Annotated in this window: 184 protein-coding genes and 3 tRNA genes (2 of these 187 running past the window's edge); 108 read left to right on the top strand and 79 right to left on the bottom strand. The window is 44.9% G+C overall.

Annotated features, from left to right (window positions below; all coding sequences use genetic code 11):
- Positions 1 to 226 carry the end of a lysophospholipid acyltransferase family protein gene (locus tag ACT6NU_RS13105; RefSeq protein ID WP_445382121.1) on the top strand. The gene continues 692 nt to the left of window position 1, outside the view, so only the last 226 of its 918 coding nucleotides appear in the window; the start codon falls outside the window, past its left edge; the stop codon is at positions 224 to 226.
- On the opposite strand, the gene glmM is transcribed toward ACT6NU_RS13105, so the two are convergent.
- The gene (gene glmM / locus ACT6NU_RS13100; protein ID WP_445382120.1) at positions 223 to 1614 is read right to left on the bottom strand and encodes a phosphoglucosamine mutase; all 1392 of its coding nucleotides are present in this window, start codon (positions 1612 to 1614) and stop codon (positions 223 to 225) included. The two genes, ACT6NU_RS13105 and glmM, sit on opposite strands and share 4 nt — an antisense overlap.
- 86 nt (positions 1615 to 1700) lie before the next feature.
- Here glmM and ACT6NU_RS13095 point away from each other — a divergent pair, with 86 nt between their 5' ends.
- Positions 1701 to 2285, top strand: coding sequence for an acyl carrier protein phosphodiesterase (locus ACT6NU_RS13095; RefSeq protein ID WP_445383867.1), 585 nt, complete (start codon positions 1701 to 1703; stop codon positions 2283 to 2285).
- A gap of 32 nt (positions 2286 to 2317) precedes the next feature.
- Positions 2318 to 4003: a gamma-glutamyltransferase gene (gene ggt, locus ACT6NU_RS13090; protein ID WP_445383866.1), complete on the top strand. Its 1686-nt coding sequence runs from the start codon at positions 2318 to 2320 to the stop codon at positions 4001 to 4003.
- A 6-nt stretch (positions 4004 to 4009) separates the two neighbouring features.
- Here ggt and ACT6NU_RS13085 read toward each other — a convergent pair whose 3' ends face one another.
- A complete protein-coding gene (locus tag ACT6NU_RS13085) occupies positions 4010 to 4765 on the bottom strand; it encodes an XRE family transcriptional regulator (RefSeq protein ID WP_445382119.1) in 756 nt (251 codons plus the stop codon).
- Between the two features lie 140 nt (positions 4766 to 4905).
- On the opposite strand from ACT6NU_RS13085, the gene ACT6NU_RS13080 reads away from it, so the two are divergent.
- Positions 4906 to 5658: a DUF4130 domain-containing protein gene (locus tag ACT6NU_RS13080; protein ID WP_445382118.1), complete on the top strand. Its 753-nt coding sequence runs from the start codon at positions 4906 to 4908 to the stop codon at positions 5656 to 5658.
- A 12-nt stretch (positions 5659 to 5670) separates the two neighbouring features.
- Here the strand turns inward: ACT6NU_RS13080 and ACT6NU_RS13075 are convergent, their stop codons facing one another.
- Positions 5671 to 6198 carry a hypothetical protein gene (locus tag ACT6NU_RS13075; protein WP_445382117.1) on the bottom strand — a complete coding sequence of 176 codons (528 nt, stop codon included), beginning with the start codon at positions 6196 to 6198 and terminating at the stop codon, positions 5671 to 5673.
- Between the two features lie 122 nt (positions 6199 to 6320).
- Between ACT6NU_RS13075 and uvrA the strand changes: the two genes are divergently transcribed.
- From uvrA to ACT6NU_RS13045, 6 genes are all read left to right on the top strand, one after another.
- Positions 6321 to 9170 (top strand): excinuclease ABC subunit UvrA, encoded by a 2850-nt coding sequence (gene uvrA, locus ACT6NU_RS13070; RefSeq protein ID WP_445382116.1) that lies wholly within the window; start codon positions 6321 to 6323, stop codon positions 9168 to 9170.
- Between the two features lie 52 nt (positions 9171 to 9222).
- On the top strand, positions 9223 to 9906 hold the full coding sequence (locus ACT6NU_RS13065; protein WP_445382115.1) for an LOG family protein: 684 nt from the start codon (positions 9223 to 9225) through the stop codon (positions 9904 to 9906).
- 1 nt (position 9907) lies between these two features.
- Positions 9908 to 12757: a metalloprotease gene (locus ACT6NU_RS13060; RefSeq protein WP_445382114.1), complete on the top strand. Its 2850-nt coding sequence runs from the start codon at positions 9908 to 9910 to the stop codon at positions 12755 to 12757.
- A gap of 161 nt (positions 12758 to 12918) precedes the next feature.
- Positions 12919 to 15330, top strand: a complete 2412-nt coding sequence (locus ACT6NU_RS13055; RefSeq protein ID WP_445382113.1) for an alpha-ketoacid dehydrogenase subunit alpha/beta — start codon at positions 12919 to 12921, stop codon at positions 15328 to 15330.
- 184 nt (positions 15331 to 15514) lie between these two features.
- Positions 15515 to 17758 carry an aminotransferase class III-fold pyridoxal phosphate-dependent enzyme gene (locus tag ACT6NU_RS13050; protein WP_445382112.1) on the top strand — a complete coding sequence of 748 codons (2244 nt, stop codon included), beginning with the start codon at positions 15515 to 15517 and terminating at the stop codon, positions 17756 to 17758.
- A 50-nt stretch (positions 17759 to 17808) separates the two neighbouring features.
- Complete coding sequence (locus tag ACT6NU_RS13045) at positions 17809 to 18189, top strand: DoxX family protein (protein WP_445382111.1); 381 nt, start codon at positions 17809 to 17811, stop codon at positions 18187 to 18189.
- On the opposite strand, the gene holA is transcribed toward ACT6NU_RS13045, so the two are convergent.
- Positions 18190 to 19194, bottom strand: coding sequence for a DNA polymerase III subunit delta (holA, locus tag ACT6NU_RS13040; RefSeq protein WP_445382110.1), 1005 nt, complete (start codon positions 19192 to 19194; stop codon positions 18190 to 18192).
- A gap of 26 nt (positions 19195 to 19220) precedes the next feature.
- Between holA and ACT6NU_RS13035 the strand changes: the two genes are divergently transcribed.
- The 3 genes from ACT6NU_RS13035 (at position 19221) to ACT6NU_RS13025 (ending at position 21737) form a co-directional block, all read left to right on the top strand.
- Complete coding sequence (locus ACT6NU_RS13035) at positions 19221 to 19682, top strand: type I restriction enzyme HsdR N-terminal domain-containing protein (RefSeq protein WP_445382109.1); 462 nt, start codon at positions 19221 to 19223, stop codon at positions 19680 to 19682.
- A gap of 88 nt (positions 19683 to 19770) precedes the next feature.
- Positions 19771 to 20775 carry a glycosyltransferase family 2 protein gene (locus ACT6NU_RS13030; RefSeq protein WP_445382108.1) on the top strand — a complete coding sequence of 335 codons (1005 nt, stop codon included), beginning with the start codon at positions 19771 to 19773 and terminating at the stop codon, positions 20773 to 20775.
- Between the two features lie 98 nt (positions 20776 to 20873).
- Entirely contained in the window at positions 20874 to 21737 is an 864-nt protein-coding gene (locus tag ACT6NU_RS13025) for an OmpA family protein (protein WP_445382107.1), read from the top strand.
- Between the two features lie 67 nt (positions 21738 to 21804).
- Here ACT6NU_RS13025 and ACT6NU_RS13020 read toward each other — a convergent pair whose 3' ends face one another.
- The gene (locus tag ACT6NU_RS13020; protein WP_445382106.1) at positions 21805 to 22425 is read right to left on the bottom strand and encodes an L-threonylcarbamoyladenylate synthase; all 621 of its coding nucleotides are present in this window, start codon (positions 22423 to 22425) and stop codon (positions 21805 to 21807) included.
- Between the two features lie 53 nt (positions 22426 to 22478).
- On the bottom strand, positions 22479 to 24797 hold the full coding sequence (locus ACT6NU_RS13015) for an ATP-dependent helicase (RefSeq protein WP_445382105.1): 2319 nt from the start codon (positions 24795 to 24797) through the stop codon (positions 22479 to 22481).
- 144 nt (positions 24798 to 24941) lie between these two features.
- On the opposite strand from ACT6NU_RS13015, the gene ACT6NU_RS13010 reads away from it, so the two are divergent.
- The 4 genes from ACT6NU_RS13010 (at position 24942) to ACT6NU_RS12995 (ending at position 28276) form a co-directional block, all read left to right on the top strand.
- Positions 24942 to 25484, top strand: a complete 543-nt coding sequence (locus tag ACT6NU_RS13010) for a DsrE family protein (RefSeq protein ID WP_445382104.1) — start codon at positions 24942 to 24944, stop codon at positions 25482 to 25484.
- A gap of 9 nt (positions 25485 to 25493) precedes the next feature.
- Positions 25494 to 26768 (top strand): amidohydrolase, encoded by a 1275-nt coding sequence (locus ACT6NU_RS13005; protein WP_445382103.1) that lies wholly within the window; start codon positions 25494 to 25496, stop codon positions 26766 to 26768.
- A 90-nt stretch (positions 26769 to 26858) separates the two neighbouring features.
- Positions 26859 to 27647: a hypothetical protein gene (locus tag ACT6NU_RS13000; protein WP_445382102.1), complete on the top strand. Its 789-nt coding sequence runs from the start codon at positions 26859 to 26861 to the stop codon at positions 27645 to 27647.
- A 110-nt stretch (positions 27648 to 27757) separates the two neighbouring features.
- Positions 27758 to 28276 (top strand): DUF7935 family protein, encoded by a 519-nt coding sequence (locus ACT6NU_RS12995; RefSeq protein ID WP_445382101.1) that lies wholly within the window; start codon positions 27758 to 27760, stop codon positions 28274 to 28276.
- A gap of 11 nt (positions 28277 to 28287) precedes the next feature.
- Here the strand turns inward: ACT6NU_RS12995 and ACT6NU_RS12990 are convergent, their stop codons facing one another.
- Both ACT6NU_RS12990 and ACT6NU_RS12985 read right to left on the bottom strand, forming a co-directional pair.
- Entirely contained in the window at positions 28288 to 29187 is a 900-nt protein-coding gene (locus ACT6NU_RS12990; protein ID WP_445382100.1) for a patatin-like phospholipase family protein, read from the bottom strand.
- On the bottom strand, positions 29184 to 31262 hold the full coding sequence (locus ACT6NU_RS12985; protein ID WP_445382099.1) for a M1 family metallopeptidase: 2079 nt from the start codon (positions 31260 to 31262) through the stop codon (positions 29184 to 29186). The genes ACT6NU_RS12990 and ACT6NU_RS12985 overlap by 4 nt, the downstream gene beginning before the upstream one ends.
- Before the next feature lie 81 nt (positions 31263 to 31343).
- Here ACT6NU_RS12985 and recG point away from each other — a divergent pair, with 81 nt between their 5' ends.
- The 4 genes from recG to ACT6NU_RS12965 all read left to right on the top strand — a co-directional run bounded on the left by recG (position 31344) and on the right by ACT6NU_RS12965 (position 37237).
- Entirely contained in the window at positions 31344 to 33449 is a 2106-nt protein-coding gene (gene recG, locus ACT6NU_RS12980) for an ATP-dependent DNA helicase RecG (protein ID WP_445382098.1), read from the top strand.
- 210 nt (positions 33450 to 33659) lie between these two features.
- A complete protein-coding gene (gene leuC / locus ACT6NU_RS12975; protein ID WP_445382097.1) occupies positions 33660 to 35069 on the top strand; it encodes a 3-isopropylmalate dehydratase large subunit in 1410 nt (469 codons plus the stop codon).
- Between the two features lie 20 nt (positions 35070 to 35089).
- Positions 35090 to 35686, top strand: a complete 597-nt coding sequence (gene leuD, locus ACT6NU_RS12970) for a 3-isopropylmalate dehydratase small subunit (protein WP_445382096.1) — start codon at positions 35090 to 35092, stop codon at positions 35684 to 35686.
- 30 nt (positions 35687 to 35716) lie between these two features.
- Entirely contained in the window at positions 35717 to 37237 is a 1521-nt protein-coding gene (locus ACT6NU_RS12965; RefSeq protein ID WP_445382095.1) for an alpha-isopropylmalate synthase regulatory domain-containing protein, read from the top strand.
- A 5-nt stretch (positions 37238 to 37242) separates the two neighbouring features.
- On the opposite strand, the gene ACT6NU_RS12960 is transcribed toward ACT6NU_RS12965, so the two are convergent.
- Genes ACT6NU_RS12960 through ilvD form a run of 5 tightly spaced genes read right to left on the bottom strand, consistent with a single transcriptional unit; the run spans position 37243 to position 44388 of the window.
- The gene (locus ACT6NU_RS12960) at positions 37243 to 38832 is read right to left on the bottom strand and encodes an NADP-dependent glyceraldehyde-3-phosphate dehydrogenase (RefSeq protein ID WP_445382094.1); all 1590 of its coding nucleotides are present in this window, start codon (positions 38830 to 38832) and stop codon (positions 37243 to 37245) included.
- 46 nt (positions 38833 to 38878) lie between these two features.
- Complete coding sequence (ilvC, locus tag ACT6NU_RS12955; protein WP_445382093.1) at positions 38879 to 40354, bottom strand: ketol-acid reductoisomerase; 1476 nt, start codon at positions 40352 to 40354, stop codon at positions 38879 to 38881.
- A 34-nt stretch (positions 40355 to 40388) separates the two neighbouring features.
- Positions 40389 to 40916 carry an acetolactate synthase small subunit gene (ilvN, locus tag ACT6NU_RS12950; protein ID WP_445382092.1) on the bottom strand — a complete coding sequence of 176 codons (528 nt, stop codon included), beginning with the start codon at positions 40914 to 40916 and terminating at the stop codon, positions 40389 to 40391.
- 49 nt (positions 40917 to 40965) lie between these two features.
- Positions 40966 to 42699, bottom strand: coding sequence for a biosynthetic-type acetolactate synthase large subunit (gene ilvB, locus ACT6NU_RS12945; RefSeq protein ID WP_445382091.1), 1734 nt, complete (start codon positions 42697 to 42699; stop codon positions 40966 to 40968).
- 12 nt (positions 42700 to 42711) lie between these two features.
- The gene (gene ilvD / locus ACT6NU_RS12940) at positions 42712 to 44388 is read right to left on the bottom strand and encodes a dihydroxy-acid dehydratase (protein ID WP_445382090.1); all 1677 of its coding nucleotides are present in this window, start codon (positions 44386 to 44388) and stop codon (positions 42712 to 42714) included.
- Positions 44389 to 44664: 276 nt separating this feature from the next.
- On the opposite strand from ilvD, the gene ACT6NU_RS12935 reads away from it, so the two are divergent.
- A complete protein-coding gene (locus tag ACT6NU_RS12935; protein ID WP_445382089.1) occupies positions 44665 to 45390 on the top strand; it encodes a nitroreductase family protein in 726 nt (241 codons plus the stop codon).
- Here the strand turns inward: ACT6NU_RS12935 and ACT6NU_RS12930 are convergent.
- Genes ACT6NU_RS12930 through ACT6NU_RS12915 form a run of 4 tightly spaced genes read right to left on the bottom strand, consistent with a single transcriptional unit; the run spans position 45387 to position 48895 of the window.
- The gene (locus ACT6NU_RS12930; RefSeq protein ID WP_445382088.1) at positions 45387 to 46232 is read right to left on the bottom strand and encodes a 5-oxoprolinase subunit C family protein; all 846 of its coding nucleotides are present in this window, start codon (positions 46230 to 46232) and stop codon (positions 45387 to 45389) included. The two genes, ACT6NU_RS12935 and ACT6NU_RS12930, sit on opposite strands and share 4 nt — an antisense overlap.
- The gene (pxpB, locus tag ACT6NU_RS12925) at positions 46219 to 46962 is read right to left on the bottom strand and encodes a 5-oxoprolinase subunit PxpB (protein ID WP_445382087.1); all 744 of its coding nucleotides are present in this window, start codon (positions 46960 to 46962) and stop codon (positions 46219 to 46221) included. The genes ACT6NU_RS12930 and pxpB overlap by 14 nt, the downstream gene beginning before the upstream one ends.
- Entirely contained in the window at positions 46959 to 47702 is a 744-nt protein-coding gene (gene pxpA, locus ACT6NU_RS12920) for a 5-oxoprolinase subunit PxpA (RefSeq protein ID WP_445382086.1), read from the bottom strand. The genes pxpB and pxpA overlap by 4 nt, the downstream gene beginning before the upstream one ends.
- 2 nt (positions 47703 to 47704) lie before the next feature.
- Positions 47705 to 48895 carry an Nramp family divalent metal transporter gene (locus ACT6NU_RS12915; RefSeq protein WP_445382085.1) on the bottom strand — a complete coding sequence of 397 codons (1191 nt, stop codon included), beginning with the start codon at positions 48893 to 48895 and terminating at the stop codon, positions 47705 to 47707.
- A 215-nt stretch (positions 48896 to 49110) separates the two neighbouring features.
- Here ACT6NU_RS12915 and ACT6NU_RS12910 point away from each other — a divergent pair, with 215 nt between their 5' ends.
- The 5 genes from ACT6NU_RS12910 to ACT6NU_RS12890 all read left to right on the top strand — a co-directional run bounded on the left by ACT6NU_RS12910 (position 49111) and on the right by ACT6NU_RS12890 (position 53577).
- Positions 49111 to 49554, top strand: a complete 444-nt coding sequence (locus ACT6NU_RS12910) for a hypothetical protein (protein WP_445382084.1) — start codon at positions 49111 to 49113, stop codon at positions 49552 to 49554.
- A gap of 22 nt (positions 49555 to 49576) precedes the next feature.
- The gene (locus ACT6NU_RS12905; protein ID WP_445382083.1) at positions 49577 to 49873 is read left to right on the top strand and encodes a hypothetical protein; all 297 of its coding nucleotides are present in this window, start codon (positions 49577 to 49579) and stop codon (positions 49871 to 49873) included.
- An 80-nt stretch (positions 49874 to 49953) separates the two neighbouring features.
- Positions 49954 to 51069 (top strand): pyridoxal phosphate-dependent aminotransferase, encoded by a 1116-nt coding sequence (locus ACT6NU_RS12900; protein ID WP_445382082.1) that lies wholly within the window; start codon positions 49954 to 49956, stop codon positions 51067 to 51069.
- Between the two features lie 196 nt (positions 51070 to 51265).
- Complete coding sequence (locus ACT6NU_RS12895) at positions 51266 to 51646, top strand: hypothetical protein (RefSeq protein WP_445382081.1); 381 nt, start codon at positions 51266 to 51268, stop codon at positions 51644 to 51646.
- Positions 51647 to 51807: 161 nt separating this feature from the next.
- Positions 51808 to 53577 (top strand): hypothetical protein, encoded by a 1770-nt coding sequence (locus ACT6NU_RS12890; RefSeq protein WP_445382080.1) that lies wholly within the window; start codon positions 51808 to 51810, stop codon positions 53575 to 53577.
- Between the two features lie 126 nt (positions 53578 to 53703).
- Here the strand turns inward: ACT6NU_RS12890 and ACT6NU_RS12885 are convergent, their stop codons facing one another.
- From ACT6NU_RS12885 to ACT6NU_RS12875, 3 genes are read right to left on the bottom strand one after another with little or no spacing between them, the layout of a single operon-like run.
- Positions 53704 to 55083 (bottom strand): NAD(P)(+) transhydrogenase (Re/Si-specific) subunit beta, encoded by a 1380-nt coding sequence (locus ACT6NU_RS12885; protein WP_445382079.1) that lies wholly within the window; start codon positions 55081 to 55083, stop codon positions 53704 to 53706.
- Positions 55080 to 55391, bottom strand: a complete 312-nt coding sequence (locus ACT6NU_RS12880; RefSeq protein WP_445382078.1) for an NAD(P) transhydrogenase subunit alpha — start codon at positions 55389 to 55391, stop codon at positions 55080 to 55082. Before ACT6NU_RS12880 ends, ACT6NU_RS12885 begins: the two co-directional genes overlap by 4 nt.
- An 11-nt stretch (positions 55392 to 55402) precedes the next feature.
- Positions 55403 to 56503 carry a Re/Si-specific NAD(P)(+) transhydrogenase subunit alpha gene (locus ACT6NU_RS12875; RefSeq protein ID WP_445382077.1) on the bottom strand — a complete coding sequence of 367 codons (1101 nt, stop codon included), beginning with the start codon at positions 56501 to 56503 and terminating at the stop codon, positions 55403 to 55405.
- Between the two features lie 317 nt (positions 56504 to 56820).
- On the opposite strand from ACT6NU_RS12875, the gene ACT6NU_RS12870 reads away from it, so the two are divergent.
- The 9 genes from ACT6NU_RS12870 (at position 56821) to ACT6NU_RS12830 (ending at position 70966) form a co-directional block, all read left to right on the top strand.
- Positions 56821 to 57012, top strand: a complete 192-nt coding sequence (locus tag ACT6NU_RS12870) for a hypothetical protein (RefSeq protein ID WP_445382076.1) — start codon at positions 56821 to 56823, stop codon at positions 57010 to 57012.
- Positions 57013 to 57232: 220 nt separating this feature from the next.
- Positions 57233 to 58486: an MFS transporter gene (locus ACT6NU_RS12865; RefSeq protein ID WP_445382075.1), complete on the top strand. Its 1254-nt coding sequence runs from the start codon at positions 57233 to 57235 to the stop codon at positions 58484 to 58486.
- A 106-nt stretch (positions 58487 to 58592) separates the two neighbouring features.
- Complete coding sequence (locus ACT6NU_RS12860) at positions 58593 to 60020, top strand: M20 family peptidase (RefSeq protein ID WP_445382074.1); 1428 nt, start codon at positions 58593 to 58595, stop codon at positions 60018 to 60020.
- 207 nt (positions 60021 to 60227) lie between these two features.
- Positions 60228 to 61238 (top strand): hypothetical protein, encoded by a 1011-nt coding sequence (locus ACT6NU_RS12855; RefSeq protein ID WP_445382073.1) that lies wholly within the window; start codon positions 60228 to 60230, stop codon positions 61236 to 61238.
- Positions 61239 to 61248: 10 nt separating this feature from the next.
- Complete coding sequence (locus ACT6NU_RS12850; RefSeq protein ID WP_445382072.1) at positions 61249 to 61698, top strand: hypothetical protein; 450 nt, start codon at positions 61249 to 61251, stop codon at positions 61696 to 61698.
- Between the two features lie 90 nt (positions 61699 to 61788).
- Positions 61789 to 63138, top strand: coding sequence for an adenylate/guanylate cyclase domain-containing protein (locus ACT6NU_RS12845; protein WP_445382071.1), 1350 nt, complete (start codon positions 61789 to 61791; stop codon positions 63136 to 63138).
- Positions 63139 to 63305: 167 nt separating this feature from the next.
- Complete coding sequence (locus ACT6NU_RS12840) at positions 63306 to 64169, top strand: methyltransferase domain-containing protein (RefSeq protein ID WP_445382070.1); 864 nt, start codon at positions 63306 to 63308, stop codon at positions 64167 to 64169.
- A gap of 7 nt (positions 64170 to 64176) precedes the next feature.
- Complete coding sequence (locus ACT6NU_RS12835; protein WP_445382069.1) at positions 64177 to 65514, top strand: oxygenase MpaB family protein; 1338 nt, start codon at positions 64177 to 64179, stop codon at positions 65512 to 65514.
- 148 nt (positions 65515 to 65662) lie between these two features.
- Entirely contained in the window at positions 65663 to 70966 is a 5304-nt protein-coding gene (locus tag ACT6NU_RS12830; RefSeq protein ID WP_445382068.1) for an AAA family ATPase, read from the top strand.
- A 24-nt stretch (positions 70967 to 70990) separates the two neighbouring features.
- On the opposite strand, the gene ACT6NU_RS12825 is transcribed toward ACT6NU_RS12830, so the two are convergent.
- Positions 70991 to 71206 (bottom strand): hypothetical protein, encoded by a 216-nt coding sequence (locus tag ACT6NU_RS12825; protein WP_445382067.1) that lies wholly within the window; start codon positions 71204 to 71206, stop codon positions 70991 to 70993.
- Between the two features lie 213 nt (positions 71207 to 71419).
- Here ACT6NU_RS12825 and ACT6NU_RS12820 point away from each other — a divergent pair, with 213 nt between their 5' ends.
- Positions 71420 to 73162 (top strand): hypothetical protein, encoded by a 1743-nt coding sequence (locus ACT6NU_RS12820; protein ID WP_445382066.1) that lies wholly within the window; start codon positions 71420 to 71422, stop codon positions 73160 to 73162.
- 30 nt (positions 73163 to 73192) lie between these two features.
- Here the strand turns inward: ACT6NU_RS12820 and ACT6NU_RS12815 are convergent, their stop codons facing one another.
- The gene (locus tag ACT6NU_RS12815; protein WP_445382065.1) at positions 73193 to 74509 is read right to left on the bottom strand and encodes a serine hydrolase domain-containing protein; all 1317 of its coding nucleotides are present in this window, start codon (positions 74507 to 74509) and stop codon (positions 73193 to 73195) included.
- A 365-nt stretch (positions 74510 to 74874) separates the two neighbouring features.
- Here ACT6NU_RS12815 and ACT6NU_RS12810 point away from each other — a divergent pair, with 365 nt between their 5' ends.
- Positions 74875 to 76578 (top strand): hypothetical protein, encoded by a 1704-nt coding sequence (locus ACT6NU_RS12810; RefSeq protein WP_445382064.1) that lies wholly within the window; start codon positions 74875 to 74877, stop codon positions 76576 to 76578.
- Between the two features lies 1 nt (position 76579).
- Here the strand turns inward: ACT6NU_RS12810 and ACT6NU_RS12805 are convergent, their stop codons facing one another.
- Positions 76580 to 78112: a YifB family Mg chelatase-like AAA ATPase gene (locus tag ACT6NU_RS12805; RefSeq protein ID WP_445382063.1), complete on the bottom strand. Its 1533-nt coding sequence runs from the start codon at positions 78110 to 78112 to the stop codon at positions 76580 to 76582.
- A gap of 160 nt (positions 78113 to 78272) precedes the next feature.
- On the opposite strand from ACT6NU_RS12805, the gene ACT6NU_RS12800 reads away from it, so the two are divergent.
- The gene (locus ACT6NU_RS12800) at positions 78273 to 78854 is read left to right on the top strand and encodes a nuclear transport factor 2 family protein (RefSeq protein WP_445382062.1); all 582 of its coding nucleotides are present in this window, start codon (positions 78273 to 78275) and stop codon (positions 78852 to 78854) included.
- 63 nt (positions 78855 to 78917) lie between these two features.
- On the opposite strand, the gene ACT6NU_RS12795 is transcribed toward ACT6NU_RS12800, so the two are convergent.
- From ACT6NU_RS12795 to ACT6NU_RS12755, 9 genes are all read right to left on the bottom strand, one after another.
- Positions 78918 to 80708: a hypothetical protein gene (locus ACT6NU_RS12795; RefSeq protein WP_445382061.1), complete on the bottom strand. Its 1791-nt coding sequence runs from the start codon at positions 80706 to 80708 to the stop codon at positions 78918 to 78920.
- Positions 80705 to 81949, bottom strand: a complete 1245-nt coding sequence (locus tag ACT6NU_RS12790; protein ID WP_445382060.1) for a DUF4249 domain-containing protein — start codon at positions 81947 to 81949, stop codon at positions 80705 to 80707. The genes ACT6NU_RS12795 and ACT6NU_RS12790 overlap by 4 nt, the downstream gene beginning before the upstream one ends.
- A gap of 10 nt (positions 81950 to 81959) precedes the next feature.
- Positions 81960 to 84740, bottom strand: a complete 2781-nt coding sequence (locus ACT6NU_RS12785) for a TonB-dependent receptor (protein WP_445382059.1) — start codon at positions 84738 to 84740, stop codon at positions 81960 to 81962.
- A gap of 59 nt (positions 84741 to 84799) precedes the next feature.
- Positions 84800 to 87193: a penicillin acylase family protein gene (locus ACT6NU_RS12780; protein WP_445382058.1), complete on the bottom strand. Its 2394-nt coding sequence runs from the start codon at positions 87191 to 87193 to the stop codon at positions 84800 to 84802.
- A 139-nt stretch (positions 87194 to 87332) separates the two neighbouring features.
- Positions 87333 to 89360, bottom strand: coding sequence for a cytochrome c biogenesis protein CcdA (locus tag ACT6NU_RS12775; protein ID WP_445382057.1), 2028 nt, complete (start codon positions 89358 to 89360; stop codon positions 87333 to 87335).
- Positions 89348 to 90658, bottom strand: coding sequence for a tRNA lysidine(34) synthetase TilS (gene tilS / locus ACT6NU_RS12770; protein WP_445382056.1), 1311 nt, complete (start codon positions 90656 to 90658; stop codon positions 89348 to 89350). The genes ACT6NU_RS12775 and tilS overlap by 13 nt, the downstream gene beginning before the upstream one ends.
- Positions 90659 to 90720: 62 nt before the next feature.
- Positions 90721 to 91542, bottom strand: coding sequence for an alpha/beta hydrolase (locus ACT6NU_RS12765; protein ID WP_445382055.1), 822 nt, complete (start codon positions 91540 to 91542; stop codon positions 90721 to 90723).
- A gap of 15 nt (positions 91543 to 91557) precedes the next feature.
- On the bottom strand, positions 91558 to 92856 hold the full coding sequence (locus ACT6NU_RS12760) for an anthranilate synthase component I family protein (RefSeq protein WP_445382054.1): 1299 nt from the start codon (positions 92854 to 92856) through the stop codon (positions 91558 to 91560).
- On the bottom strand, positions 92857 to 93390 hold the full coding sequence (locus ACT6NU_RS12755; protein WP_445382053.1) for an NADPH-dependent FMN reductase: 534 nt from the start codon (positions 93388 to 93390) through the stop codon (positions 92857 to 92859).
- A 125-nt stretch (positions 93391 to 93515) separates the two neighbouring features.
- Here ACT6NU_RS12755 and ACT6NU_RS12750 point away from each other — a divergent pair, with 125 nt between their 5' ends.
- Positions 93516 to 94691, top strand: a complete 1176-nt coding sequence (locus tag ACT6NU_RS12750; protein WP_445382052.1) for an acyltransferase family protein — start codon at positions 93516 to 93518, stop codon at positions 94689 to 94691.
- A 15-nt stretch (positions 94692 to 94706) separates the two neighbouring features.
- On the opposite strand, the gene lpdA is transcribed toward ACT6NU_RS12750, so the two are convergent.
- Together lpdA and ACT6NU_RS12740 are read right to left on the bottom strand one after the other, a co-directional pair.
- Entirely contained in the window at positions 94707 to 96107 is a 1401-nt protein-coding gene (gene lpdA / locus ACT6NU_RS12745) for a dihydrolipoyl dehydrogenase (protein WP_445382051.1), read from the bottom strand.
- Positions 96108 to 96218: 111 nt separating this feature from the next.
- Complete coding sequence (locus tag ACT6NU_RS12740; protein ID WP_445382050.1) at positions 96219 to 96677, bottom strand: Lrp/AsnC family transcriptional regulator; 459 nt, start codon at positions 96675 to 96677, stop codon at positions 96219 to 96221.
- Between the two features lie 154 nt (positions 96678 to 96831).
- Between ACT6NU_RS12740 and ACT6NU_RS12735 the strand changes: the two genes are divergently transcribed.
- From ACT6NU_RS12735 to ribB, 8 genes are all read left to right on the top strand, one after another.
- The gene (locus ACT6NU_RS12735) at positions 96832 to 98058 is read left to right on the top strand and encodes an aminotransferase class I/II-fold pyridoxal phosphate-dependent enzyme (RefSeq protein ID WP_445382049.1); all 1227 of its coding nucleotides are present in this window, start codon (positions 96832 to 96834) and stop codon (positions 98056 to 98058) included.
- 67 nt (positions 98059 to 98125) lie between these two features.
- Positions 98126 to 99619 (top strand): Na+/H+ antiporter NhaC, encoded by a 1494-nt coding sequence (gene nhaC / locus ACT6NU_RS12730; RefSeq protein WP_445382048.1) that lies wholly within the window; start codon positions 98126 to 98128, stop codon positions 99617 to 99619.
- 95 nt (positions 99620 to 99714) lie between these two features.
- On the top strand, positions 99715 to 100221 hold the full coding sequence (gene tpx, locus ACT6NU_RS12725; protein WP_445382047.1) for a thiol peroxidase: 507 nt from the start codon (positions 99715 to 99717) through the stop codon (positions 100219 to 100221).
- Positions 100214 to 100579 (top strand): diacylglycerol kinase family protein, encoded by a 366-nt coding sequence (locus tag ACT6NU_RS12720; RefSeq protein WP_445382046.1) that lies wholly within the window; start codon positions 100214 to 100216, stop codon positions 100577 to 100579. The genes tpx and ACT6NU_RS12720 overlap by 8 nt, the downstream gene beginning before the upstream one ends.
- 66 nt (positions 100580 to 100645) lie before the next feature.
- A complete protein-coding gene (locus ACT6NU_RS12715) occupies positions 100646 to 103000 on the top strand; it encodes a DNA translocase FtsK 4TM domain-containing protein (protein ID WP_445382045.1) in 2355 nt (784 codons plus the stop codon).
- A 3-nt stretch (positions 103001 to 103003) separates the two neighbouring features.
- Complete coding sequence (locus ACT6NU_RS12710; RefSeq protein ID WP_445382044.1) at positions 103004 to 103651, top strand: LolA family protein; 648 nt, start codon at positions 103004 to 103006, stop codon at positions 103649 to 103651.
- A 73-nt stretch (positions 103652 to 103724) separates the two neighbouring features.
- Complete coding sequence (locus ACT6NU_RS12705; protein WP_445383865.1) at positions 103725 to 105161, top strand: LptF/LptG family permease; 1437 nt, start codon at positions 103725 to 103727, stop codon at positions 105159 to 105161.
- Positions 105162 to 105165: 4 nt separating this feature from the next.
- The gene (ribB, locus tag ACT6NU_RS12700) at positions 105166 to 106293 is read left to right on the top strand and encodes a 3,4-dihydroxy-2-butanone-4-phosphate synthase (RefSeq protein ID WP_445382043.1); all 1128 of its coding nucleotides are present in this window, start codon (positions 105166 to 105168) and stop codon (positions 106291 to 106293) included.
- Between the two features lie 6 nt (positions 106294 to 106299).
- On the opposite strand, the gene ACT6NU_RS12695 is transcribed toward ribB, so the two are convergent.
- Genes ACT6NU_RS12695 through ACT6NU_RS12685 form a run of 3 tightly spaced genes read right to left on the bottom strand, consistent with a single transcriptional unit; the run spans position 106300 to position 108922 of the window.
- Positions 106300 to 107496, bottom strand: coding sequence for a DegT/DnrJ/EryC1/StrS family aminotransferase (locus ACT6NU_RS12695; protein ID WP_445382042.1), 1197 nt, complete (start codon positions 107494 to 107496; stop codon positions 106300 to 106302).
- A gap of 12 nt (positions 107497 to 107508) precedes the next feature.
- Positions 107509 to 108159, bottom strand: coding sequence for a nitroreductase family protein (locus tag ACT6NU_RS12690; protein ID WP_445382041.1), 651 nt, complete (start codon positions 108157 to 108159; stop codon positions 107509 to 107511).
- A gap of 7 nt (positions 108160 to 108166) precedes the next feature.
- A complete protein-coding gene (locus tag ACT6NU_RS12685; RefSeq protein WP_445382040.1) occupies positions 108167 to 108922 on the bottom strand; it encodes a sulfite exporter TauE/SafE family protein in 756 nt (251 codons plus the stop codon).
- Between the two features lie 54 nt (positions 108923 to 108976).
- Here ACT6NU_RS12685 and ACT6NU_RS12680 point away from each other — a divergent pair, with 54 nt between their 5' ends.
- From ACT6NU_RS12680 to ACT6NU_RS12670, 3 genes are all read left to right on the top strand, one after another.
- A complete protein-coding gene (locus ACT6NU_RS12680; RefSeq protein WP_445382039.1) occupies positions 108977 to 111013 on the top strand; it encodes a S9 family peptidase in 2037 nt (678 codons plus the stop codon).
- A 112-nt stretch (positions 111014 to 111125) separates the two neighbouring features.
- Positions 111126 to 111680: a hypothetical protein gene (locus ACT6NU_RS12675; RefSeq protein ID WP_445382038.1), complete on the top strand. Its 555-nt coding sequence runs from the start codon at positions 111126 to 111128 to the stop codon at positions 111678 to 111680.
- Positions 111681 to 111746: 66 nt separating this feature from the next.
- Positions 111747 to 113591 (top strand): adenylate/guanylate cyclase domain-containing protein, encoded by a 1845-nt coding sequence (locus tag ACT6NU_RS12670; RefSeq protein ID WP_445382037.1) that lies wholly within the window; start codon positions 111747 to 111749, stop codon positions 113589 to 113591.
- Between the two features lie 172 nt (positions 113592 to 113763).
- On the opposite strand, the gene ACT6NU_RS12665 is transcribed toward ACT6NU_RS12670, so the two are convergent.
- The 4 genes from ACT6NU_RS12665 to ACT6NU_RS12650 form a co-directional block, all read right to left on the bottom strand.
- Positions 113764 to 114393: a response regulator transcription factor gene (locus ACT6NU_RS12665; protein ID WP_445382036.1), complete on the bottom strand. Its 630-nt coding sequence runs from the start codon at positions 114391 to 114393 to the stop codon at positions 113764 to 113766.
- Between the two features lie 139 nt (positions 114394 to 114532).
- Positions 114533 to 114694: a hypothetical protein gene (locus tag ACT6NU_RS12660; protein ID WP_445382035.1), complete on the bottom strand. Its 162-nt coding sequence runs from the start codon at positions 114692 to 114694 to the stop codon at positions 114533 to 114535.
- 445 nt (positions 114695 to 115139) lie between these two features.
- Positions 115140 to 116795, bottom strand: coding sequence for a PorP/SprF family type IX secretion system membrane protein (locus ACT6NU_RS12655; RefSeq protein ID WP_445382034.1), 1656 nt, complete (start codon positions 116793 to 116795; stop codon positions 115140 to 115142).
- A 139-nt stretch (positions 116796 to 116934) separates the two neighbouring features.
- Positions 116935 to 118218, bottom strand: coding sequence for a cell envelope biogenesis protein OmpA (locus ACT6NU_RS12650; RefSeq protein WP_445382033.1), 1284 nt, complete (start codon positions 118216 to 118218; stop codon positions 116935 to 116937).
- 342 nt (positions 118219 to 118560) lie between these two features.
- Here ACT6NU_RS12650 and ACT6NU_RS12645 point away from each other — a divergent pair, with 342 nt between their 5' ends.
- The 4 genes from ACT6NU_RS12645 to ACT6NU_RS12630 all read left to right on the top strand — a co-directional run bounded on the left by ACT6NU_RS12645 (position 118561) and on the right by ACT6NU_RS12630 (position 123311).
- A complete protein-coding gene (locus tag ACT6NU_RS12645) occupies positions 118561 to 118953 on the top strand; it encodes a hypothetical protein (RefSeq protein ID WP_445382032.1) in 393 nt (130 codons plus the stop codon).
- Between the two features lie 437 nt (positions 118954 to 119390).
- Positions 119391 to 121736, top strand: a complete 2346-nt coding sequence (locus tag ACT6NU_RS12640) for a sigma 54-interacting transcriptional regulator (protein ID WP_445382031.1) — start codon at positions 119391 to 119393, stop codon at positions 121734 to 121736.
- A 578-nt stretch (positions 121737 to 122314) separates the two neighbouring features.
- The gene (locus tag ACT6NU_RS12635) at positions 122315 to 122743 is read left to right on the top strand and encodes a response regulator (protein ID WP_445382030.1); all 429 of its coding nucleotides are present in this window, start codon (positions 122315 to 122317) and stop codon (positions 122741 to 122743) included.
- Positions 122744 to 122873: 130 nt separating this feature from the next.
- Positions 122874 to 123311 (top strand): hypothetical protein, encoded by a 438-nt coding sequence (locus tag ACT6NU_RS12630; RefSeq protein WP_445382029.1) that lies wholly within the window; start codon positions 122874 to 122876, stop codon positions 123309 to 123311.
- A 515-nt stretch (positions 123312 to 123826) separates the two neighbouring features.
- Here ACT6NU_RS12630 and ACT6NU_RS12625 read toward each other — a convergent pair.
- Positions 123827 to 123911, bottom strand: a tRNA-Ser gene (locus tag ACT6NU_RS12625).
- A gap of 160 nt (positions 123912 to 124071) precedes the next feature.
- On the opposite strand from ACT6NU_RS12625, the gene ACT6NU_RS12620 reads away from it, so the two are divergent.
- Complete coding sequence (locus ACT6NU_RS12620) at positions 124072 to 125055, top strand: carbohydrate kinase family protein (protein WP_445382028.1); 984 nt, start codon at positions 124072 to 124074, stop codon at positions 125053 to 125055.
- A gap of 107 nt (positions 125056 to 125162) precedes the next feature.
- Positions 125163 to 126722 carry a M28 family peptidase gene (locus ACT6NU_RS12615; RefSeq protein WP_445382027.1) on the top strand — a complete coding sequence of 520 codons (1560 nt, stop codon included), beginning with the start codon at positions 125163 to 125165 and terminating at the stop codon, positions 126720 to 126722.
- 290 nt (positions 126723 to 127012) lie between these two features.
- Here the strand turns inward: ACT6NU_RS12615 and ACT6NU_RS12610 are convergent.
- A tRNA-His gene (locus ACT6NU_RS12610) sits at positions 127013 to 127089 on the bottom strand.
- 337 nt (positions 127090 to 127426) lie between these two features.
- Here ACT6NU_RS12610 and ACT6NU_RS12605 point away from each other — a divergent pair.
- Positions 127427 to 129490, top strand: a complete 2064-nt coding sequence (locus tag ACT6NU_RS12605) for a tetratricopeptide repeat-containing sensor histidine kinase (RefSeq protein ID WP_445382026.1) — start codon at positions 127427 to 127429, stop codon at positions 129488 to 129490.
- On the opposite strand, the gene bshB1 is transcribed toward ACT6NU_RS12605, so the two are convergent.
- The 5 genes from bshB1 to ccsA all read right to left on the bottom strand — a co-directional run bounded on the left by bshB1 (position 129487) and on the right by ccsA (position 136853).
- Positions 129487 to 130209: a bacillithiol biosynthesis deacetylase BshB1 gene (gene bshB1, locus ACT6NU_RS12600; protein WP_445382025.1), complete on the bottom strand. Its 723-nt coding sequence runs from the start codon at positions 130207 to 130209 to the stop codon at positions 129487 to 129489. The genes ACT6NU_RS12605 and bshB1 overlap by 4 nt on opposite strands.
- A gap of 18 nt (positions 130210 to 130227) precedes the next feature.
- Entirely contained in the window at positions 130228 to 131403 is a 1176-nt protein-coding gene (locus ACT6NU_RS12595; protein WP_445382024.1) for a trans-sulfuration enzyme family protein, read from the bottom strand.
- A gap of 35 nt (positions 131404 to 131438) precedes the next feature.
- Positions 131439 to 132845: an MATE family efflux transporter gene (locus ACT6NU_RS12590; protein WP_445382023.1), complete on the bottom strand. Its 1407-nt coding sequence runs from the start codon at positions 132843 to 132845 to the stop codon at positions 131439 to 131441.
- 224 nt (positions 132846 to 133069) lie between these two features.
- On the bottom strand, positions 133070 to 133630 hold the full coding sequence (locus tag ACT6NU_RS12585; RefSeq protein WP_445382022.1) for a hypothetical protein: 561 nt from the start codon (positions 133628 to 133630) through the stop codon (positions 133070 to 133072).
- A 46-nt stretch (positions 133631 to 133676) separates the two neighbouring features.
- Positions 133677 to 136853: a cytochrome c biogenesis protein CcsA gene (gene ccsA, locus ACT6NU_RS12580; RefSeq protein WP_445382021.1), complete on the bottom strand. Its 3177-nt coding sequence runs from the start codon at positions 136851 to 136853 to the stop codon at positions 133677 to 133679.
- A 298-nt stretch (positions 136854 to 137151) separates the two neighbouring features.
- Between ccsA and ACT6NU_RS12575 the strand changes: the two genes are divergently transcribed.
- The 7 genes from ACT6NU_RS12575 to ACT6NU_RS12545 all read left to right on the top strand — a co-directional run bounded on the left by ACT6NU_RS12575 (position 137152) and on the right by ACT6NU_RS12545 (position 144973).
- Complete coding sequence (locus tag ACT6NU_RS12575; protein WP_445382020.1) at positions 137152 to 137916, top strand: Rossmann-like and DUF2520 domain-containing protein; 765 nt, start codon at positions 137152 to 137154, stop codon at positions 137914 to 137916.
- Positions 137900 to 138427 (top strand): KdsC family phosphatase, encoded by a 528-nt coding sequence (locus tag ACT6NU_RS12570; RefSeq protein ID WP_445382019.1) that lies wholly within the window; start codon positions 137900 to 137902, stop codon positions 138425 to 138427. Before ACT6NU_RS12575 ends, ACT6NU_RS12570 begins: the two co-directional genes overlap by 17 nt.
- The gene (locus ACT6NU_RS12565; protein ID WP_445382018.1) at positions 138427 to 139020 is read left to right on the top strand and encodes a Maf family nucleotide pyrophosphatase; all 594 of its coding nucleotides are present in this window, start codon (positions 138427 to 138429) and stop codon (positions 139018 to 139020) included. The genes ACT6NU_RS12570 and ACT6NU_RS12565 overlap by 1 nt, the downstream gene beginning before the upstream one ends.
- Before the next feature lie 25 nt (positions 139021 to 139045).
- The gene (locus ACT6NU_RS12560; RefSeq protein WP_445382017.1) at positions 139046 to 139993 is read left to right on the top strand and encodes a septum formation inhibitor Maf; all 948 of its coding nucleotides are present in this window, start codon (positions 139046 to 139048) and stop codon (positions 139991 to 139993) included.
- 5 nt (positions 139994 to 139998) lie between these two features.
- A complete protein-coding gene (locus ACT6NU_RS12555) occupies positions 139999 to 140544 on the top strand; it encodes a mechanosensitive ion channel domain-containing protein (RefSeq protein ID WP_445382016.1) in 546 nt (181 codons plus the stop codon).
- A gap of 77 nt (positions 140545 to 140621) precedes the next feature.
- Positions 140622 to 143153: a PIG-L family deacetylase gene (locus tag ACT6NU_RS12550; protein ID WP_445382015.1), complete on the top strand. Its 2532-nt coding sequence runs from the start codon at positions 140622 to 140624 to the stop codon at positions 143151 to 143153.
- 104 nt (positions 143154 to 143257) lie between these two features.
- Complete coding sequence (locus ACT6NU_RS12545) at positions 143258 to 144973, top strand: sodium:solute symporter (protein ID WP_445382014.1); 1716 nt, start codon at positions 143258 to 143260, stop codon at positions 144971 to 144973.
- A gap of 44 nt (positions 144974 to 145017) precedes the next feature.
- Here ACT6NU_RS12545 and ACT6NU_RS12540 read toward each other — a convergent pair whose 3' ends face one another.
- Together ACT6NU_RS12540 and ACT6NU_RS12535 are read right to left on the bottom strand one after the other, a co-directional pair.
- Entirely contained in the window at positions 145018 to 145860 is an 843-nt protein-coding gene (locus ACT6NU_RS12540; RefSeq protein WP_445382013.1) for a DUF2911 domain-containing protein, read from the bottom strand.
- A gap of 91 nt (positions 145861 to 145951) precedes the next feature.
- The gene (locus ACT6NU_RS12535; protein ID WP_445382012.1) at positions 145952 to 147127 is read right to left on the bottom strand and encodes a hypothetical protein; all 1176 of its coding nucleotides are present in this window, start codon (positions 147125 to 147127) and stop codon (positions 145952 to 145954) included.
- A gap of 161 nt (positions 147128 to 147288) precedes the next feature.
- Between ACT6NU_RS12535 and ACT6NU_RS12530 the strand changes: the two genes are divergently transcribed.
- Genes ACT6NU_RS12530 through ACT6NU_RS12520 form a run of 3 tightly spaced genes read left to right on the top strand, consistent with a single transcriptional unit; the run spans position 147289 to position 149783 of the window.
- Positions 147289 to 147780, top strand: a complete 492-nt coding sequence (locus ACT6NU_RS12530; protein ID WP_445382011.1) for an SRPBCC family protein — start codon at positions 147289 to 147291, stop codon at positions 147778 to 147780.
- A gap of 4 nt (positions 147781 to 147784) precedes the next feature.
- Entirely contained in the window at positions 147785 to 148474 is a 690-nt protein-coding gene (locus tag ACT6NU_RS12525) for an SDR family NAD(P)-dependent oxidoreductase (RefSeq protein WP_445382010.1), read from the top strand.
- A 1-nt stretch (position 148475) separates the two neighbouring features.
- Positions 148476 to 149783, top strand: a complete 1308-nt coding sequence (locus ACT6NU_RS12520) for a cryptochrome/photolyase family protein (protein WP_445382009.1) — start codon at positions 148476 to 148478, stop codon at positions 149781 to 149783.
- Position 149784: 1 nt separating this feature from the next.
- Here ACT6NU_RS12520 and ACT6NU_RS12515 read toward each other — a convergent pair whose 3' ends face one another.
- Positions 149785 to 150831, bottom strand: coding sequence for a DUF6340 family protein (locus ACT6NU_RS12515; protein ID WP_445382008.1), 1047 nt, complete (start codon positions 150829 to 150831; stop codon positions 149785 to 149787).
- A 202-nt stretch (positions 150832 to 151033) separates the two neighbouring features.
- Between ACT6NU_RS12515 and ACT6NU_RS12510 the strand changes: the two genes are divergently transcribed.
- From ACT6NU_RS12510 to ACT6NU_RS12495, 4 genes are read left to right on the top strand one after another with little or no spacing between them, the layout of a single operon-like run.
- Positions 151034 to 152473 carry an amidohydrolase gene (locus tag ACT6NU_RS12510; RefSeq protein ID WP_445382007.1) on the top strand — a complete coding sequence of 480 codons (1440 nt, stop codon included), beginning with the start codon at positions 151034 to 151036 and terminating at the stop codon, positions 152471 to 152473.
- A gap of 14 nt (positions 152474 to 152487) precedes the next feature.
- Positions 152488 to 152781 (top strand): GNAT family N-acetyltransferase, encoded by a 294-nt coding sequence (locus ACT6NU_RS12505; RefSeq protein ID WP_445382006.1) that lies wholly within the window; start codon positions 152488 to 152490, stop codon positions 152779 to 152781.
- Position 152782: 1 nt separating this feature from the next.
- Complete coding sequence (locus tag ACT6NU_RS12500) at positions 152783 to 153208, top strand: (4Fe-4S)-binding protein (protein ID WP_445382005.1); 426 nt, start codon at positions 152783 to 152785, stop codon at positions 153206 to 153208.
- Positions 153209 to 153250: 42 nt separating this feature from the next.
- Positions 153251 to 154246, top strand: coding sequence for a pirin family protein (locus ACT6NU_RS12495; protein ID WP_445382004.1), 996 nt, complete (start codon positions 153251 to 153253; stop codon positions 154244 to 154246).
- A 29-nt stretch (positions 154247 to 154275) separates the two neighbouring features.
- On the opposite strand, the gene murA is transcribed toward ACT6NU_RS12495, so the two are convergent.
- From murA to ACT6NU_RS12480, 3 genes are all read right to left on the bottom strand, one after another.
- Entirely contained in the window at positions 154276 to 155583 is a 1308-nt protein-coding gene (gene murA / locus ACT6NU_RS12490) for a UDP-N-acetylglucosamine 1-carboxyvinyltransferase (RefSeq protein WP_445382003.1), read from the bottom strand.
- 5 nt (positions 155584 to 155588) lie between these two features.
- Complete coding sequence (locus ACT6NU_RS12485; protein ID WP_445382002.1) at positions 155589 to 156239, bottom strand: DUF4290 domain-containing protein; 651 nt, start codon at positions 156237 to 156239, stop codon at positions 155589 to 155591.
- Between the two features lie 97 nt (positions 156240 to 156336).
- Positions 156337 to 156624: a DUF493 family protein gene (locus tag ACT6NU_RS12480; RefSeq protein WP_445382001.1), complete on the bottom strand. Its 288-nt coding sequence runs from the start codon at positions 156622 to 156624 to the stop codon at positions 156337 to 156339.
- A gap of 88 nt (positions 156625 to 156712) precedes the next feature.
- Between ACT6NU_RS12480 and ACT6NU_RS12475 the strand changes: the two genes are divergently transcribed.
- The 5 genes from ACT6NU_RS12475 (at position 156713) to ACT6NU_RS12455 (ending at position 161242) form a co-directional block, all read left to right on the top strand.
- Positions 156713 to 157282 (top strand): AAA family ATPase, encoded by a 570-nt coding sequence (locus ACT6NU_RS12475; RefSeq protein WP_445382000.1) that lies wholly within the window; start codon positions 156713 to 156715, stop codon positions 157280 to 157282.
- Positions 157275 to 159170 carry a RecQ family ATP-dependent DNA helicase gene (locus ACT6NU_RS12470; protein WP_445381999.1) on the top strand — a complete coding sequence of 632 codons (1896 nt, stop codon included), beginning with the start codon at positions 157275 to 157277 and terminating at the stop codon, positions 159168 to 159170. The genes ACT6NU_RS12475 and ACT6NU_RS12470 overlap by 8 nt, the downstream gene beginning before the upstream one ends.
- A complete protein-coding gene (gene fmt, locus ACT6NU_RS12465; RefSeq protein ID WP_445381998.1) occupies positions 159170 to 160117 on the top strand; it encodes a methionyl-tRNA formyltransferase in 948 nt (315 codons plus the stop codon). The genes ACT6NU_RS12470 and fmt overlap by 1 nt, the downstream gene beginning before the upstream one ends.
- 176 nt (positions 160118 to 160293) lie before the next feature.
- Positions 160294 to 160566: an HU family DNA-binding protein gene (locus ACT6NU_RS12460; RefSeq protein ID WP_445381997.1), complete on the top strand. Its 273-nt coding sequence runs from the start codon at positions 160294 to 160296 to the stop codon at positions 160564 to 160566.
- Between the two features lie 115 nt (positions 160567 to 160681).
- On the top strand, positions 160682 to 161242 hold the full coding sequence (locus ACT6NU_RS12455; protein ID WP_445383864.1) for a YqgE/AlgH family protein: 561 nt from the start codon (positions 160682 to 160684) through the stop codon (positions 161240 to 161242).
- On the opposite strand, the gene ACT6NU_RS12450 is transcribed toward ACT6NU_RS12455, so the two are convergent.
- Both ACT6NU_RS12450 and ACT6NU_RS12445 read right to left on the bottom strand, forming a co-directional pair.
- Positions 161239 to 162087, bottom strand: coding sequence for an aminotransferase class IV (locus ACT6NU_RS12450; RefSeq protein ID WP_445381996.1), 849 nt, complete (start codon positions 162085 to 162087; stop codon positions 161239 to 161241). The genes ACT6NU_RS12455 and ACT6NU_RS12450 overlap by 4 nt on opposite strands.
- A gap of 50 nt (positions 162088 to 162137) precedes the next feature.
- Positions 162138 to 162521, bottom strand: coding sequence for an START-like domain-containing protein (locus tag ACT6NU_RS12445; RefSeq protein WP_445381995.1), 384 nt, complete (start codon positions 162519 to 162521; stop codon positions 162138 to 162140).
- Between the two features lie 135 nt (positions 162522 to 162656).
- Between ACT6NU_RS12445 and ACT6NU_RS12440 the strand changes: the two genes are divergently transcribed.
- A tRNA-Met gene (locus ACT6NU_RS12440) sits at positions 162657 to 162730 on the top strand.
- A gap of 89 nt (positions 162731 to 162819) precedes the next feature.
- On the opposite strand, the gene ACT6NU_RS12435 is transcribed toward ACT6NU_RS12440, so the two are convergent.
- Positions 162820 to 163773, bottom strand: coding sequence for a phosphoribosylaminoimidazolesuccinocarboxamide synthase (locus tag ACT6NU_RS12435; RefSeq protein WP_445381994.1), 954 nt, complete (start codon positions 163771 to 163773; stop codon positions 162820 to 162822).
- Between the two features lie 6 nt (positions 163774 to 163779).
- Complete coding sequence (locus ACT6NU_RS12430; protein WP_445381993.1) at positions 163780 to 164733, bottom strand: PhoH family protein; 954 nt, start codon at positions 164731 to 164733, stop codon at positions 163780 to 163782.
- Between the two features lie 127 nt (positions 164734 to 164860).
- Here ACT6NU_RS12430 and ACT6NU_RS12425 point away from each other — a divergent pair, with 127 nt between their 5' ends.
- From ACT6NU_RS12425 to ACT6NU_RS12395, 7 genes are all read left to right on the top strand, one after another.
- Complete coding sequence (locus ACT6NU_RS12425) at positions 164861 to 165691, top strand: SAM hydrolase/SAM-dependent halogenase family protein (RefSeq protein WP_445381992.1); 831 nt, start codon at positions 164861 to 164863, stop codon at positions 165689 to 165691.
- Positions 165692 to 165988, top strand: coding sequence for a putative quinol monooxygenase (locus tag ACT6NU_RS12420; protein ID WP_445381991.1), 297 nt, complete (start codon positions 165692 to 165694; stop codon positions 165986 to 165988).
- 4 nt (positions 165989 to 165992) lie between these two features.
- The gene (gldF, locus tag ACT6NU_RS12415; RefSeq protein ID WP_445381990.1) at positions 165993 to 166724 is read left to right on the top strand and encodes a gliding motility-associated ABC transporter permease subunit GldF; all 732 of its coding nucleotides are present in this window, start codon (positions 165993 to 165995) and stop codon (positions 166722 to 166724) included.
- Positions 166721 to 168388, top strand: coding sequence for a gliding motility-associated ABC transporter substrate-binding protein GldG (gene gldG, locus ACT6NU_RS12410; protein WP_445381989.1), 1668 nt, complete (start codon positions 166721 to 166723; stop codon positions 168386 to 168388). The genes gldF and gldG overlap by 4 nt, the downstream gene beginning before the upstream one ends.
- Before the next feature lie 110 nt (positions 168389 to 168498).
- Positions 168499 to 169617: a DNA polymerase III subunit beta gene (dnaN, locus tag ACT6NU_RS12405; protein ID WP_445381988.1), complete on the top strand. Its 1119-nt coding sequence runs from the start codon at positions 168499 to 168501 to the stop codon at positions 169615 to 169617.
- A gap of 168 nt (positions 169618 to 169785) precedes the next feature.
- Positions 169786 to 170859 (top strand): hypothetical protein, encoded by a 1074-nt coding sequence (locus tag ACT6NU_RS12400; RefSeq protein WP_445381987.1) that lies wholly within the window; start codon positions 169786 to 169788, stop codon positions 170857 to 170859.
- Positions 170860 to 170951: 92 nt separating this feature from the next.
- Positions 170952 to 171884, top strand: coding sequence for a GNAT family N-acetyltransferase (locus tag ACT6NU_RS12395; protein ID WP_445381986.1), 933 nt, complete (start codon positions 170952 to 170954; stop codon positions 171882 to 171884).
- Between the two features lie 148 nt (positions 171885 to 172032).
- Here ACT6NU_RS12395 and ACT6NU_RS12390 read toward each other — a convergent pair whose 3' ends face one another.
- Positions 172033 to 172395 carry a DUF4870 domain-containing protein gene (locus ACT6NU_RS12390; protein ID WP_445381985.1) on the bottom strand — a complete coding sequence of 121 codons (363 nt, stop codon included), beginning with the start codon at positions 172393 to 172395 and terminating at the stop codon, positions 172033 to 172035.
- Positions 172396 to 172596: 201 nt separating this feature from the next.
- Between ACT6NU_RS12390 and mnmE the strand changes: the two genes are divergently transcribed.
- A complete protein-coding gene (gene mnmE / locus ACT6NU_RS12385) occupies positions 172597 to 173988 on the top strand; it encodes a tRNA uridine-5-carboxymethylaminomethyl(34) synthesis GTPase MnmE (protein WP_445381984.1) in 1392 nt (463 codons plus the stop codon).
- An 80-nt stretch (positions 173989 to 174068) separates the two neighbouring features.
- Here mnmE and ACT6NU_RS12380 read toward each other — a convergent pair whose 3' ends face one another.
- The 10 genes from ACT6NU_RS12380 to ACT6NU_RS12335 all read right to left on the bottom strand — a co-directional run bounded on the left by ACT6NU_RS12380 (position 174069) and on the right by ACT6NU_RS12335 (position 192041).
- Positions 174069 to 174959 carry a glycoside hydrolase family 17 protein gene (locus ACT6NU_RS12380; protein ID WP_445381983.1) on the bottom strand — a complete coding sequence of 297 codons (891 nt, stop codon included), beginning with the start codon at positions 174957 to 174959 and terminating at the stop codon, positions 174069 to 174071.
- Between the two features lie 34 nt (positions 174960 to 174993).
- Positions 174994 to 176556: an MFS transporter gene (locus ACT6NU_RS12375; protein ID WP_445381982.1), complete on the bottom strand. Its 1563-nt coding sequence runs from the start codon at positions 176554 to 176556 to the stop codon at positions 174994 to 174996.
- A gap of 24 nt (positions 176557 to 176580) precedes the next feature.
- On the bottom strand, positions 176581 to 178038 hold the full coding sequence (locus ACT6NU_RS12370) for a glycoside hydrolase family 30 protein (protein WP_445381981.1): 1458 nt from the start codon (positions 178036 to 178038) through the stop codon (positions 176581 to 176583).
- Positions 178039 to 178084: 46 nt separating this feature from the next.
- Entirely contained in the window at positions 178085 to 179272 is a 1188-nt protein-coding gene (locus ACT6NU_RS12365) for a glycosyl hydrolase family 17 protein (RefSeq protein WP_445381980.1), read from the bottom strand.
- 119 nt (positions 179273 to 179391) lie between these two features.
- Positions 179392 to 181173 (bottom strand): glycoside hydrolase family 3 protein, encoded by a 1782-nt coding sequence (locus ACT6NU_RS12360; RefSeq protein ID WP_445381979.1) that lies wholly within the window; start codon positions 181171 to 181173, stop codon positions 179392 to 179394.
- Positions 181174 to 181422: 249 nt separating this feature from the next.
- The gene (locus tag ACT6NU_RS12355) at positions 181423 to 185538 is read right to left on the bottom strand and encodes a PKD domain-containing protein (RefSeq protein WP_445381978.1); all 4116 of its coding nucleotides are present in this window, start codon (positions 185536 to 185538) and stop codon (positions 181423 to 181425) included.
- Positions 185539 to 185550: 12 nt separating this feature from the next.
- The gene (locus tag ACT6NU_RS12350) at positions 185551 to 186432 is read right to left on the bottom strand and encodes a glycoside hydrolase family 16 protein (protein ID WP_445381977.1); all 882 of its coding nucleotides are present in this window, start codon (positions 186430 to 186432) and stop codon (positions 185551 to 185553) included.
- Between the two features lie 32 nt (positions 186433 to 186464).
- Complete coding sequence (locus tag ACT6NU_RS12345; RefSeq protein ID WP_445381976.1) at positions 186465 to 187904, bottom strand: Ig-like domain-containing protein; 1440 nt, start codon at positions 187902 to 187904, stop codon at positions 186465 to 186467.
- A gap of 11 nt (positions 187905 to 187915) precedes the next feature.
- On the bottom strand, positions 187916 to 191089 hold the full coding sequence (locus ACT6NU_RS12340) for a glycoside hydrolase family 2 TIM barrel-domain containing protein (protein WP_445381975.1): 3174 nt from the start codon (positions 191087 to 191089) through the stop codon (positions 187916 to 187918).
- A 295-nt stretch (positions 191090 to 191384) separates the two neighbouring features.
- Positions 191385 to 192041, bottom strand: coding sequence for a helix-turn-helix transcriptional regulator (locus ACT6NU_RS12335; protein ID WP_445381974.1), 657 nt, complete (start codon positions 192039 to 192041; stop codon positions 191385 to 191387).
- A 233-nt stretch (positions 192042 to 192274) separates the two neighbouring features.
- On the opposite strand from ACT6NU_RS12335, the gene ACT6NU_RS12330 reads away from it, so the two are divergent.
- On the top strand, positions 192275 to 193027 hold the full coding sequence (locus tag ACT6NU_RS12330; RefSeq protein WP_445381973.1) for a hypothetical protein: 753 nt from the start codon (positions 192275 to 192277) through the stop codon (positions 193025 to 193027).
- Between the two features lie 98 nt (positions 193028 to 193125).
- Here ACT6NU_RS12330 and ACT6NU_RS12325 read toward each other — a convergent pair whose 3' ends face one another.
- The 3 genes from ACT6NU_RS12325 to ACT6NU_RS12315 form a co-directional block, all read right to left on the bottom strand.
- On the bottom strand, positions 193126 to 193737 hold the full coding sequence (locus ACT6NU_RS12325; RefSeq protein WP_445381972.1) for a hypothetical protein: 612 nt from the start codon (positions 193735 to 193737) through the stop codon (positions 193126 to 193128).
- Between the two features lie 78 nt (positions 193738 to 193815).
- Entirely contained in the window at positions 193816 to 195093 is a 1278-nt protein-coding gene (locus ACT6NU_RS12320; protein ID WP_445381971.1) for a hypothetical protein, read from the bottom strand.
- A gap of 29 nt (positions 195094 to 195122) precedes the next feature.
- A complete protein-coding gene (locus ACT6NU_RS12315; RefSeq protein WP_445381970.1) occupies positions 195123 to 195725 on the bottom strand; it encodes a YceI family protein in 603 nt (200 codons plus the stop codon).
- Between the two features lie 355 nt (positions 195726 to 196080).
- On the opposite strand from ACT6NU_RS12315, the gene ppdK reads away from it, so the two are divergent.
- Complete coding sequence (gene ppdK, locus ACT6NU_RS12310; protein ID WP_445381969.1) at positions 196081 to 198813, top strand: pyruvate, phosphate dikinase; 2733 nt, start codon at positions 196081 to 196083, stop codon at positions 198811 to 198813.
- 127 nt (positions 198814 to 198940) lie between these two features.
- Positions 198941 to 199681, top strand: a complete 741-nt coding sequence (locus ACT6NU_RS12305; protein ID WP_445381968.1) for a tyrosine-protein phosphatase — start codon at positions 198941 to 198943, stop codon at positions 199679 to 199681.
- A gap of 12 nt (positions 199682 to 199693) precedes the next feature.
- Here ACT6NU_RS12305 and ACT6NU_RS12300 read toward each other — a convergent pair whose 3' ends face one another.
- The 5 genes from ACT6NU_RS12300 to ACT6NU_RS12280 are packed head-to-tail and all read right to left on the bottom strand — an operon-like array spanning position 199694 to position 205946.
- A complete protein-coding gene (locus ACT6NU_RS12300; protein ID WP_445381967.1) occupies positions 199694 to 200344 on the bottom strand; it encodes a tyrosine-protein kinase family protein in 651 nt (216 codons plus the stop codon).
- Positions 200275 to 202089, bottom strand: a complete 1815-nt coding sequence (locus ACT6NU_RS12295; RefSeq protein ID WP_445381966.1) for a GumC family protein — start codon at positions 202087 to 202089, stop codon at positions 200275 to 200277. The genes ACT6NU_RS12300 and ACT6NU_RS12295 overlap by 70 nt, the downstream gene beginning before the upstream one ends.
- A gap of 23 nt (positions 202090 to 202112) precedes the next feature.
- Positions 202113 to 202892 carry a polysaccharide biosynthesis/export family protein gene (locus tag ACT6NU_RS12290; RefSeq protein WP_445381965.1) on the bottom strand — a complete coding sequence of 260 codons (780 nt, stop codon included), beginning with the start codon at positions 202890 to 202892 and terminating at the stop codon, positions 202113 to 202115.
- A gap of 16 nt (positions 202893 to 202908) precedes the next feature.
- Entirely contained in the window at positions 202909 to 204861 is a 1953-nt protein-coding gene (locus tag ACT6NU_RS12285) for an SDR family NAD(P)-dependent oxidoreductase (protein ID WP_445381964.1), read from the bottom strand.
- Complete coding sequence (locus ACT6NU_RS12280) at positions 204858 to 205946, bottom strand: DegT/DnrJ/EryC1/StrS family aminotransferase (protein ID WP_445383863.1); 1089 nt, start codon at positions 205944 to 205946, stop codon at positions 204858 to 204860. Before ACT6NU_RS12280 ends, ACT6NU_RS12285 begins: the two co-directional genes overlap by 4 nt.
- A gap of 472 nt (positions 205947 to 206418) precedes the next feature.
- Between ACT6NU_RS12280 and ACT6NU_RS12275 the strand changes: the two genes are divergently transcribed.
- From ACT6NU_RS12275 to ACT6NU_RS12190, 18 genes are all read left to right on the top strand, one after another.
- On the top strand, positions 206419 to 207813 hold the full coding sequence (locus ACT6NU_RS12275) for a nucleotide sugar dehydrogenase (protein ID WP_445381963.1): 1395 nt from the start codon (positions 206419 to 206421) through the stop codon (positions 207811 to 207813).
- Positions 207814 to 208845, top strand: coding sequence for an NAD-dependent epimerase (locus ACT6NU_RS12270; RefSeq protein WP_445381962.1), 1032 nt, complete (start codon positions 207814 to 207816; stop codon positions 208843 to 208845). It abuts the gene before it with no gap.
- Positions 208846 to 208951: 106 nt separating this feature from the next.
- Positions 208952 to 209947: an SDR family oxidoreductase gene (locus tag ACT6NU_RS12265; RefSeq protein ID WP_445381961.1), complete on the top strand. Its 996-nt coding sequence runs from the start codon at positions 208952 to 208954 to the stop codon at positions 209945 to 209947.
- A gap of 27 nt (positions 209948 to 209974) precedes the next feature.
- Positions 209975 to 211273, top strand: coding sequence for a nucleotide sugar dehydrogenase (locus tag ACT6NU_RS12260; protein ID WP_445381960.1), 1299 nt, complete (start codon positions 209975 to 209977; stop codon positions 211271 to 211273).
- Positions 211260 to 212333, top strand: coding sequence for a dTDP-glucose 4,6-dehydratase (gene rfbB / locus ACT6NU_RS12255; protein ID WP_445381959.1), 1074 nt, complete (start codon positions 211260 to 211262; stop codon positions 212331 to 212333). The genes ACT6NU_RS12260 and rfbB overlap by 14 nt, the downstream gene beginning before the upstream one ends.
- Position 212334: 1 nt before the next feature.
- Positions 212335 to 213216 carry a glucose-1-phosphate thymidylyltransferase RfbA gene (rfbA, locus tag ACT6NU_RS12250; RefSeq protein WP_445381958.1) on the top strand — a complete coding sequence of 294 codons (882 nt, stop codon included), beginning with the start codon at positions 212335 to 212337 and terminating at the stop codon, positions 213214 to 213216.
- Positions 213206 to 214648: a lipopolysaccharide biosynthesis protein gene (locus ACT6NU_RS12245; protein WP_445381957.1), complete on the top strand. Its 1443-nt coding sequence runs from the start codon at positions 213206 to 213208 to the stop codon at positions 214646 to 214648. The genes rfbA and ACT6NU_RS12245 overlap by 11 nt, the downstream gene beginning before the upstream one ends.
- On the top strand, positions 214645 to 215712 hold the full coding sequence (locus ACT6NU_RS12240; protein WP_445381956.1) for a DegT/DnrJ/EryC1/StrS family aminotransferase: 1068 nt from the start codon (positions 214645 to 214647) through the stop codon (positions 215710 to 215712). The genes ACT6NU_RS12245 and ACT6NU_RS12240 overlap by 4 nt, the downstream gene beginning before the upstream one ends.
- Before the next feature lie 14 nt (positions 215713 to 215726).
- The gene (locus ACT6NU_RS12235) at positions 215727 to 217001 is read left to right on the top strand and encodes an ATP-grasp domain-containing protein (RefSeq protein ID WP_445381955.1); all 1275 of its coding nucleotides are present in this window, start codon (positions 215727 to 215729) and stop codon (positions 216999 to 217001) included.
- A gap of 11 nt (positions 217002 to 217012) precedes the next feature.
- Positions 217013 to 217942 carry a glycosyltransferase gene (locus ACT6NU_RS12230; protein ID WP_445381954.1) on the top strand — a complete coding sequence of 310 codons (930 nt, stop codon included), beginning with the start codon at positions 217013 to 217015 and terminating at the stop codon, positions 217940 to 217942.
- Positions 217939 to 219144: a glycosyltransferase gene (locus ACT6NU_RS12225; protein ID WP_445381953.1), complete on the top strand. Its 1206-nt coding sequence runs from the start codon at positions 217939 to 217941 to the stop codon at positions 219142 to 219144. The genes ACT6NU_RS12230 and ACT6NU_RS12225 overlap by 4 nt, the downstream gene beginning before the upstream one ends.
- Before the next feature lie 5 nt (positions 219145 to 219149).
- Positions 219150 to 220316: a glycosyltransferase gene (locus tag ACT6NU_RS12220; protein WP_445381952.1), complete on the top strand. Its 1167-nt coding sequence runs from the start codon at positions 219150 to 219152 to the stop codon at positions 220314 to 220316.
- A gap of 29 nt (positions 220317 to 220345) precedes the next feature.
- Positions 220346 to 221446, top strand: coding sequence for a glycosyltransferase family 4 protein (locus ACT6NU_RS12215; protein ID WP_445381951.1), 1101 nt, complete (start codon positions 220346 to 220348; stop codon positions 221444 to 221446).
- 99 nt (positions 221447 to 221545) lie between these two features.
- Positions 221546 to 222676: a glycosyltransferase family 4 protein gene (locus ACT6NU_RS12210; protein WP_445381950.1), complete on the top strand. Its 1131-nt coding sequence runs from the start codon at positions 221546 to 221548 to the stop codon at positions 222674 to 222676.
- A gap of 149 nt (positions 222677 to 222825) precedes the next feature.
- Positions 222826 to 223923, top strand: coding sequence for an EpsG family protein (locus tag ACT6NU_RS12205; RefSeq protein WP_445381949.1), 1098 nt, complete (start codon positions 222826 to 222828; stop codon positions 223921 to 223923).
- A gap of 8 nt (positions 223924 to 223931) precedes the next feature.
- Positions 223932 to 224816, top strand: a complete 885-nt coding sequence (locus ACT6NU_RS12200; protein WP_445381948.1) for a glycosyltransferase family 2 protein — start codon at positions 223932 to 223934, stop codon at positions 224814 to 224816.
- Complete coding sequence (locus ACT6NU_RS12195; RefSeq protein ID WP_445381947.1) at positions 224813 to 225907, top strand: glycosyltransferase; 1095 nt, start codon at positions 224813 to 224815, stop codon at positions 225905 to 225907. Before ACT6NU_RS12200 ends, ACT6NU_RS12195 begins: the two co-directional genes overlap by 4 nt.
- Positions 225904 to 226632 (top strand): DUF2194 domain-containing protein, encoded by a 729-nt coding sequence (locus tag ACT6NU_RS12190; RefSeq protein WP_445381946.1) that lies wholly within the window; start codon positions 225904 to 225906, stop codon positions 226630 to 226632. Before ACT6NU_RS12195 ends, ACT6NU_RS12190 begins: the two co-directional genes overlap by 4 nt.
- 58 nt (positions 226633 to 226690) lie before the next feature.
- Here ACT6NU_RS12190 and ACT6NU_RS12185 read toward each other — a convergent pair whose 3' ends face one another.
- The gene (locus ACT6NU_RS12185; protein ID WP_445381945.1) at positions 226691 to 227758 is read right to left on the bottom strand and encodes a hypothetical protein; all 1068 of its coding nucleotides are present in this window, start codon (positions 227756 to 227758) and stop codon (positions 226691 to 226693) included.
- A 76-nt stretch (positions 227759 to 227834) separates the two neighbouring features.
- Complete coding sequence (locus ACT6NU_RS12180; protein WP_445381944.1) at positions 227835 to 230009, bottom strand: right-handed parallel beta-helix repeat-containing protein; 2175 nt, start codon at positions 230007 to 230009, stop codon at positions 227835 to 227837.
- A gap of 330 nt (positions 230010 to 230339) precedes the next feature.
- Here ACT6NU_RS12180 and ACT6NU_RS12175 point away from each other — a divergent pair, with 330 nt between their 5' ends.
- On the top strand, positions 230340 to 230686 hold the 5' end (the start) of the coding sequence (locus tag ACT6NU_RS12175; RefSeq protein ID WP_445381943.1) for an AMP-binding protein. 1171 nt of this gene lie beyond the right edge of the window; only the first 347 of its 1518 coding nucleotides appear in the window; its start codon is at positions 230340 to 230342; the stop codon falls past the right edge of the window.

The raw sequence follows: 230686 nt of genomic DNA, 5'->3' as shown, positions 1-230686 counted from the left end.
AGTTAAAAAAGTTGGAAGGGGGTATTACAGTTGTTCCTTTAAGTTATTGGCTGAAGATCCAGGCAGTTATCCGGATTATGAGATTACCGATATGTTTATGAAAGAAGTGGAAGCCTCCATAAAAGAGGCCCCGGAATATTATTTCTGGACCCATAAGCGTTGGAAACACAAAGACCGAAAACCAAACCCGGACGCCCTGGTCCGAAATCAGGAAGCAGGAGCCTAATTGATTCCGGCTGCTGTCTTTATCTCGTCAATTAGCCGGTTGGCTAGGTCATCGGCGGCTTTTTGGCTTTGGGCTTCGGTGTAAATCCGAATAATAGGCTCAGTATTGGATTTACGCAGATGCACCCAGGAGTCTTCAAAATCAATTTTAACCCCGTCTATGGTCGTAAGGCGTTCCTGCCGGTAGGCTTCCTCAACCTTTTTTAACAGGGCATCCACATCCAGGCCCGGAGTTAATTCAATTTTCTTTTTACTCATAAAATATTGGGGGTATCCATCTTTTAACTCACTAACTGAAATTCCCTTTTCCGAGAGGAGCATCAGGAAAAGTGCCGTCCCCACCAGGGCATCCCTTCCGTAATGGCTGGCAGGATAGATAATTCCGCCATTACCTTCACCTCCTATAACAGCCTTTTCTTTTTTCATGGCAGCGACCACATTGACCTCTCCTACCGCCGCAGCAGTGTAGTTTCCTCCATGTGATTCGGTTACATCCCTGAGGGCACGGGTTGAAGAAAGATTGGAAACAGTATTACCGGGGGTCTTACTCAAGACGTAATCTGCACATGCTACCAGGGTGTATTCTTCCCCGAACATCTCCCCTTTTTCGGTTATAAAGGCCAGGCGATCCACATCGGGATCCACCACAATGCCCAGGTCAGCCTTTTCTGCTTTTACCCGTTCACATATATCCTGCAGGTGTTCCTTAAGCGGTTCGGGATTGTGCGGGAAATGCCCTGTAGGTTCACAGTAAAGTTTAACGACTTCTACTCCCAGGGCTTCAAGAAGTAATGGAATGGCAAGGCCCCCGCTTGAATTTACCCCGTCTACAACTACTTTAAAATTTTTTTCCCGGATCCGCTCAGGGGTTACCAGGTCCAGTTCCAGAACAGCCTTTACATGTTTGTCCAGATAGGAATCATCTGGCAGATGCTTCCCCAGTTCATCAACGGAGGCAAAATCAAAGGCTTCCTTGTCGGCTTTTTCCAGGATCAGCTTTCCCTGGGCAGCATCCAGAAACTCCCCTTTTTCATTGAGCAGCTTCAGGGCATTCCACTGTTTCGGATTGTGGCTGGCCGTAAGGATAATCCCCCCGTCTGCGCCCTCCATGGGCACCGCAATTTCCACTGTAGGGGTGGTGGAAAGGCCCAGGTCTGTAACATCGATCCCCATGCCCTGAAGGGTTGCCATAACCAGCTGTTGGATCATCTCACCGGATAAACGCGCATCCCTCCCAATAACTACCCGCAGCTTATCGGTATTCCTGTATTCCTTTAACCAGCTTCCGTAAGCAGCTGCGAATTTTACAGTATCCAAAGGAGTCAGATTTTCAGAGGGCTTCCCGCCTATGGTTCCTCGAATGCCGGAAATCGATTTTATCAGGGTCATGTTTCTTTATTTTACCCGGCAAATATAATGGGATCTTTAATAAACTGCTGAATTTGTACTTTTATCTGCCAAACACAGCTGCTGAATTGAATTTCCTCGCACATATCTACCTCTCTTTTGACAATGACCGCCTGGCCATTGGCAACTTTATAGCAGATAGTGTCCGGGGTAAAGCTTATAAAACCTATCCTGATGAGATTCGTAAAGGGATACTGCTGCACAGGCAAATAGACACCTTCACGGACAGCCATCCTATTCCCCGGATAAGCAGTAAACGATTGCATTCCAATTACGGGCATTACAGCAGGGTAATCATTGATATTTACTACGATCATTTCCTGGCAAAGAACTGGTCTGACTATTCTGCCGAGCCTTTGGAAGCTTTTACTGAGAAGTTTTACGCCCTTTTGGAAGATCATTTTGAATTACTTCCCAGGAGGGTGCAGGGCATGTTACCCTATATGGTATCGGATAACTGGCTGCTGAATTATTCCCGGATGGAGGGCATTGAAAAAGTCCTTCAGGGCATGAACCGAAGAACCCGGAACAGAAGCCGCATGGATCGGGCCATTAAGGAGCTGGAGCTGCACTACCCCAAATTTGAATCGGAGTTCCGCTTGTTTTTCGAGGAATTAATTATCTTTTCCAGACAAAAAATACATACACTTTGAAAGCAAACTACCTGTTGAGCGTTTACAGCACAATTCGCCTGTCCTTCCTCATTTTTTCCCTTTCAGCTGTTCTTGTCAGTTGCAGGACCAGCCCGCCCGAGCCAACGGGAGTGGTTCATGACAGTGCCATGGTGGTATCCGCGCGGGAGGAAGCCTCGCGCATTGGCCGGGATATACTGCAAAAAGGTGGGAATGCCTTCGATGCTATGATTGCAACCGAAATCGCCCTGGCGGTAGCCTATCCCTTTGCGGGTAATCTGGGCGGCGGTGGCTTTATGGTATATCGCAAGGCGGATGGCAGTATTGGCTCCCTGGATTACAGGGAAAAAGCCCCTCTGGCCGCCCATAAGAATATGTATCTGGATTCACTGGGAAACCCTGTACCGGATCTCAGCAGGAAAGGTGCTACCGCAGTTGGCGTTCCGGGAACCGTTGCTGCTGTTTTTGAAGTACACAAAAAATTCGGCAGCCTGCCGATGCAGCAGCTTTTGCAACCGGCTATCGAACTTGCGGAAAAAGGAGTGGTAGTTACCGAAAAACAAGCAAAGCGACTCGCCAATTATCGGGAGGCGATGATAGAGGTAAACGGGGACAGTATCCTTTTTGCAAATCATTGCAAAGCTGGAGACACCTTGAAATATGCCGCTTTGGGAGCCACCCTGAGAAGGATAGCAACTAAAGGCAGGGAAGAGTTCTACGAAGGTGAAACAGCTCGTACCCTGGTAGCATTCCTGCAGGAAAAAGGCGGGTATATTACAATGGAAGACCTGCAGCGATATGAGGCAAAATGGAGGGAACCGGTTGTTTTCGACTACAAGGAATTGCGGGTTATATCCATGGCACCTCCCAGTAGCGGGGGTGTAACCATGAACCAGATCTTAAAGATGATTGAACCTTATGACATGGCCTCTTTCGGGCACAATTCGGTAAAAAGCGTACAGCTTTTTACCGAAGCAGCCCGCAGGGCCTATGCCGACCGGAATTATTACCTGGGCGATCCCGACTTTACCGATATCCCCATGGATATCCTGCTGGATCAGGAGTATTTACAGGAAAGGATGTCTGATTTTTCATTTGACACAGCCACTCCTTCAGAAAATATTCAGGAGGGGCAGATACAGGTGTATGAAAGCGCAGAAACGACACATTATTCCATTATAGACCAATGGGGAAATGCTATTTCTGCCACCACCACCCTCAATGGTGCCTATGGTTCAAAATTGTATTGCGAAGCCCTTGGATTTTTCCTGAATAATGAAATGGATGACTTCAGTGCAAAACCCGGGACGCCCAATATGTTTGGTTTAATCGGAGCTGAAGCTAATAGTATAGCCCCGGAAAAGCGCATGCTCAGCAGTATGACTCCTACCATAGTGGAAAAAAATGGCGACCTCTGGATGGTTGTGGGTACCCCCGGGGGGTCAACGATTATCACTGCTGTAACTCAAACTATCTTAAATGTATATGAATTTAATCTCAGTATGCAACAGGCTGTAAGTGCCCCCCGCTTCCACCATCAATGGTTACCGGACCAGGTGATATTTGAGCCAGAAGGATTTCCGGAGTCACTAAAAGAAAGTTTGCTCAGTAAAGGATACTTTATTAACGAGGACCGAACCCCTGTGATTGGGAAAGTAGATGCTATTTTGCTGCTTCCCGACGGCAGGTTGGAAGGCGGCGCCGACCCCAGAGGAGATGACACTGCAGTAGGGTTTTAAACGCGTTCAGGCCCTTGCTAATTTCTCTTTCAGCTCGTCCATGGATTGCTGCAATTGCCGCAACAAACCGCTTTCAGTGGTCGCATCTATACTAAAGGTGAGTTTGCTGCTTACCAACCAGAGCTCCTGAAGTTGAGAGGTCTCAATTTCGTATGGCGCATAGGACTCATTGAGGGAAATCAAACGCAAACGGTCAGAGCCCGGGATCTTTTCAATTTTTTTAACCAGGACGGCATCGTGCAATACCACCACATATATTCTGTTCGCACTTATGTCATCCAGGCTTTCAACGGCACGGGCCAGAACCCAGTCTCCGGGTCTCAGATTGGGTAACATACTTTCCCCCTCCACCTGAAAACCCCTGTAACTCGCATTTCTGAATTGCGGAATCGGAAGGTCAAAAGCGGGTAGTTGCCGGTACCAGGAGGTATCGTGAATATTTTGGGGATATCCGGCTGCAGCCTTGGCGTTTACCAACACCATATTTTCATTATCAGCCTGGTCAACGGTTACGACTTTAGGCATTACACTTACAGAAGAGGCTTCCAGATAGCGTTGATTGCTCTCTCCAAAAAGCCATAGCGGATTAATCTTAAATTGCCTGAGTAATTCGGTCACCACTTTCCCGGATAATTTCGTTCTGCCGCGTTCAATATCGGCAGTGGTCTTAGCAATCCCCAGTAAGTCCGCAAATTCGGCCTGTGTGAAGTTTAAATCTCTCCTAACTTCCGTAAACCTTTTGGCGCTAAGCTCATTTTCCATTCACTTTACTTTTATATCTGATTTCCTCAAATATACATAATTTGGATATATTCCAAAATAAAAACAGGATTATTTCCATAATTAGGAATATTTACATATTTTTGGATTATATCCTATTTTTAATCATTAATACACATCACATGAAAAAAGTTCAGGGTCAGAATTATTTGTACGATGGTTCCTTTATAGGATTCCTTTCTGCATTGCACTTTATCTTAACTGAAGATCGCACGCCACTCAGCATCCAATCCGCCAAAGATGCCCGGGAACTTTTATTTACTGGTTCCAGTTTCCTGCCTGCAGATACGGGTAAGGCCAGAACTATATGGAAATCCCTGGAAGAGAAAGGAAAGGAAAAAGCGAGGTTGGTTTATTTTGCCTACTTAAGCGAAAGTACTGATATAGAATTACTTATTTATCGCTATACCTATTTGCTGTTTAAATATTCGGAGACTGACCGAACGGAAAAATTAAACAGGCTCACAAGGCATTTGGAAATTTTGGAACAACGGGTTAGCAGGGAAAAACAACAACTCGAGAAATCCCTCAATTTTGTTCAATTGGAAGATGGGTTATTATCTGTTCAAATATGTCCGCATCACAACGTACTGCCGCTTATCAGTAAATTTTACAGAAATCGCTATGGGCACAGAAACTGGCTTATCAGCGATTCCAAGCGCAATTACAGCCTGCTATCCAGAAACGGGATAATAGAGATGGTTGCCGGGGAAGCATCTATTCTTACAAAAAACAGGAGTGTTAAAAGCCTGAAGGGGCAGAATGCGGAGAGCAATTCCGGCACCCGCGCTTTGGTCGTGCCTGGCAAAGGAGGCGCAGACTACGGATCAGAGAAAGCCCGGGGCAGCTATAATGCAATACGTACGGCCATATAGCACCTTTTAATGCTATTTACTGCGTTCTCCCACAAACTGATCGCTCTGGATTTTAAATAGCACGTTGAAGGTGGTAAGGCTGCCGTAAATACGGGTGATATACTGCTGCAGGTCTACCTTTTCCTGGTCATCCAGGTTTTTGCTCGCATTTATTTTTTGTTCCATGACACGGATACGGTCCCTTACCATTACAATTTTATGAAAAAAGGTGTCAATCGGAACCTCCTTGGCTGACAGGTTCGGGTCTCCCGGTTGCATCAGCAGTTTTCCGCCCCTCCACTTGTCAGCAATAGGTGAACTTGTACTGATGTCGCTCCATTTTCGCAGGATACTGATAAGACTCATTTCCACTTCTGAGAAACTAATACTGTCCACATCCTCCTGCAGGGCTTCAATTACTTCATATTCACTATCCGGCTCAATGGTTTCCAAGCCTTTATCTATAAAAGACACCCAGTAATATTTCGAGCTTACATTAACAACTACTCCTTTTCCATATTCTGCATGATTAATCCGCGAACCAATACCCAGTATTTCCATAAGTTAAATTTGTTTTTACGCCCGGCAGGCATTTTTTCAGGTCCGAATTTAAGAAACTTAAAGATTATTCCGCCTTCTTATTTCCTTGGCAAAATTGTATTTTTGCAACTTTTGGGAATAGCATGAATGAACAGCAGGAAATGATATCGGTAAAAGGGGCCAGGGTACACAATCTAAAGAATATAGATGTTGATATCCCCCGGGAGAAACTGGTGGTAATCACCGGGCTTTCCGGAAGCGGGAAGTCCTCTCTTGCTTTTGATACAATCTATGCCGAAGGACAAAGACGCTATATTGAAACTTTCTCAGCCTATGCCAGGCAGTTTTTGGGCGGTCTGGAACGGCCTGATGTCGATAAAATAGACGGCCTCTCCCCTGTTATTGCCATAGAGCAAAAAACCACCTCCCGGTCGCCCAGGTCTACTGTGGGTACCATTACAGAGGTTTATGATTTCCTCAGGTTACTTTTTGCCAGGGCAGGGGATGCCTACAGTTACCATACCGGGAAAAAAATGGTCAGTTACAGCGATACCCAGATCAGGGACCTTATCCTGGAAGATTACAGGGGAAAGCGCATCAATATCCTGGCCCCGGTAATCCGCTCCCGTAAAGGACATTACAGGGAGTTATTTGAACAGATCGCAAAACAGGGATTCGTAAAAGTCCGGGTTGACGGTGAAATTCGGGATCTTGAAAAAGGGATGAAAGTAGATCGCTACAAAACCCATGATATTGAAATTGTAGTTGACCGACTGGAACTGGGTAATCAGAAGGAGCTGATTAAACGACTGGATGAGAGCATTAAGACAGCCATGTACGCCGGGGAAAATGTGCTGATGGTTATTGAAGCCGGGCAGTCTGAAGCTCGTTATTTCAGTCGTGACCTGATGTGTCCGGAGTCCGGTATTTCGTATCCTGTACCAGAACCGAATACATTTTCGTTCAACTCCCCCAAAGGAATGTGCCCCAATTGTAATGGGCTGGGACACGTGCATCAGGTCAATCCTGATAAGATAATCCCGAATCCAAAACTCTCAATCAAGGCAGGGGGGCTGGCTCCTCTGGGAACATACAAGAAATCATGGGCGTTTAAACAACTGGAAACCATTGCCCTGCGCTTTGATTTTGACCTGTCAGACCCCATAGAACAAATCCCCGAAGAAGCCCTGAATGTTATCCTGGACGGGGGAAATGAAAAATTTGAAGTGGATTCCAAAACCCTGGGGGTGCGTCGGCAATACAAAATAGATTATGAGGGAATTGCCCATTTTCTGAAAACCCAGTACTCGGAAAGCAACTCCAGCAGTATCCGGCGCTGGGCCAAGGAGTATATGGATAAAATTATATGCCCGCAATGTGAAGGTTCCCGACTTAAAAAGGAATCGCGATATTTCCGGATAGCCAATCGGAATATTGCTGAACTGGCAGCCATGGATATTGGAGAGCTGGCGGATTTCTTTAGAGGGCTTACAGCCACCCTGGAAGGGGATCAGCTTCAAATTGCGGAAGAGATCATCAAGGAGATCAATACACGCCTGCAGTTCCTGCTGGACGTTGGCCTGGAATATCTCTCCCTGAACCGGGGATCCAAAACCCTGTCGGGCGGGGAAGCCCAGCGCATCCGCCTGGCAACCCAGATCGGCTCACAGCTGGTTGGAGTGCTTTACATTCTCGATGAACCCAGCATAGGGTTACACCAAAGGGATAATCACCGCCTGATTGAATCCCTGAAATCACTCAGGGATATCGGGAATTCCGTTTTGGTGGTAGAACACGACCGCGATATGATAGAGCATGCAGACCATGTAATAGATATCGGCCCCAGGGCTGGAAAACACGGGGGTGAAATAATCTCAGAAGGACCCCCCGAAGCCGTGCGCCAACACCATACGCTCACTGCGGATTACCTGAGCGGTATAAAAAGCATTCCGGTTCCGCAAAAAAGGCGAAAGGGAAACGGCAAAGAAATAGTTTTAAAAGGATGCAGCGGACATAATCTGAAGAATATTACCGCTGTATTCCCACTGGGGAAAATGATAGGCGTAACCGGGGTGTCCGGAAGCGGAAAATCTACGCTGGTAAACGAAACCCTTTACCCCATCATGAATGCCCATTATTTCAATGGGGTAAAGAAACCAAAGCCCTATCAGGGCATTGAGGGACTCGAGCATATAGATAAGGTGATCGACATCAACCAGGCTCCGATCGGGAGAACCCCCCGTTCCAATCCCGCTACCTATACCGGAGTATTCAGTGAAATACGCAGTCTGTTTGCCAAGACTACTGAAGCCTCCATTCGCGGTTACAAGCCAGGCCGTTTTAGTTTTAATGTAAAAGGTGGCCGGTGTGAAACTTGCCAGGGTGGGGGCCTAAGGGTCATTGAGATGAATTTCCTGCCGGACGTTTATGTAGACTGCGAAACCTGCAATGGCAAAAGATTCAACCGGGAAACCCTTGAAATCCGTTACAAAGGAAAATCTATAGCCGATGTTCTGGAAATGACGGTGGATGAAGCTGTAGAGTTTTTTGAACACATCCCAAAAATTTACAGAAAGGTAAAGACCATACAGGATGTGGGCCTTGGCTATATTTCCCTGGGCCAGCAATCTACCACCCTTTCCGGTGGAGAGGCACAGCGGATCAAACTGGCCACGGAGTTATCCAAAAGGGATACCGGCAATACCTTTTATATCCTGGACGAACCCACTACGGGTCTGCATTTCGAGGATATTCGCGTATTGATGGAGGTCCTTGAAAAATTGGTTGACAAAGGGAATACGGTCCTGGTAATTGAACACAACATGGATGTCATTAAAATGGTTGACCATATTATAGATATCGGTTACGAAGGAGGTCGCTCCGGCGGGGAAATTGTTTCTGTAGGCAGTCCAGAAGAGGTTTGCCGTGACCCGAAAAGTTACACAGCCCGTTATTTAAAACAGGAACTGTTCCCGGAAAAAGCAATGGCCTGAGAAAGAAAAGGCCAAGAAATAACTTTTACAGTATTTATACGTTTAGAAGGATATGAAAGAGGAAAAGCACAAAGGCTGGAACGAGATAAAAACAAATGATTCCTGGGCTATCTTCAAGATCATGGGCGAATTTGTCAATGGTTATGAAAGAATGAGCCTGATCGGGCCCTGTGTCAGTATTTTCGGTTCGGCGCGTATAAAACCTTCGGAGCCCTTTTATGAACTGGCGGTTTCTGTATCCAAAAAACTGGCGGAGGAGGGTTATGGTATTATTACCGGTGGCGGGCCCGGAATTATGGAGGCAGGAAACAAAGGGGCCCACCAGGCAGGTGGAACTTCGGTTGGTCTGAATATAGACCTCCCTTTTGAACAGCACAATAATCCTTATATCGATGAGGATAAAAGTCTGGACTTCCATTATTTTTTCGTCAGAAAAGTAATGTTTGTAAAGTATTCCCAGGGCTTTGTGGTCATGCCGGGGGGCTTTGGAACACTGGATGAGTTGTTTGAGGCCCTGACGCTTATACAAACCCGTAAAATTGCTAAGTTCCCTATCATTCTTGTTGGTACGCAATTCTGGCAGGGAATGCTGGAATGGATTAAGAATACCATGCTGGAGGCGGGCAACATCAGCCCGGAAGATTTGGATCTTATCCACCTGGCAGATTCTGCTGATCAGGTTGTTGATATAATTGATTCCTTCTACAGAGGACATACATTAAGTCCCAATTTTTAAGATGGACATAAAGGAGGGCATCATTTACTATAGAGTGAAACCGTTGTTTGCGTTTCTGGTTCTATTTTGTTGTGGAAACCTCTTGTTTTCTCAGCATCAGAATACGATTAATGCCACCTTAAAGGGAGATACCCATGTCATACAGATTCAACAGGATTTCCTGTATGTCAACGATTCCAATGACCCCCTCCCGTCCTTGTATTTTAATGACTGGACACACGCCTATTCCTCAAAAAAAACGCCTCTGGCCAAACGCCTGGCCGAGGATTTTAAAAAATCGCTGCATCTTGCCAAGCCAAACGAAAGGGGATTTACAGACTTATTAACGGTAGCAGATGGCCAGTACCGCCAGCTAATGTGGGAAAGGGAGCCCGAGAGAGACCTGGTGCGTATTAATTTGAATGAGGCCCTGGCCCCAGGGGATTCCGTCAACTTGCTGATTACCTATACAGTTCAGTTACCCCCTGACAAATATACCCCCTATGGTTACAATTCAAAGGGCGGCTATTACCTCAGGGACTGGTACCTTACCCCGGCCGTTTATGACAATGGCTGGAAGCTGTATTCCAACAAAAACCTGGAAGACCTCTATACAGATATAACCAATACCAATATTAACTTTATTTACCCGGATTCCCTGTTTATGGGAACCAATTATAACGACCAGAGTTTTTCCAGCTTTCCCAATCAGCAGTTTGCGTCGCTGAAAGGAAAGAATAGGAAAAGTTGTGATATTATCCTCAATACAGACCGGCCCTTTCAAAAACACCTGACCTCTCACCTCTTTGTGGTAACGGATATTAAGTCTCCTGGCTATGACCCGGTTTACCAGGGCGTTTCCATGGACAGAATTACACGATTTATACATGAAAACCTGGGGGATTTCCCTTATGAACAGCTTCTGGTTAGTGAGATAGACTTCAACAAGAATCCTCTTTATGGCCTCAATCAGTTGCCCTCTTTTATCCGGCCATATGAAGAACAGTTTCAGTTTGAAATGAAATTCCTGAAAACCGCCCTTAATAGTTTTCTGCGAGAGACCTTGTTTCTGGATCCCAGAAAAGATAAATGGGTCAATGATGCACTGATCAATTTTCTGATGATCCGTTATGTGGAAACCTATTATCCAGATCAGAAGTTGCTGGGGAAACTGTCGAATATCTGGCTGATAAAAGGTTTTAAACTGGCCCAGATGGATTTTAATGAGCAGTATCCGTTCCTATACATGCTTACTGCACGAAAGAACCTGGATCAGGCGCTTTCAACCCCCAATGATTCTCTGATTAAGTTCAATCAGAAAATAGCCAACACCTATAAAGCAGGTCTTGGGCTGGCTTATCTTGAGGAATACCTGGGCGAAGAGCCTGTCAATAAGGCGATAAGGGATTTTTACGCCACCTATGCCTTGAAGTCGGTTAGTGCTGCTGATTTTGAAAAAATACTTAAAAAGCACGCCCCGGTTTCTATCGACTGGTTTTTTGACAGCTACGTAAATAGCGATGAGCGCATTGATTTTAAAATAAAATCTGTAGAGAAAAAAGATGATTCCCTTCAGGTTACCATCAAAAATAAAACCGGCAATATGGTTCCTATTTCCCTTTTTGGGATAAAAAAGGACTCTGTAGTGTCCAAATTCTGGTTTTCTGGTATTAAGGAAAGTCAGACCTTTCAAATTCCCTCCGAGGGGGCCGAACGCCTGGTACTTAATTATGATCAGAAAATCCCGGAATTCAATCAAAGGGATAATTGGAAATCCCTGGGGGGCTTTTTCTCAGGAAATAAAAAGTTGAAATTTCAATTTTTCAGGGATGCCGAAGACCCCTACTACAACCAGGTTTTTTATATGCCCATTGCCAATTTCAATATCTACGATGGGATTACACCCGGGCTGCGGTTTACGAACAAAACCCTGCTGGCCAGGCCCTTTGTATTTGATATTGCCCCACAATATGCCATGAATGAACAGTCTATGGTGGGTTACGGAAGGTTGCAGTATACCCAATTCCATGGAAAAACGGGATTCTACGAAACCAATTACGCGATAAGGGGTTCCTCCTTCCATTTTCAGACCAATTCGCGTTATTCTACCCTGGTACCTTCCGTTAGCTTCGGATGGAGGCCTTCCAATCTTATTTCCAATATCCGGAGCAATTTGTTGTTCCGATATGTAAATGTATTCCGGACAATTGACCCGGCCCTGGGGGAATTGGATACGGAACCCGACTATTCTGTATTCAACACCCGGTTCAGTTTCATCAACAATGGCATCATAAATTATTTGTACTGGTTTGCAGACGCCCAGCATTCCTCAGACTTTACAAAATTATCCCTGAACATGGAATATCGCCGGTTGTTAGACAACAACCGTCAGTTAAACCTGCGTTTCTTCGCAGGTGCTTTTCTGAGAAACAATACCGATTCGGATTACTTTAGTTTTGCACTGGACCGGCCCACCGACTACCTGTTCGATTACAATTACCTGGGAAGGTCTGAGGATTCCGGCTTGTTTAGCCAGCAAATAATAATTGCGGAAGGGGGATTTAAATCCCAACTGGAAAACCCTTTTGCAAATGAATGGATCATTACCACCAATGGCAGTTTCAGCCTCTGGCGCTGGATTGAGTTATACGGGGACCTTGGGTTCTTAAAGAATAACGGGCTATCCCCGCGATTTGTGTACGACTCGGGGATCCGTCTTAACCTGGTTACAGACTACTTTGAGTTGTACTTCCCCTTATATTCTAATAAAGGCTGGGAAATAGGAAATCCCGGCTACGACCAGAGTATTCGATTCGTTGTCACCATAAGTCCCAGAACCCTGATTGGACTTTTTACACGTAAATGGTTTTAATATTGCGATATTCTTAATTTAAGGCGGTATTATTAGTATTATATTTAAAATATATGAGTGATTAGGTCGTTATTTTAAGTATATGTTAATAAAAAATACGACCCTCAATTGCAAAAATGCCGCTTCTTTGGTACCTTTGCAGCAAATACCCTTCTGTTGATATGAAAGTTAAGCTCGATCCTGAAAGTGATATTTCCTTTAATGATTTTAAAGACCAGATCTTACAGGACTACCGGACGGCTGTCACCAGCAGGGAATGCAGCCTTTTAGGGCGCAGGGAAGTCCTCACCGGAAAGGCCAAATTTGGGATCTTCGGGGATGGAAAAGAGCTTCCGCAACTGGCCATGGCGCGTGCTTTTCGCAATGGGGATTTCAGGAGTGGTTACTACAGGGACCAAACCTTTATGATGGCCCTGGGAGTTCTAAAACCCAAAGATTTTTTCCACGGCCTGTACGCTACAACCGATATTGAAAAAGAGCCCATGAGCGCTGGAAGGCAGATGGGCGGGCATTTTGTCACTTATAGTTTAAACGAAGACGGCAGCTGGAAGGATCTGACAGCTCAGAAAAACAGCAGTGCCGACATCTCTCCTACCGCAGGGCAAATGCCGAGGTTACTGGGCCTGGCACAGGCATCCAAGGTCTATCGCAGCCTCCCCGATATTCCCTCAGATAAATTTTCGGATAATGGAAATGAGGTGGCCTGGGGTACCATAGGGAATGCCTCTACCAGTGAAGGTCATTTTTTTGAAACCGTTAATGCCGCAGGGGTTTTACAAGTTCCTATGATTGTGAGTATTTGGGACGATGAATATGGGATTTCTGTACCGGCCAAATACCAGACAACAAAAGAAAATATCTCCGAAATCCTGAAAGGGTTTCAACGCACCGAGGAATCCCCCGGATATGAAATTTTCAGAGTAAACGGATGGGATTACACCGCCCTGATACACACTTATGAAAACGCTGCTGATATTGCCAGGGAATCCCATGTACCCGTTTTGATTCACGTTCAGGAGCTCACCCAACCTCAGGGCCACTCCACTTCGGGCTCTCACGAGCGCTACAAATCTCAGGAGCGTTTGGAATGGGAGCGTTCCCATGACTGCAACCTCAAGTTCCGGGAATGGATTCTGGCTAACAATATTGCTGCTGAAGAAGAATTAAACAAGCTGGAAAAGGAAATAAAAAGGACCGTCCGTACAGCCAAGAAAGATGCCTGGGCTGAATTCCTGGGCCCACAGATTACCCAGCAAAAAGAACTGCTTCAGATTTTGGAAGAACTGGGGAACAACAGCCCCAACAAGTCTTTTATTTCAAGGATCAAAAATGATCTTATAGCCGTTGAAGAACCCCTGAAGAGAGACCTGATATCTAAGGCTCGCAAGGCATTGCGCTATGTACTGGGCGAAAATCAGCCCGCCAGGGAACAATTACAGCAGTGGATAAAAGCATTTATAAAGGACAACGAAGAGGTCTATGGCTCTCATTTATATTCAGAACTGCCCAATAACGCTACTGCCATTAAAGAGGTTCCGGCTGTTTATGGCGCGGAAAGCGAAGAAGTAGATGGCAGGGTAATCCTGCGGGATAATTTTGATCAGCTTTTTTCCCGAATTCCTGAACTCATGATCTTCGGAGAAGACAGCGGAGCAATTGGCGATGTCAACCAGGGTCTTGAAGGCCTGCAGAAAAAATATGGTACAATTCGCATAGCAGATACGGGAATACGGGAAACCACAATTATCGGACAGGGGATTGGCCTGGCCCTGAGAGGGCTCAGACCTATAGCGGAAATTCAGTATCTGGACTATCTGCTGTATTGTTTGCAAACCCTCAGCGATGATCTTGCCACACTCTTGTACCGAACCGTCGGAAAACAAAAAGCACCATTAATAGTAAGGACCCGAGGGCACCGTTTGGAAGGAATTTGGCATTCCGGTTCGCAAATGGGCGGGATAATTCATTTACTGAGGGGGATGTATATTTTAGTACCCCGAAACATGACAAAAGCCGCTGGCTTCTACAATACCCTGATGGAGAGTGACGAACCAGCTCTGGTGGTTGAAAGCCTTAACGGTTATAGACTGAAGGAGCGTATTCCCGAAAACCTTAGGGACATTCGCACCCCTATTGGAAAGGTAGAACTCGTTCGCGAAGGAAAGGATATTACCCTGCTATCATACGGCTCAACGCTGCGGATAGTACAACAAGCGGCTACCGAACTTCTGGAGGTAGGTATTGAAACTGAAGTTATTGATGCTCAATCGCTGCTGCCATTTGATTTGGATCATCAGGTATGTAAAAGCCTTGAAAAAACCAACAGGTTACTGGTTATAGATGAAGATGTCCCGGGAGGATGTGCTGCTTATTTAATACAGGAAATTGTTGAAAAACAAGGAGGGTATCGTTATCTGGATTCACCCCCCCAAACGCTGACGGCTAAGGCGCATCGGCCTGCCTATGCGAGTGACGGCGACTATTTTTCAAAGCCAAATACTGAAGATATCTTCGAAAAGGTTTACAGTATCATGCACGAGGCAAGGCCGGACGAATTCCCGTCCATATACTAATACTCAACAGAGCCAAACTCGTTATTGGGCTGAATTTGAAATGCTTTTTTAGCTATTGTACAATCGTAGCACGAGCTGATCTCCAGTACCAGGTTCCTTCCCTTGATATTACCCCAGATTTATTTTTCTTCATTTTTAGATAGCGGGTCGATTTTCCTTAAGTTTATGAGTCGTAGCGAGGTATATGGAATCCCTAAAAAAATATCTGTCCAGGCACTATGGCCTGTATAACCCTGAATTGCAACTGCTGGAAGGTTATGCAGACAAAACCTATAAAGTTATAACAGGGGAAGGGTGTTGGATCTTAAAGGTCCATCCTGAAAGACCAGGACTTGCCAAACAAATCTCGGCGGAACATAATTATATGGAAGCCCTGGATAAACTAAAGCTATTCAAAGTTCCCGCACACGTAAAGTCAAAAGAAAACAAAGTTTTTATTGCGGCTGAAAATAAAGTGCTGCGGCTGCTCCGTTTCGTTCCCGGTCAGTTCATGTCAGAAATAAACTGGCCTGCCACATTCCTGGATAATTTTGGAAGTTTTCTTGCCGAGGTCAGTAAAGTGGGGCTGGAGCTGGATCCATCGGATATCGCGGCCAAACGATTTCACTGGGACCTGCAGCATTTGCTGATGAACAAGGAATACCTGAAATCCGTATCAGAACCTGGGATTAGAAGCCAGATCGACTATTTCTTCCTGCAATTTGAATTAGAGGTGCTGCCCAGGGCTTATGAATTACGGCGGGCCGTAATTCATAACGACACAAACGAAAATAATATCCTGGTGGCCAACCAAAGCGTTTACGGGATAATCGATTTCGGAGACATGTGTTACAGCTGGCTGATCAATGAATTAGCTGTAGGGCTCACCTATGTGCTGATGCGCTCGGATGATCATCTCAAAGATGCACATACTGTAGTGTCTGCGTATAACCGTATCCTTTCCCTGCAATCCCCCGAACTGGATGTTCTTTACTATTTGGTTGCCGGAAGAATATGTATCAGCCTGTGCAATTCCGCTCAGGCTTCCCTTCACCAGCCCAAGTCGGAATATGTCCGCATAAGCGAAATACCTGCCCGCAAACTGTTGCAGGCCTGGCTTGCTATTAACCCTGCACAGGCCCGTGCTGAATTTCGCAAGGCAGCAGGTATGGAGCCTTCTTCCCCCCTGGCCCTGTCCTCTTATAAAAAGCGAAGGGATAGTATCCTGAGTAAAGCCTATTCCCTCAGTTACCAGCAGCCCATAGTTATGGAAAAAGCGGCTTTTCAATATATGTATGGCCATAAAGGAGAATGTTTTCTGGATGCTTATAACAATATAATGCTGGTTGGGCATTCGCATCCTGGAGTGGTCCGTGCAGTGAGCAGGCAAATTGGAAAATTGAACACCAATACCCGCTACCACTACGAGCAGCTGCTGGAATACGGAGAACTGCTACTTTCCTATTTTCCCGACCCCTTAAGCAAGGTCTTTTTTGTGAACTCCGGAAGTGCTGCCACAGATCTGGCCCTTCGGATTGCCCGGTTTCACACCCAAAAAGAAAAAATCCTATGCATGGATCAGGGATATCACGGCAACACCTTAGCATCCATTGAAGTAAGCCCCTATAAACACAGTAAACAAGGAATATACCCGAATGCAGTTATCGCACCGCTCCCGGATTGGATCAACTCAGATTTTGAGAATGAAGCAGCTGCAGCAAGCCATTTCGCAAAAGCTTCCCGTGCACTTATTGCTGAATATCCCGGTCAAATGGCCGGATGTATAGCAGAGCCCATTATGGGATGCGGAGGGCAATTACCCCTGCCTGCCGGGTACCTTTCAGCCCTTTACGAAGCAATAAGGCAAGAGGGCGGCGTTTGCATCTGCGATGAAGTCCAAATCGGTTTTGGAAGACTGGGTCACCACAGATGGGGCTTCGAAATGATGGGTGTAGTACCGGACATAGTGATACTGGGAAAGCCCATGGGGAACGGACATCCCATTGGAGCGGTAGTGACTACCCGGGAACTGGCAGCTTCTTTTGAACAAGGACCTGAATTTTTCAGTTCCTTTGGGGGCAATCCTGTTTCTTGCGCAGCCGGCCTGGCCGTACTTCGTGTATTAAAAGAAGAAGGCTTGGAGCAGCATGCCGCAGAAACCGGAGATTTTCTTATGGGCCTGCTCAGGGAAATTCAGGCAGTGGATTCCCGTATTTCTGATGTGCGCGGCTCCGGTCTCTTTCTTGGTGTTGAATTTACCTCAAACGATGGAAAAGCGGGGACACGGCTTGCATCGGACCTTAAGAATTTCCTGAGGCAACAGCACATTCTTGTTGGTACAGATGGTCCCTTCAATAGCGTACTGAAAATAAAGCCACCTCTTACGTTTAACCATCAGAATTGTCATACCCTTGCCGCCGAAATTCGAAGATTCTTAAAAAAGACCTAGTTAAATTCAGGATAATTGATAATTTAGTATTAAATAATGATTCATTATCTATGAAAAGTTCCCTAAAATCTGACCTTGGCCTCGCTTTTTTACGCATTGGAGCCTCAGGGATGATGCTTTCCCACGGCATCCCTAAAGTACAGCGTTTATTTGGCGGAGAAGAGATAGCCTTTGCCGATCCCCTAGGGATTGGGGCCGCCCCTACCCTTTTCCTGGCCGTATTTGCCGAGGTTTTATGTTCCCTGCTCGTACTTCTCGGTTACAAAACCCGTTGGGCCAGCCTGCCGATTATTGCAACCATGTCCGTGGCCTTCTTTATACAGCATGCCGCTGACCCATTTGGGAGAAAAGAACTCGCTCTGCTCTACCTGGTCGTTTTTGGGGCCATTTTCCTTCTCGGCCCCGGGCGATATAGTATAGACCGGAAATAATCAGGCTATTCTGAAGAGGAGTTCCTGCAAAAGGTCTTTCTGGTTGGCTCCGGAATAATCAACCCCTTTTCCTTTAAGGTCCATTTCTCGTAAAACGGAAATGATTGCACTTACTTTTTTCATGGGATAGTTACGGGCTGCTGTCTGGTACTCGCTTACGAAATAGGGGTTTATCCTAAGAGCGCTGGCTACATTTTTAGGGCTGTGATCCTGTAAACCATGGTATTGTAAAAGTTGTGAGAAGAAACTGTGTAGCAGGGAAATTGTCAACACAAAAGGGTTGTCTTTGGGGTTTTCGGCAAAATACTTGATAATGCGCGTAGCTTTCTGGATATCTCGACCGGCAATGGCACTTTTAAGTTCAAAATTGTTGTAATCTTTACTAATACCTATATGTTTTTCAATCAAAGCCGGGTTGATCTCTGTTCCTGAGGGGAGCACTATTTTGAGCTTTTCCAGTTCGTTGTAAATCCGGCTTAGATCGGTCCCCAGATATTCCACCAGCAGTGCTGAGGCTTTATGGGATATTTTGTAACCATCTCCCAGTAGTACACGCCTGATCCATTCTGCTACCTGGTTTTCGTACATTTTTTTACTTTCAAAAACTACAGCGCCATTGCTTCTCAGCGTCTTAAAAAGTTTTTTGCGCTTATCCAGGGTTTTGTATTTATAACAGAAGACAAGAATGGTGCTGGACAGGGGGTTTTCCGCATAGGCACTAAGGTTCTCAATGGTCCTGCTCAGGTGCTGGGCCTCCTTTACCAATATTACCTGATGCTCAGCCATCATGGGGTAACGTTTTGCCTGACTAATTACTTCATCAAGATTGGTGTCCCTGCCATACAAGACCATCTGGTTAAACCCTTTTTCCTCTTCAGACAGGATTTCAGAAGCTATAAACTCGGAGATCCGGTCAATATAATAGGGCTCCTCTCCCATCAAAAAATAGATAGGTACATAAAGGCCTTTGCGGATATCTGTGATTATCTGTTTTACTTCATCCATTTAAAAAATAATAGCACTTTTGCAATATGGTTCCACTGAATTTTCCCAGCTATGCCCTGCGTTTCAAAAATAGGGAAAATAAAGCGCTGGTATTTGATATCATTCGCAAAAAATATGTTCAGTTATTGCCCGAAGAATGGGTGCGGCAGCACTGTATTCACTATCTGATTCAGGAAAAGAAGTATCCGGCGGGCAGGATGCTTGTGGAGCGTGAAATACGCGTCAATTCCCTCTCGAGAAGGGTAGATCTCGCAGTTTGCGACACAGAGGGCCGATTCCTATTGCTGGTGGAATGCAAGGCCCCTGATGTTCCTTTGAATCAGGAAGTCTTTGATCAGATTGCCCGTTATAACTTCCCTGTCCGCTCAGCCTGTCTGATGCTTACCAATGGGATCCAACATATTTACTGTCAAATAGACTACAAGGCCGGCAGGTATCTATTCCTCAAAGAATTACCGGACTACTCAGAGCTCCTCCAAATGTTATAATTGTTTTATTATCGAATTCTACACCCCTGCTTTGTAAAATATTTAGTTATTTTGTCGGCTTTCGGAAAGCCTCATATTTACTGTAAAGATGTCAAGCCTGGCTATTGTGATATTGAATTGGAACGGAAGCGCACTTCTGGAGCGATTTCTCCCTTCCGTAATCAAACACAGTGCTGGTGCAAGGATCTACCTGGCCGATAATGCCTCTACTGATGACTCGGTCTCCTTTGTAAAGGAAAACTTTCCGGAAATATCAATCATACAAAATCCCGTAAACGGAGGCTTTGCCAGTGGCTACAATATGGCCCTGCAACATGTGGAAGAAGACATCTATTGCCTGCTCAATTCCGATGTGGAAGTCTGTCCCGGATGGTTGGAACCAGTGTTGCAGCATATGCAATCCCATCCGGACACCGGAATCGTACAGCCAAAAATAAAAGACCTGATCCGCCCGGAATATTTTGAATATGCCGGTGCCGCAGGCGGATTCCTGGATCTTTTTGGCTACCCCTTCTGCCGGGGAAGAATCTTCCAAAGCCTGGAGCAGGACAAAGGACAGTATAACGATACCCGTGAAATATTTTGGGCAACCGGGGCCTGTATGTTTATACGGAAGAAGATTTTCCATGACTTAGGGGGCTTTGATCCGGATTATTTTGCCCATCAGGAAGAGGTAGATCTTTGCTGGAGGGCTCAAAACCACGGCTATAAAGTTATGTATGTGGGAGCTTCTAAAGTCTATCACCTGGGGGGCTCCACCCTGAGCAATATGAATCCAAAAAAAACCTTCCTGAATTTCCGGAATTCTCTTTTCTCCATCACCAAAAATTTACCGAGGATAAAAGCCTTTCCAATTATCCTCAGCAGGCTGTTACTGGATGGGATTGCAGCCCTGCGCTTTATTTTTCAGGCTAAATTCACACATGCGGCTGCAATCCTGAGAGCCCATTTTAGTTTTTACCGCCACTTTCCCAAAATGCTGAAAAAACGGGAGAAAATAAGTTTTACCACAAAATACTACGCCACAACATCCATTGTATGGTCTTATTACGTAAATGGTATAGAGGACTTTAACATTTTAGTAAAAGATTAACGAAACAAGCCGATCTCAGCTTTGGCTTTTACATAATTTTGTTTAAGTTCTAAAGGAAGCGAAAACTAAATAATAACTCATTAATACAAACATTTACTATGAATAAATTAATCGTTGGATGCCTGGGATTAGCCCTGGCCCTTTCATCTTGTGTATCTCAGAAAAAATACGCAGATCTGGAAGCCAAACAAAAAGAAACACAAGACCTTCTCAATTCAGCCACTGTAAAACTCAATAGCTGTCTGGAAGAAAAAACCACTGCTCAGGCCCGCCTTAAAACGCTGGAAGAACAGAATGCGTTTCTGAAAGCCAATAACCAGGAACTCATAAACAATATGGGGAATCTTACTACCCTGACTGCCAAAGGAGCAGACAACCTGGAAAAATCTCTGGAGAGCCTGAAAGAAAAAGATCTGACTATTCGCAGATTACAGGATGCCATCACCAGGAGGGATTCTGTAAACCTTGCCCTGGTTCAGAGCCTGAAAGGCGTTTTGGGGAATTTGGATGATGAAGATATCGAAATCAGCGTTGAGAAAGGCGTGGTTTTCGTTTCCATCTCCGACAAGTTGCTCTTTAGCAGCGGAAGCTATAATGTGACCAATGAAGCAAAAAAGGTTCTTGGTAAAGTTGCACAAGTAGTAAACAACAAGCCTGACTTCGAATTTATGGTAGAAGGACATACAGACAATGTCCCTTACAGAAGCGGCGTTTTACTGGACAACTGGGATCTGAGCGCCAAGCGTGCCACTTCCATTGTACGTATCCTCCAGAACGATTTTGGAGTAGATCCGGCCAGAATGACCGCAGCAGGAAGAAGTTATTATGTGCCTTTGGCGGATAACGATACAGCTGCCAACCGGGCCAGAAACAGAAGGACTCGCATTGTAGTGCTGCCAAAACTGGATCAGTTCTACAGTATGATTGAGGAAGGAATGAAAGATCCCGCTATTAACAAATAAGGATTTCCCCCAAACACAAAAAAGCCCTGTAGTATTTCACTACGGGGCTTTTTTATTACAGTATTTATTACAGTATGTTTAATGGGCCCTTACCTTCCCGTATCAATTCGGGTTCCGGGCCAGAAAGGTCAATCACCGTAGATGGAATGTTGCCCCCGTAGCCACCGTCTACCACCGCATCTACCAGATTATCCCATTTTTCCTTTATCAGTTCCGGGTCTGTGGTGTATTCAATAACATCGTCCTCATCCTTGATGGAAGTGGAAACAATTGGCCTTCCCAAACCGGAAACCAGGGCATGCGCTATGGCATTATCCGGTACCCGTATCCCCACGGTCTGCCTTTTTTTAAAATCTTTGGGAAGGTTGTTATTTCCGGGCAGGATAAATGTATACGGGCCCGGGAGAGCTCTTTTCAGGATTTTGAAGGTGCGGGTGTCAATTTGTTTGACATAATCTGAAAGGTTGCTGAGGTCTGCACAGATAAAAGACCAATTAGCTTTTTGGAGCTTTACCCCTTTGATTCTGGCCAGGCGTTCCAGGGCTTTGGAATTGGTAATATCGCAGCCCAGGCCATAAACCGTATCTGTAGGGTAAATCACAAGGCCGCCACCACGAAGAATATCCACTACCTGCTTTACAGCCTTGGGATTGGGGTTTTCCTCATAAATCTTAATAAATTCAGCCATTTTGAAACGGTGTTGGTGCATAAACTGACTGTATTTCAATCAGCCAGTTTCCTTTATTCTATAAGGCGGAGTTTGGCAAATCGCAACAATAACTTTTTAATATCGCCGCGCTCAAATTGTATTTCGGCTTTCTTATCGTTTCCGGCTCCTTCTATCTTCAGGACCTTTCCCTTTCCAAAACGGGAATGATCTACCAGACTGCCTTCAAAGAGCTGCTGATCTGTGAACTCTGTATCCGTGCTTGCCGGACTGGTCTGGGGTTTAATTTTCCGAAGCCTTCGCAATTGGCTGGCCGTAGGATGGTTAGGCCTGGGAGGTGTTCCCTTTTCAGGTTTTTGCTGCCTGAGCCTGCTTTTATCGACATCCCCGAAAATATCGGCATTCAGAAGCGGCCTGAAACGATAATTGTCCGCCGGGGTCAGGTTATCGATAAATTGTTCATCGATTTCCTCAATAAAGCGGCTGGGTTCGGCATCTATAAGTTTTCCCCATCGGTACCGATTTTGGGTGTAGGTAAGGTAGGCCTGTTTCTCCGCCCTTGTCAGGGCCACATAAAACAAACGCCGCTCTTCTTCCAGTTCGCTTCTGGTATTCATGCTCATGGCAGATGGAAACAGATCTTCTTCCATCCCGACTATAAATACATGCGGAAATTCAAGGCCCTTTGCCAGGTGAATGGTCATTAAAGCAACCCTGTCCTCATCACCGGTATCCTTGTCCATATCTGTTGCCAGGGCTACGTCTTCCAGAAATTCACTCAGGTTGCCAGTAGCATCTGCCAGTTCCTTCTGCCCTTCCACAAAGTCCTTGATCCCGTTGAGCAATTCCTCAATGTTTTCCATCCTGGCAATCCCTTCCGGGGTTCCATCTTTTTTAAATTCAAGCAGAAGGCCTGATTTTTTGGCCACGTGTTCGGCAAGTGAAAAAGCGTCTGCCTGCTCGTTGAAGATCTGGAAACTTTTGATCATGGCTACAAAATCTTCCAACTTCCTGCGGATACCCGAATTCACCGGAACACCGGATTTTTGGACATTTTCCATAACCTCAAAAATGGTCTGACCACTTTGGTTCGCGGCAATGGTGAGCTTATCCACGGTTGTTTGCCCAATGCCGCGGGCCGGAAAATTAATAATGCGTTTCAGGGCTTCTTCATCCCCGGGATTAACGATCAGGCGTAAATAGGCCAGAACATCTTTTATTTCCTTGCGCTGATAAAATGAAAGACCCCCGTAGATGCGATAGGGAATATCCCTTTTGCGGAGCGCATCCTCAATGGCACGAGACTGGGAATTGGTGCGGTATAAAACCGCAAAATCCCCATTGGGTAGCTGCTGCTGCATTCGCATCTCAAAAATAGTAGAAGCCACAAACCTGCCCTCTTCGGCGTCGGTAGGGCTCCGGTGTAGTTTAATCCGGCCACCTTCGTCATTTGCCGTCCAAACCACTTTCTCCAACTGATTTTTATTTTTGGCGATAATGCTATTGGCTGCATTTACGATATTCTTGGTGGAGCGGTAATTCTGTTCCAGCCGATAAACTGCCACATCATCATAGTCCCTTTGAAAGTTGAGGATATTGGTAATATTTGCTCCCCTGAAAGAGTAGATGCTTTGGGCATCGTCCCCAACCACGCAAATATTCTGATAGCGGTCTGCAAGTGCCCGCACTATTAAGTACTGTGAATGGTTGGTGTCCTGATACTCGTCTACAAGAATATAGCGGAATCGCTCCTGGTATTTCATCAGCACCTCTGGGAAACGTGTAAGCAGCTCATTGGTACGCAACAGCAGGTCGTCAAAATCCATAGCTCCTGCTTTAAAGCATCGGTCAACATAATTCTTGTAGATCTCACCAAGTCGCGGCCTTTTAGCCATGGCATCTGCCTCCTGCAGTTCCGGATTCTGATAGTAGGCCTTAACTGTAATCAGACTGTTCTTGTAGGAAGAAATTCGCTGCTGTATTTGTTTGTACTTGTATACGTCCTTATCCAGGCCCATTTCCTTGATGATGGACGCGATCAGACGCTGGGAATCCTGGGTATCGTAAATGGTAAAGTTACTGGGGTATCCCAACTTGTCCCCGTCGTAGCGAAGCAGCCTCGCAAAAATAGAATGGAAAGTGCCCATCCATAAGTTTTTGGCTTCTGAGCCGCCCACAATATCTGCAATCCGCTTCTTCATCTCCCGGGCAGCTTTATTGGTAAAGGTCAGTGCCAGAATATTAAAGGCATCCACTCCCTGGTTCATCAAATGGGCAATCCGATAGGTAAGGACCCTTGTCTTTCCGGACCCTGCCCCGGCAATTACCATCAAAGGACCATCCTTGTGCAGAACAGGGGCCTTCTGGGCTTCATTCAATTCTTCTAGAAACATGCCTACCTCCATCTTTTCAGAGGATGAATTTAGACATTATTCACCGCAACCTCAAACGGAATCAGATTAGAATTATAAACAATATGACTCCCTTTTAATAGCAATTTAAATATCTTTAAGACCTGGATACTTAATCCTATTCAAATGCGCATTTATTCCAGGTTGGTTTCAATACTTATTTGCCTGAGTTTCTTCACCCTCTCATCACAGGAAAAGCAAACCGGACCGGTTATTGAACACTATGGCGCCATTTGGGATATTCAAAATACCAGCTATCTGGTAAACAAAGAGCAGCTTTTTAAGGTTGTATTCGATGTTATGACAAGTCCGGACGCTAAAGAGGCCATCAATCCATCCCTTGAAACAGCCGCCAGATTCCTGAACATGCATGCCCGAAAGGGAGTCCCCGGAGATCGTATGCAGGTTGCAGTGGTGGTTCACAATGCGGCTACCCCGGATGTATTGACCAATGAACACTACCGGGAACGATTTGGTACAGACAACCCCAATACCGGCTTGCTCAACGCCCTTATGGATGCCGGTGTAGAAATTATACTTTGCGGGCAATCGTCGGTAGCACGTAAAGTACCGATAGAACAGGCGCAGGCAGGAGTACTCCTTTCGCTGTCTGCCATGACTGCCCTGATCCAGTTGCAGAGCGATGGCTATCAGTTAATAAAATTTTAAATTAGAGATATGAAGAAAATTACCTTTCTATTGTTCATTTTGATTTGCGGAAGCCTGGCTGCCCAGACGTATTCCCTTCAGGAAGACTACAAAACCATTGAACCCAAGGTGGTCCAGTGGAGGCGCCAAATTCACCAGACTCCAGAGCTCTCGAATCGTGAATTTAAGACGGCGGAGAAGATTGCTGCCCATCTAAAATCGCTTGGATTAGAAGTTCAGACCGGGGTAGCACATACCGGGGTGGTTGGAATTCTCAAAGGGAATTCTCCGGGCAAAGTTGTTGCCCTCCGTGCCGATATTGATGCGCTTCCTGTAACGGAAAGAAATGACCTTCCCTTTCGCTCAGAAGTCAGAGCGGAATTCCTGGGGGAGAAAGTTGGGGTAATGCATGCCTGCGGACACGATACACATACAGCCATCCTGATGGGGGTAGCAGAGGTCCTTAGCCGGAATAAAGACCAGATTAAGGGCACGGTCAAGTTTATATTCCAACCTGCCGAGGAAGGGCCACCCCCGGGGGAAGAAGGTGGTGCCCTGTTGATGGTAAAAGAAGGTGTCCTCAAAAACCCGGATGTAAACGCCATTTTTGGCCTTCACATCAATTCCATGACTCCAACCGGGGTGATCCGCTACAAGTCTGGCGGTACCATGGCTGCTGCACAGAGCTTCACCATCCATGTTAAGGGAAAACAATCGCATGGTTCACAGCCCTGGGCGGGAGTCGATCCCATCCTGATAAGCGCAAAAATCATCGATGGCTTACAAACGATTATCAGCCGCGAAACGAACCTGACTAATGAGGCTGCTGTTATTACCGTGGGCAAGATTAAAAGCGGGGTCCGTTTCAATATTATACCGGAAAGTGCTGAGATGCTTGGAACTATCCGCACCCTGGATTACGATATGAAAGACCATATAAACAAACGAATGATGGAGATGGTTCCCAATATTGCGAAAGCCTACGGGGGTGAAGCGACCATTGAAATAAAAGATGCCACGGATATTACCTATAACGACCCGGATTTGGTGAGCCAGATGCTGCCTACCCTTGAAAGGGTTGCCGGGGGCGCAAATGTGCAAACCCAAAAAGCCATTACAGGGGCTGAAGATTTTTCGTATTTCCAACGAGAAGTACCCGGATTCTTTTTCTTTCTGGGCGGAATGACCCCGGGAAATACGGAACCCTACCCCCATCACACCCCTGATTTTTATATAGATGACAGCGGTTTGATTCTAGGCGTAAAAGCACTTACTGAATTAAGCCTGGACTATCTGAATAATTAGTATTTTTTATTATGCGGGTTTTGGGCATTTGTTCAAATCTCCATCGAATGAAGTCATTTTCGGGAGTATATTTGCCAAATAGAATGTTATATGAAAATTAATTTACTACGCTCCGGCTCACTTTGGGTCTTTATTCTGATACTCAGCGTTTCCGCCGGGCTAAACGCCCAGAAAAAACGGGAGTTGATAGCCAGTATTGATAGCCTGAAACTCGTGATCCGGAATCTGCAAACGGATTTATCCAGAGCAGAACAAAGGGAAAAAGCAAGCCAGGCACAGGCTGAACTATATGAGAATCAGGCTAGCGAATTAAAATCTGCCAACGCCACCCTACTTAAAAACCTCAATAATTTTGCCGAGGTATCCAGCAAGAACACTTCTGCCCTGAGCCAGACCCTTTCCTCTCTTGAGGCAAAAGAAGGGCAGCTGCGGAGCATTGTTGAAACCTTCAGCCGGAATGATTCCGTAATCATTGCCCTGCTCAGTCAGGCCAAACAGAGCCTGGGCGCAACGGCAAAACTGAAGATTTCCTCAGGAGGATTATTGGTTTCAGGAGGGTTAAACGAGGTGTTTACTGAAGAAGGCGGTTTAACAATCAGTGATACCGGGACAAAATGGCTTGAGGGTATCGCCAAGCTTGCAGGAATGTATCCTGAACTGAATCTTACGGTTGAAGGCCTTTCCATGACCGGAGAAATTTCCCTGGCGGCACGGCAGGCATCTGCCGTTATGAATACGCTACGAGACAGCTTGAAGATCGGGGAGAGCCGATTGAGCTCCAGGGGGCGAGACGGGAATTTCAGTGAAGGAATCGATGTTATTCTGCACCCGAACTACCGAAGATTTTATCTGGAGACCAGAAAGGAGATTCAGAATTAAAGATCCGCTCATTTTTCCATAATTTTTCGGAAAGAATTCCGCAGGCTTAATATACTTTTTGTGATTTTCCTGCGTTTTCAAATGCGAAAACCAATCTAAACATATCTTTCATGACGGGCGACGGAATCTTTCAATTATTCGCATATTTATTACCTGCAGTAGTAACCGGTGCAGTTGCTTTTTATTTCTTCCGGATGCATACCCGGAATGAGGAGGGCCGTCGCAGGTTCCTGCTTCATAAAGACAGCCAGAAAAACAGTCTTCCGATCCGGCTGCAGGCTTATGAAAGAATGGCCCTTTTTCTGGAACGGATCTCCATCCCCAGCCTGGTGGTTAGGGTAGCGCCAAAATCTGCGGATAAAGGGGATTATGAAAACCTGCTGATACGCAATATCGAAAATGAATTTGAGCACAACCTGTCACAACAGATCTATATGACTGACGAGTGCTGGAATATTATCAAAGCTGCCAAAAACGCTACTATCCAGGCCATTCGAAAAGCAGGGATGAGTACGGCAGACAGTGCTGAAAAATTACGGGAAGATATTCTCAATGAGACTATGGACAAAGCCTCCCCATCCGCCACCGCCCTTTCTTATGTCAAAAAAGAAATCGGGGAACTCTGGTAAGCCGTCCGGACTCATTCCAGGGCACTGCTTTCCTCACCCTTGGATGCTGCGTATAAATACCCGCTTTTCCACCATTTCGACATTTGTTCCCGGTCAAAAACCAGCGAATTGGTTGTAAGTACTGTAGGGGTAAAATAAAAGTTGATAATCGCATCGTTATGCGTGGCCACGTATTTCCCTATTTTAATATTATGTTGCTCTATGCGATCCAGCATAAAGCTAAACATATTGGTCAGCAGGGAAAAGACATTCTTTGAAGGCATTCTGTTAATATGGGAAACTTCGGTATGAAGGATAATAGCATCCACCTCCCTCGCCCCTCTTTTAATAGCTTCTTCTATGGGAACCATACATCCCAGCCCTCCGTCTGCATACTCACAGCCATCCTTACGAACAAGGCTCATAAAAGGCGTATAATTGCAGGAAATCCAGATCCATTCACAAAATTCTTCGTATTCGAAATCATTGATACTCTTGTATTCCACCTGGTTCAGCGATAAATTGGATACCGTGACCACAATATCTTTGGGACCCTTCTTTAATTTTCGGAATTCCTCAGGGGTGATGGATTTCTTGATCAGATCCAGCAAATGATAGCTCTCCCCAAAGGTTTTACTGCCTTTATAAAAGTTTCTGAGCACATTCCAGTGATTTATTCCGATAGTGGCTATCCCGTACTTTCGCTGTATGGTAAAGGGACAATTGCTAAAAATGCTGTTTTGATTTACCGAGGTATATATTTTCCTGATTTTTCCTATTTTATTCAAGGCCAGATGCGAGATAAGCAAGCTACCGGTTGAGGTTCCCAAAAAAAGGTCATACGCGTTGGGGTGCTTTTCGAGTAAAAATTGCGCCACCCCGCCGGCAAAAGCCCCTTTACTACCCCCTCCGGAAATAACCAGTGCTCTCATAAAGCTTCTATTTTTTCATAAATATACGCATAGGTTTCCCTGCTGAAACCCCTGCTCACCATTTCCCAATATTCCCGGTCTGGCCGTTGTTCCAGTAGTTGCAGAAATAATGCACGTGAAAATTTCTTAAAACTCCATCTGTGATGTTCTGTGGCCTGTATTAAATCTTTGATATTTTTATTGTTAAAAGCATCTACCTGATTTAATAATTCAAATGCCTTTTCCCGGTCTTCTGCAGCGTAAAAAGGGCTTGTGGTCTTCCGTAAGGCAGCCAGGTTTTCTGCCAGCACATCCTGATAAGCCGGAGTGAGGGCCGTAAGCAGCAGCCAGCTCTGCCGCAATGGAAGATGAACAAGACTGCCGTTTTGCTGAAGTCTGTTCAGAACAATTTCCCGCTGCTCCGGATAACTCAACCATAAACGATACAACAGCGTTTCCCGCAATTCATAGCTGGGCGCATCCAGCAAATTGAGCGTTTGCTTTAACAACGAGGGTGGTAAATTTATTCCATCAGCTACAAGCGCCTTTTGTTCCATTAAACTTCCCTCTGCTAAAACCTGCTCAAGTATATTTTCCGGAAGGGAGTCTCCGAAGGCCTTTATGAGTTGTTTCCTGTAAAATGGGGAGCGGGAATCCCCCCAGGCTTCGCTAAGCTCTTTATCTGAAAGCGCAGCAGCAACCAACCGTTTTTCCGATTCCATAAATTTTCGGATGGATGCAGACTTCCCACGTAAATATTCCAGAGCTTCCCTATAAGGGAATTCCGGGGATTCCAGCCAGGCTGCTCTGAAGGTATTTAAAGACTTTCCCCACTCCCCTTCCATAATTGAAAGGAAATCATTTACTGTGGCATTGCGAAAGGCAAATTTTTCCAGATATTTTCGAATTCCTGCACGATAAACATCCTCACCAAGTATTTCACGTAAAAATATAAGGGCCCAGGCACCTTTTTCATAAAAGGTCAGGCTATCAGCCCCCGGGTCCAGAAGAGACCTCCCCCTGCCCTCCTCTTGTGCCTTTTGCAGGGCCTTACAGCTACTGTACAGCTTCCAGTACATCTGGTCGTCACCTTTTATAGCTGCTTCTGCCAGGTAGGCATAAAAGGTGGCAAAACCTTCATGCAACCAGTGGTTTTTACCGTCTGTTTCGGTTACCAGATTGCCAAACCACTGATGCGCCATTTCATGCGCATTGATATTGAGATAGGGCAGGTCATTGACTGCAATACTGTCTGTAAAATAGCGATCAGAAAAAAAGGTCGCAGTGGTATTCTCCATTCCCGCATACATAAAATCGTGCAATGGGACTTGTTTGTAATTTTTCCAGGGATAAGCGTATCCAATCTCCCGTTCCAGAAAATCGAATATAGTGGCCGTATGCAGGTATGTATTCCGGGCAAGTTCCTGATCATCTTTTGGGAAATAATTCAGGATGGGGATACCGCTGGCGGATTGAACCGTGTCTGCCCTGAAATGCCCAATGGCGAAAGCCAGTAAATAACTGCTCATAGGTTTGTCCATTCGATAATGCCAGGTCGCCAGGGAACCTGTAACTTCCTTGCTTTGGAGCTGTCCGTTTGCAATAACCTCATAATCCGGGTCGAAGATAATATCCAGGTCAAAAACCACTTTCTCCTTCATTTCATCAAAACTGGGAACCCAGTGGCTGCTGTATTTTCCCTGGCCCTGTGTCCAGATTTGCTCATTTCCGGGAAGGGAATCGTTCCATCCAAAAAAATAAAGGGTTTGCCTTGGGCGGGCGGTATAGTCTATTTGGAGATTGTATACCCCTGCCGTTTCCGGAGCCAAAACCCCTAAACGTTTACCGTCGTATAAAAAAGGAACTTCCCGGTTCTCCAGGGTTACTTTTTTTATCCGCATTTTTTGCGCATCCAGATGCAAGCTGTCTACATTGCCATTGCCAAAGAAGGTATACCTTACACTTCCTGCTATTGCTGCATTTGCAGTATCCGGGCTAATGCTGATGTGCGCCTTTTGGAAATCAACATCTGCTCCCTGGCTCATGGCCAGGAGCATTGGAAAGAACAAGAAGAAAGTTCGAAAGCTGATACGCATACGGATACCGGGGCAAAAATCAATCCAAATTTAGCGATTTGACAGGTTGCAGTTGAAATTACGAACCCTTAATTTAGTCCAATGCATCCCAAAGCCCTGCAGACTTCCCTGAGTTACCTGAAAGGCATCGGCCCCAACCGGGCGAAATTGCTTCGTTCGGAGCTGGGCCTGGAGACCTACCAGGATTTGCTATACCTCTTTCCAAACCGTTATATAGATAAAACACAATTCCATAAAATAAGCGACTTGCAGCGCAATAGTGCCGAGGTGCAGCTCATAGGCAGGCTTATCCATATTAAAACCGTTGAACAAAAACGCGGAAGCCGGCTGGTGGCCACTTTTAAGGATGATTCGGGCCAGATGGAACTGGTCTGGTTCCGGAGCCAGAAATGGATTCGCGAACGTCTGAAACTGAATGAGGCTTATGTGATTTTTGGCAGGACAAAATGGTATAATGGTATGTTTTCCATGGCCCATCCTGAAATGGAACTGCTAAGCACCTTTAAGGCACAGAAAAGGGTGCGCATGCAACCGGTCTATCCTTCAACCGAAAAATTATCCAAACAGGGTATAACCAACCGGATGATCAGCCGCTGGATGCTGCAATTGCTTACTGAGGAAAAGGTGCCGTTGAAAGAAAACCTGCCGGAGGATATCCGGGGAAGCTTGCAGCTGATGGACAAACAGCTGGCGGTTTCACAACTGCATTTCCCGGATGATCAAAAGCTGCTGGCCCGGGCAGAGTTCCGTTTGAAATTTGAGGAATTCTTTTTTGTGCAACTGGCACTGCTAACCAAAAAACGCCAGCGAAAAATAAAAATAAAAGGGCTTCCTTTCGAAAAGGTCGGAGAGCATTTTACGGACTTTTACGAAAAGCATCTCCCCTTTGAACTGACTCCTGCTCAGAAAAGAGTCATTCGGGAAATCCGTTCCGATCTGGGGAGCCATGCCCAGATGAACCGCTTGCTTCAGGGGGATGTGGGTTCAGGTAAAACCATAGTAGCCGTCATGTGTATGCTGCTGGCCCTGGACAATGGCTTTCAGTCATGTCTGATGGCCCCAACGGAAATCCTCGCCCAGCAACACTATCAGGCAGTCCATGAACTGCTGGAGCCTCTCGGGATAGGCGTGGCACTTCTGACCGGCTCCGTTAAGGCCCGGGACAGAAAACCCATACATGAAGGCCTGGAAACAGGGGAATTACCTATTCTGATAGGGACACACGCCGTCCTGGAAGATGTGGTAAGTTTCCAAAACCTCGGACTGGCCATAATTGACGAGCAGCATCGATTTGGAGTGGCACAGCGAGCCCGCCTCTGGAAAAAGAATGCAACCCCACCGCATATTTTGGTAATGACAGCTACTCCTATCCCCCGTACCCTTGCCATGAGTCTGTACGGGGATCTGGACATCAGTATTATAGACGAATTACCTCCGGGCCGGAAACCGGTCAAAACCGTTCATCGAACCGATGCAGACCGTCTGAAGGTGTTCCGATTTCTGAAAGATGAAATTGCCAAAGGGCGTCAGGTTTATATCGTTTATCCGCTCATTCAGGAGTCTGCGGCCTTTGATTACAAAGACCTGATGGACGGGTATGAAAGTATCAGCCGTGAATTTCCGGGCCCGGATTTCCAGATTTCCATCGTGCACGGACAAATGAAGCCTGAAGCAAAGGAATTTGAAATGCAGCGTTTTGTTAAAAAACAAACCCAATTAATGGTTGCCACCACGGTTATTGAAGTAGGGGTTAATGTTCCCAACGCCTCGGTAATGGTAATAGAGAGTGCCGAGCGGTTTGGCCTCTCCCAGCTCCACCAGCTAAGGGGGCGGGTAGGCCGTGGAGCCGATCAGAGTTATTGTATCCTCATCAGCGGTCCTAAACTTTCTGAAGATGCCAAAACAAGGCTTCAGACAATGGTTCGCACCAATGATGGCTTTGAAATCGCAGAAACCGATCTGAAATTAAGGGGCCCGGGAGACCTGATGGGCACACAGCAAAGCGGGATACTGAACCTGAAAATTGCAGATGTGATCCGCGACCGCGATATCCTGGAAACTGCACAGTACCACGCCGGCATGGTGCTAAAAGAAGATGGCGGACTGGAATTACCCAAACACCGGGTGCTTCGCGACAAACTCAGCAGAATGGAGGCTTTCAGGAATATCTGGGATTACATTAGTTAAGGCACTAGAAGCATTTCATTCAAACTCTCTGAATTTATATTTTACCGGATTATTCCAGACAATTCTCATGTGGTTTATCCTGAAAAAGTCATTTGAAAGAGCCGTATCCGGATTTGAACATCGTAATTTACCCTGGCATTGGTTTTCTTCCCAAAGGCATATTTATACTTTTGTAAGTTCTAATGAATCTCGCCAAAAGCAAGAAGAAAGATGAGCAAAACACTATTTGATAAAGTCTGGGATTCCCATGTGGTTCGCAGCATTGATAATGGGCCTGACGTACTTTTTATCGACAGACATCTGGTTCATGAAGTAACCAGCCCAGTAGCCTTTCTGGGGTTAAAAAACCGGGATATTCCTGTGTTGTATCCCGAAAGAACTTTTGCAACCGCAGACCATAACACCCCAACCCGGAACCAGCACCTGCCGGTAAAAGATCCGCTGTCTGCCAAACAGTTGCAGGCACTTGAGGAAAATGCCCGGAAACATAGCATCCCCTATTGGGGCCTGGGGCATGAAAAAAATGGGATTGTTCACGTAATCGGACCTGAAAACGGCATTACAGTACCCGGAGTGACCATTGTCTGCGGGGATTCCCATACTTCCACTCATGGAGCCTTTGGCGCCATAGCCTTCGGAATTGGAACCTCCGAGGTTGAAATGGTGCTCGCCACTCAGTGCATTATGCAACCCAAACCCAAACGCATGCGCATCAATATCAGCGGAAGTCTGAGCGAAGCGGTAACCCCTAAGGATGTTGCCCTTTATATCATTTCAAAACTTACCACCTCCGGAGCCACCGGATATTTTGTGGAGTATGCCGGAAGTGTATTTGAACAAATGAGCATGGAAGGGCGGATGACGGTGTGCAACCTGAGTATTGAAATGGGTGCCCGCGGGGGTATGATTGCCCCGGATGAAAAAACCTTTGATTATATAAGGGGCAGGGAATTCGCACCTCAGGGTGAGGCCTGGGATGCTGCTATGGAATACTGGAAGACGCTGTATTCAGACCCGAATGCAATTTTTGACAAGGAAATAAACTTCAATGGGGCCGATATAGAACCCATGATCACCTACGGGACCAACCCCGGGATGGGCCTCAGCATTTCCAGGAAGATACCAAAGGCTGAAACTCTCGATGGCGGAGTTGCCACCTATAAAAAATCCCTGGAGTACATGGATTTTCACGAAGGGGAATCCATGCTTGGGAAAAAGATCGATTTTGTTTTCCTCGGAAGCTGTACCAATGGCCGGATAGAGGATTTCAGGGCTTTTGCCCAGATAGTTGAAGGCCGGCAAAAGGCAGCCAACGTTACCGCGTGGCTGGTTCCCGGATCCCATAAGGTAGAGCAGGCCATCCGTGAAGAAGGGATCCTGGATATACTGGAAGCAGCAGGCTTTGAACTCCGCGAACCGGGATGTTCTGCCTGCCTGGCAATGAACGACGATAAAATCCCGCAGGGCAAGTATGCTGTAAGCACCTCAAACCGAAATTTTGAGGGCAGGCAGGGACCCGGTGCCAGAACACTCCTGGCCAGCCCCCTGGTTGCAGCTGCTGCTGCTGTTACAGGCGAGGTTACAGACCCAAGAGAACTGCTTAAAACAGCATTGGTTTAACAAAAAGACGATATATAAACATGGCTTACGATAAATTCACAATCCTTAAAAGTTCTGCTGTCCCGCTTCCCATTGAAAATGTGGATACAGATCAGATCATTCCTGCCAGATTTCTCAAGGCGACCCAGCGTGAGGGCTTTGGGGATAATCTTTTCAGGGACTGGCGATACAATTCGGACAACACCCCCAAGGAACATTTTGTGCTGAACAACCCGCTATACAGTGGAAAGATCCTGGTTGGAGGCAAGAACTTCGGTTCCGGTTCCTCACGGGAGCACGCGGCATGGGCCGTATACGACTACGGGTTTCGCTGTGTTGTCTCCAGCTTTTTTGCAGACATTTTCAGGAATAATTGTTTAAATATTGGCGTGTTGCCGGTACAGGTAAGCGCTGGTTTTTTGCAACAGATATTTGAAGCTATTGAGGCCGATCCGAAAACGGAATTGGAAGTCAACCTGCAGGAACAACGCATTACCATCACTTCCACGGGTGCATATGAGACTTTCGAGATCAATGGGTATAAAAAAGATAATATGCTGAACGGTTTCGACGATATAGACTACCTGCTCAACATGAAGAAGGACATAGAAACCTTCGCAAAACAGACCCCCCTCTAAACATCACCTTATTTTTTAGCCAGGCCCCCTATGCAAAAGCGGCGAATTGAAATTATGGACACCACCCTAAGGGACGGGGAACAAACCTCCGGAGTATCTTTTACTTCCTCGGAGAAATTGACCCTGGCACGCCTGCTTTTACAGGAATTGAAAGTGAACAGGATTGAGGTGGCTTCTGCAAGGGTTTCAGAAGGGGAGTTCGAATCTGTAAGGCAGATTACCGAATGGGCAGCCTCCGAAAAGTTGCTGGACCGGGTAGAAGTCCTGAGTTTTGTAGATGGCGGAGCCTCCCTGAAATGGATGGAACTGGCTGGTGCAAAGGTTCAGAATCTCTTGACTAAAGGATCGCTGAATCATCTGAAGTATCAACTTAAAAAAACACCTGAGGAGCATTTTAAGGATATTGAAAAGGTAATCCAAATGGCCACTGAACAGGGGGTTACCACTAATGTCTATCTGGAAGATTGGAGTAATGGCATGCGCAATTCTCCCGAATACGTTTTTGAATTTCTGGATTTTTTGCAAACCCAGGACGTAAAAAGGATACTGCTGCCGGACACACTGGGAATCCTTACCCCTCGGGAAACCTTTGCGTTTCTTTCTGAAATTGTCAAAAAATATCCCCATCAGCACTTCGATTTTCATGGCCACAATGATTACGACCTGAGCGTGGCAAACGTAATGGAAGCCATAAAGGCAGGAATCCACGGCTTACACCTGACGGTTAATGGAATGGGGGAACGGGCAGGAAATGCACCCCTGGCGAGTGTGGTGGCTGTCATTAATGACTTCCTTCCGGAGGCAGAGATCAGCATCGCGGAAAGTTCTCTTTTTAAAGTGAGTAAACTGGTATCTGCCTTTACCGGGATTGGAATTCCCTCCAACAAGCCTATAGTTGGAGACAATGTATTTACACAAACTGCTGGTATACATGCTGATGGAGACAATAAGAAAAACCTTTACTTTAATGATTTGTTGCCGGAAAGGTTTGGGCGAAAACGGAAATATGCCTTAGGGAAAACCTCGGGCAAGGCCAATATTCAGAAGAATCTGCAGGAACTCGGGCTTTCGCTTAATGAGGAGGAAATACGCAAAGTGACGGCACGGATTATTGAGTTGGGCGATAAGAAAGAAAAGGTTACAAAGGAAGACCTCCCCTACATTATTTCAGATGTATTGGGCAGTGATACGCACAAACAGTCTGTTTTTATCCGATCCTATGTGCTGACTCATGCCAAAGGCCTGCAGCCTTCTACCACGGTCTCCCTCGAAATACAGGGGAAAACCTATGAAGAGAATGCACAGGGAGATGGGCAGTTTGATGCCTTTATGAATGCGCTTCGCAAAGTTTACCGCAGTCTTAAAATACCATTGCCCACCCTTGTTGATTACGCTGTTCGGATCCCTCCCGGGTCCAATTCCGACGCCCTTTGTGAGACCGTCATTACCTGGAAAGAAAAAGAAAGGGAGTTTACCACCAGAGGGCTGGATTCAGACCAGACCGTCTCTGCCATCAAGGCAACTGAAAAGATGCTCAATATTTGCCAGTAAGCCTTTTAAAGTATATACTCCGTACTGATAAAATTGGAGAGCTTGGTATCCAGCAATTGTTCTACTGTTTCGTTATTTAAAGAGTTATCCTTAAAGGCTACGAAGGTCCTGATAGAGAAAGACCGCAGTGCATCGTGAACGCTCAGAGTAGACTGGGCAGAATCTTTACGTCCGGTAAACGGATACACATCCGGGCCGCGCTGGCAAGAGCTATTCAGGTTAACCCGGCAGACCAGGTTGGCCAGCGTATCGATCAAAGGCGCCAGTGCATAGACATCCTTGCCGAAAAGGCTCACCTGCTGCCCGTAGTTGCTCTCTGCCATATCATCCAGCGGCTCATCGATCTCTGTAAAGCTCAGCACCGGGATTACAGGGCCAAATTGCTCTTCCTTATAGACCCGCATATCTTTGGTGACCGGGTAGAGTACGGCCGGCCAGATAAAATTATCAAAGCGCTGCCCTCCTTTTTCATTTATGATCTGGGCTCCTTTTGCAAGGGCATCGTCAATAAGTTCCTGAATGTAATCCGATTTCCCGGGTTCCGGCAATGGTGTAAGCTTCACCCCCTTATCCCAGGGGTTGCCAAAAGTGAGAGCGTCCACCCCGTCCGAAAACTGCCTGAGGAAGGTCTCACAAATGTCTTCATGTACATAAACCACCTTTAAGGCAGTACACCTTTGTCCATTAAAGGAAAGGGTTCCGGTGAGGCATTCCTGTACGCTCAGTTCCAGGTCGGCATCCGGAAGGACAATGGCAGGGTTTTTAGCTTCAAGCCCAAGAACCAGCCGGAGCCGGTTGCTTTTGGGATGCTGGTCCTGCAAGGCATTGGCCGACTTGCTGTTTCCTATTAAAGCTAAAACATCTACTTTCCCGGTCTTCATAATGGGGGCAGCTACTGCCCTGCCCCTTCCGAAAAGGATATTTACCACCCCTTTCGGAAAGCTGTTCTGAAATGCCTCCAGAAGTGGTGTAATTAGCAATACCCCGTGCTTTGCCGGTTTGAAAATAGTAGTATTCCCCATAATGATGGCAGGGATCAAAAGGGCAAAGGTTTCGTTAAGCGGGTAATTATAGGGCCCCAGACAAAGCACCACTCCTAATGGCCCCCTTCGGATATGTGCGTAAACCCCCTGATGCTTATGGAACTTGGCAGAGTTCCGGTCTAACTGCTTATAATCTTCAATGGTATCGTGAATGTATTCAACGGTCCGGTCAAATTCCTTTTCGGAATCCGGCAGGGATTTCCCGATTTCCCACATCAGCAATTTCACAATCACTTCCCTTTTTTGCTCCATCTGCGCCACAAACTTCTCCATACATTCGATCCGTTCCCGGACCCGCATGGTGGGCCATATTCCTTTTCCTTTATCAAAGGCCTTAAGGGCAGCTTCAAGTGCCTCCATAGCCTCTGGCTCCCCCATGTCCGGGATGGTACCCAGCAGGGTAGGTTTATAGGTCTCACTGCTGGAAATAGTGGAATACACTTCTGACACATCCCCTTTCCAGGATTTCAATTCCCCGCCCACCAGGTAGGTTCGCTGATCCAGGGTAGCGTCAATTTGATAAATTTTTGGAATGGCTTGTAAATCACTCATTATTGGATGCTGTTATGGATTTTGTTAAAGATACGCGTAACCAGTCTCAAACAATGGGTTTCATTGCGGTCATGGACTCACGCAGCCGGGCTCCCACCACTTCTACGGGGTGTGTTCGCAATACTTTATTTACGGCTATCAACTTCGCATTATCCACCCCATTGTCGTCTTCAGCCCCATAAGACTTTCCGATAACATCGGTTTGTATCTTTTTCATAAATTCTCCCAATAGCGGCTTACAGGCGTGATCAAATAAATAACAGCCGTATTCTGCGGTATCGGATATAACCCGGTTCATTTCGAATAGCTTTTTACGGGCTATGGTATTGGCAATAAGGGGTGTTTCGTGCAGGGACTCATAATAGGCAGACTCCCCGATAATCCCCGATTCGGTCATGGATTCATAGGCCAGCTCCACTCCGGCTCTTACAAAAGCAACCATTAAAACCCCCTTGTCATAGTATTCCTGTTCTGAAATATCCATTTTTCCGGCCGGCGTCTTTTCAAAAGCTGTTTCTCCGGTGGCTGCACGCCAGCTTAGCAGGTTTTTATCGTCATTGGCCCAATCCTCCATCATCGTTTTTGAGAAATAACCGCTCATGATATCGTCCATATGCTTTCGGAACAGCGGCCTCATTATGTCTTTCAGCTCTTCGGATAATTCAAAGGCCTCAATTTTTGCAGGGTTGGATAATCGGTCCATCATATTGGTGATTCCTCCGTATTTAAGTCCCTCAGTAATGGTTTCCCATCCAAATTGGATCAGTTTGGATGCATATGCGGGTTCTATCCCTTCTGCAACCATCTTGTCAAAACACAGAATGGATCCGGTCTGCAATAGCCCGCATAATATAGTCTGTTCCCCCATAAGGTCTGATTTCACCTCTGCGACAAAGGAAGACTCCAGTACCCCCGCTTTATGCCCTCCGGTAGCTGCTGCATAGGCCTTGGCCTGGGCCAGACCTTTGCCTTCAGGATCATTTTCAGGATGCACGGCTATCAGCGTAGGCACCCCAAACCCCCTTTTATATTCTTCACGCACCTCCGAGCCCGGGCTTTTTGGAGCTACCATAATAACGGTCAGATCCTTGCGCACCTGCATGCCTTCCTCTACAATATTGAACCCATGCGAATAAGACAGGGTTGCCCCTTTTTTCATCAGCGGCATTACAGCACCAACTACTGCTGTATGCTGCTTGTCCGGTGTTAAATTGATTACCAGGTCTGCCGAAGGAATCAGTTCCTCATAGGTGCCAACGGTGAATCCGTTTTCAGTGGCATTTACAAAGGAGGCCCGCTTCTCCTGTATGGCTGCCGCCCTCAGGGCATAGGAAATGTCCAGACCGGAATCTCTCATATTCAGGCCCTGGTTCAGGCCCTGGGCTCCGCAACCCACAATTACAATTTTCTTTCCTTTTAAAGCCTTTACCCCCTCGGAAAACTCGGAAGCTTCCATAAATCTGCATTTTCCCAGTTGTTGTAATTGCTCCCTAAGGGAAAGGGTATTAAAATAATTTGTCATTTTCTTTGTGTTTGTAAGCTTAGTTTTTCAATTATTATGCATGGTGAAATCCTTCCAGGATTTTGGAAATTGGCATTTCTGACTTGGTTACGGCAATTCTTCCGGAGCGTACAAACTGCATAATGCCGAAGGGTTCCAATTCATCGTGCATCTCATCAATTTCATGCCTCCTGCCCGTTTTGGCGAGAATAAAAAAATCACGGCTAACCGTAACAATCTGTGAATTGCTTTCCTTGATGATGTTCTGGATCTGACGTTCATCGAACAAGAGATGGGAGGCAATTTTAAAAAGTGCAGACTCCTGGTAAATAATCTCATCATCGGTGTGATAGAAGGCTTTGATCACTTCTATCTGCTTTTCGATCTGAGAGACGATCCGCTCTGTCCATTCTTTGGTGGTGTGTACAACTATTGTAAATTTCGAAACCTCCTCTATTTCTGATTTAGAGACATTTAAGCTTTCTATATTAATATGTCGCTTTAAAAATATACCCGATATCCTATTCAGTAATCCAACATTGTTTTCTGAATATACCGAGATGGTGTACCATTTTTTTTCCATAGTATAATTGCTCAGTCCTTGTACAGGATTTTGTCGTTTAATGTATTGTTTATTTTAACCTGATATCAGACACCGATGCTCCGGAAGGGATCATTGGAAACACATTGTCCTCCTTCTCCACACGTACTTCAAGGAAATATGGATCCGGGGAGGCGATCATTTCTGCAACGGCAGCCGCAAGCTCGGCCCTCTCTTCTACTCTTCTGGCTTTTATATAATACCCCTCCGCTATTTTAACAAAATCCGGATTGGTCATAACAGTGGAAGCATAGCGCTTGTCAAAAAATAATTCCTGCCATTGGCGCACCATCCCAAGATGGTCATTGTTGAGGACCACTATTTTGACAGCAGTTTTATTCTGAAAGATGGTGGCGAGTTCCTGAATGGTCATCTGATATCCCCCATCTCCGATAATGGCAACTACTTCGCGATGACTGGCCCCCATTTTGGCTCCAATGGCCGCCGGGAGTGCAAAACCCATGGTTCCAAGGCCTCCGGAGGTAATATTACTCTTTGTTTCGCGAAATTTTGCATAGCGGCAGGCAATCATCTGATGTTGCCCCACATCGGAAACAATTACCGCCTGATGATCAGTTGCCGTATTGATCTGTGCAATTACCTCTCCCATGGTGAGCCCGGCTTTTGTTGGGAACAAATCCTTTTCGATTACGGTCTTGTATTCTTCTTTATATAGCTTATGAAATTTTTCCACCCAGGCCTTGTGGCTGTTGGCTTTGACCTTGGGCAGCAGTTGTGAAAGCGTTTCACGTGCATCCCCTAGCACAGCAACGTCCACAGCTACATTCTTGTTGATCTCAGCCGGATCAATTTCAAAATGAATAATCCTGGCCTGTTTGGCATAGGTGTTCAGGTCACCGGTTACCCGATCATCGAACCGCATCCCTATGGCAATTAGCAGATCGCACTCATTGGTTAGCACGTTGGGGCCGTAATTCCCGTGCATGCCAACCATCCCCACATTAAGGGGGTGATCTGAGTCCAGGGCAGACAGCCCTAAAATGGTCCATGCCGCAGGAATACCAGATTTTTCGACCAGGGCCTTAAGTTGTTCCTCGGCCTGCCCCAGGATGACGCCCTGACCAAAAACTATATAGGGTTTTTTTGCCGCATTGATCAGTGCTGCTGCCTCTTCAATAGCTTTGGGATCAGGAGTTGGATAGGGATCATAACTCCGGACCCCTTTGCAGGGACCGTATTCAAAATCCAGCTCATCAAATTGTGCGTTTTTGGTTATGTCTACCAATACCGGCCCCGGGCGCCCTGAGCGGGCAATGTAAAATGCTTTCGCCATGATCTCCGGGATTTCCGAAGCCTTGGTGATCTGATAATTCCATTTGGTAACCGGGGTTGAAATCCCGATAATGTCCGTCTCCTGAAAGGCATCTGATCCCAGCAAATGCCGGGGCACCTGCCCGGTTATACACACCATGGGGGTGGAATCGATCTGGGCATCGGCCAGTCCGGTAACGAGATTAGTAGCCCCGGGGCCAGAGGTAGCCACTGCCACCCCAACTTTCCCACTAACCCTGGCGTAACCCTGAGCAGCGTGAGTAGCTGCCTGCTCATGACGGGTCAGGATATGCGTAAGCCGGTCCTGAAATTTGTATAGCTCATCGTAAACAGGCATAATGGCACCTCCGGGGTATCCGTATATCAAATCCACACCTTCTTCCAACAGGCATTGAATAATTGCCTCTGCTCCGCACATTCTTTTGGGAGGCGCAGTTTTAGGTGCCTGTTTCATGGTTTTTGTTTGTTCCATACTTTTTCTGGATTAAATTTCATCCGTGACGCAGCCTTTGGAGGCCGGTGAAACGGTTTTGGCATATTTATATAAACTACCCTTGCTAACTTTTAATTCGGGTGCTCGCCATTGCTGACGGCGTCTTTGTAATTCTTCTTCACTCAGCCCTACTGTAATACTATTGGTTTCTGCATCTATTGTAATGACATCCCCATCCTGAACCAGGGCAATGTTCCCTCCGGCCTGTGCTTCCGGACAAACATGTCCAACCACAAATCCGTGTGTGCCGCCGGAGAATCTTCCATCGGTAATCAGGGCCACTTCCTTGCCCAGGCCAGCGCCCATTATGGCAGAGGTTGGCTTCAGCATTTCGGGCATTCCAGGACCTCCTTTGGGCCCTTCATAGCGGATTACGACCACATCCCCTTTTTGCACCTTTCCTTCACCAATTCCCTTATTTGCTGCAAATTCATCCTCAAAAACCTTTGCAGGGCCTTCAAAGCGCAGGCCCTCTTTTCCGGTAATTTTGGCAACAGCCCCTTCGGTGGCCAGGTTGCCGTACAATATTCGTAAATGCCCCGTCTGCTTTATAGGGTTGTTAAGGGGTCGGATCACCTCCTGCCCTTCACTTAGGTCTGGTACCTCCTTCAGGTTTTCAGCTAGTGTTTTTCCGGTTACAGTAAGGCAATCTCCATGGAGCATTCCGTTTTGAAGCATAAACTTCAATACAGCCGGTACTCCTCCAACGCGGTGTACATCTTCCATCAGGTATTTCCCGCTGGGTTTCAAATCCGCAAGGAAAGGGGTTTCATCGCTGATTCGCTGGAAATCATCGAGGGTAAAAGATATATTGGCAGCTTTGGCTATAGCCAGGAAATGCAGTACTGCATTGGTGCTTCCCCCCATTACCACAACCAGGCGAATCGCGTTTTCCAGTGATTTTTTGGAGATTATATCCAAAGGCTTGATGTCCTTTTCAAGCAGCTCGCGTAAAGCCTTTCCTGCTTTTAAGCAGTCCTGTTTCTTTTCTGTCCCAACCGCCGGATTGGAAGAACTATATGGGAGTGACATCCCCAGAGCTTCAATGGCGGATGCCATGGTATTGGCTGTATACATCCCGCCACAGGCCCCTGCACCAGGGCAGGCATTCTGAATAACAGCCTTGTAATCTTCTTCGTTGAGGTTTCCAGCTACTTTCTGGCCCCAGGCCTCGAAAGCGGAAACTACATCCAGTTTTTGATCTTTCAGGCAGCCTGAGGCGATCGTTCCCCCATATAGCAATATGGAAGGTCTGTTGAGCCGGATCATCGCCATCAGGGCTCCGGGCATGTTCTTGTCACATCCCACAACCGTAATCAGGCCGTCGTAATTCATGGCCTGCACTACCGTTTCCATGGAGTCCGCAATAATATCCCGGGAAGGCAGGGAATACCGCATACCGTAAGTTCCCATGGAGATGCCGTCACTGACTCCAATAGTATTGAAAATCAACCCTACCAGATCCTTTGAGGCTACCCCTTCTTTTACATGGGTGGCAAGGGTATTGAGATGCATATTGCAGGGGTTGCCTTCATAACCGGTACTGGCGATGCCTATCAGGGGCTTGTTTAAATCTTCCTCGGACAACCCAATGGCATACAACATAGCCTGAGCCGCTGGTTGGGTTGGGTCCTGGGTTACATTTTTACTGTATTTATTCAGTTGCATTTACCGCTTTGATGTTTTTTGTTAAAAAGCTATTGTATCAAAGATATAGGATTGGCAGTCCTTCAGGGAAAATTGAATCGAGTACATACAAATCCATTTTTGTTTAAATACAGTATAACCACTGTATATCAGTAACTTAAGTAAAATATATTACCATATTCAAACCGATTCCGGAGTGGGTAGTTTCAGATCAAAAGGGATTCTTTGCCATCAAAATCGGAAAATAAAGCTTTATCGGCGGGAAATAGTATTTTTAGCATTTGCAAAATATAGCCCATGGAGAAAAGCGTAACCGAGGCCATTCAGTACAGACGTGCCGTTCGTGTATTTAAAAAGAAAGCTGTAGATCCTGAAATCATACGGCTCTGCCTTGAAAATTCCATCCTGGCCCCCTCCAGTTCAAACCTGCAATTATGGGAGTTTGTACATGTTAGTTCCGAAACGGCACGCACCCAATTTGTTGAATATTGCTTCGGTCAGAATGCCGCCAAAACAGCAGACCAGTTAGTGGTTGTGGTTGTACGGAAAGATCTGTGGAAAAAACGCTCCAGGGCCAACCTCAATTTCCTGAAGGAGGTCTACGGAGAAACGAAGCCGGAAAAGATGAGTAAAAGGCAGCGTTTTGCCCTTAATTACTATCGCAAATTAATTCCCTCTATCTATATGGAGTTTTTAGGGGTTTTGGGATGGCTTCGCTATCTGCTATTCAACATTCTCGGACTTTTCAGGCCCGTTTACAGACAGGTTCGCCTGTCAGATATGCGTATAGTTGCCCACAAAAGCGCTGCCCTGGCGGCGCAAAATTTTATGATTTCCATGGCTGCAAGAGGATTGGATACCTGCCCTATGGAGGGAAGCGATACCCTTAGGATTAAACGATTCCTGAAATTACCCCGCACAGCTGAGATAAATATGGTTATAGGATGCGGCTATCGCGAGGAAACCGGGGTTTACGGCCCCAGGTTCAGGGTTCCTTTTGAAGAGGTCTACAGCACGGTCTAGCCCGGCATCCGGTGAAAGTTAATCCGGTCCCCGAATTTTTTCTGAGCCAGAACATTCACAGAGTGATCCTCGAGTTGCAAAATCCTCGGGTAGCCACCGGTGGTCTGCCCATCGCGCATCAAGATGATCAGTTTTCCAGAAGGGGTTAGCTGTACAGTACCCGGAAGGGTTGCAGAGGTTATCATCTGATGGCTTTGGCCTTCAATGAATTCCTGCAATTGACAGGCCATCCGGTCCTGTTCCTTGGCTAAAGTAAACGCGCCTGAGAACAAAGCTTCCAGCTGCCTGTCAGACAGCAACTCGTATTCCGGACCCGGAAGAACTTTGAGGGTGGTTTCCCTGTATAGTTTTGAATGCGAAACCCGAAGAACTTTTGATTCGTAATCGGAATTTGGTGTATAGGCTATCTCCGTAAAGGCCTGTATCGTTTTTTTAGGGGTTACGGGGTAGTAAAATGACCGGCTTCCTAAAATCACAGGGGCCTGAAAACCCCCTTTTATGGCCATATAGGTTCGGATACCGTGAGAGGTATGCCCGCAATTCAGGGTACTGCCGGCACTAACAAAATAGGCCTGATCCAGTTCAATCGCTTCCCCGTTCAACTCCAGCTGCATCTCTGCACCGCTGAAGGCTATATAGGCCGGTTCTGAAAATTCGAGTATCGGACCATTCAGGGTCATTTCCAGTACTGCATCCTTGGGGTCGTTTTCGAGCAGGGAGTTAACCCTGGCCGCTGCGATCAAATCCATAGCCCCGGACACGGGCACCCCCAAATGTCGGTAATGGAAGCGACCCAGATCCTGTATACTGGTATAAAAACCGGCGTCCTTAACTAATAGCATCCCCGAATTTCTTTTTGTAATTATAAATACCTACTTCCCCCTCAATCTTATGCAGATCATATTCCGCCCGGCTTACAGGACGGAAACGGACGGTATCCCCCAGGGAAATAAAACAGGGAGGATCTGATCTGGAGTCAAACATGGGAACAGGACATCTGCCAACAAGGTTCCAGCCACCAGGAGACTGCTGTGGATAAATCCCGGTTTGCCGGTCTGCCAGCCCGACAGTTCCCTTTGGCACGTCTAATCTGGGAGAAGCTTTTCTGGGGATACGCAGGCTCTCAGGTATGCCTCCCAGGTAGAGGAACCCGGGTAAAAAACCGATCCCGTAAACCCGGTACGTAACAGAGCTGTGTCGTTTTATAAAAGTATCGACATCTGTTTCCAAATAAGCAGCCACTTCCTCAAGGTCCGGCCCGAAGTCCTTATCGTAACAGACTGGAAGTTCCCAATGCCGTACATCTACCTGATAATCCTTGGGGTATTGCCGGTACCACGATTTAAGGGTACGGGAAAAACGGGTCAAATCTATTTTATCTTCTTTACTAATAAGCGTAAGGCTTTGATATATAGGTATTAACTCCCATTTATCTGAAGTAAGTCTTTTATTTTTCAGGTAGGTTGTAAAACCCAGGATCTGTTGCAACACTTCCATTGAAATCTCCCTTGGCCATTCCAAAACAACTGCCTGTGCACCAAAAGCTCTTATTCTAAAGGGGGTCTCACTCACGAACGAAGGAATATTGAATTATCTGGTAAATGTTTCGAAAGATACATCAATATTTCCAAAACATTCGGGCCATCACCATGCAGGCAATACGTGTCTGCCTCAACAGAAAAAAATGCCCCGCCGAGACAGCGCACCCGTTTTTCCTTTACCATCTGAACCACCTGATGAAACACGGCTTCGGGATCAGAAAGAACTGCCCCGGGTTTTGTCCTGGAAACCAGGCTTCCGTCTGCTTCGTAAGCGCGATCTGCGAAAGCCTCCCGCCAGATGCGATAGCCCCTCTCAACCGCATATCGTGAAAAAGGGGAGCCACAGGGTACGTATAGTATTGCAAAGTCCTTAAAGGATTCCAGCGCGTTGAGGTAGGTTTCCGCTAAATTCAGGTCGGAAGCCAGATCGTTGTAAAGGGCCCCATGTGCTTTTATGTGGTGCAATGTGCCCTTATTCTGTTCAATTACCTTTAGCAGGGCTTCCAATTGCTGAATAATGCTATCCCGGAGCTCCATGTCCCCCATGCGGATTGATCTGCGGCCAAAATGCGCTTTGTCGGGATAGGAAGGATGGGCTCCAAGATGTAAGCCGGATTCAAGTCCCAGGGAGACCATTTCCCTCATGGACTGAACATCTCCCGCATGGCCTCCACAGGCAATATTACAGGAACTGATCATCGGAAAAAGAGCTGCTTCATTGCCCATTCCCTCCCCAACATCACAATTAAGATCTATCTGATAAACTTCCATGCCTAAAAATTTAAATGGTTCAGGAAACTTTTGCCTGCCAGGCCTATCACAAGGAGGATTACCGTTGCCGCCAGGATATTCTGCCATGCCGAATTGGTAAATTTACCCATAAGGGTACGCGAGTTGAGAATCCACCACAGGAACAGGGCAATTACCGGTAATAGCACCGCATTGGCTATTTGAGCAGTATAAATGATCTCAAGGGGCTTAAAATCCAAACTCAGGGATAGGGCGCCAAATAACAGAATCCCTGCCCAAACGATTCGAAAACGCCAGTTTTTGGTATCGGTATGCCAACCAAAACACTGATTGGCGACATATGCTGCCGCAAGGGGTGCCGTAATGGCTGAGGTTATCCCGGCAGCCAGTAAACCTATTCCCAGGCCATAGCGAGCTGCGCTGCCGTAAATGGGTTCCAGCCCGGCCGCAAGGTCCATAACCCCTTTAACTTCAGTAATTGGGGCGCCGGCAGCAGCTATCAGTATACACATGGAGACAATTCCCCCCAGGATTACCGACCAGCCAATATCACTGCGCATCGTACCCATGTTGGCTTGCGAAGACCATTTTTCAGTAACCAGGGAGGCATAGAGAAACAGATTATACGGCACCACAGTGGTACCTATAAGAGCCATAACCATATAGATGTTATCTCCATTCAGATTCGGGATAAACAGCCCTTTAAATAATTCTTCCGCGGAAGGCAAGGTAAGGACAGCAGTTATCATAAAAGAAACACTCATCAGCAAAACCAGGACTGTAAAGACACGCTCCAGAAATTTATTGTTCCCATTCCAAAGCAATATAAAAGCCAGTATTGCAATGAGCCATGGAAATACATCAATGCCCTCCCTGCCGGCAAGACCTTCAAGGCCCAGGACGGCTCCGGCTATGTTTCCCGCTTCATAGGCGGCATTGCCCAGTACTATCGCGATAAGGATAATGGATACGAAAAGCGTTTTTAACAAGGGTATTCGCAACCGCTGCTTTACGGCTGAAGCCAGTCCCTGCCGGCTAATGAGTCCAAGCCTGCCGGCCATTTCCTGCAATACTACAGTGGCAAAAATGGATAAAAGCAAGGCCCAAAGCAGGCTAAACCCGTCGGTTACCCCTGCGCGTATACAGGTAGTAACGGTTCCCGGGCCAATAAAGGCAGCCGCTATTAGCATTCCGGGGCCAGGGCGTTTTATCATGCTTGAGGGATGGTTAAGGCGCTTTTTGTAAATATATGAGGTTTCTGTGAAAGCAAAACATCCTTCTTTGGATGGTAAAAGTTGCAAAAAAGGTGCATTTCATCTAGAAAATGGTCGTTCGTCTAAAAGTGGGTGGTCATACATCGAATTTTTAAAATAATCCTCAAAACTTCAGGTTATAACTATCCCGAATCCTTTAAATCGAACCTACGACAATGACATGCATCGAATGCAATAAGGAATTGAGTTACCTGGATCACAGGCAAGCTATGGATCTTTTCAAGGTAGAATTGTGCCCCGCTCACAGAAAGCGGATGGAACAGCTGATACGGCGTCAACACAGTTCTGCTGAGGCAATAACCCTTTATTATGGCCTAATACAGGCCGGGGTTAAGCCCATGCTGGCCTGGTGGGACGGAAAGAAAACTGTGGACCTGGCTATTTCAAGGGTGAAATTGAACATAGAAATAGACACTGGTTTCGAAAATATTACCTGTGAGCAGGCTTTGTACGAATTGGAGCAAAAATGCTGTGATCACCAGGATGAATTCACAACAATTCGTATTCCAAGGGTTATTATCCGGAACAACCTGAAGGATACTGTCGAAACGATTTTGGGCATTACAGAAGGATTGAGAAACAATCTCAAAGTAATCTAAATCATCATAAACAAGGAAAGTTATGGAGGCAGAAATCAATTATACAGAGCGATCTTATCGCATGAGCAAATTCATCCTAATTTTACTGACTTTTGCGGCAGTGTCCATAATGATCAATCTGCAATCTACCCTCTCGAAATTGCTTTTTGGCCTACCGATTGTTATTTCAGGAATACTCGGGTTGTTCGGTACCATTTATATCGTAAAAGGCCTGAATGAACCCCTTACAGAAAAAAAGGTCATAGCCATTACGGTAAACCTGGCCATGGTAGTTCTGATCATTGCCATCCTGATAAGCAATACCCTTTACCGCCTGTAGGCCCTCCCCTCTGGTCCACATCTCAATTATTAGCCGAACTAAACGGATAATTTGTATCTTTTGCCTAAAGCAATAAAGGCATGAATACAACTGATCGAAGAAATTGGCTCAAAACCATTGCCCTGGGTGGTGGTTTCACTCTGCTCGGGGGATTACCTTCACTTGCGCAGGAAACGTATCGTCCTGGGAAAAGACCCTTAGCCCCTCTGGCTAAGTTAAATTCAAACGAAAACCCTTATGGCCCTTCTGAAGCAGTCCGTGCAGCAATGCAACAGGATTTCGATCTGGGATGCCGCTATCCTTTCCAGTATATCAAGGAACTGGTTAGAATGATTGCCAAAAAAGAAGAGGTAAGCGAAGATTGTATTGTTATTACCGGTGGCTCCACCGAGGGCCTTAAAGCCTGCGGTTTGGTCTATGGTTTGGGAAGGGGAGAAATTGTGGCAGCCGATCCCACCTTCCAGGCCCTGCTGAGATATGCAGAGCTTTTCGGGGCATATGTGCACCGCGTACCCCTGAATGATAAGCTGGAACATGACCTGCAGGCGATGTCGCGAAGGGTCAACAGCAAAACCCGCCTGATTTTTTTATGTAATCCCAATAACCCATCCGGCACTTTATTGAACCCCGGGGAACTGAAGGATTTTTGCCTTTCCATGGAAAGCAAGGCGGTAGTTTTTAGCGATGAGGCTTATTACGATTATATCAGCGAGCCAGATTATCCTTCAATGGTTAGTCTTGTGAAGGAAGGAAGAAATGTTATTGTTTCCAAGACCTTTTCCAAGGTTTTCGGCCTTGCCGGTTTGCGCATCGGATATCTGGTAGCCCGTCCGGATATAGCCAGAAGATTGCAGGATTCTTTGATGGCAAACACGAATACCCTTGCGATTCAGGCTGCTAAAGCGGCACTGAAAGATGTTGAATTCTACAAATTCAGTATCACCCAAAATGAGAAAGGCAAAGAACTTATTTATAAAACCCTCAATGAACTGGGGCTTCGCTATATCCCTTCGCATACCAATTTCGTTTTCTTTGAAAGCGGCAGGCATATTTCCGAATTAATTCCAAGAATGGCCGAAAAGGGTGTGCAAATAGGCAGGCCTTTCCCTCCCTTATACAATTGGGCGCGAATCAGCACGGGTACCCTGGAGGAAGTGGCTACCTTTACAAAGGGCCTTAAAGAGCTGTATATCTAAAAAAGCTTGGCTGTTGAAAGGGCCTTATTTTAAAATTATCAGTGTTTTCTGATTGTTTTTGTAAGCTATTTATGACATAAAATAAGATAATTTGATCAGCCTCTGATTTATTTCAATCTTCCCAGCCATACGGTTGTAAACTTTACGAATAAATGTTATCTTCAGATGACAACCGAGCCCCCAATTATAGCACAATATGCATTGGGATGTCTCACATAGTGAAGAGTTACAGGTATTGCTTCTCAATTTTACAGGGAAACACTCCGCGGAGTCTATTTTTAAAGCCAGTGAAGCCTTTATAAGAGAGTCACAGCGGCTAAAGCTGTACAAATTGCTGGTTATCACGAAAGATTTCACTACGGATTCCTCTCCTGCCGAAATATTTAAACTACCCTACAAATATTACACCAAATGGGGGCTTCACCCCTCAATCCGGATTGCCGTATTAGAGCCTGCGGATCTTAATGCCAGGCAAATAGCCAATTTTTATGAAATTTCAAGTCGCAATCTGGGTTGGGAGGTAAAAGTATTCGGAAGCCGGAAGCGGGCCCTCAAATGGTTAAACGGATCGCAATAAAAATTATGCCCGATGTAAAAAGCGAGTTCGCAGAACCATCCAGCCCATTACGATTATTCCCCGATACTTCTTCTTTCCCTTCAAGTATTTGCTCATAATTCCGTAAATTAGAGAACCTGATCCGCTGCAATCAGGCACTGTTACATCTCTAAACCAGATTTATGAAATTTGGTAAATTCTTTTCCGAACTGAATAGAAGGAACGTCATCAAGGCTGTGGTGGCCTACCTTGCTGTTGCCTGGGTGATCTTACAACTCGCAGACACTATCCTGCCCCTGTACAATGCCCCTGCATACGTGCAAAAGGGGCTTCTTGTCCTTCTGTTGATTGGCCTGGTTTTCTGGACGGCTTTCTCCTGGATTTACGACCTAACTCCCGGGGGTATTCATAAGACCACGGAAGAGGAAATCAATACAGAAACCCAGCTGCAAAACAGCAGAAGGCTCAACCAGGTGATCGTGGGCTCCATAATTACTGCTGTGCTGCTTCTGTTGATGGCCAGCTTTTGGGCCGGATCGCAATGGTCTGCTCCGAAAGCGGTAGGTGGCGAAATCAGGGTAGCGGTAATCCCGCTGATCTCAGAAGACAGCTCTGAAACGGCGGAATTCTACGAAGAAGGTATGACAGAATCCCTGATCGATGCCCTTTCAGAGCTCGGGCAACTCACTGTTTTAAGCCTTACCTCCTCTAAATATCTTACCGCTGGCTTTTTACCTGAAGATTCCTTTATAAAGGAAGAGGTAGAAAACGTGGATTATTTTATTCACGGAACTCTGGGATACGATGAAAACAGATTGACAGTCCAATTACAGCTTTTAACCCAGCTTGAAAAGGAACCGGTCTGGAATAAAAAGTATACCGAAGACCTGTCACGAGTACGCCAGCTCTGGAAGGATATTGCTGTTGAGCTGTCATCCGTACTGGGAATCGGCTTATCTGAATCCCAGAAATTGCTGAAAGCGGGGATTAAACCAGTAAAACCGGAAACCTACGAGTTATATTTGAAGGGCAAGTATTATCTGAACCAGCCCAGAGAAGAAGATTGGAAACGCGGACTGGTCTACTTGCTGGAAGCAGTAGATCAAAATCCGGCAGACCCCTATGCCTATGCGGGCCTTGCCGAAGGATATATCTCCCTGGGCCATAGTCTAATGCCCCCTCCTGATGTTTTCCCCAAGGCGCTGGCTGCAGCCAAGCGAGCCATACAACTGGACTCAACCAATGCAGAGGGATGGGCAGCCCTCTCCCATTACCACACCTACTTTGGATGGGACTGGGAACTGGCTGAGTACGCTTTTAAACGCGCCAATCAGCTCAACCCCAACATGGCCTATAACCATTACCATCGTGCATGGTACCTCGCCCTTTTCGGACGTATGGAAGAAGCCATTGCCGAACATAAAAGGGCCCAGGAAATAGATCCGTTTTCTTCCATGCACACTTCCTGGCTGGCTGCCCTTTATCGGATGAACGGACAGTACACACAAGCACTTAAAGAACTGGATAAAGCCGAACAAATGATGGATGACAACGCCCTTAGCATGTTCGTGAGGGCTAATACCTATATGGACATGGGGCGGGAGGAGGACGCCCTTCAGGTAATGAGGGAAGCGGTGAGGATCAATTCGGGCTACAAACATTTTGGCCTGGGTAAAATTTTATTTAAAACCGGCCACAGGGAAGAAGGAATGGCCATTATTGAAGAACTGGAAAACCGGGAGCGTACTCCCTTCTTTTCACTATGTCTGGCACAGCTGTATTTTAGCGCCGGAGATATCGACAAGGGTTTCGAACGGCTGCAATCTGCCAAGGGCCATGCTTTTTATCCATGGATACGTGTGCTGCAGCGGGAAGAAGCCGTTCGCAAAGACCCTCGTTTTGCCGAATTGATAAAGGAAATGGGGCTTCCACCTGCTGAACCTATAGGTTAAAGCCCAAGTCAAACAGATTTTAGATCACTTTAGCTGCTTTTCCATTTATATAATTAAATTCATAAATAAATAAAGCCCGGCCAATTGGCCGGGCTTTTACTTTGAAATGCCGGGATATTATGTGCCCTACATCCTTTTGAGGGCTTCCACTATATCGCTAATGGCCTTTTTGGCATCGCCGAAAAGCATGGATGTTTTGGTATTGTAAAACAGCTCATTGTCAATACCTGCATACCCGAAGCTCATGCTCCTTTTATTCACAATTATTTGCCGGGCATTTTCAACCTCCAGTATGGGCATCCCGTAAATAGGGCTATTCGGATTCTTCAGGGCCGCCGGGTTCACCACATCGTTCGCCCCAACCACAAAAACGACATCGGTATGTGCAAATTGCGGATTGATATCTGACATTTCCTTAAGGAGGGCATAATCCACATTGCTCTCGGCAAGCAGAACATTCATATGACCCGGCATACGGCCGGCCACCGGGTGAATTGCATAACTTACTTGCACCCCCCGGCTGGTCAAAACTTCTTCCATTTCATGAATTATATGCTGGGCCTGAGCAACAGCAAGGCCATAGCCGGGAACGATAACCACATTATTGGCATAATTGAGTAAAATGGCACAATCCTCAGCAGTTGTTTTTTTTACGGTTCCCGTATTTGCAGCAGAATCCGTTTCAATATCGTCCCCTCCAAAGGAACCAAAAATTACAGCGCCTAAGGTACGGTTCATCGCCCGGCACATGGCGATTGTAAGGATGATACCCGCAGAACCCACCAGGATACCACCAATCAACATAACTGTATTGTCATATAAGACCCCGGTGATAGCCGCAGCAATACCAGTGAGTGAATTTAGCAGGGAAATGACAACAGGCATGTCTGCGCCTCCAATGGGTAAAACAAATAGTGCCCCATAAAGCAAGCTACCGGCTAACAGGGCGTATACAATCACAGGATTCTGCCATCCGCCTGTAACCATCAAAACAGCCACAATAATCAGAAAAACGAATAAGATGTTGTTGAGCAGTTGCTGTCCGGGAAGTCTGATCAGGCTTCGGATGGTCCCGTCCAGTTTTCCCCAGGCCACAATACTTCCGGAAAAAGTAAGCGAGCCTATTATTATTCCCGACAGTACTGTTGCCTGTTCCACGGGGTCTGCAGTTATATCTTTAAACGCCACCAACCCAATGAGGGCAGCACTGGCTCCTCCAAAACCATTGAAGAGGGAGACCAGCTCTGGCATTTTTGTCATTTTTACTTTTATGGCCATACCTGTTCCCAGCAGGGCACCCAGTAAAATAGCAGCTCCGATAAGCAAGTATATTTTCGGAGCAACCTGATAATCATGAAGGACCAGGGTTCCCAAAATTGCCAGGGCCATCCCAATAGCAGCTATCCTGTTTCCCCTTTTGGCTGTTTTAGGGTGGCCTAATTCTTTAAGCCCGACGATAAATGTAATCGTGGAAATCAGGTATATGATACTTAGTATTCCGTTCATTTGTCCTTCTTTTTAAACATTTCAAGCATCCTGCCGGTAACCGCAAATCCGCCAACTACATTGAGAATCCCCAGGACCACCGCCACAAAACCCAAACCCAGCGAAAGGTAATCTTCCGGGTCAGACTGAAGCATAATCAGCAATGCCCCCACCACCACTACCCCACTAAGGGCGTTTGCCCCGGACATCAAGGGGGTGTGCAGCACGGCCGGGATATGTTTAATAACCTCCACTCCCACAAATATGGCCAGGATTAAGATGTAAATGCTGTCGAGGTTCAGGCTGATAAATTCGTTTAAAACTTCCATACGATCTGCTATTAATCAATAAGTATTTCCCCGTTTCGCAAAATCAGGGTTCCACGGGTAATATCATCTTCCATATCCCATTTGAACTTGTTGTCACTGGTTAAATGAAGGATGAAGTTGAATATATTTTTGGCATAAAGGTCACTGGCATGCGTGGAGACACTCTCTGGTGCAATGGTAGTGCCTACTATGGTAACGCCTTTATACACTTTGGTCTTGTGCATTTTACTCAATTCGCAATTCCCGCCCTGATCGGCAGCCAGGTCTATTAGCACGGCGCCGTTTTTCATTTGTTCAACCTGTTCCCGCGTAATGAGCAAAGGTGCCTTTTTACCAGGCACACTGGCCGTGGTAATCACCAGGTCTGCTAAAAACAAAGAATCATTGACGGCCTTTTTCTGCTTTTCGGCAAATTCTTCCGTTGCCTCACGGGCATAGCCATCCCCGGTGATTTGCCGGCCGTTTTCGACTAATATGAATTGCGCACCCAGGGATTCGGCCTGTTCCTTTGTCTCCGGACGGATATCAGTTGCTGTCACCAAAGCCCCCAATCTTTTGGCAGTTGCAATTGCCTGTAAGCCTGCTACCCCTACCCCATAGATAAATACCCTGGCAGGTTTTATGGTGCCAGCAGCTGTCATCATTAAGGGCATAATGCGTTTCATTAAAAAAGCCCCCAGAATTACCGCCTTATATCCGGCCAGGTTACTCTGAGAGCTTAAAACATCCATTTCCTGAGCCCTCGATATTCTGGGCATGGCATCCATTGAAAATGCCGACACCCCCAGGGAAGCCATTTCCCGGATGAGCTCTTTATGCGTCCTGTGAAAGAGCTGCGCGATCAGGACCTGTCCCTCACGAACTAATTTCAGGTCTTCCCTGTCAAAGGGATTTATCTTCACCAGCACATCTGCTTCTTTAAAGACCACTCCCCTTTTCTCCACCTGGGCCCCGATCTCCCGGTAATAAGAATTTTTAAATGAGGAGTTTTCCCCTGCTCCTTCTTCAACAATTACCTCGAATCCCTTACTGATTAATTGACTTGCAATCCTGGGCGAGATACTCACGCGCTTCTCGCCTTTTTGCGTTTCCTTTAGTATGCCGATTTTCATTTAGTCAGTGATTTAGATTCAGTTACCGGAGCATATCTGTTTTGGATTTCCCCAATTTTTACTTTGATAAACCTAGTCAATCCGCTGCAGAAAGTTTATGAGAAATGTCATACAAATTTGGCCTTAGCACGGGCAGTTTTGTGCTTTAAGAAATCTGAACCAGGATTGCTATGGATTAAATCAGTAACTTGTTTAGAATTTAAACCAGCGGAATTATATTAAAATATCTTATGTGCTGATTTATCAAAGACATGAATAAGGAAACGGTATCGGAATCTAATAGTTCAGGAAATACTCGTTTTGCAAAATAGTTTATTATGGGAATCTTTTGGGACCTGCTGCAGCAGGAAGAATTGGAAAAGCAGGAAAAAAATGCGAAAAATCTTGAAGAAAGGGTGAGCCAATTGGAAGAAGAACTCCTGGCAACCCGGGCTTTACTAAAAAAAACCCTGGTAGCCCTGGAAACGCATTTATCAAAAGATATTGACGGGGATGGAAAAACAGGCTGAAATGTCCAATGGATTTAATTTTTTAGCTGATGGATGCCATCAATATCGTAACCCTTATCGCCATTATCCTCTTTGCCAGACTGGGGGTACGACTCTTAATACAGTATCGAAAATCGAGAAAGAATAAAAAAAATGGCCCGGAATAATAGCAATTTGCGGGAATAGCCTGTAAAACTTCAAAATACTCTTTCCCTTTACAAATACATTAAACCTTTCCTGAATGCCCAACGGTAAAGCACCCTGGTTTTATTTATTGTTATTGATCCTTGCCGGAGAATCTGTATTTATTCTTCCCTTTGTAATCCCGAGGGTTTTTCGGCCCACGGTGTTACAAGCCTTCAATCTCAACAATGTTGAATTGGGGCTGTGTTTTTCGGTTTATGGCGCTGTAGCACTTTTATCTTATCCCTTCGGAGGCCCGCTGGCGGACAAATACCCGCCCAGAAAGCTTATTGCATTTGCTTTATGGACTACCGCCCTTGGAGGGTTATTATTTGCGACATTCCCTGAATTTAAGACCCTTCGGTTGCTTTACGGATACTGGGGGTTTACCACCATCTTTCTGTTCTGGGCTCCCATGATTAAAGCAACACGGGTTTGGGGTGGCACGGCTTCCCAGGGAAAAGCATTTGGCTTTTTGGACGGGGGGCGCGGGCTGGTAGGGGCTTTGTTTGGAGCACTTGGGGTACTGGTATTCTCCTGGTTTTTACCTGTAGACGTTTCCCGGGCAACGCAAGTTCAAAATCAGGAGGCCTTTCGCTATGTTATTCTGGCTTCTTCTGGAATCGTTTTGGTTGTTGGCCTCCTGGTGTGGTTTTGCATGAAACTGGATCAAAAGCTTGAAAGGGTCATTGTCCTGGACCGCATTAGTCTGACTCAGGTACGAGAGGTGTTGCGACAGCCGGCCGTCTGGCTGCTTATGGTTATTATCCTCTGTGCCTATGTAGGCTATAAAATAACGGATGTCTTCTCCTTATACGCCCAGGACGTGATGTTGTACGACCAGATACAGGCAGCACAGCTGGGCACTTTCCTCTTGTTTATTAGACCAGTAGTTGGGGTGTTAATAGGAATCCTGGCAGATCGTGGCCGTATTACGTTCTGGCTCCTCTGCAGTTCCATTATTGCCACTATTGGAGCCCTTCTATTTGCAACGGGCTTAATAAATGCCAATACCACCCTTTTATTTTTTGTATCCATATTAATTGTGGCAACCGGGGTCTATGCTGCCAGGGCTCTTTATTTTGGGGTAATGCAAAGCGGGAAAATCCCATTGGTGCTGACGGGAACGGCTGTCGGAATAATTTCCCTTGTAGGCTTTACCCCGGATATTTTTGCCGGGCCTGCCATGGGATATTTCCTGGATAGATCCCCGGGAGCAGCTGGGCATCAGCAGGTATTCTGGATGCTTGCCGGCTTTTCAATTTGCGGGAGCCTTGCCGCATATAGCTATCACCGACGCTATGGAAAATAAACAACTTCCTCTGCTTCGGGGCATTTATATTTTACCGCCTTCCTTAATTGGAATTTGTAAAACTGTTTATCTTTCCGGCACCAAAACCAACTAATCTTTCATCCTCATGAAAAAAACACTCTATTTGTTGCTCGGCCTCATTGTTGTGCTCGCGGCGGTCCTGATTTTCAATACCCTGTCGTTAAAGTCACGGCAATTAGACCCGGAACCTTTGCCAGAAATAGAAATTCCCGGGCAGGTATACCAAAACCTTTCCGGGGCGGTTCGGTTTCGAACCGTTTCATACAGCGAGGAAAGTGTGCCGGATTCTGCCGCATTTAATGGATTCCACGCGTTTCTGAGCCAAACCTTTCCCTTATTGCATCAAAACCTGCACTTAGAAAAAGTAAATGAATACAGCCTGCTCTATACCTGGGAAGGTACTCAGCCGTATAAAAAGCCAATTATTCTAATGTCGCATCAGGATGTAGTGCCTGTAGACCAGCCCACTATCGACAAATGGGAAGCAGGGCCGTTTGAAGGGGAAATAACTGATTCGCACATTATTGGCAGGGGCACCATGGATGACAAGAGCTCGCTGATGGCCGTGATGGAAAGTGTTGAGATGTTGCTGAAAGAGGGGTTTGCCCCTTCACAAACCATCTACCTGGCATTCGGGCATGATGAGGAGGTTGGTGGTAAAAACGGCGCAGCGCAGATTGCAGCCTATTTGAAAAAAAAGGGTGTAAGGGCTGCCATGACACTTGATGAGGGAGGTTTCCTTGCGGAAAATATGGTGCCCGGTATTGAACCACCTGTAGCCATGGTAAACCTGGCTGAAAAAGGTTTTGCATCTTTCAGGCTCGTAGTTGAGACCAATGGAGGACACAGTTCCAGACCACCGCGCGAAAATACTATAGGTATGCTGGCACAGGCCATTGTAGACCTGGAGAATAACCAGTTACCTTATAAATTAGTAAAACCAGTAGATTACCAATTAGAATATATGGGAGCCGAACTCCCCTTTTTCAAAAGGATGGCCTTTGCCAACCCCTGGTTGTTTAAGTCACCAATCCTCAAAGCGCTGAATTCACATACCACAACAGCTCCAACTATTATTGGAGGAGGTGTAAAGAATAACGTGATCCCCACCATTGCAGAGGCCACCATTAACTTCAGGATACTGCCGGGGGAAAGCATTGAAACAGTAAGGAAGCATATTGAGGCAACCATTAGTGATAAAATAAGGGTGGAAACGGTCGGTTTTCTAACGAACCCCTCCCCTGTTTCCGGTATTGAGTCGGATGCCTACAGCAATCTGGAACAAACCATTCGATCTGTTTTCCCAAATTCAATAGTGGTTCCGGGGCTGGTTGGCGGAGGGACAGACGCTCGTTATTTCTACGATATCTCTGAAGATGTGTATCGTTTTTATCCCATTCGTATAGGTCCTGAAAGTATGAAACGATTTCATGGCATCGATGAAAAGATCAGTAAGGAAAATTACAGGGAAATTATATTGTTCACCTATCATCTAATTCGAAAATTTCAATAAACTGCCGTTGGGGCTATATTCGTGACATAAAAAGAAAACCTGAACGAATTCGGAAAACTCTTGCTGTTTTTAGATTTCTTTAACTTATCTTAGAATTTAATTCCCCCCAAATAAAGCATACGGAACGCGAAAACCGAAATAGCTAAACTGTAGTTAACCGGATGAGTACTGCAAGCGCAGTACCCGGTTATTTACCTAATACAAGTAATGAAACTATTTAATTACCTGTTCTTTACGGCAATCATCACTCTTAGTGGCTCCCTTTTTGCCCAGGAAACCCAAATCCGGGGATTTGTTCATGTAAACTCATTTCTGAGAGATGATAAGGTTAGTTTCGAACTGGGTGAGTACGACCTGTTCATTACCTCTGAAATCAATGACCGGATTTCTTTTCTGGGAGAAACGGTTTTTCGGTATGACCGGGGGAAAAAGGATTTTGAAGTTAGCGTAGAAAGGGTAATTTTTAGATACAATTACTACGGGAACCACAGTTTTTTGATTGGAAAGCACCATACGCCCCTGAATTACTGGAATGATTCCTACCACCATGGAAGGGTTTTCTTCCCGACCATAGACCGGCCCTATCTTTTTCGACGTAATATAATCCCCTTACACACTACAGGGGCTTCCCTGCAGGGGATGAACCTGGGTAAACTTCGCTTTGGGTATGACCTGATGGTAGGTAATGGCATAGGTTCGGGAGATCTGGAAGATAACGATACTTATAAATCGCTGACGGCAGCCATACATATCCGTCCAATGGACCGGATGCGTATTGGTGCTACGTTTTACAACGACCGTATTTCGCCTCTGGCTGAAGAGGACCACCACAGCCCACAGACTGATTTGGAAGAGGAAATCCGACAGCAGCTGTACACAGCCTCCTTTGCTTATTTTGGTAAAAAACTGGAAGTTCTGACGGAGGCCACCTATGCAGTAAATAAAGCAGAAAGTACGGGAAGCCTCAACTCCATGACTTCCTATTTTTATGCGGGATACCGTTTTAAAGATAAAATAGTACCCTATTTTCGGGTAGATTGTCTGGATTTTGAGGATGAGGAATTGTATTATAACAACAGCGATGTAACCTCCTTGGTAACAGGAGTGCGTTATGAAATCAATTACCTGGCCGTCGTCAAATTGGAGTACCAGCATGAAAGTATTAGTTTATCGGACAATATTAACACGGTTAAATTGCAGATTGCGATAGGCTTTTAACGAAAATTTTATGAACAGGATTCTTTTCAAATTACTGCTGATAGCCTTTCTGGGCTTCGTGATGCCCAAAGGGCTGCACGCCCAGGAAATGCCTCTTGTGGTGATAGGGAACGAGCAATCCGTTCCGGATGAGTTGACTTTTAATCAGCTAAAATCCGTTTTACGTGGGGAAAAGCTCAGATGGGATGATGGCAAGAGGGTTGTAATTGCATTGATGAAATCAAATACTCCAACCGGAAAGGAAATCTGCGAGCGGATCTACAATATGAGCCCTAACGAATTGAATAAATATTTCCTGGCACTGGTTTTTCAGGGCAGACTTAAAGCGCCTACCTTTTTTACCTCAGAACGCGAACTGGAGGCATTCGTGGCTGAAACACCTGGTGCAATCGGAGTCATTAATGAGGCTGGAGATTCTACCTCTAAAATAATAAATGTGACCGGCAATGAGCAATTGTAAAGAAAGAAGCTTTAAGCCGGCCCTTTTGGCATAAGAAAAGTTTAAGAAATTCAGATTCCTTTAATGGTCTTATCCGTCCAAACAAAAATTTTGCTGACCGTCTTGTCGGTTGTGCTGATGTTCGCCTTGTTTATACTATTCTATTATCCCGCCCGGCAGGAAAGTATCCTTCTCGAAAATTACAACTCCGAAATTGAACACTACGCCAACTCGGTTGCCCTGGGTATTAAAATTGCCCTGACCGAAGAAAACTTTGAAGGGGTGGAAATGTCCCTGAATTACGTAAGGGATGATGAAAGGCTTCAATTTGTGAGCATCATTCAGAAGGATAGTATCTGGAATGAGGACCATACTGATTACACCATAGAAAAACAGGTCTTTATGACCTTTCCCGATAGTATCCCGGTAGATCCCTACCTTACTTCTACTGAAGATTTTATAATCAAAACAAGTCCCTTTAGCACCCCTATAATGGAAGGGGAAGTAATGCTGAGTTTTACAACCAATGAAATTGCCGTTGGAAGACGCCAAATCCGCATTGCATCTGCACTGGCGAGTTTGACCGTTTTTGTAATTGGCTTGCTTATCGGATACTGGCTGGCCAGACGAATATCTGTACCTGTTCTTGAACTGAGGGATGCGGCCAACCGTGTTGGGGAAGGTGATTTTACCCAGTCCGTGATTAATAAATCAAGAGATGAGATCGGGGAACTGAGTGTAGCATTTAATAAAATGGTAAAAGACCTGCGCGTAGCACAGGAGGAAATTTCCAAAAGAACCGAGGAGCTTACCGAGGAAAAAAAGAAAACCGATGAATTATTGCTGAACATCCTTCCAATTGAAACGGCAAGGGAATTGAAATATACAGGTACTTCAAAAGCCAAATACCACGAATCAGTAACTGTTATGTTTACAGACTTTAAAGATTTTACGGCTATTTCCAAAACCATGAGTGCTACCCAACTGGTTGCCGAACTGCACGATTGCTTTAGCAGGTTTGACCATATTATCCGTAAATACAACATTGAAAAAATTAAAACCATCGGAGATGCCTATATGTGTGTTGCCGGACTGCACTCCTCTAACAAAGACCATCATTTCGATGCGGTGGAGGCTGCCATTGAGATCAATGCAGCCATGAAGGAATACCGGGCCGAAAAAGAAGCGAAAGGCGAAAAGGGGTTCGAAATAAGGATTGGAATACACACCGGGCCTGTGGTGGCAGGTATTGTGGGAGTAGACAAATTTGCCTATGACATCTGGGGCAGCACAGTCAATATGGCTTCTCGGATGGAAAAAAACAGCGAACCGAACAAAATAAATATCTCCAATTGCCTCTATCAGGAAATCAAAACCAAATACAACTGCACCTCTCGAGGAAAAGTAGTGGTAAAAGGTCTGGATAAAATCAAAATGTATTTTGTGGAGGGGCCCGCCTAAGAGTGGCTGGAAACTTGCAATGCTTTTATCATGCTTCAACTTCAGACGCTGTATGCGCTTAAATTTTACCCCTGGCATCAAATATACCAACAGATTGAGTATATTTAAATGCACTGACGGGAACCAACCTCTGAAATTGCATTATCCCTACAAACCAACTAACTCAAATGACCGAAAAAGCACTCATCAACGAGGATGAGATTATCAGGTATTACGAAGATTGCCAGGTAGATTATGAATTAGTCTGGCATTTAAATTCCCATATGTGCATGCACTATGGGTATTGGACCAAAGAAACCAAAAATCTAAGAGAAGCCTTATCCCGGATGAATCAGGAACTGATTGAGCAGGCTGGCATTAAGGCCTCTGATTATGTCCTGGATGCGGGCTGTGGTGTTGGAGGGAGTTCTATCTACCTCGCCAAAAATACAGGTTGCACCGTAAAGGGAATTACGCTTACCCCGAGCCAGGTAACCACCTCTACTGAAAACGCCCGAAAGCATGGGGTATCTGAAAAGGTTAGTTTTGAGAAACAGAACTATTTGTCAACCACATTTGACGACAATTCCTTTGATGTGGTATGGGCCATAGAAAGTGTTTGCTACGCCTGGGATAAACAGGATTTTCTCAATGAGGCATTCAGGGTCCTTAAGCCGGGAGGCAGATTGATAGTGGCTGACTTTTACGCTGAAGCCTGCGAAGAGGGAAGCAAAGACGCCATCCTACTCGAAAAATGGACAGACACCTGGGCTATAAAGGCCTATGCCATTACAGATGAGTTCGAACAACAATGCAGGACTGCCGGTTTTAGAGAGGTTCTGGTTCGAGATGCTACGAAGAATGTGCTCCCCAGTATCCGAAGGTTGTACTATTATTTCTTCCCAGGAATCGTTGTTACCACTTTCTCTGAGTTTTTTGGATTCAGAAACCGTACCCAGACCAAAAATACCTGGTCTACCTATTACCAGTATAAAGCCTATAAAAAGGGGCTGTGGAGGTATAATATCATTTCTTGTTCAAAACCTAACTAACTCAATTATGGCTCAAAAATGGACTAAGGCTTTTCTGGATAAAAAAAGAACACTTGCAGACCCTTATGCTGATGAGGCTGCCGCGGCTCTTTTTGAAATGATAAACGCCCAGCATTCTGAAGAAAAAAAGAAAAAAGTAGCCCGCTTCGTAACTGAATTTGTCAGTCACGATTTCACACATGACTGGGATCAAAGCAAACACGAAATCCAAATACCGGAGAAACTCCTGCATTATTTCAAAGACCTAACCCCATTTAAATTCACTCATGAGGAACGGATAATTTTGGAAAAGGGAGCTGAGTTTTTCAATACTCACGGACCCCGGATTATACTTATTCTTTACTCTCGTTCCCTTCTTAAACAGTACGCGCACACCAAAGCTATTGAGGTATTGCACAAAACAAGACTACTGGAGAGCAAGCCACACAGGAGAATAATTGAAACCATGCAGTTCGTGGTGGACGTGATGCAACCGCATTGGCATATTGAAAAACACGACTCAGATGACCCCCACCTCAATACAAATCACAACGGGGTTCAAAGCATACAGAAGCTGCGCCTGGTACACGCCATGATCCGATATAAGATTAAACATAATATTACCCATACAAAGGATAAAGGTTGGGACCATAAAAAATTTGGGGAACCTATCAACCAGGAAGACATGATATTTGCCACCCATACCTTCAGTACCGAGGTTATCCAGGGATTACTTGAGATGGGAGCAAAATTGAGTCCGGTAGAAATTGAGAACTATTATCAGACCTGGCGGCTGATTGGAAGAGCACTTGGCGTAAATCATGATTTGTTGCCTGAAAATTACGAAGAAGGTTGTAAGCTTCAGGATATTATTTACAAAAGGCATTTCACCCTCCCCAATCCGCATGGGCCAAAACTTGCAGAGGCCCTGGTAGAATGGTTTGCTGAAACCATGCCTTTATTTAATCGCAAAACAGCTCTTACGGTAATAAAAGATGCAAACGATACGGCCAACCAGCTCCTTATTAAAGAAAACCTCGGCATCGACCTGTCCGATGCCCATGATGATTTGGTGACTCACCTTACCGAAGTTGACTTGCCTGGAATTGAGAAGCACAACGGGCAAAACGTGGCCTCAGCCGAAATTGAACATCTTTTTATCTACTTTATAGAGACCCTCTTAAAAGTTGAACGGGGTGGAAAGGCGTCAACCTTCCGGATTGGCGACGGATTTGACGATACCTGGAATATTAACCGGGACCAGGAAAAGCCCGCTGGGAAGATACATTTGATCATTAGTACGATATGGGCGGCCATAAAAGGATTTTTTCTTAAAATAATCGGCTATTTTAAAAACCATGATTGAAAGCAGAGTCCTGTCAGGATCCCTTATATTTGATATGATCAGATTAAAGGCTCATAAACAGGCTGCCAATAGGGTCTAACTATTCGCAGTTTTTGGAAAGTTCCCTAAAACTCTGGGCGCTATATTAGAGTTGACAAATTAAAGCAGTATGCAGCTTCAGGCTTCACAATTGATATTTGAAAGTGGCACCTCCCTGATTTATAAGGCCAATGACAAGGGAGAGGATGTAATTGTCAAGCTCTTAAAAGACTCCAGCCCTTCTTCAGACCTGCTTCTTACTTTTCACAACGAGTTTGAATACACAAAGGATATTTTTCACGATAAAATCCGCAAGGCTAGGCGCAAGGAAAAAATCGATAATAAATATGCCCTTATCCTCGATTATTTTGAAGGAGTCAGCGTGGGCGAGGCCTTCGTCCGCAGTCGGAGGTCACTGTTGGAAATCCTTGAATTTGCTGTGCTCATAGCAGAGGCTATCAGTCATATGCACCAGTTAAAGCTCATTCACAAAGACATTACCAAGGACAATATCCTTGTGAACCTGGAAAAAAAGTCCATCCAATTAATAGATTTCGGGCTCTCCTCCAAGGTAGACATAAAAACCAGTAACCTGAGCAATCCTGATACAATTGAGGGGAATTTGTTCTACATCGCACCGGAGCAAACCGGGCGAATGAACCGCAAGGTAGATTACAGATCAGACCTCTACAGCTTTGGGATTCTCCTTTACGAAATGCTTACTGGAAAATTGCCTTTTTTTGGTGAAGACAGTCTGGAAATAGTGCATAAGCACATGACTGAACTGCCCGCTCCCCCTAGCGAAATCGACCCGGAGATTCCCGGGGTGGTTTCAGAGATTGTAATGACCCTGCTGAACAAAAATGCAGAGGACCGTTACCAGTCGTCTATCGGCCTAAAAAATGATTTGCAGACAGCCTATTCACAACTGGCCGATAAAGGAGGAATTTCCGAGTTCCCATTATCCATTTACGACTATACAGGGCATTTCATAATTCCTGAAAAGCTTTACGGAAGGGAAAAAGAGCTCGAAATACTGATGCAGGCTTTTTCCAAAATAAAAAATCCCACTGTAGAAGCGCTTTTTGTATCCGGATACTCCGGTGTCGGGAAATCTGCCCTTATCAATGAAACACATATCCCCATTACCAGGGAAAAGGGGTACTTCATCAAAGGAAAATTTGATCAGTTTCAAAAGGATGTTCCCTATTTTGCCTTTACAGAAGCCCTTAACGAATTATGCCGGTATCTGCTTTCTGAAGCCGAAACCAAACTGGAGTACTACCGGGATCTGATGCTGGAAGCATTAGGGGATCTGGGCAAAATCATTATAGATATTGCTCCCAGGCTGGAATTGATAATTGGCCCGCAACCAGATGTGCCACATCTGGACGCCAGGGAAAACAGCAACCGTTTTAACCGGGTCTTCCTGAACTTCATTCGTTCCATTAGCCTGGAGGAACACCCACTGGTCCTTTTCCTGGATGATCTGCAATGGGCAGATATGGGAAGTATACAGATAATCCGGCAGATCATCAGCAGTCACGATCATCCGAATTTCCTTTTTATAGGAGCTTTCAGGGATAATGAGGTGGACAAAACCCATCCTCTGGCAATAATGCGAAAGGAGGCCCAGCTGGAGAATTCCAATATTCACGACATTGAACTGAAACACCTGCAGCAGCAGCACGTTCACCAAATGCTCGCAGAAACGCTTCACGAAGAATCGGAGGCCATCTCGGGACTTACGGAGGTCGTCTACAAAAAGACTCAGGGGAATGCTTTTTTTACAATTCAACTGATTACCAGTATCCTCAGTGAAGGTCATATAGAATATGACTTAGAACAAAATAATTGGAAAATCGACCTCGAACAGATCCGAAAGAAAAACTATTCGGAAAACGTAGTCGATTTCATGGCTTCCCGTCTGGCTGAACTACCGGATGAGACTTTGACCATTCTGAAACAGGCCGCCTGTATCGGAAATCAGTTCGAAATTTCCATACTGGCCCATTTATCCGGGACTAGCCGGCGCGAGGTATTCCTGGTACTTAAAATGGCGATAACAGAAGAATTGGTCGTTCCCCTGGATGAAGACTATCAACTCCTGGCCATTGATGAAGAGATTTCGAAGAATCGTAAGTTTCTGTTTAACTTTTCTCATGACCGTATTCAGCAGGCTGCCTATTCCCGTATAAACAAGGAAGACCGCACCAGATTGCATTATAAAATCGCGAAAATCCTGTCCGAAATAGAACGGAATGGCGACTACCTCTTTGAAACGGTTCACCAGTTTAACAATGCACTGGAGCTATTGACAGAAGCCGATATGAGGATTACTGTTGCCCGGTTAAATTTTCGGGCTGCAAATAAAGCCCGCAACGCTACTGCCTACAGTAGTGCTTCCAACTATATCCGCATAGCCGAGGACTTACTCCCAGAGGATAGCTGGAAAAACCATTATGAGTTGAGTTTCGGACTCAAGGCCCTAGGAGCCGAAGTTTCCTATTTGCTGGCGGACCCGCAACGCAGTGACGCCTATATTCAGGAATGTCTGAATAATGCCTCAAACCCAATTGAAAGGGCCGATATCTACTATATTAAAATGCTGCGGCTTACTATTGCAAATTTATATGAAGAAGCCATTAATACCGGGCGCAGCTGTCTGAAAGAACTGGGGTATGATTTTCCGAGTGAAAACCTCGATGTGCTCATAGGGGAAAATATGGAAAGCCTTCTCACTTATTTTAACAAAGAAGGTGTTGCTTCCATTGCTGGGAATCCGGTAATGAAGGATCCGGCCAACCTGGCCATTATTAAAATACTCGATAACTTTTCAATGCCTACCTATGTAGGTGGATACACCCAATTATGGATACTGCAGGCCTGTATGAAGGTTAATTTCAGCCTTGCAAACGGCAATACCCCGGAAACGGCCTACGCTTTCAGCGAGCTGGGGTTGATCCTGAACCTGCAGGGGCAATACCAGTTTGCGCTGCAATGCGGAGAACTATCCCGTACCCTTTCCCTTAATTTTGAAAAGATAAGCCTGCGCCACAAGGCCAGGTCTTTCCACTTGATTGCCAATTATATCTTTATTTGGCACAAACACGTGAACAGTATTGCTGAAATCAATGATGAAGGTTTTCAGGCCAGTATGGATTCCGGCGAATTGATTTTTGCGGGGTATACAAACTTCCATCCCTTCTACAACAAATTCTATAGCGGAGGGGTACAATTAGAGGAAATAAAAGAAGGTTTGCCAGACGCCATCCGTTTCAATGAGAAAATCAAAATGGACCTGGCTATGGATGCCTTGATTTCCCTTGAAATGTGCCTTAATTGCCTGACCGGGGATGGAGTAAAATCAAATGAGTTTCGCACCAAACGATTTTCAGAAAAAGAATTTATTTCCCTTTGTGAACAAAAGAAAGACTTTTACGGCATTGCCACCCTGCATACCTATAAGGCCTGTGCCCTTTATATAAATGGTCATTTTAAAGAAGCCGCAAAAAGTATTGATCAGGCATACGAATATGTTGCACCCCTTATCGGTTCCATAGTGCATTTTACAAGCCTGAAATTCTATGAAGCCCTGATTAACTTTCAGTTATACCCTAAAGCTAAGGATAAGAAATCCATAGATCAGAAAATTGAAGAGATCATCAGCTTATTTGAAAACCTCAATCGGGCAGGTAAAGCCAATATTGAGCACAAGCTGCAACTCCTCAGGGCCGAGAGGTTCCGCCTGAAGGGTAATTTGAGCGAAGCAGAACAGCACTACCTGCATGCTATCGATTCTGCAAAGGAGTACGGTTTCCTTCAGAATGAAGCAATAGCCCATGAATTATTGGGACGCCTCTGGCTGGAACAAAATAAAAAAATATACGCCAATATACATTTCGAAAAAGCCGGCATCTGCTTTTATCAATGGGGGGCCATTCCCAAACAGGAATCACTTAGGCAGGAATTTCCGGAGGTCTTTGCAAGGCCTTCGTTAAGCGGAGGTTACACAGACAGCCAGAACAGTTACGCTGGTTACTATGGCGGTTCCTTTGACACCAAAACACTGCTAAAGGCTTCTCAGGTTCTTGCTGAGGAAATCAGGCTCCCTGATCTGCTTGCCAAAACCCTTGAAATAATCAGTGAGAATGCAGGGGCAGACAGGTGCGCCATTATTTTGAAAAGGGAGAGAAACTGGTATGTGGAGGCGCTGAGCGATAAGGACCGGCCAATGGGCATTCTCAATAGCATTAAATTAAATAAATGCACGGATTTACCCCGGGAAATTCTGTCCTATTGTATTCGCTCAAGGGATGAGTTCATAATGCAGGAAGGGGAACATGACAACCTGATAGATAGAGATGCTTACATGCAAAAACACCTCCCGAAATCTGTTGCAGTAATCCCCAGTTTTCTGAAAAAAGAGCTAAGGGTGCTGCTGTACATAGAAAACAGTGTTATGGCAGATGCCTTTTCCAAAGGAAAGCTGCAGATTCTCAATATGCTGTCGGGGCAAATTGCGATTTCCATTGAAAATGCGCGATTGTACGACAATTTAAATAACCTGAATCAGGCCTATCAGAAATTCGTACCCTATAAATTCCTGAATACACTGGAGAAAGAAAGTATCCTCGATGTAAACCTGGGGGACCATATCAAACAGGACATGACGGCAGTGTTTTCCGATATTCGTGATTATACCACTTTTAGCGAAAAATTAAGCCCACAGGAGAATTTTGATTTTATGAATACCTACCTCAATACAGTAGGTCCCATAATAGAGGCAAACGATGGTATCGTAATTCAGTTTATCGGAGATGGTATTCTTGCCTTGTATGCCGATCCGAATAATGCCCTCAAGGCCTCCATACAGAGTCAGGAGGCCGTTCACGAACTCAACAAACAATTAATAGCGTCAGGTAAAACCCCGATCAGACTGGGATTTGGAATCCATACCGGCCCCATGATTCTTGGAATTATCGGAGACGAAAAAAGGAGACAGGCCGGAGTAATTTCCAGTGAAATCAATACCGTGAGCAGGATTGAAGGCCTGAATAAATTATTTGGGACCTCCATTATCCTGAGCGAGGATACCTTTGCACAAATTCAGGATAAGCAAAACTTCAGCCATCGATATCTGGGTAAAGTGCAGGTTAAAGGGCAGGAAGGGGTACTGAGGCTCTATGAATTTTTTGATGGGGAAAGTCCTGAAAACGCAGCCCTTATACAGGAATGCCTGGAGACATTCAATAGCGGCTTGCAGGCCTACTACAACCAAGATTTTATTACTGCTGCTGCACAGCTTAAAAAGGTATTGGAACGGAATCCGAAAGATGTTACCGCAGAAAGATACCTCAAAAACGCGGCTGAGTGCATGGTAAAAGGAGTACCGGATGACTGGACCGGGGTGGAGCGAATTACCAGTAAATAGATTATGATCCGCGTAATTCCGGGCTTACACCAAATCCTGAATGGCCTCTATCCAAAGGGGTATCTCGATCTGTACAGCTTTTAGCAGAACGAAAAAACCTTCAATCGACAGGGTGTAAACCAGGGTCACCATATCAATTTCCATAGTCATAAAGGTACTCAGCAGCAGATCGTAAAAAATAAAGCCCAGGCTGTATACCTTAATAGCTTTAAATAATATGAGACTGAGATTGGCAGACATTGTGTTTGTTTACTTAGAGTTGTTGTTCATTTAAAAGACGACAGAAAACCGTACTTGTAACGGGTATTGGGAACATTTTAACAGGGTTAGGGCCTTCTTTATAAAAACTTTAAAGGTTCCCGGGCTATTCAAGCCTTGCAGACTGAGATTTGAAATGTTACTGAAATTTAAATCCACCTGATTATTGTATTTTTAAGGACCAACCAGACAGGGATGAACCTGAATGATTATTTTAAAGAGTTAAAGCGGCGTAATGTTATTAAATCAGCCCTGGCATATTTAATAGTTGCCTGGCTTATCACCCAAGTACTCGCTACAATCTTACCGGTATTTCAGGCGCCCGAATACCTGCTGAGATGGTCTTTGGTACTCCTGGCCGTCGGTTTTCCCATTTGGTTGATTTTTGCCTGGATTTATGAAATCACACCGGATGGTATTCGGAAGACCATTGATGTTACGCCCGAACAGTCTATACGCACCAAAACAAGTACCCGACTAAATAAATTAATCATAGGGGCCCTAAGCCTGGCTATCATTGTATTATTAGTGGATCGCTTTAGCAGGGATGATGCGAAAATTGTCGATTACGGAGATCACTCGATCGCTGTTATGGCCTTCGCAGATATGAGCCCGAAACAAGACCATGAATATTTCTCCGATGGCATCAGTGAAGAACTTTTAAATCTTCTGGCTAAGATCCCAGATATTAAAGTGATCAGTCGAACCTCCTCCTTTTCATATAAGGGAAAGGCAGCAACTGCAACGGAAATTGGCAAGGAGCTCAATGTTACCCATATCCTGGAGGGAAGTATACGCAAAGCGGGCAATACCATTCGGGTAACGGCCCAATTAATTAAAACCGAGGATGGGTCTCATGAGTGGTCCCGAACCTACGACAGGGAACTCGAAAGTATCTTTAAAATACAAGACGAAATTGCCTCTGAGGTAATTAAAGAGCTGGAACTTTCACTTTTGGGCAACGTTCCCAAATCCGAGCTGGTCAATCCGGAGGGGTACAACCTTTATCTACAGGCCAAACACCTGGTTAACCAGAATACCCGAAGTGCCTATCTGGAGGCAGAATCCAAAATAAGAGCATGCATAGCTTTAGACTCATCCTATGCCCCGGCATGGCGGCTTTTGGCCGGGATATACAATACAGGCACTTACAACTTTAGTATTTGGGAAGCTACTGAGGGTATCCCCCTGGGTATAAAAGCTGCACAAAAGGCGATAAGCCTGGATCCTAATTCCGGACATGCCTATGCAAGCCTGTCCAGTTTACAGGAACTCAACTGGGAGTTTGAAAAATCTGCCAAAAACATGGAGAAGGCGATCAATCTGCTTCCGAAAGATGCGGTTGTACTGGGTACCGCAGCAAACAAAACATTCGGAAATCTCGAAAAATCTGTCGAACTACTTGAACGGGCCATCAAATACGACCCATTGGTTTACACAAACTATTTTAACCTGGGACATGCCCAGTACCGAATGGGCCATTTAGAAAAAGCTGAAGCGGCTTTCAAAACCTTTGAATTGTATTACCCCAACTGGGAAATCTATCATTATATGATTGCCAAAATCAGGATGTCTCAGGGACGGCTCGAAGAAGCCCTGACCGAAATTAAAAAGGAAAAACATGAGTTTTTCCAATTGTACGGTTTGAATTTTATATATCACGCCCTTGGCGATACAGAAAAATCGGACTCCCTGTTTGGCGAATTTTTAGAGAAATACGGGGAGAAGGAACTTGCTAACACGGCAGATCTGCTCGCCTTTAGAGGGCAATTCGACCAATCCTTTGACTATTTGAATAAGGCCTATGAAGTCAAAGATCCTGTATTAATAGAAGCCCTTACCTATCCCTCCTTTAAACCCATGTATGGGGATGTTCGCTGGAAGGAATTTATAGAAAAACTCCGGCTTCCCGAGAATCATGGGTACCCGCTGGAGTAAATCTCCCATTATTACATTTAATAAAACCGCCTAAAGAGAAGGGTCGGTATCCTCAAAACGGTTAGATGCGAATTCGGGGGTGTTTTTTTGGTATACTTGCCTAACGATATTGTATAAATCCGGTATCACTGTACTGGACAAACGGGAATTACTATTCAGCAAAACACAAATCCCTAAATCGTCCTGTGGGTAAAGCGCAATTTCATTGCGGTAATGGTTTACACTCCCCCCGTGATGCCAAACGATTTGTTTTTTCCCGGTATCGTGTTCCTTAAAATAATGAATCCGCCATCCAAAACCGTAGTAAGAAGATTCATGACCCGGCCAGCGCTGGTAGTATTTACTGCGCCCCGGGATTTCTACATTGGGGCGAAAGGCGATTGACAAGGCATTGCTATCCATGATATCCGGCCTGTGGCCCAGTAAAAACCGCATCCATCTGCCCATATCCAGGGCATTGGCACTGATCCCCCCGGCAGCAATGGCGTTGTAATAATGATCATTTAGGTTATTTGTACGCCAGCCCCTCCTCCTCCGGGTATGGGGCAAGGCTATATTCTCAGAGTTCTGCAGGGATTTGTGATCCATAAAAGTGGAACACATCTCCAAAGGTTTAAAGAAACGTTCGAGCAGATACTCGGACATCTGCTTGCCCGAAGCCTTGCTGATCATTAGTTCAGAAAGTGCAAACAGGGCATTCTGATAACTGTAGAGTTCTCCGGGTTTGCTTATAGGTTTAAGCTGTACAAAGCGCGAAGCGATATCCTGCAAGGGTAATCCGGCTTCCACCAGGTTTGTATAACTGTGATACGGTGCTCCGGTAGTATGCGATAAAAGGTTGGTCAGTGTAATTTTATCTGTATTCTTCCTGTCGCCCAGTTGAAATTCCGGGATAAAATCCCTGACTTTCGCCTCCCCGCTCAATTTGCCCTGCTTGATCATATCGGCAGCAAGTACTCCGGCAAACCCTTTCGAAAGGGATCCTAACCTGAAGATAGTATGTCCATCAACACCGTCCCCCCTTCTAATATCCTTGGTTCCATACCCTTCGGCAATTACAATGGAATCCCCTTTAACGATACTAACGCCGGCCCCTACTAACTGACCCGCAGAAACAGCCTTTTTGAAATAATCCTGAAGCGCTAATTGCAATTGCTGTTGCCGGGATCTGTATAATGCTGCTGCTTCCCGGTCAAAAATGTATTTGCCGGCTTTTTCCGTAGTAGCCAGATCTGCCTGCTTACTTGCCGATTCGGGGGCCCTTAAATGACTGCTGAGCCCGAAGATCAATAACAGGAAGAAGGAAGAAATAAAGGTTATTTTAAGCGGTCTTTTTGGAAAACGCATCACTACACAGGGATATCAGCCTTTGAAAATAGCATTATATAGGTAAATAACCATAAAACAGCGGGAATATTATGCAGTTTATCGATAAATAAGACCAAGATACCCCTTAGCACATAACTGGATTTGTCTTTTCCTAATTACCTCAATCTTTCGTGAACGATCTTTCGTTAGTTTTGATAACTCCTGCGAACGTAATTCTTCCAAAAGTATTTTGTTCGTAAGCGAAACCTCTAATCACCTCCGTATTATTCCAGAACTACTTATTATAACAAGCCATAAAAAGTAGGTGAAACCCCTGTGAATTTTGTAAATTTAAAGTATACGGACTTCAATGATTAACCGGGCATAATAAAATAGTTTTCCAGATGAGCGCCAGCACCCCGAAGAAAAGAAACCTCGGAAAGACCCTGGTAGTCTATCTCGGCACCGCAGGTGTCTTTATTGAACTTTTTAACTATATCGTCTCCCGCTATGGCCTGCAGGGGTCTTTTTCTGATGCGGTGGTCATCCTGGCTATTTTCGGATTGCCGGCAGCGCTGATCCACGAATGGCACTACAAAAAATTTACTAGAAAGGCACTTTGGATGTACCTGATTAATGCTGCGCTTGCCCTGATAGTTATTGTTTATAGTCAGGCCAACCCCAATCAGCTTAAACCTACAGAGCTAAGGCTACTACAGTTTCGGAAGAATCAGAAAGAGCTGGCATCCTCAATAAGCTCCATCGCTATCTTACCTTTCATGAATCTCACTGGCGACGAAAAGCAGGAGTATATGGCCCTGGGAATGCACGAGGAACTCATTGGACAGATGGGGGCCGTGAGCGGCCTGAGGATCATTGGACGAACCTCCACGGCCCTCTATGCGAAAACAGAAAAAAGCCTGCATGAAATAGCCGGGGAACTGCATGTGGATGCCATTATTGAAGGCTCCCTCCTGCCAGCTCCCCATGAGACTCTTAAGCTACAGGTCCGCCTTATCGGGGACATGCCCCGGGAGCTGCAGTTGTGGACAAAATCTTATGAACTAAAGCAGGAGCAGGTACTCGAGCTCTACGACGACATCATCAGAACGGTTTCAGAAGAAATAAATATTGCCCTTTCTCCGGAAGAAAAACAACGAATGCATGCAAAAAGGGCTGTCGATCCGAAAGCCTATGAATTTTATCTCAGGGGAAGGACACACTTTTCGTACCTGACTCCTGACATGGTCAATACGGCAGCGCAAAATTTTAAGAAATCCCTGGAAATCGACCCGCAGTTCGCCCCCGCCTATGCAGGCCTGGCCGGGGTCTGGATCGCCAGGAAGCAGTTGAACCACCCGGGCTTCACCCAGGAAGAAACAGAGTACAACTATTCCGAATACATCAAAAATTCCTTTGCCCTGGACAGTACCGATGCCGAGGTGTGGCGGATGTATGCCACTGAACTTGCCTATGAATACGATTGGCAGGGATGTAAGGATGCAATTGAGCGATGCCTGGAGCTCAATCCAAATTTTGCCGAGGCACATGCTTTTTATGCCCATTTCGCAATGATGCAAAGTAACTGGAAGAAGGCCTGGTCGGAAATTGAGATCGCAAGGGAACAGGATCCCCTGAATCCTCTGGTGAACTTCTTTTACACGGTCATGTTGGATCATAGCGGTCAATATGAGAAAGTTGGACAGGCAATAACAGGCGACCTGGGTTTAATGCATTACGGATTTCAGAAAAAGAAAGATAGTGTCATAATTTCCCTCATCAATTCTAACATCCTGAAAACCAGTCCGGAAATCACTATTGAATTTGAAGCAACATATCAAAATGAGGGTTATGAAATAGCACTTAATCAGCTGGCCGATACTCTGGCAACCTATTCAGAACATGAAGATATAGACGCAGCATTTATAACCCTGCTATACCAATTTGCCGAAAATAAGGACAAAACGGCTCAATGGATTGAACGCATGTTTATCCGAAGAGACCCTAACTTGCCTTATTGGGCCATCCGGCATCCCAGTAAACCTCAGTGGCTTTTTGAGGATCCGAGAATTCAGGAGGTTATGAAGCGTATTGACCTTTGGGAGTAGATCATCCCAACCAGCCCTCCCGGTCCAGGCTCCGGTATTGAATGGCTTCCGCCAGGTGCTTTTCGGTAATTGCATCATTCCCTTCCAGATCAGCGATACTCCTGGCTACTTTAATGATTCGGTCATAGGCCCGGGCCGAAAGCTTTAGTTGTTTCATGGCATTGCCCAGCAAGGCTTTCCCGCTTTTATCAAGAGGGCAATGTTTGCGAATTTGACGCACATTCATCTGGGCATTGCAGTGCGTCCCGTTTTCCGCAGCAAATCGCAATTGCTGAAGCTTTCTAGCCTTTATTACCCGTTCTCGGATCTGGTAACTGCTTTCCCCCATTTCTTTTGCACTGAGTTCCTCAAATGGTACGGGGCTTACTTCCATATGTATATCGATGCGGTCCAGCAAGGGTCCTGAAATACGGTTCAGGTAACGCTGCATTTCAGAGGCGGTATGCTGAAGGTTTTGTTTTCCGTCATTGAAATACCCTCCCGGGCTGGGGTTCATGCTGGCCACCAGCATAAAACTACTGGGATAGGTGATGGTAAAGCGGGCACGGGAAATAGTCACTTCCCGGTCTTCCAGCGGCTGCCGCATCACTTCAAGCACATTCCGTTTAAACTCCGGGAGCTCATCCAAAAATAGCACCCCGTTATGGGCCAGTGATATTTCCCCGGGCTGCGGATAACTCCCCCCTCCTACCAGGGCCACATCTGAAATGGTGTGATGCGGACTTCGAAAGGGTCGCTGCAACACCAGCCCACTGTTTTTGTTCCCGCCCACCACCGAATGAATCTTTGTGGTTTCCAGTACTTCTGTTGGGCTCATAGGGGGCAAGATTCCGGGCAGCCTTTTTGCAAGCATTGTTTTTCCAGAACCGGGCGGTCCGATGAGGATAATATTATGTCCTCCGGCTGCTGCAATCTCCATACATCTTTTTATGGTTTGCTGCCCGCGGACCTCACTGAAATCGGGACTATACTGCTCTTCCTTGCTATGGGGTTCCAGGGATACCGGCGGCATCGCTTCCAGGGTTTCTTCGCCTTTAAAAAAGGCTATGAGCTGAGATAGATGCTCGATTCCGTACACCCTGATACCTGAAACCACAGAAGCCTCTATCGCATTCTTACGTGGTAAAATCAGTGCTTTAAAGCCCTGCTCCCTGGCTTTAAGTGCCATGGGCAGAGCCCCGCGTATGGGTTGAAGTGCTCCGTCCAAAGAGAGTTCTCCCATCACCATATACTCGTGAATCCTGGGTACCTCCAATTGACCGGAAGCGATCAGGATACCCATTGTAAGGCATAGATCGTAAGCCGCCCCTTCTTTCCGCAAATCTGCGGGAGCCATATTGATGGTTATCTTCTTTCCGGGGATACGGTATCCATTATTGAGTAAAGCAGCAGCAATACGGAAATTGCTTTCCTTTATGGCATTATCCGGTAAACCTACAAGGTGATATCCGATTCCGGAATCAATGTTTACTTCAACAGTAACAGGGACGGCGTGTATACCAATGATGGCACTGCCGTATACTTTGGCCAGCATCTCTCATTTTTTGTGCAGTATCGTTTTGTGGCCTGCAGAATTCAATCAGGCAACGATATTTTGACCATGGGATGATCTGTATCATTGGCTGCAAGAAATATTTGTGCTAAATAGCTTATCTTTAATAGATTAAGTAATTAACGACCTAAATTATAAACATATGAAAAAAGTACACTACGGGCTTCTGGCCCTCATTCTGGTTGGTTTTTTAAACTGTCGGGAAGCCAATCCCGAAATGACTGCAGAAACCCAAATGACCGAATCTTCAATGACGCCTGATTATGAAACCTTTCAAAAAAAAGTCGAATTGGCAAGGGCTTTCATAAAAGCCCATTGTGATGAAGATCTGGCAGCCATCTCCAATATGCTGGCTGACAGCCTTGTATGGAGCCCGCCATCCTACAATGGAAACAAGTGGCTCGGGAAAGAAGACTTGCTTGCTGTCTTAAAAAATTACCACGATGCATTTGACAATATCCAGTTCGAAGAAGGTATCGTAACGGCAGATACAACCGCGGCCGGGTTCTGGTCGGGTTCTGTTTACCCCAGGGAAAGTGCCAGCAACAGCCCGAATATAATCAGGGTATACGGTACCTGGAAAGCTACCCATACCGAGAGTGGCAAGGACGTAGGCGTTAAATTTTATAACCTTATGTCTTTCAATAAAGATGGTAAGATGGTCAGTGCCTCTGACTATTTCGATGCCAATGGCATAGCTGTGCAGCTAGCTTCTGAAGACTAATTCTGCAAAGCCCTCCGAATAAAGCGGCCCGATCATCTCGGGCCGTGTTTTTTGGTTAACTCTCTATTTCACTACTATCCTGTGCATTAAACTTATTGGCTTTCCGAAAGTAGTAAACCCTTCCAGGCGGATTTCATAGGTGCCGGGCACCCTGGAAGTTTTAAAGGTAAAGGATTGCTCCGGTTGGCTAATTTCCAGTTTGGGAAGCCACAATAGTAAGGTCCTGTAGTCCGGTATATGCCGGGGTAGTTTTGCATAGGCATGCCTGAAATAATTTTTAGAAGGTTTTGGAGGGTGGTAGGCAAATGCCCCGCCAGCTCTTGGGTTGTAATTCGCTGCAAAATCACCGCTGATTGTTTCAAGGGCCACCATACCCTGAAATTTGGATGAGCCCATCACATAAGGGTCGCGGAGCACACGTACATATTTGAGCTGCCGGGCATCAAAGTTAAGCAGTGAAGGGAGGTCCTGAACCATAACCCCGTCCAGGGTAACCAGGGGAGGGTCAGTCGGAACTTGTTGGTTTCCAAATTCCTGCGGGGGTTGGACCCAGAAGCTGGTCTGGCCGGATTCAGTGCGTTTCAGGTCTACATGGGCTATAATTTCTATTAGCGTTTCCCTGAGGCTTGCGAATCGGGTATAGTCGTCCAGATCATAAGTTTCAGGTAGTTCCCCGTCAAAGGGGTCTACCGGAGGTGGCATTAATATGGAATCGGGCTTAAGTTCAAAATAACTGTTTTCAATCTGGTTGTGAACTGAGCGTTTACGGATACTCTCAGCCATCTGAGGTCCAATTTGCAACTGAAAAAAATTGTCTAGGTCCGGTTCCCATTGCGATGGCTTATCCATTTCAATTCGGAAATTTTCAGTTTCCGGGTTCAAAACTTCCACAATAATCCGATCTCCGTTAAAAGGTTTGGTCAGGTAGGTGTAAAATTTCCCTTCCCGGTCCGTTTGTACTGTTTTAATTTGAAAATCCCTGCCAGGCAGCGAAATTGCCAGACCCAGACCCGCTTGAGGCATCCCTGTTTTGTTCAATACCCTCCCGCTTATTAATTCTCCCCGTTGTTCCGGGATGGATACAACACTATTTACACTTTGGGGTATTTGTTTTTGTAAAGAGGGATAGGATTCTGTAAAGCGCGTGGTCCTGATGGAAGCGGGATGTGGCAGTTCATCCTGTTTGCGAATCAGCAAGGAATAGCTTCCGTACCCCAGTTTTCCCTTAAAATTTCGGATGCTTACCACAACTTCTTCATCTATGTTGTATTCAGACTTTTCGAGCAGAATGGCCAGATCAGAACTACCTGAAACGGCTACGGCTGTTTGCCCGCTTTTTACATTGGCAATCGAATCTGCCCGCACCGAATCAGCAGTTGATAAAATACCCCCCTGCTTGGAGGTATACGGATTTATAAAACTGATGTCCTGTTTAAAAAACTGCCGGTGGCCGGCATTCTTCATCCAATGTGTGAATGCCACCAGTTTATAATTCCCAGAAGGCAGGTTGGTGCCCAGAAAAATATCTCCCTGTCCCCTTCCTGACCGGAGCAATACCTTTTGACTGATCAGAATTTCGTTGGCTTCATTTAGTATTTGGACATAAGCTATTTCACTTATATTACTCAATTTATAGGTTTGGGTATTAATGCAGTAGAGACTGTAGTAAAGGTATTCCCCCGGAAATAAGAGGGTAGCAGAGGGGTGGACATAGAGCGTTTCCAGGGCTGTCTCCTTCAATACCTGTAGCTCGTTTATGTTTGATATACGTACCTGAGCACCAAGTGAATGGGCCTGAAGCCATATCCCGATTGCAATAATCAGGATCCATCTAAAAAGGCGCTCTGGTATCATTCTGTCCAAAATTCCGGTATTATGTTACTCCCCAATTCCCGGCAATCTCCACAAGGCCTGGGCACATATGCATAGGTTCCGGGGCAGGTTCCCAAATTCTCTGAATTGGGCCCCACATAAGATATCAACCCCTGGTCCACGCTTTCCACAACCGATCGGGGACAGGGATTGGGTCCTGTAGGTCCGGGAGCACAATAAGAAATATGATCATCAGGCGCTGAAGAAACGATGCAATTTTGTATGTATGGCGGAATTGGTAAATCCGGGAAAATGTCTTCGAAGTTAAAGAACAAGCGCTCTTCACTTACCGTGGCAAGTTCAAAATAACCAATAACCTTTGCATCCGGGTCCCCGGCAACCCGGATATTTCCATTTAAAAAGCCGGGTTGGGTACTGTTGAAAATATTTTCCGAGGAGGAAAAATCGCTTAATGCCTGATAATATGAAAAAGCTTCCGGTTGCTGCACGTACTGCTTTACTAAAATACTGTAGCGGTGTCGGATCATAAAATCCGTGGCTCCGAGGAAACGAACCGCCAAGCCCTCGAAGGCATCCCCGGAAAGGCTGTTGCCATCATTTAGTATGACCGAGTTGGAGGCCACTGTATTATAGCATACCTGTTGTTCTTCTGATCTGGGGACAATCTCGAGGTTATAGGTTATTTCCGGCAATGCACAGGGATCGTAGTTGGTCAGTAAGAATTCCTCCGGGCTCCATTCGGGCGCAATGATCTTATAGGTTTCTTCGTATTCGTATCGGAAGTAATCTGCATTCCCGCTGTTGGCAGAGCCATCCAGGTAGACAAACACCCCTTCAGTCCCGTTTTCGTTACTTTCCCTTACAGCATATAATCTATCGATTGAGGCCGTTCCCGGTAAGCTTTCCGGATCCGACAAATACGTGGTCCCGCTGCGGCTGTTTATTTCCAGGCGGTATTCCGTTTCCGGAAGTATCCCAAAAGCCTGAGAAGAACTGTAGAGTCCTGGTTCTGTTTCCTGAAAAGTAAATTCTTGCCCGCCTGACGCCTGAATACTTACTGTTGCGCCACTTTCCGCAACCGGAGCAAGAGAGTCAAAGGGATACGTTCTGCTGAGGCGGATTTGCTGCACCTTTTGTTCATCGGTCAGGGTAGCTTCTACAACCAGTATATCCTCAAATCCGTTTTGTTCAATTGGAAAAGGATCGATACAGGCCTGGAGCAGAACAACCCAAATTGATATGGCGAGTATAATTTTTTTCATTCCTGACGATCTAAAACTTAAAATTATAGGTTATGGACGGAATGGGAATGGCAAATATTGAGCTTTGCAGGGCTTTTACCTGCCCGTCTTCGGTTACAAAGAAAACCGAATAGGGATTGGTCCTGCCCAAAACATTATAGACTGAAATAGTCCAGAAGCTATGGGCAAGTTTCTCAAGTTTATGGTTCCCCTCTATATTGATCCCCAGATCCAGCCTTATATAATCCGGGATACGAAATTCATTGCGGTTGCTGTAGAAAACGTATTCGGCATTGTTGAAATTGTATTGTCCGATCGGATACGTCACGGGCCGGCCGGTCTGATAGGAAAAATTCAAAGAAGCGCTGTATCTTCTGGTAAATTTATAGTTGGCCACCAAACTCAGGTCATGCGGTTTGTCGTAGTTGGCAGGGAAAAATTCACCATTATTAACCCGTTCCTCCGGGAATGGGCTGTCAAATCGTATCAGGGAGCGCGAATAGGTATAGCCCAGCCAGCCATTCAGCTTTCCGTGATTTTTTCGGATCAGGAATTCCACCCCGTAAGCCTTTCCATCTCCCTGAATAACTTCCTGCTCAATGGCCGGGTTCAGCAGAACCTGGGCTCCTGTTTTAAAGTCAAGCACGTCCTGTGAAAGCTTGTAAAAACCCTCCAGGCTTAATTCAAACATTTGTTCATTCAGGTTTTTAAAGATCCCCAGGCTGATTTGCTGTGAGGTTTGCGGGCGAATATTAGCGTCACTCAGTTTCCAGGTATCTATTGGAGATACGGCAGTGGTATTGGAAAGCGTGTGGATAAACTGGTACATATTATTGAACCCGGCTCTGAGGGAAAGACTGGAGCTCAGCAGGTAGCGAGCCGAAATACGAGCTTCAGGGCCTCCATAGGTTTCAATAAAGGAGCCACTGTCATAAGAAGTACTACCCGTTAGCGTACTTTCATTTCTGGGCTGTCTTTCGGCATATTCTCTTTGTTCAGATGGTCCCAGGGCGGCAAAAAAGGCCCAGCGAAGCCCGGCAATGACACTGAATTTTTCAGATAAAGTAATCTCATCTGCAATATATAGCGCCCCCTCAAGGGCTTGCTCCCTCGGGATTGAAAGGTCTGATATATCCGATCCGGACCCCCTGGGTTCCAGATCCCCAGGGTTTACCCGATAATATTTTGCTGCCAGGCCATAGGTAAGGTTATGGGCAGCGCTGATCCGGTTACGCATCCAGCCCTTAAATTCAGACTCTTGCACCGCGTATCCGAGGTTAAAATCGGTATTCCCGCCAGAGTCGTATTCAATATCAAAGGCATATCTGCTGTTGGTAAGCCGCAGTCCCAGCGTATTATTATTGGAAAGGGCCCTGTCCCAGCCCAGGGATACGGCCCGGTTGGAATATCCAAACAGGGAATCCGAGGTAATACTGAACCGATCCTTACTGTAGTAGGCGGTTGCCTTCAATCGGTTTTTATCGTCTATACGATCGGTATATGTCCCTATGAAGTCGTAAAAAGATGCCTGGCTGTTGTTCAGGTTTTCATCTTCCAGGGCCCGAAGCACCCAGTCAGAATATGCACCCCTACCCCCGATGACCATGGAGGATTTATCTTGTTTTAGCGGGATTTCAAAGGCGAGATTGGCAGTGACCGGACCTATGGAGCCTTCTCCCCGGAATTCTTTGGTATCCCCATCGGTGGTCCGTATGTCGAAGACAGAAGAGAGTCGCCCCCCGAAGGTTACCGGGATGGCCCCTTTGTAGATTTCCACGCTTTCGGTCACAAAGGGGTTCAGTGCCTGGAAGATGCCAAAAAAATGGGTTGGATTGTATACCAGGGCGTCATTTAGCAGGAACATGTTCTGATCCGTTCTTCCGCCTCGCACATTAATGCCTGTGGCACCTTCCCCTGCCCTAGAAATGCCTGGCAGGGCCGTGGCTATTTCCAGAAGGTTACGTTCCCCGAGTACCAAAGGAATGTTCTTGCTTTCTTCGGAATCGATAATATCTGTCCCGGCTGTCACCGCTTCCACATTGCGCTTTCGGTCTGCTTCAACAACAACTTCCTCCAATTGCTGAACGCCTTCTTCTACGGTAAGGTCCAACTTACCGTCATTAAAAACCAAAAGGCGTTTACGGATTGGTTTCATCCCGATAAAGCGGGTTTCCAGTTCATTGATCCCTGGGGGAAGCATCATTTCGAAATACCCATTTTCGTCTGAGACGGTTCCCAGCCCGCGGTTGGTGATCAGAATGGAAACATCGGAAACGGGATCCCCCGAGGTTTGGTCCCTCACATAACCAGAAATACGATAACGGGTGCGCGTATCCCCTGAAACCTGCCTGCCAATACGCAGGGTTTGCACTTCGGCCGTATCGGGCAGCATTTCCTGATTTATAAAAACGGGCATTGGGTTAACCTTCTCACGCCCGTATGCCAAAGAGTCCTCTTCGGATACCGTGGGTTGGTCGCCAAAAAACCCGTCCGGCAGGTCCTGATAAATTCGATTATTTCGCGTCAGGACAATGGTCTTAGCATCGTATTGAAAATAATTAATAGGTAGGTCTTTTAGGAGCTCCTCCAGGATTTCCGCTACAGGACGATCCTGAAAAACCCCGTTAAACCTCCGGTTCTCAAACCAGGCAGTGGCGAAATAGACCTCTGCCCCACTTAACTCCCGTATGCGTTCAACAATTTGGCCAAACTGTTCGTCCTCAATTACAAGTGAAATTTTTAGAGTATCCTGCTGGGAGTGGAGCCTGAATATGCCTAATAATAAAAAGAGAATAATTATGGTACGCTTCATCAGCAGGCTATGATTCAATGTCGCGAAACGGGGGCTCCCGGAAATTGAAAGTAGTTTGTTTAATCAGTTGCTGATTTAAATATAAGTAATGATTTGGAATTGGTCCTTATTTCCTCCCCGTTCATCAACATTTTTCGGAATTCCCCGCGGTTATAGCGTTCAGCCTGATCGCTGTAGTGCGGGCTGAAAGGATTGCCAGACTGCCCTGTTGGGAGGATACTGACGCTTTGTTCAATGTCCGAGAAATCGATGACTCTGCGGGTGGAAGGGCCCGAATTTACTTTATAAAAACCGGTTGAATCGTATGGAAATGCCATATTATTGATTACCTCCCTGGAGCCTTCAACAGGGAAAGGACCCACATTGAAAAAGGAGCGCAATGCGGCTATTTGTCCAATAGGATGCTGGTGTTCGAGTGTATGTACCCTACCCCAGTTCCATTTGGATGTATCCGGCCCAAAATCCCTATCAACCGAATTCCTCGCTTTTTTAAAGGAGCTGATGACCAGTTCGGATTTCGTCTCAATGCGCTCTGGTGTGCGAATATCATCCCACCACAAGGAAGGCCCCATGGCCGCCAGCCGGGCAAGCATCCTTTTAAACAAATGCGTTCCTAAGAATGCCTGAAAAACCTCAGGCCCCATCTCGTCAGAAAGGCTTGCCTCCGCAAAAAAATAGACCCAGCGGTGAAAAACCACTGCTTCCTTGCTGTTCAGGGGATAATCTCCCTTCCAGGAGTTTAAAATATCCAAACATTCAATCTCCGCATCGGATAGCTCCGCCACTTTTATTTCCCTGGCCAGGTCTGCCACAAGCTGCGGATTAACACTGGAGGTATTATCAGTTATCATCTGCTTTACCCCTTCCCGGTCCCAGTCATCTCGCGCTTCCAGGAGCTGAACTATTCTTTTGGCCCGGTTTTCGGGAAGATAGTAGCCCGGCATAAAGCCCGCAGCAGTGCTGTCTGGCTGATTATTGGCAGAATAGACATATCCCCATGGCGGGTTGACAGCCCTGGGGTTTTCTTCAAAAGGCACAGCCCGTTTGGCTGAAGATACATCCGAAGGGATCAGCATTTTTGTGGAAATACTATCCGGAAACCGGTAAAGCCTGGCTGCTGCCCACCAGGCTACATTTCCATTCCTGTCTCCGTACATTACATTTAGGCCAGGAGCATGAATATCCTCTACCGCAGATTCAAAATCTGACATCCCTTTGGAATGGCTGATTCCATACAGCGCATCCATGACCCGGTTCTCCCCTTGCGTATACACCCAGGCCATGCTAACCGGTGGCATATCTTTCATTTGATCGGATATCGAATTCACTACCGGACCCCGACTTGTCCTTTTGTAAGTAAAGGAAACCGTATCGGCATCCTTAACCGCTATTTTTTTATGTACTTCTTCAAAAGGAATCCACTGCTCCCCTGAGCGATAGCGGTTGCTATCCTGCGGGTGGCGTGTTTCCGTAAAGAAATCTAAGTCGTCGTTTTCAAACATGGTAAGACCATAAGCCATATTCCGGTCGTGCCCCAGCATCGGAAAGGGAATACCTGCCAGATGATATCCGTATTTCTCATAACCCGGGGCCACCAGATGGGCTTCATACCAGACAGAGGGTTGGGCAAAGCCAATATGGGGATCATTTGCCAGGATTACAGAATTATTTTTTGTTTTTTGCGGAGCAATCACCCATGAATTACTACCCTCAAAGGCAGGAAGGGGTAGTCCTGATAAAATCCGCTGGGTTTCGGATGACAAAGAAAAGGCCATAGCTGGCTGTCCCCTTTCGTCGAAATTCCGGATAAGAGTGGTTCCTGCAGGCTCGTCGCCCAATAATTCCTGAAGGTATTCCTCTCCCAGAATTCCCTTTAAATGTGTCAGTAACGGATCTGTTTTATGTGCCATAGCAAAACTGAAAGCCATATATCCGACTGAATTGAATACGTCCTCCAGTTCAAAAGGTCTTTTGTCAAGCCCGGTCAGGTAGAATTCTATCGGGGTGGGGCCTTCTTTGATAAAATGGTTAATCCCATCCAGATAGGCCTGTATCAGCTCAAAAGCAGGGGCAGATCTATCTATATTCTCAAGGGTACTATTAGTGGCCTCATCGATTCCCAGATTAAGAAAAAATCGGTCTGCCTCAAGGGTCTGCTGGCCAAAAACTTCGGAGAGACGGCCTTTGGCAACCCTTCTGAGCAACTCCATTTGCCAGAGCCGATCCTGGGCGTGCACGTATCCTAAAGCCCTGAAGGCATCAGTCTCATTCTGACCGTAAATGTGGGGGATTCCGAAAGAATCAAAATAAACGGAAACCTCATTTCCCAGCCCCGGCATACTTACCTCTCCCTCATACTCCGGTTTGAGGTGCTGCATAGCCAGGAAGCCCCCTGCCACCAATAACAACAAGAGGACAAATACTATTCGTAAAATCTTTTTTAAACTTCCCAAAAGCCCATATTTAAAGTATACTAAAGATAAAGGCTTTGTTCAGAATTAAAAACATTCCGCTTTGTTAATCGTTTAAATGTAAAAAGAGGGCTGAGATCCGGCAAAAGTTCCCCGGGCCGTCTCTCAAATTAATAAGAAATCAGGGCTCCAGCTTTATTCCGGGAGAAAAGACCGTATTACTCTTCCCGGCTTCGTAGGTTTGCAGACCTGAGGCGAGCCAATTCCGGTAAGTGGCCACATCCGAGTTCTGTATGGCCGGGCTCAGTACTTCCAGGTCCGGGGATAATTGCACATAGAAGGGCTGGGAAACCGCTTTGAAATTTATATTCTGAAAAGTCGCCCACTTATCCCCTACCGTTTCAATTTGTTTGGTTTGCCCGCTCTCGTACTGAAACTGAAATTGTTCTGCTTCCGGTAGGCTGGTACGATCATCCACATATAGGGAAATCAAAACAAAGTCTTCATTCAGCAGGCTGAAAACATCGGGGTCGCTCCATACCGTTTCCTCCATCCTGCGGCAATTAACACAGGCCCATCCCGTAAAATCAAGGAGGATTGGCTTTTGTACCTGCTGTGCGTGCTGCAGGCCCTTTTCAAAATCCTTAAAGCAGTCCAGCCCGAGCGGGCAATCGGAATTACTTTCAGCAAGGCTGTAGAAGTCTGGTGGTGGAAAACCACTAACCCACTTTAAGGGAGCCTTGTAAAACAACCCATAGGACAAGTAACCGGCAAATATGAGGCTGAGTATAACCCCGCCCAGCCTCCAGAAAGTAAGGCGCGGTTTTATCCCCCCTTTTTTTCCAAAGAAGCCCAGCAGGTAGGCAGCAAGCCCCAGGGCCAGTAAGATCCAGATCCCCAAAAACACTTCCCTTTTCAATATGCCCCAGTTCCCGACCAAATCTGCATTGGATAAGAATTTAAAGGCCAGGCCCAGTTCGAGGAATCCCAGAACCACTTTTACAGTTTCCATCCACTGCCCGGAACTCGGCAGTTTGTTTAACCAGGATGGAAAGAGTGCAAAAAGGGCAAAGGGCAGTGCAAGGGCCAGGCCAAAACCGGTCATCCCCACACTCAGATTGGTTGCTACCTCTCCCTCGGCCAGTGCCGTACTACCCAATAAACCTCCCAGGATAGGCCCGGTACAGGAGAAGGACACAATGGCAAGGGTCAGGGCCATAAAGAATATCCCGATACCCCCGCCAATTTTACCTGAGGCCGCATCCACCTTGTTTGCCCAGGAGGCCGGAAGGGTAATGTCATAATAACCGAAAAAGGAAAAGGCAAAAAATACAAAGACCAGAAAGAAAAAAAGATTCAGCCAGATATTGGTGGCTATGGTATTCAGTATCTGCGAATCCACCGTATCAAACAGATGGAAAGGCAGGCTTAAGAGCACATAGATCAAAACAATACAAAATCCGTAAAAGAGGGCTGCGGCCACCCCTCCTGATTTGTTGTCGCTCCTTTTGGTGAAAAAAGATACCGTTAGAGGGATCATGGGAAAGACACAAGGGGTAAGCAAAGCGATGAACCCGCCTATAAACCCCAGGCCAAAAATCAGCCATAAACTTTGTTTTTCCGGTTCCTCTCCGGCCACTCCGGAATAAAGCCTTTCGGGTTTTGCCAGGGATATGCTTAAAGCTTCCCCTTTTGCTCTGGAAGCAGCGTCGATTTCAACCAGCATTTCCGGGGCCTCAGAACCATCGAGCATAAAAGTAAAGGAACGCTCCGCACTGATGCAAACCTCTTTGCAAACCTGATAGAACACCTCTACACGTACCTGATTTACTGAAGGGTTCAGGAGGCGGATCTCCTGAGAAAAGATTGCTTTTCCCTTAAAAAAAGTTTCATCTACCTCAAAAATGTCGCTGTACTCTGTGTGGGTTTCACTCTCCTTAACCGGTCCGATTCTTTTATAATCCGAACCATCGTTTATAAAGGTAAACTCTGTTGGCAGGGCCCCTCCTTCCGCGGTATACTGCGAATACAAATGCCATTCAAGTTCAATTTCTGCTTGCAGTATCAGGGTATAAGTGCTGTCATTGGATTGCTCAAACTGCTGACTCCAGTTAACCGGATCCACATCAAACTGGGCCGCAAGCCGTATAGGAAGACCCAACAGAATCAAAACGCAGATCAGAAAATTTTTTAGCCTTAGTTCGTCCATTGAATTCTTAGAATTTCCTTCGTTTTTTCGGTCACTTTAAATCGTTCGTCGGCCCTTCGCCCTACGATCCAGACCACTTCTTCTCCATTACATAAGAGCCATTGGTCTTCCTTTTCAAAAAGACTTAAGCCGTTATCCCTGAAATACTTGGAAATGCTCTTTTTACCCTTCATCCCCAGGGGATAAAAATAATCCCCTTTCTGCCATTTTCTCAGGGTCAGTACCTGCTTTAACGTTTCTTTATCAGCATATAGTATTTCCGGAGCCGTTTCCCCCATGCTCAGCTGAGTACTGATTTCTAAACGGAGTGGGCCTTCAAACGACGCCTTCTCTGTATCGAGGGAGTACTCTTTTGCTTTTTTGACTTGGCCCTTTGCCCGGACTATCAGCTCCCCTTTGCCCTTTAGCAGCGTATGTGTGGATGAATGCAGCATTTTTCCACTCTGGGCATTCAGCAACTGAGATATAGCTTTCCAATCCGTAAAATCGAATTCCTTCAGCAGTTCAAAAAGATACGGTTCCAATGGGCGTAGTGCCATTAAGCGCTCTACAGAAAGGCGATAAAGGCCGTTTTCTTCCCGGAGTATTTCTGATCGCAGTGTTTCTATATGCTCTTTTACAAGGGCCTGACTACCCTTAAGATGGTGCAGTGTTTTCTTAAAGCCCAACATAAAATTCCCTTCCAGCTTCAGCAATTCCGGAACGATATGATGCCGTATGCGGTTTCTGAGGTAGCTGTCCTCTGCATTGGACTGATCTTCCCGCCACCGCAGTTTTTTGCTCTTTGCAAAGGCATCAATCTGCTCCTGGTCAAAAATGAGCAATGGCCGGCGCAGGCTTTGGTTTCGGTCGGGAATACCGGTAAGGCCTTCCAGGCCACTGCCCCGGCTCAGATTGATTATAAACGTTTCCAATACATCCAGGGCATGGTGGGCTGTGAGCACATATGAATAGTCTTTTTCACGCTGCAGTTTTTCGAACCAGTTATATCTTAATTCACGTGCTGCAAGTTGAATATTTAGTTTATTTTTATTGATATAACCAACTGTATCAAAGCGTTTTACATATACCTCTTTCTTTAATGACATTCCCAGTTCCTTCACCAGCGCCTCATCGAGGTCACTCTCCTTTCCCCTGAGTTGAAAATTGCAATGCGCCAGGGCAAAGTCAAGCTTGGACCTGTGGCACAGATATGTGAGCGCCACACTGTCCTTCCCGCCACTGCAGGCAATCAGGAATCGCTTTTCAAGAAGTTCCGGGAACTCCGTCCGGATGTGATGGTCAAAGGCTTCCCACATATAGCAAAGGTAGCTACAAATTAGTAACCGAAAGTGTCAGGCAAAAACAGTGATTAGCCCGTTTATTCAATAAAAGATTGCAGCCATTTCCCTATTTCACTGAAAAAAGCTTCCCGCTCGCTTTCGTGGTGCAACTCATGATAGGCTCCCGGGAAAAGCACCAATTGACTATTGGGAGCCTTTTCGGAAAAAGTTACGCTACCCTCAACATCAATTATAGGGTCCGCCTCCCCATGCAGCACCAAAACAGGGATGCTTATTTCCCCGGCTTTTTCAAGTATAGCTTTTCCGGCCTCAATTACCGGAAAGGAATAGGCCGGGCTTACCCGGCCGTGTACCAGCGGGTCTGATTGGTAAAGGCGTACTTCCTCCGCATCCCTCGAAATACCTGCAGGATCCAGGCCCGACGGTATGGTCACGGCAGGGGCTATTTTTTGCAGCATCCTGCCTAAATACATTTTCCAGGCAGGTGGCTCAAAGGCCAGTTTCAGGTAGGGGCTGCTGGCAATAATACCTTTTTGGGGCCCGCCATGACGCAATGTGAAATTTAAAACCAGATTTCCACCCATACTATGCCCATACAAGAATAAGGGCAATGCTGGAAAGCGGTTTTGCGTCTCTGCAAATGCCTCAGACAGCAGGCCCATCAATTGCCCGTACCCCTGGCAATGTCCTCTTTTCCCGGCTGACTTTCCATGACCCACCAGATCAAACGCAAATACTGCCAACCCCTGCTTACACAGGAATGGAACAACCGCTTCCCGGTAACGCCCGCTGTGTTCCCCAAAACCATGAACCAATAGCACGGTGCCCCTGGGCTTCCCCGGAATGGCCCAATAGCCATAAATCTGCGTACCGGCCCAACTAAAAAATTGTTCTTCCATATGAAATTCTTCTGCTCAGGCTTCTTCCAGCACTTCCCGCATCGCTTTTGCCTTTAACAGGCACTCCTGATATTCCTGTATCGGAATGGAACCTGCGGTTATGGCGCTGCCCACTGCAAAACTCAAAACCTGACGCGCCCTGTCGTACAGTATCGTCCGGATAACCACATTAAAGTCAAAATCCCCCTGCGGACTGAAATATCCTATACTTCCACTATAAACGCCCCTTTTAAATGCTTCATTATACTCTGTAAGTTGCATGGCGGATATTTTTGGAGCCCCGGTCATGCTGCCCATAGGAAAACTATTTCGCAGCAATTCTACGGAATCCTGCTGTGCCGTGGTCCTTGCCGTTATTGTAGTGATCATCTGGTGTACCTGGGCATAGGTTTTTACCTCACATAAGCCCTGTACTTTAACGCTTCCCCTGAGCGCATTTTTGGAAAGATCATTGCGAACCAGGTCTGCTATCATGATGTTTTCTGCCCGTTCTTTCGCATCCTCGGCAAGCCGGGCGGCCAGGATGCGGTCCCTTTCAGGATTGGGGTCCCTCGGGGCAGTCCCTTTCATGGGCTGGGAAAAGAGTTCCTCTGCCCGACGGCATAAATAGCGTTCCGGGGAAGCACTTATAACATATTTATCCTCTATGCGAAACATGGCCGAAAACGGAGCACGGCTTTTCTCATTTAGCGAAGAAAACAGCAGATATGGATTTAGCCGGGCGTTGTGGGCGTAAAATTCCTGACAAAAATTTATCTCATAGATATCGCCCCTGTGAATATGACTTAATAAGCGATTAACTTTTTGCAAGTACTCGTCCTTGTAAATCCCCATCTGTATTCGCGGGGGATGCCCGTCAGATTCCGTTGATTCCGAATTATGCTCCAAAATGGCCTTGAAATCAGCCTCTATTTCCCCTGCTACCTCGGGGCAGTAGTGAAAAATGGCCTTGCCATGGTTTAACTCAATCATCTTCAGGGGCTGAAAAAAATATAAGTCCGGAAATTCAAGGCGGTCCGGGCGAGCGGAATACAGGTTTTCCAGATCGTTTTTAAGATCATATCCCAGAAACCCAAAGATCCAGTCCTTACAAGACTGCCTGTAGGTATATAATTTTTCAAAACCCCCTTCAGCCGAAGATTTTATCTCGCTTTTTAGTCCGGCAGCGAGCATGCCTTCAAAGCGACCCAGCGGGTCCGGGTGTTCATTGCTATCCAGCCATAGGGCTACACTGAAGCCAGAAGACCAGAAAAGCAGCTTTTGCTTAAATTCTGAAAGGTCCTCTACCAAATAGGCATGGGTTATGCGATCCATTTATAAGCCGTCTAAAAAGGATTGCAGGTATTCTTTGTGTCTTTGGTTCAAAGTTGCATCAGTTATGCCCTTTTGCGGATCAAAATTCTCATAATAGGAAGGAAGGGAGAAAGGTCCGGTAACAGCAGCCCCAAAGCGCTGCAGCATTTCATCAACCCGTTCACAGGAAGACTGTGCCCCGCGTTTGCCACCGGAAGTGGACATTAAAAAGACTCTTCGGTCTTCCAGAAATTTCCGTTCCGCTCTGGACAGCCAGTCAAGGATATTTTTAAAAAAAGCAGAGGGGTTGCTGTTGTGTTCGTTAACCGAAATTATCAGGCCATCTGCTGCGCGAATCTTATCCCTAAGTTCAAGGAGCTTTTCCGGAAAACCCGCTTGTTTTTCAAGGTCTTCGCTATAAATGGGGATATCAAAATCCTGCATTTCGACCAAGCTTGCCGAATGGCCCGAAATCCCTTCAACAGTTTTCTTAACCAGTTGGAAGTTGATGGAAGTTGATGAATTACTTCCTGCAAAGGCCAGAATCTTTCCCATATTCACCACTTTTTGTCTTACGAAAATACCCTAATTAGGATATAATTGAATGTAAATTATATAATTTTGACCCCTGAAACATCCAAAACCACTCTTTTACAAGTATATAGGAGTGAACCAATGGTATGGAACAAGTAAAAAGACTTTATTTTATCGATGCTATGCGGGCCTGGGCCATCCTGATGATGTTGCAGGGTCATTTTATCGATAGTTTGCTGGACCCTGTTTTTCGCGATCCTGAAAACCCTGTATTTGCCACCTGGAAGTATTTCAGAGGCATCACGGCCCCGGTATTCTTTACCGTTTCGGGTTTTATCTTTACCTACTTGTTGATGCGTGTGCCTCGTCAGGGTGTGGATAACCCGCGTATCCGAAAGGGCCTTAAAAGAGGATTGCAGCTTATTTTTATTGGGTATCTGCTCCGTACTAACCTCTTTGGCCTGCTCAAAGGGGAATTATATCCTTCTTTTTTCATGGTGGATGTATTGCACTGTATCGGGATGGCTTTGCTGGTTATCATTGGCTTGTACCTGATATCCGTTCGGGTGCACCAAAAGCTCCTGCCCCTTTTATTATTAGGTATCAGCATCGGCTTATTCCTGTTTGAACCCATGTATAAAACAGCGGATTACAGCTGGCTGCCAGATGCCTTTGCCAATTACTTTACCAAGGCCAACGGCTCTGTTTTCACTATTATCCCCTGGGTGGGATATACTACTTTCGGAGGATTCCTTTCCCTCTGGTTTCGCAAGTTTGCCTATATGAAAGGCCTGTATCTGTGGAGTATTGCCATCAGTATACTTTCGGGTTGCAGTCTGATCTGGCTCTCCTCCCCTTTCTTTGAATGGATGTATGAAAGCAGCGGTATAGATCTATTCGGTATGATAGTATCCAATAACTACCTCTTTATACGGCTGGGAGACGTAATGCTGGTTTTTGCTGTCTTTATGATCCTGAGATCCCTGGTGAAGCAAAGGCTTTTTTTACAGATTGGGCAGAATACGCTGAGTATTTACGTTATTCACTTCATTATCCTGTATGGGAGTTTGGCGGGTGTTGGGCTCTACCAGTTCTGGCATCACCAATTAAGCCCACAGGTAGTTATAATCGGGGCTCTGGCATTTATGATCAGCTCTTCTTATCTCGCACTGCTTTACGACAGGCACGAAGCGTTTATTCGGGAAAAATTACAACTTGGTATACAGGGCGCACGGACCATCCTGGAAAAGTCGCTTGTATTACTTTACCGTATTGTAAAAGGGGTGTTAATACAGATTAGCCGGCTGTTCAGCAGGGCCTGATACATTACCTTTTTCTTAACTATGCAGAGCGCGGTTTTCCGTTGCCGCCAATGCCGCTTCCTTAACTGCTTCGGCATAGGTGGGGTGAGCATGGCTCATCCGCGCAATATCTTCAGCAGAAGCCCTGTATTCCATTGCGGTAACGGCTTCAGCGATCAGGTCTGCCACACGGGCACCTATCATGTGAACGCCTAATACCTCATCGGTTTGCTTATCTGCCAGGATTTTGACAAAACCATCCGTGTCCATACTGGCCCGGGACCGCCCAAGGGCACGCATTGGGAACTGTCCGCTTTTATATTCAATACCGGCTTCCTTTAGTTCTTCTTCGGTTTTTCCGACGGCAGCCACCTCCGGCCAGGTGTAGACTACCCCGGGAATCAGGTTATAATCGATATGCGGCTTCTGCCCCGCGATGATCTCGGCTACCATAACTCCTTCCTCTTCCGCCTTGTGGGCCAGCATGGCCCCGCGGATCACATCTCCTATGGCATAAATATTAGATGCAGCAGTCCTCAGGTGTTCATCCACTTCCACCTGCCCTTTGTCATTTAATTTAACTCCGGCTGCTTCTGCGTTCAGCCCATCGGTGTAGGGACGTCTGCCAACAGAAACCAGGCAATAGTCTCCTTTCAGGCTAATCTCCTCGCCCTTCTTATCGGTTGCCTTAATAACGACCTCCTTGGATTTACGGCTTACTTCCGTAACCTTATGGGAGAGGTAAAACTTCATTTTTTGCTTTTTAAACACCTTGGTAAGCTCCTTGGAAAGCGAAGCATCCATACCAGGGATGATGCGGTCCATAAATTCAACCACGCTCACTTCTGCTCCAAGCCGGCGGTATACCTGCCCAAGCTCCAGGCCAATGACCCCTCCCCCGATAATGATCAGGTGTTTAGGGATTTCTTTAAGGCTGAGCGCCTCAGTGGAGGTGATAATGCGTTCCTTGTCCAACTCAATAAAGGGAAGGGAGGCGGGTTTTGAACCGGTGGCGATAATGGTGTTTTTGGCTTCGATGGTCGTATCGGAATCCCCTTTTATCTCAATGTGTGTGGCATCCTTAAAACTGCCCATGCCATGGTAAACCTCTATTTTGTTTTTATCCATCAAAAAGTCGATTCCCTTGGTTGTCTGGTCTACCACAGATTGTTTCCTGGCTATCATTTGCTTCAGGTTAACTTTGACATCTCCGGGGATATCGATTCCGTGCTCCTCAAAATGGGTGATGGCGTCATGGTAATGATGGCTGGAATCCAGAAGGGCTTTGGAGGGGATGCAACCAACATTCAGGCAGGTACCCCCCAGGGTATTGTATTTTTCAATTATGGCAGTTTTCATTCCTAATTGTGCACAGCGGATAGCTGCTACATAGCCTCCGGGGCCAGAGCCGATAACGGCCACATCATATGATTTCATCTAATTGGATTTTCCGTTGATTAATATCGTACCAGTTACGGCTAACAAAAATACAAATGTTTTTAGTTCCCCACAGCCGTGCACCGAATTGATTGAGGTTGGTTTATAAAACTACAAGGGAATTTCGGTAGTGTGTTTTACCTCATTGATTACAAAGGAACTCTGAGTACTGCCAATATGGTTGATTGCGGTAAGTTTTGTAACCATAAACTCACGGTATTGCTGCATATTTTCCACGTGTATTTCGAGAATGTAATCATATTCTCCCCCAATGTGATAGCAACTGATCACTTCCTTCAGGTCCAGGATTTCCTTTTCAAATTGCAGCAAGCGGGGTTTGATGTGCTGGTTTAACTTCACATGGCAGAATACCTTAAAATCCCTGGAGACCTTGGCAGGATCTAAAAGTGCCACATATTTCCTGATAAAGCCTTGTTTTTCAAGTCTTCTAATACGCTCGTATACGGCAGTATTGGACAGGTTTAGGTCCAGGGCTAGGGCCTTGGTTGTCTGCTTGCTGTTCTGTTGCAGGCTCCGGAGTAACTTTTGATCTGTGGCATCTAATTTCACAACTGAATTTTTTTTAGCATATCCAAAAGGAAAGGTATCAAAAAAGAATTATTTACTGTAATTAAAGGTTTTAATAGAATATATTCCACAATATAAGGCAATACATTGATATTCATATCATTTTATCCTAATTTAGTAGATAAATTATACAATAATGGACTACAATGCTTCAAATGCCATTCAGGACCTTCATAATTTCGGGGAATTCGGAGGAGTAAACCCTTCTATTTCCGATTCGTCTACCTATACCTTCCTTTCTGCAAAAACCATGTTTGATACTTTCGAGGGAAATACAGAAGGCTGTTATTTGTACAGCAGGCATTCTTCGCCCTCCAATCTGTATCTGGGGGAAGCCCTGGCAGCACTGGAAGGGACTGAAACAGCCAACGTTACGGCCAGTGGGATGGGAGCGATAACCGCTGTCATTCTGCAATTATGCAGCAGCGGGGATCATATTGTGAGCAGCCGGACCATTTACGGGGGCACGTACGCCTTTTTTAAGAATTTCCTGAAGCGCTTTAACATAGCAGTAAGTTTTGTGGATATTACCAATGAGCAGGCAGTAGCAGATGCCATTACCAAAAATACCAGAATGGTGTATTGCGAGGCGGTAAGCAACCCCTTACTGGAAGTTGCGGATATAGCTGCTTTATCGAAAATTTGCAGGGCTGCAGATCTTCCACTGGTGGTAGACAATACTTTTTCGCCCTTGTCAATTGCCCCAGTCAGCTTAGGTGCGGATATTGTGGTGCATAGCCTTACAAAATTTATTAATGGTACCAGTGATGCTGTGGCAGGAGCGGTATGCGGAACCAAGGAGTTTTGTCTCTCTCTGAAAGATGTAAACAATGGAGCGGGCATGCTGCTGGGCAGCACACTAGACAGCCTGAGGGCCGCCTCTATTCTTAAAAATATGCGCACCTTACACCTTCGAATGCAAAAGCACAGTGAAAATGCCCTTTTCCTGGCGCAAAAATTTGAAGCAGACGGTCTGCGGGTAGTGTATCCGGGGCTTCCCTCCCACCCGGGCCATAAATTGATGAAAGATCAGGGAGTACCCGAATTCGGCTTTGGGGGGATCCTTACCCTGGATGTGCAAACCCCCGAAAAAGCGAACGCTCTTATGGAAATGATGCAAGCCCGAGACCTTGGCTACCTTGCCGTGAGCCTTGGTTTTTACAAGACCCTTTTCAGTGCCCCAGGCTCATCAACTTCTTCCGAAATACCGGAAGACGAACAAGAGACCATGGGATTGAGCAGCGGGCTGATCCGTTTTTCCATAGGGCTCGACAGCGACATAGAACGCACTTACCGCGAAATGAAAGTTTGTATGGAAGAGCTCCAATTACTACCTGCGAAAAAGGAACTGGTCCAGGACTGACCCACAGTTGGCCAGTTGCAGAAGAGGGATCAATGTTGTAATATTACCCCCTCACTAAACCAACTAAATGGCCACTTCCAAAAAACCGAATTACCGGCAAGACGAACACATTGAAGTCAATCCGACCTTATCTATTTGGGAAGCCCTGATCCCTGTGGTTGCCCTCATTGGGATGCTCGCTTACAATGTTTACGTTTTCGGAGATGACGCTATAAGCGGTTCTAACCAGTTTATTTTACTCATGGGCGGTGCGGTAGCTGCCGTAGTGGGCTTTTACAAAAAGGTTCCCTTTAAGACTATGCTGGCCGAGGTTGCCGAAAATGTCAAGTCTACCACTGGTGCCTTGCTGATTTTATTGATGGTAGGGGCCCTGGCGGGTACCTGGCTGATTAGCGGCATTATCCCCGCCATGATCTATTACGGCTTACAAATTCTGAACCCAACAATTTTCCTTGCGGCCTGTGTTATCATCAGCGCCATCATCTCCGTGGCTACCGGAAGTAGCTGGACAACCGCGGCTACCGTGGGGATTGCCCTGATCGGAATCGGGGACGCCCTGGATATCTCCCTGGGAATGACCGCTGGCGCAGTCTTATCCGGCGCTTATTTCGGGGATAAGATGTCCCCGCTCAGCGATACCACCAACCTTGCACCTGCCATGGCAGGCGGGGAACTCTTTAGTCATATCCGCTATATGACCTACACCACCATTCCGACTATTTCGATTACACTGCTCGTTTTTATTATCCTGGGCTTTACTATAGACACCACCGGGCAGGCAGACACCCAGGGTATTATGGATTCCATAGAAGCTACTTTTGCCATCAATGGCTGGTTATTTTTGGTGCCCCTGGCCGTAATCCTGATGATTGTTAAAAAAACCCCTCCCCTGGTGGCTTTATTGGTTGGTACACTTTTAGGGGCCGTTTTTGCCCTGATATTCCAGCCAGCCGTGGTGGCAGGAATCACCGGAGCAACCAAACTCGACTTTGAATCGGCTTACAGGGGAATCCTCAACGCCATCACCATAAATACGACTATTGAGACCGACAATGCCGCCCTGAATGAACTCTTTTCTGCAAAAGGGATGAAAGGAATGCTGGGAACAATCTGGCTGATTGTTTGTGCGATGGTCTTTGGAGGTGTTATGGATGGTATTGGAGCCCTATCCCGAATAACCTCAGGCCTGCTTAGCCTGGCTAAATCTACCTTCAGCCTCTTTGCCTCAACGGTGGGAAGCTGCCTGGCGCTGAATATTACCGCTTCAGACCAGTACCTAGCCATTGTGGTGCCCGGAAAAATGTTCGCGAAAGCTTACGAAGACCGGGGGCTGGCTCCGGAAAACCTGAGCCGTACCCTGGAAGATTCGGGGACAGTTACTTCTGTTCTTATTCCCTGGAATACCTGTGGTGCCTACCACAGTGGGGTTTTAGGGGTTCCGGTGGCAGAGTATTTCTTCTTTGCTATTTTTAACTGGCTCAGCCCAATTACAACCCTGGTTTTTGCGGCTTTTGGCATTAAAATACGTCAACTCTCTAAAAAGAAGGCCGTTGCAGAATAAACTGAATACCCAGAGATATCCCTTCACCGGATATTAGGCACTACCTGAAAATTGAATTGCCGAATATTTTTTTAATTTCACCCAAAATTAAGGTTATGGCGAGTATCGCATTTAAAGGACTGCACGCAAATACCCTCGGCTCTTTACCGGAGTTGGGGCAAAAAGCTCCGGATTTTGAACTGACCGGACGCGATCTCAGTACTGTAAGGCTAAGTGATTTCAAAGGGAAAAAAGTGATCCTGAATATATTCCCTTCAGTAGACACCGGCACCTGTGCACAATCTGTAAGGCAATTCAATATTGAAGCAGCAGAACTGAAAGACACGCAGGTATTATGTATTTCAAGGGATCTTCCCTTCGCGCAATCCAGGTTTTGCGGGGCCGAGGGAATTGACAAGGTTCTGATGCTTTCGGACTACAAAACCGGGGCATTCGGAAAAGATTACGAACTGATATTCACGGACGGCCCCTTCGAAGGCCTTCATTCGCGGGCAGTATTAGTCCTGGATAAGGATGGAAAGGTTATACACAACGAACAGGTTGTGAATATTGGGGAAGAACCTAATTATAAAGCAGCCCTTGAGGCCTTGACTAATGGCTAAAGAATCCTTTATCCGTAACAGGATGAAAAGCGTCCTGTACGCCGCTCGGGGAGCCTGGTATCTGATCCGAACCGAGAGCAGTATACAGGTTCAGGTTGGAATCAGTATCCTGGTAACTGCAGCCGGGTTCTATTTCAATATCTCAACTGCGGAATGGATTTTTCAATTTCTGGCCATTGGGGTTGTCATGGGGGTTGAAGGGGTCAATACGGCAGTTGAAAAATTATCGGATTACATTCAACCCGAACAGGATCCATTTATCGGTATGGTAAAGGATATTTCTGCCGGAGCCGTACTGATGACTTCTATAGCGGCCAGTATTGTCGGGTTGATAATCTATTTGCCGAAAATATTTTAGGTGTCCGTCCCTGCAGTCCTTCGCTTCTAAATTTGTAATTTAGCCCCGCATAGTCCAAGCTTATAAATGGCCAGAAAAAAACGAAAAAGCACTTCCGGAAAGAAAAAATTTTCCCTGAAGCCCTCCAAAAAAAACAGCGTCATCCTGGGAAGTTTATTAATCCTCCTGAGCCTGGCCCTGTTTTTCAGCTTTGTCTCTTTTTATTTTAACTGGCAGGATGACCAGAGCCTGCTCAGCGAATTTGCCAACCGCAACAAGGAAGCCAAAAACCTGCTCAACAAATTCGGAGCCAGTGTCAGTCATTTTTTTATGTATAAAGGCTTCGGGCTTTCCTCTTTTATTTTTCCAATACTGCTCTGCCTGTCCGGTTTATATCTCTTTTTAGGGTTAAAGGCCCGTGGCCTGGCGGGCAAATGGGTATGGGGCCTGACCCTTTTGATCTGGATTTCCATAGGATTGGGATTTTTCGGGCAGCAACAACCTTTGCTTGGGGGCCAGGTTGGCTATGAAATGAATGACTTTTTAAGGGATTATATCGGGAATATCGGGATCTTCCTGTTACTTCTTTTCGGACTGATTGTAATAATGGTAAGGCTTTTCAACTTTAATCCTCAGGACTTTGGTCGCAAGCTGTCTTCCGGTATGGAACAGGTTTCCTCCGGATGGAGTAAAACGAAAGCTGCAAAATCAACTACACTCTCAGAAGATTCCCTCAGCGGGGAGGAAGAATCTCCCCAGGACATAGACCTGTATACCCATAAAAAAGACATCCCGGTTCTGGATGAGGAAGATGCGGTTCCCGAAACTGTCGAAAAAAAGGTGGAAAATGAATTAGAGATTGAAGTTGCTGCCGCTGTGGATGATACCGATGAAACCGACCTGAAGGCTCAGAAACTGGTGTCCGATTTTGGAGAGTTTGACCCCACCCTGGAATTGGCCAAATACAAATTCCCGCATCTCGATTTGCTGGATACTCATGGCGGTACGGGTGGAATTACCATCAATCAGGAAGAGCTGGAGGAAAACAAGAACAAGATTGTTGAGACCCTGAAGAACTATAAAATTGGTATAGCCCAGATAAAGGCAACCATAGGGCCTACCGTGACCCTTTATGAAATTGTACCCGAAGCAGGGATCCGGATCTCGAAGATCAAGAACCTTGAGGATGACATTGCTCTCTCTCTTGCTGCCCTGGGTATCAGGATAATCGCACCTATCCCCGGAAAAGGGACTATCGGGATTGAAGTACCCAATAAAAAGCCCACAGTGGTTTCCATGCGCTCGGTAATCGCCTCCAAGAAATTCCAGAATGCAGAAATGCAATTACCCATTGCTTTTGGAAAAACCATCAGCAATGAAACCTTTGTGGTAGACCTCGCCAAAATGCCGCACTTGCTGATGGCCGGAGCTACCGGACAGGGTAAGTCCGTTGGTCTCAACGCCATTCTGACATCTCTCTTATACAAAAAACATCCTGCAGAAGTAAAATTCATCCTGGTCGACCCCAAAAAAGTAGAACTGACCCTTTACAACAAAATTGAGCGGCATTTCCTGGCCAAATTACCGGATACGGAAGAGGCCATTATTACAGATAATACAAAGGTGATCCATACCCTGAACTCCCTTTGCATTGAAATGGACAACCGCTATGAATTGCTCAAAGCAGCACTTGTACGTAATATCAAGGAGTACAATGTTAAATTCAAGGCGCGAAAACTAAACCCCAACGAGGGGCACCGCTTTCTCCCCTATATTGTGCTGGTTATCGATGAGTTTGCAGACCTGATCATGTCTGCCGGGAAAGAAGTGGAAACGCCTATTGCCCGTCTGGCTCAATTGGCCCGGGCCATTGGGATTCACCTGATCATCGCCACGCAAAGGCCCTCCGTAAACGTAATTACCGGGCTTATTAAAGCGAATTTCCCTGCGCGTATTGCCTTTAGGGTTACTTCAAAGATCGATTCCCGGACCATCCTGGATTCGCAGGGTGCAGACCAGCTAATCGGTCGCGGGGATATGCTTTTTACCCAGGGTAATGATGTTACCCGCCTGCAATGCGCTTTTGTGGATACTCCCGAAGTGGCTAAAATAACGGAATACATAGGGTCCCAAAGGGCCTATCCGGATGCGCATTTGCTTCCGGAATACGTTGGAGAAGATTCTGGCACAGCAATTGATTACAGTATTGAAGACAGGGACAGTATGTTCCGGGAAGCCGCAGAGGTTATCGTGATTGCCCAGCAGGGATCTGCTTCGCTGATTCAACGAAAATTGAAACTGGGGTATAACCGGGCGGGAAGGATTATTGACCAGCTGGAGGCCGCAGGAATCGTGGGGCCTTTTGAAGGCAGTAAGGCCCGGCAGGTATTGATACCGGATATGGCTGCCCTGGACGAACTATTACGAAATGAAACCAATTAAATCATGAAGCGATCTATTATATTGATGGGAATTGTATTGCTGGCATCCATGCCCGCAAGCAGTCAGCAGGCGGCCAAAGCCAAGGCCTTGCTGGATGAAGTCTACAACAAGGTAAACGGCTACGACAATATCTTTGTGGACTTTAAGTTTGAACTCAACAACACCGAAGCCAATGTTCGTCAGGAAACACGGGGGGATGTAACCCTGAATGGTGACCGCTACGTATTGAATTACCTGGGGGCCAAACAAATGTTTGACGGGAAGAAGGTCTATACGGTGGTACCGGAAAATGAAGAGGTAACCATTGAGGATAAATCCGAGGATTCGGGAACGGTAAGTCCGTCGCGCATGCTTACCTTTTACAGGGAAGGCCATAATTATGCCTGGGATATCCTGCAGAATGTTCAGGGACGAAAAATACAATACGTAAAACTGACCCCTATAGATTCCAATTCGGAAGTAAAATCGATTTTATTGGGAATTGACGTGGAAACCAAACACATCTATAAGCTTATAGAAACCGGGAAAAACGGAACCAAAACCACCATCACTGTTAATTCTTTTAAAACAAATCAGCCGCTGTCGAAAACCTTATTTACCTTTGATGAGAAGAAGTACCAGGAGGAGGGGTACTACATCATAAGAAATTAGTGGCTTGCGCATACTCGACCAATATATCCTGAAGCGGTTCCTGCTGAATTTTTTCAGTTCGTTCGTCATTCTGATGTTTATCTTCATCTTCCAGACGATCTGGCTGTTTATTGACGACCTAGCTGGAAAAGGTCTGGATTTGGTTATTATCGGTAAATTTTTGTTTTACCTGATGCCAAACCTGACCGAAAAGGTACTGCCCCTGACCGTTTTGCTTTCCTCTATCCTCACCTTCGGGTCTCTGGCGGAAAATTACGAGTTTGCGGCCATGAAGGCCTCCGGCATTTCCCTGCAGCGTTCCATGCTACCCCTTATTGTACTTGTTTGCGGTATGGGGGTACTCACCTTTTATTTCGCCAATACAGTAATCCCCATATCTGAGCAGAAAATCTATAACCTGAGGCGTAATATCGCTTCGGTTAAGCCCGCAGCCGTTATTGAGGAAGGGGTTTTCAGTGATTTTGAAGGCCGGAACATAAAAGTTGACCGTAAATACGGCGAAAATGACCGGTATCTGGAATCTGTTGTGATCCACCAGAAATCGCGGTTGCAGCGAAATACTACGGTTATTAAAGCTGCTGAAGGGGAACTGGTAAGCGGAAAAGGCTCAGACATCATACAACTGATCCTGAAAGACGGCCACTATTACGAAGACATTATCGGGGCCTCGGGAACCCCGACCAAGAATTATCCCTTTGCAAAAGCCGATTTTGACACCTACGTCATGAACATAGCCCTTCCCGATAACCTGGAAGACCTGGAGGCAGACCGCAATGTGGAAACAGATAAAATGAAAAACATTTCGCGTCTGATAACGGATATCGACTCCATAAAAAATCACAATTATAAATTGGTGAGGGCATTTTCAAAAACGATCAGTATGCGTAACGGGGCCTTTACTCAGAAGGTAGCCGACAGCCTTAATTCCAGTATCACCGACTTTCTGCCCAATGCGGATTCCTCAATCCTCAAAAAGACCAGTAGTATTGTCGAAAAGCCAAAGATTATTACCGACTTAAAGCCTTTAACTGCCTTTGAGACATGGGAACAGGGGCAGATCCTGGATGCCTCGAAAAACTCAGTTCGGAATATCATTAACACGGTTAACGGCAAGAAGGAAGAACTGGACCTGAGTTACAAGCGCTATTTTATGCATATCCTGAGCCTCCACAAGAAATTTGCTCTGGGGTTTTCCTGTATTATTTTGTTTTTCGTGGGGGCGCCGCTCGGGGCCATTATCCGAAAAGGTGGCCTGGGCCTTCCCATGGTTATCGCAATAGTCCTCTTTCTGGCGTATTATTTTTTCGGGGTCTTTTCATCCAATTATGCCAAAGAGGGCAATATTCATCCTATTTTAGGGGCCTGGCTCCCGACCATGATCATGCTGCCCCTGGGTATTTGGCTCACCCAAAGGGCCACTGCAGATCGGGGGTTGATGAGTTTTGGTCATTTTATAGATTTTTTAAAAGAGCGGTTTGGCCGGAAGAATAAAGAAACGATCTCAGCCTGATGTTATGAATAAAATACAACTGGACTCCATTGAATCGGCTATAGCGGACATCCGTAAGGGTAAGGTCATTATCGTTGTGGATGATGAAAACCGTGAAAATGAAGGTGATTTTATCGCGGCTGCCGAAAAAGTCAGCCCTGAAATGATAAATTTCATGGCAATGCACGGGCGCGGGCTTATTTGCGCGCCACTTACCGAAGAGCGCTGCTCGGAACTGGACCTGACCATGATGGTTGAGAACAATACCGTTTTGCACCATACCCAATTTACAGTGTCGGTAGACCTGATCGGACATGGATGCACCACGGGTATCTCCGTGCAGGACCGTTCCAAAACCATCGCTGCGCTGGTAAATCCGGAAACCAAACCCCACGAACTGGGGCGCCCCGGACACATCTTTCCGCTTCGCGCGAAAAATGGGGGGGTGCTCAGGAGGACTGGGCATACCGAAGCGGCGGTTGACTTCGCCCGCCTGGCCGGATACGCTCCGGCTGGCATTCTGGTTGAAATATTAAACGAAGACGGGACCATGGCCCGCCTGCCCCAATTGATGAAGGTGGCCAAAAAATTTGATCTGAAACTGGTATCAATTGAAGACCTGGTGGCCTACCGGATGCAGCACGACAGCCTGATTCAGAAAAAAGACTGCTTTGACCTGCAAACCCGTTTCGGGGAATTCCGGCTGCACGCGTACCAACAGACCACCAACGACCAGATACACCTGGCCCTTACCCGTGGAAACTGGAAGATGGGGGATCCGGTGCTGACCCGTATCAATTCCACCCTGGTCAACAACGATATTCTGGGCACCCTTACCAATAACGCAGACAAAAAATTGGATGACATGTTCAGGGTCCTGAATAAAGAATCTTTTGGGGCTATTGTGTTTATCAACCAACAGAGTGAATCATTCAACCTGCTCAAACGCATAAAAGGCCTGAAGGAGAACCAGGAAAAAGGGATCATGAAAGCCCCTGGTATAGAAATGGACAACAAGGATTTTGGGATCGGGGCTCAGATATTGCACGACCTCCGGATTCAAAAAATCCGGCTGATGACCAACAGCACCCAGACCAAACGGGTCGGGATAGTAGGCTACGGCCTGGAAATAGTAGAATACGTTGGATATTGATTTCTATCAGCTAAGCACTTTTTTCAAAGCATAGACCAATTTTAAGGTACGGTCTTCCAGTTCCTGCTCATTCCATCCAAGTTTGATCAGCAGGGAAAGGTTACGTCCCATCCAGTGATCGGATTTCGGGAAATCCCTGTCATTGAGCTCCCGAAGCCGATTTTTGAACTCCGCCGCAAGCGGGGCAGAAGAAATTCCTTTTTTAAGGTGGTCCCAGCGCCGGTGATAGTGCCAGTTGTTGTCATACCAGTAAAATACACCGTCTACCCCGGTTTGTGCGATCGCAATTCTAGCTTCACGGGCCAGGGCTTCAGTGGGCAGAAAAATATTGAGAAAGGAGAAGTTTTCCTCCCCCCCTTCCGGTACTTTGCGAAAGCCAATCCCGGGGATTTCTTTTAAAGCTTCCCTGATCAGAGAGTAGTTTTTCTTTTGAATACTGATAAACCTATCCAGTTTGGCTAATTGGGCCAGCCCTACTGCTGCGTGCAACTCAGAAATTCGGTAATTATAGCCCAGATAGGGATGTTCTTCTGCGCCGCGGTCGTTTCCGAGGTGATCGTGGCCATGGTCGCTGTAGGCATGGGCCTTTTGATATATTTCACGGGAGTGGGTAATCAGGGCGCCTCCTTCACCGCAGGTTATTGTTTTTACAAAATCAAAAGAGAAGCAGCCCACATCCCCGTAACTTCCCAGTGGCTTCCCCTCATAACTCCCGCCAATGGCCTGACAGGCATCCTCCAAGAGGAGCAGGTTATGCTGATCTGCAAGGGCTTTCAGGCTTCGTAAATTGGCCATGGAACCGCACATATGCACCACCATGATAGCCCGGGTTTTTGTATTTATCAGGGATGCCACAGCCTCCGGATCCAGGGTAAGAGTCTCGTCTATATCGCAGAGTACCGGTATGGCACCAAGGGCGATCACCGCCTCAAAACTGGCTACAAAAGTGAAGGTTGGCATAATAACTTCATCTCCTGCCCCTACCCCGGCGCTGGCCAGGGCCACTGTGAGAGCTGCCGTTCCGCTGCTGACCAGATGTACATGGGGAGTTTCCATCCGATGTGACAGGGCAGCTTCCAATTCCCGGCTTTTCCAGACCCCTTGTCGCATGGGATCAAAACCATAGCGCATGAGCACTCCGGTATCCAGCACTTCCTGTACCGATTGCCTTTCCTTATCTCCAAAAAGTTCAAAACCTGGCATCTTGCTAAAATATTAAGGTAACGTATCAGGACCGATTGTGAGCACGGATTTCTCCAGGTCACGTCTTACTTTTTTAAAGCTCGCAAACATATCATCAGCTGCCCGGTATCCAACAGGTAATACCAGCACGGCATGCAATCCCCTTGGCTCCAGATTCAGTACTTTATTATACGAAACCGGATCAAAGCCTTCCATCGGGCAGGAATCAATCTGCTCTACTGCACATACCGTTAAGAGGTTGCCCATGGCCAGATACGCCTGATGCGTGGCCCAAGTTTGTATCTCGCTGTCTGTCTTTGAACTGAAACTATCAATAAGGCTCTTTTTAAAAGGGTCCAAAACCTCTCCGGGAGTTCCCCGGACGGCCTGTACCTTTTTGAAGTAGCTCTCTATATATTGCTGGTCAATGTTTTGTTCAATGCACAATACCAGCAGGTGCGAGGCGTCGGCTACCTGCCGTTGCCCATATGAATGCCTGACCAGCTCCTGCTGCAATTCCCTGTTCTGTAACACAAGCAATTTTATGGGCTGTAAGCCATAGGAAGTGGCCGTAAGGTTGAAAGCCGTTTTAAGTTTTTCTAATTTTTCCTCCTCCAGGGTTTTAGAGCTGTCAAATTTCTTTACAGCATATCTCCAATAGAGGGAATCCAATGTGTTCTGCATCTTTAAATCAATTAAAAAACCAAAGTTTTATCGCCATTACAATCACCATACCGACTAAGAATATTTTAATATAACCATCCCCCTTACTCACTGAGATACGGCTGGAAAACCAAGCCCCCAGTCCGTTGCCTAATGCCAGGACCAGCCCGACCTTCCAGATCACCTTGTCGTTCAGCACAAAAACCGCCAGTGCCGCCAGGGTGTAAATAAAGACGATGGCCACTTTGGTGGCATTGGCCCTGACCAGGCTCAATCGGTTTACGTAATGCAGGAAGAGGATAATAACAAACCCGATCCCGGCATTGATAAACCCGCCGTAAATTCCGATAAAAAAGAAGGCGATAACAGATAACCATAAATACTTCCCGCTCAGGCGTTCCTGCAATTCCTCAATTTTCATTTTGGGCTTAAAAACTATGATCAGCACCACCACTACCATGATGATGGCCAGGATGCGGTTAAAGGTTTCCCCTTTGATGTCAACCGCAATATAGGCCCCCAGTACGGAGCCCAGCAGGGCGGAAATTCCCAGGTATACATTGAACGGGAAAGTACTCACGCCTTTGCTTTTAAAACCGGCTACGGCAATAGCAGTTTGCAGTACAATGGCTACCCGGTTGGTCCCGTTGGCTACGGCTGGAGGCAAGCCTAAAAAAATCAGCACCGGAAGCGAGATTAGGGACGCCCCCCCTGCTACGGTATTTATGAAACCTACCACAAAACCCACTCCTATCAGGAGCGCATAGTGATACCACTCTTCCATGGCTGCAAAAGTAAGCCTTATTTTATATCTTTAGAACTCTTCAAAACCCAAATTATGAAACCAGTCATCCTTTTGCATTACCTATTCTTTATTGCAATGCTGCTACCTTGCAGAAGTAGTTCCCAGACGCAGACCCCCCTGGAACTCAACGACATTTTCAGTATGGAGTACGTCTCCGATCCGCAGATCTCTCCGGACGGCAGTAAAATAGTGTACATCCGGAATTTTAAGGATATTATGACAGACCGGAATTTATCCAATCTCTGGATTGCGAACTTTGACGGCAGTGGTCACCGTCCGCTTACAACAGGAAACCATAACGTCAGCAGCCCCAGATGGTCACACGATGGGTCCCGGATCGCGTTTCGCTCCAATATGGAAGACGAAAAAAACAAACTCTATATGATGTGGGTGGCTACCCGTGAAGTGATGGCGCTGACCAATACAGACCAAAGTCCCGGCAGTCCACAGTGGTCTCCGGATGACAAATACCTTGCCTTCGGGATGTTTGTACCTGAAAAATCGGCTTCCCCGATCAAAATGCCTGAAAAACCGGAAGGTGCCAAATGGAATAAACCCCCGATCTATATAGACGATATGAATTACAGGGGTGACGGCCAGGGGTACTATAAAGCTGGCTACAACCAGTTATTTCTGATTTCAACCGATGGCGGTACACCAAGGCAGCTTACACATACTGATCACGATCATGGAGGAGCGGTCTGGGGACCCGGTAAGCGGAACTTATATTTTTCGGCGAACCTGAGGGACAGTGCTGAATACAATCCCAGAAATTCAGAAGTGTACCGTTTGGATTTAGGTACGCAGGCTATTACACCGCTTACCGATCGGGAAGGACCAGACTTCAGCCCGCAGGTTTCCCCGGATGGGAAACATATTGCCTATCTGGGTTTTGATGACCGATACCAGGGTTACCAGGTAACCCGACTCTACCTGATGAACGCTGATGGCAGCAATGTTCGCGAAATATCAGGAAATTTCGATCGGGATATCAGCGACATTCAATGGGCGGCCGACAGCAAGTCCATCTATTTTTTATACAATGATTTTGGAGACGGTAAAATAGGGCAAATTTCCACCAGTGGGAAGGTAAGCACCCTGGCCGAGGGCCTGGGAGGGCTATCCATGGGAAGGCCCTATAATGCTGCCGCATACTCCGTTTCAGATATTGGCCGCCTGGCCTATACCCTTGGCGGGACCTCCCATCCCGCAGACCTGGCGGTTCAGGATCGAAAGGGATCCAAAAGGATTACCAACCTGAATGAAGACCTCTTTTCATTCCGAAGTCTGGGAGACGTGGAGGAAATGCGATGGAAATCCTCTTTTGACGGCCGCGAAATACAGGGATGGGTGGTTAAGCCACCAAATTTTGACCCTTCAAAAAAATACCCAATGATCCTGGAAATCCATGGAGGGCCGTTTGCCAGTTATGGCTCTGTCTTTTCCGCAGAAATTCAACTCTATGCAGCTGCGGGTTATGTGGTGCTTTACAGCAACCCCAGGGGGTCTACCAGCTACGGGGAGGAGTTTGGGAACCTGATACATCACGATTATCCCAACCACGACTACGAAGACCTGATGTCCGGAGTTGACGCCCTGCTTGCCAAAGGCTATGTAGACAGCGAAAACCTTTTTGTGACCGGTGGCAGTGGCGGAGGGGTCCTTACCGCATGGATAGTTGGAAAAACGGATCGTTTCAGTGCAGCCGTGGTGGCCAAACCGGTCATAAACTGGAGTAGCTTTGTACTCTATGCAGATAATCCGGCCTTTTTCTACAAATACTGGTTCCCGGCCAAACCCTGGGAAGATCCGGATAACTATTTCAAAAGATCTCCCCTGAACTATGTGGGGAATGTGACCACGCCGACTATGCTGCTCACAGGAGAAGAAGATTACCGGACGCCTATTGCAGAATCGGAACAATTCTATGCGGCCCTAAAGCTCGAAAAAGTACCCTCGGCAATGGTTCGTATCCCGGGTGCCTCCCACGGGATTGCAAACCGGCCCAGTAACCTGCTTGCCAAAATCGCCAGTGTGCTGACCTGGTTTGAGAAATACCGTGATAAATAATGTTAGCAGGTGCCGCTGAATTTTTGTAATTTAAGGAGTTATCCATTGTGAAATACATTGTTCCCCCTGATCAATGGGTTTAGTTTTAATGTACAACCTAAACCGCAGAACAATGACAAATACAATTGATTCAGAAGATTTCCAGCCGGGCAGGAACCGGTTTATCACATTGACCGTGGATGCGGTGGCCCAATTTGGTCAGCCCCTCGATCTCAATAACTTCATTATTAGTGATGGTACAAAGGTCGCTTCGGGCAGTGCAATAGAGCACTTCCTAACCCAAGTAACTAAAAGCAAACAAGTAATCTGGAACGGTTTTTTAGATTCAAATTCCCGGAAGGAAGGGTACCAAATTATGATTGAACAGATTCAACGTAAGGATGGGTTTAATATTTTCGATACAGAAATCCTACCTGGGAACAGTGGAATGGTGATTGCCCAGGTAATGAAAGATACTCCTATTGAACAGGATAATTATAAATACACCATCTCGATCGTAATAACAAATAAAGACGGTGATACCTGTTCTTACGATATCGACCCCAGGTTAAAGGGGAACCCTTCTGCCGCATATGAAGAGATTTTGATTGACTTTATCTCAAGCCTCGGGTTAGACAATGTATTGGAGACAAACCTATTGACCGTAATTAAAAAACATTTCAACTAGGATAAGATAAAACCCAAAGCCACTTTTCGATCTGAAGCACATTCCAATTATCACAGTTGTACTGATATGAAACGACTCTTTATCCTATTGGTATTTATTCTTTCTATGACCCTAAGCGGGCAGGAACAGCGTATTGCGGATAGCTTAAGGCCAATATTCGAGGCAGACACCCTCAAAGGTGTGGAAATGCTGAAAGTGCTTAATGACCTTGCATTCAATGAAATTGCCAATCCAGAGCTCGCTTTGTTATATTCCAATGAACTCATCCGCCTGGCTAAGGAGTTAGAAGAAGATCGGTACGTATATGCCGGCTATTTGCAAAAAGGTAATTCACAGCTTAACCAGGGAGACTTGGATCTCGTATTAGAGGCTTACCAGCAGGCTATAGCAGCCGCAGAACGCGAAGGGTTTAAAATTGGAGAGGCTACTGCCTCTTTTTCCCTTGGATTTATTTATGACTCTTCCGGAGAACTGGATAAAGCATCGGAATATTTTGAAAAAAGTATAGCTGCCCTGCGGGATCCCAAGGCCCTGAAGGAAGAGGCAGGAAAAAAATCCTTAGGGCAGGCACTATTCAATACCGGAGATTTTTATTTGCGCAACAATTTTCTGGAAAAAGCTAGACCGCATCTGGATGAGGCAGGAGAAATATTTGATTCCTTAGATTACGAATTGGGATATGCTTACTATCTGGGAGATGTTGGCGTGTTAAACCTCAAACTTGGGGATCCGGAAGGTGCTGAACCTAAGCTGAGGGAGGCTATTGATATGCTTAAAACTTACGAAGACTATGCGGCAATAGCTGAATTTCAGGCCTATCTGGCCGAAATTTATTCCATCAGTGGAGATTATGACACGGCCCATTCATTTGGATCGGAAAGTATGAAGCATGCCAGGCGCTTAAAGTTAAAGGAGCAAATAATACAAACGAGTCAATTATTGGCAATGATAGATTCGCTTAATGGAAATTTTCAGGAGGCCAACAGACATCTGCATACTTTTATTCAGTATAAAGATTCAATGGATCTGGAAACTGTGGTTATGACCCGGTTTGAAAAAGAAAAGGCAGAAAGTGCCCTGGAGTTGCAAAGTTTAAAACAAAAAAGACAGGAACTCATTATATGGATAGTAGGTATTTCCGCATTATTACTTATTGTCATTGCCCTGGGCACATTCCGCCGCTACCATTACATGAAAAAGACCAGTAAAATCATATCCCGTGAGCGCGACCGCGCGGAAAGCCTCCTACTGAATATATTGCCGAAACAAACCGCGTCCGAACTTAAAGAAAATGGAAAGGTTAAGGCCCAGCGCTACAACGCTGCTTCCGTCCTCTTTACAGATTTCAGGAATTTCACCAAACATGCCGAGGAGGTAGATCCGGGCTTACTGGTAAAAAGCCTGGATTACTATTTCTCTTACTTTGATACACTGATGGATAAATACGGGCTTGAAAAGATTAAAACGGTTGGCGACGCCTACATGTGTGCTGCAGGTATCCCCTTTCCAGTAGAAGACCACGCCAGACGTGTGGTAGACGCTGCCCTTGAAATGCTGGATTTTGTGGAAGAGGCCAAACACCAGGAGGATGCAGAGCATATCCGCTTCGATATCCGGATCGGGATTAATTCAGGGCCGGTTGTGGCCGGGATTGTGGGCACCAAGAAATTTGCCTATGACATTTGGGGCGATACCGTAAACATCGCAGCTCGAATGGAATCTGCGTCGGTCCCCGGAAAAGTAAATGTTGCGGAGCATACTTATCAACTCATCAAAGACCGGTACCAGTGCCAGTACAGAGGTGAAATTGAAGCAAAGAACCGGGGCAAGCTCAAAATGTATTTCGTGAGTGGAAAAAAAGAACCCTCTGAAAAGGCGCCCAAACGGAATGAGCCGGTACTGGTAGATTAAAAGTAAAAGCCCGGATTCCCGAGCTTTTATCAGTTTCGATAGATCTTTAATAAAAAATAGAGATGTACCGGCAGACAATGGATGGCACCACCAATCATCGTACCGGCACTCTCTGCTGCTATTCCCACAAAGCAACTATTTTTCAGAGCAGCGGATAACAGTATCCACTGGCTTATGCATATTCCAGTTCCCTGATCTTTTTCAGGGCCTCAGATTTAGAGTTCACATCCAGTTTGAGATAGATATTCTGGATATGAAAATTAATTGTGCTGGTTGTTACGAATAATTTCTCAGCAATGGCCTTATAGGTAGCCCCCTGCCCGAGATATTCAATAATCTGATTCTCCCGTTCCGAAAAACAATCGTAATTCTTTTTGCGGAACATGGATATCACCTTTTTGGCTATATCGTTACTGATGGCTGCTCCTTCATACTTGATGGAATTGAGCGCATGGCGCAGGCGTTTCTTGCTGATTGGTTTGGTCAGATAGCCCACAGCTCCGTATTTAAAGGCCTTTTTGATACCTTCAAACTCATTATTGGAACTAACCATAATTACTTTGGCCTGGGCGTTTTTTTTCCTGATTTCTACCAATCCATCTATGCCGGAGAGGCCTCTGAAATTGACCTCGGATAAGATGATATCCGGTTTGACCAATTCATAATCTTCCAGGGCATCTTCCACAGAGCGGTAAATTCCCGCCAGTCTGTACTCCAGATACGTACTGAAATAGTAGGCATAGGTTTCGTGAAATTTGGGGTCATCGTCAATAACAATTACCTTCAGAGTAGTTGTATTCATAGTAACAAGATTTGGGGTTGTATTACGTTTTAAGGGCTAAAAAGGAATCAAAAACATTTAAGAATGTTGCAAGGAACCCCCAGGGCACCTGCCTGTGGCAGTTACCTCAGATCCGTATTTATCCTGTCAGGCTATCTGTTCAGATTGTGAATATCCTGCCTTTACGGAATAACTCGGATAATGTAGGAAGGGGGTTTAATGCCGGATGGGATTCCTGCAACATCCGCCTGCCGCTTAACGGGCAGGGGAAGGTTTTGGCATTCCATATAGTAAGGATGAACTCCAGTAAGAATGCCGCCATAGCATGTCAATTTTTTTAGCAGGTCTTGCCGACACTTCTTTTGAAGCACCCGGCAAGTTGAAAATTCTTTCGAACTTCTTCGGGGTAAAGAACGTTTCCATAAGAATTAAGATTTGGGTTGTATTATTTTCTTTGAGAAATTACTAATTGCTCCCATTTTGTCCTAGGAAATGCAGATTTTTTCGATTAAGTGTAAGAAAAGGGTGTATTTCGTCGGAATTTTAGTACTAAAACCGACTGAGTGGTTTGTAAAATGCATAGCGCTAAAACAAAAAAAATCACCCGCCGGACCCCTCCGGAAGGTGACTTTTTAACCAGATGAAACACTATTCTTTTAAAGGGCAGGAAGGCGGATCCGAAAGTTCCGGTAGGGCGTCGGAAGTTGTTATAAGGTTTCCGGAAGCCGCCTGTCTTACCCTTTGTTTATTTTGTAAGGCCTTATTCCTTACTGATCTTCGTAACTGACATCGGCTGTGGCTACCGGGTTATAGACCTGCATGATCCATTTTTCTTCCCGATACTGCCCGCCTAGGTCAGTTACCACTGCGCTCTTGGCGTCAGTCTTAGTATTAAAATCGGCCAGATATACATAATACAACCCGTTCTCTGTGTTATAGAATTGCCGAGCATCCAAACCTTTCTCCTTACATTCTTTTAAAAAGGCATTTAAATACTTCTTGTTACTATAAACATTGGCAATCAGATAATAACCAGATGATACCCCAACGATATCCGACCGATTTTTAGCTTTTATTGGTAATTCATTAAAATCTCTTTTGGCTACAGGCACATAAGGTTTTGGCTCAGCCGGCTTATTAGCGGCTACGGCGGTTTGTACCCTTCTGTCCTGAATCCTCGGGGCAGGATCTGTAGCCGGTCCCTGTTTCCTGATTTCGTTCCGCAGGGTACGAACCAGGGTTTCAAACCTTTGTTCGAATTGGGCTGTCCTTGCCTCCTCGATAGAATCCATCCGCAGCATCAGCTCATCCAGGATCAAACGGTTTTCAAAGGCCAGGGTGCCTGGCTGCGCATCCGGGCTGCTGCTTTGCTGCTCTGCCCGGAGTTCGAGGATTTGTTCCTCGTAATTTTTTACAATCTGATCGATTTGTGCATCTTTGCTGCCATCTACATATTGAATATCGATTCCGGAGCGCTCCTGGTCTTCTTTAAAGGTATAGGCCAGGGACAATTCATGATTCCAGCCCAAATTGGCTCCGGCATCCGAAAGGTCCTTCTCCATCAGGTACCCAAGAGATAACTTTTGATTCAGGTTAAACCCGAGGCCCATGGAAAGCCCGTAGGTCTGGTCATAGGCAGTCTGAAACCAGCCATAATCCGGCAAGTCCAGTAAAAGGGACCCTATATATGAAATCTGGTCGTCTTCATTCCGCCCCATTTGCAATAATGGCATCAATCGGGCATTGGCAAACAGCCCGCGGGTTGCTTCAAATAGATGGGTATACTGCAATGATGCTTTCAGATTGTTGGTATTGAATCCCGTAAGCAATTCATTGGTGCTTTGATTATATCGAATCAGATTGGTGGCATAAACTCCAATGTCAAACCTTCCTACCGACAGTGCCATCCCCGGCTGCAATGAAATCTGGCTCTGATTTTCAGATTCCTGCAGGGTTGGGTCGTTTTCCGGGATGATTATCCTGTTTTTGGCCAAACCCTGGCTCACATAGGTGATGTTTGTTCCGAAGCTCAAACGGGTTTTGTCTCCCAGGGGCACGGAAGTAGCGTAATTTGCATTAAAGCCGAACTCCTGTACCACTCCTTCCCATTGGCCATATACTCCAATCCCGAGTGCGGTTCTTTCGTTGACCTTATTACTGAATCCCAGGTAATAATTCTGGATATTATCCTCGTAACTGGCGTACTGGTTCCGGTGCAGGATATTCAAATAGGATTTATTCTCACGCACCAGGGAAAAGGTTGGGTTTATCAGAAATCTGTTGAAAAACAACTGATTGTGAAAAGGGCTGTTGATGGTGTAATCGCTCCGGGTTTCCTGACTGTGTAACCGGGTTCCGGTAAGGGTCAGGCATATGATCAGGGCGGGTATTCCTATCGTTAATATGTGATTACATCGTTTCATCTGGGTATTTTTTTGTTTGGATCGGCTTCGGGGAAGTTCCCTTCCGGGGCGTTCCCCAAGCCTGTCCAAAATATTTCATAGGGGGTTTTTCATACTTATATTAGCTACAATAAGTTATCCTTCGTTCCGTAGTTTCTGGTTATTCCTCGTATACATTATTCGAATAACCGCTTTCGGCATCTATGGGTAATAATTCCAGAAAATTGTGTTTTCTGTTCTGCGCCAGCGAATTTTTCTGCTGATCTGCATAAGAGAAAACCAGCTGCTGTGCTTTGTTGGCCAGGTCTCCACGATTAGACATCACGTAGGCCACGCCTTTCTCCGCTTTCAGGTTAAGAGCAAAATCATCCTGCCGGCTATTGAAGGGAGTTCCTATATTCACAGCCAGACCCACTTTGCGATGGCCCACCTGGGCAGCGTATAGATCCAGACCCCCGTAACCGTCCCTGCCATCAGAGGCAAAAAACAGCAGGTTATCACCTACCAGGTTTGGATACATGTCATTTTTGCGGGTATTGACTTTATTCCCCAGGTTTTTGGCTATACCAACAGAACCGTCTGTGCCTATATCGGCTACGTATATATCGTATTTTCCATAGGAACCTGGCATATCCGAAGCGAAGAACAGTCGTTTCCCATCGGCAGAGATGGCAGGGTGCATGGCGGAGGCATACTTGGGGCATACCCCTACTTCCGCTACATTCATCCAGGACCCGTTCACGTTTTCTGCCCTGTAAATTTTATGTACCAGCTGTTTCTTGGAAAATATGCCATACAAGGGCTTTACAAAGGCGGCCTTGCTGAAATAGGCGGTTTTTCCATCCGCCGATACGGTTACAGGAGGGGTGTAATTCGGACCCGGGTTACCGCGATCCAGTTTCAGCCTTTCTGACTCATCCCCTGAAAGGGCAACCAGCTCTTCCAGTTCAGCCATGGAGCGAGACCAGTTCGATTGGCTGAAATCAGGTTTGCGGTAGTTTTCTGCAAGTCTTCGGGTAAGGTCATGAATACCGGAGCTTCTCTCTATCTGGTAATCTTCCCTGATTCGTGTAAACCAGTCTGCCTGGGCCACGGTTTCGCCGTAATTTGCAATCCCGGCTTTGTGCATAGCCACTTTATAGCGCTCCATATAGCTCTGGGAAACACCCTCAGTACCGCTCAGGTCGATTAACTTCTGATACCAAAAGGCGGCCGTCTTGAAATTTTCAGACAGGAAGTTTACATTTCCGAGGTCTTCAAAAATCTCTTTTTCGGTATAGCCCAGCTTTAATAGCTTCAGGTAATCCTCAATTCGTTTGTCAGCCTCCGTACTCTTAGAATGGCTGATAGTAGTCGTCTTAATTTGCTGTGCTCCCACCCCTAGGCAAAAGAACAGAAAAAGACCTCCGGCTACTGTTTTTAATGCAATTGTATATTTCCTCATAACACAAGATATTGGGGGTTCATGAGGTCAAATTTCGAAAGAGAACCGACAAAACATTTATGAATTATTCATAGGTTTTTGGTATTTTTACTGTGATTTTTGTTAAAAATTGATGATTTCCCTATGAATTATTCATAGTTTCGCAGAAATGACCTATTTCCTCGACCATTCGCATCCGTTCGGACTGAAACCAAAAATCAGCTTTCCAAACCCCTTCTTTAACCCGATTTTTTGAACCGTTCATCGATTGGAATTTGGGGTTTTACACAGATATCGTTCAGGTTGATGCAGATCATTTCAGGTTAAAGGAGGCCTTCTTTCCTTTACTTAAATTTCACGAGGATGGAAACCATTGATTTAAAACGAGCCCTGGGTCTGTTGCTATTGTATGTCTTGATGATCCTTATGGCGAGTTGTGGTACGGTTGTATATACCAGTCGTTCCGGAAATCCGCCTCCTCCCTGGTTTTACCCCAACCGCATAGAGGTAGTGCGCTATGTGTATTTCCCGGAATACAGGATTTATTACGATTTTACCACCCGGACTTACATTTATTACGAAGGGAATGTCTGGGTACGTAACCAGATCCTGCCCAGCCGCTACAGGAACCTGAACCTAAACCGTTCCCGCTACCAAAGGATTAAAGGCTATCGCGACGATAATATTGGTCGCTACCACAATCAGTCCCGAAAAAACAGCGGAAGGAGTAATCGGAACTATCCCAGCAGGGGCTAGTGCAGTCATACCGCATGCATTTTGCTTCCCTCTTCTTTTGTCCTCTTATTATAAATGGATAAAATGTAAACGAAACAGGCATGAGATTAAATGCCTGCAGGTTTGCCCATATCCTTACTTTTTTTCGAGTTGACTATTTGAACGGCAGATTATCAAGGTTCCTCCCGGCACTTCTAAATTTGAATTAATAAAATGTCAGGACTGCATTTAAAGGCATTTTTATCCTAATTAATTATATATTTAATGTAAGGTGCCAAACCTCACATTCATATTTATCTAAGGTGGCTAAGAATCAGAGAGTATTACTCCTTCAACTTCAATCAGAAGTAGTTATTTCAGATGATTTCGCTCAAGCATTTGCGGATGGCCTGCTGGCACTTTCAAATATGATGAGAAAGACCGGGCCCTGCTGTTAGTCTTAAATCCAGATGGAAAATATGTTGCAGTTTTTGGAGAATGAAAAATACCTGAACAATATTTTAAATAATATTGGAGATCCGATTTTTGTAAAGGATGCCCAGAGCAGGTTAATTCTAGTCAATGATGCATTTTGTTCCATTTTCAAATTGTCAAGGGAGGATGTAATCGGCAAAACGCTGGCAGAAGATGTAAGCCCCGAGGAACGAGAGATTTTCCTCGAAATAGACCGGGAGGTGATCGAAACCGGGAAAGAGAGTGTGAATGAAGAAAGCCTGACCGTAAGAGGCGGGGAAACAAGGTTAATCTCCACTAAAAAATCCAGGTTTATAGATGAGCAGGGGAATAAATACCTGATCGGGATTATCCGGGATGTTACCGAGCGCAAAAAAGCTGAACTGGAGCTTAAATCAGCAAAAGAATTTTCGGACAAACTTATTATGTCCATGCAGGAGGGCCTGATTATTACTGACCTTCAGGGAAAGATCATTTTGGTTAATGAATCTGCCTGCAATATTTTAGGCTACACCAAAGAAGAACTTACCGGGATGCCCCTGCCTTATCCATTTGCCAGGAAGGAAGATATTAAGGAAATCATACGGAATAATAAAAAAATTGAGGCCGGTAGAGGGCCGTCATTTCAATTTGAGTATATCAAGAAAAATGGAGAGGCTTTTCTGGCAACAATTGCCACTGGTAATATAACTGACAATAAGGGGGAAGTAATTGCCCTCTTTGCAACAATAAAAGATATTTCTGAAGAATACCGGGCACAGCGCGTTTTGCAAGAAAATGCGCTTAAATCCACCAAAAAAAAGGATGTCATTCTCAAGCTGGCCAGTCTGGTAGGTCAGGATTTAAATGATTCCTTCAATCTTATTACGGAACTCGCATCGGAAACACTGGATGTGGAAAGGGTCAGTATCTGGCGTTTCAATCAAAACAGCAGCGAAATAATCTGTGAAAATTTGTATCTGAACAGCAGTAAAAGCCATTCCAGTGGCATAGTCCTGTCCAGGTTTGAAAATCCCGAATATTTTGAGGTACTTGAAAATCACAGCACCATTCTGATCCGCGACGCCGTCAGGAATCCGGCAACCCGAAAATTCGCTGAGGGATATTTAATCCCCCATTCAATAAGATCCCTGATGGATGTATTTATTAACAGTACTAATGGTCATTACGGCATCATTTGTTTTGAGCATGTAGGCGATTCATTACGAAACTGGACGGCAGACGAACAGGAATTCGCTACCTCCATAGCCAATATTGTGTCCCTGATGGTGGAAAGCAAAGAAAGGAAAATCGCAGAAAACAAGCTGATTATTGCCAATGAAGAACTTTCTAAAGCCAACACTGAACTCAAATCCTTGCGGAACAAACTGGAACAGGAAAATATCTATTTACGAAATGAGCTGGATTTAGTATTCAATTTTGAGGAAATGATCTATGGGAGTGCCGAATTTGGTCACGTTCTTTCTGAAATCGAAAAGGTGGCAGCCACCAACGCCACAGTACTGCTATTAGGGGAATCCGGAACAGGAAAAGAGTTGCTGGCCAGGGCTATCCACAATATTAGTTTAAGAAATGACAAACCTCTTATAAAAGTAAACTGTTCTGCCATTCCCAGGGAATTGATGGAAAGCGAACTATTCGGCCATAAAAAGGGCTCTTTTACTGGTGCTTATGGCGATAAAATCGGAAAATTTGAATTGGCGGAAGGGGGCACCTTGTTCCTGGATGAAATTGGCGAACTCCCTATGGATATGCAACCCAAACTGCTTCGGTTCTTACAGGAAGGAGAAATAGAAGTTGTGGGAGGTACCGGAATAAAAAGGTTAGATGTTAGGGTGATAGCAGCATCCAACAGAAATTTAAAGCAGGCAACTGAAAAAAAACAATTCAGGGAAGATCTCTATTTCAGGTTAAACGTATTCCCGATTGAGGTTCCCCCTTTACGGAAAAGGAAAGCGGATATCCCGCTATTGGTGGAGCACTTTATAGATAAATTCAATAAGGAATACACAAAGGATCTCAAATACGTATCGGATGCAGCTATGGAAAAACTTATAGCCTATGACTGGCCGGGAAATATCAGGGAATTAGAAAACCTGATTGAACGGGCCGCTATTCTATCCAGTGGTGAAACCTTGATCATTCCTGGATTTGAATCGGAAACTCAGAAAAATGTAAAGCCGATCAACACCAACAATTTAACATTGGAGTCGGTTCAAAGAAAACATATCTTACACGTCCTGGACAAATGCGATTGGAAAATCTCCGGAGCCCACAGTGCTTCAGAACTATTAGGGCTTAAACCGAGTACCTTAAGGGACAGAATGGCAAAACTCGGCATAAAAAAATAAGATTAATTCCACGGTATACCGCGAAAGAGTATGCGGGGTTTATTCCCGAAAACGGTATGCCGTTTTTTTACTTTGTGCTGCTCGACTCTGTTTATCTTCTTAAAATACTGATATTCAATATCCTAAATATCTTTCTTATTCTTTTAATACAGTCTGGCACATGTATTGATTCGTGAAAATTAAAAGAAAAGGATGGCTAGCCCAGACCAAAGAAACGGAGCCTGTTTTGGAATAAATCCCGATACTGTAAGCCCATTTTCATATGATCTGTTTGGGCTGAATAAATTTCGTGTCCTGGCTGGGCCTGAAATATCAAAATATAGCAAATCCGTCAGTTTTTCTGATATACATCTATGCAGGATGCGTTACTCGCGAAATAGCCTTTCTATAGCCCACCCTGCCGAATACAAATGTTTCCCCCGAACACTTAAACAGCCTTATCTGCACACGCATTTAAGGCTGTTTTACAATTTAGCCAAATCGATTAAGTCTTCTGGCGATTCTTTTAAAGGGATACCCGGGGGAACTGAATATTCAAATCGGAAGCAGTGGCCTGCTTACATAAAACCAGCAGGAAAATGAGTTTGAATTTTATGTTGATTGACGATAGCAGTATAGAGTTGTTTGCCAGTCAGAAGTGTATCGAAAAGGAAGTTGTTGATTCCGAAACCATCACCTTTATAAGGGCTAAAATGGCCCTTGCCTATTTACAATCGCTAAGCAACCTGGACAGTGAGGACAATGACTTTATTCCGGATATTATTTTGGTAGACCTGCATATGCCTGAAATGGATGGGTTTGAATTTTTGAAAGCTGTTGAAGATCTATACGGTGGTTTTCTGAGTAAAACAAGAATCTATATGTTGTCTTCATCCTTGAATATTAATGAGATTAATGATGCCCGGGCACATCTTGCCTGTGATGGCTATATACATAAACCATTGACTTTGGAGAAGGTACAGCAACTGAGAATGAAACAGTTTCAACCCCTGGAGCAGACCAATTAGGTATGTTAAAATATGTTTTTACGATGTTTAGATTGGCCTGGAAGCATTGGAAATGAATTTTAAAAACACTATTTGTAGGTGTAAACAAAGAGTTTTGTATAGGAGAAAATAACATTAAATACCTGCTAACATGAAATGTGTTGTTTTAAATAGAAAAGGGGATTTTGATCGCTGGGACCAGGATTTGCTGACTGAACTTCGCAATGTTAAGGTAAATGATGCTACTTCAGATGATGGGGTAATTTACCAGGACGATGGATTAAAAGTAAGTGTTATAGGTTTGGAGTCCTATGAACGCCACCCTTTCAGGGTTCTCAGCAATGATTTCAATTTAATTTGCCTTACCGGAGGCGTTGCCCTCTCCAGAAGTTCAAATGGACAGATTTCACTCCTGATTTTTGAAAAGGGGGAAAACACTCCCATTCATCTTAATAATTCCGGAATGATCAATGACCTGCAGAATATTGGGGAGAGTACATTGGTCTTTGGGCTGATTGAGTTTTGTCTCAACAAGGAAACCGATCAATATTTCACGGATATAATACAGCAAATAATGCTGGCCAGCTAAGGGTTTCAATTTTTTACCCTCCTTCTAGCCTTTATGTAGTTTAAAGCCATACTGCAAGTGCTCGGGTATTCTATTCCTCTCCACGCTTAAAAGTGCGCAATATATATTTTACATTCAAAGGCCTACTTCATATGGAACCACAAATTTGGCCCCGATAGCTATCGGGGTAGGGATTCCGCCGCTTGCAGCGGCGTGATCCCTGAAGGGGGGTCCTGCAATTCCAAAACCCTTACAAGCTGTGCTTGTTTGTGTTATTTTATTCCCTTCCGCGTTTACAAACATAATTTAGACGTGCCCGATATACGAGGTTCTTGGAGTTTGGAATTTGGCCCCGATAGCTATCGGGGTAGGGATTACGCCGCTGCCGCGGCGTGATCCCTGAAGGGGGTCTGTAAAAAAACGCCCCAGAGCTGGCGCTCTGTGTCTTTTCTTATTTCCTGCAGCCAATTGAAAGCAAGCTTTCATGGCTTTCGGAAATAAAAAACGCCCCACCTATCGGTGAAGCGTTTTCTTTGCGGAGGAAGAGGGATTCGAACCCCCGGAGGTGTGACCCTCAACAGTTTTCAAGACTGCCGCATTCGACCACTCTGCCATTCCTCCATTGCGGCTGCAAATATAACAAAGCTTTTCATAAAGATAACAGCCTTTTTTAAGTTTTTAAATCCATTCAGGATATTGGCTCGTGATTTCAGGGATATGGAATGGGCTGCTGTAATTTTAATCGAAATTTCATATCTTCAGTCAATATAATGAGGATTGAATGAGTCAGTATAAAGTTGCTGTTCTGGGGCCCATTCCCAGAGACCATATTACGACACACCGGGGAGAAGTAATCGAGAAATACGGTTGTGCCACCCATACAGCCATCGGATTGTCAAAACTGCTGGGGAGCCAGGGAGAGGTCTATCCCGTTTCCCACGTCAGGAGGAGAGATCTGGAGGGTATAAAAGAAGTGCTGGCCCCCTACTCCAATATTCATACAAAATTCATTTCGGATGCAGCCGATCAGGGAGATATCATAAAACTCACCTTTATCGACCAGAACAACCGACTGGAAAAACAAACGGGTTTTATGAATCCTATTGTTCCAGATGACCTCCGGGAATTATTGGATGCTGATGCATTTGTGTGTGTTCCGATAACAGACTATGAAGTACCGCTTCCTACCCTGCAATACCTTAAAGAAAATAGCAAAGGCTTAATTATTTTTGATGCCCATGGTCCAACCAACACTACTACTATACTGGGAGACCGGCTCATCCGTTTCTGGATAGACAGAGACATGTGGTTGCCTTATATAGATGTATTAAAAATGAACCTTGAGGAGTCCAGATGCTGTTGGTTCGAAAAGGAATATTCCCTGGAACAACTTCAACCATTCCACGATATGAGCACGGACCACCTGGATGAAATGGCTGAGCACGTACTCAGCAAAGGGGTGAAATCGCTAATTGTGACCCTGGATTCGGGGGGATGTGCTGTCTATTATAAAAAGGAAGGGGTCATTAAAAAAGAAATTGTCAACTCTGTCCCGGTTAGCGACGTGGTAGATACAACCGGATGCGGAGACTCCTTTGCCGGTGGGCTGGGTTATGGACTGCTGGAAGATCCTTCCAACTTTGTTCGAGCAGCTAAATACGCCAACGCTTTGGGGGCTCAGCGAACCCAGGGACGCACCTTTGAGGTTTTTAAAAATCTGGAAGAGACCAATGCCATGATCATAAAGGCTTACGGGGCCTTATAAGTCATTTTTGGACTGCTGCTGATCGGTCTAAATTCCTGATTGAGAAACTTTAGCGAATTGTTTTGATCTTTTCCGTATTTTTGGCCGACTCAATAAAAAGAAGGCCCATGTACAAATATTTCATATTGCTTACTGCCCTAAGCCTGGGATGTAATTCCACCCAGAGATCCATTAACGAGAATAACGCCTTACCGGCAGGACCTCCCGATGTGATGAGCTTTGCCAGCACCATCACCGAAGAAGAACTGAAGGAACATCTGTTTACTTATGCCTCAGACGATTTTCAAGGCAGGGAAACAGGATCTGAAGGCCAGAAAAAAGCTGTTAACTACCTTAAGGAGGCATATGCATCTATGGATATCCCAGCAGCAAAAGGGGATGCCGGATATTTTCAAAATGTACCCCTGGAGCTACGGAAACTTCCTGTGGGCGAACTTTCCATTGGGGGGCAATCATATTCCAATGGCAACGGGTATATTACGTTCCGGTCGGGCGAAGGCACATATAATGAGATCGTGTACCTGGGATACGGAATCGATACAAAGCAGTATTCAGATTATAAGGATTCTGAGCTTGATGGAAAAATAATTTTGGTTCGATCCGGAGAACCTCAAAATGAAGATGGCACCTACCTGCTTACCGGTACAAATGAGCCCTCCAAATGGAGCAATATGTCGGAAGCCATCGGTAAAAGGCTGGAGGCCGCACAGGCACATGGAGTAAAGGCAGTACTGTATGCAGATTCCGGGAATTATTCCCGTTATATGCGGTATTTCAACTATATGAAAACCAACAATAGCGGGCAAATGAGCCTTAAGACTCAGGAGGATGGCCCGCAATTGATATTGCTGGAAGACAGACTGGCAGATAGCCTGTATCCTGAACTGATGGAGAGTACAGAAAACAAAGTGATCGCTACAGAGATCAAAATGGATATTAGAAGCAAAAATGAAGAGGTCTTGTCTGAAAATGTAGCTGCTATAATACGGGGTAATACCTTCCCGGATGAGTATTTGATTATTTCTTCCCACCTCGATCATATAGGGGTTAATTCCAAAGGAGAAATAAACAACGGAGCCGATGATGACGGCTCGGGAACAGTGGCCATGCTGGAAATCGCCGAGGCCTTTAAACTCGCCGAAAAAGAAGGGGTCGGGCCAAAAAGGTCGGTTGTATTCCTGCATGTTACCGGAGAAGAAAAAGGATTGCTGGGCTCTCAGTATTATACAGACTTTGAACCGATATTTCCGCTGGAAAAAACAGTGGCCAATCTGAACATTGATATGATCGGACGAATTGACCCGAAAAGGGAGGGAGACCGGAATTATATCTACCTCATCGGATCTGATAAATTGAGCACTGAATTGCACGAACTGTCGGAATCGGTCAATAAGCGATATACCAACATCGAGCTGGATTATACCTACAATGATGAGAACGATCCCAACCGGTTTTACTATCGCAGCGATCACTACAATTTTGCCAAGAACAACATTCCTATCATTTTCTATTTTAACGGCACACATGCAGATTATCACCGCCCTGGTGATACTCCTGATAAAATTAATTACGACCTGCTGACCAATCGCAGCCGCCTGATATTCCATACTGCCTGGGAGGTTGCCAATAGAGATAAACCGGTTGTAGTAGACAAGGCATCAAAATAGCCTGAAAAGATACCGGAAATACAAAGCCCCCGCCTGAGAATCGGCCGGGGGCTTTTTCTTTTTAAATTTTTGCATAAAAAAACCTCCGGGGGGGGTACCCGGAGGTTGGTATGGGGTGGAAGACCGGGCTAACTCGGCTGTTGTACAGCCTCGTTGATCCGGAAAAGGGGAAACCTGCTCATACCAACCCCTATACTTGCGTATAGTCCTTTTTCAATCAAAAATTCATGGAATCCCATTCCTGAATTTTTGGATAAAAAAAACCTCCGGGGGGTACCCGGAGGTTGGTATGGGGTGGAAGACCGGGTTCGAACCGGCGACCTCTGGAACCACAATCCAGCGCTCTAACCAGCTGAGCTACAACCACCATTTAAACCTGACCCGAAATTATTACGGTTTTGCATACCGGAATTTTCCTTCTCAGGCGGAGGCAAAGGTACTTTATTTTATTATTTGGATCAAATTAATTCCCAGCATATTTTATCAGGCAACAGAGCTGCCAACACGCCTCTTTAAAGCAGTCTTACTACATCTGCGAATACTAGTTTTTACGGGAATTCATCGGCTAGATGTACAATTTATCAGATAAAACACACAAAAATGGTCGTTTCACAACATATTTTAGTTTGCCTGCCAGCCTGAAAGTATTTTTAGATTTTACTATACCTATGGCTGGTTCTACCAACATATTTACTCGTTATTCCATGAGAAAGGTAGCCTTCGGGATTCTGGGGTTATCCGTCCTCCTGTCCTTTGGAGTGCACAATAACCTCCTGGCCCAGAGTAACAGCCAGAAAAGAATGCAACAAAAAATAAAGTCCCTTAAAAACCAGGAGGGATTTTCCCCCAGGGATACTGCCTATATCAACCTGCTCAATGACTATGCCCTGGAAATGCGGTTTTTTGATACTGACAGCCTGCTGAAATTGGCAAATGAAGCCATGCGCCTGAGCAAGGAAAGTGGTTATGCCCGGGGCTTAAGTTATTCCCACCTTCGGGTAGGAGATTACTGGTCTGATAAAGGAAATACGGAAAAGGCTATTCACCATTACTCAAAAGGGCTTGAGCTGGCTAAAGTAGCCGAAGACAAAAAACTGGAATTACGGCTGCTAAACAACCTGTCCGGCGAATACGCCTACAAAAGTGATTATGCCCGGGCGCTGGGTGGCTATCTGGAAGCTCTGGAACTGGCAGAAGGCCTGAACGCCCTGTTATTGCAGTCCATTATCAATGAAAATATTGCAAACCTCTATGCCACTCAAAAAGACTACGAAGAGGCCCTGATCTATTTCAAAAAAGTAAAAAGAATCAATACCAGAATTGGAGATGAAGTGATTCAGGCAGAAACGATGAGTAACCTGGCTTCGCTCTATGCAGATATGTCAGAACTGGATTATGCTATTTTCAATGTTAACCAGAGTATTAAGGTTTTTGATAAAAATCAAATCCTGGACTGGCTTGCATACGCTTATGAAATAAAAGGAAAGGTTTACCTTAAAAAATACAACTACAAATGGGCACTTTACTGGTACCAGTTAAGTGAAATCCTGCATAAGCAATTGGAAGACGATCGCTCGCGTATTGATTTGCTCAATGGGATGTCCGAGGCCTACCTGGGTCTGGAGGAAGATAGCCTGGCCAGGAATTATGCCATAAGGGCTTTTAAAATTACCGAAAAAATCAACTTTGTTGAGGGCAAGCAAAAATGTGCCCTGACCCTTTATAAAGTGCACAAAAAAGCTGGAGAATATCCGGAGGCACTGGTCTACCATGAGCTTTATCAGCAATTGAAGGATTCCCTTTCGCGCAGGGAAAACCGTCAAAGCCTTTCGTTGCATAAAACCAAAACAGCTTACGAGCGTCAAAAACTGGAGCTTATTGAGGAAAACGAAAAAGCCCTTGCCCGTCAAAATCGCTATATATTGGCAGGGTGGAGCATGCTTCTTATTTCTTTGATTATCAGTTACCTGATTTACCGAAGTAAAAAGCTACAAAAAAGGCTGAATACGGAACTACAGGAAAAGAAAGATATTTTGGAGGTCCGCAAAACAGAACTTGTTGCAAACAACGAAACCAAAACAAAGCTATTTTCTATCATCGGGCATGATTTGAGAGGTCCTATAGGCGCCTTACAGGGTCTCCTTAAAATGTTTAAGGAGGGAGATGTAAATAAAGAAGAGTTTCTTTCTTTCATCCCAAAACTCAGGGCAGATGTAGACCATATTTACTTTACCCTTAACAACCTGCTCTCCTGGGGGCAATCACAATTAAATGGATCCAAAACCAAACCTGCCGATGTATCCCTTGAAAATATTGTTGAAGAAAACATTAACCTGCTTTCTGAAATTGCTGAAAACAAGTCTATAAAAATCGTCAGCGAGGTAGCACCCAATACGCTGCTCTGGTCCGATCCGAACCATTTGGACATCATAGTCAGGAACCTGATCAGCAATGCCCTGAAATTTACCCCTGAGAACGGAATGGTTACTATCAAAGCCGTTGAAAAGGCGGCTGAATGGGAAATATCCATACGGGATACGGGCGTGGGGATAGACCGGATGACCCTGCAGAAAATCTTTGAAGAGAAAAGCAACCACAGTACTTATGGTACTGCAAACGAAAAAGGTACCGGCCTCGGGTTGTCGCTTTGCAAGGAGATGGTTGAAAACAACAATGGGACTATCTGGGTTGAAAGCATCCTGCGTAAAGGAAGTACCTTTTACTTCACAATGCCAAAGTCCACAAAAAACTACAGTAAAGCCGGTTAAATAAGGTCTTCCAGACTGGATACGGCCACGGGTCTTTCTGCTGTAAAGCCCTCTGCGAACTCCACCCCTATCAGCCGGCCCAGATCCCGGGCCCGATAACTCACACTTTCGGTGAAATTTTTAGAGCTTATGGGCGTTTCCGGTTCATCGCTTTTTGGATCATAAAATTGTGAACTGTACGCCTGAATAGCCTCTAATTTTTTTTCTATGTATCCGCTTATGTCTACTGCGAAGTCTACAGGGAGGTTTTTCCACTGTATGTAATGGTAAACCTGTTTCGGCCTCCAGGGGTCCTGCCATTGTTCTTCCCCTTCCAGACGCGTATCTATTTTAACAAGGCCACTTAAGAAACAGGCATCGCTAACCAGAGAACTTCCACGGGCATGATCTATATGCCTGTCTTCTATGGCATTGCACAAGACGATATCCGGTTGAAACCGGCGGATCTGACGAATGAGAGCCATCTGATGCTCGGTATCATTCCTGAAAAATCCATCCTTAAATTCCATATTGACCCGGATCGTCAACCCGAGGGTTTCAGCTGCTTTTTTAGCTTCCCTGTCACGGATTTCGGCTGTGCCGCGGGTACCCAGCTCACCCCTTGTCAGGTCAATTATTCCAACTTTTTTACCTCGGGCAATCTCTTTGGCTATTGTCCCTCCGGCTCCCAGCTCAGCATCGTCCGGATGCGCCCCAAAAACTAAAATATCTAATTTCATACTATTCTTTCACTGTTTTCAGGAATCCAATACTTCCGATTTTATTCTGGAATGTTCCAATGCCTGTTCTATATCTTCCTTTAAATCCTTTATATCCTCAATGCCGGCTGAAAAACGGATCAGGTTTTCCGATATCCCTGCCTGTTTGCGTTCTTCCACACTCAGCAGTCCGTGTGAGGTCTTAGCGGGAATTACCAGGGTGCTTTCAACCCCTGCCAGGCTCATAGATGCCTTAACCAATTGCAGAGACTTTACAAATTGTTCCAGTGAAATAGCCGGACCCAGTTCAAAGGATAGCATCCCTCCGAAGCCATTCATCTGGCTGCAGGCCAGTTCATGGCCCGGGTGGTCTTTTAGTCCGGGATAGTAAACATTCGCTATCTCAGGCAGTTTTTTCAGAAAGCTTGCCAGGGCCATGGCATTTTCATTCTGGGCGCGTACCCTCAGGCCCATGGTTTTCAAACTGCGTTCCAGTAACCAGACGGTGTAATCACTCAGGCTACCACCCAAATTTTTTGCCAATTGGAAAATCTGGTCTATGTGCTCGGCCGAAGCTGCTACCGCCCCCGCACAGATATCGGAATGTCCCCCCATATATTTGGTGGCAGAATGTATTATTATATCAATACCGAAATCTGCGGGGTTCTGATTGACCGGGCTGGCAAAGGTGTTGTCTATCATTGTCAGAAGCCCTTTGCTTTTGGCCAGATCTGAGACTGCCGCCAGGTCCGTAATGTATAAAAGGGGGTTGGATGGTGTCTCCAGATACAACAAGCGTGTATTCTCCTGTATGGCATTCTCAAAGCTTTCGGCTTTGGTGTCTTCTATAAAACTGTAGCGAATCCCGTATTTATCAAACTCCTCCGTGAGCAGGTTATAGGTACCCCCGTAAATCTGTCTCGGGACAACAACATGGTCCCCGCTTTTTAGGAATGCAAGCATGGAAGTACTTACTGCAGCCATCCCGCTTCCAAAAATAAGGGCCTTTTCAGTATGTTCCAGTGCAGCGATCTTAAGGCACAGGGCCTCCTGGTTAGGGGTGTTAAAATAACGCGGGTATCGCTTGATATCCACATCGTCATAGGCATAGGAAGAGCTCATATACAAAGGGGATACGGCCCCCTTGAATTGTTCATCCTTCAATTCCCCTGTATGGGTACAAACCGTATTTAATCCGTGCTTCCTGTTTTTCATACTTCGTTACTTGGTCCTCAAAGTTACTAATTTACTCACACCTCTACACGCTTCCATTTCCCCTTTTTAAAGGCTAGCAGGGCCAGGACTGTCAGTAAAACCTCAGCCAGGGTAATCGCAAGAAATACCCCCAGTGGGCCCATATCCAGCAGAATAGCCAGGGTATAGGCAAAAGGCAGCTGAAATAACCAAAAGGCTACCAAATTAATCCGGGTTGGGGTAGCTGTATCCCCGGAACCGTTAAAGGCCTGGGTAACCACCATCCCATAGGCGTAGAAAATATATCCGGCAGCTATTACCCTCAGACAGAGAGCTCCGTTGTTTACTACCTCCGTCTGATGGCTGAAAAGAAGCATTAATTCAGGGGCATAAACCAAATATATTACTGAAACTAAAACCATAAATACAGCATTATACTTGCTGGTCTTCCAAACAGATATTTCAGCTCTCTCAGGTTTTTTAGCCCCCAGATTCTGCCCCACCAGCGTGGCTGCAGCATTGCTCATCCCCCAGGATGGCATCAGGGTAAACATCATTACCCGGATAGCAATGGTATAGCCGGCCAATACCTCACTTCCGAACTCACTCATGATCCGCATCAGGAAAACCCAGCTGGAGGTTCCTATAAGGAATTGGGCAATCCCTCCTACGGAAACCCGGATTAAATTGAACATCACTTTTAAATTAATGGACCAGGAGCGCAGCCCGACCTGAATCCGGCTCCAGCCAAAAATGAGAATGCTCAATTGAAAAAGTACAGCTGTGCCCCGGCCAATATTCGTTGCTATGGCAGCCCCCATTACCCCAAATTCGGGAATGGGCCCCCAGCCAAAGATAAAAATGGGGTCCAGGATAATATTAAGGCCATTGGAAAGGACCAGGGTCCACATAGCCATGGATGCATCCCCCGCCCCCCTGAAAATAGCATTGATCAGGAAAAGGAGCATGATGGTAATATTACCCCCTATCAGCCATTGTGTATATCCATATCCTTCCTCAATTAAATCAACTGAGCCACCCATAAGGGAAAGGATTTCTTTTGCATACAGGAGGCCAATTACCCCCACCCCTATAGCAACAAGGCACCCCAGCAGGATGGCCTGTACCGCTGCTTCCCTTGCGCCATCTATATTTTTCTCCCCTACTCTTCGGGCCACCACTGCGGTTGCCGCCATGCTCAGGCCAATGGCAACGGCATATACCAGGGTGATTACAGACTCGGTTAAGCCAATGGTAGCCACAGCATTTACACTAACACGGGAAACATAGGCAATATCGACAACGGCGAATACCGATTCCATCACCATTTCAAGAATCATGGGGATGGAAAGTAAAAAAATGGCTTTGCGGATACTCCCGCTAGTAAAATCAGTCTCTTTCCCGCGAAGGGCCAGCAGGAAATAATGAAAAAATTTATGAAATGGGTTCTTAAATACAGTCATGAGGAAAAATTATGTTTAATACCTATGAGAACACCTCGGTGTTCTGAAGAAGAACAGGAGCCGGCTCATGCCAGCTCTATAGCTATCGGTAACATAATCCTTAAGACTTCATGATGCCTCAAAGATGCAGAAAAATTTGCAGTTTTTCCAAATAAAATTTGACGGAGAGGTATTTTGAAGGCAGATAACCCGGTTACAGTGTTGTACGGTACCCAGATAATGTATCAGTCAATGCGTTTTGGCCCTGCGCTGTCATCGTGGATTATCCAGTGCTCATCCTGCAGGGATTTGTACCCGATCTCGTAACGCACCCCTTCCCTTTCAATCCGGTCAAGGGATTGAAGCAATAATTTATAGTCTTCCGGGGAGTTCGCAACCGACAAAATGGTATAGGAGGTATTGGCAGGTATGGCGATACCTTCTTCAAGGGTAGCAAAATTAAAGGTTTTCAGGCTGTCCAGTGAAGGGTCGAGCTCCCGCAGCAAGCTAAGCAGTTCATAATCATATTCTGCGACATTGTAGTCTGAACCCTTGTATTTTAGCCGGACCGATTCTAAAATAGCCGGTCCTACCCCATGATTTTTCAGGCTCAGGGAAAAACTATGCGCCTCAGGGTTATTGGAGTATGAGAGTTGCAGATACGGAAGGATGGAAAGGTAATTCTGCCGGCTCATCAGGTTGGTCTGGTAGATGAATATCAACAGGGTCAAAAAGCTCATAGCCATAGCACTCAGGCTTAGGATCTTCTCGGAATTCCACTTGATTTTTATTCTTTTAGCCGTCATTCAGACCTGGTTTGACCCAAAAATAAAAAAAGAGAAGGAAATTGGTCTATTTGGAGTAATGAACCTTATACCGCCAATAGCTTAGTAATCCAAGTAAGAGCACTCCGGCCACGGTATACCATACAAAGGTTGGTGTAATAACCTGGGCCCCGCTGGCATAGCTATGCAGACCCACCAGGTAAAAATTAACCCCGAAATAAGTCATCATAATACTGGCAAAAGCCAGGATGCTCAGAAAATTAAAGGTCCATTGCCCTCTCAGGCCAGGTACCAGGCGAGTGTGTATCACAAAAGCGTAGACCAGAATGGAGATCAGCGCCCAGGTCTCCTTGGGATCCCAGCCCCAGTATCTTCCCCAGCTTTCATTGGCCCATTGCCCCCCGAGGAAATTCCCTATAGTAAGCATAATCAGGCCAATGGTCAGGGCCAGTTCGTTAATAATGGTAAGCTCCTTCAGGTTCAGGCGCATCCGCTCTTTGTTTCTACTATTGGTAAGCAGGATAAGGATAAGGGAAACCACGCCAAGGATCATCCCTACGGTAAGCGGGCCATAACTGCCCACAATTACCGCCACATGTATCATCAGCCAGTAACTGTCCAGGACGGGTTGCAGGTTTGCGATGGCCGGGTCTACCCAGCTTTGGTGTGCTATCCAAAGCAACATGGCAGTAACAAAGCCCGAAGCCGCAATGGTCATATCACTTTTGCGCCCCAGCCATAACCCCATTCCCATACAGGCCCAGGATACGTATAAAATACTTTCGTATGCATCACTCCAGGGGGCATGCCCGGAGATATACCAGCGCATAATAAGACCAGCGGTTTGCCAGATAAAAAAGATGAGCAGGGTCCCTTTCAGGAAATAGGTTGCAATTTCCCACAAACGCCGTTCTTTGAAAATCCGGAATATTAAAATAAAAAACAATAACACCCCCGCCAGGGCGTAGTATTTATAGAGGCGGTTAAAAAGGTCCAGCTTGTTGTAAAGCACCTCTGCTTTAACTTTCCCTTCAGCCGGAAGCACTTCACTCCCGTGGTTGGATTGATTTTTTTTGAAAGCCGCCAGCAATTTGTCTGCTTCGGAATAGTCTCCGGTCTGTTGGCCGTTTTGAAGGGACATCAAATAATAGGGAACCGCATTATTGATAAAATTGGCGTAGAGGGAGTCCGGAACTACGTAATTCCCGGTCTGGTAATCCTTACGGGAAATCCATTTGTTATTCTCGTCGTTGATCAATGGGAACACCCTCAAAATTTCACCGCTGAGGGCCCGGTTCAGTAAGCCCAGCCGGAAGTAGGCGTCCTTAAAGTCCTGTTGGAACTTATTGGGGTTATTCGTGGCAAATGCTTCCTCTAAAACAGGATCCAGTTTGTTCAGGCCCTGCTCATCAAAAAAATCGATCAGGCGCACATATCGTTGCTCCGCAGGAATGCCGATCAGTTTTCGGATGCTGTCGTTTTGCCCTTTTTTGTCAAGCGCAATAAACTCGGTTATTGTCCAAAGGTTGGGTCGCATCATCATGGACAAAAGAACCTGGTCTGCTGAAAGGCCTTTGTAATTATCCCTAAAGCTGAGCTTCCGTACCAGCTCTGAAGCAAAGGTATTAATGGGTTTCATCCTTCCGCCCTCATCCTGAATCACCAGATGACCAAATTTTGCTGCCTGCTCTGCCGGGATGGAGGTTGCAAAAATCAGCGAATCTACCATTTGCTGGTCAGGCAAAGCCCTGTGGCTGTGGTCTGTGGTATCTATTACCTGCTGGGCAGACGTCCAAAGGGGTAGCAACAGAAATAATAAAACGCCTAGATGGGCCTTTTTTTGTTTCGTTTTTTCAAGCAGCCGGGCCAGTTCTTTAAAGCGGGTCTTCCCGAAGAACAGTATTCCCAATAGTCCGGCGTATAAAAGGAAATACCCTATATAGGTAATCCAGGTCCCCCAGAAGTCGTGATTTACAGACAGGACGGTCCCTTTTTCATCAGGGTCAAAACTGGCCTGGAAAAAACGGTAGCCCCCATGGTCCAGCACGTGGTTCATATAGATATCGTAATCGAAAGGCCGCTCGTCCACCACAGTAATCTTGCTCATAAAAGATGAATACCCTTTCTCCGTTCCAGGATACTTCTCGGCAATAAAATCATTCAGGCGGATCTCAAAAGGCAGCTCCCTTACTTTGGATCCGTATGCCATACGGAAGGTCAGGTCTCCCACTTCAAAAGGTTCTGAATACCTGGACTGTCCCTTTCCCCCCAGGATTGCCTTTTGAATTTTCTGGTCTCCTGATGCGATTTCAAGCAGCAGGGCATCCTGGTCTGCCTCGGTCTGTTCATCTTCAGGGACAGGAATGATCTCGTAAGATCCGCGCACCGGAGGTTCAGGGATAACAAACTGCATACTTTCAAGGGTATAGAGGGAGCGAAGCTGCAAAGACTGTAAGCTATCTGCCACCAACTGCCCGCTAAACTGATCTGCCATTCTTATAAAACTCCCTGAAAATGGAGACTCAATACTAAGTCCTGATTCTTCCTGTCTGATATTTATTGCACCCTCAACCTGATTGTTAAGCGTAAAAAGTACATTGTGAATGTTCGAAATTTCTCCTTCCTCCAGGTAGTGCTCATGCCGATTCCCATCCCCTGCTTCCACAATCTTCAGGTACATTTTTCCCTGGGGATCCGGTATTAGGCCAAATTTGGCGCTTTCAATGAATTCCACAAAGGAAATTCGGAATGGGGTGCCGTCAAAATCGGCATTCCAGGGTAAACTGGATTGAAGCCCCTGCTCGGTAACCAGGATATCATCTTCAAGAATTTTGCGCTGGGGTTGGCCATTGATGGTACCATCTGCAAATACCGTCAGGTAGGTTTTATCAGAATAGAAAACATTTTCAGTGGCTCCCTCGCGGATAGGCATTACTCCCTCATAGCTGATATAGCGGGTAACAAAGGCGCCGAGAATTATTAGGATCCAGGAGAGGTGCAAAAGCAGTACCGGCCACTTTTCCCAGCGCAGCAAGCGGTAACGGGAAATGTTGCCAATAAAATTTATCACGAAAAATACCATGATGGCCTCAAACCACCAGGCATTATAAATCCAGATGCGGGCTGTTTCTGTACTGTACCAGCTCTCTACAAAAGTTCCAAGAGCCATGGCAGTAGCCATAAGCAGGAATAAAACAGCCATCAGGCGGGTAGAGAAAAGGATTTTTTGAAGGCTTCTGAACATGTCAGCTTTTCAAATGATTTTCGGATGCAAAATTACAGTATTTATGGTCTAAAAAAAGGCTATTGCCAGCGGTATTTGGGTTCCAATGGCATAAAAAAAGTAATCTGCCAGCTTTAAAATGCTAATCATTTGTTTATCTGACCCTTAACTCCTGCATAAGTGCAGTTTAAAAAAAAGTTAAAATCGGGATATAGAATTTTTAAACTATTGGCACTTTAAATTACGCCCTTAGGAACTCATTAATGCGGGTATTGAGCGAAACGTATCCTGTATCCCCGAGATATCTTATTTTTACCCCATGATCCGAATCGGACTTATCGGAAATGGAAATCTGGCCTTTCACCTGCACGAGGCCATTAAACGTTCGGCAGAGCTGGAACTTACCCAACTGATCGGCAGGGATCCCGAGAAGTTTGCCAGCTTTGAATCCAGTACACCCATAGCCGATTTCAATGCTACATTAATTGCCGCCGATGTATACCTGCTCGCGGTTTCGGATTCAGCCATTGGGGAAATTGCAGGGCTATTTCCCGATACCGGAGCATTGTTGCTGCACTGCTCGGGTGCTGTTCCCTTAGATGCCTTAAAGCCGTGGAAAAGGCGCGGGGTGCTTTATCCGCTGCAGACTTTCAGCCGCAACAGAGCGGTAAATTTCACGGAAGTCCCCCTGTGTATTGAAGCCGCTGCGGCTGAAGACTATTCGCTGCTTAAAGACTTAGCGGGCATGCTTAGTTCAAAAGTGGTTAAAGTGGATTCGGACAACAGGCTAAATCTGCATCAGGCAGCCGTTTACATCAATAATTTCACAAACCATTTGGTACATTTGGGTCAGGATTTTTGTCGCAAAAGTGAGCTTCCCACAGAAATACTCCAACCCCTTCTGAGGGAAACATTTGAAAAGTTAAAAGAAATGGACGCCTATTCGGCCCAAACGGGGCCGGCCAGAAGACGGGATACCGCCACGCTCCAAAAGCATTTGAACAACCTCGGCGAGCCGCTTGCAAAACAGCTTTACCAAATTTTAACGCAATCCATACAGAATACATATGAAAAAGAACGCTAAAGAATTATTCAGGGGGGTACATACATTTATTTTTGATGTTGATGGTGTCTTTACGGATAGCACCCTACTGATTACCAGTGAAGGAGAATTGTTGCGAAAAATGAACGTCCGGGACGGCTATGCCGTAAAAATAGCCCTGGGCTGCGGCTATCGAATATGCATAATCAGTGGAGGCTCCAATGAAGGGGTTGCCAAACGATTGGGGGCCCTTGGGGTTACAGATATTTTTCTGGGGACTGACGACAAGCTGAGCGTGCTTAAATCCTACACCAAGAAGCATTCCCTGGATGCTGCAGGTATTTTGTACATGGGCGACGATATCCCGGACATCCCGGCCATGGAGGCAGCAGGAATGGTTTGCTGCCCCCAGGATTCTGTGCCCGAAGTGAAAGCCATTTCGGATTATATTTCCCATATAAACGGGGGCGAAGGCTGTGTACGGGATATTATTGAACAGGTCTTAAAAGTAAATGGCAACTGGCAGCAGCACTTTAACGCGGCACATGACTAATGGAGTTCCAGCTGCCATTTTCGAAGGTAATCCTGGGCTCTGCCTCTCCCAGAAGGAAAGAGCTGCTCCAACAGCTTGGGTTGGATTTTGAAGTGATTGGAGCTAGTGTTGATGAAGTCTATCCTGATTCACTAAAGCATTATCTGATAACTGATTACCTTGCTTCACTTAAAGCTGATTCTCTAATCAATCTTTTAGATGGAGATACCCTTTTGATTACCGCAGATACCATTGTCTGGCATAATGAAAGCGTTTTGGAGAAACCTGCTGATCTAAAAGAGGCGCGGCAGACCCTCGAGCAATTATCAGGCTCCTGGCACGAAGTAATCACTTCCGTATGTTTCAGAAGCCTTAAGGACAACTATTTGGTACATGATGTCACTGAAGTGCACTTTGGGAGGCTGGATACTGAAATGATCTCGGCCTATTTCGAAAAAGGCAACCCGCTGGACAAGGCAGGTGCCTACGGGATACAGGAATGGCTTGGCCTGGTTGGAATAACCGAAATAAAAGGGTCTTATACAAATGTAGTAGGCCTGCCCACCGCATTAGTTTATAATACGTTAAGACGCATGGCCGGGCGCAGCGATTGACGTATTTTTGCATTAAAATTGTGTTATGTACAGAATGAAGACTTCCATAATCCATTGCATATTAGTGAGCATGCTCGCTTTATTTACAGCCTGCGGAGAAAGCCCGCAAAAAGACGCCCCTGCTCCAACACAGCCTGTGACTGAAACTAACCAACTACCTCCGGCAAAACCCCTGAGTGAATCTTTCAAAGATTACTGGTACGCCGGAGTAGCCGAACTGAATTCCTATGAAATAAGCGAAGCGCGGTACGGGGAATTAAGGGAAGGGCATGCAGTCCTTATTTACGTTACCGAGCCTTTTAATACAGGGAAGCAGGTAAAGGCAGACCGTCCGGACGATCAGTCAGTTTCGGTTTTAAAGTTAAACCGCACAAAAAAATACCTGACGGGTATTTACCCTTACTCTATAATGAGCAGTATTTTCTATCCGGTTTCAGACAACCAGCATGCACTGAAGGTCAGTACCTCGGTTCAGGAATGGTGTGGACATGTTTACATGCAGCTCAATAACAGGGAATCCTTCCAGATCCAATCGCATAGTTATTTTGAAAGTGAGGCAGACCAGGACATAACATTGTCCAAAGAAATTACCGAAGACGAGCTATGGACCAAATTGCGGATTGACCCTGAATCACTCCCCACAGGAGAACACCAGCTACTACCCTCCCTGGAATACCTGAGGCTCAAGCATTTGCCCATAAAGGCCTATAAAGCTGTTTTGACGCTGTCAGACCCTGGGCAGCTCAGGACCTATACGATCACCTACCCGGAACTCAACCGAAGTTTGCAGCTGCATTTTGAAGGCAGTTTCCCCTATGTACTTCAGGGCTGGACTGAAACGCAGCCAGCCGGCTTCGGGGATAATTCAGGTGCTATCACCTCTACAGCCCAATTGAAAAAACGGATAAATACGCCTTATTGGAGACAGAACAGCAATAAAGATATCATCCTGAGGGATAGTTTAGGACTGTAAGAACTATGGAAGAATTCTGGCAACTCTACCAAAACGAAATACTAAGTACCCTAATTTGCCTGGCAATCCTGTTTGTCACAAGGCTAGTTTCCATACAAACCATTAAACGGATTGGTCGAATCAGTGATTTAAATAAACTTCGTACTAAGCTGATTGTTAAGTATGTAGTTATTGGCCATTCCCTTATTTTTATTGCAGCCCTCCTGCTTATTTGGGGGGTCAACATCAAAGACCTGGGGCTTATCCTTTCATCCGTCTTTGCAATTATTGGTGTTGCTCTTTTTGCATCCTGGTCCATACTGAGCAACGTCACGGCAGGGGTGATTTTATTTTTCTCCTTTCCATTTAAAATCGGGGATCGTATACGCATAATGGATAAAGACCTGGACAGTTCCGAAGATTATACGATTGAGGATATAAAAGCCTATCACCTGCATCTTCGTAAAAGAAATGGAGAATTAATCACTTACCCCAACAACCTGATGCTGCAAAAAGCCGTAACTGTCCTGAACCCCCTGGAGGAAGACGGTGAAGGAACCGAGGCTCTTTAGGTGTTAAAGAAGTTCTAAATTCCGGACAGAGACTACCTAATCTTTCTATCTTTGAAAGCCGACAAAACCTTCTGAACATGCCGTATTTCGCCCGCTGTATCCTTTTATGGGTATTAGTCTTTACCTCATTTACCAATGCCCAGGCACCCCACCCTCCATCCTCAGTTCAACTTTACAATGACCTGCAGAAACTGAATTTCCTGGGTAATGCCCTTTATGTTGCGGCACATCCGGATGATGAAAACACACGGCTGATCTCCTATCTCTCCAATGCCGTGCATGCCCGGACGGCTTACTTATCTTTAACACGCGGAGACGGGGGTCAAAACCTAATAGGTCCCGAATTAAGGGAGCTGCTCGGGGTACTTCGTACTCAGGAGTTACTGGCTGCAAGGTCTGTTGATGGTGGCGAACAATTTTTTACCCGGGCAAATGATTTTGGGTATTCCAAGCATCCGGATGAAACCCTGAGCATATGGGAAAAGGACAAGGTGCTTTCCGATGTAGTGCGCATTATCCGTCAATTCAGGCCGGATGTAATCATCAACAGGTTTGATCACCGGACGCCGGGCAGCACACACGGTCATCATACTTCCTCAGCCATTCTGAGTACGGAGGCATTTGAGCTGGCCGGGGATTCCAATGCCTATCCTGAACAACTGCAGGAGCTACAGCCCTGGAGCCCCAGCAGACTTTTCTTCAACACTTCATGGTGGTTTTACGGGAGCCAGGAAAATTTCGAAAAGGCCGATAAATCTCGTTTGCTCTCCATGGATGTGGGTGTTTATTACCCTGAACGGGGTCTGTCCAACAACGAAATCGCTTCCATTGCCAGTAGTCAGCACCTCTGCCAGGGCTTCGGCCGCCCTACCGTGAGAGGTTCGCAAAGCGAATACATCGAGTTACTGCGAGGAGAAATGCCCGAAGGCCAGGACCTTTTTGAAGGGGTTGACACCAGCTGGAACCGTATCGAAGGCGGCTCCGCCATAGGGAAACTATTAAGTGAGGTTGAACAAAATTTTAATTTTACCAGGCCTTCAGTTCACCTTCCTGTGCTACTGCAAGCCTATCAAAAACTACAGGAACTGAAGCCTTCTTATTGGAAAACCGTTAAAAGCGAGGAACTATCCGAATTGATAGCCGGGATTATCGGTCTGTACATGGAAGCATCTGCAGACGCCTATTACGGAATACCCGGAAGCGATGCACCAGCTGAACTTGAACTGACCAATCGTTCCGATTGGCCGGTACGTCTTACGGCCGTCACTATTAACGGTGCAGGCATCCTGAAAGAACCGCTCTCTCTTAAAGCCAACGAGGCTAATGAAATTGCCTTTGACTTTAACATACCGAAGAACCATCCCGGGACCAGTCCGTATTGGCTACGGCAAAACGGCAGCCTGGGCATGTATGCCGTGTCGGACCCTGAACTGATCGGAAAACCTGAAACTCCTGCGGCCTTTAGCCTGAAGATTATACTGGAAATCAACGGAATTCCCATAACGTTTGTAAGGCCCGTGATCCACAGATATGCCGAGCCGGACAAAGGGGAACTATTCCGGGCCTTTGAAATCCTGCCTCCTGCAACGGTAAGTTTCCAGGAAAAGGTTAAAATATTTAGCGGCGCCCATCCGCAGCAGGTGCAACTAACCGTAAAGGCCATGGCCCCCAATACCTGCGGCAGCCTTTCCCTTTCCGTCCCCGCAGGTTGGAATACAGAGCCAAAGACCCAGGAATTCATTGCTCAGGAAGCCGGGGAAGAACGGGTATTCCAGTTCACCCTGATCCCGCCCGATAAAAGCAGCGAGGGCTACGTTGAACCCAGACTAACCCTAGACGGAAAGGTCTATACAAAAGAGCTTATAACCATTGCTTATGACCATATCCCAACCCAGTCTGTTTTATTGCCGGCACAACTTAAAGTGGTGCGGCTGAATGTCGAAAAAGCAGGGCAGCATGTTGGTTATGTGATGGGTGCCGGAGATGCCATTCCGGAAAACCTGGAGGCTATCGGGTATACCGTCCACCTGTTGAAGCCTTCCGAGCTCACCAAGGAACAACTGCGGAATATGGATGCCCTGGTTCTTGGAATCCGCGCCTACAATGTTTTGGATGAGCTTCCATTCAAGCAGGATATACTTATGGAATACGTAAAGGAGGGTGGCACCATGATTGTTCAATACAATACCTCCGGCCGCGGTAATGCCGATTTTTCAGCTAATGCCCCCTACCCCTTAAGATTAAGCCGCGACAGGGTTTCGGATGAGACGGCCAGGGTCAGCATCCTGCATCCCGACCACCCGCTTATGAATTTCCCAAACCAGATCAGGGAAGAAGATTTTAACAACTGGGTCCAGGAACGCGGGTTGTATTTCCCGAACCAGTGGGATGCAGCCTATACCCCACTGCTGGCCATGAATGATCCCGGAGAATCCGCCAAAAAAGGTTCCCTTTTAGTAGCTCCTTATGGGGAGGGGTATTATATTTATACGGGCTTGAGTTTTTTCAGGGAACTTCCAGCAGGTGTTCCGGGAGCTTTTAAGCTATTTTCTAATATGCTTTCCATAGGGAAAGCCCAAATAAAATCGGAAGGTGCAGTTAAAGGATGAGATGAGAGAAAAAATGGTCTGGAAACGGGAATACACCGTAGTAATCCTGCTCAATGCCATCTACATCCTAATTTTCTATTTAATTATGACCGCAAACGCATAATATGGCGACCTTAGACTGGATTATTCTTTCTGGAACCCTGTTATTTATTGTGGTCTACGGCGTATGGAAAACCCGCGGCAGCAAAAATGTAGATGATTACGTCCTGGGGGGAAACAAGGCCAAGTGGTGGACCATTGGCCTTTCGGTTATGGCTACCCAGGCAAGCGCCATCACTTTTCTATCCACCCCGGGCCAGGCTTTTCACGATGGAATGGGGTTTGTACAATTTTACTTCGGGCTTCCCCTGGCCATGATCGTTATTTGCCTTGTTTTTGTCCCTATTTATCACCGGCTGAAGGTATACACTGCCTATGAATTCCTGGAAAAACGCTTTGACCTGAAAACCCGTACCCTTGCTGCCATCCTGTTTTTGATACAACGGGGCCTCGCGGCGGGAATTACCATTTTTGCGCCCTCCATAATCCTTTCAGCCGTGCTGGGATGGGACCTGCGCACCCTGAACATCATCATTGGTATCCTGGTTATTATCTATACCGTTTCGGGCGGTACCAAGGCCGTAAGCGTGACCCAGAAGCAGCAGATGTTCGTGATCATGCTCGGAATGTTTATGGCTTTTTTCTTTATCCTGGGATATTTGCCTGCAGATATAAATTTCAGCAAGGCACTCAAAGTGGCTGGTGCCAGCGAGAAACTCAATATCCTCAATTTTGAACTGGATACCACCAGCCGTTATACCTTCTGGAGTGGTATTACCGGGGGGATGTTTCTGATGCTGGCTTATTTTGGGACAGACCAGAGCCAGGTACAGCGCTATTTATCGGGCAAGTCTGTGCGGGAAAGCCAGCTCGGCCTTATTTTTAACGGGATCCTGAAGATCCCAATGCAGTTTTTTATTCTTTTGGTTGGGGTTATGGTATTTGTGTTTTACCAGTACAATGCCTCTCCACTTAATTTCAACCCGGCCGGGACCAAAGCAGTCCTGGAATCTGAATATGCCCAGGACTACCGCCGGCTCCAGGAAGCCCACAGGGAACTGGAAGTGGATAAGAAGATTGCACAAAACAATTTCTCCGAAGCCCTGGAAAGCAAGGTATACACCGAAACTGTTAACGCCAAGGCGCAGATTTTGGCGATCAATAAAAAAGAACGCAATAACCGGGAACTGGCCAGGGAGTTAATCAGTAAGGCCGACCCCATTGTAGAGACCAATGATAAAGATTATGTTTTTATCCATTTTATCCTCAATTTTTTACCCAGGGGGATTATTGGTCTGCTATTGGCGGTTATCCTTTCTGCGGCGATGTCATCCACAGCTTCTGAATTAAATGCGCTGGGGACCATCTCAGCTCTGGATTTATATAAGAGAAACAAGAAAAACCCGGACGAGCCCTTAGAGCAGAAATATTATGTGCGGGTCTCCAGGCTTTTTACGCTTCTTTGGGGGATTATTGCCATTATAATTGCCTGTGTGGCAGACCTCTTCGACAACCTGATCCAACTCGTAAATATTATTGGATCCATTTTCTATGGAAATGTGTTGGGGATTTTTCTGCTGGCCTTCTTCTTTCGGTTTGTTCGCGGGAATGCCGTTTTTGTTGCTGCCCTCATTACCCAGGTAATCGTTATCACAGGATGGTATTATGACTGGATGTCTTACTTATGGCTGAATGCCTTTGGTTGTTGCCTCATAATCCTTTTAGCTGCCATTTTAGAAGGGTTTGACCGCCTGCTGAATCAACCTCCCATCAGGGTATAAAAAAACCCGGCATGGGCCGGGTTAATGCTTTTAAAGGCTACTTATTACATGGCTCCCCACTCCTTTAAGGAATCTTCATTCATTTTTACATAATCGGCGTTTCCAGCTTTCTTTGCGGCTGCCAGGGATTTTTTTGCGGCGGCAATGGCCCCCTTGGAATCGCCCATCTTGGCATAGATAAGAGATTGGCGACGCGACATCCAGAAAGCATCCGGGTTCGTTTCTACTGCCTTATCTATCCACATTTTGGCTTTATCCATATCAAGACCCTCCTCATAATAATAGGAGGCAGCAGAATAATAAGCATTCCCTGAAGGGCCTGCCATTGCGCTTTCTATACTTGCCATCGCTTTCTCGCGAGTGGGGACCGAGAAGGGAACCCCAACATAGGTTTTATCCCAGGCCATCCCCAAAGTTGCGCCGTTATTATGAATCGCATCAATGGAAATTGTAAATGATTCAACGGGCATGTTTAACTCCTGGGTATTTACTGTGGTCTTGGCTGCCACTTTAGATTCGTCCCAGCTGGAGGGTGTTCCCCAGTTGCTGGTGTCTGAATAGAAATACACTTCCCAGTTCTCTTTTCCGGGCTTGGTAAAAATGGCGTAGGTTCCTGCTTTAATTTCCTGACCGTCAATTTTGACGTCATCACTAAAGGAGATGGTGCTATTTGCGTTGGCTCCGGTCCTCCAGACCTTGTCGAAAGGGACCAGACCCCCAAAAATCACCCTGCCTCTCATAGCAGGACGCGAATATTTCAGGTTGACTTCTGTCAGGCCAACAGCCTGTTGGACTTCGGCGGCCGGGCTGGGCTGCGGAGTCTGGATTTGTGCAAATCCTGTCAGGCTACAGCATACTGAAAATAAAAATAACGTTAGGCGTTTCATATTATCTGAATTAAGGGTTCCTGTAAAGCTATTAATAATGGAAAATGCTATTTGTTAACAAAACCATAAAAGAATGAAAGAATGTTGCGAATCAATAACGCAGGAAAGCCCTGGCTCGCGATTCGGAACCCAAAAACAACTTTAGGTAATAAACTGCCGGGCTTAATGCGGATATATCCACTTCCCCTTCCTGTATTTCGGATCCCGTCTGAAGCAGGATCTGCCTTCCGGAACTGTCAAAAACAGCCTGTGCAAAAACAGTAGCTTCTGAAGGGAGGCGGTATTGCAGAATATCAGACCCTGGGCTGCTAACCAGCAACAACCTGTCCGATACCTGCGCTCCATCCCCAGGCTTCGGTTCAGGCGCTCCATCCTCAGGCTTCGGTTCGGGCTCTCCTCCTTCGTCCGGTTGGGCTTCCGAAGGGGTCAGTTTTAATCTAAAAACCGTAGCAGGAAGTGTAACCAGGCCATTGGAAAATTCCTCGGAACTCACATACAGCCATTCACGGTCTCCCAGGGCCACTCCTTCCGCCTGCGCAAAACCTATGGGCAACATATATTTTTCAAAATTTCCAGGAAAATTACTTGAACCAATGCTTGATATAGTAAATATAAAAGGTTGTAATTGTGTGCTATATCCTAATATGACAATTCTATCACCTGTGGAGGTTATATCGGCGCCCGTAATCAAACCGTTCAGTGGAAATTCGGCAATCCGCCTGGCCTGGAAATTCCCGGGGGTTTTTGGGAGGCTGTAAACAACAGTGCCCAGAGATTGCCATTGTTTGGTAAATATATACAGGGAATCCCCTTGGGCAATGAGGGCTTCTGCGTCCCAGTCACTATTACCGTTTCCATCAAAATCTGTTTGGTCTTCGTAGGCATACGATATTACATCCGCATTTACGGTATTGTCACTTTTGAAATCTGTTTTGGAGACCTTTAATATTTTAAGGTCGGTCCTTGTCCCGCTGTTATTTCCAATGTCGGCTATATATAAAAATTCTTCATCCTGTGCCAGGTCTTCCCAGTCTGTATTAAAGGCATTGGCGATCTGGACCTGCCTGACTATCTGCAGGGAAACAGTATCCAATTCATAAAGCAAAGGTTCATTCCCGGAGTCATTATGGGAAATCAGCATGTCTCCAGCCAATAAAAGGCCAGAGCTTTCATTTACTTGTGGCGGCAAATTCCCCAGGATTTCAAAATCCGACTGGGCCCGAATTCCCCAAACGCTCAACAGGATTAGGAAAAGACTCTTTTTCATCTCTCAAAAGGTACAAAATATCCCAATGGCAAACTCCCTTTTCGGACCTCTGGTTCAATCATTCGACAAGATGAACGCCAGGAGGATTTATAAGTTGTTTAACAATAGTTATATTTTGACTAAACAAAATACTACTATCTTTGTCTAAAGCCGGTTTTTATATGCACAGACTTGAAGCACGACAGTTCCTCCCCATCTCAAAAGAGAAGGCCTGGGAATTTATCAGCAATCCTGCAAACCTGCAACTAATCACTCCGCCGGAAATGAAATTTAATATCCTCGCCGGGGCAGATAAGCCCCTTTATGCGGGGCAAATCATCCATTACCGGGTTTCGCCCCTGCCCTTTTACAGGACGAGCTGGACCACTGAAATAACCCAGGTAGAACCCGGGGAGTACTTTATAGACAACCAGCTGCGAGGTCCCTATTCGCTCTGGCATCACAAACATTTTATCTATGAAACCACCGCCGGGGTGCTTATGGAAGATGTAATTGATTACCAGTTGCCTTTGGGGCTGATCGGCCGATTGCTTAACAGAATGTTTGTGAAAAAGCAGCTCAGGGCTATTTTCAATTTCAGGAAAGAATCCCTGCAGCAACGCTATGGTACCCTGGAAGGACAACCGGCATCATTAACCTTTAAAACATTATAATACCATGAAAAAGAATATCTTAATTGTTGGCGGTTCCTCAGGTATCGGGTTGGAACTGGTCAAAATACTAAAGCAAGATCACAACCTTTATACAGCCTCCCGAAATGCCGGCCCGCTGCAGGAAATGGGCGTGCAGCATCTGCCAATGGATATCACCGGCGAAGTCAATTTTGAAAATTTACCTGAAAAGCTTGATGGCCTGGTATACTGCCCGGGAAGCATTAACCTGAAACCTTTTAAGATGCTGAGCCTCGAGACCTTCCAGGAAGATATGGACCTTAATTTTAATGGTCTGCTTCGCGTTTTAAAGGCGACCATCTCTAAATTTTCACCAGGAGCCAGCCTGGTCTTTTTCAGCACGGTTGCCGTGGGCAGCGGAATGCCTTTCCATACGAGCGTGGCGGCTGCCAAGGGGGCCATAGAAGGCTTTGCCAAGGCTCTCGCTGCAGAATACGCCCCCAACCTAAGGGTTAACGTTATTGCACCATCCCTGGTAGACACGCCATTAGCGGATCGCCTGCTCAACAATGAGAAAAAGCAGGAGAAAATGGCTGAAAGGCATCCCTTGAAACGAGTGGGGACCGCCTCAGATATTGCGGAAATGGCAGCCTTTCTGCTTTCCGATAAAAGTAGTTGGATGACCGGTCAGGTACTGGGTGTTGACGGAGGGATTTCTACCCTGAACATTCAGTAAGATGGCAGATTCGCATTGCATATTCTGGTTTAGAAGGGATCTGCGGCTTTCAGACAACACGGGTCTGGAGGCTGCCCTGAAATCCGGAAAACCCGTTCTTCCCATTTTTATTTTTGACAAGGCCATCCTTGAAGAACTTCCTGAAGAAGACGCCAGGGTTAGTTTTATCCACAAACATGTCCGTAAGATTTCCGAGAGCCTGAAGAACAATCATAAGAGTGGCCTGGCGGTTTATTATGGAGAACCTGAAGCCATTTTCAAAGAGCTGATCGGTGAGGGAACGGTTGCTGCGGTTTATACCAACCACGATTATGAGCCCTATGCCCGAAAGCGGGACCAGGCTGTTGAAGCACTTTTAAAGGAAAACGATATCCCATTTCATACCTGCAAGGACCAGGTGGTATTTGAAAAGAGCGAAGTAGTCAAAGATGATGGGGACCCTTACGTGGTCTACACTCCGTATATGAAAAAGTGGAAAGAGCATTTCGATCCTGAAAAACACCTTCAGAAAACCGATTCCGCTTCAGACGCTGGCGATTTTGTAAGCGGCATGGACTTTCCCTGGATAAGCCTGGAGGATATGGGTTTTAAACCTTCGGAAATTGAAGTGCCCGATTACGATCTCAGCAGCTCGCTGATCGATAATTATGAAGACACCCGTAATTTTCCTGCCAAAGACGGGACCTCCCACCTGGGGCCACACCTGCGTTTCGGAACCATCTCAGTCCGGCAGGCCGCACGGAAAGCCCTGGACTCAGAAAATGAAACCTTTCTGAATGAACTGATCTGGCGGGAGTTTTTTATGCAGATCCTCTGGCATTACCCCGAAACGGTCAACAATGCCTTTAAGAAAAAGTACGATCGCATACCATGGCGCAATAAGGAGGAAGAATTTGAAAAATGGAAAAATGGCAACACCGGTTACCAGCTGGTGGATGCCGGGATGCGCCAACTCAATAAAACCGGGTACATGCACAACAGGGTCCGTATGCTGGTAGCGAGTTTCCTTTGCAAACACCTGTTGATCGACTGGCGCTGGGGGGAAGCCTATTTTGCTGAAAAATTACTGGATTACGAACAGGCCAGCAATGTAGGGAACTGGCAGTGGGCGGCAGGCAGTGGGGTTGACGCCGCTCCCTACTTCCGTATTTTTAATCCGATGACGCAGGTAGATAAATTTGACAAAGGCCGCAAATATATCCGGCAATGGGTGGAGGAAGTCGATACGGATTCCTATCCGGATAAAATGGTCGATCACAAAGAGGCCAGGGAACGCTGTCTGGAAACCTACAAGGAAGCTCTTAACTAACTTATCTGGAGAGCTGTGCCTCCAGCCGCTGCTGCTGATTCTGACGATTTTGTAATATCCTCAGATATCTTAAAGCATCCCGATTGCCATAAATGGAATAAGCATCACCTGCCCATTGTATGGCCTCATCCAGATTCCCATTGATCTCATTAATGATTGCCATATTGTAGGCAGCCCGGCCGGCTATTTTCTCTTTGGGGTGATTCAGTTCCTGTTCCCATAAGCGCGCGGCTTCATTCCATGCCCCGGTCTGGGCCAGGCGTTTCCCTCTGACAAAAGGTTCAGAACCCCTTACAAAATATTGCCTCCCAACCCGTACCCGGGAAGGTTCCAGCCTGCCTCCGTTGTAAAATCCGGTTCTGTGAGCCTGATCCATAACTTTTTCCGTGCGGTACGATAAGGTTTGCAGGGCTTCCGCCGGGTTGATACCCTTGGCGCTTAGCAGAAACTGGTCTTCGTAAACCATCTCGTCTTGTAAGGGCAGTCCTGGCTCATACAAACGCCAGCCGCTTCTGATCCGGGTAACCAGATCCAGTTGATGTCCTGGAACCGCTATTTTCACCCCCAGGGCATTAGGAACCAGAACCTGGGCAATACTGAGGTTTACATTGGTGTCTGTGTCAAAAAATGAGAGTGAATAAAGGGCGTCCAGTCCATATAAATCGCAAACCTTAACTATCTGATCCTGGCTAAGGGGTGCCGGCAGTCCTTTTAATCCTTTATCCAGTTCTGGGGTACTATCCAGTACTACAACTACTTCAAACCTGCCGGACTGTCGCAGGCGATCGGCCAGGCCCTGCAGGGCAGCCTCTGCCCCTTTTTCATCCAGCTTCAATCCTTCGGCGGTCAGGATGGCATCTATCTTTGCAAAGCCTTTATTAGCCTCTGACGGGCGGGAACGGTTAATAATCCCTATACGCTGTACCTGAGGGCTTAATTCAACAGGAGCCGGTTGGGAAACTGTCATTCTAAGATTATTGGTTGCGCTGCAACTCAAAAGCAGGGTAATTGCCGAAAAAATCAGGGTAATCTGGTGAAAAGTCTTCATGTGTCTGGTGATTTACAGGCTTTGTTTCTCTTTTTAAACGACTGGTTTTTAAAAAATTGTATTTTTTCGATGTATGACATCCGCCGGCCTCCTTTCAGCAGCGCTGGCATACCAACTATTTTTGATATCTTTAAGTTTCGGAGCTCGGGCCTCCATCCTGCCTGCAATAAGCTTATTTAACCAACTAAAATTATTTTTGAAAATGCGAAAAACCACCCTCATATTTACAATCCTGCTAACGGGCCTCACCTTACAGGCGCAGAAAATGGACAAGAATAAGAAAGCGCTTGTCGCCTCAATTGAAGCCCATAAGGAAAATCTTATTGCCATAAGCGATTCTATCTGGGCCCTGGCGGAAACAGCATTTGAAGAAGGGGTTTCCTCGCGAATCCTGGCTGATTATGCCGAAAAAAATGGATTTGATGTGGAACGGGGGGTTGCCGGGATGCCAACAGCATTTGTTGCCACCTATGGCAGCGGAAAGCCGGTAATTAGTGTACTGGGGGAATATGACGCCCTTCCGGGTATTTCGCAAAAAGCCCAGCCCGAAAAAGAACCGCTGCAAGCGGGTGCTGCAGGACATGGTTGCGGCCATAATATGTTTGGAACCGCCAGCCTGGCTTCAGCTGTTGCCATCAAGGAATTAATAACTTCAGGAGACCTCAAGGGTACTATTAAATTTTTTGGCACGCCGGCAGAGGAGAAATTTTTTGGCAAGATCTGGATGGTCCGTGAGGGCTTATGGGACGATGTGGACGTAAACCTGAGCTGGCACCCCGGTGCCAATACGGAGGCTGATGTTCAGAGCACCCTGGCCCTGGTGGATTTTAAAGTGGAATTCTTCGGGCAGGCAGCCCATGCCTCGGCAGACCCCTGGAATGGCAGAAGCGCCTCTGATGCCCTGGAATTATATACTACCGGGATCAATTATTACCGGGAGCACATCAAGCCAACGGTTCGCATTCATTACCACATTCAGGACGGGGGCCAGGTAGTCAATGTGGTTCCGGATTATTCCAAAATCTGGGTTCGTGTACGGGACACCAAGCGAAGCGGGATGATGCCCGTTTATGAACAAGTGCAGAAAATGGCAGAAGGTGCCGCAATAATGGCTAATGTGGATTATAAGATTTCCCTGATCTCAGGTATCTATGAAGTATTGGTCAACCGGGCCGGGGGGGCCATAATGCAGAAAAACCTGGAGCTGCTCGGGCCCATCACTTATACCGCTGAAGAAGAAGCCTTTGGAAAAAAAATACAGGAAGCAACCGGCAAGCCACAGGTGGGGATGGACAGTGCTATACAGCCCTTGAAGGAAACACAGGAGCATCCGGGAGGAGGTTCTACCGATGTGGGTGATGTAAGCTGGAATGTTGCAAACATCAACCTAAGCGTAACGGTAGCACCCAAAGATACTCCCTGGCACTCCTGGGCCGTTGTAGCCTGCGGGGGTATGAGTATAGGTCACAAAGGAATGCTTTATGCTTCCAAAGCCCTTGGGATGACCATGGTAGACCTCTTTGAAGATCCTAAGAAAGTAGCTGAAGTAAAAGCGGAATACCAAAAAAGAAAGGGAGCGGTGGTGTACGAACCCATCATCCCGGATGGCCCGCCTCCGATCGATGTGAGCCAGAATCAATAATACCCACAAGCCGAATGCATCACAAACTGGTCGATAACAGCGAAGCCAAGCGCTATGAATTTGAGGTTGAGGGCCATTTGGCCCGAATTGAATACATAAAGGCGCAGGACAGGATTTACCTGACCCATACCGAGGTGCCGGAGGCGCTGGCCGGCAAGGGCATAGGCTCTGCGCTGGTAAAGGCAAGCCTGGCTGATATTAAGAAACAGGGGCTTACTTTGGTGCCGCTGTGTCCTTTCGTCGCCCTTTTCCTCAAAAGGAATCCGGAGTGGAAGGAACTCGTTTTAAAAGGAATAAACATAGCTTGACATGACAGAAAGACAAATAGTTAAGAAATACGATAAAGACGGATTTAAGGTAGTTTGGAAGCCCAAAATGTGCATTCATTCCGAGATCTGTGTAAAAACACTCCCTGAGGTCTACAAACCCGACCAAAAACCCTGGATTCAGCCCGAAAATGCATCTTTGGAAGCCCTGAAAAATCAGATAGATCGCTGTCCGTCCGGGGCACTGAGCTACGAAATGCAGGGTGAAGCCACAGGCGGTACTGATTCCGATGCCCTAAAGGCAGATATCATAAAGGGTGGCCCGCTGATTATCAAGGGTGCCCTTGAGGTAACGGACAGCTCCGGAAACACCAAAAAAATGGAGGGGAACACGGCCTTCTGCCGTTGCGGGGCCTCATCCAACAAGCCCCTTTGTGACGGATCACACCGTAAGATCGAATTCGATTAAAGCGGTATCCCCCTTAATCACAACAGATTAATAATAAAACGTATGTCCGAAAACGTCAAACAGATTTTTCCGCTGGGATTTCCATGGGATACCCCAGACCCCTTTTTGTTTTGTGTACACCACCTGGATCTTTACCCGAGGGCCAATGAAGCCATGGGCCCGGATGCCGACCTCAGCGGACGGAATCTCGGGAATGATTTTACAATCAAAGACGGCTGGCGAATGTACCACGGCCATACGATTCCGGGCTTCCCGTCCCATCCGCACCGCGGGTTTGAAACCATTACAATTGTAACCAAAGGCTTCTGCGACCACAGCGATTCCCTGGGGGCAGCTGCCCGGTTCGGACAGGGCGATGTTCAATGGATGACCGCTGGCCGGGGGGTACAGCATTCGGAAATGTTTCCGCTGCTCAATCAGGAAGGCCCTAACACCTTTGAGTTATTTCAGATTTGGCTAAACCTCCCCGCAGAGAAGAAACTGGTGGAGCCGCATTTTAAGATCCTTTGGAATGATATGTTGCCAAAAATTGATGTGGCAGGCGTTTCCATTACTTTAATCGCCGGGCAGCTTGACAATACTACTGCACCGGAACCCCCGCCGGATTCCTGGGCGGCAGACCCCGATAATGATGTGCAAATCGCCCTGATCGATATGGAAGCCGGGGCCGCATATGAGCTGCCGCAGGCCAAAGAAGGCAGTAATCGCAGACTCTATTTGTTTGAGGGCACCAGGGTGCGCCTGGCCGATACCCGCCTGGCCAAGGGTCAGGGAGCTGTCCTGGGGAGCGCTCCTGTGAGCGTGCAAAATACAGGGGAAGCCTGCCGGTTCCTGTTACTTCAGGGAAAACCTATTTCAGAGCCTGTAGCTAAATATGGCCCCTTTGTAATGAATACTCAGGAAGAAATTAACCGGTCTATTCAGGAATACCAGTTGACCCAGTTCGGTGGCTGGCCCTGGCCACATCCCGATCACGCACATCCGAAAGAGAAAGGGCGCTTTGCCCGGTATCCCGACGGTACACTGGTGGAGAAATAAGTTTTGGGGAAGCGGTAATTTAAAAAGAACTACAAACGTGTAATCTTCGCCCCTATCGCTCTCAGACGGGTGTCAATCGCTTCGTAGCCCCTGTCTATTTGTTCGATGTTGTGAATGGTAGAGGTCCCCTTGGCAGACAAGGCAGCGATCAGCAGGGATACCCCTGCCCGGATATCCGGGGAAACCATAGTGGTTGCCTTTAAGGTGGATTTAAAGTCATGCCCGATTACCGTAGCCCGGTGCGGGTCACATAAGATAACCTTTGCCCCCATATCCAGTAGTTTGTCCACAAAAAACAAACGACTCTCGAACATTTTCTGGTGAATGAGTACTTCTCCCCTTGCCTGGGTGGCTATCACCAGGATAATACTTAAAAGGTCCGGGGTCAATCCCGGCCAGGGCGCATCCGCAATAGTCAGGATGGAGCCATCGATATAATTCTGGATTTCGTAGCCTTTCTTGTGGGCCGGAATAAAAATATCGTCGTCCCGTCGCTCCAGGGAAATACCGAGTTTTGAGAAAACGGAAGGGATAAGTCCGAGGTCGTCCCAGCTCACATTTTTAATGGTCAGTTCGCTGCGGGTCATCGCTGCAAGACCAATCCAGCTACCAATTTCAATCATGTCCGGTAACATGCGATGTTCTGTACCCCCAAGGGAATCTACCCCTTCAATGGTGAGCAGGTTGGAACCGATCCCGCTGATCTTTGCCCCCATCCGGTTGAGCATTTTACAAAGCTGTTGCAGGTAGGGTTCACAAGCCGCATTGTAAATGGTGGTGGTGCCTTCTGCCAGAACAGCCGCCATGACAATATTGGCTGTCCCGGTTACCGATGCTTCATCCAGTAGCATGTAAGTGCCTTTCAGCCGCTTGGCCTCCACCCCGTAGAAATGTTCTTCGCGATTGTATCGGAATTTGGCCCCCAGTTTGATAAATCCATCAAAATGCGTGTCCAGACGGCGCCTGCCGATCTTGTCACCTCCGGGTTTGGGGATGTACCCCTGTCCGAAACGAGCGAGTAAAGGTCCTACCAGCATAATAGAGCCCCTCAGACCTCCGCCATCTTTTTTAAACTGGGCCGACTGCAGGTAGTCCAGGTTTATATCATCTGCCTTAAAGGTATAGGAGCCTTTGCCTTTTTTCTGGATTTTAACGCCCAGATCTTCAAGAAGGGCAATCAGTTTATTTACATCCAGGATATCCGGAATATTACGGATAGTAATGGGCTCTGGGGTAAGCAAAACAGCACAAAGAATCTGAAGGGCTTCATTTTTCGCTCCCTGAGGGGTGATTTCGCCATGCAGGCTGTGCCCTCCTTCAATAATAAATGTTCCCATGAAATCTAATAGCGCTTTTTACCCCGATTGGAGCGTTGACTCTTCTTTCCGGAACTACTCCTGTTGGATTTAACGGTTCGCTGCTTGAGAAACTGACCGCTTTCAGTGAGGTTTTCCCCATCCGAAGCTAAATCGATCTCCCCATTGCTCAACTCGTATAAATGGTTGAAAATGGCCTTGTCGTCTACCGTATCCTTATTCCAGTTCAGGTAGCACTTTTTCATATGGTTGGCTATGGCGTATTCCAGACCATCCCGCTTATCCCCTTTTTCCCATTTACGGGCTACATCTATCATTCGTTTGATGTTGTTGCCATAAAAGCGGTACTTCGGGTGGTTTTGTGGGTACTCCAGAGGGTCTGGGCGCTGCGCCAGAAGTTCCTTGCTGGGAATGGGATAAGGTGAATCCACATCCAGCTTAAAATCAGACATGATAAAGAGCTGGTCCCATAATTTATGCTGGAAATCTGGGACATCCCTGAGGTGTGGCTGCATATTTCCCATTACACTGATTATAGCCTGGGCTATGCGGTTGCGTTCTTCACGATCTTCTATGCTCACGGCATAGTCTACCATTTTCTGGAAGTGGCGGCCGTATTCCGGGATATGCAGATGCGGGCGCTCCGTGTTGTATTCGAGGTTTTCTACTAAATTCAAAAGGTGTGGTGTGTATTAAATTAACTTATATACAAGAAGTTCTGCAAAGTACCAAAATTTAGGCATACTACCATAAGAAACCGTTATGTTCCGCTTATTATAGGGATATAACCCCCTTAACTTTTCCAACTTCCCTGTACTTTTCAATTACCTGGTCCGGGTTTTCAAGGTGTACGGTTATGGAAAGACTGGTGTATTTTCCATTCCTGGATTTTTTAGATTCAATAACCGCTCCCGTATTGTTGAAGATGCTGCCGATCTGTTCTATCCGTACTGGGTCTGTGGGAATAATAAATTTATAGAGGTAATTAGATGGCCAGGTAGTCGATTTTTGCAATTCCTCCCTGAGCCTGCCATAAAATTCTTCGGAATTCTCTTTTCCCATGCAAAATATTTTTGCAAATATAGGCTAAAAACAGTCATTTGAGCAGCCCGAAGGGATTGCGTATTTTTGAAGTTGAAAGCCAGGAAAAGTGTCTGTAAAACGTATCGTAATCAGCGGAGGTCCGGGAACCGGGAAGACCGCCCTTATTCAAAACCTCGAACAAAGGGGGTTTCACTGTTTCCATGAAATTATCCGGGAAATGACCCTGGAGGCCCGTAAAAACGAAACAGCGCGGGAGCAGCTTGTCAATCCGCTGGCATTTGTAAAGGACCCGCTCGAATTCAACAAGCGGATTCTGGAGGGTAGAATTGAGCAGTTCCACCATGCAAAAAAACTACAGCACCCATTTGTATTTTACGATCGCGGCATCCCGGATATTATTGCGTATATGGATTACTTCAGCCAGCCCTACGATAGTCTTTTCCTGAAGCCCTGCCAGGAACTGAAATACCACCTCGCCATTTTGCTTCCACCCTGGAAGGAAATTTACAGGCAGGACGACCAGCGCCTGGAAACGTTTGAAGAAGCCTGTGAAATCCACGAGCATCTCAGGGCCAGTTATCACAAATGCGGATACAACACCATAGACCTACCCCCGGGCCCGGTAGAATCCAGGGCAGACCGGCTTCTGAAACTGATTGCAAACACAAATGAATAAAGACCCGCATTATTATCTCCAGCAGTACTGGGGTTTTGAAAGCTTCCAGGGCTCACAGTTGGCCATCATCAGGTCTTTGATGGACCATAGGGATGTGCTGGGACTGCTGCCCACCGGAGGCGGTAAATCCCTGTGTTACCAGTTGCCTGCGCTGGCAATGGAGGGCATTTGCCTGGTTATTTCCCCGCTGGTTGCCCTGATGGAAGACCAGATAGCCAACCTGAAGTCCAGGAACATAAAGGCCATGGGGCTTTTCGGGAAAATAAAGCAGCGGGAATTGACAGAGCGTCTGGACAATGCCCAGTTCGGCAACTACAAGTTCCTCTACCTCTCCCCCGAACGCCTGCGACAGGAGATCGTTCTGGAGCGCCTTAAATATCTCGATATTTGCCTGATAGCTGTAGATGAAGCCCACTGTATTTCACAATGGGGGTTTGATTTCCGACCGGCCTATCTGGAGTGTGCCGTTCTAAAAGAAGTTTTTCCACAAACCCCTTTGATCGCTTTAACGGCAACAGCGACCGAAAATGTCATTACTGACATTCAGCAAAGTCTTCTTATGAAAGACCCCCTGGTATTCAGGGACTCCATTGCAAGGCCGAATATCAGCTACAGGGTACTGAAGACCGCTGATAAGGACCACCGGCTGCTGCAGTTGCTTAAAAACATAGAAGGCAGTGCCATTATATATGTGCAAACCCGACGAAAAACCAGAGGCCTCTCGGATTTTCTAAGAGCGAAAGGGATTTCCAGCGCATCCTATCACGGAGGGCTTTTGCAGGACCAGAAAACCTCAAGGCTGCAAGACTGGCTCCTTGGAAAAAAAAGGGTGATGGTGGCCACCAATGCCTTCGGGATGGGAATAGACAAATCCGATGTACGGCTGGTTGTCCATTACGAGATAACGGAGACTTTGGAACACTATGTGCAGGAAGCCGGAAGGGCCGGAAGAGATGGATTGCCCGCATGGACCGTGCTTTTGGTGGCCCCGGGTGACCTTAAAAGAGCAGCAGAATTTTACCTGGGCAACATCCCGGAGATACAGGAACTGGTGGATATCTACCGGCATCTTTGCAATTATTTCCAGGTGTCCTACGGGGAAATGCCCGAGATCAGTTTTCCGATGGACTTCAGCCACTTTTGCCAGCGCTATGGGCTGCAGCAAATTAAAGCCTATAATGCACTCGAAATTCTGGATCGGCAGGAGGTGATCCGGCTGAGTCAGCAAAGCAAGACCTCGGCATCCCTCAGGTTTATTTGCTCCAAACAACAACTTTGGGATTATATACACAAAAACCCCGGGGCTGAATTGCTGATTAAAAGTCTGCTCCGGACCTATGGAGGGCTTTTTGATTTTACAACCGCCATCAATACCCGATTGTTAGCAGCAAAAATAGGGATTGCGGAATCTGCAGTGATCCATTCCCTGCAGCAATTCGAAAAAGACGCCCTGCTTGAACTGCAGCTTTCACAGGGCGATATGGAACTGAGTTTTACCCGGGTCCGCCAGGATGAAAAGACTATTTATGCCTTTTCCGGCCAGTTAAAGGCTCGGCAAAAAATTAAAAAAGATAAGGCAGCCCAGATGACTTTATTTCTCAAGGCCAGCAGCGGTTGCCGTCAAAACCTGATACGGGAGTATTTCGGTGAAACTCCGGCAAACCGATGCGGTCAATGCGACCTCTGCCTTCAGGACGAAACTGAAATCCATTCCGAACCGGAACTGAGAGACCGTATAATGAATGCTTTAAAAGTAAGAGCGATGACCTCCAGGGAGTTGTCAGCCACATCGGCCTTTCCTGAACCCGAGCTATTGAGCTGCCTGCAACAATTATTGCAGGAGGGTCGCTTGCGGCTTGGCCGGCAAAATGAATATATACTGAATTGATGGAAAAATTGAGAATTGCTTTTTTTGGCACCCCGGATTTCGCAGTTGGATCGCTCAGGGCCCTGCTCCGGGAGGATTTTGAAGTGGTAGTTGTGGTAACAGCGCCCGACAGGCCTGCCGGCAGGGGAAGGAAATTGCAGGCTTCGGCCGTAAAGACCTTTGCACTGCAGCAGCATATCCCGGTTTTGCAACCGGAAAACCTGAAGGACCCCTCATTTCTTGAAACCCTTAAGGGTTACAGGGTCAATTTGCAGGTAATTGTTGCCTTCAGGATGCTTCCAAGAGTGGTATGGGCCTTGCCTGAGTTTGGAACTTTTAATTTGCATGCCTCCCTCCTCCCCGATTACCGGGGGGCTGCACCTATCAATTGGGCCATTATCCGGGGGGAAGCACAAACCGGTGTTACTACCTTTTTTATTGATGAGCAGATTGATACCGGTAATATCATCCTCCAAAAGAAAACGGATATCTTAGCAGACGAGACCGCCGGGCAGCTGCACGACAGGCTTATGGAACTGGGGGCAGAACTGGTGGTGGAAACCGTTCGGCAGATCGAACAGGGAAACGCGACCACACAGGCCCAGGACATGAGCAAAACCTATCAGAAGGCTCCAAAACTGAATCGGGAGAATTGCCAACTGGACTGGACCCAAGCTGCAGTTAAAATCCACAACAAGATCCGGGGGCTCAGTCCCTACCCGGGGGCCTGGTCTTTCTTTCAAAACAATGGGGAGGAAGAAATTGTAAAAATATTTGCTTCCAGACCCACTGAAAAGAATTGTAATATGGATGCCGGCCGCATCCTTGTTGAAGGAAACCAGCTATTTGTACAGTGTGGAAAGGGCATGCTGGAGGTACTTGAAATGCAGCTGCCCGGGAAGCGAAAAATGGCCGTAAAGGATCTCCTGAACGGGTATACGGTGGCTGAAATTGCCAAATTCTGCTAAGCCCCCTGTTTTAAAGGCTTCCCTGAAGGCGCCTAAATTTCCAACTTTATCAACAAACGCCCGAAGTTATCAACAAAAACGGGGATTTCCCCTTATTTTACTTGTGTTAACGCTAAATCCGTATAAATTTGTTTTCGCTTTGCAATATGTATAACCACTATTAATTTATTCAAATTATGAACAAAACAGAATTAATTGATGCAATGGCAGCAGATGCCGGTATCACAAAAGCAGCTGCTAAAAAAGCATTGGAATCTTTTCTTGGAAACGTTGAAGGCGCTCTGAAAAAAGGAAACCGTGTTTCTTTAGTAGGTTTCGGATCCTGGTCAGTATCCAGAAGAAATGCACGTGAGGGAAGAAACCCTTCTACAGGAAAAACCATCCAGATCGCAGCTAAAAACGTTGTGAAGTTCAAAGCAGGTTCTGATTTGAGCGATGCTGTAAACTAATACGGCAGAAATCAAAATATTGACAAGCGCCCCGGTATACCCGGGGCGCTTTATTTTAGCAGGTTTTTGATATTTAAATGATTTGTTCTATTTTAGAAAGGACAAGCGGATCGATATGGTTGGTGTAAAACCAAATAAAGGCAGATTACTAATCGCAGAACCAGCGCTAACCGGGGACGTTTCCTTTAATCGCTCTGTGGTGTTGCTGGCTGAACACAACCAGGAAGGTTCGGTTGGGTTTATACTCAATAAGCCCCTGAACTACAGTATGAATGAGCTGGTTGAGGAAATTGAGGTGCCCTTCCCCGTTTTTAATGGTGGGCCTGTAGAGCAGGATAACCTTTATTTTATACACAAAGTTCCTGAACTCATCTCCGATTCGGTGGAAATTTCAGATGGTATCTACTGGGGGGGAGACTTTGAAATGACCGTTGACCTGATCAATTCCCGGAAAATTACCCAGAATGATATACGCTTTTTCCTGGGGTATTCCGGATGGGGCTCCCTGCAACTGGATCAGGAATTACTTTCCAAGTCCTGGATAGTGGTCAATAACAAATACGAAAGCAACATCATACAGAAATCAACCCAGGCCTTCTGGCGGGAAAAAATGATGGAACTGGGCGGAGACTATCTGCTTTGGTCCAATGCCCCCGAGAATCCCAGCCTGAATTAAGCCATTACCCGTATTCTGTTATTCAGTGTTTCGGTCAACTGCCGGGCGGCGTCTATTTGATAGTGCGCTTTTCGATAATTGGTAACCGGCCTGAGCCCCTGAATGACATTGGTAGTAAATATTTCATCGGCCTGCTGCAGTTCAAAAGGTGAAATAACCGCTTCTTCCCATTGGAATCGCGTATCCCGTTGTCCGATTTTTAGCAATTGTTTTCGCATGATCCCGTCCAGGCATCCGCTCTCCAGGGGCGGAGTTTTAATTGTATCGCCAATACGAAGGAAAATATTCCCTTTTAGGCTTTCTATTACCTCTTTTTTCTGATTGAGCAGAAAGCAGTTGTCATATCCGTTTTCCGAGGCGTAAATGCTCCCGAGGACATGTATCAGTTTATTGGCGTGTTTCAGGCGGGAGAGGCCGTCGGCGGGGATCAGATAATCTTTGTACAGCTCAAAAACACATTGGCTTTCATCAACCTGATATTCAATCCCGGCAAGCCCGGCCACTTCAATAATAAATGAAACCTCCAGCGTTTCCGGCAGATAAAAGCCCCCGCTGTTGCGGAAAACGGTAATCCGAACCCGGGCGGGAGCGGTTTCCATCTGAGAAGTTTTCAGCGTTTTTTTGATTTCTGCCTCCAGGTATTCCATGGTAAAGGAAACCGGGATTTCCATACGCAACTGCCGCATGGAAGCCATTAGCCGGAAATAGTGGTCTTCCCAAAATAAAATGGATTTCCCGTTGTATTTGATCGTTTCAAAAAGGGCATCGCCGTAGCGAAGCCCCCTGTTGGTATGATTGAGGTAATCTGTACTTTCGGCCAGCAGGTCCCCGTTAAAATTGATCATAAAAAAAGCCTTGAATTTTCAAGGCCAAAGATACGATCTTATGAGGGGATTCAGGTAGAACCCAATACTTGTTTCAGATCGGAGACCTGGTTTTCCCAGAGCATTTTTGCCTCCTCAACTTCGTCTTCCTCTGCAAAATCGGTTATAAACAAAGAAACATCTTTGGTGATCTCATCTACGATGATCCGCATTTCAAAATAATCATCGTCTTCATTGTACTCCCAGCTGAACCGTACAAACTCATCTGTCTTCTTTTTCAGCAATTTTGCAACCTCCTCAGAGCCGTCCCAAATAAAAGTGAAGTTTTCACCCCTCGAATTGACGTTGTCTGCAAACCATTCTGATAATCCGGATGGGGTGGCTAAATATTGGAAGAGCAACTGCGGGGATGACTGTATTACAAATTCAAGCTCAAACTTAATTTTATCATCCATTCCATTCATGTTTACCTTCGGGCAATATATAGATTTAAAAATGATAAAAAAATAATTCGGAAAAAACTTTTTGAAGCCCGATTATTGATTTGGGAAAAATTAAAAGTTATATTTGCAGCCGCTTTTAAAGCAGATGGCGAGGTAGCTCAGGTGGTTAGAGCGCAGGATTCATAACCCTGAGGTCGGGAGTTCAAGTCTCCCTCTCGCTACACCCATAAAAAGACCGTCAAACGACGGTCTTTTTTTATGGCATTGCGCCAGCCCTTAGTAAACAGAACAAAAAGCGTCCTGTAACCGGTCAATTCGTTTGCCGGAGGTATGCAGTTACGCCCTTTTCAATCCGGTCCTGGATATCAGATATATCAGCCTTTACAAAAGGTTCTCCCAGTATCTTCTCATAGAGTTCAATGTAACGCTCTGAGACCGATTGGATATAATCGTCCGGCATCTCCGGGAGCACCTGCCCTTCCAGGCCCTGAAACCCGTGTTGGATAAGCCATTGCCTGACGAATTCTTTGGACAGTTGCTTTTGGGCAATGCCCTTTTTTTGCCGCTCGCTATAGCCTTCGGCATAAAAATAACGGGATGAATCCGGAGTGTGGATCTCATCGATCAGCACTATGCTTCCATCCGGCTTTTTGCCAAACTCATATTTGGTATCTACCAGCAGCAGGCCTTTTTCTGCTGCCAGTTCGGAGCCCCTTTGAAAGAGCTTTCGCGTATAATCTTCCAGCACAGTATAATCTTCTTCACTGACCAGCCCCCTTTCGATGATTGCCTCCCTGGAAATATCCTCGTCGTGGTCCCCTTTTTCGGCTTTTGTGGCGGGGGTTATAATAGGTTTTGGAAAAGGATCGTTTTCCTGCATCCCATCCGGCATGGGAACCCCGCACAGCTCCCGTTTGCCTGCCTTATACTCCCTGGCGGCATGTCCGGCCAGATAACCGCGGATGACCATTTCAACTTTAAACGGCTCGCAGCGGACCCCGACGGTTACATTCGGGTCCGGGCTCCCAAGCATCCAGTTTGGGACCAAATCTTCCGTGGCCCGCATCATCCTGAGGGCCAACTGATTCAGGATCTGACCTTTGTAGGGGATGCCCTTGGGCATTACCACATCAAAGGCGGAAAGCCGGTCTGTGGCTACTGCCACCAGGAGGTCATTCTCCAGATAGTACACTTCCCGCACCTTGCCTTTATATACCCCGAGCTGTCCGGGAAACTCAAAATTGGTGCTGGTGATGGTCTGCATTACGGATTAATTCTGATGTTCGATATTCTTGTAGGCGTCAATAACCTTTTTGACAAGCTTGTGCCGGATCACATCCTTATCGTCCAGGTAGATCATCTCAATCCCCTGTACGTTTTTCAGAATCAAAAGGGCCTCTTTCAGGCCGGAAATAACCCTCCTGGGAAGGTCTATCTGCCCGGGGTCTCCGGTAAGCAAAAACTTGGCATTCTTGCCCATACGGGTCAGGAACATTTTCATCTGGGCGTGTGTGGTATTCTGGGCTTCGTCCAGGATTACGAAAGCATGATCCAGGGTACGGCCCCGCATAAAGGCCATAGGGGCAATCTGTATGGTCCCGTTTTCAATAAACAAACTGAGTTTCTCAGCCGGGATCATATCCCTCAAGGCATCGTAAAGGGGTTGCATGTACGGGTCCAGTTTTTCCTTGAGGTCTCCCGGCAAAAAGCCCAGGTTCTCCCCTGCCTCCACTGCAGGCCTGGTTAAAATAATACGCTTTACCTGTTTGTTCTTCAGTGCACGTACAGCAAGGGCTACCCCGGTATAGGTTTTTCCGGTACCCGCCGGCCCTATGGCAAAGACCATGTCATTTTTGGAAACAGCATCCACCAGCTTGCGCTGATTGGCGGTCTGTGCCTTTACCAACCTGCCGTTTACCCCGTGTACCAATACATCCCCGCTTAGGGCAGAAGACTGGTAATCCTCTTTTCCGTTACTGCTCAGGATGCGTTCAATAGCATTTTCATCCAGTTTGTTATACTTGGAATAATGCTCAGTTAGCATATTGAAGCGTCGCTCAAATTCCTCGAGTAGCGGCGGATCTCCGTAAACTTTGATTTTACTTCCCCTTGCCACGATTTTGAGTTTGGGGAAAGATTTTTTGAGCAGGTCGATATTGGAATTTCGGTCCCCGAAAAAGTCCCTGGGGTTGATTTCTGTGAGTTCTAGACTAAGTTCGTTCAAAAAATATCTGGCTTTAAAAATTCAGTGAGGAAACAAGACTTTGCTCCGCCGTTTTTTTGCTTAATTTTGTTCGACAAACTTACGTAAAATTCAGTTTGAGCAGCTAAAAAAATATCAACAACATCGGATGCCTATCATCACCCTGACTACAGATTTCGGCCTCAAAGACCATTTTGTAGGAGCAATTAAAGGAACCATTTACAAGGAACTCGAGGACGCACGCATCGTTGATATTTCCCACCAGGTCAACCCTTTCCATATCCAGGAATGTGCCTATCTGCTCAAAAACGCCTACAAAGCCTTCCCGGATGGCAGCATCCATATTGTTGGGGTGGATTCGGAAAAAACCGTTGAAAACACCCATATAGCCGTTTTGGTTGACAAACATTACTTTATTACGGCAGATAATGGCGTAATAAGCCTGATTACCGAGGAAATAAGCCCTGAAAAAGTAGTGGAAATCAACCTCCCGGACAGCCTGAAAAGTTCTTTTCCGGTTCTGGATGTTTTTGTACAGGTAGCCTGCCACCTGGCCCGCGGCGGCACCCTCGAAGTGGTTGGCAAGCCTTTTAGCAGGCTAAAAAACTTTAAGGAATACGCCCCTCGAATTTCAAATCAGGGAAATAGCATCGTTGGCAGCGTGATCTACATCGACAACTACGGCAACCTGATCACCAATATCCACCGGAACCTCTTTGAAGCGTATCGCAAAGGCCGAAAATACACGGTTGAAGCACGGAATAAAAAATTGTCCGAGATACATGAAAAGTACAGCGATATCGTCAATTTTGAACTGGAGCCGGGGCAGCGCAGGGGCCCTGGAGACCTTATGGCCCTTTTTAATTCCTCGGGCTACGTGGAACTGGCCATTTATAAAAGCAATATGAACACCGTAGGGGGAGCTGCAACGCTGCTCGGGATGGACTATCGGGATACCGTAATTATAAATTTTACTTAAATGCTGACCAGATTTGTCCTAATGACTTTCAAACCCGAAAATATTGCTAGTTTTGAGCAAATTTTTAAGGCCTCTGCCCCAAAAATACGAGCCTTTCCAGGATGCAGGCATGTAGAGTTGCTACAGGATTCCCATGAGCCCGAGGTATTTTTTACCTATTCCCTCTGGGACTCCGAGGAGGACCTGCAGGCCTACCGGGACTCGGATTTTTTTAAGGAGGTCTGGAGCCGTACCCGCCAACTGTTTGCGGCCCGGCCCCAGGCGTGGAGTTTAAACAAGCATGAATTAAACAATTAATCGAATGTGGTCCGTTTTCAGAAAAGAAGTCAGTTCCTTCTTCACTTCCATAGTGGGTTATTTGGTGATGGGACTCTTTCTGGTGCTCACAGGGCTGTTCCTCTGGGTCTTTAAAGGGCCATTTAATATTTTTGATTACGGCTTTGCCGACCTCAGCCTGTTTTTTACCCTGGCCCCATGGATTTTTTTATTGCTGATCCCGGCCATTACCATGAAGTCCTTTTCCGAGGAACGGAAGCTGGGTACCCTGGAGCTGATGTTAAGCCGCCCCATTTCCACTTCCTCCCTGGTGTTTGGAAAATTCCTGGGAGCCATGAGCCTCTCACTGATCGCCCTGGCTCCTACCCTGCTTTATGTCTGGACGCTACACGACCTCGGAACCACTGAAGGCAACCTGGATACTGGCCTGGTAATTGGGTCGTATATAGGATTGTTCTTTTTGATGGCCGCCTATACCGGAGTGGGCTTATTCGCCTCTGCGCTTACTGAAAACCAGATCGCATCCTTTTTAATCGCCATCCTTTGTTGTTTTATACTCTATTTTGGTTTCGAAAGCCTGGCGGGATTGGCGGGAAGCGGTTCGCTGGCATTGCTTATTGAGAATTTTGGTATGAAGGCACATTACGAAAGCATCAACCAGGGGATTCTGGATAGCCGCGACCTGGTCTATTTTATATCCGTGTGCGCCTGCTTCCTCATCTTTGCAGTTCTGCAGTTAAACCGGCTCAAGGCATGAAAAACAGCAAATTACTTTCAAGGCTTATAGGCTTAGTCCTGCTCGTTGGTTTGCTCAACCTGCTCTCGCAGTACATCTACAAGCGCTGGGACCTGACCGAAGATAAGCGCTTCACCCTGGCCCCCCAGAGTATTGCCGCTGCTGAGGCGCTAGAAGGGCCTGTAGTGGTGGATGTATTGCTGGAGGGAGACCTGCCCGCAGAGTTCTTAAAACTCCGCAGAGAAACAGCCCTGCTGCTTGAGCAATTTTCAGAGATCAACTCCAACATTCAGTTTACTTTTGCCGACCCCATGGAGGGGACGGCAGGCAGCGAGGAAACACTGCAGCAATTGCAGGCCTTAGGACTTAAACCCGCGAGTGTAACCACCGAGGAGAATAACCGGGTATCACAGGAACTGGTTTTTCCCTGGGCCATGGTCACCAATGGGGAGCGAACCGAGAAAGTAGCCCTGCTCAGGAACCTGTTGGGGGCTACCATGGAAGAGCGCATCAACAACTCCATTCAGTACCTGGAATACGGCCTGGCAGATGCCTTTACAAAATTGGGGTTCCGGGATAAAAAAAAGGTCGCCATCCTCAAAGGGAACGGGGAGTTGGAAGATCGTTACCTGGCAGATTTTTTGACTACGCTTAAGGGTTATTACAATCTTGCCGCCTTTACCCTGGATTCGGTTGAAACCAATGCTGCCGGAACCCTGCAGAGCCTTACAAGTTTTGATGCGGCCATCATTGCCAAGCCTACGGAAGCTTTTACAGATCTTGAAAAATACCTGCTGGACCAGTATATGGTTGCCGGGGGGAAGACCCTCTGGCTGGTGGATGCTGCAGCTATTGAAATGGACAGCCTTATGAATGAAACGGGCGAGGCAGTGGCCCTGAGGAGGGATCTGGGCCTGGGGGATCTGTTCTTCCGCTATGGGCTGCGGCTCAATGCAGACCTGATCAATGATTTGTATTGCACGCAGATCGTGATGGCAACCGGTTCCGGAAGTGGCTCTCAGTATAACCCGGTTCCCTGGTTTTATTACCCCATGTTGTTCTCTGCAGACAACCACCCTATTAACAGGCAACTGGAAGCACTTCGCATGCAGTTTGCCGGCAGTATTGATACCTTGGAAAATGCGTATAAGAAGACGGTGCTTTACACCTCTTCTCCCCTGTCCAAAAAAGAGGGTGTCCCCCGGATGATCAGCCTTAACCTAATCCGGCAGGAACCCGACCGCAGCACCTACGGTCCGGGTAATTATCCGGTAGCAGTGCTGGTGGAGGGGGCATTTCAGTCTGCCTACAAAAACCGGATACGGCCGTCAGGGGGGCTGACCTACCAGGAAGAAGGACCCGAAAATAAAATGATTGTGATCAGTGACGGGGACCTGATTGCCAATCAGCTCCAAAACGGGCGCCCGCTGGAACTCGGATATGACAAATGGACCAATAATTTTTACGGGAACAAGGAATTTCTTCTGAATGCTGTGAATTACCTGCTGGATGACAGCGGACTTATAAACATTCGCAACAAGGAAGTTCGCATCCCCCTGCTGGATCCTGAAAAAATTGCCACATCCAGAGGGAAGTGGCAACTCCTGAACATCGGGCTTCCCCTGCTGCTGATTGTTTTAATCGGCTGGGGGTTCAACTATATCCGAAGACGCCGATTTCGCTGATTCCTGTTGATAAGTTTGTTTTACATAAAAGGACAATTAGGATATATTTGTCTTGATATCAAACAGCCGCAGTACTGCCGTATTTGCGACTGTTGAAAGCGATTTAAAGCATGAAGTTTATAGTTTCCAGCACTTATTTGTTAAAACAGTTACAGATCCTTGGCGGCGTGATCAGCAATAGCAATACCCTGCCTATACTCGATAATTTCCTCTTTGATCTCAGGGAAAACAGCCTCACGGTTTCAGCCTCCGACCTGGAGACCACCATGAGCGCCGAACTCAAGGTGGAATCTGAGCATTCCGGAACCATTGCCGTGCCTGCCAGATTGTTGCTGGATACGCTGAAAACCTTTCCGGAGCAACCGCTGACTTTTGTGGTTGAGGATAACCATACCGTGGAGATCAGTTCCAGCCACGGAAAGTATGCACTGGCCTATGCAGACGGGGCTGAATTTCCAAAGGCTGTGGAATTACCAGACCCCTCTACCACCAAAATCATGGGGGACATCCTGGCAACGGCCATTAACAAGACCATTTTTGCAGCCGGTAACGATGACCTGCGCCCTGTAATGAGTGGGGTCTTTTTCCAGTTCTCCCCAGAAAACCTGACCTTTGTAGCTACAGACGCCCACAAACTGGTGAAATACCAGCGTACCGACGTTTCGGCCTCAGAGGTAGCTGAGTTTATCATGCCCAAAAAGCCCTTAAACCTGCTCAAAGGAATCCTGGCAGGAAGTGAGGAAGAAGTTACCATCTCCTACAATGACAGCAACGCCAAATTCACTTTTGAAAACACAGAATTGGTTTGCCGGCTGATAGACGGGAAATACCCGAATTACGAGGCGGTAATCCCCAAGGAAAACCCAAATAAACTGGTGATACAACGGTCGCAAATACTTAGCTCTGTCCGCAGGGTTTCCATCTTCTCAAATAAGACCACCCACCAGATCCGGCTGAAGATTGCCGGGGCGGAACTGAATATTTCTGCGGAAGACATAGACTACAGCAACAAGGCCGAAGAGCGCCTAACCTGTTCCTACCAGGGAGACGATATGCAGATTGGCTTTAATTCCCGTTTCCTGATTGAAATGCTCGGAAATCTAAATTCCGACGAAATTTCCCTTGAAATGAGCCTTCCCAACCGCGCAGGCATCCTTACCCCTGCCGACGGCCTGGACCAGGGGGAATCCGTTACCATGCTGGTAATGCCGGTGATGTTGAATAATTAGCCTGGATTCCTGATTTAAATCATTTCCAAACTCTTAAGGTTTAGTAATTTAACTCTGTTTTTAGGAGTATAGTCGACTATTTATGCCTATAGCCGAGAATTCATGCTGTTTTGTAAACTGAGGAGTACTTTTACTCATTATAAATTTAACCGGTCAAATATTTAACTTATGAAAAAATTAATTTATCTACTGGCAATAGGGGTTTTTACTCTTGTTGCCTGTGAAACACAAAAAGAGAATGACGAGAACGTATATGGCATAGAAGGCAAGGGAAATCTGCAAGAAGCACTTATCTTTGAAATGGATGGTTGTTCTGGAAATGTTCGCAACCTGATTGCTGGTCAAAATACAGTAGTTGGTACGGTAACCATTGAAGAGGTTGGTTCCGATTATAAGATTACCTACAGCATTACTGAAGGAGATTTCTGTTTGACGGAAGCGCATGTAGATGTGGCGGACGATCCCAGTAATTTTGCTATTAATCAAACCGGGAATCCCAAAATTGGAAATTTCGACTACGTCAATGACGGGATTGAATGCACCAATAATTTTTCGGTCACAGTAGAGAACCAAGGACCATGGCTGGCCATCCACGGGGTTGTAGAGTGCTCTACTAATTCCCTGGAAACTATCGCAGCTAATCTACCTGAGACGGTTGACTTCTGTGCAATAAACCAGGGGCCCGATGCCTACGTCAATATTTCTCTTGAAGGTGGTATTCTTACCGGTGATTATGGCTCATGGTGTATTGATAATGATTTGGGTATTAGCGCGAATTGTTTTACGGATGTGCCAATATATGAGAGTTCAGACGCCACCACACTTCCAGAAGGATTGCTGGAAAAACCAGAGAACCTGGATTTAGTTAACTGGTTATTGAATCAGAACATTGTAGGGACTGAGAGCCCGAATGCCCTTGGAACCTATACCTTCGGAGATTTGCAGTTTGCTATTTGGTACTTGATCGACATCGTAGAAGATCCTACGGGAGCAGGATACAGCCTGGGAGCCTTCTCACAAGACCGAGTAGACGAATTAGTAGCCTTAGCAACTGCATCAGGTGAGGGATTCAATCCTGAATGTGGAGACTTTATCGGAATTATTTTGGTTCCTGGAAACAACGTTCAGCCTTTGATCTTTCCTTATCCTACTTCATGTAATGATTGTGATGAAACGATCTGGGCCGAAGGATGTGGATTCCCAGGTGGAAGCTGGGCCATGTACTTCGAATATGCCGAATAGAATTTAATTCTAATTTTAAGCAAAAACAAAGGGTGGACTTATATCCACCCTTTTTTATTTTTATATCGGGATTAACCCCATTAAATAATTCAATGAAATTGATTCCTCTTATTAGGCGAAATTTTCACTTAGATTTCTATGAAGAAAATAAGATCTGTTCTGTTTTTAAAAAGATGAGGGGGTTACCCAATGAGTATTTTGGTGATAAGAAAAATAAATTAAGAAATAATAATGCCATAACAATCATCAATTGTATTCCACCCTACCTGGTCTCCGATAAAATAATATTACAATCCGAATATTCCAGTTTTTCAGGAAATATAAGGTTGGGATATGCCATGCTACTAAATGAATTCAAAAACAGCTCAGAATACCTCAGGGAACAATTGGGGAAAAAAGTTTATAAGAATCTCAGGCAAGATAAACAGCGGTTGGAAAGGGAACACGAGCTAAGTATTCAGTTTTATCATGGTAAAATTGATCCGCACACGTTTGAAAAAATATTACATCAGTTAAAAGAGTTTATAGAGGTTCGTTTTGGGGGTAATAAGCATAAACACTATGCCTTAAAAAGGTGGTCGCTTTATGAAAAGGAGTTATATAAGCAGATTCTCGGTAAAAGAGCTTCTTTTATAGTAGCGTATTCCGGTGGTGATATTGCGGGCATATCCGTAAATTACCATTTCACGGATAACATCACTGTAGCCCTTAATTCTTTTAATCGGGACTTTTCAGGCTACAGTATGGGTCGGTTAATGTTTTGGTATATCTTGGATTGGAGTTATAATAATAACATAAAACTTATTGACCTGGAATGGGGGAATTTACCTTATAAGATTAAATTTTCTAATGCCGTTTTTCAGTATCAAACACAAGTAGTCTATCCCCGGAAGAACATTCTCTTAAAAATGTTATCATTTGGTATTATTCAGTTGCTTGTACTAAAAAATTATATACTTCAAAAAAAAGATTTTGGCATGAAAAATCCTGAAGAAATATTCGAGGGCCGTTGGCTGTATACTTGAAGAAACAAGAAATAGTCTTAAATAATTTTTTAGACATCCAAGGCTTAATACATTATCAAATGAAACTATGTAAAGTTTCTATCGAAGCGATAGTATCTCCTCTAAACTATTGTATACGTAAAATAATAACCCAGCCGTCCAAATTTTATTAACTGATAAATGGTATCGTCAAAAAGTAACTGGGCGACTCGTCCTGACCAGCCCGAACGGCATTGACTATGGGCATTACGAAGCCCAGGATCAAAGTTCCCATCAAAGTAAGTATTCCCAGACCCAGGAGCAGAATAGCCGGAATGCTCAGGATGGCGTAGAGTAACAAGCTCAGCTGCAGGTTTACGGCGGCCTTTCCGTGCTCGTCCATCCCGATTACCCGGTTGCGGGTACTGAGCCATAGTACCAGCGGTACTATCAAGCCTCCAAAACCTATAAGGTAAGACAGTAGCTGCGTGAGATGCATCACACTGAGTAAAGGCCTGTCTTCCCTCAGACCGCTTTCGGATACAATTTCCATTTTTCGATTGATTTTTAGGGTTTTAATTATGTGTCGTAAAAACTCTTAAAATGTTACAATCGAGATTACATGAATTGTATCTGGCCGTGAAATAGACTAGGTGCATTCCATTTATCAGACTATTTATTTAGTCGTAATTTTGTAATACTAACGTATTCCGGCATTTCATTTGCATGGAATACACAATCATGCATAAGGGCTATGTATACTGAGGAACCCATCATCGCACTCTCCACCCCTTCCGGTGCCGGCGCCATTGCCGTTATCCGGATTTCTGGAGGTGACGCTGTTGATATTGTGGCGAAACAATTCAAGGCCGCCAGCGGGGCAGATCTGGCTGCTGTAAAAAGCCATACCATCCACCTGGGAGGCATGTATGACGGGGATCGGATGATAGATGAGGTCTTGGTATCGGTCTTTATAGCTCCGCGTTCCTATACAGGCGAAAATGTGGTGGAAATTTCCTGCCATGGGTCGCCATACATCCAGCAGGAAATCCTGCAGTTGTTTTTAAAGAAGGGCTGCCGTATGGCTAAAGCCGGGGAATTTACCCTGCGTGCTTTTGTAAACGGAAAAATGGACCTCAGCCAGGCGGAGGCAGTGGCTGACCTGATTGCCTCTGAAAACGCTGCCAGCCACCAGATAGCCCTGCAACAGATGCGGGGCGGGTACAGCTCAGAGATAAAGGATTTGCGGGAACAGCTCATCCACTTTGCCTCTATGATTACGCTGGAACTTGATTTTTCCGGGGAAGATGTAGAGTTTGCAGACCGCACGGAGTTTTATGCATTGCTGGATACCCTTAGTGAACTGCTAAAAAAACTCCTTGATTCCTTTGCCATGGGGAATGTCCTTAAAAAAGGAATCCCCATCGCCATTGCAGGCAGGCCCAATGTAGGAAAGTCTACCCTTTTGAATGCCCTGCTGAAGGAAGACAAAGCAATTGTCAGCGAAATAGCCGGGACTACCCGTGATGCCATTGAAGATGAAATGGTTATTGAAGGGATTGGCTTCCGCTTTATCGATACGGCGGGCATTCGTGAAACCACTGATGTTGTGGAGCATATCGGGATACAAAAGACGCGGGAAAAAATGGCCAAGGCCCGGATCATCCTCTATATGCTGGATGGTAGTACGCTGACGGATTCCCGACTGGAGGAGGCTGTTGCGGAACTTTCTGAACTTGCAGCTACTTATCCCGAGACCCCAAGGCTGACCCTGGTCAATAAAACGGACCTGATGGATGATCCAATGCAGCAACAGGCCTCCAAAAAACTGGATGAGGTGCTTTTTATTTCTGCAAAAGAAGGGAAAGGGCTCAAAGCTCTCGAAGAACGCTTACTGAGCTTTGTAAACCGTGGCCTGCTTACCAATAACGACCCTATAGTGAGCAATACGCGACATTTTGAAGCCCTGAACAACGCCCTGGAAGCGGTAGGGAAAATAAAAGAAGGAATGGAGGCTGAAGTGCCTTCAGACCTGGTGGCCATAGACATCAACCAGGCCCTGTACCACCTAGGGGAAATTACGGGGGAGATCAGTTCGGACGACCTGCTTGGGAATATCTTCTCGAATTTCTGTATCGGTAAGTAATTTCCGAATCAGAACACATAAAAAAAGACCTGAAGTAGTAAATACTACCCCGGGTCTTTTCTGCAGCCATTCTATAATTATCAGAACTTCAACTGCTCATCTTTATCCCAAAGGCCCCAATAGGCCCCTACGTCTCCTTCGGCGCCAACCTTCCAGGATTCGTCAAAGGAAGAAAAGTAGAAGATTTCGATATCCTCTTCTGCTGCCCATTTCTGGGTGTTGATAAAGTACTTCAGGAAGTTTTCATACCCAGGGTATGCCCCTTCCAGACTGGAACCCTGGCTGGGCCAGCCCGTCTCGGAGATTATCACTTTTTTGCCGTTTCCTGCCCGGATGGCGCGGTTGAACATATCCTTCATATAGAGGATGGAATAATCCAGGTCGCAGCCTTCCCAGAAGGGGTAGCAATTTGCAAGGATTACATCACAGGCCTCGGTTATACGCGGACGTTCTGCAAATTCATAATAGGCATCCACATAAGCCACGGGAACATCCGTTACTGCGTCCTTTACTTCCTGTATAAAGCCCAACAGTTCATCTTCTGTGAGGTCGCCACGCAGCATGACCTCATTACCGACCGCCGCAATATCCACATAACCCTCCTTGGCCAACTGGATGAGGTTGTCCACTTCCTGCCGGTTAATATCCGGGTCGTCGCCCAACCAGGCGCCCACCATGGATTTTATACCATACTCCCTGGCAATCCTGGGGATGGCTTCGTTCCCTTCGGTACAGGAAAAAGATCGGATCCATTGGGTATAGGGCTGTATGATTTTCATACGCCTGTGAATTTGCTCCTCTGAAATCTGGTCTCCGGGCTTCTGTCCTTCCATATAAGGGCTGAAGCATAGCCCATGCATTCCTTCTTCCAAAACCTTTCGGCTGATTTCCTGTAGCTCCTCTTTGGTTTTCCCGGCATAATCGAGGGAAGCCAGAGCTAAAAATTTTTCTTTCCTTCTAGATGATGACATAATATTCTTTCTTGTTTAGCTAGTATGATTTAATTTATAATTCGCCCCTGCGTTTAATAAGTTCCGCTTTAATTTCACGGGCTCTTTCTTCATTCAGGCTATAGGTGTACATCACCCAGATTGCCAGGGCTGCGGTAACCGAGGGGATAACAATGTCCGCAATTCTCAGGTTGTACATGGTTTCTACGGTCTGGGTTTCGGCATCCGAAATAAAGCCTACTAATTTCAGGACCAAACCTCCGAGTACCAGGGCAATGGCCTGCCCCAATTTTACCATCCACCAGTAAATAGCTCCAAATGTACCCTCTTTACGAGGCATCCCGTTTTTCAGCTCATCCAGGTCGCATACATCAGCGGTCATACTCATCATTAGTGTAAATAGTCCTCCCAAACCAAAAGCCATCAGCGGGATAGGGATAAAGATCAACCAGGGAGCCCCCTGGCTGGTGTCAATGCTAAACCAGGACATTCCTACACTTTCCAGGAAGGGATTCAAATAATCAAAAAGAGCTCCTACCCCACTGTTGAGGGATTGCCCGAAGCTGGTTTGGTTGAATTTCTCATTCAGCGACGTCTCAAAGCCCCACCATTTCAGTAGGTAACCAACAATAGAGAGCACGGTAGATATAATGAAAGCCTTTCGTTTGCCCCATTTATCAGACATCTTGGATATGATGGGAATTACCACAAAAGCTGTCAGGACGGCCGTTATGGTTGAAAACCAGGCCGGCCAGGTTCCGGCTGCTCCATAGTCTCCGTTAAACATGTAAAAGACAATGATATAAACACTGAAGGCGGCCACCATTTGAAATCCATTAAACACCAGGAATGTGGCTCCGCAGAGTTTCATAAAGGGTTTGTTCTTGGAAACCTCTTTGATTCCCTTGAACAGGTCTTTAAGGTTGCTCAATAAGGTGTTGAAGGAGATTTTTTTTCGGTTCTCCATATTCTTGGCGTCGATTCCCTTACAAAAGATGGCTGGCAAAACCCCGAGAACAATACAGACCCCGGCCACAATCATGGATAACTGACGTACGCCCACCGCCTGGGTTTCAAATATTTCAGGATCGGCAATAATTACCCAGAACCAGGGTACGACCATCCAGGCTATCTGCCCCATGGTATTGGCAAAGGCCATCAAACGGGTACGCTCGTTGTAATCTGAGGTCATTTCATATCCCAGCCCGACCAGAGGGGTGGCATACATAGTGTTTCCAATCAGGAATACCATTGAAAATATCAGGAAATACCAGAAATTATAGGTTTGGGAGTTGTTTTCGTCCAGCTGCCAGAGTACTGCAAACAAAATCCCACTAAGGATGGCCCCAACAAAGATATAGGGCCTCCGCCTACCCCAGCGGGAATTAGTATTGTCCGAAATAAAACCCATTATGGGATCCGTCAGGGCATCAAAGATTCGGGGGAGTCCTCCCAGCAACCCAGCCAGGAAAGGGTCCATTCCAAAAGCCGTAAGCAGGAAGAACATAAAAAAGCCAAGAGCTCCGGGCAACAGGTTCAGGACCAGGTGTCCTGATCCAAAAGCCATCTTCTGGCCTAATGGCACCTTATCTTTGGCAGCGGTTTTGTAAGTAGACATATCGTTTGGTTTTAGGTTTTTAGTTTAATCCTGGTTGGCCGGTATAACTATTGTCTGGATAGCCTGTGCATCAATTTGGGTCGTCCCGGAGGCTTCTCCCAGTTTAAGGTTAACTGCCTTTTTATTCATGGTTTGATTCAGCATCACCACAACTACAGAACCATCCGGATTCTCAGCAGCCGTAAGCAGTAAATCGGTGTCATTCAGCTCAAACCCGATCCGCCTGGCTCCCGGACGAATAAACCGGCTGAAATGGCTCATGGTGTAATAAAGCGGGGTAAAATAGACCTCATCCTGCTCCGGATCCACAATTACCGGGGCTACACACCAGTTTTCAAACCAATTGGGGCCGCCCTGCCGGTCCAGTACCATATTCCAGTCTATCCAGCCATCCACCCAGTTATTCATGCATCCGATGATATCCCTGGCATAGCGATATACCGGAACGTATTTGGGGTGCAGGGGCTTGTCCTTTTCCGGAGCCCAGTCCCAGCCCCAATCCGTTGCCTTTTTAGACCAGTACCAGGCATCATCCTGCCACTTGGGCACCTCCGCATCCACACAGGCTTCAGACTGTATCAAATACTTCGAAGGGGCTTTCTCGTGAGCGTATTGCAAGGCTTCCGGAAACACTTCAAAAGTACTGGCATACCAGTGAATGGCAGTCCCGTCAAAATATTTCACGGCCTCAGGGTCCCTGTACATCTCATCTACCCATTCTTCAAGGTGTTCCCTGTTTTGGTCATAGCCCAGAATTTTTACATCATGTCCCGCTTCTTCTAATTTTGGCCCGAGGTGATTTAGCACAAAATCAGTCATTTCCTTAGGGCTGAAGTGCATGCTCTCCCAGTTCTGATCGTTTCCAAGCGGTTCGTTTTCAACCGTAAGCCCCCAGATATCAATGCCTTCAGCTTTATAGGCTTCCAGGTATTTTGCAAAAAACAGAGCCCAGGTATCCTGGTATTCCGGTAAGAGTTTCCCTCCCCTCCAATCGTTATTGTCTTTCATCCAGGGCGGAGCCGTCCAGGGGGACGCCACTATTTTAAAGCCATCTTCCGAGGCGGCCATGGCCTCCTTGATCATCGGAAGCAAGTCTTCCCTGTCTTCGTCAATTGAAAAATGCTCCAGATCGGTATCCCCGGCTATTGGGGCATAGGAGTAATTACTCAGTGAAAAATCGCAGGAGTTCATATGGGTACGGGTGAGCGAATAACGCGCGCCATCAGGGCCAAAATAAGCCTGTATAATTGCTTTGCGATTGTCCGGGCCCAGCTGATTGAGCAGATAGGCCGAAGCCTCCGTAAATGATCCTCCAAAACCGGTAATAGTCTGAAATTTTTCAGCAGGCTTCAGGACTATTTCTGCCTGGGCATTCGCGCTGGGTTGCTGTTCTACTGCAGACAACTGATTTCCGGCCGCGGAAGTCTCAAATACACTAAGTTGCAACTCTTTCTCTGTAGCACATCCTAAGGCTATTCCCATAAGCAGAAGTAAAATATATATTTTTAGATGGGTTCTCATTGTGGTATTAGTGAGGTATAGTTTGTTCTCTTCGTGTTGGGGGAACCTGCACCTCCAGCATTAAGGAGTCTTTATTCCCCTTATAGGTTTTGGTTATGGGTTTGTTATTACGTCCAAGCCCTTTAAATATCCCCTGGTCCACCAGGTCCCAAAGCGGATATTTAGCTTTACCATCTACTGTTAACAGGCCAAAATGGTTTTCTGATCCCTTTTTGTTATGCGGATCTTTCCATTTTTCGCTAAAGGCTTCAAAATAAAAACAAGAGATGCCTTCAGCCTCCGTCCATTCGCGCATGAGTTCATGGTAGCGCCCTTGTTTATATTCGTCAGTTGCCCTGGAGCCCTTGGGTCCGTAATGCCCGTCCGAAACACTGGCCCAGCCGGTTTCCCCTATATGGATGGGTTTGTCTACCCCCAGGCTGCTTACATAGTCTGAAACGGCCTGAAACTGCCCCTGAGCGAATGCCAGGGCACGCTCCATAGCGTTATCTATCTTTTCCAGGTCGGAAAGGCCTTCCTCTTCTTCGGGTACTCCCCAGAATTCCGGATTGTAATGGGTATTGTGATAGGGATAGGTATGCATGGAAACATAATCTACAGCCTTTATAAGAGCATTGAGATCTTCGGTGTGGTACTCCGGGTCTCCCCCACCCCAGGAAGCAAAGTCATCGGAACAGGTAATCCAAAGGTCTTCGGGTAGTTCTCCCTTTTTTTTCATTTCCTGCAAATGGTTGACCCATTTGAGGATCACCCAGGGCTGGACATAATAACTGGCTGCCCATTTTACCATCGCCTCGTTTCCTACCGCCAGAATTTTTATGATATCCGGGTATTCCCTGGCCAAATTTGCGGCCCGTTCAATTTCTCCGGCGTTTTGCTCGCTTTCTACCTCATGGTCGGGTTCCTGATCCGTCCAGGCATTTTTACAATCAATCCAGGCTCCCAGCATTACATACATCTCGAAATCCGGGTCGGCCTCCTTTAACTCTTTAATTGCCTTCACCACATTGGAGGCGTGCGGCAGCTGCACGTTATAAGTCCTCAAAATCCGGATGCCCATGGCGTGAAGTATTTTCATATCTTCCTTCAATTCGGCCACAGTGGGCTGTGTCTCACGACTAACCTCCCGGTACCCCCCATAGGAGATGGCGCGATATTCCGGGTTTCCCAATATGTCTTCAGCGGTAATATTCATAGTTCCTTGTTCGGTTGCTTTTGGTTCGTTTTGATTCTTACATCCGGTCAGAAATACAAAAGTCAGACAAAATATTCCAATTTTTGTTAAACCGTTCATTTCTACCTGTGTTAGATAAATTAATTACTCATTTTATTTTGCCGGCCCTGTGCATGATCCGGATATTCCAGCCCGTAACCAAACGGAAATAGTGCTGTTGGTTCCTGATCCCATAGATTGGGACCATACTTACCGTTGTAATTATCTGTTGTGGCCGGCCAACTGTGCGGCAATTTACCGATAAAGTTGTATTTACCAAAGAGCACTTCGGCTACTCCGTCTCCTTCCGAGCCCGGGAGCCAGGCCGCTAAAAAGGCATCTGATTGCTCCAGTTCTTCTGTAACTACCAGGGGCCTGCCAGATATCAATATAACAACTGTTTTTACCCCTTGTTGCTGATAATGGCTGATATAGCGCTGGTGTTCTGCTGACAGGACCAGCTCCAATTCATTTGAATCATGGCCGATGTCCCCAAAAAACTCTGCATAAGGGGGTTCTCCCACACAGATAATTGCAAGGTCTGCATCCGGATGATCTTCTTCGGCATTGGGGTCGTATACCACTATCCCCTTAGCCTGTTGTCTGATCCCATCCAGTATATTCTTAGAACCCTTATATCCTTCCTTAGTTCCCTGCCAGTTAATGGTCCAGCCCCCGGATTGCAGGCCGGCATTATTGGCGTGTTCACCAACCACCACAATTTTTTTGGATTTTGGGTTAACAGGCAGGGTTTGTCCTTCATTTTTCAACAGTACCAGTGATTCCCGGACCGCCTGCCGGGCCAGTTCCCGATGGGAAGTGATACCAATTTTCTGCAGAAGGCCAGGGTCGGGAAAAGGGTTTTCAAAAAGGCCCAGGCGGAATTTCTGACGCAGGATGCGCCGTACGGCATCGTCTATACGGGAAAGGGATACTTTTCCTTCTTCCACGGCTGCCTTCAGGCCATTGTGGAACAGCTCATAATCCCCGTCTGTGGCCATCACCATGTCTATACCTGCATTTATAATCTCGTATTCCCCGAACCGGGAATAGGCCTTCCAGTCAGACACTACAATCCCGTCATATTGCAATTCTCCTTTCAGGATTTCTGTGATCCACCTTTTGCTGGCGTGCATTGGCTGACCTTTACAAGTGTTAAAGGAAGACATTACCGACCCCACTCCACTTCGGACCGCTGCCTCGTAGGGAGGGAGCAAGTGTTTTCGGATTTCTGCTTCTGACAGGGAAGTCTCCCCTCCTTCTACCCCGTAATCAGTAGAGCCGTCACCAATGTAATGTTTGGCGGTGGCCATTAAACTTATTGCATTTGCATCGCTACCCTGATGGCCTGCAACTGATGCCCGGCACAATTTTTCGGTAAGTTCCGTACTTTCGGAAAACGCTTCGTATACCCTGCCCCATTTTTCATTTAAGGGGATAGCAATACAAGGGGAAAAGACCCAGTTAAAACCAGTGGCACGGGTCTCGATAGCCGTTATGGCCGCTGCCTGTTCCACCAGTTTTTCATTCCGGCTGGCGCCCAAACCTATATTATGCGGAAAGATTGTGGCGCCTTCATATGTATTTTGGCCATGTACAGCGTCTACCCCAAATAGTAAAGGGATCCCCAGTGGGGAGTTTAGCGCCCTTTCCTGCAATTTCCCAAAGGTCTCCTGCCACTCGGCAGCGGTTTCTCCCGGCAGGGGGCCCTGCGTATGGATTATAGATCCGATATGGCCCTTGTCCATCTGGGTTTCCACAACAGGATCAAAATGGCATACCTGCGTCATCTGCCCGATCTTGTCTTCGAGGGACATGGCGGATAATAAAGAATCTATCTTCTTATCAATACTTGTGACATTATTTTTATCTCGATCTGACATTAGAACTTAAGCAGATTGTTACCGATGATTGTTCGAACAAACCATGCGTGTTTCGAAATAGGTATGATCAGGACCTTTTAACAGATAGTTGCCTTTTTAATAAAAACCCAAAATACCTAATGTCCGTACACTTGCTTTGTTACAATATTTTGTTTTTCGCCTTTCTCAGGGAAGACTCATGGAAAAAGGTCAGATTAGGATAATTAATACTGACCTTTTTCTTTGAATCAAGAATATTATTTACACCCTTTATTGCTGTGTAATATCATCAAAATAAAAAGTCTCACCTCCGGCTGGGTCTGTACCCCAATCAGCATTCAAAACCATACGGGTATATGAAAAGCTGGACTGCGCAGGTGTAGTTGAAAAATCAAAGGTCAGGGTAACCCATTCATTTGCATTTGTTACCGTCTGGAAAATCTCATAGGCAGGAGGATCAATTACTCCGGGTTCCTGCTCCAGTCGCATACGCACCGAAATGTTGGGTTTGGGTGACCAAACCTTCAAGGTAAAGATCAAGCCGTTTGCTAAATTGATATCCGGGCCATTGATAGTTTGATCTGAATTAATCCCCGCAAAGAAGCGCACTCCTGCAGGCTTGGTTGTTTCCAGAACCTTAGAGGAGGGGTTTCCAGTGGTTTGAGGATTATCAATAACCGCCACAGTGGCACCTTCAAAAGCATTAAAAAACAAAACGCCGTCTTCAAAGTCCAGTGGGAATGTGGCTGCGCTGCCACCTCCTCCGCCTCCACCACCAGAAGCGATTTGCTCGATATCATCCATATAGAAGGTACCCGAGGTGTTTCCGGGACCATCCACAAACAGTACTAGTGTTGTGAATTCAGCTGAAGTAGTGAAGGTAAAAGTCAGCTCTTCCCAGCCACCACCCATGTGATTTGCTGTGGTTTCCACAGGAGCTCCTGCTCCTTCAAATTTCAACAATACCGGGACCGCAACGGTTGAATAAAACTTCATTCGTATTTGCTTGTCCGTTGCAAAACTCACAGGGCTAGCCAAGTTAAAGGCCCCACCTTCAAAAGGTCCACCACTGTTTACAATCTGTCCAACCTTGGATGCCACATTGTTGACCCCGGATAAATCCGGATTGTCCACTACACTGTAGGATGCACCGTTGAAAGTTGAAAAGGTATATGCTACCCCTGGGTCATCAAAGTTTATAGGCAATTCAGGTGCTGCCGGGGCAGGTGGTCCGGATCCTTGTTCTATATCATCTATATAGAAGGTTTCGCCTCCGGCCGGATCTGTATCCCAATCTGCGTTGAGCACAAGGCGGGTGTAAGAGAAACTGGACTGTGCCGGCGTAGTTGAAAAGTCAAAAGTAAGGGTAACCCATTCATTGGCTGCACCGGATGTCTGAAAGATTTCATAGGCAGGTGGATCTATAACTCCAGGTTCCTGCTCCAGTCTCATTCGAACATTGATATTCGGTTTTGGAGACCAGATCTTCATGGTGAATACAAGCCCGTTCGAAAGGTCGATATCTGGCCCGTTAATGGTCTGATCCGAATTAATCCCGGCAAAGAAACGAACACCCGCCGGTTTGGTCATTTCCAGAACCTTAGTTGAAGGGTTTCCGGTTGGTTGCGGGTTATCTATAACCGCAACAGTGGCTCCTTCAAATGCGCTAAAAAACAGAGCTCCGTCCTCAAAATCTAGTGGGAAAGTAGCTGAGGTACCACCACCGCCTCCGGCTGGAACCTGTTCGATGTCATCCATGTAGAACGTACCGGCTGTAGCACCAGGGCCATCTACAAAGAGGACCAGGGTACTGAACTGATCGGATGAGGTAAAGGTCCAGGTTATCTGTTCCCAACCACTACCCGTATGATTCGCTGTAGTCTCGATTGGAGCACCTGCACCTTCGAACTTCAGCAATATCGGTACAGCCGTGGTTGACCAGAACTTCATGGTAATGGCCTTATCTGTCGAAAAATCAACAGGTGTATCCAGTGTAAAGGCTCCTCCTTCAAAGGCAGCACCAATATTGACAATCTCCCCAACTTTGGAAGCTACCGCATTTACACCTGATAAATCCGGGTTGTCCACAACACTATAAGAGGCCCCGTTAAAGGTTACAAAGTTGTAATCCACATTGGTATCATCGAAGCTAATAGGCAGTTCGAGGGAAGCTGTAGTGCCACCGCCAGCTGGAACCTGTTCGATGTCATCCATGTAGAACGTACCGGCTGTAGCACCAGGGCCATCTACAAAGAGGACCAGGGTACTGAACTGATCGGATGAGGTAAAGGTCCAGGTTATCTGTTCCCAACCACTACCCGTATGATTCGCTGTAGTCTCGATTGGAGCACCTGCACCTTCGAACTTCAGCAATATCGGTACAGCCGTGGTTGACCAGAACTTCATGGTAATGGCCTTATCTGTCGAAAAATCAACAGGTGTATCCAGTGTAAAGGCTCCTCCTTCAAAGGCAGCACCAATATTGACAATCTCCCCAACTTTGGAAGCTACCGCATTTACACCTGATAAATCCGGGTTGTCCACAACACTATAAGAGGCCCCGTTAAAGGTTACAAAGTTGTAATCCACATTGGTATCATCGAAGCTAATAGGCAGTTCGAGGGAAGCTGTAGTGCCACCGCCAGCTGGAACCTGTTCGATGTCATCCATGTAGAACGTACCGGCTGTAGCACCAGGGCCATCTACAAAGAGGACCAGGGTACTGAACTGATCGGATGAGGTAAAGGTCCAGGTTATCTGTTCCCAACCACTACCCGTATGATTCGCTGTAGTCTCGATTGGAGCACCTGCACCTTCGAACTTCAGCAATATCGGTACAGCCGTGGTTGACCAGAACTTCATGGTAATGGCCTTATCTGTCGAAAAATCAACAGGTGTATCCAGTGTAAAGGCTCCTCCTTCAAAGGCAGCACCAATATTGACAATCTCCCCAACTTTGGAAGCTACCGCATTTACACCTGATAAATCCGGGTTGTCCACAACACTATAAGAGGCCCCGTTAAAGGTTACAAAGTTGTAATCCACATTAGTATCATCGAAGCTAATAGGCAGTTCGAGGGAAGCTGTAGTGCCACCGCCATCGGAATACAAGGTAAAGTCATCAAAATAGTAGGTCGCCCCGCTATCCGTGTTGATATCGAAGAACAATACAATCTTGTCATAGGTGCCACTGGCAGCCGCCGAGAAGTCAAAAGTAAGTTCCTCCCATGCGTTCGCCGTGGTAGTTACTGCTTCAACCTCTGTATTGACTGCTGAATTGGTTTTATCTTCCAATTTAACCAGCACATTGGTTCCCACTACCGGGGCCCAGACTTTTAATTTAAAGCCATCATTGGCGTCAAAATCGAATTTAGAATCAAACAGGATTTGATTGTTGGCAAAGGGCAAGGAGTTGTCTCTAACCACTTGTGCAACTTTACAGCTAGGATTAACGGCATTGTCCGTATCCGGATTGTCAATATAGCTGTAAGCCGCTCCATCGCTAACGATGGCCGCACCCGGATCTGTTAAGAAAGTAAGGTTGAAGTCTGCAGCATCCAGCGACTGGGCCGTTTCTGCAGTACACTCTCCGCCACCTCCTCCGGCTGTAGCTACCTGCTCAATATTATCTATATAAAAAGTACCTGCTGTTGTTCCCGCACCGTCTGCGAACAGGGTCAGTCGGGAATAGGAAGCAGCAGAAGTGTAATCAAAGGTCAGGGTCTCCCATCCGGAACCGGTATGGCTGGCAGAGGTTTCTACTGCAGCTGCGCTGCCTTCTTCCAGTTTTACCAAAACATCCACCGCAACTTCAGACCAGAAATCCATTTGGATGCTTTTATCATCCGTCAGGTCTATATCAGTTGCCACATCAAAGAAAACCCCTTCAAAAGCCGCGCCACTATTAGTTAGTTTCCCTACTTTGGACACCGAGGCATTGCTGCCGGAGGCATCCGGGTTATCCACTATTTCAAAGGCCGCTCCACTGAAAGCAGTCACATTGTAAATGGTGTTGGGTGCATCAAAAGTAATAGGCAAAGAAGCCGGCACCCTTATAGTAATAGAAAGTTGATCTTCTGCCGAATCGGATGCACCGGAAGAATTGGTTGCTACCAGGGAAACGGTATAGCTTCCGGAAGCAGAATACGTTTTGAACGGGTTTACCTCCGATGAACTGGTTCCGTCCCCAAAATTCCAGGCATAGGTCCTGGCATCCTCAGAGAGGTTGATAAACGATACCGTTCCGGTATCTTCGTTAACCGTATAAGTGAAGGCAGCAGTTACCGTGGGGAACATATTCTCCACATCGGTACATCCCAGCCCGAGGATTGAAATTGCAAAGGCCCATAAGGAGAACCGTTTGGCAAGCTTTAGTACTTGTTTCATAGTCTTCATTTTTTAATTTAGTCCGTTATATTTATAAGCCCTCACATAGTCTACAACCATGGTCTGAGGAAAATTCGTTTCTGCATTTGGTGAGCCAACGAAAGTGCCCCCTACCGCTACGTTTAAGATGAAATAAAAATCATTGTCAAAAACCCATTCGGCTCCATCGGGAAGGTCCTCCGGGGTAATTTGGTTATACAATACATCGTCTATATAGTAATTTACATAGTCCGGACCCCATTCTATTCCATAGATATGAAATCCTGTGTCCATACGATCGTTTGGAAGGGTGTACTCCTTTGAAATAGCCTCCCCGGCCGAGTAGCCCGGGCCGTGTAAGCTTCCGATAAGCAGGTTCGGGTTCTGCCCTCTCATTTCCATGATGTCGATTTCACCAATAAAGGGCCAGATCTCGCTTGGGCTGTCTTCCACCCCAAGCATCCAGAAAGCCGGCCAGATTCCCTGTCCATAGGGAGTACGGATCCGGGCTTCAAAACGGCCATAGGTTTGTTGGAACAGTCCCTTGGTCAACAAGCGGGCAGAGGTATAGCCCGCACCTTGAAAGTTTTCCTGTTGAGCCGTAATAATCAGGAAGCCGTTGTTGACTGTGACGTTTTCGGGCCTGTCCGTATAATATTGTAATTCCTGGTTTCCCCAACCATCTCCGTTTGGTCCATTCCCAATATCGTAATCCCAAATAGAAGGATCTGGGGCCCCATCGGTATCAAATTCATCCTGAAAAGTAAGTTCAGTAAAATTGGTCACCTTCTGTTCATCTTCATAGTCACATCCTATTGCCATTGAAAGTAGGAGCAGCAGAGATAGAACCGTAGCACCATACTGCCATCCGCTCTTTAAATAGCTATTTTGAGCTTTGTCTATTGACGTTTTCATCTTATCTGTCTTAATCATATTAATTTTTTATGCTACTCGTTGTAGAAGTAAATGTTGTCCACCGCAATGCTGGAAATGCCTCCTGAAGCGAATACAAACTGAGCCAGGTTGGCTCTGGCCCCGCTTACAAAGCCGCTTAAACCTCCACCGGTATTATTTGTAAAGTTGGAAATTGGGATATCGAAACTGACCCAGTTACCGCTTGTCAGTTCTCCACTTGAGATGGTATAACCTCCTCCTGTATCATTTCCGCCGCCAAACGTTCCGTCGGGCCCGAAATCTATCAACTCTAAAATAAGAGTGTCACTGGGATCAATGACCTCATCGGTTCGGATATCTACGTGCAGGAAGGTCATCCCGGAAACATCAACCGTTGGATTTGTAAAAGAAGTAGCTACAAAATTCAGGTTTTCGTAAATGAGGATTTGCGCAATTCCTAAATCAACTAGCCCTCCGGTTGTAGTCTGCCCGCCAAAAAAGCCATTGTAATTGTCTACAGCAATATTATCATAAGCTTCACTGAAAATGGAAATCACATCCGCAGGATCTCTTACCGGAGGTTCGGGAGCAAAATCAAAACTACCTTCCACGGTAAGGGTTGCAGACCCTTTAGCCTTTACACCGGCCAGGGTAGCTGTTATTTCTGTAGTACCTAAACCTACAGGGGTAAGCACTCCTAATTCAGAAACCACTACCACCCCTGGGTTGGAAGAGGCAAAATCAAAATATGACGGTGCAGCCAGTACCGTTTGATTGCCTCCTGAAGCAAGGTTAAAGGTCTGGGTAAGCCCATCCCTAGGGATACTTCCCAGAATATCTATAAATGCCAGCGCTTCTAAATCTTCTCCCCCAAAAATAGCCGGGCTGGGCTGTGCTACCGTACCCAGTTTCTCGAATTTCAATTCATCGATCCAGAAACTGTATCCATCCCCGTCTTCAGGCCCTTCCGCATACCAGAACAAGCCTTTTTCCATAGTTAGCTTAAACGGATCCGGTATAGGTATTACGTATTTTGTCCAGGCCGTGCTGATGCGCAGGTTTTGTTTGGTAACCAGATATTTGTTTTCTCCGAAGTCATTCCCAAAACCAATTTCATTGATAGTTGCCGCCTTTGAAGCCTTTGCCCAAAAGGTAAGCGCGTCATAATCCGAAAGGTCGCGTCCGCCCATATCCGGGAAGATCGCCCCGGCAAATGAGCCTGCAGGATCTCCGAAGTTCGGGACATCGAACCGCATAGAGGCCGAACCTTCATAAACTGTTTCCGTATCCACAGAAAAAGCATCCAGTTTAGAGCCCTGAAAAGGTAAATATTCCAGGCCACCGCTAAAGCCATCAATGAAAATTTCGGCATTTTTCGGAAAAGTGGCGAATTCCACCTGGTCGGACACTTCCCTTTCACAAGAAGCCAGCCCAAACAGCGCAAGAGCCAGAATGAGACTATTCTTTAGATAAATAAATTTTCTGTTTTTCATTTTGCTATTTTTTATTTACCAATGTTAATGTGAATGTAGGTGCGGATTTCCCATTCCGTACCGAAATCAAAGCCTACCGGGCTGATGATGGAGTCATCGGCAAACTCTTCTGCTGCATTGGGCGCGTATCGGTTCGAAAACTCATTCAGCGAACGCCAGGTTCCTCGAATCCCTATTTGCGTATTGGGCAATATAAACCAGTCTGGTTTCCCCAGAGTAGTAGACAGATCCAGCATTAACTGAACCGGAAAAGTCAGGTTAAAATCCCTGTGATAGTCAAAGGGACCCCAGTCATTTATCTTGAATGAATGCTGTAATTTCATATTCTTATAAAGCATTCTGATGTCTCCTCCTACCCTCTCGATAACGCGTTCATCGCTACCACGGGCCTGATCATTTCCAAAATAGAGGTTGGCTATCAGGCCAAATTCTGAATTGATTTTAGAAACAATGCGCGCATGGGTTTCCCAAAGATCTTTGGCCGGTACTGCGTTCGGAAAGGCGAACAAGGTACGGTTGCCCAGGAAACCGATTGCGGCGTCCATGGATGTGGGTAAATGTCGGAATACAAAGCCCGCGCTGACAGCCAGCTTGGCGTCTTCTGCCCGGTCATTATCCCATTCATACATCCAGGTTCCCGGGGTTGGATCCCAGGTTAGCAGTAATTCTCCGGCAACCATTTCCCGGTTAGCACGTACCACAAAAGGATCATCAAGGATATTTCTTAGCCTTCCGGGACCCTGCACGTCATTCGGCATCGGTCCTACAATGGGCTTCTGCCATAAGAAGTTGGGCGCAATCTGAACATTTCCAATAGTATATGTAAATCCGGAAAGGAAATTGGTTTGGTTACCGCTTCCACTATCTTTCAGGCGCCAGCCGGTAAAGGTGCGCGTTTGGTCTGCTCCTCCGCCAGCTACCAGGCCCTGTACAGCTCCCTGGGCATACCAATTAAACTTACCACCTGCATACTCGATTTTAGCTTTTGCTCCCCAATTGTCTTCGTCATTAACTTCATCGGTAAATACGATATACTTGGAAGCTGCATCCGGGTTGTCAGGGTCGTAAGAAGGGTTGTCTTCTGCGATCTGAAAGCGCCGCCCGTTTAGTGGCTGACCACCCCAGATACCTCCCAATTCAATATTGAAATCTCCTATTTCGCGTTCTACATGAATGGTAGCCCTCCGGGTACGGGGCATAGGCACCGCCAGGGAGGAAACAATGGTCCCGAAATTATCGATGTCTTCATGGAAAACTCCGGTAACCCCGAATTTCCCAAGCATGGTGTGGTATTTCACCAGCACAGCAGGGTTGGCCCCCCACCACAACTGCGGTCCGAAAGCTGCCTTCAGTCCCTTGAGGGCTCGTTTTCCGTCTACTTCAAAACCAGAAATTTCACCATTATAGATATCCAGGTTTGGGCCGTAATTAGCCTCCGGGTACAAACCGAAGAAATCTCCCTCATACCCCCAGTGGTAGTGTCCGGTACGGTAAAAGCCACGCAGTTCAAAATCCCTGGCATTCCAGTTATAGGAAGCGCTGTAAACCTGAACGCGGTTATTGTCGTTTATAAGCACATCGCCCTGATTGGTCTCAACAGTAATGGGCCTGCCCCTGTTTTCATAAAAGATTTCATCTATGGGATTGGTCGCTACATTCCCAAGAATGTTGAAAGTAGCCTCTGCCCGCATGTTAGCAGAAGGATTTCCCTCAAACCCTATAAAATAAGATTGCATGTGGTCAAAGCCCAATTGATTTGGATAAGTGGTATCATCCGGGTCCGGGTTATCCGGGGTGGTAAGCAGGCTTCCACCTGTATTGTAGGTAGTGAAACGGGCCTCCATCCGGCTTACGCGCAGCTTACTGCTGCTTTCCCCGGCCAGGGCCGCTTTGTCCCCCCTTGCCTGCAATACCGCTTCGGTAAGGTCTATATTGCTGAAGTAGTTTTCAACGAATTCGGCAGTAACTCCTTCTGCATAAGGATCCAGCATATGCGCTTCTTTTAAGGCGTAATAGGCCGCCCTTGGGTAGAGTTCATATAACCCTCTGTTATCCGTCTGTCCTTTTGCACAGATCCCGAACCATTCCTCGTTCATGTTATTGGAGCCGGGAGCCAGGTCAATGGCATACCCCCCATTGGTCCAGGAAGCATTGTTATCATGTACATCGGCATTCTTACGATCGTCAAAACCGTATTTCCACCAGCCATCACTAAATTGAAAGGTAAAGCCACCTATAGAGTTTTGGGCTTTTCCCAAGCCTGCTGCATTGGCATAAATCTCTTTCCAGTTGCCAACCATATAATAGGCCTGAGCTTTCTGGTCTTCCTGATTTTTGATGGCATTATACGCATCGGCGCCGAATTCTGTAAACATCAGGGGCATGTCCAGTTTTTCCTTGACCACATCGAACATATCGGTAAAGGAAACCCCGCGGTAGGTGTTGGTCCCATAGATATCCACATCTTTACATTCCTCAGCCACAATATCTATAAAGAGAACATCCCCGTTACATATGGCTACAGGATGCGCAGTGTCCAGGCTTTTCATGAGCTTGGCAGCCTCGTTCATCAATCGGTACATAGGGCGACCCCGGTTTTCTCCTATAAAGGCCTTTTCCTGTTCGTCATCAGGGAAATCTTCAGTCTCAGCTCCCTGCCAGAACAAGCCGTAGTTATTTTCATTACCAAGCAAATACAATAAAAGGCCGGGCGTATTTTGGTATTCCCGGGCCAGCTGCTCTACCTCAGATAAAAGGAATTGCTGGGTTTTAGGGTCGGAATAATCCGTAATGGGTGTCCAGACACCATCCAGGGTAAGGCCATAGCGGCCGAAGGAATGGTTCAACATGGTGTAGATCCCGTAGTTCTCGTAAATATACCTGATCCAACGGGCCGGAACGCCTGTATACTGGCGTATCACATTTACGTTCATGTTCCTTAGCAGCGACATTTCGTGATCCAGTCCGGCTTTAATAATGTCATCCGGTTTTTTCCAGAATTCTGCATTAACGGTATTGGTGCCAATTGGAATGTAATCCCAGTTCATCCCGTTGATCATAAAGTCTTCCCCATTGACCACCAGTTTCATCCCTTCATCGGACTTGACAACTTCTACCTGGGCCCTCTGGGAAAATACCGTAGAGGTGAAAGCTAGCAGCAATAAGCTGAGAATAGTGTTCTTCATGTTATTCCTTATTTATTTGATTTAAGCCGGAGTATTTCCAACCTGAACGGAATCCGGTTCTGTACGCGAAGCTTGTTTTGTCATTTTCAGTTTCCTAATATACTGTTAAATATTATAGCATTCGTAATTTTTAACTCAACAAAATATATACAACACAATATTTTGGTTTGTTTTTTGCCGATTAAACAAATTTATCGATGAATGACACGGTATAAGGGTTTAACCGCTCGGAAAGCGGGAAACAAAAATAATTTGTATAGGTAATGTTGTGCTTTTGTCTAACCTTTAAGAAGGCCTATAATTTTAAAATGTAATTGACGAGATTCTCATCATGGGAAAGATTCATCTTTTTGCGCAGGCGATAGCGCTTAATCTCCACGCTTCGAACCGAAATATTGAATAAAGGTGCCATCTCCTTGGAGGAGAGGTTTAATCTGAGGTAGGCACATAAGCGAATGTCATTCGGGCTAAGGTTTGGATGTCGTTTCTCGAGTTTTTTTAAAAACTTTCTATCGGTCTGGTTAAAAGCATCCTTAAAAAGTTCCCAGTCATCGTTCTGATTCAGGTTCCGGTCAATCCCCCGAATGATTGACTCAACATTTTTCGAAGATTCTTTAAGGGATCTGAGTTCATTCTTGATTTGCATCAGTAATTCATTCTTCCGTACTACCATAAGGGTAGTGGCTGCTAATTTCTGACTCTTTTTCACTACATCCTTGCGGAGCTTCGCATTACTTGCCTCTAACTTTTCCTTTTCACGCCGGACCATTTGCAGCTCCTGCTCCCTATTGATAATCTCGCTGGTTTTCTTTTGCCCAAATCGGTTAAATGCCCTGTAAGCTAAATAAATAATAAACAGACCCAGTACTAACCCAAACCCATATAAAAGGAATTTTGAGTCAGGAAAAGTGATGGTAATAAAGTGAGGATTATTTAGATGAAATAGAATCATTCGCAAAAACGTATTCTCTTAAAGGTCAGCATTGCGGTTAAAGTTAAAACATTATTCGGTGATCTTTTAAGTATTAGCTTTACAAGTTGGTTTTTAAGTAACGCAGCCCCATCTACTCTTTTAATCCATACTTACTACTAAAATATTCGGATAATTTTATAAAAAAGTAGGGTATTTGGACGTTAAGTTGTTATAGATGCGATTAGTTAAACCCAAAAATTATTACTTATACTATGAAACCTTTTAAAATCAGCACTTTATTACTTGCAGTAGTTGGCCTTTTGGTAAGCTGCTCCAAAGATGACACCGATGGCAATGGCTTATTGCGCGTGAGCGCCAGGGCCAGTGTTAACGAAAATTCCACTAACCTGTCCGCTAAATCCGTAAACACTGATGTTACGGTAACCGATTTTCGTATGAACCTTAAGGAATTTGAATTGGAAATCGAAGAATCCGAGTACGATGAAAATGAAATGATGGACGATTCGGAATCCTGGAATGACGATGGATACTATGACTTTGAAGACGAGATCGAACTGGAGGGTCCTTTTGAGCTGGATTTACTACAGGGGGAGATTTCTTTTATTACAACGGAGGTGCCCAATGGCGCTTTTGAAGAACTGGAGTTTAAATTTGATGAAAGCGACGACCCTACAAGTGATCTGTTCGGGAAATCGGTTTTGATTCAGGGAACTGTTAATGACATCCCTTTTATCTTCTGGCATAATTTTGAGGATGAAGTGGAAGTAGATTTTGAAGATCCGCAATTCGATATCGTTGTCCGCGATAATACAAATGGGATTACAATCGACTTTGACCTTTCTAAAATCTTCGACGTGGTCTCAGGTGTGGATCTTGCACAGGCTGTGGACGGCAATGAGAACGGGACGATCGAAATCAGCCCGGACGATGCCGACGGCAATGGGGATATCGCCCAACTGATCCGGGAACGGATTAAGACAGCAATTGACCTGCTGGATGATTAAGATTTAATCTTAGGTATTTAAAAACAAAGGCTTCCCGCTCAGTGCAGGAAGCCTTTTTACTTTTCAGGATACTTTAGCCTATTGCCCGGTGTTCTGTTTCACGACTGGCTTTGCGCTTGCTGGATTTTAAGTTTTAGTTTGACCGTTAGCTGGTCGTTGACTTTTATAAGCCCCATCACTTTTGAAGGTGGCTCCAAGTTAAAGTCACTGAAACATACATTCAGGTCTCCTTCAATACAGAGGCTACTGCTCTGATCACAGAAAACAAGGGTTTCATAGTTGCGGCGCTGGCCTGCCAGGGTAACCGATATTCCTACCCTGTAGGTATTCAGGTTATCGGTTGGCTTCTCTACATAGAGTAACTCCAGCACCACTTCAGGGTATAGGTCTGCTTTGAGTAACACCTGGAAATCACGGTTTATGGCACTACCTCCACAATCAAAACAATTACTTGACAGTTCAAGGCGGGTATCGCGGAAAGTGTAGCGGTTGGCACCCTCTTCGTAGTAAACGCTCAATGGGCTGTCCAGTTCCGTAACGCTGTAACGACAATGGAACGTATTGACATTTGTGCTGCCCGATATGACCATTTCGCTATCCGATGCGATATAAACGTGTGTTTCTCTCAAAGGAGTATCGAAAGATGTGGCCAGCAGAAGTAAAAAGCTGAGTAAAAAGAAATTGAAACTACGAAATGGTATCCTATTCATGTCTGATAAATCTAATGGTTACGTATCAAACCCGGAAATCCGTTTGAGATTTCCGGGTTTGCTGTCTGCAAAATTCCCCTAGAAACTGATGACAGCTTCAAACAGTACGCCTTTGAATTCACCCTCATTGAAAATACTGGTAGTATCAAATCCGTCGTATTGCTGGTTAACATATTCAAGCTTGGCAAGGATGTTCCTTGTAAGGAAGGCTCCTATACCCAATTGTGTACGATCTATTGTGATATCTGCACCAGAAGCATCGTCTCCGGTTACGGTATTATAGCGGCCTCCGATATAGAAGTTCTCATTATTTCCGAATCGGTAGATAAGCTCCCCGGCAAACTGGTTTACTGTCCTGTCGCTGGTTTCAGCTGTCGCCTTTCCTTTGGCGCTTTCAATGGTTCCGAAGAACTCAAGGCCTTTGTACTTCACAAAAGGGTTGATCATAAAGGAAGTGATCTCGTTGCGCATTCCGGGATCGTAACGCCCGCTGCGGAAATTACTTACCGGAGAAGCCTCGGTATTCTCCATAACCAGATAGTAACGGGAACCGGTACGGTCTGCACTGTAGAGGTATACCCTTCGGGATTCCCCTGTAGTGTATAGCGATCCCGTCAGGCGTACCCTCAGATCCGTATTGAGTTGTTTATCGTATCCGAGTTTGGCCAGGAAGGAAGCCTTGGTGGTTCCGGGGTTACTTACCGCCTGGTTTAATTTCCCGTTGGAAAGTCCGAGCATCCCTATAAACCCGTTGTTGCGGTAATACACTTCCCCTCCTACTTCAGTAGTGAACGCATCCATGATAAGGTTCCCGACAAAAGGGTTATAGATGGTCTGGGAGTTGTCGCTTCGCCTGAAATGAGCATCCCCATAGTTGTTCTCCATATGACCGATTTTAACGGTCAGGTGCTTCATGGCATTTTCCATAAAACCGGGGCTTAACCAGTCCAGTTTGTCTATCTGGATATACCCTCCTTTAACATAGGGTTCTGGGTGGTGCCTGGAAGACAGATACGTTCTGAGGTGCATGCGTACCCCGTCTGCCAGCACTACGTCCAGGTCCAGGTTGGCGGTAGCCAGGTTAAAGTTATCGCCAATCTCAATGAGTTCCAGTTCATCGCCGGAAGCCCCGTGGGAGTTTTCATGGTCTACGGCCTGAAATTGCAGGGTGGATGAACCCCCTACCCGTACTTGCAGTCCATCAAAGGTAGTTACGCTATCTTTTGGTGCTTCAAAAACGTGTATTCCTCTTTTATCTGGCAGTCTGTAGTTGTCAAGGTCACGGCTTTGGGCAAAGACCGTAAAGCCCGATATGAATAAGCTGAGCAATAATGCATTTTTTAAAAGTGTTTTCATGTTTCTATGTATTAAGTATTTATGTATCCCTATTTAGTCCAGACGGTGTTGAAATGCACTTCAACTGCGTCTCCTGTTTTAATGGTACCCAAAAGTGCCTTTGGAGGTTCAATCTTATATGTTGTCATTTTTAATGGTTTTATGCCTTCTATCTTGAGCTCCTCCCCCAGGGAAAGGGTGAAAGAAACATTTGTTTTGCATGTGGTACCGGCTATCGTAAGGTTGGCCATGGCCTTGACTTTATACCGGTCAGATGCCGAAATAATGGGCTGAATGTCTGTCACTTCTAACATCTTAAAAGAAATATTCGGATACTTTTCTGTATTAAGGGCGTTGTAGGTGTTCTTGTCCATTCCCCCCTTGCCACTTTTAAGGCTTTCAGCCAGTACCTGGAACTCCAGTTTGTCTATTACCGGAATTTCTTCTTCGGTATTTACGATCAGGATTCCTGAGGTTTGTTCGGCTATTATTTCCCAATCATGAAGTGTTGATGTTCCGGTAACGGTTACTACTCCTTTTTGAGTAAGCGGTTTGAATTCCTGTGATATAATTGTTATTGGAAGTGCAAAAAGCAGTAATGCTATGAAAAGATTTCGGGCTATTTTATTTTGATAATTTGCTTTTGAAAACATGTCATTTCGTGTTATTGTCAGGACAAAGTTCTCAATGAAACTACTCAAGGAAGATGATAATTATCATTAATTATTTCAATTCTGAATACGGGTTTTACAATTCGCTCATAATAAGCACAATACGTTGATTACTAATATTTTATGATTTTATTTTAATACTACAGGAGTAATACACCCCCAAATATTTCGATAGGAATACTTCCTGAAGGCGTGCCGCTTTTTCACTTGAGAATGGTGTATATATTAAGGTATAGGTTCTTCGTATTAATCCATGATTTATATCATAAAATCCCCCTGGGCAAGCCCGTAATTTTACAACTGATTTGTATCTAACAGCACACAAATAATAAACCCAATGAAAACACTTACAGAAAAACATCTGAGCGTATATACCTTCGGGGATAAAAAGGCCGATGGCAATCGGGAAATGAAGAACCTGCTGGGTGGCAAAGGAGCCAACCTCGCGGAAATGAGTCGTATCGGGATTCCAGTACCCCCTGGTTTTACCATCACTACTGAAGTTTGTACTCAATATAACCAAGAGGGCAAAGACGCGGTAATCAAGCGCATCGAGAACGAAGTGCGCAATGCCATTGAGCAGATAGAGCAAACCATGGGAACAGTATTCGGAGATGATGATAACCCACTGCTGCTTTCAGTGCGTTCCGGTGCCCGGGTATCCATGCCGGGGATGATGGACACGGTCTTAAACCTGGGGCTCAATGACCAATCCATTAAAGGGGTAATAGCCAAAACCAAAAACGAACGCTTTGCCTGGGACTCCTACAGGCGTTTTATACAAATGTACAGCGGGGTGGTCCTGGGACTCAAACCCGAGTCTAAGGAAGATCTGGACCCCTTTGAAGAAATCATTGACCATCTCAAAGAAAAAAGGGGCATAGCCCTGGATACGGAATTTACCGTACAGGACCTGCAGGACCTGGTTTACGACTTTAAGGATATTGTCCTGAAGCGGAGTGGGAAACCATTCCCCTCAGATCCCTGGGAACAGCTATGGGGTTCCATCCTGGCTGTTTTTGACAGCTGGAACGGGGACCGGGCCGTCTATTATCGCAAGATCAACGGCTATCCCGAAGACTGGGGAACTGCCGTAAATGTACAGGCCATGGTTTTTGGTAATATGGGAACCGATTCGGGTACGGGCGTTTGCTTTACCCGGGATGCAGGAACCGGGGAAAACAAATTCAACGGGGAGTACCTGATCAACGCACAGGGGGAAGATGTGGTTGCCGGGGTACGTACCCCTCAGCAAATAACGCTGCTGGGTTCCAAGCGCTGGGCCGAGCTGGCACTGGTTGAGGAAGAAGACCGCAAAGAAAACTATCCCTCCCTTGAGGAGTTGATGCCGAAGATCTACGACGAGTTATTCGAATACCAGCGCAAGCTGGAAATACATTACCTGGATATGCAGGACATGGAATTTACCATCCAGCAGGGGAAACTCTGGATACTGCAGACCCGGAATGGCAAACGAACCGGGGCTGCCATGGTAAAAATCGCCATGGACCTGTTGGAAGAAGGCTTGATTGACGATAAAACAGCCCTCAGGCGTATCGATCCGGTTAAACTGGACGAATTACTGCACCCCATCTTTGACCCCGAGGCTTTGAAAGAAGCAGAGGTCATTGCCCAGGGGCTTCCTGCCTCCCCGGGTGCCGCCACCGGCCAAATCGTATTCTTTGCGGATGAGGCCGGGAAATTCAAGAACAGTATCCTGGTACGGGTCGAGACCTCACCTGAAGACCTGGAAGGGATGAACATCGCCCGGGGAATTGTAACCGCCCGTGGCGGGATGACCTCTCACGCGGCCGTGGTTGCCCGGGGTATGGGGAAGTGCTGTGTTTCCGGGGCCGGGGCCTTGAAAATTGATTATAAGCAACGCGTCCTGCGGGTAGACGGACACGAATACCACGAAGGTGACTGGATTTCCATCAATGGCTCTACCGGAAATATCCTGGAAGGAAAAGTAGCTACCAAAGAACCCGAACTGAGCGGAGAATTCGCAGAATTGATGGAGCTGGCCGACACCTTCTCCCAAATGGAGGTTCGGGCCAATGCAGATACACCCAAAGACGCAGAAATGGCACGGAATTTCGGGGCAACCGGAATTGGCCTTGCCCGGACAGAGCATATGTTCTTTGCCGTGGATCGCATTAAAGTGATGCGGGAAATGATCCTGGCCACTACCGTGAAGGGACGCAAACAGGCTTTAAAGGAACTCCTGCCCATGCAGCGTTCTGATTTTGAAGGGCTGTTCCGCGCCATGAAAGGGCATCCGGTGACCATTCGCCTGCTGGACCCTCCCCTGCATGAATTTGTCCCTCACCAGCTGGCCACCCAGAAAGAGCTGGCCGAAGACCTGCACATTTCCCTGGCTGCCGTTAAAAGCAAGGTGGCCGAGCTGGAGGAATTTAACCCCATGCTGGGTCACAGGGGATGCCGCCTGGGAAATACCTATCCGGAGATCACAGAAATGCAGGCAAGGGCCATCCTTGAGGCTGCCTTAAACCTAAAGCAAAAAGAAGGGATTGAAACCCATCCGGAAATTATGGTGCCGCTGGTCGGAACGGTAGAGGAATTTATCCAGCAAAAGGACATCATTGAAAAAACGGCTGAAGAGGTATTTAAAAGACGTAAGACGAAAATACCTTTCTCCATCGGGACCATGATGGAAACCCCCAGGGGAACCCTGGTAGCCGATGCCATTGCCGAGCAGGCCGATTTCTTTTCCTTCGGAACCAATGACCTTACCCAGATGACTTTCGGGTACTCCCGTGACGATGCCGGTAAGTTCCTTCCAATCTACCTGCAAAAAGGCATACTCAAGGCGGACCCCTTTGAAGTGCTGGACCAGGAAGGCGTAGGCCAATTGGTACAATTAGGAATCAATAAAGGAAGAAAGGCACATCCCGGACTAAAAGTGGGGATTTGCGGGGAACACGGAGGAGAACCCAGCTCCATCGGATTTTTCCATAAAACAGGGATGAATTATATAAGCTGCTCCCCTTTCCGGGTACCCATAGCCCGGGTAGCGGCAGCACAGGCAGCCCTGCAAGACCCAAGGTAAATACCAGCCCGCTTTTCAGAAATCCCCCCAGGCAACTTGTTTGGGGGGATTTTTATTGATTAAAACTTTATCCTGTACTATTTCTAGGGCATTTCACCTACTTTTGCAGGCAGATCGATGACCCTAAATGATTGAATTTTTCCAGAAAAAACGATTCCTTGTAGATTACCTGGGCGGCCTGGTGGACATACATAACCACATCCTGCCGGGGATTGATGACGGGGCCAAGAATATTGAGGAGTCCCTTGGCCTGATCGAGGCTTTCGGGGAAATCGGGATCACCCGCTTTATTGCCACCCCGCATATCATGCACGGGATGTATCCCAACACTCCTGAAACCATTGCCGCAGCCCACGATGAGCTGGTATCAGCCCTAATGGCGCGTGATATGAAGGATATCCGGGTAGAACGGGCAGCTGAACATATGATAGACCAGCGCTTTTCTGAAATCATGGTAGAAGGCGGCTTTGTGCCGCTGCATCAGTCCTATATGCTGGTTGAGACTTCTTACCTGCAAAAACCCTTTAACTTCAAGGAAGCCATCCTGAACATAGCCAGCCGGCGTATGCAGCCCATTCTGGCCCACCCGGAACGCTACCCCTATTTTTCGAGCAAGTCCAAGACCTATGAACGCTACCGGGCCCAGGGGATCCGTTTTCAATGCAACCTCTTGTCTTTTGGAGGTTATTACGGAACGAATATCCAGAAAAAAGCGCTGGAAATGCTGGAGGATGAAACCGTGGATTTTGTGGGTTCAGACGTGCATAACCTCAAGCACCTGCGCGCGCTGAAACAAATCCAGCTACCTGAAAAGATTATTCAGAAACTGATTCCCGTAATCAGCCGTACGGTAGAGACTTTTTACTAATAAAAAGGTAATTTAAGCGGCCCCGAACTTCCACCAGGGCTTTTTAGTACTTCCGTAACCATAGCCATATTTCCCACCGTAACCCAGTTTGGAGGCAGCTACATTGTTTACCACGAAGGAAAGGTTTTTGATCTTGCCATCTTTAAGTAACTTAAGAGGGAAGGACAGCACTTTGTTCTCTGTAGATTCGGCTTTAGTGACATAGAGGATTTGATCCGCGTGGTTGGCAATCAATTGGGTATCGGCCACAACCAGCAAGGGAGCCGAGTCTACAATAATATAATCATAGATTTTTGAGGCCTCTTCGAAAAACTCTCCCAACCGGTCTTTTAAAAGGAGTTCGGCAGGGTTGGGCGGTACTTTTCCGGAATATACAATATCCATCTCAGCCCCGTTTAAGGGCACTGATTCTATAATTTCTTTTAGGGCAACGGTGCTATCGAACAGGTATTCCGTAAGGCCCATCCCTCTTCCACTATTCTCAATTTTTTTATTGTTTGCAGCCGAGTTTTCCCTGCTGATAAAGCGGAATAATTTCGGGTTCCGGATATCTGCACCTACCAACAGGGCCTTTTTTCCAGAATTAAGTAACGTTAAGGCCAAATTTGAAGACAAGAAAGTCTTTCCTTCCCCCCGGTACGCTGGAGGTAACCAAAATGACATTTCCGCTTATCCTTTTTAGACTTGGACCGCAGCATATAATCCAGGTTGGTCTGCAGGATTCTGATAGATTCGGCCAGGACGGAGCGGTCTTCTTTGCGTACCAACAGGCTTTCTTTTGAATTTACCTTTGGTAATTCTGCCAGGACCGGGATGTCCCCGACAATCTTCTCCAAAGCTACCTTATTATGCACTTTGTCATCTAAAAGATCATTCAAATATATCAATCCAAAAGGAATGATAAGACCGAAAAAAATAGCTATTAAATAGCTCTGTGATTTAACGGGATATACAGGTGCGCTAGACCTGCTGTAAGCCCAATCAATTACTTTTGAAGGAGGATCAGATGATGCAAAGGCAATTTGTGCCTCTTCTCGTTTTTCGTATAAATATAAATATAATGCCTCAGTTACGTCTCTTTTTCTATTAATATCACGCAGTGCTCGTTCTTCTTCTGGTGCGGAATAAATCTGATAATTTATTCGGGATTGTTGTTGGCTTAAGTTATTTACTCTTAATTCTAAATTATCAATCAAATTTTTCAGACTTGAAACAAGTCCTTGCTTCAATATATTTAATTCTCTATCTAGATTTGCAACAACAGGATTTTTTTCATTAGAGCTTTCCATAAGCCCATTACGTCTTGCGACTAATTGATTCCAACTAATTGCCGTCGCATTTATTGTTGGGTCTGCTGGAATTAGATTTGATGGTAAAATGTTAAAACCTTCTTGAGCTTCCACCCTATTAAGCATAGATTTTGCACCATTCAGCTGTAAGCTGAGGTTTTGCAATTCTTGTCGATTTGCTACGCCCAAGCTTAGATTCATAGAAGATTGAGACTCTATGTTGGTTATTCCTCGTTCTGTTTTGTATTCTTGTTGAGATTCATCGACTTGGGAAAGGTTTCGATAAATTTCTGTCACTCGCGCATCTATAAAATTGGATGTTTTATCGGCACTTTCCTTATAATCAGCAATTGCATTACTATTATAAACCTGAATTAGTGTATTAATGATCTGCTTTGCTTTCTCCTGAATTCTGTCCTGTAAATAAATTTCCAAGATAGTAGAAGACTGGTTAATAGGTTTTATTAAAATTCGATCTCTATATGAATCAGCCACCGGTATTGGAGAGCTAATATTAACCCTAAATGATTTTCCAATAGCATTACCAATGGTTTTATTATTTGGAGTTAACACAAGTTCTCCTGCGGGTGTAGGTATCCGATTTCCAAAAGTATAAATACTTTTTTCCGAATCTTTAGTTAAACTGTAACTAAAAGAAGCATCCGAATTAATGGTAATCCAAAATCCAAAAGGAGCTTTTTTATTCAATGAATCACTACCAATAAAATTAAAGTCGAAAGGGGGAGAAAAATAAATTTCAGATTCTAAAATATCACCTTGCGCAAAAATTTGTGTGTTCAAATTAAGTGTTCTTACAACCTCTAAAAAATTGGACCGAGATTTTATCACCTCAATTTCATCCTGAACCGGGTTTTCTGAGTTTTGATTTATTCCTAAATCGGAAAGAACTGCTATTCCAGGTGAATTTTCATTTTGTTGAATTTTGATTCGAGCCTGTGCTGCATACTGAGGGATGGTATATCTATTGTTTAGAAAAGCTAAGGAGCAGGTTATGATCAATGCTATTACGAACCAATACCAGCGTTTTGTATAGATTTTAATGTATTCTCCGATATCAATGTTCTTGAAAGAAAAACCATCAATTTTATTATTTTTCATTTTAGAGAATGGTTCCAATAATATTAATTAGTAACTAAAATTACAGTAGTGAGTGTTAATAAAAATGATAAAATTGTAATAGCGCTTGCAACCCTAGAATCCATAGCAAATGCCTGTGATGCCATATTTCGATTAGGTTCGACATAAACCACATCATTCTGTGTCAAATAAAAAACAGGAGAACTAAAAATATCTTTACTAGTGATATCTATTCGATGATAAACTTTTGTGTTCTCGAATTCCCTGATTACCATAATATTATCTCTTTTCCCTGTTATTAACAAATCACCTGCGAGACTGATAGCTTCTAAAATACTTACTTGCTCTCCATTTATCATGTAGGTGCCCGGGTTCGAAACTGCACCAAGAATTGTGATGCCAAAATTTCTCAGTCGGATATTGATTATGGGGTCTTTCAAAAAATCTGCCAATCGATGACGCAAAAGAATTCTTAATTCTTCAGGAGATAACCCCGCTACCTTTAATTTACCCAGTACCGGAAAGTCAATATTACCGTCCCTATCAACTATGTAATCAACAGTTTGGATTTGTTGTCCTCCCCCTGCAGTTAAATTAAAAGGAGCACTGGCTTCAGAATTTAATGTTGATATATAAATACTAATTACGTCGTCTATTTTAAATTTTGGAGAAAAGGTATTGTCTGTTATAATGGATTCATACTCTCCGGCATCCTGCAAGTAAATTACATCTTTAACTGATCCGCAAGAAATAAATGACATAATAATTATACTACCGATAACATTAACTATGAAGGGTTTTGATTTAAACATTCGAATTTTCATTATTTAATATCGTGTTTTAATTCCGTTCGAAGCTACTCTTTACAGATTGATTCATTATAACCGAATTCGACTTAATTGATTTTTTTCCATCCAAATCACATAAATCTGAATTATTAGAAACATACTCCGGAACAATTTCTTTCATAAGGCCAACAGGATTTCCGGAAAAGAACATATTGTTAATACAGAGTTCATCAATACGGGTACGAATCTCGGTATAATTCAGCTCCCTAACCTTACTGATCATAATTTTTTTATGATAGGTGGGCAGCATATTTTCCCCATTGGCCAGTAATTCTTCATAGAGTTTCTCGCCTGGACGCAACCCTGTTATTTTAATGTCGATATCCTCGGGATACTTAAGACCCGATAATTTGATCATATTTTTAGCCAATTCAAAGATCTTGACGGATTCCCCCATATCAAAAATAAAGATTTCACCGCCTTCGCCCATGGCTCCTGCCTCCAAAACCAACTGGGAAGCTTCCGGGATAGTCATAAAATAACGGGTAATATCTTTATGGGTTACCGTAAGCGGGCCGCCCTTTTCAATTTGCTTTTTAAACAATGGAATAACCGAACCATTAGAACCCAAGACATTTCCGAAGCGAGTGGTGATAAATTTGGTTATTCCTTCCTGCTGCTTACAACTGATATACATTTCTGCAATCCGCTTGGAGGCTCCCATTACATTAGTGGGGTTTACCGCCTTATCCGTAGAAACAAAAATAAATTTCTCCAGTTGATATTGAGTGGCCAGGTCGGCTACCACCTTGGTGCCCGCAATATTGATCTTAATCGCCTCATAAGCATTGTATTCCATCAGCGGAACATGCTTGTAGGCAGCAGCATGAAAAAGGATATCAGGCTTGTATTCCTGAAAAAGCAGATTTAAACGTGTCTTATCCCGTATGTCTGCCACAATAGGTACAAAGTTGTGGAAACCGTTTTGCTTCAATTCCTGTTGCAGGTCATAGAGGGCGGATTCGGCCTGGTCTATGATGATAAGCGCCTTGTAATTGTAATTACATATCTGTCGGACCAGTTCACTTCCAATAGAACCCGCTCCCCCGGTTACAATTACCGTTTTATTGTCCAACTCCCCTGAAATACGCGAATTTCTAATGGTGATGGGGGCCCGGTTGAGAAGGTCTTCAATCTGAACCTGCTTGATCTGTGAGAGCTTTAACTCTCCGTTGATCCAATCCTCAACAGGTGGCACAATTTTGATCTTCACAGGAAATTCTACCAGATCCTCTACCAGGCGGCGCAGTTTTTTCTGGTCGATATTCTGAACTGAAAAAATAATTTCCTCTACATGTTTCTTTTTGATAAAATGCAGGGTCAGGCAGTCTTTCCCGTACACCTCTACCCCATTGATGAACTTCCCTATTTTTTTCTTGTCCTCATCAACATATCCGACCACCCGCACATTGGATCGCGTATGACCTGTAAGGGCATTATGGGTCAGAATACCCGATTCTCCTGCCCCATAAATCAATACGTTTTTCTGTCTCTGATAATCCCCCTGAGTTAAATTGTAGTAAATTGTTTTAAAAACATAGCGCGAAGCAGTCAAACCTAAAAATGCAACTAAACTATTAATAACAATTATAGATAATGGGAAGCTCAAATCTGTTTGAATGATCTGATATTTCAGGCCCATTGATACCACAATGGTAAGGATGCTGGAGAGGCAGATAGCATTAAAAATATTGTAGACGTCTCTAACACCAGTATGCCTCACCACGCCTTTATAAGAGCCTGTGATCAGAAAGGAAATAAGAGAAATTCCTATTAAGATAGGCAACTGAATCAATAACTGCCCTTTATCGAAATCCAGGGTAAAGTTAAAACGGATCAGATAGGAAATCACAAAGGCTAACGCTACGGTAACCAGATCTATTGCCAGTACCAGCCATTTGGAGGCAAAGCGCGCTACGGAATGGGATAAGTAATTTTGTATCATGATAAATTCTCTTTAATGATACGGGTGGTACGCCATAAATCTTCCTCTGATAAATTAGAACCGCTGGGCAGGCAGAGCCCGCACTTAAACAGTTCTTCAGAGGTACCATCGGTGTACTTTAAAGTATTTTCAAAAACGGGCTGCAAATGCAGGGGCTTCCACAAGGGGCGGGATTCGATGTTTTCATCTTCCAGGGCCAACCGTAGTTTCTCCCGTACTTCATAGGAAGGAGTCAATACGGTGCTCAGCCATCGGTTCGAAAAGCAGTGCTGTGGTTCTTCCAAAAATTCCAGCTGAGCATAGCCTGCCAATTCTTTCTTATAAAATTCAAAGTTGCTGCGTCGCTTAGCGACCCGGTCTTCCAACACTTCCATCTGCCCGCGGCCGATCCCTGCCAGAACATTGCTTAACCGGTAATTATAACCTACAACCGAATGCTGGTAATGTGGAGCGGCATCCCGCGCCTGGGTGGCCAAATAAATGGCTCGTTCCTTTAAATCTTTGGATTTGGTGACCAGAGCTCCGCCTCCGGAGGTAGTGATGATTTTGTTCCCGTTAAAGGAAAGGATGCCAATGGTGCCTAAACTACCGCAGGGAATTCCTTTATACATGCTACCCAGGGCCTCGGCACTATCTTCAATTACAGGTATATTATAGGCCTCTGAAATAGCCTTGATCTCGTCTACCTTATAAGGAACCCCGTATAGATGGACAGCCACAATGGCCTTTGGTTTCTTTCCCTTCGCGATACAATCCAAAATGGCCTGTTCCAGTAATTCCGGGGAAATATTCCAGGTATCCCGCTCGCTGTCCACAAAGACAGGAGAGGCACCCCGGTACAAAATAGGATTGGCCGAAGCCGAGAAGGTAAAACTCTGGCAGATGACCAGGTCACCGGGGCCAACATCCAATAAATCCAGTGACAGGTGGATTGCTGCCGTCCCGGAACTAAGTCCGGCAACGTGAACATTCTGTCCAATAAAAGACTCCAGAGAACGTTCAAAGCCAGCTACATTTGGGCCCAAAGGGGCAATCCAATTGGTATCAAAGGCCTCGTGTACGTAGTTGAGCTCGTTTCCGCCCATATGTGGGGAAGAGAGCCATACTTTCTCCTGTAACTTGGTTTTCAAAAGGTTAGGTTATTTTAAGTTCACTTAATATCACTGATTTAAGGAATCTCAAAGCTACATCATAATCAGTGAGATTTCCGTTTCTAAAAGCTTAATTCGCCCATTGTTCAAAAAAATCGATGATTGTACCGTTAATGCGTAATGCAATTATTATACAAGCCATTCGATTAAAACAAAGCAGTAAATTCTTGAATTTTGAAACTTACGGGGAAATAAGATACGAAATGTGAAGGAAATGCAAGACGTAATGCTTACTGTCTTTTAGTTTATAGAACTATTTAGTTCCAAGCTGCAAAACGCATTCATTAATCATTAGGGAATCTAAATTACTATAACAATATGTTTTTGGCTAAATTCCCATCTTTGCATAAATATTATTGTCCTGCTGCTAATCTAATTATTTGAATATCATTTCAGGATCTGAAAAATGAAAGAAATCAAAACAATTTGTTGTATTGGTGCTGGCTATGTTGGAGGCCCTACTATGGCAGTTATCGCACAAAAGTGCCCGCATATTAAAGTTTTAGTGGTCGACATCAATCCGGAACGTATTCAGGCCTGGAATGAGGAGGACCTTGACAAACTTCCGATTTATGAACCCGGCCTGAAAGAGGTAGTTGCAGAAGCCCGTGGCAGGAATCTGTTCTTTTCGACCAATATTGAAGCAGGGATCAAAGCCGCTGAAATGATTTTTATTTCCGTTAATACGCCAACTAAAACCTATGGAAAGGGCAAGGGACAGGCGGCCGATTTGAAATATGTTGAATTATGCGCCCGTACGATAGGCGATGTTGCCACCACCGATAAAATTGTAGTAGAAAAATCCACACTTCCAGTACGCACTGCCCAGGCCATAAAAAATATTCTCGAAAATACAGGCAAAGGAGTTCAGTTTGATATTTTATCGAATCCTGAATTTCTGGCGGAAGGAACCGCTATTTCGGACCTGATGAACCCCGACAGGGTTTTAATCGGAGGGGCAGATACCCCCTATGGAAAAAAAGCAAAGAATGCACTTTCGGCCATCTATGCGAATTGGGTACCTGAAATGCGAATCTTACAAACCAATCTCTGGTCATCTGAACTATCCAAACTGGTTGCCAATGCCTTTTTGGCCCAGCGCATTTCTTCTATAAATTCGATTTCCGCCTTATGTGAAAAAACGGATGCCAATATCGATGAAGTAGCCAATGCGATCGGTTTTGACAGCCGGATTGGCCCCAAATTCCTGCAGGCTTCTGTAGGCTTCGGAGGTTCCTGTTTTCAGAAAGATATTCTGAATCTTGTTTATATTGCCAAGAGTTTTGGATTGCATGAGGTGGCTGATTACTGGGAGCAGGTAATTATCCTGAATGATTATCAGAAAAGACGCTTTGCCGATAAAATCATTTCAACCCTCTATAATACGGTTTCAGGCAAAAAGATTGCCATTTATGGATGGGCTTTTAAAAAAGACACCAATGATACCCGCGAATCGGCGGCTATTTATGTGGCAGATGCCTTACTGGATGAACGGGCCGAACTCACTGTTTATGACCCACAGGTAAACCCAAACAGGATATATGAAGACCTGGATGCGCTGGGAACACGTACTCCTGAAGAAAACAGGCGTTTACTCACTGTTGTAAATTCACCTTTGGATGCAGTTGAGAAAGCACATGCAGTAGCCGTTTTAACCGAGTGGGACGAATTCAAATCACTCAATTGGAACGAAATCTTTAATCGCATGTTAAAACCTTCCTTTGTATTTGACGGGAGGCGCATTCTGGATGCGAAGCAACTTACAGAAATAGGATTCAAGAATTACACAATTGGTCAATAAATGAAGATTTTAGTTACCGGAGCGGCCGGATTTATTGGGTTTCATTTAAGTCAAAAACTTCTGTCTCAAGGCCATGAAGTTATTGGTTTGGACAATATCAATGATTACTATGATCCACAATTAAAATTTGACCGATTAAAAGAGCTTGGTATTAATGAGGAAGAAGTGACTGATTTTAATAAACTGGTCCAAAGTAAAACCTTCCCAAAACAGTTTCAGTTTATACGAATGAACCTGCAAGACCGCACGCAACTTCCCAGGTTGTTTTCCAAACATTCCTTTGAAGTAGTTTGCAACCTGGCTGCACAGGCGGGGGTCCGCTACAGCCTGGAAAACCCGGAATCCTATATTGACAGCAATATTGTTGGTTTTTTAAACCTTTTGGAATGTTGCAGGCATTACAGTTGCAAACATCTGGTATATGCAAGTAGTTCCAGTGTATATGGGATGAATAAAAAAGTACCCTTTGAAACTTCAGACAATGTAGACCACCCGATCAGCCTGTATGCTGCAACCAAAAAAAGTAATGAGCTGATGGCTTATACCTACAGCCATTTGTATGGTTTGCACACCACCGGCCTTCGTTTTTTTACGGTTTATGGCCCCTGGGGACGCCCGGACATGGCCATGTTCCTCTTTACCGATGCCATACTGAAGGGGGAGCACATCAAAGTATTCAACAAAGGGCAAATGGAACGGGACTTTACCTACATTGACGATATCACCGAAGGAGTACTACACATTGTAAATGAGGATGTTGAAAAAAGGAAAAGACCCGGACAGGATTTATACCGGCTGTATAATATCGGCAACAACCGATCCGAAAAACTAACGGATTTCATTTCAACCATAGAAAGGGAATTAGGCATAAAAGCCAAAAAACAGTTGCTCCCCATGCAACCCGGGGATGTGCCCCAAACCTGGGCCAACGTGGATGGCCTTATAAACGACTACGGTTACCATCCTAATACCCCAATTGCTCAAGGGGTAAAAAATTTTATTGATTGGTTTAAGGAGTATTATAAGGTTTGATAAAAGGAATACTTTTCCCTTTTATCGAGGATAGGGGTTCGTTGAAATAAAAAACCTACAAATTCCTTTGTTTTTGACCATCTTTGCCCAAAAGAAATAACCTGCCATGAATATCGGACCTTTGGGTCTTTCCCCAGACCAGACCGTATTAGTTACCGGAGGAGCCGGTTTTATTGGCTCCAACCTTATTGAATACCTTCTCCAAAACGGAAACCGGGTTAAAGCCCTGGATAATTTTGCCACTGGAAAACAAAAAAATATTGAGCCTTTTCTGGACCATAAAAATTTCGAATTCATCAAAGGAGACATTCGGGATTTGCAAAGCTGTATGAAAGCCTGTGAAGGGGCAGACTACGTCCTGCACCAGGCAGCCCTCGGTTCCGTTCCCCGATCCCTGAATGACCCTATCACCTCCAACGAAGTCAATGTAAGTGGGTTCCTGAATATGCTCGTGGCAGCCCGGGATCAGAATGTAAAACGATTTGTCTATGCCGCCAGTTCTTCAACTTACGGGGACTCCAAAGCATTACCCAAAATAGAAGAACAGATAGGGAAGCCCCTTTCCCCTTATGCCATCACCAAATACGTTAACGAATTATATGCCGATATTTTTCACAAAGCCTATGGGTTGGACACTATCGGCCTGCGCTACTTTAATGTTTTTGGGAGGAGGCAGGACCCAAACGGGGCGTATGCGGCGGTGATCCCAAAATTCGTAATGCAATTGATGAAGCATGAATCCCCGACCATCAACGGGGACGGATCCTATTCCAGGGATTTTACCTATATAGATAATGTGGTGCAAATGAATATCCTTGCCCTGGTAGAAGACAATAAAGATGCGGTTAATCAGGTTTATAACGTCGCCTACGGAGAGCGAACGAACCTGTTGGAATTGACGGAATTATTAAAAGAATATTTATCTGAATACGATCCTGAAATTGCCGAAGTAAGTCTTAAACATGGCCCTGAACGCCCAGGGGATGTCCCCCACTCCCTCGCATCCATTGAGAAAGCTGAAAAATTACTGGGTTACCACCCGCAATACGACATCAAAAAAGGCCTGAAAGAGGCTGTTTCCTGGTATTGGAAAAACCTGTAAAAAATATTTCTTTAAACGCACATAATAGTGAAAAGCATTAAAACACTTAATAATTCCCGAATCGCTGTTATTGGCCTCGGTTATGTAGGCCTGCCCCTGGCGCGTCTCTTCGCTACCAAATATCCTGTTGTAGGTTTTGACATCAATGCCAAGCGGATCGCTGAACTACAGCAGGGGCATGACAGCACCCTGGAGGTGGATAATGCAGTCCTGAAAGCCGTTACCCTTAATGAAGTTCCTAAAGGTGTAGGTCTTTATTGTTCAGATAATCTGGAAGACATTTCCGATTCAACCATTTACATAATTACGGTCCCCACCCCGGTTGACAAGAACAACCGTCCGGACCTGACCCCACTTTATCACTCCAGTGAAACGGTAGGAAAGGTCTTGAAGAAGGGAGATATCGTTATTTACGAATCTACGGTTTATCCAGGGGTAACTGAAGAAGAGTGTGTTCCCGTACTGGAAAAAGTGAGCGGATTGAAGTTTAATAAAGATTTTTACGCCGGCTACTCCCCCGAGCGCATCAACCCGGGTGACAAGGAGCACACGGTAGAAAAAATCCTGAAGGTAACTTCCGGCTCCACCCCTGAGATTGGAAAACTGGTAGATGCCCTGTATGCCTCGGTAATCACCGCGGGGACGCACCTGGCCCCGACCATCAAGGTAGCCGAAGCCGCGAAGGTGATTGAAAATTCACAACGTGACATCAACATTGCTTTTGTAAACGAGCTGGCCAAGATTTTTAACCTGATGGGTATTGACACACATTCTGTCTTGGAAGCGGCCGGCACCAAATGGAATTTTCTACCCTTTAAACCAGGCCTGGTTGGCGGTCATTGTATTGGGGTGGATCCTTACTATCTCGCCCAGCGGGCTCAGGAATTCGGCTACCACCCGGAAATAATCCTGGCCGGGAGGCGGCTCAATGACAGTATGGGGCAGTATGTGGCCTCCCAGGTCATCAAGCTGATGGTCCAAAAAGACATCCGTATCAAAGATGCCAAGGTGCTGGTTTTGGGCATCACCTTTAAGGAGAACTGCCCAGATGTAAGAAATACACGCGCTGTGGACGTAATTAGAAGCCTTCAGGAATTCGGAACGGATGTTACGGTTTACGACCCCTGGGCTAATCCGGAGGAAGTATATCATGAATACGGTTTAAATACGGTTAAAAATTGTCCTGAAGGAAGTTTTGATGCCATAGTCTTAACCGTGGCTCATGAGGCATTTGAAAATTTAAGTCTGAGGTCATATCTCATTCCTGAAGGAATAATATATGATGTTAAAGGAAAAATTAAAGAAACAGTAAATGGCCGATTATAAAAAGAAAAATATATTGGTAACCGGAGGGGCTGGTTTTATTGGTTCTCATGTGGTCAGGACCTTTGTGCGACGATATCCGGATTACAATATTTACAACCTCGATGCCCTCACCTATGCCGGCAACCTGGAAAACCTAAAAGATATTGAAGGCCGGGATAATTATTTTTTTCTAAAGGGGGACATAACTGATGCAGCCTTTATAGAAAAGGAATTTGCAGAAAAGCAATTTGACGCCGTCATCCACCTTGCGGCAGAATCACATGTAGACCGCTCCATAACGGACCCTCTGGCTTTTGCCAAAACCAATATTCTCGGTACCATAAACCTGTTAAACGCCTTTAAAGCTATATGGATGGATAACTGGGATGGGAAGTTGTTCTATCATGTAAGTACAGATGAGGTATACGGCAGCCTGGGTGCAACAGGATATTTTACTGAAGAAACCCCATATGACCCTAATTCACCTTATTCAGCTTCAAAAGCCAGTTCGGACCATTTCGTGAGGGCTTATGGTGAAACCTATGGATTGCCCTACACAATCAGTAATTGTTCCAACAATTATGGCCCGAACCAGTTTCCAGAAAAACTGATCCCTTTATTTATAAATAACATCATTAATAAAAATCCCCTGCCTGTATATGGGGATGGAAACTATACCCGGGATTGGTTATATGTTGAAGACCACGCCGAGGCCATTGACTTGATTTTTCACAAAGGCCAAAAGAATGAAACCTACAATATTGGCGGTTTTAACGAATGGAAGAATATTGACCTGGTAGGGCTTTTATGTAGGCAAATGGACATTAAACTGGGGAGACAGGAAGGCGAATCCGAAAAACTTATAACCTTCGTAAGGGACAGGCCCGGCCATGACCTCCGTTATGCCATTGATGCCAGCAAGATACATGATGGCTTGGGATGGAATCCCTCCGTTACTTTTGAAGAAGGACTGGCAAAGACCATTGAGTGGTACTTTGATAACAGTGAATGGTTGCAGCATGTAACTTCCGGAGAATATCAGAAATATTATAAAACACAATACAGTCAAACAAGAATTTAATATGAAAGGAATCATTTTGGCAGGCGGATCGGGGACTAGATTGTTTCCACTTACCATTTCCGTGAGTAAACAATTATTACCAGTTTATGATAAACCCATGATATACTATCCGTTGTCAATTCTAATGTTGGCAGGAATTCGAGATATATTAATCATTACTACTCCCAAAGATCAATTAGCATTCACTGAACTGTTAGGGGATGGATCAAGATTTGGATGCTGCTTTGATTACGCTATACAAGAGAATCCTAACGGATTAGCCGAAGCATTTATCATTGGAGAGAGCTTTATAGGCCAAGACAGTGTTTGCTTAATTTTGGGGGATAACATTTTTTACGGCGGCGGTCTACAAAAAATTTTGATGAATTCTGTTAAAGCTGTAAAAGAGGAAAACAAAGCCGTAGTATTTGGCAGTTATGTACAGGATCCTTTTCGATATGGAGTTGTTGAATTTAATAAGGAACATACGGTTATTAATATAGAAGAAAAGCCGGAAAAACCTAAATCAAATTATGCAGTCGTTGGTTTATATTTCTATCCCAATTCTGTTATAGAAATTGCCAAAAAAGTAAAACCTTCGAAAAGAGGAGAATTAGAAATAACCTCAGTAAATAAAGAATATTTACTAAACCAAGAACTTATGGTAGAAATCCTTAGTCGTGGTTTTGCTTGGTTGGATACTGGCACCCATGAGGCTTTAATGGAAGCCAATGAATTTGTAAAAGCTCTTGAAAGAAGAACAGGATTGAAAATAGGTTGCCTTGAAGAAATAGCGTTTAATTATGGATGGATTAACAAAAAAGAAGTAAGCAGTAATATTCAAGGATATAAAGGAGATTATTATTGTTACATAAGAGATAAAGTATTAATAGATGTCTCTTAGAAAAAAAGCCATTGAAAGCGGAGCTTGGGCATTTACGCAACAAATCAGTGTGCAAGGTATAGGGTTTCTTGTGTCTATATTACTGGCAAGATTGCTTGAGCCAGAGGAATTTGGCTTAATCGCCATGATAGGCATTTTTATGGGAATAGCTTCATCCCTAATGGATTCAGGGTTGGCTTCCTCCCTTATTAGATCACAAAACTTAGTGAGAGATGATTATTCTACAGTATTTATATTTAATCTTGTTGGAAGTCTCATTTTCTATGTAATTATATACTTAACAGCTCCTTTAATAGCTCAGTTTTATGGTCAGGAAATTCTAATTAATATTACGAGATTATATGCCTTGATACTTATAATTAATGCCTTTTCAATCATTCAGAATACTAGGCTAACTCGAGATTTAGATTTTAAAAAGCAACTCAAAATAACATTACCTTCCTTACTTTTATCTGCTATTATAGGAATTCTTCTGGCAACAAATAACTATGGGGTATGGAGTTTGGTTGCGATGGCTATTGCTCAATCATTATTTAGCACCATTTTACTTTGGTTTTGGTCTGATTGGAGGCCTCAATTAAGGTTTAAAAAGAATCTTTTTAAAAAACATTTCAATTTTGGTTATAAATTAACACTTTCAGGGCTCTTAGAGGTTCTATTTTCCAATGCTTTTGTAATTATTCTAGGAAAATTCTTTGCCCCAGCACAAGTCGGATACTATAATCGTGCAGTCTCTGTAACAAACCTCCCATCTGCGAATATTTCTGCTGTATTAAGCAAAATCACCTTTCCAATATTTTCTAAAATCCAGGACGATAGTGAAAGACTTAAAAGGGCTTACAGTAAAATAATGCAAATTGTAATTTTTTTGGTAGCTCCCACATTAATATTCATGGCGGTTTTGGCAGAACCCTTATTTAGGTTTCTTTTCACTGAGAAGTGGTTAACTGCTGTTCCTTATTTTCAAATACTATGTGTAAACGGCATATTATATCCTTTACATTCTTATAATTTGAATATTCTAAGTGTTAAAGGCAGAACAGATCTTTTTCTTAAGCTAGAAATAATTAAGAAATTTTCAGTTGTGGTAGTAATAGGAGTAACAATTCCGTTTGGCATCTACGCCTTACTGTTTGGAAGCGTTTTTCTATCATTATTGGCCTTCATAATTAATACGCATTATTCGGGCAAATTTATTCGATATCCAGCATTAAGTCAAATAAAAGATCTAACCCCAATCTTTGTTCTTGGATTGTTTTCTGGTTTAGTAATTTGGATTGAGGACTATTTTATTATAAGAGAATATGGTACAGGTGACCTTGCTAGATTACTTGTTGGTGGTTTGATTGGATCATCTATTTACCTCCTAATAGCTTTTAAACTTAGAATGCAACCATTAAATGAATTAAAAAGTATAATTAAGAGAACATGATAAATGTTACCAAAACTTTTCTACCCCCGCTTGATGAGTATACTGCTTATCTAAAGAGAGCTTGGGATAATGAATGGTTAACCAATAGAGGTGAACTAGTTCTTGAATTAGAGGATAAACTCAAGAGCTATCTTAAAGTATCGAATATCATTTTAATGAATAATGGCACAATCCCCCTACAAATCGCGCTAAAGTTGTTGGCACATAATGGCGAAGTGATAACCACCCCATTTAGCTATATTGCTACCTCTGCCTCCATTGTATGGGAAAATTGTACACCGGTTTTTGTGGATATCGATCCGGATCATCTTACAATAAATGAAAACAAGATTGAGGAAGCTATCACCAAAAATACGACAGCAATTTTGGCAACTCATGTTTTTGGAAATCCGTGTAATGTTGATAAGATTGAAAAAATTGCAAAAAAACATAATCTAAAAGTGATTTACGATGCGGCTCACACTTTTGGAGTAGAATATAATGGCAGATCTTTATTTAATTTCGGTGATGTAAGCACTTGTAGTTTTCACGCAACAAAATTGTTTCATACTGCGGAAGGCGGTGCATTATTTTGTGCAAATCCTGAATTATATAATCAGTGCTATTATAGTCACAATTTCGGTCATAATGGGCCTACTGATTTTCATGGCTTGGGCATAAATGCTAAAATGTCCGAGCTGCAAGCTGCACTAGGCTTAACAATTTTACCATATTTAGACAGAGTAATCGAAGAGCGCAAAAAGGTCGTCGATTTTTATTTTGAGAATATAGATTTCAATTTAGTTAATGGTATTAAAATTAGAGCTAATACTAAATGGAATTATAGTTATTTCCCTATAATATTTAAAAGCGAAAATATACTTAAAAAGAAAACTTTTAAGTTGGCTAAACATAATATTTTTCCGAGGAGATACTTCTATCCATCTTTAAACATCGTTGACTATCTCAGAGGAAGCAAAATGGAAATTTCCGAGAGTATTGCTCCTAGAATTTTGTGTCTACCCTTATCTCATAATCTTATGAAAACAGACTTAAAAATAATTGTAGATGTCTTGAATGGATAAACCTCAATTAAAAAATGGATAAGAAAATTAATATTCTAGTATTCCCTTGTGGTTCTGAGGTGGCCTTAGAAATTCACCGATCTCTAAAATTTAGCAGACATATTAATCTTATAGGTGCAAGCAGTGTAGATGATCATGGCAAATTCGTATTCGAAAATTACATCGGTGAGATACCCTTTATTTCAGAAGATGGATTTATAGAGGTAATGAAAAGTATAGTTATAAAACATAAGGTTGATGCGATATATCCTGCCATGGATAGTGCCATTACCACTCTTAAACGAGATGAAAAATACCTAGGTTGCCAGATAATATCCTCAGATCTGAAAACTAGCGAAATATGCTTATCTAAAGTCAAAACTTATAAAGAATTATGTTCTATTATAAAAACACCTATCGTTTATTCTAAGATCGATGAAATTAAAGATTATCCGGTATTTGCAAAACCTTCAGTGGGCTACGGGTCCAGAGGAGCTAAGAAGATTGAGAATTATGAAGGATTAAAGGCACATCTTCAGGAATGGAAAGACTGTGTCATAACAGAATTCCTGAATGGTCCTGAATATACTGTAGACTGCTTCACAAACAGGCACAGAGAGTTGTTGTTCGTTGGCCCTAGGTTGAGGAAAAGAGTGAAAAATGGAATCTCTGTAAACACTTCTGAAATTACAAAAGGTAATCGAAATGAATTTATTGACTTTGCATCTAAAATTAACGACACCTTAAACCTAAGAGGAGCATGGTTCTATCAAGTAAAGCGAAATTCCAAAGGTGAATTGGTTTTATTAGAAGTGGCTTCCAGGCTGGGTGGATCTTCAAGCTTATACAGGTTAAAAGGAATAAACTTCGCCCTATTAAGTATATTCGATGCATTTAACATAGAAGTAGAAATACTGGAAAATGATACAACTGTTGTAGTTGATCGAGCATTGGATATTAGATTTAAAATTGAGTGCGATTTCCAGAATGTCTATGTAGACTTTGATGATTGCATAATTATAAACGGAGAAATTAATTATCAATTAGTTGGTCAATTGTACAAATTTCTAAATCAGGGTAAACAGCTAATATTAATTACCAAGCATTCTGGAGATATTAAGCAAGCATTGACCATTATCAGGTTAAATGATCTTTTTGACAAAATTATTCATTTAAAGGCAATTGATCAGAAATATAAATTCATAGAAGAAGAAAATTCAATATTTATTGATGATAGCCATATGGAGAGAAAACAAGTGTTTGAAAATCTGGGAATACCAGTATTCTCACCAGATATGATGGTTGAATAATATAGACTTCAATGAAAATTAAGGCTAATAATAATTGTGAGGCCCCAGATATTGCCATTTCAGTGATTACCTACAATCATGAAAAATATATAGTAGATACTATTGAAGGTATAATAATGCAAGAATCGAAGTATAGCTTCAAAGTATTTATTACAGATGACAATTCAACAGATAATACTGCTAAAATATGTGAAGAATACGTTAAAAAGTATCCTTTATTAATCGATTTTGAAGTTAATCAAACCAATCTAGGGTCTCTTGATAATTGGTTTTACAATTTAACCAAATGTTACAATTCAGGAGCCCCGTTAATTGCTATTTGCGAAGGTGATGATTACTGGATAGATAAATCAAAGCTACACCATCAAATTACACACTTAAATAAAAATCCTAGTACAAGTTTAACATTTCATCGTTCTGAATTAATGTTAGATGGTATCCCCTTGGAAACTAGCGGATTGTTATGTATAAATGCTAATCAGTACTTTTCTGGTAAAGACATAATTGAAAAGTGGACTATACCCACAGCCTCAGTAGTTTTTAGAAGAAAAGTTTTAGAAACCTATCTACCCAGGAAAAATAATAATAAATATATCTACGGAGATATAATATTATTTCTGTCAGCAACTGAACATGGTAAACTTTTTTATATGAACAGGACTATGTCAGTTTACCGTAGGCACGGTACAGGTATTACACAAGTCCAATCATCCCCGGAATTCTATGAACGTGTTTACCAACATAGAGATGCAATTTCCAGAGACTTTGGAGGCAAATTTAGCTTCTTAAGAAAGACAGAATTAGCCGATTGCTATTTTTCGATCTCTTTATTATTTATAAAGCAACTTAAATTTAAAGGAATAAAATACCTATTTAAAGCAATTTTATACAAACCTTCTGTTCTAATAACGTACATAAGCAATAAGATAATGTTATTATGAAAAAATCTATTCTATTCATGATACACAACATGAATATTGGAGGGACAGAAAAGTCTTTGCTTTCTTTAATTTCAAATATGCCCCAAGATGATTATGATATAACCCTACTTTTATTACAATATGAAGGTGGATATCTAAATTCAATTCCAGATTGGGTCAAAGTCGAAACCTTGGAGGGTTTTTCAAGGATGAAGTCTATAATTTACGAGCCCCCTTTAAAAAATATCCTGATGTCAGTTAGGAGATTAAATATTTCACAAGCATTCAGATTAACTTACGTATACTTTCAGTCCAAAATAACTAAAAATTGGGATCATTTTTATAGATATTCCTTAAGGAAAACGGAATTTAAGAACAGTTATGATTTCGCCGTTGCCTATGCCGGGCCATCAGATTTTATTAGTTATTTTATTCTTAAAAAGGTAAACTCAAGAGTTAAATACCAATGGATACATTTTGATGTCAAGAAGCTTGGCTTAAACAAAAACTTTGGCAATAAATATTATAATAAGTTTGACAGAATTTTTTGTGTTTCTGAAGGATCAAAGAAAGAAATTTTAAATCTTTTCCCATTACTGGATTGCAAAATAGAAGTCTTCGAAAATATTATTATTCCTGATGAGTTAAATTCCCTCGCCAATGAAGGGGAAACATTCATAGATGATATAAAGGGTGTTAGGATCGTCACATTAGGAAGATTAACTGAAGAAAAAGGTCAAATTTTAATTCCAAAAGTAGCTCGATTACTAAAAAATAATGGCAAGGATTTTCGATGGTATTGTATTGGAGATGGAATAATGAGATCAAAAATTGAATCAGTAATTCAAACAGAAAATGTAGCGAACGAAGTGATTATGATAGGACAGAAGATTAATCCTTATGCGTATTTAAAAAACGCAGATTTGTACGTACAAACATCTTTTCATGAAGGATATGGACTAACTATCATGGAAGCCAGAACCTTCAACTTACCAATGGTAATAACCAATGTAGCATCCGCCAACGAATTGATTAATAATGGTGTAAACGGTATTATAGTTGAAAGCACTGTCTCTGATCTTTTCAGGGCAATCAATTATTTATTAGAAAATAAAGATATTAGAATAGCATTTTCTGAATCTCTAAAAGCTGATAATGATTATTTGAGAAATAATCATATTAGCAAAATAAATTTGATTTTTAATACGGTTAATTTGAATTGATGCTTTTGAAAAAGAAATTATTAATCGTTATTGACTCACTTAAATGCGGGGGAGCCGAAAAAAGCTTAGTGACGCTACTAAACAATTTAGATTACTCAAAGTATGAAGTGGAAGTCCTTGTTTTTTTTAAGGGAGGTGAATTTGAATCGTTTCTACCATCCAAAATAACATTAACGTATTATGACATTTCTCTTGAAAAAAATCCATTTGTCTTTTTTTTATGTCGTGTCGAATATTGGATTCGTCGCCAACTAGATTATAAACACAAATATCACATTTCACAGCTTTACTGGAAGGCGGTCCGCCGGATTGTCCCTTTAAACCAAAAAAAATATCATTCAGCCATAGCATATGGGCAGGGCTTTTCAACCTATTATGTTTCTGAAAAAGTTGTTAATTATAAAAACAAGTATGCCTGGCTTAACACAAACCACATAAAAGCTGGTTACGATATTAATTTCGACTATTTATTCTATAAAAATTTCAATAAAGTCATCGCCGTTTCTGAGGAGAGTAAAAGTTCACTTGAAAATAACTTAAGTTCTATTGATAAAATATTGGAGATTAATATTATAAGGGATATAGTAGATAAGGAAACCATTAAAAAAATGAGTGAAGAATTTACTCCCATTTTTCCAAATCACAGACTTTCTCGAAAATTTACCATCCTTACTGTTTGTCGATTGGAAAAAGTTAAAGGACTGGACATTGCCATAGAAGCGTCCGAACTGCTAAAAGACAAAGGTTTGGATTTTATCTGGTATGTAGTTGGGGAGGGCTCACAGAGAAATGAACTCGAACTGCAAATTAAGAAAAAGAACTTATCTCAACACTTTATTCTTTTAGGGCATAAAAATAATCCATATCCATTTATGAAAGAATGCGATGTTTACGTTCAGCCTTCTTATTATGAAGGCTTAGGGATAACCGTAATTGAAGCCTCAGTATTGAAAAAACCGATAGTTACCACAGATTTTCCAACAGCGCATACAATCATAAAACATAATGAAACAGGTTTAATTTGCGATATGAATGCTATAAGTTTAAAAGAAGGTATACTTAAATTTTTGAAGGATCAGGAATTTAAAAACAAAATTTGCCATAATTTAAACAAGCTCAATTCCGATTACAAAACGGATTCATTAGATATGATTAATAATTTAATAGGGTAACTCTCCTTTTTATTTTCTCAAGCCTTTTTATGCCTAAGCTTCTGTACATAACGAATTCAATTGACGGTGCCGGAGGCCTGGAACGCGTACTTTCAATAAAAGCGAGTTATCTGGCGGAAAATAATGACTACGAAGTTCATATAGTTTCTCTTTTTGGCAATAACTCAAAAACCTTTTACACATTTAGCCCCAGGATAAAACTACATAAGTTAAATGTGAGCAATTTTAAGTTACTAACTTACATAAGCTATTTCATTCAAATAAGATCATTCGTAAGCAATTTGAGTCCTGACCTAATATCTGTTTGTGACGATGGAATTAAAGGATTTTTTGTTCCTAAACTTTTAAAATCCAAATTTCCAATTATTTATGAGAGACACGCCTCTATAAAACTCCACCAGAATGAAGAAAAGCCTAATTTCTTTAAAAAAGTATGGCTTAATTTCTTCTACAGGTTAATGCGAAGGCTTGGTAAAGATTTTGACTATTTTATTGTCCTGACAAAGGGAAATTTAAGAGAATGGCCAGGTTTGAACAATTTGAGGGTTATACCCAATCCACTCCCTTTTAATTCTGCAATACTGTCTAATCATAACAATAAAACGGTTATTTGCGTTGCTAATCACGGTTATCAGAAGGGTATAGATCGACTTTTAAAAATTTGGAAGATTGTAAGTACACAACATGACGAGTGGAAACTTCATATTTATGGAAAAAAGGATCAGGGTGAGAAGTTTGTAGAAATGGCTAAAGCCCTTAAGATAGCTACTTCGGTTTGTTTTTATGACCCTGTAAGAGATATTGCTGCTAAATATCAGGAGTCCTCAATCTATGCTCTTACTTCCAGATCGGAAGGGTTTGGCATGGTTTTGATTGAAGCTATGAATCACGGTGTCCCCTGCATTGCTTTTGATTGCCCCTCGGGGCCCAGAGATATTATTTTGAGTAATCATGATGGGTACCTAGTCCCGGATGGAGATATAAAATTGTTCGCAGAAAGTTTGCTTTATTTGATGTCCAATAAGGAAATTAGAGAGATTATTGGCGAAAAAGCGCACCAATCCAGTAAAAAGTATCTTCCTGAAAACATTTGCGAAATGTGGGACACGCTATTCAGGAGTTTAGTTTAAAAGAATGTGAACGGGGAGTATAAACCCGGCTTATTTTAACACTTGCTTTGCTTTTGAATTTCAAGAGATCCATTAAAAAATCACATCTAATCAGTCTTGATGAAAATTGTCTATTTGATCGACCAAATATATTTACACGGAGGTATAGAACGTGTATTAAGTCTAAAAGCTAATTATTTTGCAAGCCGCCCGGATTTTGAAGTTGTAATAATTACCACTGAGCAGAAAGGTCATAATCCCTGCTATAATTTTGACTCCCGGATTAGATTCTTCGACTTGGGTATAGATTACAATAGGAAGACTTCATTTTTTCATCCTAAAAATTTGCTGAAAATCCCAAAGCATTTTAATCTCTTAAAAAAGATTATAGCAAATGTAAAACCAGATGTACTGGTGGTATGCAATCACGGTGTAGACACCTTTTTCGTTCCATTGGGTTTTAAAAAAATTGCAACAATCAAAGAATATCACTTTTCCCAACACACTGAGAAAGAAAAACGCCTAACTCAAAGGGGAATAGCAAGGAAATTATTTCACAAGCTTTCGGATTATATAGCTAATTCTTACGATCGTCTTGTGGTTTTAAATGACGATGAGGCTCGTTATTTCCGTTCTCCAAATGTTCAGGTAATTCCAAATCCAACCTCGTTTTATCCAAAATACCACGATGCTCCTAGAAAAGCTGTCGCTATAGCCGCAGGGAGAATTGCTCCTGTAAAGGGGTTTGACGATTTAATTAAGATTTGGTCTATAGTAAAAAAGGAAATTCCTGATTTACATTTACATATATACGGTGAGGGAAGCACAAATGAATTACATAATCTTGAAAGGATAATTGAAGAAAATGATTTAAGTACATCTGTTTTTCTAAAAGGAAAAACAGATAGGATTCAGGAAAAATTTAAAGCAAGTAGTATTTATTGCATGTCATCCCACAACGAATGTTTTCCTTTAGTGCTTTTAGAAGCCCAATCATGTGGACTTCCTGTTATCGCGTTTGATTGTCCTCACGGTCCCAAAAACATATTGAATGAAAATACGGGAATTCTAATTTCCGAAAGGGATAAGAATGCATACGCCAAAGCAGTAATTGAGCTTTACAGAAACAAACAAAAATTGAAGAAAATGCGTTTTGACTCACATCAAAACGTATATAAATACAAAATAGACGAGATAATGCCGATCTGGGCGAATTTGTTCCTAGAATTGCAAAAGAAAGCAGAAAAATAAACTTAAGTAATTCTAACTTTAGATTATCAGGGGGAGTCAATTTTTCTTACTATTCACCTTTAATTCGTGCTATTAATAGAGATATTATAATGATTATAGAACCATACGGTAAAGAGTTACCGGAACCCACCGAAAAGAGGAATTAAAATATGTTTGATCTAGTTGACGCTGAAAATTATTATCCAGTTTATATAAATTTTTGCCTACTCTTAATAGGGCTATCTTATTTACATGCTGTGGCACTTCCAGTGAACAGTACAAAGAACTTGTACTTCGTCAATTTTTCAGGGCTTATCTTATTTCTTTTTATCACTTTGTTTATTGGATTCCGACCAATAAATCCAATTTATTTTGGAGATACTGGGAACTATTATACTGCATATATGGCTTACGCCCAAGGTGCTCCTATACGGGATAACTATGATTTAGTCTGGCATCTATTTATGAAAGTCTGTTCTAAGCTCATTTCGGTACATGTCTTTTTTACACTTTGCAGCTTTCTCTATGTATACCCGCTTTACAAGATTTCCAAGACTTATTTCAGTCAGTATTGGTTCTATGTTTTTGTAATGTTTATTGTTTCTTTTTCTTTTTGGCCCTATGGGGTTAATGGAGTACGGAATGGGGTAGCTTGTTCTATTTTCTTATGGGGATTATGTTACAGAAATAATTTAGTAGTCATGTCCTTACTTTTTATTTTGGCTATTTCATTTCATAAAACCTTAATGTTGCCCGTGTTCGCATTTATCTTAACCTACTTTTACAACAATCCCAGATCTTATTTTTATGGTTGGCTATTGGCGATACCATTATCGTTAGCGCTGGGTTCTGTTTGGATTTCGCTTTTTGCAAGTTTGGGTTTTGGTGATCAAAGAACTGCAGCCTACTTAACGACACAAACCTTAGATGGAACTTCTTCTCAAATAGGTTTTAGGTGGGATTTTCTTTTCCACTCTGCTTTTGCTGTATTCGCCGGCTGGTACTTTGTAATAAAAAGGAAGTTTAATGATAACTTTTACAATCAACTCCTGAATACCTACCTCATATGTAATGCATTCTGGATTTTAGTAATCAGAGCAAACTATTCAAACCGTTTTGCATATTTATCCTGGTTTATGATGGCAATTGTGATCATTTATCCAATATTAAAGGGTAACTTTTTTAAAAGACAGGGACTGGTCTTAAGTAATATCTTGGCGGCTTATTTTGCCTTCACCTATCTGATGTTTTACCTATACTATAATTAATTTCTAAAATGAAGCCCCTTATTACTGTATTTACTCCAACATATAACAGGGCATTTTGTCTAGGTAATCTTTACCAAAGTTTAGTAAGACAATCAAACAAATCATTTATTTGGTTAATAATAGATGATGGATCTACTGACGAAACTGCTGAACTGGTTGAAAGCTGGATATCCACAGGTGAGATTTCAATTCAGTACCATTATCAGAAAAATCAAGGTATGCACGGGGCCCATAATGCGGCATATCAATTAATAAATACAGAATTAAATGTTTGCATAGACTCCGATGACTATATGCCAGATCATGCTATAAATAAAATTTTAAACATATGGGGAAATACGGAAAATAAAACTAAGCTTGCTGGCATTATAGGGTTAGATGCCTTTAAAGATGGGACTCCTACAGGGCACATCCCGGAAAAATTCAAATATGCTACACTATCTGAACTTGAAGTGGTAAACGGAATTAAAGGAGACAAAAAGGTGGTACTTAGAACTGCTGTTGTTAAAGAATATCCCCCATATCCCATCTATAAGGAAGAAAAACTTGTACCTCTTGGCAGTTTATATTTACAAATAGATCAGGATTATAAATATGTCTGTACGAATGAGGTTTTTTGTATTATAGAGTACCTACCAGATGGGTCATCCAAAAACATCCTAAAACAGTATAAGATTAGTCCGCGGGGCTTCCTTTATAGCAGAATATTGGAGTTGAAATACTCCCAAAGTTTCACCTATTCATACACGAGGGCCATGCACCTGGTTTCTTCTTGTTTATTTATAAAAAAATGGTTCCTTTTTAAAGAAAACCCTAATAAGCTAATTACTGTTATGGCAATTCCTGCTGGAATTCTCTTGCATCTTTTTATTCTAATTAAAATCAAAAAATGAGAGTTTTACAGGTTATCAATAGTCTGAACATGGGTGGTGCAGAGAAATTATTGGTTGAGTCCATACCTGTGATGAAAGAAAAAAAGTTAAAGGTTGAAGTTCTTTTGCTAAGAGGGGGTAATCAGCCATTATTACAGGAATTAAAAGAACGTATGGGAGATGGTTTTCATGTATTATCCCAAAAGTCAGTTTATAATCCCTTTAATATTTTTAAAATAATACCGCTAATTAAAAGGTATGATATTGTTCATGTACACCTCTTCCCTGCATTATACTGGGTTGCATTGGCAAATTTCTTAAGTGCTAGCCGTGTTAAACTGGTTTATACCGAACATAGTACTTATAACAAAAGAAGAGGTAATTTAATTTTCAAATTCATTGATCGTATCATTTACAGGCAATATTCCCAAATTATCACAATTGCCCCGGAAGTAGATGCAAATCTTAAAGGACATTTAAAATTCCACGATGATTCGTTTGAGCTAATTGAAAATGGAATAAACACTAGGGCCATAATAAAAGCACCCGTTCCTTCAAGAAAAAGTATCTATCCCAAATTAAACGCTGAAAATTTCATATTAATTCAGGTATCATCTTTCCGATATCCAAAAGATCAAGATACTGTCATAAAATCTTTGAACTTATTGCCTGCGAATGTTGTTCTGATATTAATTGGAGAAGGCCCGAGAATTGAAGAGTGTAAGAAATTGGTAAAAACCCTTAATTTAAATGATCGAGTGTTTTTTTTAGGAATTAAATCTAACGTAATAGAATATTTAAAGGCATCAGATGTTGCAATACTATCGTCCCATTATGAAGGGCTTTCTCTTTCTTGCCTGGAGGGAATGGCCTCAGGAAGGCCTCTGATAGCAACAGATGCGCCCGGATTATCTTCTATAGTAAAAGACGCCGGTGTATTATTTCCCATAAATGAATATCATGAACTTGCAAAACGCATTAATGAGTTGCTTAGAGACAAAAAACACTATGAGAACATTGTAGAATCGTGTTTAAATCGTGCCCGGGCATATGATATTCAAATCACTATAGATAAACAAATTCGACTCTATAAATCTCTATTAAAACCATGAAATATTTAATCAGACTGGATGACGCCTGCGAAACAATGAATTGGGAAAAGTGGTTGAAGATGGAGTCATTATTAGATAAGTATAATATTAAACCGCTCATCTCCGTAATACCAAATAATGAAGATCCATCAATGCAGATTGATAGTTTCAATGCCGGCTTTTGGAATTGGGTTTTGCAATTAAAAGAAAAGGGGTGGGAAATAGGATTACACGGTTATAATCATGTGTATTCCACCAATTGCGGTGGAATAAACCCTTTACATAACAGATCCGAATTCGCTGGACATCCAATTAATATACAAAAAGATAAAATCCGTAAAGGGTTTAGAATATTTATGGAAAATGGGTTGGAACCAAGAATATTTGTAGCTCCCAGCCATACTTTTGATTATAATACATTGAATGCACTAAAGGAAGAAAGTTCAATAAGAATAATATCAGATACTATTGCTTTTAGACCTTACAGAAAAGGAGATTTTTCATTTATCCCAGTCCAATTTGGCCATGTCCGAAATATTAATTTTCCTATAGGAATAATTACTTTTTGTTATCATCCAAATACAATGACTAAAGAACACTTTGAGGAGTTGGACAATTTCATTGAAATAAATCAAAATAAATTCCTGGCTTTTCCGGATACGATTGGAAAATTTGATAAAAAAAAGAGCATCATGGATATTCTGTATTCGAAGACATATTTTCTTTATAGAAAATATTTCAGATAATCAGCATGAAATCTAAATTTAAAGAAAAAAAGAGTTATTAAGGTAGAAGCAAGCCCTTTTAATTTAATTCATTATGTACTCTAAGCAACGTATTTAAAACCAATTTATCCGAGGAAACCCAATTATTGTAATAATAGAAATTATTATTCATAATTTCATCGATTCTTTTTGGATTAACCAGTAATGATTCAATTCTACTTAAACACTCTTCCATTGTGTTGAATTCCAAATAATTCTTTTGGCGAGCAAAATCTCCTGGTAAGTTATAATCAAGGGGTTCACTAATTATTGCCCTGGAAGCCGCCACATATTCAGCAAACTTCCATCCAATGGAATTAAACAGTCCCTTGGTGGAAATACAAATGTTGTGTTCCTTTATAGACTGCATAAACACGTTTTTTTTTGATAATTCCGCCGAGATCATCAATTGTTGTGCAGTTTTTTTGGAATAAGGACATTCCTGAAGTCCCCCTGTAAAGAATTTACCGAACTCTTTTCTGCAAGCTTGAATAAGTTCTATTCGACGATTATTGATCACCTCCCTCTCCATCCGATCTTGATTAGATTCAACTTCATTTGGATTCCATAATCTACACAAAAAAAGTACTCTATCAGAACTGTTCTTAATCGGCAAAAATTCAAAGTCTTCTAGCTTAACAAAATTTTTAAATAAATTCGGAACTAGGTCTCGAGCTAACTCCTTGATGCTTTTTTTAAGGGATGCCAATTGAGGTTGTGGATAGTTTCCATCTGGAATAAAATAATAATTTAAGCCCAAGGGATGCAATTGGCATCCCTTGGGTAGATATTGGTTTAAAAGATTAGAATGGCTTCTCTTAAAATAAAATGTGTCCTCAAAAGAATTCTTGAAATAACTGAGATTTTCATTTAGTGGTCCATCCAACCAGTTTAGCCCATCGAGTGTGTCATAGATAACCAGGTGTTTTTCATCTAAGACTACTTTTAGTATTGGTTTTGTACCCCTACTCTTGTCATAGGATTTTTTTATCTTCAGATCTATTAACCCTGCTTTTTTTAGCTTAAAGAAACCGTCGTATATCTGATTCAGATGAGGAGAATCAAAATAACTTATTTCGCATTTAAAGAGTTTGTCCGAAATAATCATTTATTTTAAAAAATCGAAATAAAACATAATCTCTTTTTTACATGAATTTGTATAGAAACATAAAAATTACGAGATATTAATTTATTGTATTATTATTCCCTTCTACATCGTAACTGCTCTCACCTTCAAATGTCCTGTTTCCTGAAAACAAACTATTATTACCCCGGTAATAGATTAATTCACCAATAACTGTAGAGCCCAGGTTATCCTTAACTTCAATACCATCGAAACCAGCAACATGTACTCCATTGTGATGCGTTAGGGTCATTGTCTCATTCCTAGATATGTCGATATTTTTATTTCCCTGGGCATCATTTGCAGAAATTAATATACCATAACCTTCTTTTGAGGTTACCTCAGATACAATTATATTATCCGTAATTATCAAATTATCTGTTAAACCATTGCCGATTTCTATGCCCGTATATTGAACATCGAAAATATTTTCCTGTAAGTTAAAACTATTAATAGCATCAAGTCTTAACCCAAAATTCTCGAAGGAATTTCCAATTATACTACCCCCAAAACTAAATTGGAATATTCCAAATCCACCAGAACGAATAGTATTATTTCTTACAGTAAAGTTGTAACTTTTTTCGTTTTCACGATCATTGACAGACACAAAATAAAATCCTTTGTCAGCAACATCTATTGTATTGTTTTCGATAACCACATTATTCACAAAATCAATAGCATTAATTCCGTCACCTTCTATATCAATATCAGAAATTACATTATTATAAATATTTGAATCTGACAGACCGTCCAGGATTATTCCTGTTGGGCAATTGATAATTTCATTATCAAACACTTGGATGTCCTGATTGGCCAGAAATAAACCTGCCGACTCCCCGTTTTCTATTCTATTTCTAGCAATGATAATATTACGTATACGATTTTGGGAAGGGATATCCGTTTTGTCTCCAATTGCAATTCCGTTAAGCGATGGGTTGTCAATAATCTGAACATTTGGAGCTGCTCTAACATATATCGGCTTTTCAAATGTGTTGCCTGAAACCATTACATTCTCTCCTCCTGAAACAACCAGAGCTCCCCTCTGACTTCCAATTTCCCTGTTATTTCTGATTGTTACTCCTGAAACGAATTGTAATGGCTCTGGGCCTCCTTGCCCAACCGGTTCAATATCAATAGCAAATGAAGGGGCAATTCCCGCGGAAAACTGAGTAGTAACCCCTGAGTTTATAAAGGTGTTATCCTCCAAAAGAATGTTAGTCCCATCCACTATAGATACTCCTAACCTCCTGTTAGAATCTATAGTACAACCCCGTATCATAACGTTCGTACTCGGATCGTATTCTGGATCATATGCGTGTAAATAACTTTGAATGGCAACTCCGTCTTCCGGAGCGCTTCCAAGATAAACATTACTGATATCAATATTTTTCCCGGTGACTATTCGGATAAGGTAACCCAAGATATTTGGATCATAACCTGGTAGATTTCGCTGTCCATGGATATGCCCTCCACTAACGGTAGAGTTCTCAACATTAATTATTTGAATAAATGCGCCATATCTAGAATTTACCTGTGATCTTAAATGTGTGTTATTAGTCATTATTAATGAGTAGTTCGAAGGCAACTCAAATACATAATCCATGAAACCGCTTCCATAAAAATAGGCATCTAACTCATCAATCCTGAATTTATTGGCTCCCATTCCGGATACCAATTGAAAAATCTCTCGTAGAACCACCCTGTTTCTATCCGCTACATCTTGTTGGACTTCTCCTTCAACTATATCCCATCTTTCTTTAAAAAAGAAGAATTCAGGATCTAGGAGAGTTACATCCCCGGAGACTTCCAGCGTTTTATTAAGTAACTTTCCATCTATCTTTCCTCCTTGAAAACTAATACTTCCATTTACTATTTCTCCACCATCATAAACAAGCTCCACATTCGGGGGTAAGTTTAAGGCCTGGCCGTTGAGATCCAGACTGCAATCGATACTTAGTGTTTGATTAGATTCCAGTGTGCTCAAATCAAAATCACAAGGTGTAGCAGAAACTTGCAGGGATCCAAACTCAAACTCAGATGAATCATAGTTGCTATCGGTATTAGGATCAAAAGGGTCCATTTGATCATCTTCTTCGTCCATTGAAGGACTGTCTTCAACAGAATCAGAACTTTCAAGAATTTCTGGTAGCAGGTCTTCATCAGAACAAGAAGTAATAGCCATAATGACTATTCCTAAAATAAGACTAAGCAGCAATCCTGAGACTAATTTTTTCATAATATTTATTTGTAAGTAGGTAAAATTTAAGGTTCCCGAATGTACTATATAAGGCATTAATCCCGATGTTTAGTACATTAATTTCGATGAAATACACAAAGAGGTACGTTTATTCGACATACTGCAGATGTTTCTTTAATTTTTTTTAACAAAAAAATCGATGAACTGCATTCCTCAAAAAATTTTCTATGCTTTTCAGACTGAAGATAATCTAGCATACATGCGCTAAATACCGCTACTAATCGATAAAATAGGGTGATTATGGAGTAGTTCGGATTACATCGATTATTCGACTTAATTTCCCGATTTTAAAGTATAAAGGTATTTACAATGCATCCACTGCAAAGGAATCTAATTGAATCTCTTAAGATAAACAAAGATAGACCTGCTTTTTTCATTAATGAAACCTATTACTCGTATGGTGATCTATTAAATAAGATAGAAGAGATCCGTTATGCTCTAGAAAGCATTGACGAATTAAAATCTCGTCGAGTAGGTATTCTATATGAAGATAATTTAGAGTCCTATGCAACTATATTCGCCTGTTGGCTGGAAGGAATTGCTTATGTTCCAATATCTCCAGCTTCTCCAGAAAACAGAAATATAAGTGCATTAGAACAGGCAGAAGTAGATCTCTTGTTTACATCTAAAACAATAGAAAAATATAATAGCTTTTT

The sequence above is a fragment of the Robiginitalea rubriflava genome (assembly GCF_052540725.1).
Note: the sequence above shows the minus strand (reverse complement) of the source record. Positions and strands in the feature narration are given on the sequence as shown.

Excerpts from the sequence above, each read along its gene's own strand:
- glmM (WP_445382120.1), bottom strand. The coding sequence starts at position 1,614 with ATGACCCTGATAAAATCGATTTCCGGCATTCGAGGAACCATAGGCGGG.
- ACT6NU_RS13085 (WP_445382119.1), bottom strand. The coding sequence starts at position 4,765 with ATGGAAAATGAGCTTAGCGCCAAAAGGTTTACGGAAGTTAGGAGAGAT.
- ACT6NU_RS13080 (WP_445382118.1), top strand. The coding sequence starts at position 4,906 with ATGAAAAAAGTTCAGGGTCAGAATTATTTGTACGATGGTTCCTTTATA.
- ACT6NU_RS13075 (WP_445382117.1), bottom strand. The coding sequence starts at position 6,198 with ATGGAAATACTGGGTATTGGTTCGCGGATTAATCATGCAGAATATGGA.
- uvrA (WP_445382116.1), top strand. The coding sequence starts at position 6,321 with ATGAATGAACAGCAGGAAATGATATCGGTAAAAGGGGCCAGGGTACAC.
- ACT6NU_RS13065 (WP_445382115.1), top strand. The coding sequence starts at position 9,223 with ATGAAAGAGGAAAAGCACAAAGGCTGGAACGAGATAAAAACAAATGAT.
- ACT6NU_RS13060 (WP_445382114.1), top strand. The coding sequence starts at position 9,908 with ATGGACATAAAGGAGGGCATCATTTACTATAGAGTGAAACCGTTGTTT.
- ACT6NU_RS13055 (WP_445382113.1), top strand. The coding sequence starts at position 12,919 with ATGAAAGTTAAGCTCGATCCTGAAAGTGATATTTCCTTTAATGATTTT.
- ACT6NU_RS13050 (WP_445382112.1), top strand. The coding sequence starts at position 15,515 with ATGGAATCCCTAAAAAAATATCTGTCCAGGCACTATGGCCTGTATAAC.
- ACT6NU_RS13045 (WP_445382111.1), top strand. The coding sequence starts at position 17,809 with ATGAAAAGTTCCCTAAAATCTGACCTTGGCCTCGCTTTTTTACGCATT.
- holA (WP_445382110.1), bottom strand. The coding sequence starts at position 19,194 with ATGGATGAAGTAAAACAGATAATCACAGATATCCGCAAAGGCCTTTAT.
- ACT6NU_RS13035 (WP_445382109.1), top strand. The coding sequence starts at position 19,221 with ATGGTTCCACTGAATTTTCCCAGCTATGCCCTGCGTTTCAAAAATAGG.
- ACT6NU_RS13030 (WP_445382108.1), top strand. The coding sequence starts at position 19,771 with ATGTCAAGCCTGGCTATTGTGATATTGAATTGGAACGGAAGCGCACTT.
- ACT6NU_RS13025 (WP_445382107.1), top strand. The coding sequence starts at position 20,874 with ATGAATAAATTAATCGTTGGATGCCTGGGATTAGCCCTGGCCCTTTCA.
- ACT6NU_RS13020 (WP_445382106.1), bottom strand. The coding sequence starts at position 22,425 with ATGGCTGAATTTATTAAGATTTATGAGGAAAACCCCAATCCCAAGGCT.
- ACT6NU_RS13015 (WP_445382105.1), bottom strand. The coding sequence starts at position 24,797 with ATGTTTCTAGAAGAATTGAATGAAGCCCAGAAGGCCCCTGTTCTGCAC.
- ACT6NU_RS13010 (WP_445382104.1), top strand. The coding sequence starts at position 24,942 with ATGCGCATTTATTCCAGGTTGGTTTCAATACTTATTTGCCTGAGTTTC.
- ACT6NU_RS13005 (WP_445382103.1), top strand. The coding sequence starts at position 25,494 with ATGAAGAAAATTACCTTTCTATTGTTCATTTTGATTTGCGGAAGCCTG.
- ACT6NU_RS13000 (WP_445382102.1), top strand. The coding sequence starts at position 26,859 with ATGAAAATTAATTTACTACGCTCCGGCTCACTTTGGGTCTTTATTCTG.
- ACT6NU_RS12995 (WP_445382101.1), top strand. The coding sequence starts at position 27,758 with ATGACGGGCGACGGAATCTTTCAATTATTCGCATATTTATTACCTGCA.
- ACT6NU_RS12990 (WP_445382100.1), bottom strand. The coding sequence starts at position 29,187 with ATGAGAGCACTGGTTATTTCCGGAGGGGGTAGTAAAGGGGCTTTTGCC.
- ACT6NU_RS12985 (WP_445382099.1), bottom strand. The coding sequence starts at position 31,262 with ATGCGTATCAGCTTTCGAACTTTCTTCTTGTTCTTTCCAATGCTCCTG.
- recG (WP_445382098.1), top strand. The coding sequence starts at position 31,344 with ATGCATCCCAAAGCCCTGCAGACTTCCCTGAGTTACCTGAAAGGCATC.
- leuC (WP_445382097.1), top strand. The coding sequence starts at position 33,660 with ATGAGCAAAACACTATTTGATAAAGTCTGGGATTCCCATGTGGTTCGC.
- leuD (WP_445382096.1), top strand. The coding sequence starts at position 35,090 with ATGGCTTACGATAAATTCACAATCCTTAAAAGTTCTGCTGTCCCGCTT.
- ACT6NU_RS12965 (WP_445382095.1), top strand. The coding sequence starts at position 35,717 with ATGCAAAAGCGGCGAATTGAAATTATGGACACCACCCTAAGGGACGGG.
- ACT6NU_RS12960 (WP_445382094.1), bottom strand. The coding sequence starts at position 38,832 with ATGAGTGATTTACAAGCCATTCCAAAAATTTATCAAATTGACGCTACC.
- ilvC (WP_445382093.1), bottom strand. The coding sequence starts at position 40,354 with ATGACAAATTATTTTAATACCCTTTCCCTTAGGGAGCAATTACAACAA.
- ilvN (WP_445382092.1), bottom strand. The coding sequence starts at position 40,916 with ATGGAAAAAAAATGGTACACCATCTCGGTATATTCAGAAAACAATGTT.
- ilvB (WP_445382091.1), bottom strand. The coding sequence starts at position 42,699 with ATGGAACAAACAAAAACCATGAAACAGGCACCTAAAACTGCGCCTCCC.
- ilvD (WP_445382090.1), bottom strand. The coding sequence starts at position 44,388 with ATGCAACTGAATAAATACAGTAAAAATGTAACCCAGGACCCAACCCAA.
- ACT6NU_RS12935 (WP_445382089.1), top strand. The coding sequence starts at position 44,665 with ATGGAGAAAAGCGTAACCGAGGCCATTCAGTACAGACGTGCCGTTCGT.
- ACT6NU_RS12930 (WP_445382088.1), bottom strand. The coding sequence starts at position 46,232 with ATGCTATTAGTTAAGGACGCCGGTTTTTATACCAGTATACAGGATCTG.
- pxpA (WP_445382086.1), bottom strand. The coding sequence starts at position 47,702 with ATGGAAGTTTATCAGATAGATCTTAATTGTGATGTTGGGGAGGGAATG.
- ACT6NU_RS12915 (WP_445382085.1), bottom strand. The coding sequence starts at position 48,895 with ATGATAAAACGCCCTGGCCCCGGAATGCTAATAGCGGCTGCCTTTATT.
- ACT6NU_RS12910 (WP_445382084.1), top strand. The coding sequence starts at position 49,111 with ATGACATGCATCGAATGCAATAAGGAATTGAGTTACCTGGATCACAGG.
- ACT6NU_RS12905 (WP_445382083.1), top strand. The coding sequence starts at position 49,577 with ATGGAGGCAGAAATCAATTATACAGAGCGATCTTATCGCATGAGCAAA.
- ACT6NU_RS12900 (WP_445382082.1), top strand. The coding sequence starts at position 49,954 with ATGAATACAACTGATCGAAGAAATTGGCTCAAAACCATTGCCCTGGGT.
- ACT6NU_RS12895 (WP_445382081.1), top strand. The coding sequence starts at position 51,266 with ATGCATTGGGATGTCTCACATAGTGAAGAGTTACAGGTATTGCTTCTC.
- ACT6NU_RS12890 (WP_445382080.1), top strand. The coding sequence starts at position 51,808 with ATGAAATTTGGTAAATTCTTTTCCGAACTGAATAGAAGGAACGTCATC.
- ACT6NU_RS12885 (WP_445382079.1), bottom strand. The coding sequence starts at position 55,083 with ATGAACGGAATACTAAGTATCATATACCTGATTTCCACGATTACATTT.
- ACT6NU_RS12880 (WP_445382078.1), bottom strand. The coding sequence starts at position 55,391 with ATGGAAGTTTTAAACGAATTTATCAGCCTGAACCTCGACAGCATTTAC.
- ACT6NU_RS12875 (WP_445382077.1), bottom strand. The coding sequence starts at position 56,503 with ATGAAAATCGGCATACTAAAGGAAACGCAAAAAGGCGAGAAGCGCGTG.
- ACT6NU_RS12870 (WP_445382076.1), top strand. The coding sequence starts at position 56,821 with ATGGGAATCTTTTGGGACCTGCTGCAGCAGGAAGAATTGGAAAAGCAG.
- ACT6NU_RS12865 (WP_445382075.1), top strand. The coding sequence starts at position 57,233 with ATGCCCAACGGTAAAGCACCCTGGTTTTATTTATTGTTATTGATCCTT.
- ACT6NU_RS12860 (WP_445382074.1), top strand. The coding sequence starts at position 58,593 with ATGAAAAAAACACTCTATTTGTTGCTCGGCCTCATTGTTGTGCTCGCG.
- ACT6NU_RS12855 (WP_445382073.1), top strand. The coding sequence starts at position 60,228 with ATGAAACTATTTAATTACCTGTTCTTTACGGCAATCATCACTCTTAGT.
- ACT6NU_RS12850 (WP_445382072.1), top strand. The coding sequence starts at position 61,249 with ATGAACAGGATTCTTTTCAAATTACTGCTGATAGCCTTTCTGGGCTTC.
- ACT6NU_RS12840 (WP_445382070.1), top strand. The coding sequence starts at position 63,306 with ATGACCGAAAAAGCACTCATCAACGAGGATGAGATTATCAGGTATTAC.
- ACT6NU_RS12835 (WP_445382069.1), top strand. The coding sequence starts at position 64,177 with ATGGCTCAAAAATGGACTAAGGCTTTTCTGGATAAAAAAAGAACACTT.
- ACT6NU_RS12830 (WP_445382068.1), top strand. The coding sequence starts at position 65,663 with ATGCAGCTTCAGGCTTCACAATTGATATTTGAAAGTGGCACCTCCCTG.
- ACT6NU_RS12825 (WP_445382067.1), bottom strand. The coding sequence starts at position 71,206 with ATGTCTGCCAATCTCAGTCTCATATTATTTAAAGCTATTAAGGTATAC.
- ACT6NU_RS12820 (WP_445382066.1), top strand. The coding sequence starts at position 71,420 with ATGAACCTGAATGATTATTTTAAAGAGTTAAAGCGGCGTAATGTTATT.
- ACT6NU_RS12815 (WP_445382065.1), bottom strand. The coding sequence starts at position 74,509 with ATGCGTTTTCCAAAAAGACCGCTTAAAATAACCTTTATTTCTTCCTTC.
- ACT6NU_RS12810 (WP_445382064.1), top strand. The coding sequence starts at position 74,875 with ATGAGCGCCAGCACCCCGAAGAAAAGAAACCTCGGAAAGACCCTGGTA.
- ACT6NU_RS12805 (WP_445382063.1), bottom strand. The coding sequence starts at position 78,112 with ATGCTGGCCAAAGTATACGGCAGTGCCATCATTGGTATACACGCCGTC.
- ACT6NU_RS12800 (WP_445382062.1), top strand. The coding sequence starts at position 78,273 with ATGAAAAAAGTACACTACGGGCTTCTGGCCCTCATTCTGGTTGGTTTT.
- ACT6NU_RS12795 (WP_445382061.1), bottom strand. The coding sequence starts at position 80,708 with ATGATACCAGAGCGCCTTTTTAGATGGATCCTGATTATTGCAATCGGG.
- ACT6NU_RS12790 (WP_445382060.1), bottom strand. The coding sequence starts at position 81,949 with ATGAAAAAAATTATACTCGCCATATCAATTTGGGTTGTTCTGCTCCAG.
- ACT6NU_RS12785 (WP_445382059.1), bottom strand. The coding sequence starts at position 84,740 with ATGAAGCGTACCATAATTATTCTCTTTTTATTATTAGGCATATTCAGG.
- ACT6NU_RS12775 (WP_445382057.1), bottom strand. The coding sequence starts at position 89,360 with ATGGACGAACTAAGGCTAAAAAATTTTCTGATCTGCGTTTTGATTCTG.
- tilS (WP_445382056.1), bottom strand. The coding sequence starts at position 90,658 with ATGTGGGAAGCCTTTGACCATCACATCCGGACGGAGTTCCCGGAACTT.
- ACT6NU_RS12765 (WP_445382055.1), bottom strand. The coding sequence starts at position 91,542 with ATGGAAGAACAATTTTTTAGTTGGGCCGGTACGCAGATTTATGGCTAT.
- ACT6NU_RS12760 (WP_445382054.1), bottom strand. The coding sequence starts at position 92,856 with ATGGATCGCATAACCCATGCCTATTTGGTAGAGGACCTTTCAGAATTT.
- ACT6NU_RS12755 (WP_445382053.1), bottom strand. The coding sequence starts at position 93,390 with ATGGGAAAGATTCTGGCCTTTGCAGGAAGTAATTCATCAACTTCCATC.
- ACT6NU_RS12750 (WP_445382052.1), top strand. The coding sequence starts at position 93,516 with ATGGAACAAGTAAAAAGACTTTATTTTATCGATGCTATGCGGGCCTGG.
- lpdA (WP_445382051.1), bottom strand. The coding sequence starts at position 96,107 with ATGAAATCATATGATGTGGCCGTTATCGGCTCTGGCCCCGGAGGCTAT.
- ACT6NU_RS12735 (WP_445382049.1), top strand. The coding sequence starts at position 96,832 with ATGGACTACAATGCTTCAAATGCCATTCAGGACCTTCATAATTTCGGG.
- nhaC (WP_445382048.1), top strand. The coding sequence starts at position 98,126 with ATGGCCACTTCCAAAAAACCGAATTACCGGCAAGACGAACACATTGAA.
- tpx (WP_445382047.1), top strand. The coding sequence starts at position 99,715 with ATGGCGAGTATCGCATTTAAAGGACTGCACGCAAATACCCTCGGCTCT.
- ACT6NU_RS12720 (WP_445382046.1), top strand. The coding sequence starts at position 100,214 with ATGGCTAAAGAATCCTTTATCCGTAACAGGATGAAAAGCGTCCTGTAC.
- ACT6NU_RS12715 (WP_445382045.1), top strand. The coding sequence starts at position 100,646 with ATGGCCAGAAAAAAACGAAAAAGCACTTCCGGAAAGAAAAAATTTTCC.
- ACT6NU_RS12710 (WP_445382044.1), top strand. The coding sequence starts at position 103,004 with ATGAAGCGATCTATTATATTGATGGGAATTGTATTGCTGGCATCCATG.
- ACT6NU_RS12705 (WP_445383865.1), top strand. The coding sequence starts at position 103,725 with ATGTTTATCTTCATCTTCCAGACGATCTGGCTGTTTATTGACGACCTA.
- ribB (WP_445382043.1), top strand. The coding sequence starts at position 105,166 with ATGAATAAAATACAACTGGACTCCATTGAATCGGCTATAGCGGACATC.
- ACT6NU_RS12695 (WP_445382042.1), bottom strand. The coding sequence starts at position 107,496 with ATGCCAGGTTTTGAACTTTTTGGAGATAAGGAAAGGCAATCGGTACAG.
- ACT6NU_RS12690 (WP_445382041.1), bottom strand. The coding sequence starts at position 108,159 with ATGCAGAACACATTGGATTCCCTCTATTGGAGATATGCTGTAAAGAAA.
- ACT6NU_RS12685 (WP_445382040.1), bottom strand. The coding sequence starts at position 108,922 with ATGGAAGAGTGGTATCACTATGCGCTCCTGATAGGAGTGGGTTTTGTG.
- ACT6NU_RS12680 (WP_445382039.1), top strand. The coding sequence starts at position 108,977 with ATGAAACCAGTCATCCTTTTGCATTACCTATTCTTTATTGCAATGCTG.
- ACT6NU_RS12675 (WP_445382038.1), top strand. The coding sequence starts at position 111,126 with ATGACAAATACAATTGATTCAGAAGATTTCCAGCCGGGCAGGAACCGG.
- ACT6NU_RS12670 (WP_445382037.1), top strand. The coding sequence starts at position 111,747 with ATGAAACGACTCTTTATCCTATTGGTATTTATTCTTTCTATGACCCTA.
- ACT6NU_RS12665 (WP_445382036.1), bottom strand. The coding sequence starts at position 114,393 with ATGAATACAACTACTCTGAAGGTAATTGTTATTGACGATGACCCCAAA.
- ACT6NU_RS12660 (WP_445382035.1), bottom strand. The coding sequence starts at position 114,694 with ATGGCGGCATTCTTACTGGAGTTCATCCTTACTATATGGAATGCCAAA.
- ACT6NU_RS12655 (WP_445382034.1), bottom strand. The coding sequence starts at position 116,795 with ATGAAACGATGTAATCACATATTAACGATAGGAATACCCGCCCTGATC.
- ACT6NU_RS12650 (WP_445382033.1), bottom strand. The coding sequence starts at position 118,218 with ATGAGGAAATATACAATTGCATTAAAAACAGTAGCCGGAGGTCTTTTT.
- ACT6NU_RS12645 (WP_445382032.1), top strand. The coding sequence starts at position 118,561 with ATGGAAACCATTGATTTAAAACGAGCCCTGGGTCTGTTGCTATTGTAT.
- ACT6NU_RS12640 (WP_445382031.1), top strand. The coding sequence starts at position 119,391 with ATGTTGCAGTTTTTGGAGAATGAAAAATACCTGAACAATATTTTAAAT.
- ACT6NU_RS12635 (WP_445382030.1), top strand. The coding sequence starts at position 122,315 with ATGAGTTTGAATTTTATGTTGATTGACGATAGCAGTATAGAGTTGTTT.
- ACT6NU_RS12630 (WP_445382029.1), top strand. The coding sequence starts at position 122,874 with ATGAAATGTGTTGTTTTAAATAGAAAAGGGGATTTTGATCGCTGGGAC.
- ACT6NU_RS12620 (WP_445382028.1), top strand. The coding sequence starts at position 124,072 with ATGAGTCAGTATAAAGTTGCTGTTCTGGGGCCCATTCCCAGAGACCAT.
- ACT6NU_RS12615 (WP_445382027.1), top strand. The coding sequence starts at position 125,163 with ATGTACAAATATTTCATATTGCTTACTGCCCTAAGCCTGGGATGTAAT.
- ACT6NU_RS12605 (WP_445382026.1), top strand. The coding sequence starts at position 127,427 with ATGAGAAAGGTAGCCTTCGGGATTCTGGGGTTATCCGTCCTCCTGTCC.
- bshB1 (WP_445382025.1), bottom strand. The coding sequence starts at position 130,209 with ATGAAATTAGATATTTTAGTTTTTGGGGCGCATCCGGACGATGCTGAG.
- ACT6NU_RS12595 (WP_445382024.1), bottom strand. The coding sequence starts at position 131,403 with ATGAAAAACAGGAAGCACGGATTAAATACGGTTTGTACCCATACAGGG.
- ACT6NU_RS12590 (WP_445382023.1), bottom strand. The coding sequence starts at position 132,845 with ATGACTGTATTTAAGAACCCATTTCATAAATTTTTTCATTATTTCCTG.
- ACT6NU_RS12585 (WP_445382022.1), bottom strand. The coding sequence starts at position 133,630 with ATGACGGCTAAAAGAATAAAAATCAAGTGGAATTCCGAGAAGATCCTA.
- ccsA (WP_445382021.1), bottom strand. The coding sequence starts at position 136,853 with ATGTTCAGAAGCCTTCAAAAAATCCTTTTCTCTACCCGCCTGATGGCT.
- ACT6NU_RS12575 (WP_445382020.1), top strand. The coding sequence starts at position 137,152 with ATGATCCGAATCGGACTTATCGGAAATGGAAATCTGGCCTTTCACCTG.
- ACT6NU_RS12570 (WP_445382019.1), top strand. The coding sequence starts at position 137,900 with ATGAAAAAGAACGCTAAAGAATTATTCAGGGGGGTACATACATTTATT.
- ACT6NU_RS12565 (WP_445382018.1), top strand. The coding sequence starts at position 138,427 with ATGGAGTTCCAGCTGCCATTTTCGAAGGTAATCCTGGGCTCTGCCTCT.
- ACT6NU_RS12560 (WP_445382017.1), top strand. The coding sequence starts at position 139,046 with ATGTACAGAATGAAGACTTCCATAATCCATTGCATATTAGTGAGCATG.
- ACT6NU_RS12555 (WP_445382016.1), top strand. The coding sequence starts at position 139,999 with ATGGAAGAATTCTGGCAACTCTACCAAAACGAAATACTAAGTACCCTA.
- ACT6NU_RS12550 (WP_445382015.1), top strand. The coding sequence starts at position 140,622 with ATGCCGTATTTCGCCCGCTGTATCCTTTTATGGGTATTAGTCTTTACC.
- ACT6NU_RS12545 (WP_445382014.1), top strand. The coding sequence starts at position 143,258 with ATGGCGACCTTAGACTGGATTATTCTTTCTGGAACCCTGTTATTTATT.
- ACT6NU_RS12540 (WP_445382013.1), bottom strand. The coding sequence starts at position 145,860 with ATGAAACGCCTAACGTTATTTTTATTTTCAGTATGCTGTAGCCTGACA.
- ACT6NU_RS12535 (WP_445382012.1), bottom strand. The coding sequence starts at position 147,127 with ATGAAAAAGAGTCTTTTCCTAATCCTGTTGAGCGTTTGGGGAATTCGG.
- ACT6NU_RS12530 (WP_445382011.1), top strand. The coding sequence starts at position 147,289 with ATGCACAGACTTGAAGCACGACAGTTCCTCCCCATCTCAAAAGAGAAG.
- ACT6NU_RS12525 (WP_445382010.1), top strand. The coding sequence starts at position 147,785 with ATGAAAAAGAATATCTTAATTGTTGGCGGTTCCTCAGGTATCGGGTTG.
- ACT6NU_RS12520 (WP_445382009.1), top strand. The coding sequence starts at position 148,476 with ATGGCAGATTCGCATTGCATATTCTGGTTTAGAAGGGATCTGCGGCTT.
- ACT6NU_RS12515 (WP_445382008.1), bottom strand. The coding sequence starts at position 150,831 with ATGAAGACTTTTCACCAGATTACCCTGATTTTTTCGGCAATTACCCTG.
- ACT6NU_RS12510 (WP_445382007.1), top strand. The coding sequence starts at position 151,034 with ATGCGAAAAACCACCCTCATATTTACAATCCTGCTAACGGGCCTCACC.
- ACT6NU_RS12505 (WP_445382006.1), top strand. The coding sequence starts at position 152,488 with ATGCATCACAAACTGGTCGATAACAGCGAAGCCAAGCGCTATGAATTT.
- ACT6NU_RS12500 (WP_445382005.1), top strand. The coding sequence starts at position 152,783 with ATGACAGAAAGACAAATAGTTAAGAAATACGATAAAGACGGATTTAAG.
- ACT6NU_RS12495 (WP_445382004.1), top strand. The coding sequence starts at position 153,251 with ATGTCCGAAAACGTCAAACAGATTTTTCCGCTGGGATTTCCATGGGAT.
- murA (WP_445382003.1), bottom strand. The coding sequence starts at position 155,583 with ATGGGAACATTTATTATTGAAGGAGGGCACAGCCTGCATGGCGAAATC.
- ACT6NU_RS12480 (WP_445382001.1), bottom strand. The coding sequence starts at position 156,624 with ATGGGAAAAGAGAATTCCGAAGAATTTTATGGCAGGCTCAGGGAGGAA.
- ACT6NU_RS12470 (WP_445381999.1), top strand. The coding sequence starts at position 157,275 with ATGAATAAAGACCCGCATTATTATCTCCAGCAGTACTGGGGTTTTGAA.
- fmt (WP_445381998.1), top strand. The coding sequence starts at position 159,170 with ATGGAAAAATTGAGAATTGCTTTTTTTGGCACCCCGGATTTCGCAGTT.
- ACT6NU_RS12460 (WP_445381997.1), top strand. The coding sequence starts at position 160,294 with ATGAACAAAACAGAATTAATTGATGCAATGGCAGCAGATGCCGGTATC.
- ACT6NU_RS12455 (WP_445383864.1), top strand. The coding sequence starts at position 160,682 with ATGGTTGGTGTAAAACCAAATAAAGGCAGATTACTAATCGCAGAACCA.
- ACT6NU_RS12450 (WP_445381996.1), bottom strand. The coding sequence starts at position 162,087 with ATGATCAATTTTAACGGGGACCTGCTGGCCGAAAGTACAGATTACCTC.
- ACT6NU_RS12445 (WP_445381995.1), bottom strand. The coding sequence starts at position 162,521 with ATGGATGATAAAATTAAGTTTGAGCTTGAATTTGTAATACAGTCATCC.
- ACT6NU_RS12435 (WP_445381994.1), bottom strand. The coding sequence starts at position 163,773 with ATGCAGACCATCACCAGCACCAATTTTGAGTTTCCCGGACAGCTCGGG.
- ACT6NU_RS12425 (WP_445381992.1), top strand. The coding sequence starts at position 164,861 with ATGCCTATCATCACCCTGACTACAGATTTCGGCCTCAAAGACCATTTT.
- ACT6NU_RS12420 (WP_445381991.1), top strand. The coding sequence starts at position 165,692 with ATGCTGACCAGATTTGTCCTAATGACTTTCAAACCCGAAAATATTGCT.
- gldF (WP_445381990.1), top strand. The coding sequence starts at position 165,993 with ATGTGGTCCGTTTTCAGAAAAGAAGTCAGTTCCTTCTTCACTTCCATA.
- gldG (WP_445381989.1), top strand. The coding sequence starts at position 166,721 with ATGAAAAACAGCAAATTACTTTCAAGGCTTATAGGCTTAGTCCTGCTC.
- dnaN (WP_445381988.1), top strand. The coding sequence starts at position 168,499 with ATGAAGTTTATAGTTTCCAGCACTTATTTGTTAAAACAGTTACAGATC.
- ACT6NU_RS12400 (WP_445381987.1), top strand. The coding sequence starts at position 169,786 with ATGAAAAAATTAATTTATCTACTGGCAATAGGGGTTTTTACTCTTGTT.
- ACT6NU_RS12395 (WP_445381986.1), top strand. The coding sequence starts at position 170,952 with ATGAAATTGATTCCTCTTATTAGGCGAAATTTTCACTTAGATTTCTAT.
- ACT6NU_RS12390 (WP_445381985.1), bottom strand. The coding sequence starts at position 172,395 with ATGGAAATTGTATCCGAAAGCGGTCTGAGGGAAGACAGGCCTTTACTC.
- mnmE (WP_445381984.1), top strand. The coding sequence starts at position 172,597 with ATGTATACTGAGGAACCCATCATCGCACTCTCCACCCCTTCCGGTGCC.
- ACT6NU_RS12380 (WP_445381983.1), bottom strand. The coding sequence starts at position 174,959 with ATGTCATCATCTAGAAGGAAAGAAAAATTTTTAGCTCTGGCTTCCCTC.
- ACT6NU_RS12375 (WP_445381982.1), bottom strand. The coding sequence starts at position 176,556 with ATGTCTACTTACAAAACCGCTGCCAAAGATAAGGTGCCATTAGGCCAG.
- ACT6NU_RS12370 (WP_445381981.1), bottom strand. The coding sequence starts at position 178,038 with ATGGGAATAGCCTTAGGATGTGCTACAGAGAAAGAGTTGCAACTTAGT.
- ACT6NU_RS12365 (WP_445381980.1), bottom strand. The coding sequence starts at position 179,272 with ATGAATATTACCGCTGAAGACATATTGGGAAACCCGGAATATCGCGCC.
- ACT6NU_RS12360 (WP_445381979.1), bottom strand. The coding sequence starts at position 181,173 with ATGTCAGATCGAGATAAAAATAATGTCACAAGTATTGATAAGAAGATA.
- ACT6NU_RS12355 (WP_445381978.1), bottom strand. The coding sequence starts at position 185,538 with ATGAAACAAGTACTAAAGCTTGCCAAACGGTTCTCCTTATGGGCCTTT.
- ACT6NU_RS12350 (WP_445381977.1), bottom strand. The coding sequence starts at position 186,432 with ATGAAAACGTCAATAGACAAAGCTCAAAATAGCTATTTAAAGAGCGGA.
- ACT6NU_RS12345 (WP_445381976.1), bottom strand. The coding sequence starts at position 187,904 with ATGAAAAACAGAAAATTTATTTATCTAAAGAATAGTCTCATTCTGGCT.
- ACT6NU_RS12340 (WP_445381975.1), bottom strand. The coding sequence starts at position 191,089 with ATGAAGAACACTATTCTCAGCTTATTGCTGCTAGCTTTCACCTCTACG.
- ACT6NU_RS12335 (WP_445381974.1), bottom strand. The coding sequence starts at position 192,041 with ATGATTCTATTTCATCTAAATAATCCTCACTTTATTACCATCACTTTT.
- ACT6NU_RS12330 (WP_445381973.1), top strand. The coding sequence starts at position 192,275 with ATGAAACCTTTTAAAATCAGCACTTTATTACTTGCAGTAGTTGGCCTT.
- ACT6NU_RS12325 (WP_445381972.1), bottom strand. The coding sequence starts at position 193,737 with ATGAATAGGATACCATTTCGTAGTTTCAATTTCTTTTTACTCAGCTTT.
- ACT6NU_RS12320 (WP_445381971.1), bottom strand. The coding sequence starts at position 195,093 with ATGAAAACACTTTTAAAAAATGCATTATTGCTCAGCTTATTCATATCG.
- ACT6NU_RS12315 (WP_445381970.1), bottom strand. The coding sequence starts at position 195,725 with ATGTTTTCAAAAGCAAATTATCAAAATAAAATAGCCCGAAATCTTTTC.
- ppdK (WP_445381969.1), top strand. The coding sequence starts at position 196,081 with ATGAAAACACTTACAGAAAAACATCTGAGCGTATATACCTTCGGGGAT.
- ACT6NU_RS12305 (WP_445381968.1), top strand. The coding sequence starts at position 198,941 with ATGATTGAATTTTTCCAGAAAAAACGATTCCTTGTAGATTACCTGGGC.
- ACT6NU_RS12300 (WP_445381967.1), bottom strand. The coding sequence starts at position 200,344 with ATGTCATTTTGGTTACCTCCAGCGTACCGGGGGGAAGGAAAGACTTTC.
- ACT6NU_RS12295 (WP_445381966.1), bottom strand. The coding sequence starts at position 202,089 with ATGAAAAATAATAAAATTGATGGTTTTTCTTTCAAGAACATTGATATC.
- ACT6NU_RS12290 (WP_445381965.1), bottom strand. The coding sequence starts at position 202,892 with ATGAAAATTCGAATGTTTAAATCAAAACCCTTCATAGTTAATGTTATC.
- ACT6NU_RS12285 (WP_445381964.1), bottom strand. The coding sequence starts at position 204,861 with ATGATACAAAATTACTTATCCCATTCCGTAGCGCGCTTTGCCTCCAAA.
- ACT6NU_RS12280 (WP_445383863.1), bottom strand. The coding sequence starts at position 205,946 with ATGGGCGGAAACGAGCTCAACTACGTACACGAGGCCTTTGATACCAAT.
- ACT6NU_RS12275 (WP_445381963.1), top strand. The coding sequence starts at position 206,419 with ATGAAAGAAATCAAAACAATTTGTTGTATTGGTGCTGGCTATGTTGGA.
- ACT6NU_RS12270 (WP_445381962.1), top strand. The coding sequence starts at position 207,814 with ATGAAGATTTTAGTTACCGGAGCGGCCGGATTTATTGGGTTTCATTTA.
- ACT6NU_RS12265 (WP_445381961.1), top strand. The coding sequence starts at position 208,952 with ATGAATATCGGACCTTTGGGTCTTTCCCCAGACCAGACCGTATTAGTT.
- rfbB (WP_445381959.1), top strand. The coding sequence starts at position 211,260 with ATGGCCGATTATAAAAAGAAAAATATATTGGTAACCGGAGGGGCTGGT.
- rfbA (WP_445381958.1), top strand. The coding sequence starts at position 212,335 with ATGAAAGGAATCATTTTGGCAGGCGGATCGGGGACTAGATTGTTTCCA.
- ACT6NU_RS12245 (WP_445381957.1), top strand. The coding sequence starts at position 213,206 with ATGTCTCTTAGAAAAAAAGCCATTGAAAGCGGAGCTTGGGCATTTACG.
- ACT6NU_RS12240 (WP_445381956.1), top strand. The coding sequence starts at position 214,645 with ATGATAAATGTTACCAAAACTTTTCTACCCCCGCTTGATGAGTATACT.
- ACT6NU_RS12235 (WP_445381955.1), top strand. The coding sequence starts at position 215,727 with ATGGATAAGAAAATTAATATTCTAGTATTCCCTTGTGGTTCTGAGGTG.
- ACT6NU_RS12230 (WP_445381954.1), top strand. The coding sequence starts at position 217,013 with ATGAAAATTAAGGCTAATAATAATTGTGAGGCCCCAGATATTGCCATT.
- ACT6NU_RS12225 (WP_445381953.1), top strand. The coding sequence starts at position 217,939 with ATGAAAAAATCTATTCTATTCATGATACACAACATGAATATTGGAGGG.
- ACT6NU_RS12215 (WP_445381951.1), top strand. The coding sequence starts at position 220,346 with ATGCCTAAGCTTCTGTACATAACGAATTCAATTGACGGTGCCGGAGGC.
- ACT6NU_RS12210 (WP_445381950.1), top strand. The coding sequence starts at position 221,546 with ATGAAAATTGTCTATTTGATCGACCAAATATATTTACACGGAGGTATA.
- ACT6NU_RS12205 (WP_445381949.1), top strand. The coding sequence starts at position 222,826 with ATGTTTGATCTAGTTGACGCTGAAAATTATTATCCAGTTTATATAAAT.
- ACT6NU_RS12200 (WP_445381948.1), top strand. The coding sequence starts at position 223,932 with ATGAAGCCCCTTATTACTGTATTTACTCCAACATATAACAGGGCATTT.
- ACT6NU_RS12195 (WP_445381947.1), top strand. The coding sequence starts at position 224,813 with ATGAGAGTTTTACAGGTTATCAATAGTCTGAACATGGGTGGTGCAGAG.
- ACT6NU_RS12190 (WP_445381946.1), top strand. The coding sequence starts at position 225,904 with ATGAAATATTTAATCAGACTGGATGACGCCTGCGAAACAATGAATTGG.
- ACT6NU_RS12185 (WP_445381945.1), bottom strand. The coding sequence starts at position 227,758 with ATGATTATTTCGGACAAACTCTTTAAATGCGAAATAAGTTATTTTGAT.
- ACT6NU_RS12180 (WP_445381944.1), bottom strand. The coding sequence starts at position 230,009 with ATGAAAAAATTAGTCTCAGGATTGCTGCTTAGTCTTATTTTAGGAATA.